This window comes from Phreatobacter sp. AB_2022a (assembly GCF_026847585.1).
GTDB lineage: Bacteria > Pseudomonadota > Alphaproteobacteria > Rhizobiales > Phreatobacteraceae > Phreatobacter.
Genome location: NZ_JAPSET010000001.1, coordinates 55745 through 282416, shown reverse-complemented (window position 1 = coordinate 282416; position 226672 = coordinate 55745). Strand labels below are relative to the sequence as shown.

General features: G+C 67.8%; 216 protein-coding genes, 2 pseudogenes and 1 riboswitch (2 of these 219 cut by a window edge). Of the genes and pseudogenes, 106 read left to right on the top strand and 112 right to left on the bottom strand.

Annotation, left to right across the window (positions count from 1 at the left end; translation table 11 throughout):
* On the top strand, nt 1-543 hold the final stretch of the coding sequence (locus tag OZ671_RS01355) for a SpoVR family protein (RefSeq protein WP_268859039.1). The gene continues 1002 nt to the left of window position 1, outside the view; the window shows 543 of its 1545 coding nt (coding positions 1003-1545); the start codon falls outside the window, past its left edge; it ends in the stop codon at nt 541-543.
* A gap of 22 nt (nt 544-565) precedes the next feature.
* On the opposite strand, the gene OZ671_RS01350 is transcribed toward OZ671_RS01355, so the two are convergent.
* Both OZ671_RS01350 and OZ671_RS01345 read right to left on the bottom strand, forming a co-directional pair.
* A complete protein-coding gene (locus OZ671_RS01350; RefSeq protein WP_268859038.1) occupies nt 566-1063 on the bottom strand; it encodes a c-type cytochrome in 498 nt (165 codons plus the stop codon).
* A 189-nt stretch (nt 1064-1252) separates the two neighbouring features.
* The gene (locus OZ671_RS01345) at nt 1253-1849 is read right to left on the bottom strand and encodes a TetR/AcrR family transcriptional regulator (protein ID WP_268859037.1); all 597 of its coding nucleotides are present in this window, start codon (nt 1847-1849) and stop codon (nt 1253-1255) included.
* A gap of 99 nt (nt 1850-1948) precedes the next feature.
* On the opposite strand from OZ671_RS01345, the gene OZ671_RS01340 reads away from it, so the two are divergent.
* From OZ671_RS01340 to OZ671_RS01325, 4 genes are all read left to right on the top strand, one after another.
* Entirely contained in the window at nt 1949-2785 is an 837-nt protein-coding gene (locus OZ671_RS01340) for a nuclear transport factor 2 family protein (RefSeq protein WP_268859036.1), read from the top strand.
* 65 nt (nt 2786-2850) lie between these two features.
* A complete protein-coding gene (locus OZ671_RS01335) occupies nt 2851-3747 on the top strand; it encodes an aldose 1-epimerase family protein (protein ID WP_268859035.1) in 897 nt (298 codons plus the stop codon).
* 206 nt (nt 3748-3953) lie between these two features.
* Nucleotides 3954-4748 carry a MetQ/NlpA family ABC transporter substrate-binding protein gene (locus OZ671_RS01330; protein WP_268859034.1) on the top strand — a complete coding sequence of 265 codons (795 nt, stop codon included), beginning with the start codon at nt 3954-3956 and terminating at the stop codon, nt 4746-4748.
* Between the two features lie 43 nt (nt 4749-4791).
* Complete coding sequence (locus OZ671_RS01325) at nt 4792-6174, top strand: LLM class flavin-dependent oxidoreductase (RefSeq protein WP_268859033.1); 1383 nt, start codon at nt 4792-4794, stop codon at nt 6172-6174.
* 16 nt (nt 6175-6190) lie between these two features.
* On the opposite strand, the gene OZ671_RS01320 is transcribed toward OZ671_RS01325, so the two are convergent.
* Nucleotides 6191-8593, bottom strand: coding sequence for a putative bifunctional diguanylate cyclase/phosphodiesterase (locus tag OZ671_RS01320; protein WP_268859032.1), 2403 nt, complete (start codon nt 8591-8593; stop codon nt 6191-6193).
* A gap of 58 nt (nt 8594-8651) precedes the next feature.
* The gene (locus OZ671_RS01315; protein WP_268859031.1) at nt 8652-9062 is read right to left on the bottom strand and encodes an oxidoreductase; all 411 of its coding nucleotides are present in this window, start codon (nt 9060-9062) and stop codon (nt 8652-8654) included.
* A 304-nt stretch (nt 9063-9366) separates the two neighbouring features.
* Between OZ671_RS01315 and folE the strand changes: the two genes are divergently transcribed.
* Nucleotides 9367-10032 carry a GTP cyclohydrolase I gene (gene folE, locus OZ671_RS01310; protein WP_268859030.1) on the top strand — a complete coding sequence of 222 codons (666 nt, stop codon included), beginning with the start codon at nt 9367-9369 and terminating at the stop codon, nt 10030-10032.
* Nucleotides 10033-10049: 17 nt separating this feature from the next.
* Nucleotides 10050-10565: a 6-pyruvoyl trahydropterin synthase family protein gene (locus OZ671_RS01305; RefSeq protein WP_268859029.1), complete on the top strand. Its 516-nt coding sequence runs from the start codon at nt 10050-10052 to the stop codon at nt 10563-10565.
* A gap of 20 nt (nt 10566-10585) precedes the next feature.
* On the opposite strand, the gene OZ671_RS01300 is transcribed toward OZ671_RS01305, so the two are convergent.
* Together OZ671_RS01300 and OZ671_RS01295 are read right to left on the bottom strand one after the other, a co-directional pair.
* Nucleotides 10586-11188: a GNAT family N-acetyltransferase gene (locus OZ671_RS01300; RefSeq protein WP_268859028.1), complete on the bottom strand. Its 603-nt coding sequence runs from the start codon at nt 11186-11188 to the stop codon at nt 10586-10588.
* A gap of 5 nt (nt 11189-11193) precedes the next feature.
* Entirely contained in the window at nt 11194-11484 is a 291-nt protein-coding gene (locus tag OZ671_RS01295; RefSeq protein WP_268859027.1) for a DUF2917 domain-containing protein, read from the bottom strand.
* A gap of 140 nt (nt 11485-11624) precedes the next feature.
* Here OZ671_RS01295 and gcvA point away from each other — a divergent pair, with 140 nt between their 5' ends.
* Complete coding sequence (gcvA, locus tag OZ671_RS01290; RefSeq protein WP_268859026.1) at nt 11625-12563, top strand: transcriptional regulator GcvA; 939 nt, start codon at nt 11625-11627, stop codon at nt 12561-12563.
* Nucleotides 12564-12583: 20 nt separating this feature from the next.
* Here the strand turns inward: gcvA and OZ671_RS01285 are convergent, their stop codons facing one another.
* Both OZ671_RS01285 and OZ671_RS01280 read right to left on the bottom strand, forming a co-directional pair.
* On the bottom strand, nt 12584-13198 hold the full coding sequence (locus OZ671_RS01285; protein WP_268859025.1) for an SCO family protein: 615 nt from the start codon (nt 13196-13198) through the stop codon (nt 12584-12586).
* Nucleotides 13199-13286: 88 nt separating this feature from the next.
* Nucleotides 13287-13628, bottom strand: coding sequence for a hypothetical protein (locus OZ671_RS01280; protein ID WP_268859024.1), 342 nt, complete (start codon nt 13626-13628; stop codon nt 13287-13289).
* Between the two features lie 226 nt (nt 13629-13854).
* On the opposite strand from OZ671_RS01280, the gene OZ671_RS01275 reads away from it, so the two are divergent.
* Together OZ671_RS01275 and OZ671_RS01270 are read left to right on the top strand one after the other, a co-directional pair.
* Nucleotides 13855-14535, top strand: a complete 681-nt coding sequence (locus tag OZ671_RS01275; RefSeq protein WP_268859023.1) for a dienelactone hydrolase family protein — start codon at nt 13855-13857, stop codon at nt 14533-14535.
* Nucleotides 14536-14620: 85 nt separating this feature from the next.
* Nucleotides 14621-15289 carry an RraA family protein gene (locus OZ671_RS01270; protein ID WP_268859022.1) on the top strand — a complete coding sequence of 223 codons (669 nt, stop codon included), beginning with the start codon at nt 14621-14623 and terminating at the stop codon, nt 15287-15289.
* Here the strand turns inward: OZ671_RS01270 and OZ671_RS01265 are convergent.
* Nucleotides 15283-16638, bottom strand: coding sequence for a carbohydrate porin (locus tag OZ671_RS01265; RefSeq protein WP_268859021.1), 1356 nt, complete (start codon nt 16636-16638; stop codon nt 15283-15285). The genes OZ671_RS01270 and OZ671_RS01265 overlap by 7 nt on opposite strands.
* Nucleotides 16639-17335: 697 nt before the next feature.
* Here OZ671_RS01265 and OZ671_RS01260 point away from each other — a divergent pair.
* Complete coding sequence (locus OZ671_RS01260; protein WP_268859020.1) at nt 17336-18100, top strand: SDR family oxidoreductase; 765 nt, start codon at nt 17336-17338, stop codon at nt 18098-18100.
* Nucleotides 18101-18189: 89 nt separating this feature from the next.
* Here OZ671_RS01260 and allE read toward each other — a convergent pair whose 3' ends face one another.
* From allE to OZ671_RS01225, 7 genes are all read right to left on the bottom strand, one after another.
* Nucleotides 18190-18987: a (S)-ureidoglycine aminohydrolase gene (allE, locus tag OZ671_RS01255; RefSeq protein WP_268859019.1), complete on the bottom strand. Its 798-nt coding sequence runs from the start codon at nt 18985-18987 to the stop codon at nt 18190-18192.
* A gap of 97 nt (nt 18988-19084) precedes the next feature.
* Nucleotides 19085-20236: an acyl-CoA dehydrogenase family protein gene (locus OZ671_RS01250; protein WP_268859018.1), complete on the bottom strand. Its 1152-nt coding sequence runs from the start codon at nt 20234-20236 to the stop codon at nt 19085-19087.
* On the bottom strand, nt 20233-21018 hold the full coding sequence (locus tag OZ671_RS01245) for an enoyl-CoA hydratase/isomerase family protein (protein WP_268859017.1): 786 nt from the start codon (nt 21016-21018) through the stop codon (nt 20233-20235). Before OZ671_RS01245 ends, OZ671_RS01250 begins: the two co-directional genes overlap by 4 nt.
* 11 nt (nt 21019-21029) lie before the next feature.
* The gene (locus OZ671_RS01240) at nt 21030-21857 is read right to left on the bottom strand and encodes an SDR family NAD(P)-dependent oxidoreductase (protein ID WP_268859016.1); all 828 of its coding nucleotides are present in this window, start codon (nt 21855-21857) and stop codon (nt 21030-21032) included.
* 39 nt (nt 21858-21896) lie between these two features.
* Entirely contained in the window at nt 21897-22319 is a 423-nt protein-coding gene (locus tag OZ671_RS01235; protein ID WP_268859015.1) for a MaoC family dehydratase, read from the bottom strand.
* Between the two features lie 11 nt (nt 22320-22330).
* Nucleotides 22331-22774: a MaoC family dehydratase N-terminal domain-containing protein gene (locus OZ671_RS01230; protein ID WP_268859014.1), complete on the bottom strand. Its 444-nt coding sequence runs from the start codon at nt 22772-22774 to the stop codon at nt 22331-22333.
* Nucleotides 22775-22782: 8 nt separating this feature from the next.
* Nucleotides 22783-23967: a lipid-transfer protein gene (locus OZ671_RS01225; RefSeq protein ID WP_268859013.1), complete on the bottom strand. Its 1185-nt coding sequence runs from the start codon at nt 23965-23967 to the stop codon at nt 22783-22785.
* 105 nt (nt 23968-24072) lie between these two features.
* On the opposite strand from OZ671_RS01225, the gene OZ671_RS01220 reads away from it, so the two are divergent.
* The 4 genes from OZ671_RS01220 (at nt 24073) to OZ671_RS01205 (ending at nt 28642) form a co-directional block, all read left to right on the top strand.
* Nucleotides 24073-24705 carry a TetR/AcrR family transcriptional regulator gene (locus OZ671_RS01220; protein ID WP_268859012.1) on the top strand — a complete coding sequence of 211 codons (633 nt, stop codon included), beginning with the start codon at nt 24073-24075 and terminating at the stop codon, nt 24703-24705.
* A 63-nt stretch (nt 24706-24768) separates the two neighbouring features.
* Nucleotides 24769-26325 (top strand): acyl-CoA synthetase, encoded by a 1557-nt coding sequence (locus OZ671_RS01215; protein ID WP_268859011.1) that lies wholly within the window; start codon nt 24769-24771, stop codon nt 26323-26325.
* 91 nt (nt 26326-26416) lie between these two features.
* The gene (locus tag OZ671_RS01210) at nt 26417-27952 is read left to right on the top strand and encodes a class I adenylate-forming enzyme family protein (protein ID WP_268859010.1); all 1536 of its coding nucleotides are present in this window, start codon (nt 26417-26419) and stop codon (nt 27950-27952) included.
* A gap of 84 nt (nt 27953-28036) precedes the next feature.
* The gene (locus OZ671_RS01205; RefSeq protein WP_268859009.1) at nt 28037-28642 is read left to right on the top strand and encodes a hypothetical protein; all 606 of its coding nucleotides are present in this window, start codon (nt 28037-28039) and stop codon (nt 28640-28642) included.
* On the opposite strand, the gene OZ671_RS01200 is transcribed toward OZ671_RS01205, so the two are convergent.
* From OZ671_RS01200 to OZ671_RS01155, 10 genes and pseudogenes are all read right to left on the bottom strand, one after another.
* Nucleotides 28614-30224 carry a hypothetical protein gene (locus tag OZ671_RS01200; RefSeq protein ID WP_268859008.1) on the bottom strand — a complete coding sequence of 537 codons (1611 nt, stop codon included), beginning with the start codon at nt 30222-30224 and terminating at the stop codon, nt 28614-28616. The genes OZ671_RS01205 and OZ671_RS01200 overlap by 29 nt on opposite strands.
* A 138-nt stretch (nt 30225-30362) precedes the next feature.
* Nucleotides 30363-32057, bottom strand: a complete 1695-nt coding sequence (locus OZ671_RS01195; RefSeq protein WP_268859007.1) for an FAD-dependent oxidoreductase — start codon at nt 32055-32057, stop codon at nt 30363-30365.
* Nucleotides 32054-32803, bottom strand: a pseudogene (locus OZ671_RS01190) (SDR family NAD(P)-dependent oxidoreductase); the annotation flags it as partial. The gene OZ671_RS01195 and the pseudogene OZ671_RS01190, both read right to left, overlap by 4 nt.
* 325 nt (nt 32804-33128) lie before the next feature.
* Nucleotides 33129-33857: an SDR family NAD(P)-dependent oxidoreductase gene (locus OZ671_RS01185; protein WP_268859005.1), complete on the bottom strand. Its 729-nt coding sequence runs from the start codon at nt 33855-33857 to the stop codon at nt 33129-33131.
* Nucleotides 33858-33871: 14 nt separating this feature from the next.
* The gene (locus OZ671_RS01180) at nt 33872-34588 is read right to left on the bottom strand and encodes an ABC transporter ATP-binding protein (protein WP_268859004.1); all 717 of its coding nucleotides are present in this window, start codon (nt 34586-34588) and stop codon (nt 33872-33874) included.
* Nucleotides 34581-35339, bottom strand: coding sequence for an ABC transporter ATP-binding protein (locus OZ671_RS01175; RefSeq protein ID WP_268859003.1), 759 nt, complete (start codon nt 35337-35339; stop codon nt 34581-34583). The genes OZ671_RS01180 and OZ671_RS01175 overlap by 8 nt, the downstream gene beginning before the upstream one ends.
* 5 nt (nt 35340-35344) lie before the next feature.
* Nucleotides 35345-36301, bottom strand: a complete 957-nt coding sequence (locus OZ671_RS01170; RefSeq protein WP_268859002.1) for a branched-chain amino acid ABC transporter permease — start codon at nt 36299-36301, stop codon at nt 35345-35347.
* Nucleotides 36301-37203, bottom strand: a complete 903-nt coding sequence (locus OZ671_RS01165; RefSeq protein WP_268859001.1) for a branched-chain amino acid ABC transporter permease — start codon at nt 37201-37203, stop codon at nt 36301-36303. Before OZ671_RS01165 ends, OZ671_RS01170 begins: the two co-directional genes overlap by 1 nt.
* 148 nt (nt 37204-37351) lie before the next feature.
* Nucleotides 37352-38578, bottom strand: coding sequence for an ABC transporter substrate-binding protein (locus OZ671_RS01160; RefSeq protein ID WP_268859000.1), 1227 nt, complete (start codon nt 38576-38578; stop codon nt 37352-37354).
* Nucleotides 38579-38606: 28 nt separating this feature from the next.
* Nucleotides 38607-39362 carry an SDR family NAD(P)-dependent oxidoreductase gene (locus OZ671_RS01155; RefSeq protein WP_268858999.1) on the bottom strand — a complete coding sequence of 252 codons (756 nt, stop codon included), beginning with the start codon at nt 39360-39362 and terminating at the stop codon, nt 38607-38609.
* A gap of 118 nt (nt 39363-39480) precedes the next feature.
* Here OZ671_RS01155 and OZ671_RS01150 point away from each other — a divergent pair, with 118 nt between their 5' ends.
* Nucleotides 39481-40158, top strand: a complete 678-nt coding sequence (locus OZ671_RS01150; protein ID WP_268858998.1) for a GntR family transcriptional regulator — start codon at nt 39481-39483, stop codon at nt 40156-40158.
* 23 nt (nt 40159-40181) lie between these two features.
* Nucleotides 40182-40787, top strand: coding sequence for a glutathione S-transferase (locus OZ671_RS01145; protein ID WP_268858997.1), 606 nt, complete (start codon nt 40182-40184; stop codon nt 40785-40787).
* 14 nt (nt 40788-40801) lie between these two features.
* Here OZ671_RS01145 and OZ671_RS01140 read toward each other — a convergent pair whose 3' ends face one another.
* On the bottom strand, nt 40802-41347 hold the full coding sequence (locus OZ671_RS01140; RefSeq protein ID WP_268858996.1) for a hypothetical protein: 546 nt from the start codon (nt 41345-41347) through the stop codon (nt 40802-40804).
* 69 nt (nt 41348-41416) lie between these two features.
* Nucleotides 41417-42637, bottom strand: a complete 1221-nt coding sequence (locus tag OZ671_RS01135; protein WP_268858995.1) for an MFS transporter — start codon at nt 42635-42637, stop codon at nt 41417-41419.
* A 290-nt stretch (nt 42638-42927) separates the two neighbouring features.
* On the opposite strand from OZ671_RS01135, the gene pdxR reads away from it, so the two are divergent.
* Together pdxR and OZ671_RS01125 are read left to right on the top strand one after the other, a co-directional pair.
* Nucleotides 42928-44436 (top strand): MocR-like pyridoxine biosynthesis transcription factor PdxR, encoded by a 1509-nt coding sequence (gene pdxR / locus OZ671_RS01130; protein ID WP_268858994.1) that lies wholly within the window; start codon nt 42928-42930, stop codon nt 44434-44436.
* A 153-nt stretch (nt 44437-44589) separates the two neighbouring features.
* Nucleotides 44590-46629: a molybdopterin-containing oxidoreductase family protein gene (locus OZ671_RS01125; protein WP_268858993.1), complete on the top strand. Its 2040-nt coding sequence runs from the start codon at nt 44590-44592 to the stop codon at nt 46627-46629.
* 31 nt (nt 46630-46660) lie between these two features.
* Here the strand turns inward: OZ671_RS01125 and ada are convergent, their stop codons facing one another.
* Nucleotides 46661-47767, bottom strand: a complete 1107-nt coding sequence (ada, locus tag OZ671_RS01120) for a bifunctional DNA-binding transcriptional regulator/O6-methylguanine-DNA methyltransferase Ada (protein ID WP_268858992.1) — start codon at nt 47765-47767, stop codon at nt 46661-46663.
* 157 nt (nt 47768-47924) lie between these two features.
* Nucleotides 47925-48263, bottom strand: a complete 339-nt coding sequence (locus OZ671_RS01115) for a winged helix-turn-helix transcriptional regulator (RefSeq protein ID WP_268858991.1) — start codon at nt 48261-48263, stop codon at nt 47925-47927.
* Between the two features lie 120 nt (nt 48264-48383).
* Between OZ671_RS01115 and OZ671_RS01110 the strand changes: the two genes are divergently transcribed.
* From OZ671_RS01110 to OZ671_RS01075, 8 genes are all read left to right on the top strand, one after another.
* On the top strand, nt 48384-49082 hold the full coding sequence (locus OZ671_RS01110; protein ID WP_268858990.1) for a glutathione S-transferase family protein: 699 nt from the start codon (nt 48384-48386) through the stop codon (nt 49080-49082).
* 56 nt (nt 49083-49138) lie between these two features.
* On the top strand, nt 49139-49660 hold the full coding sequence (locus OZ671_RS01105; protein WP_268858989.1) for a hypothetical protein: 522 nt from the start codon (nt 49139-49141) through the stop codon (nt 49658-49660).
* A 146-nt stretch (nt 49661-49806) separates the two neighbouring features.
* Nucleotides 49807-50604, top strand: a complete 798-nt coding sequence (locus OZ671_RS01100) for an IclR family transcriptional regulator (protein WP_268858988.1) — start codon at nt 49807-49809, stop codon at nt 50602-50604.
* Nucleotides 50594-51841, top strand: a complete 1248-nt coding sequence (locus tag OZ671_RS01095) for a M24 family metallopeptidase (RefSeq protein ID WP_268858987.1) — start codon at nt 50594-50596, stop codon at nt 51839-51841. The genes OZ671_RS01100 and OZ671_RS01095 overlap by 11 nt, the downstream gene beginning before the upstream one ends.
* A 100-nt stretch (nt 51842-51941) precedes the next feature.
* Nucleotides 51942-52913 (top strand): tripartite tricarboxylate transporter substrate binding protein, encoded by a 972-nt coding sequence (locus OZ671_RS01090; RefSeq protein WP_268858986.1) that lies wholly within the window; start codon nt 51942-51944, stop codon nt 52911-52913.
* Nucleotides 52914-52917: 4 nt separating this feature from the next.
* Nucleotides 52918-53346, top strand: a complete 429-nt coding sequence (locus tag OZ671_RS01085) for a tripartite tricarboxylate transporter TctB family protein (protein WP_268858985.1) — start codon at nt 52918-52920, stop codon at nt 53344-53346.
* The gene (locus tag OZ671_RS01080; RefSeq protein ID WP_268858984.1) at nt 53343-54878 is read left to right on the top strand and encodes a tripartite tricarboxylate transporter permease; all 1536 of its coding nucleotides are present in this window, start codon (nt 53343-53345) and stop codon (nt 54876-54878) included. Before OZ671_RS01085 ends, OZ671_RS01080 begins: the two co-directional genes overlap by 4 nt.
* Nucleotides 54879-54915: 37 nt before the next feature.
* Entirely contained in the window at nt 54916-56103 is a 1188-nt protein-coding gene (locus OZ671_RS01075; RefSeq protein ID WP_268858983.1) for a threonine synthase, read from the top strand.
* Here OZ671_RS01075 and OZ671_RS01070 read toward each other — a convergent pair.
* The 12 genes from OZ671_RS01070 to OZ671_RS01015 all read right to left on the bottom strand — a co-directional run bounded on the left by OZ671_RS01070 (nt 56046) and on the right by OZ671_RS01015 (nt 68485).
* The gene (locus OZ671_RS01070) at nt 56046-56558 is read right to left on the bottom strand and encodes a GNAT family N-acetyltransferase (RefSeq protein WP_268858982.1); all 513 of its coding nucleotides are present in this window, start codon (nt 56556-56558) and stop codon (nt 56046-56048) included. The two genes, OZ671_RS01075 and OZ671_RS01070, sit on opposite strands and share 58 nt — an antisense overlap.
* Before the next feature lie 119 nt (nt 56559-56677).
* Nucleotides 56678-58696 (bottom strand): primary-amine oxidase, encoded by a 2019-nt coding sequence (locus OZ671_RS01065; protein ID WP_268858981.1) that lies wholly within the window; start codon nt 58694-58696, stop codon nt 56678-56680.
* A gap of 105 nt (nt 58697-58801) precedes the next feature.
* A complete protein-coding gene (locus OZ671_RS01060) occupies nt 58802-59488 on the bottom strand; it encodes a helix-turn-helix transcriptional regulator (RefSeq protein ID WP_268858980.1) in 687 nt (228 codons plus the stop codon).
* A gap of 214 nt (nt 59489-59702) precedes the next feature.
* Nucleotides 59703-60164: an RES family NAD+ phosphorylase gene (locus OZ671_RS01055; RefSeq protein WP_268858979.1), complete on the bottom strand. Its 462-nt coding sequence runs from the start codon at nt 60162-60164 to the stop codon at nt 59703-59705.
* A complete protein-coding gene (gene parS, locus OZ671_RS01050) occupies nt 60164-60601 on the bottom strand; it encodes a type II RES/Xre toxin-antitoxin system antitoxin (RefSeq protein ID WP_268858978.1) in 438 nt (145 codons plus the stop codon). Before parS ends, OZ671_RS01055 begins: the two co-directional genes overlap by 1 nt.
* A 132-nt stretch (nt 60602-60733) precedes the next feature.
* Nucleotides 60734-62278 carry an AMP-binding protein gene (locus OZ671_RS01045; RefSeq protein WP_268858977.1) on the bottom strand — a complete coding sequence of 515 codons (1545 nt, stop codon included), beginning with the start codon at nt 62276-62278 and terminating at the stop codon, nt 60734-60736.
* Between the two features lie 37 nt (nt 62279-62315).
* Nucleotides 62316-63866: an AMP-binding protein gene (locus tag OZ671_RS01040; RefSeq protein WP_268858976.1), complete on the bottom strand. Its 1551-nt coding sequence runs from the start codon at nt 63864-63866 to the stop codon at nt 62316-62318.
* A 66-nt stretch (nt 63867-63932) separates the two neighbouring features.
* Nucleotides 63933-64634: an ABC transporter ATP-binding protein gene (locus OZ671_RS01035; RefSeq protein ID WP_268858975.1), complete on the bottom strand. Its 702-nt coding sequence runs from the start codon at nt 64632-64634 to the stop codon at nt 63933-63935.
* Complete coding sequence (locus tag OZ671_RS01030; RefSeq protein WP_268858974.1) at nt 64631-65380, bottom strand: ABC transporter ATP-binding protein; 750 nt, start codon at nt 65378-65380, stop codon at nt 64631-64633. Before OZ671_RS01030 ends, OZ671_RS01035 begins: the two co-directional genes overlap by 4 nt.
* Nucleotides 65377-66348, bottom strand: coding sequence for a branched-chain amino acid ABC transporter permease (locus tag OZ671_RS01025; protein ID WP_268858973.1), 972 nt, complete (start codon nt 66346-66348; stop codon nt 65377-65379). Before OZ671_RS01025 ends, OZ671_RS01030 begins: the two co-directional genes overlap by 4 nt.
* Nucleotides 66345-67202 (bottom strand): branched-chain amino acid ABC transporter permease, encoded by an 858-nt coding sequence (locus OZ671_RS01020; RefSeq protein WP_268858972.1) that lies wholly within the window; start codon nt 67200-67202, stop codon nt 66345-66347. Before OZ671_RS01020 ends, OZ671_RS01025 begins: the two co-directional genes overlap by 4 nt.
* A gap of 101 nt (nt 67203-67303) precedes the next feature.
* Complete coding sequence (locus OZ671_RS01015; protein WP_268858971.1) at nt 67304-68485, bottom strand: ABC transporter substrate-binding protein; 1182 nt, start codon at nt 68483-68485, stop codon at nt 67304-67306.
* Between the two features lie 199 nt (nt 68486-68684).
* On the opposite strand from OZ671_RS01015, the gene OZ671_RS01010 reads away from it, so the two are divergent.
* The gene (locus OZ671_RS01010; protein WP_268858970.1) at nt 68685-69371 is read left to right on the top strand and encodes a TetR/AcrR family transcriptional regulator; all 687 of its coding nucleotides are present in this window, start codon (nt 68685-68687) and stop codon (nt 69369-69371) included.
* 46 nt (nt 69372-69417) lie between these two features.
* On the opposite strand, the gene OZ671_RS01005 is transcribed toward OZ671_RS01010, so the two are convergent.
* On the bottom strand, nt 69418-70671 hold the full coding sequence (locus tag OZ671_RS01005; protein ID WP_268858969.1) for a flavin monoamine oxidase family protein: 1254 nt from the start codon (nt 70669-70671) through the stop codon (nt 69418-69420).
* Between the two features lie 298 nt (nt 70672-70969).
* On the opposite strand from OZ671_RS01005, the gene OZ671_RS01000 reads away from it, so the two are divergent.
* Nucleotides 70970-71227, top strand: a complete 258-nt coding sequence (locus OZ671_RS01000) for a hypothetical protein (protein WP_038310594.1) — start codon at nt 70970-70972, stop codon at nt 71225-71227.
* A gap of 93 nt (nt 71228-71320) precedes the next feature.
* Here OZ671_RS01000 and OZ671_RS00995 read toward each other — a convergent pair whose 3' ends face one another.
* Nucleotides 71321-72025: a Crp/Fnr family transcriptional regulator gene (locus tag OZ671_RS00995; protein WP_268858968.1), complete on the bottom strand. Its 705-nt coding sequence runs from the start codon at nt 72023-72025 to the stop codon at nt 71321-71323.
* 417 nt (nt 72026-72442) lie between these two features.
* The gene (locus OZ671_RS00990; protein WP_268858967.1) at nt 72443-73471 is read right to left on the bottom strand and encodes an ABC transporter substrate-binding protein; all 1029 of its coding nucleotides are present in this window, start codon (nt 73469-73471) and stop codon (nt 72443-72445) included.
* Nucleotides 73472-73625: 154 nt separating this feature from the next.
* Here OZ671_RS00990 and OZ671_RS00985 point away from each other — a divergent pair, with 154 nt between their 5' ends.
* The 7 genes and pseudogenes from OZ671_RS00985 (at nt 73626) to OZ671_RS00955 (ending at nt 79178) form a co-directional block, all read left to right on the top strand.
* Nucleotides 73626-74303: a TetR/AcrR family transcriptional regulator gene (locus tag OZ671_RS00985; RefSeq protein WP_268858966.1), complete on the top strand. Its 678-nt coding sequence runs from the start codon at nt 73626-73628 to the stop codon at nt 74301-74303.
* Between the two features lie 295 nt (nt 74304-74598).
* Nucleotides 74599-75369: an ABC transporter permease gene (locus OZ671_RS00980; RefSeq protein ID WP_268858965.1), complete on the top strand. Its 771-nt coding sequence runs from the start codon at nt 74599-74601 to the stop codon at nt 75367-75369.
* Between the two features lie 4 nt (nt 75370-75373).
* Nucleotides 75374-76432, top strand: coding sequence for an NAD-dependent epimerase/dehydratase family protein (locus OZ671_RS00975; RefSeq protein ID WP_268858964.1), 1059 nt, complete (start codon nt 75374-75376; stop codon nt 76430-76432).
* A pseudogene (locus tag OZ671_RS32015) lies at nt 76419-76712 on the top strand (GNAT family N-acetyltransferase); the annotation flags it as partial. The gene OZ671_RS00975 and the pseudogene OZ671_RS32015, both read left to right, overlap by 14 nt.
* A gap of 43 nt (nt 76713-76755) precedes the next feature.
* The gene (locus OZ671_RS00965) at nt 76756-77262 is read left to right on the top strand and encodes a hypothetical protein (RefSeq protein ID WP_268858962.1); all 507 of its coding nucleotides are present in this window, start codon (nt 76756-76758) and stop codon (nt 77260-77262) included.
* Nucleotides 77263-77337: 75 nt separating this feature from the next.
* Nucleotides 77338-78399 carry a dihydrodipicolinate synthase family protein gene (locus OZ671_RS00960; RefSeq protein ID WP_268858961.1) on the top strand — a complete coding sequence of 354 codons (1062 nt, stop codon included), beginning with the start codon at nt 77338-77340 and terminating at the stop codon, nt 78397-78399.
* Entirely contained in the window at nt 78396-79178 is a 783-nt protein-coding gene (locus OZ671_RS00955; protein ID WP_268858960.1) for an ABC transporter ATP-binding protein, read from the top strand. Before OZ671_RS00960 ends, OZ671_RS00955 begins: the two co-directional genes overlap by 4 nt.
* Nucleotides 79179-79239: 61 nt before the next feature.
* Here the strand turns inward: OZ671_RS00955 and OZ671_RS00950 are convergent, their stop codons facing one another.
* The 4 genes from OZ671_RS00950 to OZ671_RS00935 all read right to left on the bottom strand — a co-directional run bounded on the left by OZ671_RS00950 (nt 79240) and on the right by OZ671_RS00935 (nt 81825).
* Entirely contained in the window at nt 79240-80049 is an 810-nt protein-coding gene (locus OZ671_RS00950; RefSeq protein ID WP_268858959.1) for a DUF72 domain-containing protein, read from the bottom strand.
* A 100-nt stretch (nt 80050-80149) separates the two neighbouring features.
* The gene (locus OZ671_RS00945; RefSeq protein ID WP_268858958.1) at nt 80150-80503 is read right to left on the bottom strand and encodes a VOC family protein; all 354 of its coding nucleotides are present in this window, start codon (nt 80501-80503) and stop codon (nt 80150-80152) included.
* 24 nt (nt 80504-80527) lie between these two features.
* On the bottom strand, nt 80528-80974 hold the full coding sequence (locus tag OZ671_RS00940) for an SRPBCC family protein (RefSeq protein WP_268858957.1): 447 nt from the start codon (nt 80972-80974) through the stop codon (nt 80528-80530).
* An 83-nt stretch (nt 80975-81057) separates the two neighbouring features.
* The gene (locus tag OZ671_RS00935) at nt 81058-81825 is read right to left on the bottom strand and encodes a DUF6597 domain-containing transcriptional factor (protein WP_328286325.1); all 768 of its coding nucleotides are present in this window, start codon (nt 81823-81825) and stop codon (nt 81058-81060) included.
* A gap of 204 nt (nt 81826-82029) precedes the next feature.
* Between OZ671_RS00935 and OZ671_RS00930 the strand changes: the two genes are divergently transcribed.
* A complete protein-coding gene (locus tag OZ671_RS00930) occupies nt 82030-82299 on the top strand; it encodes an usg protein (protein WP_268858955.1) in 270 nt (89 codons plus the stop codon).
* A 139-nt stretch (nt 82300-82438) separates the two neighbouring features.
* Here the strand turns inward: OZ671_RS00930 and OZ671_RS00925 are convergent, their stop codons facing one another.
* The 10 genes from OZ671_RS00925 to OZ671_RS00880 all read right to left on the bottom strand — a co-directional run bounded on the left by OZ671_RS00925 (nt 82439) and on the right by OZ671_RS00880 (nt 96033).
* Entirely contained in the window at nt 82439-84166 is a 1728-nt protein-coding gene (locus OZ671_RS00925) for an AMP-binding protein (protein WP_268858954.1), read from the bottom strand.
* A gap of 58 nt (nt 84167-84224) precedes the next feature.
* Nucleotides 84225-87485, bottom strand: coding sequence for an acetyl-CoA carboxylase family protein (locus tag OZ671_RS00920; protein ID WP_268858953.1), 3261 nt, complete (start codon nt 87483-87485; stop codon nt 84225-84227).
* A gap of 47 nt (nt 87486-87532) precedes the next feature.
* Nucleotides 87533-88240, bottom strand: coding sequence for a TetR/AcrR family transcriptional regulator (locus OZ671_RS00915; protein WP_268858952.1), 708 nt, complete (start codon nt 88238-88240; stop codon nt 87533-87535).
* 2 nt (nt 88241-88242) lie between these two features.
* A complete protein-coding gene (locus tag OZ671_RS00910) occupies nt 88243-89115 on the bottom strand; it encodes an ABC transporter permease (protein ID WP_268858951.1) in 873 nt (290 codons plus the stop codon).
* Nucleotides 89115-90068: an ABC transporter permease gene (locus OZ671_RS00905; RefSeq protein ID WP_268858950.1), complete on the bottom strand. Its 954-nt coding sequence runs from the start codon at nt 90066-90068 to the stop codon at nt 89115-89117. The genes OZ671_RS00910 and OZ671_RS00905 overlap by 1 nt, the downstream gene beginning before the upstream one ends.
* Before the next feature lie 61 nt (nt 90069-90129).
* The gene (locus OZ671_RS00900) at nt 90130-91680 is read right to left on the bottom strand and encodes an ABC transporter substrate-binding protein (RefSeq protein ID WP_268858949.1); all 1551 of its coding nucleotides are present in this window, start codon (nt 91678-91680) and stop codon (nt 90130-90132) included.
* Nucleotides 91681-91711: 31 nt separating this feature from the next.
* On the bottom strand, nt 91712-92731 hold the full coding sequence (locus OZ671_RS00895) for an ABC transporter ATP-binding protein (RefSeq protein WP_268858948.1): 1020 nt from the start codon (nt 92729-92731) through the stop codon (nt 91712-91714).
* Nucleotides 92728-93762, bottom strand: a complete 1035-nt coding sequence (locus OZ671_RS00890) for an ABC transporter ATP-binding protein (RefSeq protein ID WP_442957042.1) — start codon at nt 93760-93762, stop codon at nt 92728-92730. Before OZ671_RS00890 ends, OZ671_RS00895 begins: the two co-directional genes overlap by 4 nt.
* Nucleotides 93763-94360: 598 nt before the next feature.
* The gene (locus OZ671_RS00885) at nt 94361-94972 is read right to left on the bottom strand and encodes an MSMEG_1061 family FMN-dependent PPOX-type flavoprotein (RefSeq protein WP_268858946.1); all 612 of its coding nucleotides are present in this window, start codon (nt 94970-94972) and stop codon (nt 94361-94363) included.
* 149 nt (nt 94973-95121) lie between these two features.
* Nucleotides 95122-96033 (bottom strand): NAD-dependent epimerase/dehydratase family protein, encoded by a 912-nt coding sequence (locus OZ671_RS00880; protein WP_268858945.1) that lies wholly within the window; start codon nt 96031-96033, stop codon nt 95122-95124.
* Between the two features lie 116 nt (nt 96034-96149).
* Between OZ671_RS00880 and OZ671_RS00875 the strand changes: the two genes are divergently transcribed.
* Nucleotides 96150-96725 (top strand): helix-turn-helix domain-containing protein, encoded by a 576-nt coding sequence (locus OZ671_RS00875; RefSeq protein ID WP_268858944.1) that lies wholly within the window; start codon nt 96150-96152, stop codon nt 96723-96725.
* A 30-nt stretch (nt 96726-96755) separates the two neighbouring features.
* Entirely contained in the window at nt 96756-97142 is a 387-nt protein-coding gene (locus OZ671_RS00870) for an OsmC family protein (protein WP_268858943.1), read from the top strand.
* A gap of 15 nt (nt 97143-97157) precedes the next feature.
* On the opposite strand, the gene OZ671_RS00865 is transcribed toward OZ671_RS00870, so the two are convergent.
* The 4 genes from OZ671_RS00865 to OZ671_RS00850 all read right to left on the bottom strand — a co-directional run bounded on the left by OZ671_RS00865 (nt 97158) and on the right by OZ671_RS00850 (nt 103989).
* A complete protein-coding gene (locus OZ671_RS00865; RefSeq protein ID WP_268858942.1) occupies nt 97158-98498 on the bottom strand; it encodes an acetyl-CoA hydrolase/transferase family protein in 1341 nt (446 codons plus the stop codon).
* 177 nt (nt 98499-98675) lie between these two features.
* A complete protein-coding gene (locus OZ671_RS00860) occupies nt 98676-101825 on the bottom strand; it encodes an efflux RND transporter permease subunit (protein ID WP_268858941.1) in 3150 nt (1049 codons plus the stop codon).
* 32 nt (nt 101826-101857) lie between these two features.
* Nucleotides 101858-103129, bottom strand: a complete 1272-nt coding sequence (locus OZ671_RS00855; RefSeq protein WP_268858940.1) for an efflux RND transporter periplasmic adaptor subunit — start codon at nt 103127-103129, stop codon at nt 101858-101860.
* 185 nt (nt 103130-103314) lie between these two features.
* The gene (locus OZ671_RS00850) at nt 103315-103989 is read right to left on the bottom strand and encodes a response regulator transcription factor (RefSeq protein WP_268859063.1); all 675 of its coding nucleotides are present in this window, start codon (nt 103987-103989) and stop codon (nt 103315-103317) included.
* Between the two features lie 250 nt (nt 103990-104239).
* Between OZ671_RS00850 and OZ671_RS00845 the strand changes: the two genes are divergently transcribed.
* Nucleotides 104240-104662, top strand: coding sequence for a PAS domain-containing protein (locus OZ671_RS00845; protein WP_442957041.1), 423 nt, complete (start codon nt 104240-104242; stop codon nt 104660-104662).
* Here OZ671_RS00845 and OZ671_RS00840 read toward each other — a convergent pair.
* Nucleotides 104659-105579 (bottom strand): LysR family transcriptional regulator, encoded by a 921-nt coding sequence (locus OZ671_RS00840; protein ID WP_268858939.1) that lies wholly within the window; start codon nt 105577-105579, stop codon nt 104659-104661. The two genes, OZ671_RS00845 and OZ671_RS00840, sit on opposite strands and share 4 nt — an antisense overlap.
* Nucleotides 105580-105781: 202 nt before the next feature.
* On the opposite strand from OZ671_RS00840, the gene OZ671_RS00835 reads away from it, so the two are divergent.
* The 6 genes from OZ671_RS00835 to OZ671_RS00810 all read left to right on the top strand — a co-directional run bounded on the left by OZ671_RS00835 (nt 105782) and on the right by OZ671_RS00810 (nt 111330).
* Nucleotides 105782-106477, top strand: a complete 696-nt coding sequence (locus OZ671_RS00835; protein WP_268858938.1) for a glutathione S-transferase family protein — start codon at nt 105782-105784, stop codon at nt 106475-106477.
* A gap of 208 nt (nt 106478-106685) precedes the next feature.
* A complete protein-coding gene (rfbC, locus tag OZ671_RS00830) occupies nt 106686-107261 on the top strand; it encodes a dTDP-4-dehydrorhamnose 3,5-epimerase (protein ID WP_268858937.1) in 576 nt (191 codons plus the stop codon).
* Nucleotides 107258-108313 (top strand): dTDP-glucose 4,6-dehydratase, encoded by a 1056-nt coding sequence (gene rfbB / locus OZ671_RS00825; protein ID WP_268858936.1) that lies wholly within the window; start codon nt 107258-107260, stop codon nt 108311-108313. The genes rfbC and rfbB overlap by 4 nt, the downstream gene beginning before the upstream one ends.
* 91 nt (nt 108314-108404) lie before the next feature.
* A complete protein-coding gene (gene rfbD / locus OZ671_RS00820; RefSeq protein WP_268858935.1) occupies nt 108405-109292 on the top strand; it encodes a dTDP-4-dehydrorhamnose reductase in 888 nt (295 codons plus the stop codon).
* Nucleotides 109289-110221 (top strand): rhamnan synthesis F family protein, encoded by a 933-nt coding sequence (locus tag OZ671_RS00815; RefSeq protein ID WP_268858934.1) that lies wholly within the window; start codon nt 109289-109291, stop codon nt 110219-110221. The genes rfbD and OZ671_RS00815 overlap by 4 nt, the downstream gene beginning before the upstream one ends.
* A 149-nt stretch (nt 110222-110370) precedes the next feature.
* Nucleotides 110371-111330, top strand: coding sequence for a class I SAM-dependent methyltransferase (locus OZ671_RS00810; protein ID WP_268858933.1), 960 nt, complete (start codon nt 110371-110373; stop codon nt 111328-111330).
* Nucleotides 111331-111334: 4 nt separating this feature from the next.
* On the opposite strand, the gene OZ671_RS00805 is transcribed toward OZ671_RS00810, so the two are convergent.
* Nucleotides 111335-112954: a class I SAM-dependent methyltransferase gene (locus OZ671_RS00805; protein ID WP_268858932.1), complete on the bottom strand. Its 1620-nt coding sequence runs from the start codon at nt 112952-112954 to the stop codon at nt 111335-111337.
* A 115-nt stretch (nt 112955-113069) separates the two neighbouring features.
* On the opposite strand from OZ671_RS00805, the gene OZ671_RS00800 reads away from it, so the two are divergent.
* The 9 genes from OZ671_RS00800 to OZ671_RS00760 all read left to right on the top strand — a co-directional run bounded on the left by OZ671_RS00800 (nt 113070) and on the right by OZ671_RS00760 (nt 123386).
* Complete coding sequence (locus OZ671_RS00800; protein ID WP_268858931.1) at nt 113070-114329, top strand: rhamnan synthesis F family protein; 1260 nt, start codon at nt 113070-113072, stop codon at nt 114327-114329.
* A gap of 147 nt (nt 114330-114476) precedes the next feature.
* A complete protein-coding gene (locus tag OZ671_RS00795; RefSeq protein ID WP_268858930.1) occupies nt 114477-114830 on the top strand; it encodes a DUF488 domain-containing protein in 354 nt (117 codons plus the stop codon).
* A complete protein-coding gene (locus OZ671_RS00790; RefSeq protein WP_268858929.1) occupies nt 114830-115294 on the top strand; it encodes an Rrf2 family transcriptional regulator in 465 nt (154 codons plus the stop codon). The genes OZ671_RS00795 and OZ671_RS00790 overlap by 1 nt, the downstream gene beginning before the upstream one ends.
* Nucleotides 115291-115752 carry a group III truncated hemoglobin gene (locus OZ671_RS00785; RefSeq protein ID WP_268858928.1) on the top strand — a complete coding sequence of 154 codons (462 nt, stop codon included), beginning with the start codon at nt 115291-115293 and terminating at the stop codon, nt 115750-115752. The genes OZ671_RS00790 and OZ671_RS00785 overlap by 4 nt, the downstream gene beginning before the upstream one ends.
* A gap of 232 nt (nt 115753-115984) precedes the next feature.
* Nucleotides 115985-117088 (top strand): efflux RND transporter periplasmic adaptor subunit, encoded by a 1104-nt coding sequence (locus tag OZ671_RS00780; protein WP_268858927.1) that lies wholly within the window; start codon nt 115985-115987, stop codon nt 117086-117088.
* Complete coding sequence (locus OZ671_RS00775; RefSeq protein WP_268858926.1) at nt 117085-118182, top strand: efflux RND transporter periplasmic adaptor subunit; 1098 nt, start codon at nt 117085-117087, stop codon at nt 118180-118182. The genes OZ671_RS00780 and OZ671_RS00775 overlap by 4 nt, the downstream gene beginning before the upstream one ends.
* Nucleotides 118179-121262 (top strand): efflux RND transporter permease subunit, encoded by a 3084-nt coding sequence (locus tag OZ671_RS00770; protein WP_268858925.1) that lies wholly within the window; start codon nt 118179-118181, stop codon nt 121260-121262. The genes OZ671_RS00775 and OZ671_RS00770 overlap by 4 nt, the downstream gene beginning before the upstream one ends.
* 119 nt (nt 121263-121381) lie before the next feature.
* Entirely contained in the window at nt 121382-122677 is a 1296-nt protein-coding gene (locus OZ671_RS00765; RefSeq protein ID WP_268858924.1) for a hemolysin family protein, read from the top strand.
* A 157-nt stretch (nt 122678-122834) separates the two neighbouring features.
* Nucleotides 122835-123386 (top strand): type VI secretion system-associated protein TagO, encoded by a 552-nt coding sequence (locus OZ671_RS00760; RefSeq protein WP_268858923.1) that lies wholly within the window; start codon nt 122835-122837, stop codon nt 123384-123386.
* A 21-nt stretch (nt 123387-123407) separates the two neighbouring features.
* Here the strand turns inward: OZ671_RS00760 and OZ671_RS00755 are convergent, their stop codons facing one another.
* The 3 genes from OZ671_RS00755 to OZ671_RS00745 all read right to left on the bottom strand — a co-directional run bounded on the left by OZ671_RS00755 (nt 123408) and on the right by OZ671_RS00745 (nt 127320).
* A complete protein-coding gene (locus OZ671_RS00755; protein ID WP_268858922.1) occupies nt 123408-126110 on the bottom strand; it encodes an autotransporter family protein in 2703 nt (900 codons plus the stop codon).
* A gap of 293 nt (nt 126111-126403) precedes the next feature.
* Entirely contained in the window at nt 126404-126754 is a 351-nt protein-coding gene (locus OZ671_RS00750) for a DMT family protein (protein WP_038310530.1), read from the bottom strand.
* Nucleotides 126755-126864: 110 nt separating this feature from the next.
* Nucleotides 126865-127320 (bottom strand): MaoC family dehydratase, encoded by a 456-nt coding sequence (locus tag OZ671_RS00745; RefSeq protein ID WP_268858921.1) that lies wholly within the window; start codon nt 127318-127320, stop codon nt 126865-126867.
* Between the two features lie 67 nt (nt 127321-127387).
* On the opposite strand from OZ671_RS00745, the gene OZ671_RS00740 reads away from it, so the two are divergent.
* Both OZ671_RS00740 and OZ671_RS00735 read left to right on the top strand, forming a co-directional pair.
* Nucleotides 127388-127918, top strand: coding sequence for a winged helix-turn-helix transcriptional regulator (locus tag OZ671_RS00740; protein ID WP_268858920.1), 531 nt, complete (start codon nt 127388-127390; stop codon nt 127916-127918).
* Nucleotides 127919-127990: 72 nt separating this feature from the next.
* The gene (locus OZ671_RS00735) at nt 127991-128278 is read left to right on the top strand and encodes a hypothetical protein (protein WP_268858919.1); all 288 of its coding nucleotides are present in this window, start codon (nt 127991-127993) and stop codon (nt 128276-128278) included.
* 73 nt (nt 128279-128351) lie between these two features.
* On the opposite strand, the gene dmeF is transcribed toward OZ671_RS00735, so the two are convergent.
* The 3 genes from dmeF to OZ671_RS00720 form a co-directional block, all read right to left on the bottom strand.
* Nucleotides 128352-129284, bottom strand: coding sequence for a CDF family Co(II)/Ni(II) efflux transporter DmeF (dmeF, locus tag OZ671_RS00730; RefSeq protein ID WP_268858918.1), 933 nt, complete (start codon nt 129282-129284; stop codon nt 128352-128354).
* A gap of 36 nt (nt 129285-129320) precedes the next feature.
* Nucleotides 129321-129599: a metal/formaldehyde-sensitive transcriptional repressor gene (locus OZ671_RS00725; RefSeq protein ID WP_268858917.1), complete on the bottom strand. Its 279-nt coding sequence runs from the start codon at nt 129597-129599 to the stop codon at nt 129321-129323.
* Between the two features lie 180 nt (nt 129600-129779).
* Nucleotides 129780-130001: a hypothetical protein gene (locus OZ671_RS00720; protein ID WP_268858916.1), complete on the bottom strand. Its 222-nt coding sequence runs from the start codon at nt 129999-130001 to the stop codon at nt 129780-129782.
* Nucleotides 130002-130443: 442 nt separating this feature from the next.
* Between OZ671_RS00720 and argE the strand changes: the two genes are divergently transcribed.
* The 3 genes from argE to OZ671_RS00705 all read left to right on the top strand — a co-directional run bounded on the left by argE (nt 130444) and on the right by OZ671_RS00705 (nt 134037).
* Entirely contained in the window at nt 130444-131613 is a 1170-nt protein-coding gene (gene argE, locus OZ671_RS00715) for an acetylornithine deacetylase (protein ID WP_268858915.1), read from the top strand.
* Nucleotides 131614-131677: 64 nt separating this feature from the next.
* On the top strand, nt 131678-133378 hold the full coding sequence (locus tag OZ671_RS00710) for a SulP family inorganic anion transporter (RefSeq protein ID WP_268858914.1): 1701 nt from the start codon (nt 131678-131680) through the stop codon (nt 133376-133378).
* Between the two features lie 5 nt (nt 133379-133383).
* A complete protein-coding gene (locus tag OZ671_RS00705; RefSeq protein WP_268858913.1) occupies nt 133384-134037 on the top strand; it encodes a glutathione S-transferase family protein in 654 nt (217 codons plus the stop codon).
* A gap of 57 nt (nt 134038-134094) precedes the next feature.
* On the opposite strand, the gene OZ671_RS00700 is transcribed toward OZ671_RS00705, so the two are convergent.
* Nucleotides 134095-134616 carry a methylated-DNA--[protein]-cysteine S-methyltransferase gene (locus OZ671_RS00700; RefSeq protein WP_268858912.1) on the bottom strand — a complete coding sequence of 174 codons (522 nt, stop codon included), beginning with the start codon at nt 134614-134616 and terminating at the stop codon, nt 134095-134097.
* 100 nt (nt 134617-134716) lie between these two features.
* Nucleotides 134717-135364, bottom strand: a complete 648-nt coding sequence (gene alkB / locus OZ671_RS00695) for a DNA oxidative demethylase AlkB (RefSeq protein ID WP_268859061.1) — start codon at nt 135362-135364, stop codon at nt 134717-134719.
* Nucleotides 135365-135550: 186 nt separating this feature from the next.
* Between alkB and OZ671_RS00690 the strand changes: the two genes are divergently transcribed.
* Nucleotides 135551-135913, top strand: coding sequence for a hypothetical protein (locus OZ671_RS00690; RefSeq protein WP_038310515.1), 363 nt, complete (start codon nt 135551-135553; stop codon nt 135911-135913).
* A gap of 31 nt (nt 135914-135944) precedes the next feature.
* On the opposite strand, the gene OZ671_RS00685 is transcribed toward OZ671_RS00690, so the two are convergent.
* The gene (locus tag OZ671_RS00685) at nt 135945-137081 is read right to left on the bottom strand and encodes an extracellular catalytic domain type 1 short-chain-length polyhydroxyalkanoate depolymerase (protein WP_268858911.1); all 1137 of its coding nucleotides are present in this window, start codon (nt 137079-137081) and stop codon (nt 135945-135947) included.
* Between the two features lie 491 nt (nt 137082-137572).
* Between OZ671_RS00685 and OZ671_RS00680 the strand changes: the two genes are divergently transcribed.
* The 5 genes from OZ671_RS00680 (at nt 137573) to OZ671_RS00660 (ending at nt 142102) form a co-directional block, all read left to right on the top strand.
* Nucleotides 137573-138112: a DUF805 domain-containing protein gene (locus OZ671_RS00680; RefSeq protein ID WP_268858910.1), complete on the top strand. Its 540-nt coding sequence runs from the start codon at nt 137573-137575 to the stop codon at nt 138110-138112.
* A 248-nt stretch (nt 138113-138360) separates the two neighbouring features.
* Nucleotides 138361-139665 (top strand): MFS transporter, encoded by a 1305-nt coding sequence (locus tag OZ671_RS00675; protein WP_268858909.1) that lies wholly within the window; start codon nt 138361-138363, stop codon nt 139663-139665.
* 71 nt (nt 139666-139736) lie between these two features.
* Complete coding sequence (locus tag OZ671_RS00670; RefSeq protein ID WP_268858908.1) at nt 139737-140468, top strand: maleate cis-trans isomerase family protein; 732 nt, start codon at nt 139737-139739, stop codon at nt 140466-140468.
* Between the two features lie 96 nt (nt 140469-140564).
* Entirely contained in the window at nt 140565-141344 is a 780-nt protein-coding gene (locus tag OZ671_RS00665; protein ID WP_268858907.1) for a GntR family transcriptional regulator, read from the top strand.
* Complete coding sequence (locus tag OZ671_RS00660) at nt 141341-142102, top strand: aspartate/glutamate racemase family protein (RefSeq protein WP_268858906.1); 762 nt, start codon at nt 141341-141343, stop codon at nt 142100-142102. The genes OZ671_RS00665 and OZ671_RS00660 overlap by 4 nt, the downstream gene beginning before the upstream one ends.
* A gap of 16 nt (nt 142103-142118) precedes the next feature.
* On the opposite strand, the gene OZ671_RS00655 is transcribed toward OZ671_RS00660, so the two are convergent.
* Complete coding sequence (locus tag OZ671_RS00655; RefSeq protein ID WP_268858905.1) at nt 142119-142589, bottom strand: VOC family protein; 471 nt, start codon at nt 142587-142589, stop codon at nt 142119-142121.
* A gap of 183 nt (nt 142590-142772) precedes the next feature.
* A complete protein-coding gene (locus OZ671_RS00650) occupies nt 142773-143438 on the bottom strand; it encodes an O-methyltransferase (RefSeq protein WP_268858904.1) in 666 nt (221 codons plus the stop codon).
* A gap of 93 nt (nt 143439-143531) precedes the next feature.
* Between OZ671_RS00650 and OZ671_RS00645 the strand changes: the two genes are divergently transcribed.
* Nucleotides 143532-144164: a TetR family transcriptional regulator gene (locus OZ671_RS00645; protein WP_268858903.1), complete on the top strand. Its 633-nt coding sequence runs from the start codon at nt 143532-143534 to the stop codon at nt 144162-144164.
* Between the two features lie 15 nt (nt 144165-144179).
* Here OZ671_RS00645 and OZ671_RS00640 read toward each other — a convergent pair whose 3' ends face one another.
* A complete protein-coding gene (locus tag OZ671_RS00640; RefSeq protein ID WP_268858902.1) occupies nt 144180-145376 on the bottom strand; it encodes an MFS transporter in 1197 nt (398 codons plus the stop codon).
* A gap of 371 nt (nt 145377-145747) precedes the next feature.
* Between OZ671_RS00640 and OZ671_RS00635 the strand changes: the two genes are divergently transcribed.
* Nucleotides 145748-147019 carry an MFS transporter gene (locus OZ671_RS00635; RefSeq protein WP_268858901.1) on the top strand — a complete coding sequence of 424 codons (1272 nt, stop codon included), beginning with the start codon at nt 145748-145750 and terminating at the stop codon, nt 147017-147019.
* A 6-nt stretch (nt 147020-147025) separates the two neighbouring features.
* On the opposite strand, the gene OZ671_RS00630 is transcribed toward OZ671_RS00635, so the two are convergent.
* On the bottom strand, nt 147026-148270 hold the full coding sequence (locus OZ671_RS00630) for a flavin-dependent oxidoreductase (RefSeq protein ID WP_268858900.1): 1245 nt from the start codon (nt 148268-148270) through the stop codon (nt 147026-147028).
* 115 nt (nt 148271-148385) lie between these two features.
* Complete coding sequence (locus OZ671_RS00625) at nt 148386-149843, bottom strand: MFS transporter (protein WP_268858899.1); 1458 nt, start codon at nt 149841-149843, stop codon at nt 148386-148388.
* A 143-nt stretch (nt 149844-149986) separates the two neighbouring features.
* Between OZ671_RS00625 and OZ671_RS00620 the strand changes: the two genes are divergently transcribed.
* Nucleotides 149987-150979, top strand: coding sequence for a glucokinase (locus OZ671_RS00620; protein WP_268858898.1), 993 nt, complete (start codon nt 149987-149989; stop codon nt 150977-150979).
* A 12-nt stretch (nt 150980-150991) separates the two neighbouring features.
* On the opposite strand, the gene OZ671_RS00615 is transcribed toward OZ671_RS00620, so the two are convergent.
* From OZ671_RS00615 to OZ671_RS00595, 5 genes are all read right to left on the bottom strand, one after another.
* A complete protein-coding gene (locus tag OZ671_RS00615) occupies nt 150992-152176 on the bottom strand; it encodes an MFS transporter (RefSeq protein ID WP_268858897.1) in 1185 nt (394 codons plus the stop codon).
* 139 nt (nt 152177-152315) lie between these two features.
* Entirely contained in the window at nt 152316-154559 is a 2244-nt protein-coding gene (locus OZ671_RS00610) for an alpha,alpha-trehalose-phosphate synthase (UDP-forming) (protein ID WP_268858896.1), read from the bottom strand.
* 156 nt (nt 154560-154715) lie between these two features.
* Entirely contained in the window at nt 154716-156575 is a 1860-nt protein-coding gene (locus tag OZ671_RS00605; protein ID WP_268858895.1) for a glycoside hydrolase family 15 protein, read from the bottom strand.
* Complete coding sequence (gene otsB, locus OZ671_RS00600; RefSeq protein WP_268858894.1) at nt 156575-157447, bottom strand: trehalose-phosphatase; 873 nt, start codon at nt 157445-157447, stop codon at nt 156575-156577. The genes OZ671_RS00605 and otsB overlap by 1 nt, the downstream gene beginning before the upstream one ends.
* Before the next feature lie 268 nt (nt 157448-157715).
* The gene (locus OZ671_RS00595; RefSeq protein WP_268858893.1) at nt 157716-158012 is read right to left on the bottom strand and encodes a hypothetical protein; all 297 of its coding nucleotides are present in this window, start codon (nt 158010-158012) and stop codon (nt 157716-157718) included.
* A 300-nt stretch (nt 158013-158312) separates the two neighbouring features.
* Here OZ671_RS00595 and OZ671_RS00590 point away from each other — a divergent pair, with 300 nt between their 5' ends.
* The 5 genes from OZ671_RS00590 (at nt 158313) to OZ671_RS00570 (ending at nt 162235) form a co-directional block, all read left to right on the top strand.
* A complete protein-coding gene (locus OZ671_RS00590; RefSeq protein WP_268858892.1) occupies nt 158313-158840 on the top strand; it encodes a methylated-DNA--[protein]-cysteine S-methyltransferase in 528 nt (175 codons plus the stop codon).
* A gap of 100 nt (nt 158841-158940) precedes the next feature.
* Nucleotides 158941-159720, top strand: a complete 780-nt coding sequence (locus OZ671_RS00585) for a DUF3658 domain-containing protein (protein ID WP_268858891.1) — start codon at nt 158941-158943, stop codon at nt 159718-159720.
* A gap of 307 nt (nt 159721-160027) precedes the next feature.
* On the top strand, nt 160028-160672 hold the full coding sequence (locus tag OZ671_RS00580; protein WP_268858890.1) for a DUF47 domain-containing protein: 645 nt from the start codon (nt 160028-160030) through the stop codon (nt 160670-160672).
* A gap of 18 nt (nt 160673-160690) precedes the next feature.
* Nucleotides 160691-161695 (top strand): inorganic phosphate transporter, encoded by a 1005-nt coding sequence (locus OZ671_RS00575; RefSeq protein ID WP_268858889.1) that lies wholly within the window; start codon nt 160691-160693, stop codon nt 161693-161695.
* A 30-nt stretch (nt 161696-161725) separates the two neighbouring features.
* Nucleotides 161726-162235, top strand: a complete 510-nt coding sequence (locus tag OZ671_RS00570) for an NUDIX hydrolase (protein ID WP_268858888.1) — start codon at nt 161726-161728, stop codon at nt 162233-162235.
* Here the strand turns inward: OZ671_RS00570 and OZ671_RS00565 are convergent.
* The gene (locus OZ671_RS00565) at nt 162232-163071 is read right to left on the bottom strand and encodes a dienelactone hydrolase family protein (protein ID WP_268858887.1); all 840 of its coding nucleotides are present in this window, start codon (nt 163069-163071) and stop codon (nt 162232-162234) included. The genes OZ671_RS00570 and OZ671_RS00565 overlap by 4 nt on opposite strands.
* 98 nt (nt 163072-163169) lie before the next feature.
* Between OZ671_RS00565 and OZ671_RS00560 the strand changes: the two genes are divergently transcribed.
* The 7 genes from OZ671_RS00560 to OZ671_RS00530 all read left to right on the top strand — a co-directional run bounded on the left by OZ671_RS00560 (nt 163170) and on the right by OZ671_RS00530 (nt 170818).
* Nucleotides 163170-164132, top strand: coding sequence for a GlxA family transcriptional regulator (locus OZ671_RS00560; protein WP_268858886.1), 963 nt, complete (start codon nt 163170-163172; stop codon nt 164130-164132).
* Nucleotides 164133-164222: 90 nt separating this feature from the next.
* A complete protein-coding gene (locus OZ671_RS00555; protein ID WP_268858885.1) occupies nt 164223-165035 on the top strand; it encodes an ABC transporter ATP-binding protein in 813 nt (270 codons plus the stop codon).
* Nucleotide 165036: 1 nt separating this feature from the next.
* Nucleotides 165037-165783, top strand: coding sequence for an ABC transporter ATP-binding protein (locus tag OZ671_RS00550; RefSeq protein ID WP_268858884.1), 747 nt, complete (start codon nt 165037-165039; stop codon nt 165781-165783).
* Between the two features lie 149 nt (nt 165784-165932).
* A complete protein-coding gene (locus OZ671_RS00545; RefSeq protein WP_268858883.1) occupies nt 165933-166838 on the top strand; it encodes a branched-chain amino acid ABC transporter permease in 906 nt (301 codons plus the stop codon).
* Nucleotides 166839-166842: 4 nt separating this feature from the next.
* Complete coding sequence (locus OZ671_RS00540; protein ID WP_268858882.1) at nt 166843-167883, top strand: branched-chain amino acid ABC transporter permease; 1041 nt, start codon at nt 166843-166845, stop codon at nt 167881-167883.
* 94 nt (nt 167884-167977) lie between these two features.
* On the top strand, nt 167978-169204 hold the full coding sequence (locus OZ671_RS00535) for an ABC transporter substrate-binding protein (protein WP_442957038.1): 1227 nt from the start codon (nt 167978-167980) through the stop codon (nt 169202-169204).
* Between the two features lie 66 nt (nt 169205-169270).
* Nucleotides 169271-170818, top strand: a complete 1548-nt coding sequence (locus tag OZ671_RS00530) for an AMP-binding protein (protein WP_268858881.1) — start codon at nt 169271-169273, stop codon at nt 170816-170818.
* Nucleotides 170819-170875: 57 nt separating this feature from the next.
* Here OZ671_RS00530 and OZ671_RS00525 read toward each other — a convergent pair whose 3' ends face one another.
* From OZ671_RS00525 to OZ671_RS00500, 6 genes are all read right to left on the bottom strand, one after another.
* Complete coding sequence (locus tag OZ671_RS00525) at nt 170876-171391, bottom strand: 6,7-dimethyl-8-ribityllumazine synthase (RefSeq protein ID WP_442957037.1); 516 nt, start codon at nt 171389-171391, stop codon at nt 170876-170878.
* An 87-nt stretch (nt 171392-171478) separates the two neighbouring features.
* A riboswitch (FMN riboswitch) is annotated at nt 171479-171631 on the bottom strand.
* A 74-nt stretch (nt 171632-171705) separates the two neighbouring features.
* The gene (locus OZ671_RS00520) at nt 171706-172485 is read right to left on the bottom strand and encodes an SDR family NAD(P)-dependent oxidoreductase (protein ID WP_038310390.1); all 780 of its coding nucleotides are present in this window, start codon (nt 172483-172485) and stop codon (nt 171706-171708) included.
* A gap of 46 nt (nt 172486-172531) precedes the next feature.
* On the bottom strand, nt 172532-173392 hold the full coding sequence (locus tag OZ671_RS00515) for a DNA-binding protein (protein ID WP_038310388.1): 861 nt from the start codon (nt 173390-173392) through the stop codon (nt 172532-172534).
* A gap of 4 nt (nt 173393-173396) precedes the next feature.
* Nucleotides 173397-175037 carry an acyl-CoA synthetase gene (locus tag OZ671_RS00510; RefSeq protein WP_268858880.1) on the bottom strand — a complete coding sequence of 547 codons (1641 nt, stop codon included), beginning with the start codon at nt 175035-175037 and terminating at the stop codon, nt 173397-173399.
* Nucleotides 175034-176203: an acetyl-CoA acetyltransferase gene (locus OZ671_RS00505; RefSeq protein ID WP_268858879.1), complete on the bottom strand. Its 1170-nt coding sequence runs from the start codon at nt 176201-176203 to the stop codon at nt 175034-175036. Before OZ671_RS00505 ends, OZ671_RS00510 begins: the two co-directional genes overlap by 4 nt.
* Before the next feature lie 5 nt (nt 176204-176208).
* Nucleotides 176209-177087 carry an IclR family transcriptional regulator gene (locus OZ671_RS00500; RefSeq protein WP_268858878.1) on the bottom strand — a complete coding sequence of 293 codons (879 nt, stop codon included), beginning with the start codon at nt 177085-177087 and terminating at the stop codon, nt 176209-176211.
* 247 nt (nt 177088-177334) lie between these two features.
* Between OZ671_RS00500 and OZ671_RS00495 the strand changes: the two genes are divergently transcribed.
* The 4 genes from OZ671_RS00495 to OZ671_RS00480 all read left to right on the top strand — a co-directional run bounded on the left by OZ671_RS00495 (nt 177335) and on the right by OZ671_RS00480 (nt 181751).
* Nucleotides 177335-178363, top strand: a complete 1029-nt coding sequence (locus tag OZ671_RS00495) for a TRAP transporter substrate-binding protein (RefSeq protein ID WP_268858877.1) — start codon at nt 177335-177337, stop codon at nt 178361-178363.
* Between the two features lie 4 nt (nt 178364-178367).
* The gene (locus OZ671_RS00490; protein ID WP_268858876.1) at nt 178368-180251 is read left to right on the top strand and encodes a TRAP transporter large permease; all 1884 of its coding nucleotides are present in this window, start codon (nt 178368-178370) and stop codon (nt 180249-180251) included.
* Nucleotides 180248-181051: an SDR family NAD(P)-dependent oxidoreductase gene (locus tag OZ671_RS00485; protein ID WP_268858875.1), complete on the top strand. Its 804-nt coding sequence runs from the start codon at nt 180248-180250 to the stop codon at nt 181049-181051. The genes OZ671_RS00490 and OZ671_RS00485 overlap by 4 nt, the downstream gene beginning before the upstream one ends.
* Nucleotides 181052-181280: 229 nt before the next feature.
* Complete coding sequence (locus OZ671_RS00480) at nt 181281-181751, top strand: hypothetical protein (protein WP_268858874.1); 471 nt, start codon at nt 181281-181283, stop codon at nt 181749-181751.
* 8 nt (nt 181752-181759) lie between these two features.
* On the opposite strand, the gene OZ671_RS00475 is transcribed toward OZ671_RS00480, so the two are convergent.
* From OZ671_RS00475 to OZ671_RS00455, 5 genes are all read right to left on the bottom strand, one after another.
* Entirely contained in the window at nt 181760-182176 is a 417-nt protein-coding gene (locus tag OZ671_RS00475; RefSeq protein WP_268858873.1) for a CrcB family protein, read from the bottom strand.
* Between the two features lie 3 nt (nt 182177-182179).
* Nucleotides 182180-182572: a fluoride efflux transporter CrcB gene (gene crcB / locus OZ671_RS00470; RefSeq protein ID WP_328286327.1), complete on the bottom strand. Its 393-nt coding sequence runs from the start codon at nt 182570-182572 to the stop codon at nt 182180-182182.
* A 92-nt stretch (nt 182573-182664) separates the two neighbouring features.
* Nucleotides 182665-183894 (bottom strand): ArgE/DapE family deacylase, encoded by a 1230-nt coding sequence (locus OZ671_RS00465; protein ID WP_268858871.1) that lies wholly within the window; start codon nt 183892-183894, stop codon nt 182665-182667.
* Nucleotides 183895-183905: 11 nt separating this feature from the next.
* Nucleotides 183906-185165, bottom strand: coding sequence for an allantoate amidohydrolase (locus OZ671_RS00460; protein ID WP_268858870.1), 1260 nt, complete (start codon nt 185163-185165; stop codon nt 183906-183908).
* A gap of 19 nt (nt 185166-185184) precedes the next feature.
* Nucleotides 185185-186405, bottom strand: a complete 1221-nt coding sequence (locus OZ671_RS00455) for a urate hydroxylase PuuD (protein ID WP_268858869.1) — start codon at nt 186403-186405, stop codon at nt 185185-185187.
* A gap of 125 nt (nt 186406-186530) precedes the next feature.
* Between OZ671_RS00455 and OZ671_RS00450 the strand changes: the two genes are divergently transcribed.
* On the top strand, nt 186531-187463 hold the full coding sequence (locus tag OZ671_RS00450) for a LysR family transcriptional regulator (protein ID WP_268858868.1): 933 nt from the start codon (nt 186531-186533) through the stop codon (nt 187461-187463).
* A gap of 87 nt (nt 187464-187550) precedes the next feature.
* On the opposite strand, the gene OZ671_RS00445 is transcribed toward OZ671_RS00450, so the two are convergent.
* Entirely contained in the window at nt 187551-188957 is a 1407-nt protein-coding gene (locus OZ671_RS00445; RefSeq protein WP_268858867.1) for a nucleobase:cation symporter-2 family protein, read from the bottom strand.
* 188 nt (nt 188958-189145) lie between these two features.
* Here OZ671_RS00445 and uraH point away from each other — a divergent pair, with 188 nt between their 5' ends.
* The 3 genes from uraH to OZ671_RS00430 all read left to right on the top strand — a co-directional run bounded on the left by uraH (nt 189146) and on the right by OZ671_RS00430 (nt 192483).
* Nucleotides 189146-189499, top strand: a complete 354-nt coding sequence (gene uraH / locus OZ671_RS00440; RefSeq protein WP_038310369.1) for a hydroxyisourate hydrolase — start codon at nt 189146-189148, stop codon at nt 189497-189499.
* 43 nt (nt 189500-189542) lie between these two features.
* A complete protein-coding gene (gene puuE / locus OZ671_RS00435) occupies nt 189543-190961 on the top strand; it encodes an allantoinase PuuE (RefSeq protein WP_268858866.1) in 1419 nt (472 codons plus the stop codon).
* Nucleotides 190962-191190: 229 nt separating this feature from the next.
* Nucleotides 191191-192483: an O-antigen ligase family protein gene (locus OZ671_RS00430; protein ID WP_268858865.1), complete on the top strand. Its 1293-nt coding sequence runs from the start codon at nt 191191-191193 to the stop codon at nt 192481-192483.
* Nucleotides 192484-192513: 30 nt separating this feature from the next.
* Here the strand turns inward: OZ671_RS00430 and OZ671_RS00425 are convergent, their stop codons facing one another.
* Nucleotides 192514-192894: a nuclear transport factor 2 family protein gene (locus tag OZ671_RS00425; protein WP_268858864.1), complete on the bottom strand. Its 381-nt coding sequence runs from the start codon at nt 192892-192894 to the stop codon at nt 192514-192516.
* A gap of 65 nt (nt 192895-192959) precedes the next feature.
* Nucleotides 192960-193850 carry an AraC family transcriptional regulator gene (locus OZ671_RS00420; protein ID WP_268858863.1) on the bottom strand — a complete coding sequence of 297 codons (891 nt, stop codon included), beginning with the start codon at nt 193848-193850 and terminating at the stop codon, nt 192960-192962.
* 458 nt (nt 193851-194308) lie between these two features.
* On the opposite strand from OZ671_RS00420, the gene OZ671_RS00415 reads away from it, so the two are divergent.
* Genes OZ671_RS00415 through OZ671_RS00400 form a run of 4 tightly spaced genes read left to right on the top strand, consistent with a single transcriptional unit; the run spans nt 194309 to nt 199428 of the window.
* The gene (locus OZ671_RS00415; protein ID WP_268858862.1) at nt 194309-195898 is read left to right on the top strand and encodes an ABC transporter substrate-binding protein; all 1590 of its coding nucleotides are present in this window, start codon (nt 194309-194311) and stop codon (nt 195896-195898) included.
* Nucleotides 195895-196917, top strand: a complete 1023-nt coding sequence (locus OZ671_RS00410) for an ABC transporter permease (RefSeq protein ID WP_268858861.1) — start codon at nt 195895-195897, stop codon at nt 196915-196917. The genes OZ671_RS00415 and OZ671_RS00410 overlap by 4 nt, the downstream gene beginning before the upstream one ends.
* Before the next feature lie 16 nt (nt 196918-196933).
* Nucleotides 196934-197770, top strand: a complete 837-nt coding sequence (locus tag OZ671_RS00405) for an ABC transporter permease (protein ID WP_268858860.1) — start codon at nt 196934-196936, stop codon at nt 197768-197770.
* Complete coding sequence (locus OZ671_RS00400; protein WP_268858859.1) at nt 197770-199428, top strand: ABC transporter ATP-binding protein; 1659 nt, start codon at nt 197770-197772, stop codon at nt 199426-199428. The genes OZ671_RS00405 and OZ671_RS00400 overlap by 1 nt, the downstream gene beginning before the upstream one ends.
* A gap of 241 nt (nt 199429-199669) precedes the next feature.
* Here the strand turns inward: OZ671_RS00400 and OZ671_RS00395 are convergent, their stop codons facing one another.
* The 3 genes from OZ671_RS00395 to OZ671_RS00385 all read right to left on the bottom strand — a co-directional run bounded on the left by OZ671_RS00395 (nt 199670) and on the right by OZ671_RS00385 (nt 200827).
* A complete protein-coding gene (locus tag OZ671_RS00395; RefSeq protein WP_268858858.1) occupies nt 199670-199933 on the bottom strand; it encodes a hypothetical protein in 264 nt (87 codons plus the stop codon).
* Nucleotides 199934-200038: 105 nt separating this feature from the next.
* Nucleotides 200039-200278, bottom strand: coding sequence for a hypothetical protein (locus OZ671_RS00390; protein WP_268858857.1), 240 nt, complete (start codon nt 200276-200278; stop codon nt 200039-200041).
* A 324-nt stretch (nt 200279-200602) separates the two neighbouring features.
* Nucleotides 200603-200827, bottom strand: a complete 225-nt coding sequence (locus tag OZ671_RS00385; protein ID WP_268858856.1) for a hypothetical protein — start codon at nt 200825-200827, stop codon at nt 200603-200605.
* A 268-nt stretch (nt 200828-201095) separates the two neighbouring features.
* Here OZ671_RS00385 and OZ671_RS00380 point away from each other — a divergent pair, with 268 nt between their 5' ends.
* Together OZ671_RS00380 and OZ671_RS00375 are read left to right on the top strand one after the other, a co-directional pair.
* A complete protein-coding gene (locus tag OZ671_RS00380; protein WP_268858855.1) occupies nt 201096-201572 on the top strand; it encodes an AAC(3)-I family aminoglycoside N-acetyltransferase in 477 nt (158 codons plus the stop codon).
* Between the two features lie 362 nt (nt 201573-201934).
* Entirely contained in the window at nt 201935-203506 is a 1572-nt protein-coding gene (locus tag OZ671_RS00375; RefSeq protein ID WP_268858854.1) for an ABC transporter substrate-binding protein, read from the top strand.
* A gap of 98 nt (nt 203507-203604) precedes the next feature.
* Here OZ671_RS00375 and OZ671_RS00370 read toward each other — a convergent pair whose 3' ends face one another.
* Genes OZ671_RS00370 through OZ671_RS00360 form a run of 3 tightly spaced genes read right to left on the bottom strand, consistent with a single transcriptional unit; the run spans nt 203605 to nt 207080 of the window.
* Nucleotides 203605-205260 (bottom strand): dipeptide ABC transporter ATP-binding protein, encoded by a 1656-nt coding sequence (locus OZ671_RS00370; RefSeq protein ID WP_268858853.1) that lies wholly within the window; start codon nt 205258-205260, stop codon nt 203605-203607.
* A gap of 48 nt (nt 205261-205308) precedes the next feature.
* Nucleotides 205309-206121, bottom strand: coding sequence for an ABC transporter permease (locus OZ671_RS00365; protein WP_442957040.1), 813 nt, complete (start codon nt 206119-206121; stop codon nt 205309-205311).
* A gap of 17 nt (nt 206122-206138) precedes the next feature.
* Nucleotides 206139-207080, bottom strand: coding sequence for an ABC transporter permease (locus tag OZ671_RS00360; RefSeq protein ID WP_268858851.1), 942 nt, complete (start codon nt 207078-207080; stop codon nt 206139-206141).
* Nucleotides 207081-207094: 14 nt separating this feature from the next.
* On the opposite strand from OZ671_RS00360, the gene OZ671_RS00355 reads away from it, so the two are divergent.
* The 3 genes from OZ671_RS00355 (at nt 207095) to OZ671_RS00345 (ending at nt 210084) form a co-directional block, all read left to right on the top strand.
* Nucleotides 207095-207523 (top strand): hypothetical protein, encoded by a 429-nt coding sequence (locus OZ671_RS00355; RefSeq protein WP_268858850.1) that lies wholly within the window; start codon nt 207095-207097, stop codon nt 207521-207523.
* 202 nt (nt 207524-207725) lie between these two features.
* Nucleotides 207726-208631, top strand: coding sequence for a siderophore-interacting protein (locus OZ671_RS00350; protein ID WP_038310347.1), 906 nt, complete (start codon nt 207726-207728; stop codon nt 208629-208631).
* Between the two features lie 70 nt (nt 208632-208701).
* Nucleotides 208702-210084 (top strand): aspartate aminotransferase family protein, encoded by a 1383-nt coding sequence (locus OZ671_RS00345; protein ID WP_268858849.1) that lies wholly within the window; start codon nt 208702-208704, stop codon nt 210082-210084.
* Nucleotides 210085-210181: 97 nt separating this feature from the next.
* Here OZ671_RS00345 and OZ671_RS00340 read toward each other — a convergent pair whose 3' ends face one another.
* The 3 genes from OZ671_RS00340 to OZ671_RS00330 form a co-directional block, all read right to left on the bottom strand.
* Nucleotides 210182-210904, bottom strand: coding sequence for a GntR family transcriptional regulator (locus OZ671_RS00340; protein ID WP_038310343.1), 723 nt, complete (start codon nt 210902-210904; stop codon nt 210182-210184).
* A gap of 125 nt (nt 210905-211029) precedes the next feature.
* The gene (locus OZ671_RS00335; protein WP_268858848.1) at nt 211030-212229 is read right to left on the bottom strand and encodes a serine hydrolase domain-containing protein; all 1200 of its coding nucleotides are present in this window, start codon (nt 212227-212229) and stop codon (nt 211030-211032) included.
* A 49-nt stretch (nt 212230-212278) separates the two neighbouring features.
* Complete coding sequence (locus OZ671_RS00330; protein WP_268858847.1) at nt 212279-214225, bottom strand: MOSC domain-containing protein; 1947 nt, start codon at nt 214223-214225, stop codon at nt 212279-212281.
* 633 nt (nt 214226-214858) lie between these two features.
* Between OZ671_RS00330 and OZ671_RS00325 the strand changes: the two genes are divergently transcribed.
* On the top strand, nt 214859-216439 hold the full coding sequence (locus OZ671_RS00325; protein WP_268858846.1) for an ABC transporter substrate-binding protein: 1581 nt from the start codon (nt 214859-214861) through the stop codon (nt 216437-216439).
* Between the two features lie 86 nt (nt 216440-216525).
* Nucleotides 216526-218124 carry an amidohydrolase gene (locus tag OZ671_RS00320; RefSeq protein ID WP_268858845.1) on the top strand — a complete coding sequence of 533 codons (1599 nt, stop codon included), beginning with the start codon at nt 216526-216528 and terminating at the stop codon, nt 218122-218124.
* A 9-nt stretch (nt 218125-218133) separates the two neighbouring features.
* Here OZ671_RS00320 and OZ671_RS00315 read toward each other — a convergent pair whose 3' ends face one another.
* Nucleotides 218134-218601 carry a MerR family transcriptional regulator gene (locus OZ671_RS00315; protein WP_268858844.1) on the bottom strand — a complete coding sequence of 156 codons (468 nt, stop codon included), beginning with the start codon at nt 218599-218601 and terminating at the stop codon, nt 218134-218136.
* A 131-nt stretch (nt 218602-218732) separates the two neighbouring features.
* Here OZ671_RS00315 and OZ671_RS00310 point away from each other — a divergent pair, with 131 nt between their 5' ends.
* The 5 genes from OZ671_RS00310 (at nt 218733) to OZ671_RS00290 (ending at nt 223234) form a co-directional block, all read left to right on the top strand.
* The gene (locus tag OZ671_RS00310) at nt 218733-218993 is read left to right on the top strand and encodes a zinc-ribbon domain-containing protein (protein ID WP_268858843.1); all 261 of its coding nucleotides are present in this window, start codon (nt 218733-218735) and stop codon (nt 218991-218993) included.
* Nucleotides 218994-219093: 100 nt separating this feature from the next.
* The gene (locus tag OZ671_RS00305) at nt 219094-219975 is read left to right on the top strand and encodes a cation diffusion facilitator family transporter (protein ID WP_038310330.1); all 882 of its coding nucleotides are present in this window, start codon (nt 219094-219096) and stop codon (nt 219973-219975) included.
* Nucleotides 219976-220062: 87 nt separating this feature from the next.
* Nucleotides 220063-220632 carry an invasion associated locus B family protein gene (locus tag OZ671_RS00300; RefSeq protein ID WP_103168111.1) on the top strand — a complete coding sequence of 190 codons (570 nt, stop codon included), beginning with the start codon at nt 220063-220065 and terminating at the stop codon, nt 220630-220632.
* 4 nt (nt 220633-220636) lie between these two features.
* Nucleotides 220637-222187, top strand: coding sequence for a VOC family protein (locus tag OZ671_RS00295; protein ID WP_442957039.1), 1551 nt, complete (start codon nt 220637-220639; stop codon nt 222185-222187).
* A 330-nt stretch (nt 222188-222517) separates the two neighbouring features.
* A complete protein-coding gene (locus tag OZ671_RS00290; RefSeq protein WP_268858841.1) occupies nt 222518-223234 on the top strand; it encodes a hypothetical protein in 717 nt (238 codons plus the stop codon).
* A 57-nt stretch (nt 223235-223291) separates the two neighbouring features.
* Here the strand turns inward: OZ671_RS00290 and OZ671_RS00285 are convergent, their stop codons facing one another.
* The gene (locus OZ671_RS00285) at nt 223292-224716 is read right to left on the bottom strand and encodes an FAD-binding oxidoreductase (RefSeq protein WP_268858840.1); all 1425 of its coding nucleotides are present in this window, start codon (nt 224714-224716) and stop codon (nt 223292-223294) included.
* A gap of 195 nt (nt 224717-224911) precedes the next feature.
* Here OZ671_RS00285 and OZ671_RS00280 point away from each other — a divergent pair, with 195 nt between their 5' ends.
* Nucleotides 224912-225274, top strand: coding sequence for a nuclear transport factor 2 family protein (locus OZ671_RS00280; RefSeq protein ID WP_268858839.1), 363 nt, complete (start codon nt 224912-224914; stop codon nt 225272-225274).
* 72 nt (nt 225275-225346) lie between these two features.
* Here the strand turns inward: OZ671_RS00280 and OZ671_RS00275 are convergent, their stop codons facing one another.
* Both OZ671_RS00275 and OZ671_RS00270 read right to left on the bottom strand, forming a co-directional pair.
* Entirely contained in the window at nt 225347-226126 is a 780-nt protein-coding gene (locus OZ671_RS00275; protein WP_268858838.1) for an SDR family NAD(P)-dependent oxidoreductase, read from the bottom strand.
* A 31-nt stretch (nt 226127-226157) separates the two neighbouring features.
* Nucleotides 226158-226672, bottom strand: the end of a protein-coding gene (locus OZ671_RS00270; RefSeq protein WP_268858837.1) for a serine hydrolase domain-containing protein. It continues 655 nt past the right edge of the window; the window shows 515 of its 1170 coding nt (coding positions 656-1170); its start codon lies beyond the right edge, outside the window; its stop codon occupies nt 226158-226160.

Below are 226672 nucleotides of genomic sequence, written 5' to 3'. Positions count from 1 at the left end.
TCGGGCCTCAACCCCTACGCGCTCGGTTTCGCGCTGATGCAGGACATCGAGCGGATCTGCATGGCCCCGACCGCCGAGGACCGCGACTGGTTTCCGGACATTGCCGGCAACGGCCAATGGCGCGAAACACTGATCGACGCCTGGGCCAATCACCGCGACGAATCCTTCCTGCGGCAATATCTGAGCCCGGCGCTGATCCGGAAGTTCCGCCTGTTCATGCTCGCCGACGATCCCGACGAAAGCACCTACCGGGTCGCCTCGATCCACGACGAGCGGGGCTACGAGAAGATCCGCTCGGCGCTCGCCAATTCCTACGACGTCGGCGCCAACCGGCCGGACATCCAGGTGGCCGATGTCGACCTGCTGGGCGACCGGCACCTGCGCCTGCAGCACATGGTGCATGACGGCGCGGTGCTCGCCGAACAGGGACGCGAGGCCACGCTGCGCCATGTGCGCCGGCTGTGGGGCTATGACGTCAGCCTCGCCGGCATCGATGCCGAGAGCGGCCGGCAGCTCTACGAGGTCACCGCGACCGAGCGCTGACCCCGACCGTCCGGGCGCGGCCTCACTGGCCGCGCTCATATTCGGCATATTGCTCCGGCGTCATGCCCGGCAGCCTCTGGATGAAGGCGACCACGGCCCGCAATTCATCCTCGCTGTGGGTGTCGGCAAAGGACGGCATGCCGGTCATCCGGATGCCGTTGCGCACGATCCAGTAGAGCTGGCCGGGGCTCCAGCCCGCGACGGTGTCGGCAAGATAGGGCGGCTCGGGCATCAGGCCCTTGCCGAAGTCGACGGGATCCTTGCCAGGGCCGCCGTGGCAATAGACGCAGGTCTCGTTGTAGAGGCGGAAACCGAGCTTGAGGTCGTTCGATGCCGGAGGCGTGGCCTCGGCTGCAGCCTGGCGCATGACCGACTGGCGCTTGGCGGTCGCGAGGAACCAGGCGACCGGCGCGCTGTCCGCGCCGCGCGCCGTGACGTTGACGATGCCGCTATAGGCGACGCCGAGCGCGACGATCGCGGCAACCACGATTGCGAAGACAAAGCCGGACAGGAACCTCATGGGCACGCCTCCTTGCATGATCAGGATGCGGCCCGCCCGCCTGTCAGGGCGAGCCGACAGTCAAACTCAGGGGAATGGGAACCGGCCTCATGCTAGCCGGGATGGCCCGGCTGCGACAGCAGGCCATGCGGCCGGCTGCCCCGCCGCAGTGGCATCGCTCCGACCGGCTTCGCCGAACCGGCGTCCGGCTCAGGCACCATCGAAGGCGCGCATTGCCGCGGCAATGATGCCGTCGAGCTCCTCGGCCGTCGCGCCGTCGCGCGCCTGCAGCGACAGGCCCTGCATGACCGTCGCGCAGAACGAGGCGAGCGCCGCCGTATCGGTGTCCGGCGCCAGGTCGCCCTCGCTCACGCCGCGCTCCAGGCGCGCGCGGACCCTTGCCAGCGTCATACGCCTGAGATCCTGCAGATAGGCGCGCGAGGGCTCGCTGTCCGGCTGGGCATTGATCAGGCCGACGATCAGCAGGCAGCCGCCGGATCCAGGCGCAGCCAGCGCCACGGCGGCGCTCGCCCGCAGCATGGCTTCGATCGCGGCGCGGCTGTCGGCAGTCTCCTCCAGCGCCTGCATCGACCTGGCGCCGGCCGTGCCGAGATAGAGCTCGACCGCCTCGTGGAAGATCGCCTGCTTGGAGCCGAAGGCGGCATAGAAGCTCGGCGGGTTGATCCCCATGGCGCGGGTCAGCTCGGCGAGCTGCGCGCCCTCGTACCCCTTCGCCCAGAACACCTGCATGGCGCGCTCCAGCGCCTGCTGCCTGTCGAACTTGCGCGGACGTCCGCGACCGGTCATCGCCATCCTATTCCGTAATTCTCACTACATAAAACGATTGACGCTGCATCACAAGGCCGTCAATTATTATGTAATTCGCCTTACAAAATTGGACAGACAATGACCGGGAATACCCTCGACGCGGCACGTATCGCCATCATCAAGGCCTATTTCGCCAAGATCGACCGAGGCGATGCGAGCTATCTCGATGACGTGACCGACGATGTCGAACTGTTCTTTCCCAAATTCGGAACCGGCCGCGGCAAGGCCGACCTCATTCTGTTCGGCAAACGGCTCGGCCGTGATCTGCAAAGCCTGGCCCATGATATCGACGGCTTCAGCTATATCGTGTCGGGCAACACGATCGTGGTCGAGGGCCGCGAAAGCGGCGTGACCGCCGCGGGCATCGCCTGGCCCGACGGCGAGATATCGCAGGGCCGTTTCTGCAACGTCTTCGACTTCCAGGGGCTGAAGATGCGGCGCATCGCCATCTATGTCGACCCGGACTTTGCCAGCACCCATGCCGACCGCATCCATCTGCTGCGCGGCAAGGTCGGCCCGGGCGATACGACGCGCGCGGTCGTCGAGCGCTATTTCGAGCTCTTGAGCACGGGTGCCGATGCGCGCGCGGTTGCCGCCCTGTTCAGCGAAGCCGTCGACTGGGTCATTGCCGGCGATACGGCGCGCGTGTCCTGGATCGGCCGCAAGGTGGGCCGGGCCGGCGTCGCGAGCTTCGTCACGCAACTGCGCGAGGCGATCGAATCCGTGCGTTTCGAGCGCAAGGCGCTGCTGGTCGACGGCCACCGCGCGGTCGCCATCGGCGAGCTCGTCTCACGGGTGAAGGCGACCGGCCGGCTGATCGAAACCGAATTCGCCTTCGATTTCACCGTCGAGGAGGGCCTCGTCACGCGCTTCCGCATGTTCGAGGATTCGGTTGCGGTGGCCGCCGCGGCCTGAACCGCGCCGATTTGCCCGCATCGCCGCGCGATGGCATTGAGGAGCCCCATTTGCAGGGGCACCTCATGCTGATCGATCTTGCCAACGGCCCGGCGCATGCGCGCATCGCAACCGAAGGGGCGGAGCTGCACTCCTGGCAGGTCGGCGGCCACGACCTGCTCTGGTCACGCGACCCGGCCTGGTGGGAGAAATCCTCGCCCCTCCTGTTCCCGATCGTCGGCTGGGCCAATCAGGGCCTCGTTCGCGCCGACGGCGTCGCCCGGCCAATGGGCGTGCACGGTTTTGCGGCGGCCAGCGCCTTCACGCTGGAAGCCAGGACGGCGGCAAGCGCGACCTTCATCCTGTGCGACAGCGCGGCAACCCGCGCCGTCTACCCTTACACCTTTCGCCTCGCCGTCACCTATCGGCTGGAACCCGACCGGATCGCCATCGGCCTCGTGGTCGGCAATCCGGGAACGCGGCCCCTGCCCTATGCGCTCGGCCTGCATCCGGCTTTCCGCTGGCCGCTCGCGGCGCGGCCGCGCGAGGACCATGCCATCGTCTTCGCCGAGGCCGAGACGGCCGAGGTGCCGGTCATCGCCCCCGGCGGCCTGTTCTCCGAGGCGCGGCGGCCAGTGCCGCTCGCGGGGCGGCGCCTTGATCTCGACGACGCGCTGTTTGCCTCAGACGCCTTGTGCTTCCTCCATGCCCGGAGCCGCTCCTTCCGGTTCGTCGCGGGTGAAAATGGCCCCAGCATCACGCTCGAAGCGCACGACTTTCCCCATCTGGCGCTGTGGTCGAAGCCCGGAGCGCCCTTCCTGTCGATGGAAGTGTGGACCGGCTACGGCGACCCTGTCGGCTATGAGGGCGAGCTTGCCGACAAGCCCGGCATGCGCCAGCTCGCGGCCGGCGCCGAGGCGACGCATGGGGTCGATTTCATCTATCGCAGCGGCGCTACCGGCGCCGCGGATGACGCAGCATGATCCTCTCTATCGGAGGCGGGCGCGACAGTCTCCTTCCAAAGGTGGAGCCGCGACAGGAACCGTCATCTCCACGACGCCGGCACATTTCCAAATTACATCGCTATTTCATAATCTTACCCGAACATTCCACGGTTCTGATTCAGGTTTGACAGTCCGCGCGGGAGCGCCAATAGGCTCGCGCCCCTGCTGCCTGAAGGACCGTCACCATGCCCATCGCCCGCCGCGCACTCCTCGTGGGTGCTGCCGCGCTCGCCGCCAGACCCGCCGCCGCGCGGAGCGAACAGCCCCTGCGTTTTGCCGTCAGCGCGGGACCGCTCGCTCAGCTGCTGACCTTCGTCGCCGAGATCGCCCGCCGGCAGGACGGGCTGGCGGTCAGGCTGGTCGAGACCAGCGACTGGGTGACGCCGAACGAGGCGGTCAATGCCGGCGATCTCGACGTCAACTTCTTCCAGCACTCCGCCAATCTGGCGGTGCAGGTGGCGCAGCGCGGCTACCGGCTGGTGGCGGCCGATCCGGCCGGCGTCATCATTCCCGTCGGCCTGTTCTCCAAACGGGTCAAATCGCTGGCCGAGGTGCCCGATGGGGCAACCGTCGCAGTGGCCAACGACCCCATCAACAATGCCCGCGGACTGCTGCTGCTGCAACGGGCCGGATTGATCCACCTGAAGCCGGTGAGCGATCTCAGGATCACGGTCCGCGACATCCTCGACAATCCGAAACGCCTGCGCATCGTCGAGCTCGACGCCGCCCAGCTCTACCGCTCGCTCGACGACGTGACGCTGGCCATGGTCAACCTGACCTATCTGATCCCTGCCGGCGGCGACCCGAAATCCGCCCTGCTGCTCGACACGACCGCCGACGAGCATTTCATCATCCGCTTCGTCACCCGTCCCGAGAACAGGGGTGACGCCCGCCTGCGGCGCTTCCTCACGGCCTTCAAGTCCGACGACACCCGCCGCTTCATCGCCGCGCGCCTGCCGGCCTTCATCCCCGCGTTCTGACCGGCCTCTCCCGGCCCGTCCACGGCGCCGACCTGGATCCAGCATGCCCGCCGAACTTCGCCTCAATGCCTTCACCATGAACACGGTCGGCCATCTCGCGCCCGGCCTCTGGACCCACCCGCGCGACCGGTCGCGCGACCATGGCCGGCTCGCCCATTGGGCCGCCCTGGCCCGCACGCTCGAGCGCGGCCTGTTCGACGCCATTTTCCTTGCCGACGTGATGGGGGTCTATGACGTTCTCGGCGGCGGCCCGGACGCGGCGCTGCGCAATGCGGTGCAACTGCCGATCCACGATCCGCTGCAACTGATCCCGGCCATGGCGCTGGTCACCCGGCATCTCGGCTTCGGCGTCACCGGATCGGTCAGCTACGAGCATCCCTATCCTTTCGCCCGGCGCATCTCGACCCTCGATCATCTGACCGAAGGACGCCTGGCGTGGAACGTCGTCACCTCCTACCTCGACAGCGGCGCGCGGGCCGTCGGCCTGCCGCGGCTCGCCGGCCACGACGACCGCTACGACTATGCCGAGGACTATCTCGACGTCTGCTACAAGCTCTGGGAGGGCAGCTGGGATGACGACGCGGTGGTCGCGGATCCCGCCGCGGCGATCTTCGCCGATCCCGGGCGCGTGCGGCCGGTCCGCCATCAGGGACCGCATTTCACCGTCGACGGTATTCATCTCAGCGAGCCGTCGCCGCAGCGCACGCCGGTGATCTTCCAGGCCGGCGCATCGAGCCGCGGACGGCGTTTCGCCGGCCGCCACGCCGAGGCCGTCTTCGTCAGCGCGCCGACTGCGGCGATCGTCAAGGGCTATGTCGACGCCATCCGCGCCGACGCCGTCGCGGCCGGGCGGCGGGCCGACGACGTGCAGATCTACAGTATGCACACGGTCATTCTCGGCGACAGCGATGCCGAGGCCGCGCGCAAGCATGCGGACTACCGGCGGCATGTGCGCAGCGAGGGGGCCCTCGCGCTTCTGTCCGGCTGGACCGGCCTCGATCTCGGACGCTACCGGCCGGACCAGCCGCTCCGCCATGTCAAGACCAATGCCGGCCAATCGGCGGTGGAGGCTTTCTCCTCGGCCGATCCGGCGCGCCAATGGACGATCGCCGAGCTCGCCGAATGGACCAGCATCGGCGCGCGCGGGCCGGTGACGGTCGGCTCGCCAGCCACGGTCGCCGACGCGCTGGAGGAATGGGCGCAAGCGACCGGCGTCGATGGCTTCAATCTCGGCGCGGTCGTGATCCCGGAAACCTTCGAGGACGCTGCGACCCTGCTGGTCCCCGAGCTGCAGCGGCGCGGCCGCTTCAAAACCGGCTATCGGCCGGGCACGCTGCGCGACAAGCTGTTCGGCGCCGGGCCGCGGCTGCCGGACCGCCATCCGGCCATCGGCGCGGGCGCCAGCGTCCGCGCAGCCGCCGGCTGAACCGGCCGAACGCTTCTCAGGCCGCCTCGCTCAGCAGGCGGCCGATGCGCGCCGAGGTATCGAGAACCTCCCCGACCGGCACCGGCTGGCCGAAGAAGAAGCCCTGCACCTCCGCGCAGCCGATCGTTGTGATGGCCTCGAACTGGGCGCGGGTCTCGACCCCCTCGGCCGTGGTCACCATGTTCAGGCTGCGGCCGAGATCGGTGATCGACGACACGATGGCGCGGCAATCCTCGCGATCGTTGACCTCGGCGACGAAGGTCCGGTCGATCTTGATCTTGTCGAACGGAAAGCTGCGCAAATAGCTCAGCGACGAATAGCCCGTGCCGAAATCGTCCATGCAGATGCGGATGCCGAAGGAGCGCAGCTGGTGCAGGATCGCGAGCGTGGCCTCGCTGTCCTGCAGCAGGACGCTTTCGGTGATTTCCAGTTCCAGCCTGTTCGGCGCCAGCGAGGAGGCGGCGAGCGCCGCGAAGACGCCGCGCGCAAAGTGGTTGCTGCGCAGCTGAACGGCGGAGAGATTGACCGCGACGCGCGTCGCGGTCGGCCAGGCGGCCGCATCGGCACAGGCCCGGGCGAGCACCCATTCGCCGATCGCGGTGACGAGGCCGGTCTCCTCCGCGACGGGCATGAACTCGGCCGGCATGATCTCGCCGCGGGTCGGATGATTCCAGCGCAGCAGCGCCTCGAAACTGACCACCGTCATGGTCTTCATGTCGATGATCGGCTGGTAGCGGATGTCGAACTCGCCGGCACCGAGCGCCGAGCGCAGATCCTCCTCCAGCGCCCGGCGGGCATTGAGCTCGGCCTTCATGGCGGCTTCGAAGAAACGGTAGCTGCCCCGCCCCTCGTTCTTGGCCCGGTAGAGCGCCATGTCGGCATTGCGCAGCAGCTCGTCGGAGTCGAGCCCGTCCTTGCCCGCGATCGCGATGCCGACGCAGGTGCCGATGGTGAGCTCGTTGCTCTCGATGGCGAAGGGCTCCGCCATCCGCTCCACCAGGCGCTCGGCCAGCGAGCGCATTTCGCCGAGGCCCGCACCGCCGCGCAGCATGATCGCGAACTCGTCGCCACCGAAACGCGAGACCACGTCGCCCTCGCGGACGCATTCCGTGAGCCGGCGGGAGACGGCGCGCAGCAGGAGGTCGCCAACCGCGTGGCCGAGCGTGTCGTTGACGATCTTGAAGTTGTCGAGGTCGAGATAGAAGATCGCAAAGGACGACCTGCCGCCGCGCTTGTCGGCGAGATCGTCGTCCATATGGGCCCGGAACAGCGTGCGGTTCGGCAGATCGGTGAGCGCGTCGTGATGGGCCATGTGAACGATGCGTTCCTCGGAGCGCCGCCGTTCGGTGATGTCTTCATAGGTCGAGACCCAGCCGCCATCGGGCATCGGCTGCTGGGACACGGCGATGGTGGAGCCATCATCCATCTCGAAGGCGAAGCTCGCCGAGGCCCGGTCGGCGGCAATGCCGTTCTGCCGGTCGATCAGCCCGGCGAAGCGGGGCGTGCCGAGCGCCCGCATGGTGGCGCCGGGCTGAACCCATTGCTCCGGCAGGTTGAAGATCTCGCGATAGCGCTGATTGCAAACGATCAGGCGATGCATGCCGTCGACGAGCAGCAATCCCTGCGACATGTTGTTGAGCGCGGCGTCGAAACGCTGGTTCTGCGTCCGCAGCTCGACGTCGCGGATCTGCAGCATTTCGTTGCGCTGCTTCAGGTCGGCATTGGTGTTGAGGATTTCGACATTGGCCTGCTCGAGATCGAGCTTGGCCTCCTCCAGCACGCCGGCCAAGGCATTGAGCGCCTTGTGCGCGCGGTCGAGCTGGACGTGCCGGCGGTAGAGCAGCAGCATCAGGATGAGACCGACCGCCACGAGCGCGACGATCAGCCCGGAAAAGATCCAGTGCAGGCGCAGGAGATTGTGCTGATCGGTATCGACGGTTTCCCCGGAAACGCGGTTGGCCGAGGCGGCAAGGCCGGCGAGCTTCTTGTCGAGCGGGCCGAGCAGCGCCCTGATGCGCGTGGCATTGTCGCCCTCACGGACCTTCTCGACCAGCGGCGCGATGTCGGCGAGGACCTGGCCGAGCTCGGCAACGACCTGGCGCCGCTCCGGATCCTGCGCGACGAACTCCTCGAACTCGCCGGAGGTCATCAGGCCGAGCCGGTTCAGAAGGATCTGGTAGCGCAGATCGACGTCATCGGGCGTGACGCCGGAACCGGGCAGAACGACGGCCGCGATGACCTCCTCGAAGCGGACGATCTCGAATGCCGCCTGGCTCGCCAGCCAGGTCACATTGTAGCGGGCCGTCTGCCGGATGATCTGCTGGCGCTCGACGATCAGCACCGAGACATAGACCGAGGCAGAAACCAGCGCGATCATGATCAGCGCGAACAGCAATCCGACCCGCCCGAGCCGGGGCATGAACAGCGTCCGAACCGGAGGCGCCGTGCTTTGAGTATCCACGACGCGACCGCCCCGTTCAGCGCACGATGATCTGCGACAATTGCCAGGCGGACCGGCTGTAATATTTCTGACTGCGCAGCTCAGGGTCCGAATCGTAGGGGTAGACGATGAACAGCGGGCCCTTGTCGCGCACCGGCATATATTCGTTGTTGCGTTTCAGCGCGATGATCACGTTGAACCGGTTGAAGTCCTCGGTCGGGATCTCGGTCGTGTAGTCGTTGAGCGCGATGGCCTGGATCCGGTCACCGGTCGCACCGATGCTGCGCAGGAGCTTGCCGATCTGCACGCCTTCGAATTTCTGCGGCCCGGAATGCCAGGGCGTCGAGGTCTCGAACGAGACCATGCCCATCGCCTCCAGCATGTCCCGGTCATATTGGGCGGTATTGCCGACATTGGTCACGGAGATCTTACCGGAAACAGTCAACATGACTCGTCCCGCCGGCGCCGCCAATGTCTGGCCGAATGCGCGCTCCGCGACCGCCAGGCCAGCCCCGGCAATGGCGGCCAAGCTCAATGCACGCCTGATCTTGTCGATGCCCATGTCACTCTCCAGCCGCCGGCGCAGACTGCCCCTGAGCGCCGCCCGATCCATTCGCCTGCCCACCGATTCGCCGACCCAGCCAGGCGAACTTGGAGCGGCCCATGATAAGCCCGCGCATGAGCAGCACACAATATTCCGGTAACCAATTGGTTATACTTTTCATCGTGCAAATTGGCCACCGAGAGAACGCATGACGAAAAGCAATGCTTTGGCGAATAGCGCCCGCTTCGGCAACGAGGCGGTGGAGGGCTTCCTGGACCGGGCCCAGCGCGCTGCGATGATGGCTTCGGCGGCTGAAAAGATCGGCGAGCTGTTCGATATCCTGAAGATCGACCACCGCAACGACCACAATACGCGCGACACCCCGGCGCGCGTCGCCAAGATGTTCGTCGAAGAGATCCTGCACGGACGATATGTTGCGCCGCCTAAGATTACCGACTTCGAGAACGCGGCGCGCTATGACCAGCTCATCGTCACCGGACCGATCGAGCTGCGCTCGACCTGCGCGCACCACATGATGCCGATCTACGGCAATGCCTATATCGGCGTTCTGCCTTCGGTCGACGGCAAGATCATCGGCCTCTCCAAATACGACCGGATCGTCAACTATTTCAGCACCCGGCTGCAGATCCAGGAAGAACTGGTCAAACAGATCGAACAATTCATCGTCGACACCACCAACCCGCGCGGCCTGGCCGTGCGGATCAGCGCCGTGCACATGTGCAAGACCCATCGCGGCGTGCGCGCGAGCCATGCGAGCCGGATGGTCAACTCGACCTTCTACGGGGAGATGGCGCGCTCGCCGACGCTGAAGGCGGAGTTCCTGCAGGAATGTGCGGCGCTCGAGCCGCGCTGACGCATCCGGAGCACGCCATGGCCGATCCGACCGTTTCGATCGTCCCCGAGGTCCAGGCCGGCGGGCCCGGGCCGCGGGCCGTCTACCGCTCGACCAAGAGCTACGATCACAACGAGGGCCTGTCGTGCTGTTTCCGCCAGTGGCGCGCCGGCCATTCGCACTGCCGGCTGATCCACGGCTACGCGCTGGCGGTCGCCTTCGTCTTTGCCTGCCACGAACTCGACGAGCGCAACTGGTGCTACGACTTCGGTGGCATGAAGCCGGTCAAGGCCTGGCTTCACGACATGTTCGACCACACGATGATCGTGGCGGCCGATGATCCGGAGCTTGGAACCTTTCAGGCCCTCGCCGACAAAGGGCTGGTCGACCTGAGAGTGATGCCGGCGGTCGGCTGCGAGGCCACCGCCAGGTTCATCTTCGACCACGTCGCGCCGCGCATCCACGCCGAGACGCAGGGACGCGTCTGGCTGGAATCGGTCGAGGTGCGGGAACATGCCGGCAATTCGGCGATCTACGAGCCGATACGCAGCTGAGGCACGGCGACGCCCGGCCCTCAGGCGGCAGCGCGGCCCCAATGCATCCCATTGAGACGGGCTGCGGGCGTCAGCCCCTGGAACGCGCCGATCACCTTTTCGAGCCGAACCAGACGCGCCTCCTCGGGATGGCGACGCACCACGAAGCCCGATTTGGCGGCCAGCGCCAGCATGGCTTCGTTGGTCCGGAGCGTCTCGCCGGTCAGCATCAGGCTGCCGGCACGCAACGCCCGGCATTCCAGGCTGGCGATCAGGGCCTGACCGACGCCGCGCCCCTGCCAGGCATCGGCCACCGACAGGGCGAACTCGGCGAGCCCCCGGTCGGCCTGGACGGCATAGACCGCCTCGCCGACCACTTGCGTCTCGCCGCGCACGACGGCCTCGGCGAAGAGCCCGAAAACATGGCCGTCGCCCCTGCCGGTCATGCGCTCGAGCTCGCTGGCCGGCAGCTCGTTGACGCCGCCGAGAAAACGGTTCTGGCGCGACGCGCGGCTGAGGCCGCGGACATGGTCCTGCAGCCGGTCGGCATCGGCCGGCCTCATGGCCCGGACCGTGATGCTGGGCGATGGCAGGCGCAACACATCGATCGCTCCCGCGGGAGCGTTGGGAAGAAGGATGGACATGGTGGTCAGGCCGCCTTGCGCCGGAGACTGTCGGACATGGTGGCGGGCGCCGCGACCGGGTTGCCGACCGTCAGGACCGCGGGACCGGCAATGGCACACACCACGGTCAGGCCCGGGCTCTCCACCGCATAGCTTTCGCCGGCCATGAGAACGATGTCGCGCCGGTCATTGTCGTGGGTGATCCAGAGCGCGCCGTCGAGGCAGCTGACGATCGTTCCGGCATCGCCGCGCTCGCCGAGGCGGACGAGACCGCCGCGCTGCAGATGGATCAGGGCATTGTTCGAAAGACAGACCATGTCCGCCTCCTCAAGGCATGAGCCGGATTCATCGTGTAACAGCACATCAACAAGCAGGCCGGCTCGACATGACGCCACGATGCGCGCATGATCGTTCAGCTTCAAACGATCAATTCTCACGCCCTGCATGAGCTGAGGGAATGTCAAACCGACGCTACGACCTGCCCCCGCTCGACTTCGTGCGCGGTTTCGAGGCCGCCGCCCGGCACCTCAGCTTCACCAAGGCGGCCACCGAGCTGTTCATCACGCAATCGGCGGTAAGCCGGCAGATCAAGGCGCTCGAGGACCATCTCGACACCGTGCTGTTCGAGCGCCGCCATCGTGCCCTCAGGCTCACCGAGGATGGCCAGACCTTCTACCGGATCGCGCTGGAGGCACTCGACCGGCTGCAGAGCGCGGTCGATCGCATGCGCAACAGCCGCGTGCCGGACCAGCTTTCGATCACGACCACGACCGGCCTTGCCTCGCTCTGGCTGATCCCGCGGCTCGGCCGTTTCACCAAGGCCAATCCGCAGATCGACGTCCGGATCGTCGCCAATGACCGCGCGCTCAATCTCGACCGCAGCCTGGTCGACATCGCGATCCGCTACTGCCAGCGGGGAATGGCACCGGCCGACGCCGTGCCGCTGTTCGGCGAGGACATCCTGCCGGTCTGCTCGCCGCAGGTGCTGAACGATCCGGCGACGCCACTGCGCCGGCCGGAGGATCTGAAGCACCACACGCTGCTGCACCTCGACTATCCCGGCATGAAGCGCACATGGTACGACTGGGGTACCTGGCTGACCAGTTTCGGCATGGAGGATCTGAAGCCGGCCGGGACGTTGCATTTCAGCCGGTACGAGCAGCTCATTCAGGCCGCCGTCAGCGGCCAGGGCGTGGCACTCGGCCTGTCGCCGCTGATCAACGAACCGATCCGCTCCGGCCTGCTGGCGGCCCCCTTCGATACGTCGGTGGTCGGCCCGCGCGGCTATTTCCTGATCCGATCGACCAGCGGCGCGTCGAAGCCGCAGGTCGATGACTTCTGCCGCTGGGTGATGGCGGAAGCGGGCCGTGATGCGGCCGGGCCCGACCGCTCCTGACGGACGGGCCCAACCACCGCTCAGCCGCCCGCCAGCAACCGTCTCACCTTGTCGAGCGCCGCATCCTGCGGTTCGCCATAGGCGATCGTGCCGGCAAGGCGTCCCTGTCCGTTCATGAGATAGACGATGGCGGTATGTTCCATCGTGTAGGCATCGCCTTCGGTCGGAACCTTCATATAGACGGCCCGGAACGCCTTGGCGGTCGCGGCGATCTCGGCATCCGTGCCGGTCAGGCCGATGATCCGGGGGTCGAAGGAATCGGTATAGACCTTGAGCAAATCCGGCGTATCGCGGCTCGGATCGACCGAGACGAAATAGACGCGGAAGTCGCGCGCCGCATCACCGAGTTCGCGCATTACATTGGCCATTTCCATCATCGTCGTCGGGCAGACGTCCGGACAATGGGTGAAACCGAAAAAGATGGCGTAGGGTTTGCCGGCAAGGCTCGACGAGGACAGCCTGCGGCCGTCCTCATCAGTCAGTTCGAACGGGCCGCCGATCGCATCGCGATCGAGCACGGTGGTGGCCGAACGCGGTCCGGGCAGCGGCCCTTGCCAATAGGCCCAGACGCCGACAGCCGCGATGATCGCAACCAGGGCCCAGAGGCCGTAACGGATCAGACGAAGGGAAGTCATCGAGAAAACTCATAGAAAGGAATGGGCGGGCCGCGCCAAGGCAGCGCAGGCATGCGATGAATCGGGCAGCGAGAGCTGCCTCCACGCCTCAGGCCGCAGGTGGCGCGCGCGACGGTGGCCTTGGCGGTCGCTGCTGCGCGTCGACGACAAGCCGCGCTGCGGGGGCCGGACCGGTTCCCTCGACGGCCGGAACGGCATGGTCAGCCACCGCGAGCGGTTCGGGCGCAACCGCCAGCACGCAAGCGTCGCATCGGCCGGCATGGGCCTCGATCGGAGGAGCCTCGCCAGGCAGGGCCGTGCAGAACGCGATTGCGGCATCATCGACAGCCGCCGCCAGCATGAGCGGCACCGCGGGGGTGCCGACGCCGATCTGCAGGGGCCGATGGCCGAGCCCGAGCCAGACCATCGCGATGGCGAACAGCGCCGCCACGACGGGTCGGAGATCAGGATGGCGCAGGCGAGCCAGCATGGCGCCCCGGACAGCATGAAACGTCTCGCGCCGTCCTTAGCCGCCGGACGGCCGGGCGCCAAGCGTTTGCGGGGTCGCAGGCCCTCCTTCCCCTTCACAAAGCCGTGGCGACGGCGGACCCGGCTTGATCCTCCCTGCCCGCCGGTGTCTGTTCGCGGCCAGAGCCACGACGGAGATGGAGACGGCCATGACGCATCGCGGAACCATCATCAGGCGGCCCATGGCCGACGGCGCGGAGATCGACATCTATCACATCGAACCCGCCGGCCGGCGGCGCGGCGGCCTCGTCCTGATCCAGGAAATCTTCGGCCTCACCGACCATATCCGCGACCAGTGCGATCGTTTCGCCGGGCATGGCTACGAGGTGCTGGCGCCGGCGCTCTTCGACCGCGAGGCGCCGGGCCTCGACGCCCCCTATACGGCCGAAGGGATCGCCCTCGGCATGAAGGTGGCCCGCGAGCAGCATCCTTTCGAACTCTCGGTCACCGACACCCAGAGCTGCATCGACATGCTGGAAGGCGCCGGACCGGTCTTCATCACCGGCTATTGCTACGGCGGCTCGGTGACCTATGCCGCTGCGGCGCGCTGCCGAGGCCTTGCGGCCGCCTCCGGCTATTACGGCGGCATGATCCCGCGCATGGCGGACGAACGGCCGCGCTGCCCGACGATCCTCCATTTCGGGCGCAAGGACGCCGGCATTCCGCTCGATGCGGTCGAAGCCTTCGCCAAGGCGCGGCCGGAGGTCGAGGTCCATCTCTACGATGCCGGCCACGGTTTCAATTCCGACCGGCGCACCGACTATGACGAACCGAGCGCGCGCCTTGCCCTGGAGCGCACGCTCGCGCTGTTCCAGGCGCATGGCGGCTGAGACGCAGGCCTGCATATTCCTCTGTTTTCCCGCGACGCCCGGCGGCTGATAGTCAGGCGGCCTCCCCCGCAGAAACAGGATGCCCATGGCGCTCATCGGCCACCGCCTCAATGCTTCCGCCGAACCGGTGCCGGCGGCCGTCCTCAATGCGTTCCGCCCGGTTCAGGTCGCGATCATCTCGGACAACATGAATCGCCTGCATGGGACGCGGTCGCTGAAACCCTATCACCGCAGCGGCAAGCTCATCGGAACGGCCGTCACCGTGAAGACGCGCCCCGGTGACAATCTCTTCCTGCACAAGGCCTATGAGCTCTTGCGGCCCGGCGATGTTCTCGTGGTCGACGGCGCGGGCGATCTCGGCCAGGCTCTGGTCGGCGAGATCATGATGAACCGGGCCCGGGCCATGGCCGTCGCTGGCTTCGTTGTCGATGGCGCGATCCGCGACGTGGCGGCCTTCGCGCAGGCCGATTTCCCGTGCTTTGCCCGCGGCGTGACGCATCGGGGACCGTACAAGACCGGCCCCGGCGAAATCAACGTGCCGGTCGCCATCGACGGCATGGTGGTGCTGCCCGGCGACGTGGTGATCGCGGACGAGGACGGCGTCATCTGCTTCGATCGCCGCGATGCCGATGCCCTGTTGGCCCTGGTTCGCGAACAGGAGGCCCGGGAAAGCGCCGCTCTCGCTGCGATCGCCGAAGGGCGTGCCGACATTGGCTATATCGGCGCGCCCCCGGCGGATGCGCGCGCTCAATAGCGTGCGTGGATCCTCAGGCCGAAGACATGCGCCGGACCGGCCCGGTCGCGGTTGTAGCCGGGATTGTGGACCAGCTGATAGTTCGCCGCGACGAAGACATTGTCGCGATAGACGGGCAGATCGTAATAGGCTTCCAGCATCCGTTCCGAACCGTAGCGCAGCTTGCCGTCGCCGATGATGAGGCCGGTGCCGCCGGCCGCGAGGAAATCGCGGTGGTAGCGCGAGAGGTCGTTCTGCGCGACGGCGATGCCGGCGGTGTGGCCGGGCCGGCCCCATCGTTCGCCCTTGAAACTGAGGCCGAAGGCGATCGACCGGTCGATCTGGGTGAAGGCGAAGGTTTCGGTCCTGCCGTCGTTCCAGCTCGCCCGGAAGAAAGTGCCGACATTGTCGGCGATCTCCTGATCGACCAAGATGCCGAAGCCCCATTTGCTGTTGCCGTAGCGATGGGTCGTGGCCATCGCCGCGTCGGGCGTCAGCCCGGTGAGCGCGGCAATGTCGAGCGCCTGCCGGTAATGGCCCATCCGGCCGGTGGAGTAGTAGGCGAACGGCTTGATCGCGCCCGGGCGGCCGAACCAGTTGTGCTGGTAGGCCAATTCCAGGACATGGCTGACATTGTTGGGACGGAACGGCAGCTCGCCGCCATTGGCCTCCGACGGCATCAGCAGCGCGCCGTAGCGAATGGCGAAGGCCGGATCCGGGATGATCTCGATCGCGACGCCCTGGGTATAGCCGCGGACGTCGGCGGCGAAATCCCAGGCCGATGATGCCCAGAGCGACCAGTTCCAGAACTGCCGGCGCGCATCGCCGGCATAGGTGCTCGTCTGGAAAATGTCGCCGGCCGCGAACTTGCCCACCGTGACGACCACGCGCCGGGTGGGCACGAAACCGGCGAGCTGGTTGAAGTCGCCCGGACGCCATTCCGCCTCGGCCCCCAGTGCGAAGGTCTGGCGCAGGAACATGCGCGCCAGCGACAGGACGCCCACCTTGTTGCCGCCCTTCTGCGCATCGCCGTTGGTGAAGCCGGCAATGCCCAGCGTGTCGCCGAGGCCGAAGCCCTGGAAATATTCGGGGTTGATGTAGAGCTCACCGCCCGGCCAGGGCATGCGCATGCCGAAATAGGCGGTGATGCTGGTCGACTGCCTGACCTGGCCGCCGGCCGGAAGGCTGTTGCGTCCGGAATAGGCCGCCCGGAAGCTGGGATAGCCCTGGATGAATTCGGTCATCTGGGCATTGAGCCTGACATTTTCGGGGATCCGCTCGCCTTCGGGCGTCGCCCAGCCCTGGGCCGTCGCCGGCACAGCCGTCAGCGCCAGCAACATGGCGGCGCCAAGGCCGGCGCGCCTGGCCATCCCGGCCGTCCCAACGGTCCTGATCATGCAAGTCATCGGTCACCTGTAGCGAAACGTTGCGCTTTGTTTCGGTCTATTGTGAAGGGCGTGTGTCAGATCGCTGCCATCCCCGTCCTGACGGAAGAGTGCCGAACATGCCCCGTGGACCGGACCGAGCCGGGCGCAGGGATCGATCCGGCATTCGAACGTGCCGTGACGGCAAATGGCCTTGGCCGTTCGCCGGATAGCTGCGCGGGACAGCTGCCGCCGCCTCGGTGGAGCCGATATTGCCGATGATCGCCCGTCCACGCCCGGGGTCGTGTCACGACGCGGGGCTGGCGGGCCGACAAGAACCATCGTTCATGACAGCCTCCGCTGCTTGCCGGCGCGGCCGGAGCCGCCGCCTGCGATCGCGGCCAGATCGCACAGGCTCGCGCCTGCGCGCGACCTGGTCGCGGCGCATCGCCTCAACTTGATTGTCGGGAAAAAGGCCCGAACTGCACGGGCGTGATCGAAGTAGTTCGACCGCCTGCGTCTGTCAACCTGCAATGTCGGCGCCTGCGGATACTTCGGCAACTCTGCCACCGCAATTCCCCATCGGCGCCCAACGCCCCCGATTGCGGCGCAAGAAGCGGAGTGAGCAGCAGCGGCCGCTGCGCTTGAAGGACGCCATCGCCAGCGCGGCCTCTCCAGCCCACCCCGATCAGGATCACGGTTCATGACCCAGCTTCTCGGCAAAAGCATCATCGTCACCGGCGCCAGCTCCGGCATCGGCCGGGCAGCCGCCCTCTTGTTCGCGCGCGAGGGTGGCCGCCTCGTCGCCGCCGCCCGGCGCCAGGCCGAGCTCGACGATCTCGTCGGCGAGATCGCCGAAGCCGGCGGCACGGCGGCGGCGCTCGCCGGCGATGTCGCCGACGAAGCCTATGCCAAGGCGCTGGTGGCGGAAGCCGTCGGCCGCTTCGGCGGCCTCGACGTCGCCTTCAACAATGCCGTCATCATCGGCGAGATGAGCCCGGCGCCCGACATGACGCTGGACAACTGGTCGAAGGTGATCGCCACCAACCTCACCGGCGCCTTTCTCGGCGCCAAGCATCAGATTCCCGCCATGGCGGCCCGCGGCGGCGGATCGGTGATCTTCACCTCGACCTTTGTCGGCCATACCGCGGGCATGCCGGGCATGGCCGCCTATGCCGCCAGCAAGGCCGGCCTGATCGGACTGATGCAGGTGCTCGCCGTGGAGAACGGAGCGCGCGGCATCCGCGTCAATGCGCTGCTGCCCGGCGGCACCGACACGGCGGCGGCGGCCGAATTCGCGTCCTCCGAGGATGCCCGCGCCTTCGTTCGCGGCCTGCATGCGCTGAAGCGCATATCGACCCCCGAGGAACAAGCGCGTTCGGCACTCTACCTTGCCTCGGACGCATCCTCGTTCACGACGGGCACGACGCTCATCGTCGACGGCGGCGTCTCGATCAACCGCACCTGACGCCATCGGGCGCCGCCGACGCCCCATCGTTCCGCCTCGCGGCGTGCGGCTCTCGACCGGCAAGCCGCGAGGCCTTCGATGACCCGACGCTACAGCGCAATGTCGCGGTTGACGTTCTTGTAGAGGAGATATTCGGCCTCCTCGAAGCCGGTCGGATAGAACTGCTGCGGACAGAAGCCGCCCATCCAGATGAAATCGTCGGCCCAGATCTCGTGCCAGTCCTCGCCGAGGAAATAGAGCCCTTGTCCGCGCAGCATGTAGAGCCCGTGCTCCATCACGTGCGTCTCGACGTCGGGAAAGCAGGCGCCTGTCTGGAACCACATGAGGTTCATCTCGAAATCGAAGCGCATGTCGCCGAAAGGCAGCAGGAACTGGAAGCCGCGGCCTTCGAGCCCGGTCGGGTTCTCCCGCGGCACCCGGTCGCGATGAGAGACGATCAGCTCCGGAGCGGGAAGGTCGATCGCCTCGTAGCGCTTGCGCAGGCCCAGCAGCCGCGCCTCACCCTCCCCTGCGTTCTTCACCGAGAAGCCCGTGCCGGGCGGCACGTAGAAGAAGCCACCCGCAGTCAGTTCCGACGGCCTGGCGTCGTCGACGCGAACGACCGCCGTGCCCGAGAGCACGTAGAAGAAATGCTGGACGCCGGCCTCGGCAATGGTGCGATTGCTGCCGCCGCCCGGAGCGATCTCGAGCACGAACTGGGCGAATTGCGCGCCGAGAACCGGCGCCGCGAGGAAGCGTGCGACGGTCGCGTCATAGGCCGGCAGCCGGCTCTTCAGCACTCCCTCCGGCGGCATGAAGGCATAGTTGCGCTTCACCACGCCGCGGTTGTGCCCGATGGCACCGGGCGGCAGACGACCAGGGGCGACGTTCAGCATGTGCGGACGCATGGCGGGGTTCCCAATGAGGTGACGCGGGGGACGAGCCTAGGACGCCGCCCTCCGCCGCGCCACGTCTCACGCGCGCCGCCGCCATGCCGAACCCGCCTCAGAGCGAACGCGCGATCAGGAGCTTCATGATTTCGTTGGTGCCGCCGTAGATCTTCTGGATGCGGGCATCGACGAACATGCGGCCGATCGGGAATTCCTGCATATAGCCATAGCCGCCATGCAGCTGGAGGCATTCGTCGATCGTCTCGTTCTGCTTCTGCGAGCACCACCACTTGGCCATGGAGGCGGTGACCGTGTCGAGCTCGCCGGCGATCAGCTGGGTGATGCACCAGTCGACGAAGATGCGTGCGATCATCGTCTCGGTCTTGCGCTCGGCAAGCTTGAAGGCCGAGTTCTGGAAGGCGATGATCGGTTGGCCGAAGGCCTTGCGCTCACGGGTATAGTCGACGGTGAGCCTGAGCGCCTTTTCCATGGCCGCGACCGCGCCGACGGCGAGCGACAGGCGCTCGCGCGGCAATTGCTGCATGAGCTGGACGAACCCCTGCCCCTCGGTCTCGCCGAGCAGGTTTTCCGGCGGCACGATGGCATCGTCGAAGAACAGTTCCGACGTGTCGGAGGCGTTCATGCCGATCTTGTCGAGGTTGCGTCCCCGGCGGAAACCGTCATTGCCCTCGGCCTCCAGCACCAGCAGCGAAATGCCCTTGGCGCCGGCCGCCTCCTCGCCCGTCCGCGCGACGACGACGATGATGTCGGCAAGCTGGCCATTGGTGATGAAGGTCTTGGAACCGTTCAGCACATAAGAATTGCCGCGCTTGCGCGCGGTGGTGCGCACCGCCTGCAGATCGGAGCCGGTGCCCGGCTCGGTCATGGCGACCGCGCCGATCAGCTCGCCCTTGGCCATTTTGGGCAGCCAGCGCTGCTTCTGCTCCTCCGTGCCATAGGCAAGGATGTAGTGCGCGACGATCGTGCTGTGCACGCCGACGGGGCCGGCAATTTCCGGCACGATGTCTTCGAGATCCTCGGTCACCGCGGCTTCGTAGGCGAAGGTCGCGCCAAGGCCGCCATAGGCCTCGGGAACGCCGGCGAGCAGCGCCCCCATGTCGCCGAGCGCCCGCCAGGCGGAACGGTCGGTGATCTTCTCGCGGCGCCAGCGCTCGGCATGCGGGGCGAGGTCCTTGGTGAGGAAGCGGCGGAACGGATCGCGGAAGGCGTCGAGTTCCTCGGTCATCCAGGGCGAGCGATACGTCATGCGCGGCCTCCCGTCTTGCCGGCTTTGGCGAGGAAACGGTGCACCGCCTCGCGGAAGGCCTCCGTCTCCATGCAGCCGATGAGTTCGTTGAGCTCGGCGTCGAGCTGCTCGGCCATGGAGCGGCCCGCCGTGCCGTGGATCAGGCGCTTGGTCGCGGCCACCGCGGCCGGGCTGAAGCCGGCAAGCCGCTTGGCCAGCGCCGCGGTCTCGGCGGCGAGCTCCGCCTCCGGCACCACCTTGTTGACCAGGCCCCAGCTTTCCGCCTGGGCCGCGCTGAAGCCATCCTCCATCAGGAAGATCTGCATGGCGCGGCGCGCGCCGACGATACGGGCGAGCCCGACCGTGCCGCCGGCATCAGGCGACACGCCGAGCCGGATATAGGCCGGGGTGAACCGGGCGGTGTCGGCGGCGACGCAGAGATCGCCCATGAAGGCGAGCGACAGGCCGCCGCCGGCCGCTGCGCCCTGCACGCTCGTCACCACCACGGCGGGATGGGTCCTGAGGGTCGTCAGGAACGCGTGGGTCGGCTCCAGGATGCCGGTCACCATCGGTCCCGTGGCGTCGATATGCGCCGCAAAGGTCTCGATGTCGCCACCGGCGCAGAACGACCGTCCAGCGCCGCGGATGACGATCACCCTGACGTCGCGGCGCTCCGCCAGTTCCTGCCCGATGGCGAACAGCGCAAGCGCCGCGTCGCGGTCCAGGGCGTTGAACCGTTCGGGACGATCCAGCGTGATCGTCGCGACCGGGCCGTCATAGTCGAGCCGTGCCGGCGCGCCCATGGATCACCTCCTCACATCAGGATGCCGCCACCGCAGACCAGAACCTGGCCGCTGACGTAGTTCGATTCCGGGCTGCAGAAGAGATAGACCGCATTCGCCGCCTCTTCCGGCGTGCCGGCCCGGCCGAGCGGAATCATCCGGTCCATGGTCTCGAGCAGCGCCGGCTGGACGCCGACCTTGATCTCGCGACCGGCAACGTCGATCGTCTTCTGCTGGGTCTCGATCGCCTGGGTCAGGCGCGTCTTGATCAGGCCGAAGGCGACGCAGTTCACATTGACCTTGTAGCGTCCCCACTCCTTGCAGAGCGTGCGGGTGAGCCCGATCAGCGAAGCCTTGGCGGAGGAATAGCTGGCCTGGCCGGCATTGCCGTAGAGACCGGCGATCGAGGAAATGTTGACCACCTTGCGGAAGACTTCGCGGCCCGCTTCGGCATCGCGCTTGGCGAGCACGCGGATCGGCTCGGAGGCGGCGCGCAGGATCCGGAACGGCGCGACCAGATGCACGTCGAGCATGGCCTGGAACTGCTCGTCGGTCATCTTCTGGATGGTCGAGTCCCAGGTATAGCCGGCATTGTTGACGATGATGTCGAGACCGCCGAAGGTCTCCATCGCGGCGCCGACAAAGCGGTCGGCGAAGCCCGTATCGGTCACGCTGCCATTGACGGCAATGGCCTCGCCGCCCGCAGCCTTGATCTCGGCGGCGACCGCATCGCCCGGCTCCGCGTCGAGATCGTTGACGACGACCTTGGCGCCTTCGGACGCGAGCTTGAGCGCGATGGCGCGGCCGATGCCGCGGCCCGAGCCGGAGACGAGCGCAACCTTTCCGGACAGTTTGGCCATGGGTGGTTTCCTTTGCATCTGAATGAGGGAGGCGCGCCTTCAGAGCGCGACGACGGCTTCGCCGGCGAGCTTCACCTCGCCGTCGGCATCCTTGGTGGTCAGGGCAAGCCGCGCGCGCTTCTCGCCGGCCGCCTCGAACAGCTCGGTCACCGTGCCTTCACAGGTCAGCCGGGCGCCAAGCTGGGTGATCGCGGCGAAGCGGGTCGAAAACGACCTGATCGCCTGCGGCGGCACCGCGTCGGTCAGGGCCTGGCCGAGATAGGCCATGACCAGCATGCCGTGGCTGAAGACGTCGGGAAAACCGGCTTGTCTGGCAAAGTCGATGTCGACATGGATCGGGTTGTGGTCACCGGAGGCACCGCAATAGAGCGCCAGGCGATGGCGGGTGATCGGCGGAAAGGTCTTGAATACCAGCCGGTCGCCGACCGCGGCGGAGGCGAGATCCTTGGGTCGTTCGGTCATGCCTGCCCCCTTCAGTTCCGGACAACGATGGTGCGCGTGGTATCCGCGACGTGGCGCCCGTCCTGGTTGGTCACCTTGGTCTTGACGCCGACGAAGGTGAGCGCTCCGCCTTTCTTCACTGCCACGTCCGTTACCTCGGAGACGAAGGTCAGCGTGTCGCCGACCAGGATCGGCGCGTGATAGGTGAAGCCCTGCTCGCCATGGAGCACCCTGGCGAGATCGATGTTCAGCGCTTCGAGGAATTCGAAGGGCCGGTCGTTGTCCATCATTTCCAGACAGAACAGGTAGGTCGGCGGCACCGGCACGCCGGCAAAGCCGGCGGCCTTGGCGGCGGCCTCGTCGCGGTAGACCGGGTTGGTCTCGCCCGTCGTGTTGAAGAAGTAGCGCAGGCGTCCCGGTTCGACCCGGGCCGTGACCGGCGAGAACCGGCGTCCAACGGCGGATTGATCGACCATGTCGCGCCTCACGCCTGCTCGTAGAGCGTGACGACGCAGGCGCCGCCGAGCCCGAGATTGTGCTGCAGGGCGTGCCGCGCCCCGTCCACCTGCGTCGCGCCGGCCGTGCCGCGCAGCTGGCGCGTCAGCTCGTAGCACTGGGCAAGCCCGGTGGCGCCGAGCGGGTGGCCTTTCGACAGAAGGCCGCCGGACGGATTGGTCACCACCTTGCCGCCATAGGTGTTGTCGCCTGCATCGATGAAGCGCTCGGCGCCGCCTTCGGGGCAGAGACCCAGCGCCTCGTAGGTGATCAGCTCGTTGTGCGCGAAGCAGTCGTGCAGCTCGACGACATCGAGGTCGTCGGGGCCGATGCCGGCCGCCTCATAGACCTTGGCGGCGGCCGCCTTGGACATGTCGTAGCCCACCACCCGCATCATGTCGGCGCTGTCGAAGGTCGAGGGTGTGTCGGTGGTCATGGCCTGGGCGGCAATGCGCACGTCGGCGCGGATGCCGTGTCGCTTGGCGAAGGCTTCCGACACGAGCACGGCCGCCGCGGCACCACAGGTCGGCGGGCAAGCCATCAGGCGGGTCATGACGCCGGGCCAGATCACCTGGTCGTTCATCACCTGCTCTGCGGTGACCTCGTTGCGAAAGATCGCCAGCGGGTTGTTGACAGCATGCCGGCTCGCCTTGGCGCGCACCTTGGCGAAGGCCTCCATCGTCGTGCCGTACTTCTTCATGTGGCTCATGCCGGCGCCGCCGAAATAGCGCAGCGCCAGCGGGATCTCCGGCGCGCCGACCAGTTCGTCGGTCACCTTGTCGAAGGTCTCGAACGGGCTCGGCCGATCGGTGAAGACCGCGCCGAGCGCGCCCGGCTTCATCTGCTCGAAGCCGAGCGCAAGCACGCAGTCGGCGGCTCCGGAGGCGATCGCCTGACGCGCGAGGAACAGCGCGGTCGAGCCCGTCGAGCAGTTGTTGTTGACGTTGATGACGGGGATGCCGGTCATGCCGATCGGATAGATCGCAAGCTGGCCGGCGGTGGAGTCGCCATAGACATAGCCGGCATAGGCCTGCTCGATCTGGTCGTAGCCGATGCCGGCATCGGCCAGCGCCAGGCGACCAGCCTCGGCGCCCATCTCATGGTAGGGCGCGCTGGCGCCAGGCTTCGCGAACGGGATCATGCCAACGCCTGCGACGACGACACCGGACGCCATGCTTTCCTCCATAAGTTACCGTCTGGACATTAAGTGACCCATGGGTAATATATGACACGCTGAAAGCGGTCAATCCAGGCCGAAAGGACGATGGGACAGGAGCACATGGCCGGGCGTACCAAGCTCAAGGAAACCCCGCCCTGGGTGCCCTTCGAGGACCGCCGCAGGGCCCGCGACGAGAAGCGCGAGGCGGTATTGCGCATGGCCGTGAAGATGTTCCTGACCGAAGGCTACCATCGCACCACGCTCAACGAGGTCGCGGCGCGGCTGAACATCACCAAGCCGGCGCTCTACAACTATTTCCGCAGCAAGGAAGAGATCCTCGTCGAATGCTATCGCATCGGCCAGGACACCTATGACGCGATGATCGAAGCGCTCGACAGCCTCGACGGCACTGGCCTGGACAAGGTGCGCGCGCTGATCCGCGCCTATGTGAAGGCGATCACCAGCGAGTTCGGCATGTGCGTCACCCGGCTCGACGAGCGCGAGCTGTCGCCGGAAGCGCGCGCCTCGGTGCGCCGCTCGAAACGCGGCTACGACACCGCGTTCCGGTCGCGCATCGAGGAGGGTATCGCCGACGGCTCGATCCTGCCGTGCGACCCGAAGCTCGCCGCCTTCGCCATTGCCGGATCGCTGAACTGGATCGGCCATTGGTACGACCCCGACGGCCCCCTGTCGGCCGAGGCGATCGCAAACGAATTCGCAGAACGGCTGACCGGAGGCATCGCCGCCCATTAGCCGCCCCGGCGCCAGGGCCCGTCAAGAGGCCGCCGCACCAAACCTCGAGGGAGAACGCCAGACATGAACATCACGCACGGCTTCAAGCGCGCGCTGCAGATCAATTCCGGCGGCCTTGCCGTCGTCTGCGGCGAGCGCCGCAAGACCTGGGCCGACATGGGCGAGCGCATTCCACGCCTGGCCGGCGGCCTGGCCCGGCTCGGCATCGCGCCCGGCGACCGGGTCGCCATCCTCAGCCTCAATTCCGACCGCTATCTGGAGACCTATCTCGCCGCCGCCTGGGCGGGCGCGGTGATCGTGCCGCTCAACATCCGCTGGTCGCCGCTCGAGAACGAGGATGCGCTGCGCGACTGCCGGGCCAAGCTCCTGATCGTCGACAAGGCCTTCGCCGCGGTGGGCAGCACGCTGGCGGGCGCGATCGAAGGCCTCGGCCTCGTCCATGCCGACGACGACGCGGCTCCTGCCGGCATGCGCGACTATGAAGGCCTGATCGCCGAAAGCGATCCGGTTCCCGATGCCATGCGCAAGAGCGAGGATCTCGCCGGCATCTTCTATACCGGCGGCACGACCGGACGATCCAAGGGCGTGATGTTGAGCCATGGCAACCTGATGGCCAATGCGCTCAATGCCCTCGGCGAAGGGATGTTCCCGCCGACCTGCACCTATCTGCATGCCGCCCCGATGTTCCACCTCGCCAACGGCGCGGCCATGTATTCGCTGCTGCTGAGCGGCGGCACCAACGTCATCATCAAGGCCTTCACCCCGGAAGGCGTGATGGAAATCATCGCGCGCGAAAAGGTGACCGAAGTCCTTCTGGTGCCCACCATGATCCAGATGCTGGTCGACCACCCGGCGCTCGCCGCGCACGACATGTCATCGCTCGAGTACATCATCTATGGCGCCTCCCCGATCAGCGAAGCGGTGCTGGACCGGGCGATCGCCGCCCTGCCCGGCACCAAGTTCCGCCAAGCCTACGGCATGACGGAGCTGTCGCCGATCGCGACGCTCCTGCACTGGCATGACCATATCGGCGAAGCCCGCGCCAAGGGCCGCCACCGGTCGGGCGGGCGGGCGACGCTCGGCTGCGAGGTGCGCATCGTCGACGCCGAGGACCGGCCCGTGCCGCTGGGCACGGTCGGCGAGATCGTCGCCCGCGGCGACAATGTGATGATGGGATACTGGGAGCGCCCGGAGGAGACCGAGCGGGCACTCGCCGGTGGCTGGATGCATACGGGCGACGGTGGCTACATGGACGCCGACGGCTTCGTCTATGTCGTCGACCGGGTGAAGGACATGATCATCTCGGGCGGCGAGAACGTCTATTCGACCGAGGTCGAGAACGTCGTCGCCCAGCACCCCGCGGTGGCGCAGTGCGCCGTGGTCGGCATTCCCAGCGAGGAATGGGGCGAGCAGGTCCATGCCGTGGTCATGCGCAAACCCGGCGCCAGCGTCACGGCGCAGGAGATCATCGCCTTCTGCAAGGAGCGGATCGCCGGCTACAAGTGCCCGCGCTCGGTCGACATCAGCGACAATCCCCTGCCCATGTCGGGCGCCGGCAAGATCCTCAAGCGCGAGCTGCGCCGGCCGTTCTGGGACAGCAAGGAGCGGCGGGTGAACTGAACCGGGGCCGGACGCCTTGGCCATTCGCTCCACAACAGCCGCCGCGCGCCCTCGCGCCGCGCGGCGCCTCACGGGATGGGACTGCCTCACGATGAATCGTTCCCTCGGCAAGATGCTGGTCGGCAATATCCTCCAGACAGCGGCCCTGCGCTTTCCCGACGACCCGGCGGTCGTCTGCGCCGGAACCGGCCGCCGATACACTTTTCGGGCGGTGAACGAGCGGGTCAACCGGCTCGCCCATGCGCTCGGCGATCTCGGCTTCGCCAAAGGCGACGTCGTCGCCTTTCTCTCCTCCAACCGCGCCGAGATGGTGGAGATCTATTTCGCCCTCGCCCGCACCGGCATTGTCGGCCTGCCGCTGAACTATCGCCTCGCCACCAGCGAAATGGTCGAGCTGATGCGCGCCATGGGGGCGAGTGGCCTCATTCACGAGGCGAAATTCGCCGCTGCCGCCACGGCCGCGCAGCCACTTCTGAAACATGTGATCGAAATCGGCGGCGACGGCACGGCCCCGGCCAGGGACTATGAAAGACTGCTGGCAGCCGCCTCGCCGGCCGCGGTCGAGATCGAACTCGACGAGGCCGATCCGTTCTATTTCAACCTGACCTCGGGCACGACCGGCCTGCCCAAATCCTACGTGCTCACCCAGTACAACAACAGCACGCTGCAGCCGATGTTCCAGGCCTTCGAGACCTCGCGCAAGGACGTGGCGCTGACCGTCTTCCCGGCGTTCGGCCGCGTCGGCTTCGCCTGGATCGCCGCGGCGGTGATGTATGGCATTCCCAATGTCATCGCCAATTTCGAACCCAACGACGTGCTGCGCCTGATCGCCGAGGAACGGGTGACCATGGTCAATCTGGTGCCGACCATGGCGGCCATGCTGATGCCAGCGATCGCCGCCGCGCCACGCGATCTCTCATCGCTGCGCGCCGTGGTCTTCGCCGGTTCGAGCCTGCCGGCCAGCATTCGCGAGCAGACGATCGAGAAGCTCTGCCCCCATGTCTACGAATATTACGGCATGCAGGAGACCGGCGCGCTGGTCGCCTCGACGCCCGCGGACCGCGCGAAGCGGCCCGACTCCGTCGGGCGCCCCATTCTGTTCGGCGAGGTCAGGATCGCCGACGACGAGGGCCGCACGCTGCCGCCGGACACGCTCGGCGAGATCCTCGGCCGCTCGCCCAATGCGGTGACGGCCTATTTCGAGAACCCGCAGAAATCGGCGGAGACGTTCCGCGACGGCTGGATCCATACCGGCGATCTCGGCAGCATCGACGCCGAGGGTTATCTGTTCATCCGCGGCCGGAAGAAGGACATGATCGTCACCGGCGGCCAGAACGTGCATGCCGCCGAGGTGGAGGAGATCATTCTGCGCTGTCCCGGCGTCGCCGACTGCGCGGTGTTCGCCCTGCCCGACGACATGTGGGGCGAGCGCGTGACCGGTCTCGTGGTCGTGGCGGAAGGCTCGGACCTGACCGCCACGACGCTGGAGGCGCATTGCCGCCAGCACCTCGCCGGATTCAAGACCCCGAAGCAGTTCATCCTGCAGACCGAGGCCCTGCCACGGACGCCGACCGGCAAGGTTCAGAAATTCCTGCTGGTCGAGCGGTTCGGCAAGGCCTCCGGCTGATGCCGTCATGTCTGGCTGCGGTTGGCGCGGCGCGCGACCAAATCGGTTAAGCTCCGCCGGCCGCAGTCAGGGCCGGAGCTCAGCGTGACCAGCATATTCGACGGCGAGGCCGTCCGTTTCGACATCCCCACGGGATTTCGCGTGGGCAACTACGAGATCCTGGACCGGCTCGGCAGCGGCTGGACCGCCGAGACCTATCTGTGCCGGGAACTGCCGACCGGCATACGACGCGCGTTCAAGATCTACGATCAGTTCGACGATCGGCAGGCCATCCTCAACCTGAAGCTCGTCGCCCACTATGCCGATCTCCTGGAGCGGCTCGGCGACATCGCCCTCCTGCCGCGCTACCACCATATGGGCCACCTGTTCCTGTGGAGCCATGACGGGCTCGGCCACCACTACATGATCCAGGAATGGATCGAGCATGGACCGACGCCGCTGTCCGCCTGCAGCCGCGAGCAGGTCTCGGCCTTCCTCGCCAAGGTGAAGCGCGTGCATGCGCGCGGCCTCGCGCTCGGCGATTTCGAGCCCGAGAACCTGGTCGTCACGCCCTCCGGCGCGATCCGCATGGTCGACTGCGACTACGGCCGGCCCGGCCGCGACAACACCAATATCGAAGGTGATGTCCGCGCCCTCGGCCGGCTGTTCAAGCCCTTCGGCTTCAAGGATTTGTGGCAGGCGCTCCGCTGACCGGGGGCGCTGCGGCAGGCCGGTCCTTGATGATCTTGTAGAGCTGGAAGCGCGGTCCGCTGAACACGAGCTCGAGCTGGTCGGGCACCGGATTCTCCCGGTCAGGGTCGGTGAACACGACATAGACGTAATCGTAGTGTTCCCACCAGGTGTCCCAGTAATGGCTGTCCTCGCTGTCGATCGGCTCCAGCGCGGCGCGCAGCTGATCGACCGTCGGCGGCGTTCCGTCCTCGGTGTCGACCCGGTCGCGATAGGCCGAGCGCACATGCATGATCTGCTTGCCGGCAACCGTGAAGGCGGTCGTCACCAGAGCCGAGCGCTCGATGATGGCAAGGCAGGCGGCATGGACGAGGCCGTAGTCGCGCACGCTGTCGCCGGCGTCGCGCTCGCCATAGGCGACCAGCACCTTGGCACCGCGGGTCAGCTGCTGCATCGACTGCTGGACCGCGAGGGGCCCGCGCGACAATTGGGCCCAGGCGAGCTGCACCTCGGCCGTGCGCACCGCGATCAGCGCCAGCAGCACCACGATGAAGCCGCGCCGCACGAAGATGTGGCGCAGATCGACATTGATGCAGGCGATCAGCATGTAGGCGACGGCGACCGGCAGGCGCTGGTCGGCGAGATAGGAGCCGAACATCACCCGCGGCATGGCCATGTAGACGATGGCGCTGACGACGAGCAGCGGCCAGGTAATGGCATGGAAGCGCAGCACCTTGTGGCGCAGCGCCCAGGCGGCGGCCACCACGACGATGCCGGTCAATGCGAAGGCGACCGCATCCGAATAGATCTCGATGACGTAGATCAGCCCGTCGATCTTGCCCTTCGGTTCCCAGGAATTGTCGGCCGCCAGTCCCCAGGTCGGGCTCGCCCTGAGCAGGGGCAGCACCGGCAGGAACGGGATGCCGGTAGCGCAGAAATCGGCCAGGCGCCGCATCAGCGGTATGTCGCGCCGGTGGTAGAGCCGCTCGATCTCGATCGCAAGGAGCCCGAGCCCGAACACGCCGACGACATAGAGGTGACAGAAGAACAGGGCGCAGACGAACAGCGCCGCGACGGCGAGGCGCAGGACGATATTGCGTTCACGCAGGTGGACCCAGGCGGCGAGTCCCCAGAGCGCCAGGCCGAAACCGAACACATAGTTCAGCACGCCGACCAGCAGCACGTAGTTGTAGAGCAGCGGAAAGCCGATCAGCGGCAGCGCCGACCAGTGGCCGAACAGCGCTCTGTTGAACGCCAGCGTGCCCGACATGATGAGCAGGAAGGTCAGGATCAGGAAGATCTCGCCGGCGAGATAGACGTCCATGAACCGGGTCAGGGCCGGCACCACCACGTCCATGACGAGGTTCGGCACGATCTGCCAGTTGATCTGGTAGAAGCGCGAGAGATCGGGATCGCGCGCGCCATCGGCAATCACATGCATGCGCGCCAGATGGTTCGCATAGTCTGACATCGGCGGCAGCGGATGCAGGAGGATCGGCGCCGAGACGATCGCCATCATGGCGACGAACAGGAGTGCGATCTGGCCGCGGCTCAGATCGACGAAAGGCCGGGGCGGCCGGATCGGCTGACGGGACTGGGGCATGGTCGCGAGCGCTTATTGCAGTCCGTGCCGGTATGCCAGCGTTTAATCCTGACAATTTGCTGACATCTGACCGATTTTTGGGCTGATGTGTCGGCTTTGACGCAATGACCTGGCAGGTCAACCGGACGCATCTGCGCATCACTTGCCGGCGGCAAGCGCCTTTCCGGCGAGATAACCGAAGGTCATGGCCGGACCGAGCGTGATGCCCGGCCCCGGATAGGTGCCTGCCATGACCGAATTCATGTCGTTGCCGCAGGCAAAAAGGCCCGGGATCGGGCGGCCGTCCCGATCGAGCGCCCTCGCCTCGCCGTCCGTGACGATGCCGCCGGCCGTTCCAATATCGCCGGGATAGACCTTGACCGCATAGAACGGCGGCGTGTCGAGCGGACCGAGGCACGGATTGCCGGCGGCTGCGGCGTCGCCGAGATAGCGGTTATAGGCAGTGCCGCCCTTGCCGAATTCGGGATCGACGCCCGCGGCGGCGTAGCGGTTGAAGCGCGCGGCGCTGTCGACGAGCGCCGCCGGCGGCAGGCCGAGCTTTGCGGCCAGCTCCTCCAGGCTTTGGGCTTCGTAGAGGTAGCCTGCTTCGACCAGATGGCGGAACGGCCGGCCGCCCGGCAGCGCCAGGCCGAGCCCCCAGCGCTTGAGAAAGGCCGCATCGCAGATCAGGAAGGCGGGAATGGTCGGCTCGGTCCGCTGCCCCTCGATCATGGCGAGGCCGAACTCGTGATAGGAGGTCGATTCGTTGACGAAGCGCCGGCCGGAGCCGTTGACGGCCATCAGGCCCGGTTTCGCCCGATCCCAGACGAGATGGGGATATTTGACCTCCGACCCGTCGGGCTTCTTCAGGATCGAGATGGGCGTCATGAAGATGTTGCTGGCATTGTCCCGGCGCAGGAGCGCGCCGGCGGCCTCACCCAGGCGCAGGCCGTCGCCGCTATTGCCTTCGGGCGCCATCGACCAGAGCCCGATGCCCTCGGGCAGGAAGGCGCGCCGCCGGTCCGGATCATTGGGAAAGCCGCCGGTCGCAAGCACCACGCCACGTCGGGCGCGGATGGCGAGCTCCCGGCCCCGGCGCTCCACCACCACGCCGGCGACGCGGCCGGCCTCGACGACGAGCCGGCGCGCCGGCGTGCCGGTCAGAACCTCGATGCCTCGGTCGAGCACGCTGCGGAACAGCCGCGCCGCGAGCGCATTGCCCAGCACCAGGCGCGTGCCGCGGCGGTATTTCAACCGATCACGGGCATAACGAAGCACGAGCGCCATGCCGTGGCGCCAGGAGACGAAGGATTTCGTCGCCTTCAGGAGATGGTTCACGTCGGTGACGGTCACCATCATGCCCCCCAGCACCACGAATTCCTTCAGGGGATGCCGCAATCGCGCGAAATCGGCGCCGAGCAGGCGCCCGTCGAAGGCGACCGGATCCATGGCGCGCCCGCCGAGCGAGGCACCGGGCATGTCGGGATAATAATCCGGCGAATAGGCGCGGGCGGCGAGCCGCACGTGGCTGTGCCGGTGAAAATAGGAGACCATGTCCGGGCCGGCCTTCAGGAAGGCGAGCTTCATGGCCTCGCTCGACCAGTTGCCGACGATCTGGTCGAGATAGAGCTTGGCGGCCTCGAACGGCTCGCCGTGGCCGACGGCCGCCGCCTGCTCGTTGCCGGGAACCCAGACCGCGCCGCCCGAGACCGCCGTCGACCCGCCGACAAAATCGGTCTTTTCGACGATCACCGCCTCAAGTCCCTCGATCGCGGCGGTCAGCGCCGCGCTCATGCCGCCGGCGCCGGAGCCGACCGCCACGACGTCGACCTCGCGATCCCAATTCTGGCTCACAATGCGGCTCCGCGGCGCGAATAACTGGTGACGCTCCAGCCGCCGTCGACCGCGAGGACGTGACCGGAAATGTAGGCGGCCTCCTCCGAAACCAGGAAGTGGATGGCATTGGCGACATCCTCGGGCCGGCCGAGGCGCGGGAACGGGATGGGGTCGATGTTGAGCGCCTGGAAACGCGCGTCGCCGTCGATCCGGCTGCGTGTCAGGGCGGTCTCGATGACGCCGGGGGCGACCGCATTGACCCGGATGCCCTGCGGGCCATAGTCGGCCGCCATCTGATGCGTCAGCCCGACAACCGCCGCCTTGGTGGCGGCATAGGGCGCCGTGCCGGGATGGCCGAACAGGCCGAAGACCGAGGCGACATTGACGATGGCGCCGCGGCCGGCAGCCAGATGCGGCAACGCCTCCCGCGAGAACCGGAAAAGCTGACGCAGGTTGACCTGGACATAGCGATCCCATTCGGCATCGCTGGTCAGATGCGCGGCCTTGGCCGCGCCGATGCCGGCATTGTTGACCAGCCAGTCGAGCCGGCCGAAGCGGGCGACCGCGCGACCAACCGCGATCGACGGTGCCTCGTCGGCGGTGACGTCCATGACGAGGGTCTCGATCACCGCCGGGTCACCCGACAGGGCCACCGTGTCGGCAAGCCCATCGGGATTGAGATCGACGGCAACCACGCGGGCGCCGGCGCGTACGAGGCGCAATGCGGTGGCACGACCGATGCCGGAACCGGCGCCGGTCACCAGGGCAACGAAGGGATCGGTCATGGATGACACCTCTGGCTGTGGATCGGATCCCGCAGGTCGGGGGCGTTTCGCCGCGTCTTGCCAGGGTGCCCTGCACCCCGGTTCGCCGTGGTTCGAGGCTCGCCTTCGGCTCGCACCCCACCATGAGGGATGTGGAGCACGGCACCCGCCCTGTTCATGAAACCGATGGGTTGATGGACACCAGCGCGCCAACCCTGCTGCAACACTCTCCGATCCTCATGGTGAGGTGCGAGCATAGCGAGCCTCGAACCACGGCTGCGCCCGATGCAGTGCTCGTCAAAAGCCACGGTCACCGCCTGCACCATCACACCGCCGAACCGCCGAGCGACTTGCCGCCGTCGACGAACAGGACCTGACCGGTGATGAAGCAGGTCGCGGGCGAGGCGAGGAAGGACACGGCATGGGCGATGTCCTCCGGCCGCCCCGCAGCCCCCGTCGGCTGCAACGCCAGCTGCGCCTTCAGCCGCTCCGGCGTCAGGGCCCGGAGGATCGGCGTGTCGATCAGACCCGGCGCCACCGCATTGACCGCGATACCGCGACCGATCACCTCCATGGCCAGTGCCCGGGTGAAGCTCACCACGGCGCCCTTCGAGGCCACGTAGTCGATCTGGTTCTTCGCGCCGAGATAGGCGCGCGAGGCGATATTGACGATCCGACCGCCCTCGCCCATGCGTGCCACGGCCGCCCGCGCCAGCAGGAACGGCGCGACGACGTTGACCTCGTAGGTGCGCCGGAAATCGGCGGCGCTCGCCGCGGCGAAAGGCTGGTCCTTGAAGATGCCGGCATTGTTGACGAGCGCGGCGAGCGGCGGCAAGGCGCCGATCAGCGCCTCGACGCCGGCTTCGTCGGTAATGTCGAGAATGCGGGACTCGGCCGAGCCCCCCGCGGCGGCGACCTCGGCCACCGCCTCGGCCGCGAGCGGCTCGTTGAGATCGACCACCACGACGTGGAAGCCGTCGGCGGCGAGCCGGCGCGTGATCGCACGGCCGATGCCGCTGGCTCCACCGGTGACGAGGGCATGGGGCTTGGTCATGGCGTCAGCTCCGGTCAGGCGCCGAGATAGGCGCGGCGGATGGCATCGTCCTTGGCAAGGGTGGCCGAGGCGCCTTCGGCGACGATCTCGCCGTTCTCGAGGATGTAGGCATATTGCGAGACGGCGAGCGCCACGGCCGCGTTCTGCTCGACGATCAGAAGGGTGAGATTCTGCTCGCGGTGCAGCGCCACCACGATGTCGAAGATCTGCTTGACCAGGAGCGGCGCGAGGCCGAGCGAGGGCTCGTCGAGCAGCAGGAGGCTCGGCCGCGCCATCAGCGCGCGGGCGATGAGCAGCATCTGCTGCTCGCCGCCCGACAGGGTGCCGGCCATCTGGCGGAAGCGCGTGGCGAGGATCGGGAAATAGCCGGTCATCACCGCGATGTCGCGGGCAATGCCGGCCCGGTCGCTGCGCAACTGCGCGCCGATGACGAGATTTTCCTCGACGCTCATGTCGCGGAACACCTCCCGCCCCTCGGGCACTTGGGAAATGCCGCGCGCCACCACCTGGTCGGAGCGCAGGCGGGTGATCGACTGGCCGCGGAAGCGCACCTCGCCGGCGCTCGCCGGAACGATGCCGGAGATGACGTTGAGCGTCGTGCTCTTGCCCGCGCCATTGGCGCCGAGCAGCGCAACGATGCCGCCTTCGGGCACGTTCAGGCTGATGCCCGACAGAGCCTCGATGCGGCCGTAGCCGGCCGAGACGCCGGCAAGTTCGAGAAGCTCAGCCATGGGCGGCCTCCGCGCCGAGATAGGCCTCGACGACACGCGGATGGGTCTTCACCTCGGCCGGCGTGCCTTCGGCGATCTTCTCGCCGAAATTGAGCACGGTGATGCGGTTGGAAATCGACATGACGAGTTGCATGACGTGTTCGACGAGCAGGATGGTAATGCCCTGGCGCCGGTTGAGATCGGTCAGGATCTGGTCGAGGCGGTCGATCTCGCGCGAGCGCAGGCCTGCGGCCGGCTCGTCGAGCAGGAGCAGCTTCGGCGTGCCGGCGAGAGCGCGGGCGAGTTCCAGGAGCTTCTGCCGGCCGAAGTCCAGACTGTTGGCCTTGACGTCGCGAAAGTCCTGCAGGCCGGTCTGTTCGAGGATCGCCTCGGCCCGGCCGCGCGTCTCGGGCGAGCGCGGCCTGAGGCGCTGCCAGAAGCCCGTCTCGGCGCGGGCATAGGCGCCGAGCATGACGTTCTCGATCACGCTCAGCTCGTTGAACAGTTCGAGGTTCTGGAAGGTGCGCGCAACGCCGAGACCGGCCATGGCATGGGGCGGCAGGCCGGTGACGTCGCGGCCGGCCACGACGATGCGGCCGGTGGCGGGCTGGTAGATGCGCGAGATGCAGTTGAACACGGTCGACTTGCCGGCACCGTTCGGGCCGATCAGCGCGTGGATCGTGCCCTCCTCCACCTCCATGGAGAAATTGTTGATCGCGACGATGCCGCCGAAGCGCATGAGCACATTGGTCAGTTGCAGCATTGCGGCCATGGTGCTCACCGCCTGCCGATGAAGGCGAACATGCCGCGCGGGGCATACATCATGAACAGGATGAGGATCGCGCCATAGATCATCTCCTGGTAGGACGGCACCTGCCGAAGGAGCTCCGACATCAGGCCGAAGACCACGGCGCCGCCGATGGCACCGACCAGCGAGCCCATGCCGCCGACCACCACGGTGGTCAGGATGATGATGGTGGTCTGGAAGCCGAGGCTGTCCGGATGGATGAAGGTGGAAAAGGTGGTGTAGAGACCGCCGGCGAGCCCCGCGATGAAGGCCGAGAGCGTGAACGCCGTGAGCTTCATCCTGACGACGTTGATGCCGACCGAGCCGGCCGCGATCTCGCTTTCGCGCACCGCACGCATACTGCGGCCGAGCGTGGAGACATGCAGGACGGTCACCAGCGCAACGATGATCAGCGTCACAGCCAGAACCAGCGGAAAGGCCGCGCGATCGGACAGGAGCTGGAAGCCGAGGACCGAGGCGGGTTTGATGTTGAGGCCGTTCGGACCACCGGTGACCGAAGTCCAGTTGAGGAACAGCCACTGCATCGCCTCGCCGAAGGCGAAAGTGGAAAGCGCCAGATAGATGTCGCGCATGCGCAGCGACAGGAAGCCGATGAAGAAGCCGATCAGCCCGGCCATGAGCCCGCCCGCCAGCAGCGACACCCAGAACGGCGTGCCGGCCAGATTGGTGACGAGGCCCGCGGTATAGATGCCGATGCCGTAGAAGGCCGCATGCGCCAGCGAGAACTGGCCGCATTCGCCGATGACGATATGCAGGCCGAGGGCGAGGACGATCGCAACCAGCACCAGGTTGACGATGTAGATGATGTAGCCCGTGGCAAGGCCGGTCAGCGCGATGCTGGCTGCGGCCAGGGCGAGGATGCCGAGGCCGACGAGCAGGGCGAGGCGCGGGCCGGTGAGGCGCGCGGGAGCGGCGGTCTCGCGCATCAGACTTTCCTCACCTTGACGGCGCCGCCGAACAGGCCCTGCGGCTTGAAGATCAGCACCAGCATGATGATGACGAAGGGCGCGACATTGATGGCACGCGAGGAAATGAACAGGCCGACCAGGTTCTCGGTGATGCCGATGATGAAGCCGCCGATGACCGCGCCGGGCAGGCTGGTGAAGCCGCCGACGATGGCGGCGGCAAAGGCCATGATGACGACCGAACCCATTTCGGCGGTCATCAGGAGCTTCGGCGCGATCAGGATGGCGGCAATGCCGGAAATGGCGCTGGCAAAGCACCAGACCGACATTTCGACCCGGCCGAGATTGATGCCGACGAGCTGGGCGCCGCGGCGGTTCATGCCGACCGCGCGCATGGCGCGGCCCATCCTGGTGAAGTTGAACATCCAGAAGAACAGCGCCATCACCACGATGGCGGCGCCGAGGATGACGACGTCGAGATAGCTCACCGAGGCCTGGCCGATGGTGATCGAACCATCGGGCACGATGGAGGGAAAGGTGCGCGGCGTATCGCCGAAGCCGGTCGAGCGGACGATGCCCTTGACGAGATAGGACAGGCCGAGGGTCGCGATCACCAGGTTGATCGAAACGCCGCGCGCTTGCGCGACCTGGGCCAGCACGACGCGCTGGAACAGGCCGGCACCGATGCACATCACGACGATCGTGGCGACGACCGCGGCCCAGAACGGCAGCGCCATCATGGCGATGAGGAAGAAGGCGAGATAGGCGGCCGCCATGTAGAATTCGCCACCGGCGAAATTCGCGACATCGGTGGTGCGGTAGATGATCACGATGGCGATGGCGAGCAGCGCGTAGACCGAACCGGTCACCAGCCCGGAGGCGACGCCTTGCTGGATGAACAGGAATGCGACGTCGAAGGACATTCAGCCTCGCTTGAAGGGCGGGTTCCGAGGTGCGGCGCAGCCGCGGCAGCCCGCGGCGACCGGCTGCCGGCAAACGCGGGGTGGATCATGCGCAGGCGGGCGGCCGGCGGCGGTGGAGGAAGGAGCCGCCGCCGGCCGCCCGTTCAAGTCACTGGCCGCGATAGGTCCAGCGACTGGCGAAGACGCCGGGAACCGGGGTCATGGTCTGTCCGTCGAAGCGGAAGTAGATGGAGGCCTTCTGCCCGGCCCTCTCGGTCGGCGAGAAGGCGATCGGCCCGGCCATGACGCCCGAGTCGAAGTTCAACTGCTCGATCGCGGCGATGACCTTGGCGCGTGTCGGCTCCGGGCCCGCCGCCTGCAGGGCGCGCACGATGACCATGGCCGGTGCGATGCCGTAGGGCATGTAGACCTGCGGATGGTCGGGCTTGCCGGCGAGATCGGGATAGGACTGGCGGTAGAGGTCGTAGACCCAGGCGAGCTTCTCCGAGCCGGGAGCGGCGGCCAGGAGCTCCTGGATGTAGACATTGCGGAAGGCCTCGCGGCTGCCGACATTCTCGACGAGCTGCTTGAGGCTGGCGATGGCATTCACCGCGATGACGATCGGCTTGTTGACGCCGAGCTCCTGCGCCTTCTTCAGGATGAGCTGGGCCGGCCGCGCATAGGTCGCGATCACGATGGCGTCGACGCCGGCGGCGCGCAGCTTGAGCACTGGCGCGGTGACGTCGGAAATGTTCGGATTGATCGACTCGACGACCAGCTCGGCGCCGTTCTGGGCGGCCTGGAAGCGGGCCGCCTCCAGGTTCCAGGCGCCATAGGCATCGTCATGGTTGATGTAGCCGATGCGCTTGGCCGAGAGCTGGCGCGTGGCGAACTCGACCGTCGAGCCGCCGACGGCGCGCTGGGAAATGGAGAGCGCACCGAAGATGTTCGGCTGCGGCGGATAGAGCGCGCCGTCGCCCGAGGCGTTGAGCATCACCCAGGGCACGCCCGACCGCACGACGTAGTCGCGCGCCGCCACGACCGGTGCCGAGCAAGACCCGCCGTTGAGCAGGAACACCTGGTCCTGCTCGACCAGCTTCTTCACCGCCGCGACCACATCGTTCGCCGTGCAGCGATCATCCTCGACGACCACCTCGATGCGGCGGCCGTGAATACCGCCTTCACGGTTGATCTTGTCGAAATACATGCGGGCCGCGTTCACCACGTCGAAGCCATAGGCCATGGACGGGCCGGACAGCGGCCCGAACATGCCGATCCTGATCGTGGTCGGAGTGATGCCCGGCTCCTGCGCCTGCGCCTGCACGGCAGGCGCTAGGGCGGCTGCGCCGAGCAGCGCCATGCAAGCTGTCTTCGACAGCGCCTTCAGCAGTCTCATGGTCGATTCCTCCCGATAAGGTTTCTTGTCATTGCATCCGGTAGCCACCATTCACGTCGATGGTGGTCCCCGTGATGTAGGCGGCCGCGGGCGAAGCCAGGAAGGCGACGGCCGCCGCGACATCGGCCGGCTGGCCGAGCCGGCCGAGCGGCACATTGGCGGTGGTCGCGGCCGTCGGACCGGCGCCGCCAGCCGCGAGCTTCATCATGTCGGTGTCGATCAGGCCGGGCGCGATCACATTGGCGGTGATGCCGAGCGGGGCCGCCTCGCGCGCCACCGCCTTGGTCAGGCCGATGACGGCGGCCTTGGCTGCGATATAGGCGGCGCTGGCATTGTAGCCGCCGAGCTGGGCGGCGACCGAGGCGAAGGTGATGATGCGGCCATGCTCCACCGGGCGCTCGCGCCGGTGCCGGAGATAGGCGCGCGCGCCGAGGAAGGGACCGACCGTATTGACCGCGAAAGTGTCCTGCCAGCTCTCCAGCGAGGTCTCGGCGACCAGCGGGCGCCGGCCCTCGTGGAGCAGCAGCTTGCCGGCATTGCAGACGAGGACCGCGACCGGGCCGAGCTTGCCTTCGACCGAGTCGAACAGCGCGTCGACCGAAGCCTCGCTGCCGACATCGCAATGGAGGCCGAGATGGCCCTCGCCGGGCAGCGACGACGCCGTGTCGCGCGCGGAGCCGGCATCGATGTCGGCGGCCGCCACGACCAGGCCGTCGCGGGCCAGAACCTGGCAGATCTCCCGCCCGATGCCACGGCCACCGCCGGTCACCACTGCGACCCTCATGATAGGCTTCCTCGATTGGTCTGCTTGTTGATTTCGCGGCACCATGTACACATGACGAGCCAGTGTCAACCAATCTGCGCGCTTTACATTGTGAAATTCGACCGTATGTATCCATGATATGAGAACGCGTTCGCAAGACGTCACCGAAATCCTGCGCGACTGGATCCTCACCGGTGCGGTCGCCGCGGGGGAGCGGCTGGAGGAGGTTCCGCTTGCCGAACGGCTCGGCGTGTCGCGCACGCCGGTCAGGGCCGCCCTCACCCTGCTCGCCAATGAAGGGCTTATCGACTACCTGCCGAAACGCGGCTATCTGGTGCGCAGCTTCAGCGCGGACGAAGTGTTCGCGGCCTATGAAGTCAGGGCGGCGCTGGAGGGCCTCGCCTGCCGGCTGGCGGCGACGTCAGGCATCCCGGACGAGGCGGCGGCGATTCTGCGCGCCTGCGTCGCCGAGGGCGACCGCTACCTCGACAAGGGCCATCTGGCGGAGGATGATTTTCGCCCCTATCAGGCGATGAACGTCACCTTCCACGACACCATCCTCCGACTCTCGGGCAATGTCTGGGCCGAGCGCTTCGTCAACCAGACCCACGGCATTCCCTTCGTGTCCGACCGCATCATCCTCTGGCACGACTACGGCGTCATCCTGCGCTCGCACAACGACCACCACCGGATCGCCGAAGCGCTGATCAACCGTCAGGCGGCGCGCGCCGAGGACCTGATGCGCGAACACGTCTATTTCGCGGGCCTGTTCCTGCGTGAGAACTTCCACCGGATCGGGCTCGGCCAGAACGCCTGACCGCCATCGAGGAGCAGCGCCCCATGAAGATCTATTTCTCCCCCGCCTCGCCTTTCGTCCGCAAGGTTATGGTGGTCGCCCACGAACTCGGCTGCGCCGACCGGATCGAGAAGCTCGACAGCGCCGCCGGTCCGGTGGTGCGCGATGCCCGGATCCGGCAGAGCAACCCGCTCGGCCAGGTGCCGACCTTCTTCACCGACGACGGCGAAGCGCTCTACGACAGCCGCGTGATCTGCGAATATCTCGATGCCCAGGCCGGCGGCCGGCTGTTCGGATCGGGCGCCGAGCGCTGGCGGCTGCTGACCGAACAGTCGCTCGGCGACGGTCTGCTCGATGCCGCTCTCCTCACCCGCTATGAGCGCGTGGCAAGGCCCAAGGAATTCTATTGGGCCGACTGGGAAAAGGGCCAGATGGGCAAGGTTGCCGACGCGCTCGACCGGCTCGAGGCGCTTGTCCCCGGCCTCGGCAGCCGTGTCGATATCGGGACCATCACCTTCGGCTGCGGGCTCGGCTATCTCGACTTCCGCTTCCCCGAACTCGACTGGCGCAAGGATCATCCCGGCGCCGCCGCCTGGTATCAGGCCTTCAGCCAGCGCCCATCGATGCAGGCGACAGTGCCGCACGCCTGACGCTGTGACCGAAGCTAGTTGCCTGGTGTCGCCGCGGCGATAGCGGCGCAGACCTGGCCGGGCGCGCGATCGAGCCGGAAGCGCCGGTCGTCGCGGCCGGCCGCCACGTCGCGCTCGCCCCCGTCGCAGCCGCTCATGCTGATGCGGCCGTGCGGACGATCCAGCGCGATCTGCAGCGCCTCGGTGGTGGAGGTCGCACCGATCGCGAAGCCGCCGCCGTCGCATTCGACGTCGCAGACGATGCCGCCGCGCCGCCGGCATTCACCGCTGGCGCTCCAGACCTCGCGTTCGCCGCGCACAGTGACGAAGATTCGGAAGGATGCCGGCTCGCTGCGGCTCGCGCCGCGGGTCAGGATCAGGCTCATCCGGGTGACGCGCTGGTCGGGATGGCGCGCCAGATGGTCGGTGGAATAGGTCCGGGAATAGCAGACTTCGCCGCCGCCGGCCGCCCGCAGGATATCGTCGAGGACGTCGGCCCGTGCGTTCCAGGCCGCGAGGCAGGCGCCCAGACCGAAAAGACCGGCACGCAGGGCGCGCCCCGTTTCGCCCATGCTCATCATGCGGCCCCCCGTTCGCCATCAGGCGCGAGTGTCGCCTTGCTCCTTCGTCGCGGCAAGAGGCCGAAAGGTTCAGACCCTCGCGACGATCCGCTGGCTGAAGGCGACGGCGAAGCCGAGAGTGAACAGCAGCACCGCCAGCGCGAAGGGCAGCATCGCGTCGAGCCGGTACAGCACGGTTCCGAGGACGGGACCAGCCATGGTGCCAGCCCCGAGCGCCGCGTTGAGCAGACCGGCAGCGCGCCCCTGCGAGTGCTCGCCGGTCGCCTGCATGACGGCGGCTGCATTGCTCGGCAGGATCAGGCCGACGCCGAGGCCGAGCAGGGCAAGGGCCGCGGCCTGCAGCGCCACCAGCCAGTTGATGGGCACGATGGCCTGGCCGGCAAGGGCGAAGGCGAGGCTGCCGGCGGCGGCAAGGGCCGCGCCGACCACCATGAGGGTGACGGGCGTCCAGCGGTCTCCGGCCCAGACCACGAGGCTCTGGGCGGCGAGCGTCGCCGCCGCAAGAGCGGTGAGCACCAGCCCAGCCTGGCGCGTCGCGCCGGCCGCGTCGAGACCGAGCTGGTCCTGCAGCCTGAAGGCGGTCAGCTGCTGGATCATGACCGTGGCCATGGCGCCGGCAAGACCGATGACCAGGAACGGCCAGAGCCGGGCCGCGGCGCCGATGAAATCATCGTCGCGGGCCGCCCCGGCCAAGGTCGCCGCTCCCGCCGGGTGCTGATCGGCGAGGCCGAGAAGAACCACGCCGAGAGTCGCAAGCGAGAGAAAGGCAATGCCGATGAACGGCGCCACGGAGCCGAGCGGCGTCAGGGCCCAGGCGATGGCCGGGCCGAGAATGGCGCCGGCGCCGAAAGCCGCGCCGATGAGGGCCGCGCCCGCGCTGCGCCGGCCGCCCGTCGTGGCATCGGCGACATAGGCGAAGGCGGCCGGAAACATTCCGCCCCAGCTGATATTGAGCACGATGCGGGAGCCGAGCAGCAGGGCGAAGACGGCGGCCGCGCCGAGCGCACCGGCAAGCCCTGCCAGAATGGCCGCGGCATAGACGAGATTGGTCATGACCGCCGCGCCAAGCCCGATGACGATGAAGGGCACACGGCCATGGCGCTCGCCGAGGCTGCCGAGAAACGGCGCCGAGACGACGAAACAGAGGGCGGCGATCGATGCGATCGCGCCGATCTGGATGTCCGACAGCCCGATGTCGCGGGCGAGCGGCGGCAGGACGGCAAAGATCGAGGATTGACTGGCGGCCGAGACGGCAATGGCTGCCAGCAGGACGAGATGCGACCTGATCATGCGGCTATTCCAAACGCGGCATCGTGACCGCGCGCGACCACTATTAGATGCGACAGCTCATGATACGCAATTATCTCGCGATGACTTTTTGTTGCAGTCTTTGTTGCAGTCGCTGAATGGGCACATACCGCGCGCGGGGGGCCTGGAAGGCCTCCGGCAAGCCGGCCCACCGAGCAACGGATCTCCGGCGGCCATGCCGTCACCCGGGACACGGACGGCTTGCGGCAGGCTGCGGACCTTGCCTAGATTGGTATGGTGACCATACCCCGATCTGCCAGACAGCCCGACCAATGGACGCCCCCCGCACCCGATCGAAATGGGCCGAATTTCTCGATCTCTCGGTCGAACCGACCAGCGAAAGGCCGCTGTTCCAGCAGATCTACCTGATGCTGCGCACGGCGATCGTGTCGGGAACGCTCGCGCCCGGCAGCCGCCTGCCCTCCACGCGCCAGCTCGCGGCACGGCTCGACGTTTCCCGCACGTCGGTGCTGACCGCCTATGAGCAGCTCATTGCCGAAGGCTATGTCGCGGGCCAGGCCGGCTCGGGCACCTATGTCTCGCAGGACGTGCCGCAGGCCATCGCCGCCGCGCCGCCGCCGGAGACGGCGCCGCCGCGGCACGCGCGACGCAAGCTGTCGGCAGCCGGCGAGCGCTATCTCAACCTCGCCTCCGACCTGTCCGTGGTCCAGCACTCCGCCTTCGGCACCGGCTGCTGCTCGATCGACGCTGTGACGGTGGAGGCCTGGCGCCGGATCAGCGCCCAGGAAATGCGCCGGTTCAATCCGGTCAATCTGGGCTATGCCCATCCCGCCGGCGAATATGACCTGCGCAACGAGGTGGCGCAGTATCTGCGTGCCGCCCGCGCCGTGCAGTGCAGCCCCGAGCAGGTGGTCATCCTGTCCGGCGCCCAGCAGGCGATCGACCTGTCGCTCCGGGTGCTGCTCGATCCTGGCGACCAGGTCTGGATCGAGGATCCCAGCTATTTCGCGACGCGCGCCGCGCTGGTCGCCGCCGGCGCCCGGCTGGTGCCGGTGCCAGTGGACGGCGAAGGGCTTGCGGTCCAGGCCGGCCTCGCCCGCGCTCCGAAGGCGCGGGCCGCCTATGTCACGCCCTCCCACCAGTTCCCGACCGGCTCGGTGATGGCCATGTCGCGCCGCCTCGAACTGATCGCCTGGGCTGCGCAGAGCGGCTCGTGGATCATCGAGGACGATTATGACAGCGAGTTCCGCTATGTCGGCCGGCCGCTCGCCTCGCTGCAGGGGCTCGATCGCGACGGCTGCGTGATTTATGTCGGCACGCTGTCGAAGATCCTCTTTCCCGGCATCCGCCTCGGCTTTGCGGTTCTGCCACACAGCCTGATCCCGGCCTTCACCGCCGCGCGCTTCCTTGCCGACCGCCAGCCACCGACGCCGCACCAGATGATCGTCGCCGAATTCATGCGCCAAGGCTTCCTGACAAGCCATATCCGACGCATGCGACAACGCTATCGCGACGCGCGCGACGTGGTCGTGGAATCGATCCGGCGCGAGCTCGGCGATCTCGTCGAGATCGAGGAGCCGGAATGCGGCATCCAGCTCGTCATGCATTTCCGCGACGCGATCTCGGATCTGGCCGTTGCCGCCGAAGCCCGGCGCGACGGCGTCGTCACCAAGCCGGTCAGCCCGCTCTACCTCGAAGCGCCGGCGCGCAGCGGCCTCGTGCTCGGCTATTCCGGCTTCGATCCGCACCAGCTGCGCTCCGCCGCGGTGCGCCTCGCCAGGGCGACGCTGAGAGTGGCGCGCGACCGGCATCGGGGCTGATGCGGACGGCGGCCGCCCTGCCCGCCCGCGCAGCCGCGAGCCGGTCAAGTGGTCGGTTCAAGCCGCCGGAAGTGGTCGTTGTCCCTCGTCCGGTCGCCTCCAAGACTTCGACCAATCCGCCCGGTGCGGCTGATCGACGTCAAGGAAGGCCCAATGGAAACGGTTCGAGTCGTCTGCGCCCATGATTGTCCTGACATGTGCTCGCTCGTGGCGCAGGTCGAAAATGGTCGCGTGATCCGCGTCCAGGGCGATCCGGACCAGCCCTACACGGCCGGATTCGCCTGCGCCAAGGTCAACCGCGACGCCGAGCTCGTCCATTCGCCCGATCGCCTGACGACGCCCCTCAAGCGGAGCGGACCGAAGGGATCGGGCCAGTTCACGCCGATCAGCTGGGACGCCGCGCTCGACGAGATCTCCAGCCGCTGGAAGACGATCATTGCCGAATCCGGCCCCGAGGCGCTGCTCGGCTATGCCTACAGCGCGCACCAGGGACAGATGAACCGCCATATCGTCAACGGCCTGTTCCACGCCCTCGGCACCAGCCGGCTGCAGGCCGGCACAGTGTGCGACACCTGCTGCGAAACCGCCTGGGACATGACCGCTGGCCCGGTCGGCAGCGCCGATCCGGAAACAGTGGTCGATTCCGACCTCGTCATCGCCTGGGGCTGTGATCTGATGGCGGTCAACGTCCATTTCTGGGCGAAGGTCGAGGCGATCCGCAGGAACGGCGTCAAGGTGGTGGTGATCGATCCCCGCCGCAGCCGCACCGCGGCAAGCGCCGACTGGCACCTGCCGATCCGCATCGGCACCGATGCCGCCCTCGCCATCGGCATCGTCCACATCCTGGTGCGCGACAAGCGCGTCGACCGCGCCTATCTCGAGGCCCATACGCTCGGCTTCGAGCGTTGGGAGCGCGAGGTGGTGCCGCGCTTCACGCCGGCCGTGACCGCCGGCATCACCGGCCTGCCGGAGGCCGACATCGAGAAGCTCGCGGCCATGTATGGCGCCGCCAAGCGCTCGTTCCTGCGCATCGGCGAAGGCATGACCCGCCTTGCCCGCGGCGGCCAGGCGCTGCGCGCCGTCGCCTGCCTGCCGGCGGTGACCGGCGCCTATGGCCGGCGCGGCGGCGGCGCCCTGCTGATGACCGCGGCCTCGATGGATTTCCAGTTCGGCTTCGTCAAGAAGCCCTCCGGCCCGAAGACCGCCCGCCAGGTCAATCATTCCAAGCTCGGCGAGGCGCTGCTGACCATGCAGGACCCGCCGCTGCGCTCCATCCTGATCGCCGCCAACAATCCCGCGGTCACCTGCCCCGAGGCCAACAAGGTGCGCGCCGGCCTTGCCCGCGAGGACCTGTTCGTCGTGGTGCACGACCCGTTCATGACCGACACGGCGCGTTATGCCGATATCGTGCTGCCGGCCACCACCTACCTGGAGACGCAGGACTTCTACCGCGGTTATGGCAGCTACTACATGCAGTTCGCCCCGGCCGCGGTCGCGCCGCAAGGCGAAGCCTGGTCGAATTTCCGTCTTGCCCAGGCCCTTGCGGCGCGCATGGGACTGACCGACCGCGTCTTCCGGATGACGGAACAGGAGATCGTCCCGGAGTTCTTCCGCGGCGCGTCCGGCGCGGTCGGCAAGGTCGATCCGGCCAAGGTGGTGGGCGCCGGGCCGATCAAGGTCGCCCCGCCCGAAGGGCAGGAGTTCCGCACGCCGTCGGGCAAGCTCGAGATCTATTCGGAAGCGCTCGCCGCCCAGGGCGTCTCGCCGCTGCCGGACTGGCAGCCCGACGCGGAGGAACTGCGCGATGCCGCGCGCTGGCCGCTGCGCCTGCTCACCGCACCGTCCTACTTCCAGCCGCACACGGCCTATTCCGGCGTCGCCTTCCTGCGCAAGCGCGAGGGCGAGCCGTTCTGCGTCCTCAACCCCGCGGATGCCGAACGGCGCGGCCTCGCGGACGGCCAGAAGGTGCGGCTCTACAACGAGCGCGCGGCTGTGGGGCTGAAACTCAAGGTCGGCGACGAGGTGGCCGAGGGCGTCATCCTGGTGCCGGGCCAGCGGCCCGGCACGGAAGCGATCGAAGGCACGGTCAACATGCTGTGCTCTGACCGTCTCACCGATATCGGCGAAGGCGCCTGCTATCAGAGCACCTTCCTCGACGTCGAGGCCTGGGAGCGGCCGGCCGCCAACGCCTGACGGCAGCCGCCGGCATCTGCGAAGACGTCGCTCAGGCGGCGTTCTCCTTGGCGATCAGGGCGCGCTTGCGCTCGACGCCCCAGCGATAGCCCGACAGCGCGCCGTCATTCCTGACGACGCGGTGGCAGGGTATCGCTACGGCAATGTGGTTGGCAGCGCAGGCCTGCGCCACCGCACGCACCGCCTTCGGCGCGCCGATGCGCCGGGCGAGCTCGGAATAGCTGACCGTCTGGCCGACCGGGATGTCACGCAGCGCCTGCCAGACCCGCTGCTGGAACGCGGTGCCGCGTACGTCGAGCGGCAGGTCGAGCCCGAGCCCGGGCGCTTCGACGAAGCCGACGACCTTGGCAACCAGATCCTCGAAATCGGGATCGCCGCCGATCAGCCGGGCCTGCGGGAACTGGTCCTGCAGGTCGCGCGCCAGCCCATCGGGATTGTCGCCCAGCAGGATCGCGCAGACACCCCGCTCGCTGCGCGCGACCAGGATCGAGCCGAGCGAACATTCGCCGACCGCAAAATGGATCGCGGCATTGGCACCGCCCGCCTTGTAGTCGGACGGCGTCATGCCCAGCACGTCGTTGGCCGTCGCGTAGAAACGGCCATTGGAATTGAAGCCCGCCCCGTAGATCGCCGACGTGACCGAGGTGCCCGGGCGGACCAGCTCGGCCCTCACGCGCTGCGAGCGATGGGCCGCCGCATAGGCCTTCGGCGTCAGCCCCGTCACCGCCTTGAACACCCTGTGAAAATGGAACGCGCTCATGCCTGCCCTGCGGGCAAGCTCGTCGAGCCGGGGCTCCTCCTCGGCCGCCTCGATGAAGCGGCAGAGCTCGGCCACCATGGCAGCCTGATCGCCGGCAAGCCCCCGCTCGTTGGGCTTGCAGCGCCGGCACGGCCTGAAACCGGCGCGGCCGGCCGCCTCGCAATCCGGATAGAAGCTGACATGCGTCGGCTTGGCGTGGCGCGAAGGGCAGGACGGACGGCAATAGATGCCGGTGGTCGAGACGGCATAGACGAAGCTGCCGTCGGCACCGGCGTCGCGCGCCAGCACCGCGCGCCAGCGCGGATCCTGCTCGACAGGCGCCGGCGCCGGGGGCTTCCCTCGCGCCCGCTTCGCCCCGGAAATCGTTTCAGTCGACATGGTCTTCCACCCTGGCTTGCGATGGTCCGTTCAAAAGCCTGCCCCTGGTCTACCCATCGGCCGCGGCGGCCGCACTCCGGCTCTTGCGGTCAAATTCGCGACGGCCGATCGAGCCGCAAGCCGCGGTCGGCTGCCACCCGTTTCCTGCGGGCTCCGCTCAGGCGGCCTCGCGGCCGGCGTTGCGCCGCGTGACCACGCCGGCCCACCAGTCGCCGAGGGCAAAGATGAACGGCATCAGCGCCTCGCCATCGGCGGTCAGCCGGTAATCGACCCGCGGCGGCACCTCGGGGTAGACCGTGCGGGTCACGACGCCGCTCGCCTCCAGTTCGCGCAGGTCCAGCGTCAGCATGCGCTGCGAGATCTTCGGCATGTCCCGACGCAGGTCGCTGAAACGCTTCGGCCCGTCCTTGAGATAATAGACCACCAGGCTGCGCCAGCGGCCACCGAGCACACGCATGGCGTCTTCGATCGGGCAGCTCGACAGGCTCTCCTTCATTCACTCTCTCCAGTATAAAATTTGTAACCGCACAACATTATTGTGCCTTCTTTACAGAAATAGCCGCCATCCGCATATCCGTCACGGCAATTCGAATAAAACGGATGGAAGGATATACAGATGGAACCCGTACTCTTCTATGGCATTCCCCACGGCTGCTCGTTCGGATCGATCGTCGCCCTGGAATGGTCGAACCTGCCCTATCGCCTCGCCCGGATCGACATGCTGGCAAAGCCCGCAGGCTACGACCGTCTCTATCCGACGGCGCAGACCCCCGCTCTGCTCACCGAGGACGGCGAGATGCTCGGCGAGAGCCTTGCCATCCTCAACCACATTGCCGCGCGCGCCCTCGGGAAAAAACTGGGCTTTGCCCAGGGCACGCGCAGCTTCGACCGCGTGAACGAAGCCCTCGCCTTCCTCCACACCGAAGTCCATGGCGCCTTCGGCCCGGTCTGGTCCACGTTCAAGCTTGCCGTCGACGCTCCGACGAAAGATATGTTGCGCGCCTATGGCCGTGACAATGTCGCCCATGTGCTCGGCAAGCTCGACGGCCGCCTTGCCGGCCGCGACTGGATGGCCGGCGAGCACAGGACGGTGGCGGATGCCTATCTCGTCGGCATCGTCCGCTGGGCCGAATATCTGGAGCTGTTCCGGCTCGAACACGACTATCCGAATCTCCACCGGCTGGTCGCGCGGCTCGAACGGGACCCCGCCGTCGTCTTCGCCCATGCGATCGAGGAGGGCGAGCCGGCGGTCACGTCCGGCAGCTTCCTCGGCCATGTGGCGATCGACGAGGCCGCCGCACGCATCGCCGCCTGAGCGGACCATCGGCGCGCCGGCTGGACCGCCGGCGCCGGCTCCCGCATCATGCAGGCATGCGGTTGATCTTCCTCTATGGGCCGCCGGCTTCGGGCAAGCTGACCGTCGCCCGCGCGCTTGCCGAACGGACCGGCTTCGCCGTTTTCCACAACCACCTGATCGTCGATGCGGTCGGAGCCGTGTTTCCGTTCGGCAGCGCGCCGTTCGTGCGGCTGCGCGAGAGCTTCTGGCAGGACACGCTGGCCGAGGCCGCCCGAGCAGGCCGTTCGACGATCTTCACTTTTGCCCCGGAGCCGACGGTATCGCCCGGTTTCGCCCGGCGAATCCAGGACGTGGTGAGTGCCGAAGGCGGCACCGTCATCTTCGTGCGCCTGACCATTGCCGACGCGATCCAGGACCAGCGGATCGCCGCGGCCGACCGCGCCGCATTCGGCAAGCTGCGTTCACTGCCCCTGCTGCATGAGTTGCGCGGCCAGTTCAAAGCGGCCGATGCGGCCATGCCGGCCGCCCGCCTGACCATCGACACCGGCATGGTCGCGCCGGCCGATGCGGCGCAGATGATCGCCGCCAGCCTCTAGCGGCCAGACCCGCCCCTTTTCCTTGCTCCCGATACCAGCGGCACGGCCGAACGGCCGATGAAGCAAGCCGTCCGCGCGCTTGACAGCGCACGGCTCTCTTCTGCATCATTCATTTATAGAAACACTGTTACTATAATAGCAACAATATGGCCACCAATCAATCCCTCGATCGCGGTCTCGCCATTCTCGATCTGCTCGATGGAGAAGCCCGACCGATGGGCATTCGCGACATAGCGCGCGCGCTGGACATCAGCCCGACGATCGTCCAGCGCCTGGCCAATACGCTGGCGGCGGCCGGCTACCTGGAACAGATGCCGGAGACGCGGCGCTACCGGCTCGGCTATCGCGCCGTGGTGCTCGGCGGCGCCCTGCGGCGCGACGATCACCTGCTCGCCAATGCCGCGCGGGAACTGCGGCGCATGGCCGACGAGCACCATCTCAACGGCTATCTGGGGGTGCTGAGGGATCATCGCGTCGTCTATATCGACAGCGTGCAGAGCAGCGGGCCGATCGCCGTCCGGTCGATGCCCGGCGAGCGCGCCCATGCACACAGCACTGCAATGGGCAAGATCCTGATCGCCGAGCTCGCCGCGGCGGAGCTCACCCGCGTCGTCGGCCCCGCGCCCTATCCCGCGCTGACCGCGCATACGCTGGTCACGGCCGAGGCACTCGACGCCGAGCTCGCCGAGGTCCGCCGGCGCGGCTACGCGCTGTCGCGCGAGGAGAACCTCGCGGGCGTCATCTCGGTGGCCGCCGCCATCCGCAACCAGTCCGGCCGCATCGCGGCGGCGCTCAGCGTCGCCTTTCTGGCCAGCGAGCACGACAGCACGGGCTGGCCGGCCATCACCCAGCTCGTGCTCGACGCCGCGCACCGCTGCTCCCGATCGCTCGGCCACGACGGGCCGCCCATCCAACTGACCGGAGACAATGCCCATGTTGCGTAACCCCGAAACACAGCCGGCGACGGCCGCGTCCCGCGCCGCCGCCGCCGCGCGGCTGCTCAACGCCGACCGCCTGAAAACCCTGATGGCGACGGCAGGTCTCGACGCGGTCGTGGCGACCGCGCCCGAGAACGTCACCTATGCCAGCGGCTACTGGGCCATGTCGCAATGGCTGCGGCGCGGACCTCAGACCTATGTCCTGCTCGCGGGCGAAGATCTCGCCGCCTCGACCATCATCGCCTCCACCACCCTGCTCGATCTCATTGCCGACCAGGACATCTGGATCGACCGCATCCGGCGGTTCGGCTACTTCCAGATCGATCGGATCGACGGCCCGCTCGACACCGTCGACCGGCATCAGGCCGAACTCTACGGGCTTGCGGACGACAAGGATCCGATCGATGCGCTCTGCGCGGCGGTCCGCGAAGCGGGGCTGGAGCGGGGCCGCATCGGCATCGACGAGCTCGGTCTGCTGCATGGCTATTGGGAGCGGCTGCAGGAGAAGCTGCCGCATGCGACCCTGGTGCCGGCCCTGCAGCTGTTCCGATCGGTTCGGGCGGTGAAGACGACCGAGGAAATCGAACGGCTCAGGCGGGCGGCACAGATGACCGAGCGTTCGATCGAAGCCGCCCTGGGCGTAGCCCGGGAAGGCGCCAGCGAGTGCGACCTGGCCGAGGCCTTTCACAACCGCACCATCGCCGAGGGCGGCTATCCCGTCCTCGGCTGCATCGGCTTCGGCACCCGCAGCGCCATGCCGAACGTCCAGCCTTCGGACGTCAGGCTGAAGCGCGGCGAAGTGATCCGCTTCGACGTCGGCGGCCGCTACCGGCACTACCGCGCCGACATTGCGCGCATCGCCGTGCTCGGCGAGCCCGACGCGAAAGTCGCCGCCTATTATCGCGCGCTGCACGTCGGCACGCGGAAGGCGATCGAGACGATCAGGCCGGGCGTGCGCACCGCCGACGTCTTCGACGTCGCCGTGGAAGCCGTCCGGCGCGAGGGCATTCCGCATTACAGCCGATCCCATGTCGGGCACGGCATCGGCATCGACGGCTATGATCCGCCGGATCTTGCAGCCTCGAGCACCGCCGTCATCGAGGAGGGCATGGTCCTCTGCGTCGAGACGCCCTACTACGAGCTCGGCTGGTGCGGCCTGCAGGTCGAGGACATGGTGGTGGTGCGCGCCGATGGCTGCGAGAGCCTGATGAGCACCGACGGCCGGCTGATGACGGCCGGCTAGCCGCGGAACGATCGAGCGCGCGGCCGGATGCGGCAAAGCTCCGGATCCGGCCGGTACCCAAGCGACAGCCCTGCAAAAACAAGATGCAAAGGGGAAGCCCATGGACAGGCGGCATTTTCTCGCCATGACCGGCCTCGTCGGCGCCGGCACTCTCATTCCGGCGGCCCGCCCGGCCCGCGCGCAGGCCTATCCGGCCCGGCCGGTGACCGTGCTCGTGCCGTTCGCGCCCGGCGGCACGGGCGATCTCTCCGCCCGGGTCGTCGCCGACCAGGCGCGCAACCGCCGCAACGCGCCGGTTGCCGTCGATTTCAAGCCGGGAGCCGGCGGTACGCTGGGCGTCACGCAGGTCGCCCGCGCGGCGCCGGACGGAGCGATGCTCGGCCTCTATTCGGTGAGCCCGTTCGGCACCCTGCCGCACGTGCAGCGCGTGCCCTATGATCCGGCCAAGGACTTCACCTATGTCGTGGCCCATTCCTATGTGCCGATCGCGCTCTACGTCCGCACCGACAGCCCGCTGAAGAGCTGGGACGATCTCGTCAAATTCGGCAAGGACAATCCGGGGCGCCTGCGCTGGGGCACGTCGGGTGTCCGGGGCGCGGCGCATATCGCGATCGAAGCCTCGTTCCGCAGGCTCGGCCTGCGCGCCACCTTCGTGCCGTTCACCGGCGGTGCCGAGGCGATGACCGCCCTGCTCGGTGGCCATATCGAGGCCTCCGTCTCCTCGGACTACGGCCCGCAGTTGCAGGCCGGCCAGGTGCGCCTGCTCGCCTCGACCGGCACCGAGCCGATCGCAGGCCAGCCGGACGTGCCGACCTTCAAGACCCTCGACCAGCCCCTCGCCGTCGAAGCCATCTACGGCCTGATCGGCCCAGCCGGACTGCCGGCCGATGTCGTCGCCTATTGGAACGACATTGCGCGCGACATGATGGAGACACCGGATTATCGCACCTATCTCGACGTGGTCCGCGGCGGCAAGCTTTTTTGGGATCATGCCGAATTCACCGCCAGGGCGGTCGAGACCTATCGCAGGCTGGGCGAGGCGATGGACAGCCTCGGCTTCCGGGCCCGGTGATCCGATGATCGCCCCGCTCCTCCTCAGCCTTGTGGCGGCGGCAGCGCTCGCCCTCGCGGCCGGCTACGAGAGCTGGTCCTTCGGCACGCCAGGTCCGGGACTCATGCCGGTCGTCGGCGCCGGCCTGATGCTCGCAGCGAGCCTTGCCTCGTTCGGCCGCGACAAGACGGACAGTGCGCCGGAGCAGGCCGGTCCCGGCCTTGCCGGCAGCCTGCCCTACATGGCCGGATTTGTCGCGCTGATCCCGCTGACGCTCCTCATCGGCCTCCTGCCGGCGCTGGCCCTCGTCGGCGCCGCCATCCTGCGCCTCGCCAACGGCTATTCGACCAGCCGCGCGGCGGCGATCGCCGGCGGCGTCGCCGCCGCGTCCTGGGTCATCTTCGCCTGGGCGCTCGCCGTGCCCCTGCCTCGCGGTCTCGTCTGGGGGGCATGATGGAGATCCTCAACAATCTCGTGATGGGTTTCGGCGTCGCGCTGACGCCGACCAACCTGCTCATCGCCCTCGTCGGCTGCCTCGTCGGCACCGCGGTCGGCGTGCTGCCGGGCCTCGGCCCGACGGCGACCATCAGCCTTCTCCTGCCGATCTCGGTCTATCTCGATCGGACGAGCGCTCTCATCCTGCTCTCCGGCATCTATTACGGCGCAATGTATGGCGGCTCGATCACCTCGATCCTGGTCAAGATCCCGGGCGAGGCGGCAAGCGTCATCACCTGCATCGACGGCTACCAGATGGCCCGCAGGGGGCGGGCCGGAGCCGCGCTTGGCATCAGCGCCCTTGCCAGCTTCGCCGCAGGCATCGTCGCCACCATCGGCATCGCCGCCCTCGGCCCCACTATTGCCGGTCTCGCGCTGATGTTCGGCCCGGTCGAGAAGAGCGCCCTGCTCATCCTCGGCTTCGCGCTGGTGCTCGGCATCGGCGACGGCCCCAAGATCCGGGCGCTCGCGATGATCGGCTTCGGCCTGCTTCTCGCGACTGTCGGCGTCGATCTCGTCTCCGGCGAGGAGCGTTTCGTCTTCGACGTTCCCGCCCTCAGGGACGGCTTCGGCATCGCCATCGTCGCCATGGGCCTCTTCGGCATCAGCGAGGTCCTGCTGATGGCGGAAGGCGGCGACGAGGCCGGACGGCCCATGGCTTATGGCCGCAGGCTAAGCGATCTCCTGCCCAATGGCGACGACATCAGGCAAGCCGCGGGGCCGGTCGCGCGCGGCAGCCTGCTCGGCTTCTTCCTTGGCCTGCTGCCCGGCGGCGGAGCGCTGATCTCCAGCTTTGCGAGCTACATGATGGAGCGCCGCCTGTCCAAGACGCCCGAGCGCTTCGGACAAGGCGCCATCGAAGGTGTCGCCGGCCCGGAGGCGGCCAACAATGCCGGCGCGCAGGCAAGCTTCATTCCCCTGCTCTGCCTCGGCATTCCCGCCAATGCCGTCATCGGCGTCATCATGGGCGCCCTGCTGATGGCCGGCGTGACGCCGGGGCCCCGCCTCATCGTCGAGCACCCGGACCTGTTCTGGGGCGTCATCGCCAGCATGTTCGTCGGCAATCTCATGCTGGTGGTGCTGAACGTGCCGCTGGTCGGCCTGTTCGTCGCGCTGCTGCGGGTGCCGGCGGCGGTCATGGCCGTGCTGATCGTCTTCTTCTGCGTCATCGGCGCCTACAGCCTCAACAACAGCCTGTTCGATGTCGGCGCCATGCTGTGCTTCGGCATTCTCGGCTACGGGCTGCGGCGCGGTGGCTTCGACGTCGCCCCGCTGCTGCTGGCCTTCGTGCTCGGCGGCATGCTGGAGCAGAACCTCCGGCAGGGCCTGATCATCGGCTATGGCGATGCGCGGGTGTTCCTGTCGAGCCCAATCAGCGCCGCCTTCCTCGCCCTTGCCGTGGTGGTGGCCCTCGGCCCGGTCCTCCTCGCCCTTGCGAAACGCGGCCGCCGGTCACCCGACACTGCGTCGAGCCCCGGCCGCAGCGACTGAGGCGTCGCTGCGGCTGCCCACAACCGATCGAGAGACCATGATGAGCATGATCAATCCGTGCCTGACCGGCTTCCAATGCATCCGCTGCGGCCATCGCCTGCCCGTCGCCGACCATCCGGAGGGCTGTCCCGTCTGCCTGGCGGCCGGCCGGCCGGCGAGCGTCGTCGCGACCTACCAGAATCTGCCGGATCTGCCTGCCGCCGGCGCCGGCCGGGGCATGAGCCGTTTTGCCGCCCGCCTCGCCTATCCCGAATTCGTCACGCTCGGCGAGGGCGATACACCGCTCGTCGCGCTGCCGCGGCTCGCCGCTGCGCTCGGCCTCGACACGCTCAGGATCAAGCTCGAAAGCGCCAATCCGACAGGATCCCACAAGGACCGGATGAGCGCCCAGTTCGTCACCCGCGCGCGGGCCCGCGGCGCGCCCGCCGTCATCGCCGCCTCCAGCGGCAACGGCGGCGCGTCGGTGGCGGCCTATGCCGCCGCTGCCGGCCTTGCCTGCACCATCGTGACGACGGTCGAGACCAGCCCGGTCTGGCGCCGCGCCATCATCATGACCGGTGCGCATCTGCACGTGGTGGAGACCAGCATGGAGCGCTGGGCCGTGGTGCGCGACAAGGTCCGCAACGAGGGCTATGCGACGGCGACCAACTATCTCGACCCGCCCGTCGGCAGCGATCCCTTCGCCGTCGATGCCTACAAGACGGTCGGCTACGAGCTGGCCGAGGCCGAGAATATCGCGGCGGTCGACGCGATCCTGGTGCCGACGGCACGTGGCGACCTCCTTTGGGGCCTGCACGCCGGCCTCGCCGAAGCCGCGGCGACGGGGCGGCTGGCGCGCGTCCCCCAGCTCGTTGCCGTCGAACCGTTTCCACGCCTCGCGGCGGTTCAGGCCGGAGCCGACGTCACCGGCCATTTTCCAGGAAAATCGGCGCTCGTCTCGATCAATGGCGCGACCGTGACCTACCAGTCGCTGGCGGCGCTCGAACGCGGCAGCGGCCTGGCCGTTGCCATCGATCCGGCCGAGGCGATCGCCGACCAGCGCCTGCTCGCCACCAACGGCCTCTATCTCGAACTGTCCTCGGTCGCATCGCTCACCGCCCTGCGCGAGCTCAAGCGGCGCGGCCGGGCCGACATCAGGAATGCAATCCTGATCGGGACCTCGCACGGCTACAAGGAATTTCCGTCGGACGCAGCCGAGCCGAGCCGTCCGAAGGCCGGGGCATAGTCGACCCGGCCGCTCGTCGCCGGCAGCGGGCCGCCGAGAGCCAGCACCATCAGATAGGGGCCGGCATAGGGCGAAGCGAAGCCTTCGGCGAGCCGCGGCTCGAAACCGAAGCGGCGGTAATAGGCGGGATCGCCGAGGACGAAGACCGCCTGCACGCCGGCCGCGCGCGCCTCGGCGAGCCCCTGGCGAATCAACCCGCCGCCAACGCCCGAACGCTGGTGCGCCGGCGCGACCGCGACCGGCGCGAGGCCCAGTGCCCGCAACGGACCCGTCATCGGCGAAAACATGACATGCCCGACGACGACGCCGCCCGTCTCGGCGACCAGGGCGATCGCCGCGTCGCCATCGGCACGCAGTTCCTCCACCAGCCGGGCCTCCTCGGGACCTGGAAAGGCGGCCTCGAGCACGGCGCGGATGGCGGCCACGTCGTCAGGCCGTTCACGGCGTATCAGCATGGCCTTCGCTCCACCGACGGCGCCAACCCTGTGCCGGCCGTCGGACATGGCCTCAAATGGCGGAACAGCGCAACCTTGGGCGCCGTCCGGCGGCCGCCGATTGCGGTTCGCCCAGGCCCTCAGCCCGGACCGGAGCAGCAGGCCGCACCTCCGGATCCCGCCTGGAGCCTGTTGTCGATGCTCTCGCCGTTGCGCCCGCCTGGGACATCCATGGCCGGATTGCCCGCGAAAAAGCCGTTCGGCTTGAGGGTGAAGCCGGCATATTCCACCGGCATGATCGGGAAGTCCTCGGGCTTGCAGACATGGGTGTGCCCGAAGGAATGCCAAACCACGATGTCCTCGTTGGCGATCGCGCGGTTCTGAGCGACATAGCGCGGCAGGCCGTCGCCTCCGGCATGGACGTTGGGATAGTCACCGCTGCCATATTTCTCGGCAGGGTCGTAGCGCGTCACCCACACGTGGCGCGTCGCAAAGCCGCCGCGGGCGCGCACGAAACTGCCCTCCTGCGCGAGCATCAGGGGGCTGGCCTGAACCGAGAGCTTGTAGCCCGGAGCGTTGCCGACGGCGTTGACCGCATTGGTGTTGCTGATCTTCCAGTAGCGTCCGGTGCGCCCGTCCGCCTCGCGCGCCGCGTCCCGCTCGCGGGCCAGCACGCGGCTCGTCACGTCGAAGACATTGCCGTGGGGATTGTCGGCGCCCCAGGGCCGCGGCACGAATTCGTGCTCGGTGACGGTGTTGCGCTCGCCGTCCACCATCATGTGCAGCCGCGCATTGAAGAAGTGCTGGTGGGTCGGACCGCCGAGCCCCTCGGCCACCATGCCGCCCCAGGGATAGCGCTCGCCCGGCGCGACCGCTGCCGTCTGGATGATGCCGGTGAGCTTGGCTTCGAGCTGGATCGTGCCGTCCTGGTAGAGATACCAGTAGAAGCCATAGTCGTAATTGCCGACGGTCGCGAAGAAGGAGATGACCAGGCGGCGCGAACGACGCACCTCGAACAGCTGGTTGCGGAACTCGTAGTGCTTCCAGAGGATGCCGTAGTCCTCCTCATGCATGCACACGGCATTCTTCATGACGAAGGGCTCGCCACGGTCGTCAGCCGCGGGAATGTCGAAATAGTGGATGTGGCCGAGGCAGTCGCAACCGAGCTCCAGCGCGTTGGCGAGCTTGCCGAGACCATATTCGCCGGCGTCGAAAGCGCTCTTCCAGTAGTGGTTGGCGGTGGGATCGGCGTAGGGCACCACCATCTCGGTGACGCTCGCCCGATAGATCACGGGGCGCTCGCGGCCGCCGTCGCGATAGGCGAGCTGGTGCAGGACGAGCCCCTCGCGCGGCGTGAAGCCGATGCGGAACGACCAGTTCTGCCAGTCGACCCGCCATCCTTCGACGGTGAAGCTCGGCCCGTCCGGCTGGACGACATGCAGTGCCTTGAGGTCCTGTCGCGTGTCCTTCCAGGTCTCGGGATCGTAATTGTGCTTGGTCTTCGGGATGGGCGGAGCATCCTGTTCGTCGACGAGGTCGACCACCTTGCGGGCAATGAGGTCGACCACCGCCACCAGCCCCTCGACCGGATGGGCGTAGCCATTGTCCTTCAGCTCGGAGCGATAATAGCTGACTGCCCGGACGATCCGCCGCCCCCGCTCGAAATCACGGTCGAAAAAGCCCGACGAGAACGGGTCGATCTGAGCGAGCGCCATGTCGGCATCGCTGAGGCCGCGCCGGCGCATGGCGGCACGCCAGCCGGCATCGGCCTTGACGATCTCGTCGCACAGGAAGAACTCCTCGACCATGACCGGCGGCTGGCCGTAGGGCGCTTGGCCCGTCGCGATCTCGTTCTCGGAGACGATCGCCTTCGCGCCGATATCGACAACGACCTCGCGGCTGCGGCCCGTCGCCGTGTTGAGCACGACCAGGAAGGCAAGGCGCGGCAGGGAGCCGCCGGGACGGAAGCCGAGGACGTCGGCCTTGGCAGGCTCTTCCAGCCGGACGATGGCGAAACGTTCGTGCCGGTCGAGCGTCAGGCGATCCCTGGCGATGGCGCAGGCGGCGGCGATTTCAGTCGTCGTCAGCGGGTCCAGGGGATGCGCCTTTGCCGCTGCGAGGTCCGCCGGCCTCATCGGCGCCGCCGCGGCTGTCGGCATCGCGACCATCTTCGTCTCTCCTGAAAAAGCCCTCGTCACGTCACGATGGCCTTGCACGGCCGCCGCGGCCATCAACCGTCCGGTGGATGCCGCAGGCGCAAAAGCTCAGCCGGCGGCGGTCAGACGCGCCGCGAGGCCGGCGCGCGTCTCCACGCCGGTCTTTTCGAAGATATGGATCAGGTGGGTCTTCACGGTGGCGAGCCCGATGCCGAGGCAGAGGGCGATGTCCTGGTTGGTCCGCCCGCAGCAGACGAGGCGCGCCACCTCCGCCTCGCGTGCGGTCAGGCGAAACGCCCCGCCCACCCGCTCGCCCGGAAGGCGCCTCACCGGCCGGAACCAGGACGGCAGGTTGAAGGCGATATAGCGCTGCAGGCCCGCCATGATGCGGCCATGAGCCGGTGTCGGGCGCATGTCGCGCGCCGTCCACATCAGGCTCATGCCGGCGGTGATCCGGCCACTCTGCCGGAACACCATCTCGGCGGTCTCGACCGTGCCGTAATGGCGAATGAAGTCGCAATAGGCGCCGAGATCGTCGGGCGCCACCGCCGTCGCGACCTCGTCGAGCCAGGCGACCGGCCGCGGCCACACCGACAGGCGTCGTACATGCAGCGGATCCTTCGCGTGCATTTCGACGAGGTAGCGCCGCTGCAGCTCGTCGGGGACGTCGCGACAGACGAACTCGCAGAGATTGTCGTCGTCGTCGACGGAATAGAAGGCGAGCCGGCTGGAGCCGACGGCCTGCTCGACAAGCCTCAGCGTCTCCTCGATGAACTGCTGCTGCCGGTCATGCATGACGGGAACGGCATCTCAAAAAGTGCAGCACGACTTGTCGAGCTTGACGGAGCCGGCAAAGCGCACCTTCCGTCAGCCTGCCGGATCGACCGGCCGAAGGCAACACTGCAATGGTCGAGCCGGCCGCCACTTCAGGCGGGATCGGCCACGAAGCGTGGCGTCACGTTGCGCAGCCTGTGACGAGACCCGACGAACGTCGCCCGGAAGGCTCGGCTCATATCAAGCGCGTATCGACCGCAAAGTTCTCCTGATTGACGATCCGGATGGCGGCGGCATCTGGATGACGGTGATTGACGACGACGTTCAGGTCGGGAGAGCCGGCTATCGAGACGATGGCCGAGGGCACACGCAGGATTGGTGTTGTCCGCCCAGCATGCCAGTCATCGCCTCTTTGCTGCGTCCAGGCCTCGTTGCGGCGCCATTCCACCGGCAGATCCTCCAGCGCCATATCGGCAATCGAGAGGCTATCGGGGATTGCGTAACTGACCATGACCAATGCAGGCAGGAGCGCAGGATCTTCGATATGAACAAGCTTTTCCACTACACACAGCGACGGCGATGTCGAGCGATAGGTAACGGCATGACCGACCGTGTTCCAGCGACCGTCGTAGTGGAGGCCATAACCGCCGTCGAATGTCGCGGCAAACCGTCTGTCGGACAGTCTCCACAGCAGCATCAGGCCGCAGCCCCCCAGGAAATCTTGGCAAGGATCGTTTCGACCAACCGAGCACCGGCCTCGGTTCTTGCGACATCCAGCGGCGTTTGGCCGTTGAGCTCGTGAAGGCCCCGGCGGAGCCAGCGGCCGGCCTTTTCATGGTCGTCGAACGTTTCCTCCGCCAGCGCCTGGATACGCACCAGCCGAACGACGCGATCCGATTCTTCCACGCTCAAAGGCTGCTTCTTCTTCGCGCGATGGTCGAAGGTCCGCTGGGGGATGACGTAGACTTGCAGTTCCTGCCTGCTAATGCCGGAGGAGGCAATCGCACGCAGCGTATCCAACGGCAGGCCGCCGGTGATCAGCCTTACGAGGTCGCCTTGAGAGCGCACCTGGGAGCCGAGCACCTTCGCGCCGCCAAGCTTGCGGGCGACCGCGCCAATAATCGTGGATGACATGTCCGGCCCCTCGCCGGGCCAGCACCATGCCGTAGATATCGTCGGCAGATTGCCAACATTCAAGCCGGAGCGGCCGGCACGGCGCACCCGCCGGAAAGCATCGGCAGGGCGTGCGAATAACCGATAGAGGCCTCAGGCGCTGTCGAGCAGCTTGCGCAGCTCGGTCTTGAGGATCTTGCCGTAATTGCTTTTCGGCAGTGCCGCCATGAAGCGATAGGCCTTGGGCCGCTTGAAGCGGGCAATGTTGTCGAGGCAGTGCGCATCGAGCTCGGCGGCGGAAACGGCGCCCTCGGCCGCCGGCACGACGAAGGCGAAAACCTCCTCGCCCCAGTCGGCGTGGGGCCGGCCGACCACGCTCACCTCGACCACGGCCGGGTGCTGCAGCAGCACCTCCTCGACCTCGCGCGGATAGATGTTCGAGCCGCCCGAGATGATCACGTCCTTGGAGCGGTCCTTGAGCGACAGGAAGCCATGTTCGTCGAACTGGCCGATATCCCCCGTATGGAGCCAACCGTCCCGCAGCGCCTGGGCGGTGGCGGCCGGATTGTTCCAATAGCCGGCCATCACGACGTCACCCGTCACGATCACCTCGCCGTTCTCGCCCACAGGCCGGTCGACGCCGTTCTCGTCCACCACGCGGACGCTGACGCCGGTGCGGGCGATGCCGACCGAGGCGAGCCTCTGCTCCAGCCGGCCGTCGCCGGTGTCGACATGCATGTGGGGCGGCAGATAGGTGATCGTGCAGGGCGCCTCGCCCTGGCCGTAGACCTGCCACAGGCGGGGGCCGAGCCGGTCGACCGCCGTCTTGAGGTCTTCGACATACATGGGCGCGCCGCCGTAGAAGATCTGGTCGAGATTTTCGCGCTTCAGGCGGGCGATCGCGGCCGAGCCGATCAGCCGGTTGACCATGGTCGGCGCCGCGAAAAACGAGCTGCCGGGATAATGATTGACGAGGTCGACGATCTCCTCCGGCTCGAAACCGCCGCTGGCCGGCACGACATTGGCCGCGCCGCGCACGAAATGGGCAAGCGAGAAGAGCCCGGCGGCATGCGACAGCGGCGCCGGATGCAGGGCGGCATCGCGGTCGTCCACCGGGCCGATATCGGCAAGGAAGCTCAGCGTCATGTTGTAGAGGTTGCGATGGGTGAGCATCGCGCCCTTCGGCCGGCCGGTCGTGCCGCTGGTATAGAAGAGCCAGGCGACGGCATCGGGGGAAACCACGGCGGGACGAACGGCCGCGCGGTCCATCGGCACGCCCTCGCCCGCCGCCGCCATCGCCCGGTGATCGGCGCCGCCAATCACCACCATGGCCGGAGCCGGGTCCGGCAGGGCGGTGGCGGCCTGTTCGGCGAGGTCCGCGGTGACGAACAGCGCCTCGGCGCCGCTGTCGGCGAGGATGTGGCCGAGCTCCTTCGGGTGGAGCTTGGCATTGATCGGCACGATGACGCAGCCGGCGAACCAGGCGCCGAACATGACCTCGAAATAGTCCGGGCCGTTCGACATGAAGAGACCGACGCGGGCGCCCTGCCGCAGACCGCGCTGACGGAGCGCGGCGGCGATCGCCGCCGCCCTGCAGGCGAGCGCGCCGTAGGACAGGACCGGCCTGGTGCCCAGGCAGACCGCCGGCCGGTCCCGGAACGCGGCGGCGGCATTGACCAGCAGTTCGGCGATGTTCACGTGTTATACTCCCAGCCGTCGACGTCACCGCGATCGGTCAGACCGCGCGCGTCTGGCCTTTCCAGAAGCTCTCACGAATATCCTTCTTGCGCACCTTGCCGACCGGGCTGCGCGGCAGGCTGTCCCAGAACTCCACGGTCTTCGGCGCCTTGACGCTGCCGACCTTGTCCTTGCAGAGCTGGATGATCTCGTCTTCGGTTGCCGTCGCGCCCGGCTTCAGCTCGATGACCGCCTTGACCGCCTCGCCCCACTTGTCGTCGGGCACGCCGATCACCGCGCAGTCCTGCACCGCCGGATGGCCCCAGATCACCTGCTCAACCTCGCTCGGATAGACGTTGAAGCCGCCCGAGATGATCATGTCCTTCTTGCGGTCGACGATATAGACGTAGCCGTCACGGTCCTTGAAACCGATGTCGCCGGTGTGGTGCCAGCCATGGCCCGACACTTCGCGGGTGGCATGGGGGTTCTTGTAGTAGCCGGGCATGACCAGGTTGCCGCGCACGACGATCTCGCCGCGCTCGTCGGGGCCGAGAAGCCGCCCGTCATCGTCCATGATCGCCACCGGCGTCAGCAAGGTCGGCCGGCCGCAGCTCGCAAGGCGCTGCTCGCGCGCGGGATCGCCGATCACCTGGTGATCCTCGGGCGAGAGGAAGGTGCACAGCATCGGCGCCTCGGCCTGGCCGAAGGTCTGGGTCATCACCGGTCCGAACACGTCGAGGCATTCCTTGAGCCGTTCCACCGACATCGGCGCCGCCGCGTAGATGAAGTGCTCAAGCGAGGAGAAATCGTGCTCGCGCAGGCCAGGATGGGCGAGCAGAACATAGATGGCCGTCGGCGGCAGGAAGAGATGCGTCACGCCCTCGGTCTCGATGGCCGAGACCACCTTGGCGGCGTCGAAGCCGGGCAGAATGACCTGCGTCGCGCCCGCCGCCATCAGCATGATGCCGACACCGCCGGCGGCATGGGTCATCGGCGCGATGACCAGATGGACCGGCGGCTTGCGCGTCGGCATGGCCGCATAGAAGTTGGCGATCATCGTCTCCCAGACGAGATTGGTCCAGAGCACGCCCTTCGGCCGGCCGGTGGTGCCTCCCGAGGAAAAGATCGAGATCGGCGCGTCGCGCCGCTCCGGAATGTCGGGATCGGTTTCCGGACTGTCGGCGATCGCATCCTCGAGGAACGGTGCACCAGCCCCGGCCTTGTCGATGCAGACATAGTGCTGGATCTTCGGGCATTCGCGCCGGAAGGCGGCGACGTTGTCCTCGAACTCGCTGTGGTAGAACAGGACCTCGACATCGCAATTGTCGAGGATATAGGCATTCTCGGCGACGACGTTGCGCGCGTTGATCGGCACCCAGACATTGGCGCCGCGCACGATGCCGAGCACGCATTCGAAGGCGACGGCCGAATTGGGGCTGTAGACCGCAGCCATGCGCTCCGGTCCGATGCCGAGGCCGTGGATGAAGTTGGCGATCCGGTAGCTGCGCTTCTGCACCTCGCCGAAGGTGCGGGCGACCGTCGCATCCTTCAGGCACAGCCGCTCGGGATCGAGGGCGACACCGCGGTCGAAGAAATCGATGAGACGCATGGCTCTCCCCTTCTGACTATGGCCGACGATGGGCACCGGGCCGGGACGGCCGCGGGCACGCCCCGTCTAGACGCTGATGAGACTTTCGATCTTCTGCCGGTTCGCCTGCAGCTCGGCGGTTGTGCCCGACCAGACCATGCGGCCATTGTCGATGACGAACTGGCGCTGGGCGAGCTTGAGCGGCACGCGCAGGTTCTGCTCGACCAGGAGGATGCCGACGCCCTCGGCATTGATGGTGCGGATCGCCTCGATCAGCGTCTCGACGATGAGCGGGGCAAGCCCCTCGGTCGGCTCGTCGAGCAGCAGCACCTTCGGATTGGTCAGAAGGCCGCGGCCGATCGCCAGCATCTGCTGCTCGCCACCCGACAGGGTATCGCCGCCGGAATTGCGCCGTTCCTCGAGCCGCGGGAACAGCTCGTGCACGCGCTTCAGCGTCCAGGGACCGGAACGGCCCATGACGGTCGCGATGGTGAGATTTTCCTCGACCGTCAGGTTCGGGAAGATCCGCCGGTTCTCCGGAACGAAGGCGATGCCGAGTCGGCCGAGCTCGTAGGGCCGCATGGCGGTGGCGTCGGCGCCGGCGACCAGCCGTCGGCCGCGCGCCAGCCGGTTCAGCCCGATCGCCGCCTTGAGCAGCGTGCTCTTGCCGGCGCCATTGCGTCCGATCAGCGACACGACCTCGCCATCGGCGACGTCGATGCCGACATGATGCAGGGCTTGGGCCTTGCCGTAGAAGACGTCGCAATCCTCGAGGGCCAGAGCGGTCATTCGTCTTCCCCGAGATAGGCGGCGCGCACGGCGGGATTGGCCTTGATCGCCTCCGGCGTTCCGGACGCCAGCAGCTGTCCCTGGACCATCACGACGATCTCGTCGGAGACCTGCATGACCACGTCCATATTGTGCTCGATGAGCAGCACGGTGCGGCCGGCCACGACGCGCCGGATCAGGTCAATCGCCTGTTCCAGCCGATCATGGCCGACGCCGGCGAGCGGCTCGTCGAGCAGCAGCACGCGCGGATCCGACAGGAGGGTCAGCCCGACCTCCAGCGCGCGCTGGTCGCCGTGGGACAGGTTCTCGGCGGGAACATGGGCAAGCGCGGTCAGGCCGACGAGCTCGAGCACCTTCTCGGCCTCCTCGCGCTCCCTAGCGAAACGGCTGGACGGCATCCAGAACGGCTGAAGCCGGTGGCGATGGGCGAAGGCGCCGAGCTTGAGATTGTCCAGCACGGTCATGCCGGCGAAAATCTTGGTGATCTGGAAGCTGCGGCCGAGCCCGGCGCGGGTTCGGGCGTGAACGGCAAGCGCGGTAATGTCGCGCCCGTCGAGAAACACCTTGCCGCCGCTGAGCGTTGCATGGCCGGAGAGCGCGTTCATCAGGGTGGTCTTGCCGGCGCCGTTCGGACCGATCAGGCCATAGAGCCGATTGGCCTCGAAGGCGTGGCTGACACCGGCGACCGCCTTCAGCCCGCCGAAGGCGACTTCGATATTTTCGCAGCGAAGCGCGGCACCGCTCATCGCACGCCTCCGTCGCTCCGGCCCCGGCCGGCGAACAGGCCGGCAAGGCCGTTCGGCAGGAAGATGGTGCAGAGGATGAAGATGAGGCCGAGAATGCCGTACCAGTGCTGCGTCACCTGGCTGAGCTCCTCCTTCAGGAGCTCGAACAGGCCGACGCCCAGAACCGGGCCGAGCAGCGTGCCCTTGCCGCCGAGCAGGGTCATGATCAGCACGTCGCCCGACGTCGTCCAGTGCAGCATCTGCGGGCTGATGTAGAACATCAGCGAGGCCAGCAGCGCGCCGCTGACGCCGGCATAGGCACCGGAGATCATGAAGGCGCACTGACGCAGGCGCTGCACGTTGTAGCCGATCTGCGCCGCGCGGACGTCGTTGGCCTGGACCGCGCGCAAGGCGTCGCCGAAGGGCGAGGCGCGCAGCAGCGCCATGACCGCCAGCCCGACGAGGAAGACCGCCACCAGGAAATAATAGAAGGTGCGGTTGTCGTAGAAATCGAGGCCGAAGAGATCGGGTCGCGGCACGCCGGGCAGGCCGTCGAGGCCGCCGGTCAGGTCACGCAGCTTCGTGCTGGCGAGGATGTAGACGAGCTGCGCGAGCGCCAGGGTCAGCAGCGAGAAGAACAGGCCGGACACCCGCAGGGCGAAGATGCTGAGCGCGAAGGCGAAGAGAGCGCCGACCACGGCCGCACAGCCCAGCGCGGGCATGAAGCCAAGCCCGGCCTTGGTCATCACCAGCGTCAGGGCGTAGCCGCCGGCGCCGAACAGCGCCGCATGGCCGAAGGACAGCATGCCTGCGAGGCCGAAGATGAGGTCGAAGCCGATGGCGAACAGGCTCCAGATCAGGATCAGGCTGACGAGGTTCAGGCTCTCCTCGCCGGTCACGAAGAAAGGCACGACGATCATCGCCGCGACGATCAGCGCCATCGCGGCCTGGCCGATGCGGGAGGGTTTTGCGGGACCGGAGAAGATCATGCGGCGCGTCCCTTGCGGCTGAACAGGCCTGCCGGACGCGTCAGGAGCGTGACGATCAGCAGCATGAAGGTGATGAGATCGACCCATTCCGGCGCGTAGGTGAAGCCGACCGCACGGGCCATGCCCAGGAGCAGAGCGGCGAAGACCGCGCCGCGGATGCTGCCGAGGCCACCGATGATGACCACGACGAAACAGTCGATGATGACGCTGAAGCCCATGCCGAGTTCGATCGGTACGAGGGGCGCCGCGATCACGCCGCCGAGCGCGGCGAGGCCCGCGCCGAGCGCGAAGACCGCGGTGCGGACGCGCGAGACGTTGATGCCGAGCGTCTCGGCCATGTCGGAATCCGAACTGGTCGCCCGGATCATCACGCCGTAGCGGCTCTTCTCGATGACGAAGAACAGCAGGGCCGAAACCGCCGCGCCGAACACGATGATGAACAGCCGGTAGGACGGAATCTGGCTGCCGAACATGGCGATCGGCTGGGAAAGCAGGTCGGGCGTCGGCACCTGCTTGTAGTCGAGGCTCCAGATCAGCTTCACGGCCTCTTCGATGACCAGGATGAAGCCGAAGGTCAGCAGGAGCTGGTAGATGTGATCGCGCTCATAGACCGGGCGGAGCGCCAGCCGCTCCATCACCGCGCCGAGAGCGGCGATGACGAGCGGCGCCAGGGCGAGGCCGATCCAGAACGATCCGGTCCACTGCACGATCTGATAGCAGACATAGGCGCCCAGCATGTAGAGCGCGCCATGGGCGAAATTGATCACTCCGAGCATGCCGAAAATGAGCGTCAGCCCGGCGGCCAGGAGGAACAGCAGGAAGCTGAGGCTGAGCCCGATGACGATGGTGGACAAGCGCGAGGGTCCTGAAGCGAGGGGGCCGGGCCGCGAAAAGCCCGGCAGTCCGATGATCATCCTGGAGCGGGACGGGCTGTCGCCCGCCCGGTCCATCGGCTTCAGCAGGCGTCGAACAGGCTCGCCGGCTCGAATACGTTGGTGATCTTCATGGTCAGCGGCGGCAGCGGCGCCTGGCCTTCGGTCACCACGCCCCAGAGCCCGACCTGCGCGGCCTGATGGTCGCAGGCCCGCATGGTCTTGCGGCCCTCGAGCGAGTTTTCACGCGTGCTGCTCGCGAAGGCATCGACCCAGCGCTCGCGATCCCACGACTTGGTCGCCTCGACGACATCGAGCCACCAGCTCATGCCGTCATAGGCCTCGCCGGCGAAGCTCGAGGGGAATTCGCCATATTTCGCCCGATAGGCGGCCACGAAGGTCTTGTTGGCCGGGGAATCGTAGCTGAAGTGGTAGCGCACGCCGGAATACACCCCGACCGCCGAAGGCCCGACGGCGGCCGCCAGCGTCTCGTCCTGCAGCACCGGGCCGAACTGCACCTTGGTGCGGCCCAGCCCGACCTGGCCGGACTGCTTGAGGAAGGTCACGGCGTCGTTGCCGGTGACGAAGACGGCGATGCCGTCGGCATCGGACTTTGCCATCTTGTCGACGATCACGGAGAAATCGCGATTGCCGAGCGGCGCATAGTCGATGCCGACAATGGCGATGCCCGCTTTCGCCGCCTCGGCCTGGAACATGGCCCAGCCGTCGCGCGTCGCCTGGTAGTCCGCGGCGACGCCGTAGAGCTTCTTCAGCCCCTTCGCCTTGGCGAATTCGAGCGCCATGCGGGTTTCCATGCCGAGCGTATTCGACGTGCGGAACGTATAACGCGAGCCGTTGACGCGGGTGATCTTGTCATCGGCCGAAATGGTGACGAGCAGCGGTACCTTGCGCTGGTCGGCAAGGCTCTGGAGCGCGAGGGTCGAAGCCGATCCGACCGCGCCGAAGATCATCTGAGCCCCGCCCGCCAGCAGGCGCGTCGCCTTCTGCACCGCCGGCTGAGGCTTCGTCTCATCGTCTTCCCAGGACACACGGATGGGCTTGCCCAGCACCTGGCCGCCGCGGTCGGCGATGGCGAGCTCGGCGCCCTGGCGCATGTCCTTGCCGATGATGCCGTAGGCGCCCGAGAACGCCAGGATGCCGGCAATATGGAACTCCGACGGCTCGGCGGCCCGCGCCGAGGCGACAGGCAGGTTGGTCGACAGCGCCGCGGCGGCGGCACTGCGCATGAAGAAACGACGGTCCATGAATGGCCTCCCGCACCGGTCCGGCCGCTTCGGGCGGGACACCTATTTTACTTGCGAGTAGGTCTATGATTACCCGAAAGTAGGAGTCAATCATCCGGACGGCAGATAGGGCCATTCGCCCCAGGTCGTGCTTTGTGGCGAATGGTCGCGCGGTAAGATCGTCCGGGACGATGGGAAGAATGGAGAGCCCATGGGAGGCATGAGACGAAAGGGCGCTGCCGCGGCAGGCGGACAGGCCGCGCTCTGGCGCAGCACCGATCTGCGCCAGGAACAGCACGACAAGAAGCGCCGGCTCATCTTGGTCACTGCCGCGAGAATCTTCGCCGAACGGGGCTTTCACAACACGACGATCGACCACATCGCCGCCGCGCTCGAGGTCACCAAGCCGACCATCTACTATTACATCGAAAGCAAGGAAGACATCCTGTTCCAGATCACCAGCGAAGCGCTGGCCGAGCTCGACCAGGAGCTGCAGGACGGCGGCGAGACCGGGCTGCCGGCGATCGAACGCCTGCAGCGCTTCTTCCGCGTCTATGGCCGGTTCATGCTGACCGACCTCGGCATCTGCATGGCGGTCGTCTCCGACCGGTCGCTCAATCCGGAATCGCGCCGGAAGCTGCGCCTGCTCAAGAAGGAATTCCAGACGCGCGTGCGCCGCATCGTCGAAGACGGCACCCGGGACGGCACCATCGTCACCGACGATCCCAGGATGTTCAGCTTCGCCCTGTTCGGCGCGATCAACTGGGCCCCGCAATGGTATGCCGCGAATGGCGCCCAGGAGCCCGACGCGATCGTCGCCGCGATCCTCGCCATCTTCGCCAAGGCGGCGACGAACCCGGGCGCCGTGGTGCCGCGGCCGCGCGCACGATCCGCCGCGCGCCGTTAGCGCCGCGGTCGCGAACGCACGCGTCGCCGGCCCAGTTCAGGGCAGATCAGGACAGGAGCGCCGCCAGCGCTTCCTCGGCGGCCCGCCGGCCCGACAGCCAGGCGCCATGGGCGGTCGAGAATGCGACCGGATGGGTCGCTTCGCCGGCCCAGAAAAGCCGGCCGTCGATCGGCTCCGCCAGCACGCCACGCGCGCCCGCATGCATCGGCAGGGCGTGCGAATAGCCGCCGAGGGCATGGGGATCGCGCGCCCAGCCCGTCTCCGCGAGCGGCCTGAAGTCCCTGACGACATCGGCGCCAAGCAGACTGCGCAGCTCGTCCAGCGCGAAGGCGATCAGCGCGCCCTCCCCCGCTGCCTCCAGCGCCCGGGCGTTGCGGCCGCCGACATAGGCCTCGATATAGGGACGGCCGAACGGCCTGACATGATAGCTCGCGGTTTCGGTGCGATGGATGTCGCCGAGGAAACGCGCGCCGACCGCGAACGCCTCCGGCGCGAGCAGGCCGATGAAGGCCTTGTTGGCAAGGCCGAGCGGCAGGTGGCCGGCCGCCTCGACCTTGGCCGGCAGCGCGGGCGTGATCCTGATCCGGGCCTCGGCGATATGCGGCGTCGGCACGGCGACGATCACCGCGCGGGCGCTCAGCCGGCCGCGCGCCGTCTCGATCACGACCGTCCGCCCGCCATGGTCGATGGCGGTCACCGGACAGTGCAGGATGACATTCGCCGATGCCGCCAATCGTGCGAGCGCCGCGCCATAGCCGTCACGCACCCGGTAGTTCACCTCGGTGTCCTGATAGGCCGCATAGTCGAGAAGGGAGACCCGCTCGAACTCCGCTCCATTGTGGTAGGAGCTGATCGCGTCCAGCAGCGGGTTCCAGCGGTTGCCCGGCTCGAGCAGTTCCGCGGCCGGCCGGTCGACGCCGGTTGCGGCGGCGGCATCGACACGCGCCTCGAAGGCATCGACGGCTTCCGCGAACCGGCGCTGCTCCGCGACGGGGAAATGGCGTTCCTCCGCGGGGCGCTGCCAGGCGGCCGGCGTGCGGTCCAGCACGAAGCCTGCGGCCTCGATCAACGGGACCAGCGGGTTGATGTCTGCCGAATGCAGCCAGCCGCAGCCGCGATCGACCGGAAAGGTCGCGGCCGGGTCGCCAGCCGATGCCAATTGGACGGTCTCGGCGCGCCCGCCGATGCGGCCGCGTGCCTCAACGACCACCGCTTCGAGGCCGCTGCCGGCCAGCCGGTCGGCCGCGGCAAGGCCGGCCGCCCCCGCCCCGACGATGACCACGTCGAAATCCGATCTCATGACGCTTGCCGGTCCTTCATGTCATCACCGCACGCCGATCGAGAGCATAGCCCGGAAATCCGGAATCGGCATGACGTATGCAGAACTCGATTTCATGCAAAGGCTTTCACGCGCGCATGCGAATTGTCAAAGCCTGTACAATCAGGCAAATTCGACTGTAAAAACTCATACAATTTCCTGAATAAAACTTATCACATTATCGTGATAACAAATCATTACAGAAAATATCGAAGCAACGACGATTGACGACGAACACGGGCCGGGCCTTCTTCAGCGCGTCTGAGAACAGGAGAGAGCAATGGCTCATCAGATCACCATGTCGCGCGTCAGCATTGCGGGCCTTGGCCTCGCCGGCCTCATCGCGCTTGCGGGCAGCGCGGCGGCCCAGTCGCACATGACGTCCCGCCGCGCCGATGTCAGCGTCCAGCGGCAGTGCACCGAGGCGGTGCAGCGCCGCCTGCCCGGCAGCGACACCAGCACCAATCTCGAATACAACAAGAATGCGCTCTACTTCGCCTGCATGCAGAACGGCGGCACCATCCCCGGCTCGAACTGACACGCGCCGGCGTCGCCGCGCCGACACGACCACGCCGAGAAACGAGGGCCGCCCACCGGCGGCCCTTCTGCCGTTGCAACGCCACGCGGCGCGCTAAGACCTGAGGCCAGCGATCTCGCCCAGCCTGACGGGGTCGAGCACGTCGATGCCGCCGTAGCGCCGGCGGATCACCTCCTGCTTCTCGAGCTTGCCGAGATGCAGGTTCACCGTCTGGCGCGACATGCCCAGCATCTGCGCCAACTGCTCCTGCGAGGCGGAGAGCTGCGTCCGCGGCGCGCCGGCGTGCAGGCTGTGGCTGTCGAAAATGGTCAGGATGCGCCGGGCGACGCGCGTCAGGCTCGAACCGGTCGCGGAATCGGCGAGGGCCTTGAAGGCAAGCCGCGTCTTGGAGGCGGCGAGCTGGCCGATCTCGCGCCAGTAGCGCGGCTCGCTGTCCAGCATGGCCTTCAGGACCTCCTGCGGAACATTGAGCACCCTGACCGGATCTTCCGCGCGGGCGTCCTGCCGGCGCGGCTGGTCGTCGAACAGCTCCAGCTCGCCGAACCAGTAGAGCGGCTCGATAATGGCGAGGATCGCCTCGCGGTCGTGATCTCCGGTACCGCCGCCGATGCGCAGCCGTCCCTCGATGAGACAGAACAATCCGGTCGCCGGGTCGCCGCGGCGCGACAGATAGTCGCCCTCCGCGACGGTGATCAGCTGGGCATGGTTGACCAGCCCGTCCTGAAGGCCGGGCGGACAGGCGCTGAACCAAGGGTCCTGATCGAGGATCTGCCTGATGGTGACGAAGTCGATGCGCATCGCACGGGTCCCTGCTGTCCTGCCGCAGGCATCCCGCCATGCGCCCGCCTTGCGCGATGCGCCATGCTGAAGACCACCCGCAGCCGCTTTCAGCCTCGCCGGACGAGCCGGCGCGCTGGTTGCGAGCGATGGGACCACGCCTATCCGGTCGCCCGTGGCGCTCACTTAGGCAGTCTTCGAGCGTTCCGCCAGCCCCCTCGGTGACGCCGTGATGACATGCCACGGCGCGCCGGCCGACGGACATCGTGCGGATGTGGCGCCGGTGCGATGTTTCGGGCCGCGCCGGTCGGGCGCGACAGTGTGGAAACATGGCCATGGCACCTCTGTGCGGCGCCATGCTCCCGTCAAGGCGGATATTGGCGGTGAGCGCGCGACGGCACCGTCCGCCCCTGCCAGGCGGACGGTGCCGAGCGCCGCTCAGGCGCCGGCGAATTTGATGCCGGTATCGAGGAACTCGTTGGTCGCGGCCTTGGCCGGGTCGAGCGGCCGGACATCCTCGAAATAGGTGCGCACCAGTTCGTAGTCCTCCTTCACCCGTTCCGGGTTGAAGGCGCCGAGCGCAACCTGGGTGGTCGTCGGATCGCGCATCAGCTCCAGGATGCGCTTCCACTGGTCGCGCTGGTTGGCCTCGTCGAGGCCGGACACCGAAGCCATGAGAGCCTTGAGACCCGGGCCGATATCGGCGACGCAGGCGGCGAAGGCACGCTGCGACACCTGCACGAACTTGCGCACGACGTCCTTCTTGGCGGCCAGGAAGTCGTCGTTCGCGATGACCGAGTTGCCATAGGGATTGAGCCCGATCTCGCGCCAGGGCAGGAAGCCGAGATCCGCGCCGAACTCGCGCAGCTTGAGGTCGTGCTCGTTGTAGAAATCGCTGGTGATGTCGATCGTCTTGCTGCGCAGCGCCTGGATCTTGGCCTGCGGGCTGACATTGACGAAGCGTACGGAGGCCGGATCGATGCCGACCTTCTTGGCGAAGGCGGGCCACATGAGGCGCGAGGCATCGCCCGGCGGATTGCCGATCGAGCGGCCGGGAAAGTCCTTAGGCCCGGCAATGCCGCTCGACTTCAGCCAGTAGAAGCCCTGCGGGGAATTGGCATAGACCACCATGACGGCGGTGAGGCGCGAGCCGCGGCTCTTGGCGAGCAGCGCGGTGGCCATGTCGGCAATGCCGAGCTCGGAGCCGCCGGCGGCGACCCGCTGGGCGGCCGCGCCGGAACCACGGCCGGTCTCGATGACGAGATCGATGCCGGCCTGCTCGTACCAACCCTGCGCCTTGGCGAAATAGTAGGGCGCGTGATCGGCCGTCGGCGTCCAGTTCAGCACGAGATTGACCTTCTCCGCGGCCCGCGCGCGAACCGGCAGCAGGAGGCCGGCGCCGGCCAGGCCGCCGAGAAAGCCGCGACGCGTCGCACCGAACCTTGCGCGAATTGTCGTTTTTGTCATTGCAATCCCCTCCATCATCGGATCTTCACCGGTCGGGCGGCCGTGCCGGCCGCAGATGCCACCGACCGGGCGCGGCCATCAGGGGCCGCATCGGGCGGCGACTGTACACAACCAGTTGGTTGATTGGTAGAGTGGAACGGAGGATCGATTCATCATGACCGTCAGCCGACCCGCCCCCATGCTGAAGTCCAACCCGCCGGTGCGGCTGAAGGGCCAGCGCGACCCGGAAGCGACCCAGCGCGCCCTGCTGGCGGCGGCGGTCGCGGAATTTGCCGAAAAGGGGCTCGCCGGCGCCCGCATCGACGAGATCGCCCGGCGCTCGGGCGTCAACAAGCAGCTCGTCTATCATCACTTCGGCAACAAGGACGACCTCTATCAGGCAGCCCTGGAACAGGTCTATGCCGAGATCCGGACGCATGAGCGCGAGCTGAAGCTCGGCGACCTGCCGCCGCTCGCCGCCATGGAAAAGCTCGTCGGCTTCTCGTTCGACTATCTCGTCGAGCATCCTGAATTCATCGCCCTGCTCAATGACGAGAACCGGCAGTCGGCGCCGCATGTCGGGCGCTCCAAACGCCTGCAGGACATGCATTCGCCGCTGATCCAGCTGCTGCAGGAGACACTCGACCGCGGCGCCCGCGAGGGCGTGTTCCGCACCGACCTCGACCCGCTCAACATCTATATCTCGCTGGCCGCGCTCTCCTATTTCTACTTCTCCAACGGCCGCACGCTGTCCGCCATCTTCGACAGCGATCTCGGCACGGCCAAGGCCGTCGCGGCCCGTCGCCGCCACGTCGTCGCCTTTGCCCTCGGGGCGCTGCGGCCGCTCGACTGAAATTATCCAACCAGTTGGTTGACATCTGCCGCAACCGTTTCTAGGCTGCCTGCAATCCGGACCGAGAACCGGACGCTGGCGCCGCGCGGTGGCCCGATGCCCGGTTCCGAAAGCCGGTCGCGGCCGGGTTCGAAACGCGGCGGCACCAGCGAGCAATGAGGTTGCCGGCGCCCGCCGCCCAGCCCGAGCCGCGCATCGCCGCGGCGCACGGTTCGGTCGCCAGTCGCCGTGACGAGGGGGATCCATGCTGGCAGGCCCGGATCAGACAGCTGCGAACGCGGCGGATGTCGCGGCGATGCAGCGCGCTGCGCGGACCGAGACGATCAAGCGCTGGGCCGCCATCGTCGCCGTCCATGTCGGGCTGGTGCTGGTCTGGCAGTTCGGCGTACGCGCCACGCAGTTGCCGGCCTTCGTGCTGCCGGCGCCGTCGGACATTCTCGCGACCCTTGCCAAGACCAACTATGCCTGGCTCGACAATACCGCGGTGACCGCCGCGGAGATCGTCGGCGGCTTCGCGCTGGCAACGATTGCCGGCGTCGGGCTGGCGCTGATGTTCTCCTGGTCGCGGGTGCTGACGCTGGCGGTGTTCCCGCTGCTGGTCACGCTCAACATGATCCCGAAAGTGGCGCTCGGCCCGCTGGTCATCGTCTGGTTCAGCTACGGCATCCGCACCAACATCCTGATCACCTTCAGCCTCTGCTTCTTCCCCATCCTGCTCACCACGCTGCGCGGCCTGCAGGAGGTCGAACCGGACCTTCTCGACCTCGTCCGGTCGCTCAAGGGGTCGCGCTGGAAGGTGTTCCGCTACATCCAGCTGCCGGGCTCCCTGCCCTACATCTTCTCCGGCATGAAGGTCGCCGCGATCCTGGCGGTCGCCGGCGCCGTCGTCGGCGAATTCATCGCCTCCGACCGCGGCCTCGCCTATCTCATGATCCAGGTCCAGGCCGCGCTGGACACGCCGGCCATGTTCATGGCCGTGCTGCTGCTCACCCTCATCGGCATCGTACTCTATCTCGTCGTGCTGGCGGCCGAGCGCGTCTTCGTTCCTCGCGATGCAAGGAAATAACCCCATGACCGAGATAGCTGCCGGCCCCTGGCTCGACGCCGCCGCCCTGCCCGCCCGTTTCGAGACCGCGGAGGAGCTCGAGGCCTTCATGGCCCGGCCGACGCGTGCGCTCGCCGACGACCTCGCTGCGCTTGACGGCGACATCATGGTGCTCGGCGTCGGCGGCAAGATGGGGCCGACGCTCGCCCGCCTCGCCCGCAACGCCGCGCCGGACAAGCGCGTGATCGGCGTGGCGCGGTTCAGCGAGAAGGGGCTCGCCGAAGACCTCAAGCGCCATGGCGTCGAGACCATCGCCTGCGATCTGCTCGACCGTGCGGCGGTCGACGCGCTGCCCAAGGCCAGGAACGTCGTGCTGATGGCCGGCCGCAAGTTCGGGGCGGAAGGCGACCAGCCGCTGACCTGGGCGATGAACGTCTTCGTGCCGACACTGGTGGCGGAGACGTTCCGCAGCTCGCGGATCGTCACCTTCTCCACCGGCTGCGTCTATCCCTTCGTCGCGACCGACAGCCAGGGCTCGACCGAAGACAGCCCGCTGACGCCCCCCGGCGAATATGCCAATTCCTGCATCGGCCGCGAGCGGCTGATCAGCTATTTCTCGGGCGTCCACAAGACGCCGGGCCGCCTGTTCCGCCTCAACTACGCGATCGACCTGCGCTACGGCGTGCTGTTCGACGTCGCGAGCGCCGTGCGCGACGGCCGCCCGGTCGATGTCACCATGGGCCATGTCAACGTCATCTGGCAGGGCGACGCCAATGCCCAGGCGCTGCGCTCGCTCGGGCAGGCGACGGTGCCCGCCTCGCCGCTCAACGTCACCGGGCCGGAGACCATCTCTGTGCGCTGGCTCGCCCGCGTGTTCGGCGAGCGGCTGGGCAAGACGCCCGTCATCGTCGGCACGGAGGCGCCGACGGCCTGGCTCAACAATGCGGCGGAGGCCGCGCGTCTGTTCGGCTATCCGCAGGTTCCGCTGGCACGGATGATCGACTGGGTCGCCGACTGGGTCGCCCGCGACAAGCCGAGCCTTGGCAAGCCGACCCATTTCGAGGTGCGGGATGGGACCTACTGAGCCAACCATCACCCGTCTCGACCGGGGGGCGCTCGACGGCTGCCGCCGCCTCTCGGAAGAAGCCGGCTGGAACCAGTCCGCCGAGGACTGGCGGATCTTCCTCGACCAGGGCAGCGTCTTCGGTCATGCCGCCCCGGAGGGACTGGTCGCGACCGGCGCGGTGCTGCCGTTCGACGGCTTCGCCTGGATCAGCATGGTGCTGGTCGCCAAGACCCAGCGCGGCAAGGGCCTCGGAACGGCCATTCTGAAGCACTGCATGGCGGCGCTCGAAAGCGTCGGCCGCCTGCCGGTACTGGACGCGACGCCGCAGGGCGAGCGCATCTATGCTCCGCTCGGCTTCCTGCCGCAGTTCAGGCTGTGGCGCTGGCGCAGCCAGGATCGGCCGGCCGTCGCGCCGTCCGGCCCCGCCGACGTGGTGTTCCGCCGGTCCAGAGAATCTCGACCGCATCGCGGCGATCGATGCCCTCGCCTTCGGTGCGCCGCGCGGCCGGCTCCTCGCCGGCCTCATGACACGGGCGCCCGGCCATGCCCTGATGCTGGCCGATGGCAGCGGCTTCGTGCTCGCCCGCCCGGGCCGCGCCGCTTTGCAGATCGGCCCGCTGGTCGCGGCCGACCAGGCCGGTGCGGCCGCGCTGCTGCGCACCGCGCTCGCCCGCGCGCCAGGACCGGTCATCGTCGACCTGCCTGAAAGCGCCGGCGATGCTGCCGCGATCGCCGCCGCGGCGGGGCTCGTCCAGGAGCGGCCCTATCTGCGCATGGCGCTCGGCCGGCGCGAGCCGTTCGGCGATCCCGGCCGGCTCTTTGCCATTGCCGGCCCGGAATTGGGTTGAAACCGGTCCGGGCTCCGTCCCGGGCCACGATGAAACCGCGGCATCCTGCGCCACGGCATTGAGACGAGGGGTTCCATGGGTCTTCACCATCAGGCCATTCCCGCAGCGGTCCGGGCCATCATTGCCCAGGGCACCGCGATTCCGGCCCACCCGCTGGCGCTCGATGCCGCGCGGCGTTTCGACCGGCGGCGCCAGCGCGCCCTGACCCGCTACTATCTCGATGCCGGGGCTGGCGGGCTCGCGGTCGGCGTTCACACCACCCAGTTCGAGATCCGCGACGTCGGACTCTACGAGCCGGTCCTCGCGGCGGCGATGGAGGATGCCCGCGCCTGGACCGACCGGCCGCTGGCCATGGTCGCCGGCGTCTGCGGCCGGACCGAGCAGGCAGTGAAGGAAGCGCGGCTCGCCGTCTCGCTCGGCTACTCCGCCGGCCTCATTAGCCTCGCCGCGCTGAAGGGCGTCGACCGCGCCGCGCTCATCACCCATTGCCGCGCGGTGGCCGAGGAAATCCCGCTGGTCGGCTTCTACCTCCAGCCGGCCGTCGGCGGCATGGAGCTCGATGCCGATTTCTGGCGCGACTTCTGTTCCATCGACAATGTCATCGCGATCAAGGCGGCGCCGTTCAACCGCTATCGGACCATGGATGTGGTGCGCGGCCTGGTGGCGGCGCGCGCCGAGGAGCGGATCACGCTCTATACCGGCAATGACGACCATATCGTCCTGGACCTCGTGACGCCCTTCGTCGCCATGCGCGACGGCTCAGCCGTCACGGTGCGTTTCCGCGGCGGCCTGCTCGGCCATTGGTCGGTCTGGACCAAGGGCGCGGTCGCGCTGCTCGACCGGCTGAAGGCGGCCGCGAGCGGTCCGGCGGTGAGCGCCGAACTGCTGGCGCTCGATGCCCGTGTGACCGATTGCAACGCGGCGTTCTTCGATGTCGCCAACAATTTCCACGGCTGCATTGCCGGCTGTCACGAGGTGCTGCGACGCCAGGGCCTGCTCGAAGGCATCTGGTGCCTGAACCCGTCGGAAGGGCTGAGCCCGGGCCAGGCCGCGCTGATCGACAGGGTCAGCCGCGACCATGCCGACCTGTCGGACGATGCCTTCGTCGCCGCCAATCTGGAGCGCTGGCTGTCATGACCCCTGCCACCGCGATGACGGAGCCGCTGATCCGGCTGCGCAACGTCAGCAAGTCCTATTCGACCGGTGGCCGCCGCTTCATCGCGGTCTCCAACGTGACGATGGACGTGCGCGAAGGCGACATGGTCGCGCTCGTCGGCCCGTCCGGCTGCGGCAAGACGACGGTGCTCAAGATCCTCGCCGGCCTGCATGATGCCGACGAGGGCGAGGTGAAGATCGGCAGCGGTCGCTCGGCGTTCACGCCCGGACGCGATGTCGGCATGGTGTTCCAGCAGGCGCTCCTGCTGAAATGGCGCACGATCCTGGAAAACGTCATGCTGCCCGTGGAGATCCTGGACCTGCCGCGCCAGGCGGCCGAGGCCCGCGCCCGCGAGTTGATCCGCATGGTCGGCCTCGCCGGCTTCGAGGACAAATATCCCTACGAGCTCTCCGGCGGCATGCAGCAGCGCGCGGCGATCGCACGGGCGCTGGTCCATGACCCGAAGCTGATCCTGATGGACGAGCCGTTCGGCGCGCTCGACGCGCTGACGCGCGAGCGCATGAACCTGGAAATGCTCAGGATCTGGCGCGAGAGCGGCAAGACCATCCTGTTCGTCACCCACTCGATCCAGGAGGCGGTGTTCCTTGGCGCGCGCTGCGCGGTGCTGACGGCCGGGCCGGCCCGCATGGCCGACTATTTCGACATCGACCTGCCGGCCGACCGCGGCCTCGACATCAAGACATCGGATGCCTTCGGCCACTATGTGAAGCGCATCTACGGCCTGCTCGGCTTCGACTAAGGAAAGAGCGCCGGGATGGAAGCAACCCGGCCGGCGCCGGCGCAGCGCTTCGCCGGTTCGGTTATTTCAGCCGTTCGATCAGCGCCATGGCCGCGGCCGGCGCCTTCGGCTTGAAGCCGTTGATCATATAGACAAAAACCTCGCGCGCGGCCGGCGACTTGGCCTCCAGCTTGGCGACAAGCGCAAGATCCTCCGGCGCACCGCCCGCCGCCCAGACGCCGGCCCGTTTCGCCCAGGCGTCGAGCGCGGTCTTGGAATAGCCGAGTTCCTCGGTCTCGGAGGCGCATTGCAGGCGGGCATAGACGAACGGCGCCGTCACATCGGCGATCGAGGTATAGTCGGGGCTGTCGGCATAGATGACGCAAACGCCGTAATCGCGGGCGAGCGCTATGAAATCCGGTGTCTTGAAGGAATCGTGCCGCACCTCGACCGCATGGCGGATGGTGTGGCCGTCGACCGTCTTCGGCAGCAGCTTCAGAAAGGCCTCGAAATCCGCCGGGTCGAACTTCTTGGTGGCCATGAACTGCCAGTTGATCGGGCCGAGCTTCTCCTTCAGCTCGGTGACGCCGCTCGTCAGGAACTTCTCGACTGACGGCCCTGCTTCCGCCAAGACCCGCCGGTTGGTGGTGAAGCGCGAGCCTTTCAGCGCGAAAATGAAACCGTCGGGTGTCTCCTCGCGCCAGCGCGCGAAGCTCTCCGGTTTCTGCGACCCGTAATAGGTGCCGTTGATCTCGATCGAAGTGACCTTGCTCGCGGCATATTCGAGCTCGCGCTTCTGCGCGAGGCCGGGCGGATAGAAGGTCTCGCGCCAAGGCTCGAAGGTCCAGCCGCCGATACCGACACGGACCTTTGATTTGGATTTCCCGGACATGCAGCCTCCCTCGTCGCAATGGCAATGGGCCCGCGGCGAGCAAACACCAAAGTGCGGAGGCTTGCATCCCGTTTTCTCGCGAGCTGGGATCTCCCCGGCGCTACTTGTCCGACCAGACCGCCAGCTCATGGCCGTCCGGATCGGTGAAATGAAACCGCCGGCCGCCGGGAAACGCGAAGATCGGCTTGACGATCGGCGCGCCGAGCGCCTCCAGACGGCGCTGCATGTCCGCGAGATCGTCGGCATAGAGGATCACCAGCGGCCCGCCGGTGCGCACCGGCGTCTGCGTCGTCAGGCCGCCGGTCAGCCGGCCGTCCGAGAATTCGCAATAGGTCGGCCCGTAATCGGTGAAGCTCCAGCCGAACGCCGCGCCGTAGAAGGCCCGCGAACGCGCGATGTCGGCGACGCCGAACTCGATATTGTCGATGCGCCGGTCCTGGCCACTCTGCGCCATGATGCTGTCTCCCTGTCCTGTCGTTCAAGCTTCGGTTTCGAGAAGCGCCTTGAGACGCCGGAGATCCGCCTCGACCGCCGCCGCGTCGCGGGCGAGTTCCGCGTCGCCGACGCCCGCCTGCCGGAACAGCACGAAGACAACCATGCAACCCGCGCCATTGGCGACGATGCGAAGCGGCACCGCGATCTCGACACCCGTCGCCGTCGTGACCCAATGGTCGAGCACGCCGAAGTCGTTGGGCGGCGTAAAGCGGACCGTGATCGGGCCGAGCAGGCTGTCCGCCGTCCAGGCCGCACCCTGCTGCCTGAAGTTGCTGCCGAGCCCCACGGCCCAGCGTGGCAGGTTCGTGGGTTCCGCGGCAAAATCATAGGCCGCCCGCCAGTCGCGCGCGATCGACAGGGTGATGATGCGCACGTCCTTGATGGCTGCGGGCGTGGCGGCTGTGGTCTCGGGCATGGCGAACTCCTTCATGCCACGGCTTGTGCCACGAGCCTTGTGCGGCGGTCTTGAACAAAACGGCCAGCGGAGCGACGCGGCCGGCCCGTGGCCCGGGCTCAACAGCCGAGCTGGCAGAGGACCGTCGCCGGGCTGAAGCCCGAGAGCCGCTTCACCTCTCGGCTGAGATGGGCTTGATCGGCATAGCCCGCGGCCTCCGCAAGCGCCGCGAGGCCGGCCGCCGGGCTACCACGGGCGAGATCGAGGAACCGTTGAAACGTCAGGATCCGCTCGAGCGTTTTCGCACCGTAGCCGAAGCTCTCGATGCTGCGTCGGCGCAGCGTCCGGGGCGAGATGTCGAGCCTTGCGCAAAGCATGTCGAGAGAGGCCCGGCCCCGGCCGAGCCGCTCGAACAGGAAAGCCATGTCGCGCGACGGCCCGGATCTGTCCGCGGAAAGCGCCGCGACGCCGTTCTCGAAGGCATGAAGGCGCGCGGTCGCCGTCCTGGCCTCCCCCATGCGGTCGGCCAACCGCGCCCCGGCCAGCCCCCACAGATCGGCCAGCGGCACCTGGCGGCCGACGAGTTCGGCGACCGGCACGCCGAGCCAATGCAGCGCAGCGCCCGGCTGGAAGCGCAGGCCCAGAATATCGGTCCCGGCCGAGGGCTCGGGCAGCGCCGCCTCGATATCGGGGCCGGCGACATGCAGCGCGCCGCCACGCCAGACGATGTCGATGCAGCCGTCCGGCACAACGGTGATCGGCCCTTCATGGTCCGACGGCACCCGGTGCGCCCAGATGCAGCGAAAATGATCCCGGAGCTCGGCCGACGGCCGCCATTCGCGGTATCGGGCCCCCTGACCAGCCGTTGCTGCGCTGTTTTCCGCCATTGCCTGAACTTTCCGCCCGCCACCCGGGTTGTCAGGGGCAGAGCTTAACACAGGCCGTGGGAGGTGGCCGGAACGATCTGGCAGCAGCGCCGCCAGATGAGTGCCAAAAGACTGAAATATCTGACCTTTTCACTCGAATTTCGCTTGCGTGAACAGCCGAGCTCCAGTGCGATGAACGGGTCTTCGGCTACAGGAGATTCCAGCATGGCATCGCATGAATTCGCCCGCCAGATCGATGGCTACGGATTGACCACGGCGGACATCCTCTACCGCATGCCCGACCATCCCTCTATCCTGCAGGAATATGTCTGGCAGGACTATGACCTGGCGCCGCGCTTTCCCGAGCTGAAGCGCTTTCTCGCCTTCTGGGAGGCGCGGCTCGAAGGGCGCCTCTACCGGGTGACGGTGGCGCACAAGTCGCTGATCGGCCCGGCCGAGTTGAGCAAGGTGGACGGCGAATTCCTCCTGCATTGAGACGGGACCGCCGCTGCGCCGGAGGCGGCCGGGTTCGAGGCGGGGCGCCAAGCCCCACCGCCAGGCGACACGCCTCGAACCGTCCGCCCTCCACCGCCGACCGGCCCCTCCAGGGAGCCGCCGTGCCACCGGCCGGCCGCTATGCCCGCGGGCTGGCGCCGAGCTCCAGCAGGATGCTGTTCCTGAGCTTGTATTTCTCCACCTTGTTCGTTGGCGTCCGCGGCAGGTCGTCGATGATGCGAACGTGCCGGGGGCGCATGTATTTCGGCATGGTCTCGGCTGCGAAAGCCTGGATCTGCTGCTCGCTCACGGCCCCGCCGGGCACCGGTACGACATAGGCGACGACCTGGTCCTCGTCGCCCTCCTCGCTCGGGATCGCGACCACCGCGCTCATCTGGACCGAAGGGTGCTGGTTGATCATGTCCTCGACCTGGAAGGAGGAGAGATTTTCGCCGCGCACGCGGATCCGGTCGCCCAGCCGGTCGACGTAATAATACATCCCATCCTTGCCGCGGACCGCGGCGTCGCCGGTGTGGAACCACAGATTGCGGAAGGCCTTCACGGTGGCATCCGGCTTGCCGAGATAGGCGTGGAAGAAGATGCCCGGCAGGCGCGGCCTGAGCGCCAGGTGACCGGCGACCTCGTCGTCGCATTCCTCGTCGAGATCATCGCGCACGGAGACGTCGACGAAAAAGGTCGGCAGTCCCATCAGGCCCTTGCGCGTCGCATCGCGGCCCTGCTGGAGCGGCATGCCGGAACGCGCGGCGATGTCGGCCACCTCCGCATGCGAATAGCCGCGATAGAGATCCGCCGGCGTGCCCTCGCCCTGCCGCGTCTCCTCGAGCACCACCGAAATGCCGGCGCCCGATTCCGTCTGGCCGAAGCCGGCGGTCACAAAGTCGATGCCGAACCTTTTGGCGAAGTCGTGGTGAAGCAGCGGCAGCGGCTGCATGTGGACCTTGTTCAGCGTGTTGCGCCGGTCGTTCTCCGAAGGCGGCGCCTTGTTCAGCCAGGGGATCATCACGTCCAGCAGGATCGCGGTCGTCACGCGCCGCGCCTTCACGCGCTCCCAGAAGCTGTCAGGGCTGAACCGGTTCCACACCGCGACCTCGCAGCCCACCCAGGCAGCCCGGCAGATATTCGCGATGGCTCCGCCCACATGATACATGGGCAGATCGTTGTAGATGACGTCGTCCTCGCCGATGAGCGCGCGCAGAAAATAGACGTATTGCGCCATCCAGCGGTACGGCTGGACCACGCCCTTGGAAGGGCCGGTCGTGCCGGAGGTGTAGATGAGGTTCGCCTCGTCGTCGAAGGTGACCTTCACATCGGGCGCCGCAGCGGGCCTGGTCAGTTCGGACCAGGCATATTCGACATGGCCCGGACGAACGGAGGGCGGCTCGGCAATGTAGTCGTGGGCGCCTGGCGCGGGGCTGTAGACGATGACCGCGGGCTTCACCTCAAGCGCATCGAGGACGTCGTTCAAGGCCGTCAGCAGCGCGCCGTCGGTGATCACCAGCTTCGGGACGGTATCATTGAGCTGGTAGGTCAGCAGCCGGCCGGCATAGCTGAAGTTGACCGGACAGTAGACGGCGCCCGCTTTCCAGATACCGAACATGAGCAGCGAGCTTGCAAGCGCGTTCTTGCAGAAGACGCTGACCCGGTCGCCCTTGACGATGCCGAGGCGCGCCAGGTTTCCGGCGATGGCGTTCGCGCGCTCGACGAAGGCGGCATAGCTCAGCGTCTCGTCGTCCTCGCCGTAATAGAAGAAGGTGCGGCCGCCGGCGACGTCAGCCCAATGGTCGAGACGCTCGGTAATGATCTCGCCATCGGCCTTCAGCAGATCCGTGAGCTCGCGTTCGTTCATGTCCGTTCCTCCCCGGGAAAGGCAGCGGTGCCGCAGCGCCGCCAGAGCTTGTCGTTGATCAGGGCCGCACGCCGAAGGACGGACGGCCGAGCAGTTCAGGCAGGACCCGATAGGCGTCCTTCACCCAGTCACAGAGCAGCGCCCGGCTTTCGCGCGGATCGATGATGTCCTGCACGCCGAAATGCTCGGCGGTGCGGAACGGCGAGCCGACCGCCTCGAGCCGGCGGGCGATGCGGGCTATCGCAGCGTCGCGATCGGCCACGGCGGCCAGTTCGGCGCGGAAGGCCGCCTCGATGCCGCCCTGCTGCGGCAGGGAGCCCCAGGTGCCCGACGGCCAGCACCAGCTCCGGTTGGCGCGATGGCGGTTGACCGCACCGGCGCCGCCCACGCCGAAGACGCGCCGCAGCACCAGCTCGGCCTGTGGCACCCTGGCCTGGTAGATCGCGGTGATGGCCCGTGCCCCGTAGCGGATCGTGCCACGCCGCTCGGCGATCGAGCCGATCGAGACGCCGGCCTGGTCGGTCAGGCTGACCAGCGGCAGGTGGAAGGTCTCGCAGAGATCGACGAGACGCGTCGCCGCCATCGCTCCTTCGGCCGTCATGGTCGCGCCCTTCATCGGATCGGTGGCGATGACGCCGACCGGATGGCCGTCGAGCCGGGCGAGCGCAGTGACGATGGACCCGCCGTAGTCGGCATAGGCCAGGACCGAACCGGCATCGAAGACCGCGTCCAGGATCGGAGCGATGGCATAGGGCTGGCGCTCGTGGCGCGGAATGGCCGAGAGAAGACCTTCCTCGCTGCGGTCGCATGGATCGGCGGACGTCGTGACGGGCGGCAGCTCGAAGACGCTCGAGGGCAGATAGGAGAGGAAGCGGCGGACGACATCCGCAGCTTCCGCCTCGCTGGCGACGAGGCGCTCGATCATGCCGTTGCTCCGGTGGACCTCGGCGCCGCCCAGTTCTTCCTTGTTCAGGGTCTCGCGCGTCGCCGAGAGCACGATCGGTGGCCCTGCGGTGAAGACCTGGCCGACGCCGGCCACCATGACGGCAAGATGCGACATGACCAGACGGGCGGCGCCGAGCCCGACCGTCGGTCCGAGGGCGGCCGCGACGACGGGGACGAGCGAGAGGTTGTCGACCACCGCGTCCCAGCCGGGATTGACCGGCAGGTAATGGAAGCCCTGTTCCAGCGCCATCTTGACGCTACCGCCACCACTTGCACCGTCGAGGAGGCGAACGATCGGCAGGCGCATCTGGCCGGCATAATGCTCTGAAAAGATCTGCTTCTCGTGGATCGCCGCATCGCCCGATCCCGCACGCAGCGTGAAGTCGTCGGCGCCGACGACGACCTTGCGCCCGTTCACCCGGCCGGTGCCGGCGACGAAATTGGCCGGGGCATAGGAGGTCATCGCGCCCGCCTCGTCATAGGCGACGAAGGCGGTCAGCGAACCGATCTCGCTGAAGCTGCCGGGATCGACGAGCGTGTCGATACGCTCGCGGACGTTCTGCTTGCCCTCCGCCTTTTGCCGCGCAAGCTTGGCCGGGCCGCCCATGCCGCGCGCAAGCTGTCGCCGGCGCGCGATCTCCTCGACCTCGCGCGCCCATACCGGTTCCTTGGGTTTCACCTCGGCCTCGGCGAGGTCGCTCGAGGCGTCCGCGTCGATCCGGATGCGGAAGACACCTGCTCCCTCCGCCACCACACCGCCGGCGGCCGCCGCGACGGCCAGCACCGTGCCGCCCGCGGGAGCACGCACGACATGCTCCATCTTCATCGCCTCGAGCACCATCAGGCTGGCGCCAGCGGACACGACATCGCCTGGCTCGACCGCCACCGACACGACCATGCCGTGCATCGGCGCCGTCACGAGCGCGACACCCTCTTCGGCCTCGCCAGGATCGATCGAGGCTTCGTCCGCCGGAGCTTCCGCACCCGGCACGATCGGCGGAACGATGGTCGTCTGCCGGTCCGAGGCAGCCAGCAGAGCGGGCAGGTTCCCGGCCACCAGCGACGTGTCGAAGCCGCCGACCTTGACGGCCGGAAGATCGAGAATGCTCAGGAGCAGCGGAATATTGGTCGGAACGCCGCCGATATGGAACTCGCGCAGCGCCTGCGCGACATTGCCCAGCGCGCGCTCGTAGGAGCGGCCGCGCGCGATCACCTTGGCGAGCAGGGAATCGTAACGAAGGCTGGTCGTGTAGGCGGCATAGCCATAGCCGTCGACCCGCACATGCGGTCCGGACGGCGGCGCATAGGCGGTCAGGCGCCCGGCCCGCGGCACCGGCGTGCCGTCGGGCAGCAATTGCTCGAGGTTCACCCGGGCCTGGACCGCGAAACCTTCCACCGGCGGTGGCACCGCGAGCCCGACATCGGCGAGGCGCGCGCCGAAGGCGATGCGGATCTGGGCCTGGACGAGATCGACGCCGGTCACCTCCTCGGTGACGGTATGCTCCACCTGCAGGCGAGGATTGGCTTCGATGAACCAGAACTCGTCGCCGCGCACCAGGAATTCGAATGTGCCGAGACCGGCATAGCGAACCTGGGCGGCCAGCTTCACGGCGACGGCGAGGATGCGCTCGCGCAGCGCCGGGGCGAGCGCCGGCGCGGGCGCGATCTCGATGAGTTTCTGGTGGCGGCGCTGCACCGTGCAGTCGCGCTCCCAGAGGTGGCAGATATCGCCGGTTCCATCGCCCACCACCTGCACCTCGATATGGCGGGCGGCAGGCAGCAGCTTCTCGACATAGAGGTCGCCATTGCCGAAAGCCTGGCGCGCCTCGGAACTGCAGCGGGCAAAGGCCTCGTCGACCTCTTCCAGGCCGAGGACGGCACGCATGCCGCGCCCGCCGCCGCCGGCAATCGCCTTGAGCATGACGGCGCCATGCGCGGCAGCGAAGTTTCGCGCCTCCTCGAGCGTCGTCGGCCGGCCAGTTCCCGGCACCACCGGCACGGCCGCGCTCTCGGCGAGCCGCCGGGCGCTGATCTTGTCGCCGAACAGCGCCAGCACATCGCTGGTCGGGCCGATGAAGATCAGGCCCTCCGCCGCGCAGCGCGCCGCGAAATCCGCGTTCTCGCTCAGGAAGCCGTAACCGGGATGGACCGCGGCAGCCCCCGCCTGGCGCGCGGCGGCCAGGATCGCTTCCTGGTCGAGATAGGCGGCCGCCCCCTCCCCCGGCAATGCGCACACCTGGTCGACATAGCGCGTGTGCAGCGACGCCGCGTCGTCGGCAGCGTGAACGCCGACCGTGGCAAGGCCAAGCTCGCGCGCAGCCCGGGCGATGCGGATGGCGATTTCGCCTCTGTTGGCGATCAGGATCGTCGTCACTCAAACCTCCATGGCTTCGCCCGAGGCGACCGCCGGCCTAAACCTCGTCATCGTTCTCGATCCGCCGGGAGCGGCTGCAGGCCGCGCAGCACCATGCCGGTGACCACGTCGGTCACCTCCTCCGCCGAACTGCCCTTGCCCGCGCGGAACCAGCGCGCCGGCGAGAGGCATGTCTGGATGACGGTGAAGGCCATCGCCTTGACGTCGCCGGATACGAAAAGGCCCGCTGCGATGCCTTCTTCGAGCAGGGCGATCAGGGCCTTCTCATAGCGCCGCTCGATGATCCGCACCTGGGCGATGTGGGCGGCGTCGAGGCCCTGGGTGATGGACGAGAGAATGACGTGGCGCGAGAAGTCGTCGAAATTCGTGACGATCAGGTCGCGGACCGCAAGCTCCATCCGCTCCAGTACCGGCAGCGGCTGCGCCGCGATCTCTTCGAGCCGGTCGGCAGCGCTCCCGGATGCCACCCGGCGGGTTTCGACGATCAGGTCCTGCTTGCTCTGGAACTGGTAGTAGAGGATCCCCTTGCTGCAGCCCATCTCGGCGGCGATGTCGTCCATCGTCGAACCTTCGTAGCCCTTGCGGGCGAAGACCTGGCCGGCGGCCGCCAGAATCTGCCGGCGCTGTTCCTCCCGCTGCGCCGGATTGCGCACGACGCTGCCGCGCAGACCGAGCTTCACGCCCTTGGCCCCCGCACCGGAACGGCGGCTGGCGCGCGCGCCGGTCCCCGGCGCCTGTTTCTTGTCTGACGGCATGCTCAGCTCCGCTTGAATGTCGGGTCGAGTGCCTCCCGCATCGACTCGCCCAGTATGTTGAAAGCGAGCGCGGTGACGAGGATGGCGATGCCGGGCGGATACATCAGGGCCGGTGCAATCTCCATGTTCTGATAGGCGCGGGCCAGCATCGCGCCCCAGCTCGCGTCCGGGGGCTGCGTGCCGAGCCCGAGAAAGCTGAGGCTTGCCTCCGCCAGCAGCGCCGCCGCCAGCAGCAGCGTCACCTGGACGATGACCGGCTGCACGGTGTTCGGCAGCACGTGCCGCCACAGAATGTAGCCGGTGGAGGCGCCGAAGCAGCGGGCACTGTCGACGTAGAGCTCGTTGCGGACCACGAGCGCGCGGGCGCGCGCGAGACGCGCCAGCTGCGGCGCGAACACGATGCCGACGGCGATCATGCCGTTGGTCAGGCCGATGCCGAGCGCTCCTGTGACGGCAATGGCCAGGATGATGGCCGGGAACGACAGGAAGCTGTCGATGACACGGCTGACGATCTCGTCGATCCAGCCGCCGAGATAGCCGGCCAGCAGGCCGGTCGGCACGCCGATGAGGATGGCGACGCCCACCGCCAGGAAGCTCGCATAGAGCGATGCCATGCCACCATGGAGCAGTCGGCTGAGCGTGTCGCGACCGAGATCGTCGGTGCCGAGCCAGTGCCGTCCCGACATCGGCGCGAACATCGCTTCGAAATTCTGTTCGACGGGCGAATAGGGCGCGAGCCAGGGCGACAGCGCCGACAGCAGGATCAGCAGGACCAGAAAGCCGAGGCTGAATGCGCCGCGAAGATCGCCGCGGAGCCAGCGCAGGAACCGGCCGAACCGGCTTGGTTCGTCGAGAGCAAGGGCGGCCTGAGTCATCAGGCCACCCTCGGATCGAAGATCTTGTAGAGGATGTCGGTCACCAGATTGATCGCGACGACGACCAGCACCATCGCGAAGACCACGCCTTGCACGACCGGAAAGTCGCGGTTCATCGCGGCATTGACCACCAGTCCGCCCATGCCCGGTATGGCGAAGACGGCCTCGACCACGACGGTCGCCGCCAGCAGCCGGTTGAACAGCAGGCTGATCACCGTGAGCAGATTGACGCTGACATTCTTGAGCCCGTGCACCCACAGGATCCGCGCGGGCGACAGCCCCTTGGCGTGCAGCGTACGGACATGCTGCGACGACAGGATCTCGACCAGCGAAGAGCGCAGCTGCCGCGTCACCTCGGCGACGCTGCCGGCGGCAAGCGCGACCGCCGGCAGGATGGCGTGGCCAAGCGCGCCACCAACGCTGTCGCCGAGCGAGACCGCGCCGGTCGCCGGCAGCCAGCCCTTTTCGAGCGCGAAATAGGAGACCAGAAGCATGCCGAGCCAGAAGTTCGGCACGGCGACGCCGACCGACGCGACGCCCATCACCAGCGTGTCGGCCGGTCCGCCACGCCGGCTCGCCGCGAAGACGCCGAGCGGAATGCCGATCAGAAGCGCGATCAGCATGGCCAGCACGACGATCAGCAGCGTGTGCGGGAAGCAGCGCAGAATGGAATCGACGACCGCCTCGCCGGACAGCAGCGAGCGCGACAGATCACCCTGGAACGCCTTGGCGATCCAGCCGGCATATTGGACGAAGAAGGGCCGGTCCAGGCCGTAGAGGGCACGGATTTCGGCGATGCGCTGCTCGGACGCATTGTCGCCGGCCAGCGTCACCGCGACGTCGCCGGGAACGAGCTTCAGCAGCGAGAAGACGATGAAGGTCGCCAGCACGACGACCGGCACGGCCTGCGCCAGTCGCCGGAGAACCATCGTCAGCTTGGGAAAATGAGTCATGGCCCGCTTCCGCCGAACGGCCGCCGGTATCCGCCGCCAGGGGCGGCACCGGCGCCGCCCCTCACGCGATATGCATGTGCTCGAACTTCGGCTTGCCCAGCAGGTTGGCCTTGTAGCCCTTCGCCCGCTGCGCGATCGCGTCGAGCTCATACTGGAAGGCGATCGGCACCAGCAGAGCGTTCTCCATCACGTGCCCCTGTATCCTGGCGAACACCGCCTTGCGCGCAGTCAGATCATCCGTCTCGCGGCTCTGCTGCAGGAGGGCGGTGAGCGCTGGATCGGCCGAGCGGCCGGCGTTGTAATAGGCGCCCTCGCCGAACACGAGCGCGTAGGTCATGCTGGGGTCGGGCCGGCCGGTCCAGGCCGACAAAAGCGCATCGAAGCGCTTCTCGCTGCCGAAGAACTGGGCGCTGATCTCGGCCACCGTGCCGCGGGTATAGCGGACGCGGATGCCGACCTCCTTGAGCTGAGACTGGATCACCTCGCTGCGCAGGACCGAGTCCTGGTCGGAATAGGCGCCGATATGCAGCTCGAGGTCCTTCGCGCCCGCTTCCGCGAGAAGCGCGCGCGCCTTGTCCGGATTGAACGGATAGAGCGCGGCGACCGTCTGGTCATAGGCCCAGTGCGCTTTCGGCAGGGCCATGGTCGCGGCCTCGCCGAGCCCGCCCATCGCGGCGCGGACGAAGGCCTCGCGGTTGATCGCGTGGTTCAGCGCCTGCCGCACCTTGACGTCGTTCAGCGGCGCGCGACCGTAATTGATGTAGATCTGGTTGAGATAGAGCGTCGGCGCCGCGACGATCTGGAGCGAGCGCGCGCGCTCGACGACCGGCTTCAGCCGCGCTGGCAGGAAATAGGCCATGTCCATCTGGCCGGCAGAGACCGCACGCAGGGCCGTCGCGGCCTCGGGAATGATCGCGATCTCGATTCCGTCGAGATGGGGCCGGCCGGCGCGCCAATAGGCGTCGTTCCGCGTGACCACGACCTTCTCGTTGTCCGTCCAGCTCACGAACTTCCAGGGACCGGTGCCAACCGGCTTGCGGTTGGTGTCCTGTCCCAAGGCCTTGATATTGGCCGGAGAGACCATCATGCCGGCGCGGTCGGAAAGGATCGCGGGCAGCGCCGCGTCGGCGCTCTTGAGGCTGATCGTGACCTGCAGGGGGCCGGTCACCGCGACGGCGGCGACGCTGGCGAGATCCGCCTTCACGTTCGAGCGCTCGTCGAGGCGATTGCGCTCGAGATTGAACCGCACGGCTTCGGCGTCGAGCGCAGTGCCGTCATGAAACTTCACGCCCGACTCGATATCGAGAACCATCCGCTTGGGATCCGGGAAGGACCAGCGCGCCAGGCCCGGTTTCGGCAGCAGCGTGTCGTAGTCCCACTCCGTCAGCGTATCGTAGAGCGTCCACAGGACCGTGTGATCGAACCCCGAGCCGCCGGTCGCCGGATCGAGCGAGGAGGGATTGGCTGGAGCCACGGCCTTCAGCACGCCGCCCTTCTTCGCAGCCTCCTGCGCGAAGGCGGACAGGCTTGCCGTCCCTGCCAGCGAGACTGCGCCTGCGAGCGCCAGGACGTCGCGCCGCGACAGCGTGGCGCCGCGCTTCCCGATCTTCATGATGTCATCCTCCCTTTTGTCGTTTTTTCCGTCAGGCATCGGCGAAGGCCGGAGGCCCCTCGGCCGTCGAGAAGTGGCAGGCGGCCCAGTGGCCGGCTTTGATTTCGCGCCAGGCCGGAGCCTCCGCGGCGCAGCGCTCGCCGGCCGCCGGGCAGCGCGTGCGGAAGCGGCAGCCGGACGGCGGGGACAACGGACTTGGAATCTCGCCCTTCAGGGCGATCCGCCGGTGAGTGCGCATGGCCGATGGCAGCGGCACCGGCTCCGCCGACAGGAGCGCGCGCGTATAGGGATGAAGTGGCCGCTCGATCAGGTCTTCGGCGGGCGCCAGTTCCATGAAGCGTCCGAGATAGGTCACCGCGATGCGGTCGGAAATGTGCGAAACGACCGAAATGTCATGAGTGATGAAGACGTAGGTCAGGTCGAAATCGCGCTGCAGCTCGGCGAACAGGTTCAGCACGTTGCCGCGCACCGAGACGTCGAGCGCCGCCACCACCTCGTCGCAGACGATGACCTTCGGTCGCAGCATCAGGGCCCGGGCGATGTTGATGCGCTGTTTCTGGCCGCCGGAAAACTGGTGCGGATAGCGGCGGGCAAGCTCCGGCGAAAGGCCGACGCGCTTCAGCATGTCCAGCGCGTCGCCGCGGCGCGAGCGGGCATCGCCGATGCCGGCGATCGCGGCGGGCTCGACGATGCTGTCCAGGACGGTCATGCGCGGGTTCAGCGCCGCGTTCGGGTCCTGGAAGATGATCTGGTAGTCGCGCCGCGCCGCGCGGAAGCGCGCGCCGCCGAGCCCGCTCATGTCGATCCCGTCATGCAGGATCCGCCCGTCGGTCGGACGGGCGAGGCCTACGAGCGCGCGGCCGAGCGTCGTCTTGCCTGAGCCGGACTCGCCGATAATGCCGAGCGTCTCACCCTTGAAGACCTCGAAATCGACGCCGTCCAGCGCCTTGACCGTCTGGCCGGTGTCGCCGGCGGGAAAGGTGACGCGCAATCCGCGCACGGACATGACAGGCGCAGCCGCCGCGGTCTCCACTTTCGCAGGCTCGGTCATGGCGCGACCACCCCCGCAAGCGCGAGTTCGCCCGACCGGCCGCAGCGCACGGCATGCCCATCGCCGACCATCGCCATCGGCTGCGCCGCGCGGCACGGCGGCATGGCGTAGGCGCAGCGCGGCTCGAAACGGCACCCCTCCGGCATGGCGCCGGGCGCCGGAATGCGCCCGGGGATCGAGGGCAGCGGGCTGCGGCGCGGACTGAGACCGGGAAGGGACCGCAGCAGGCCGGACGTGTAGGGATGGCGCGGGGCGAGCAGGATCTCGTCGACCGGCGCGTCCTCGACCACCTCGCCGGCATACATGGTCACGATCCGCGTGCAGGTCTCCGCCACCACGCCGAGATCGTGCGTGATGAACAACAGCGCGGTGCCCAGGCGCTCGCTCATGTCGAGCAGGAGATCGGTGATCTGCGCCTGCACCGTTACGTCGAGCGCCGTGGTCGGCTCGTCGGCGATCAGGAGCTTCGGGCCGCAGATGAGCGCCATGGCGATCATCACGCGCTGCCGCATGCCGCCCGAAAGCTGATGGGGGTAGTCGTCGCAGCGCCGCTCCGGCGCAGGGATTCCGACCTGCGCCAGGGCCTCGATCGCTCGTCCCCGCGCCTCCTTGCGGCCGGCGGCGGCATGGGTGCGATAGGCCTCCGCGATCTGGTCGCCGACGGTGAAGACCGGATCGAGAGCGCTCATCGGCTCCTGGAAGATCATGGCGATGTCGCGTCCCCTGATATCGCGCATCTCCGGCTCGGACAGGGAGAGAAGGTCGCGGCCCTGAAACCGGATCTCGCCGGATGCCCTGATCTGCGAGGACGGGTGCAGACGCAGGATCGACAGGCCCGTCATGGTCTTGCCGCAGCCGCTCTCACCGACGATCCCGACCCGCTCGCCGGGCCGCAAGGAGAAACTGACGTCGCGGATGAGCCGCGGTCCCGCGTCCGAGCCGACGGCGAGCGACAGGCCCTTCAGCTCGAGCAGCGGCGCGTCGGCGAGGCCCGCTCGCGAGATCGGGGCGGCCGGCTGCGTCACGGCCACAGCCGCAGCGGCGGCAGCGCCTGCGCGCCGTCGCGCGGGAAGCGGCATGGGCGCATCCGGCAGCACCCGCCGCCGCGCCATCTCCGGGAAAAATTCTCGATGATTCTCAAAGCGTTCCCCCTTAAATTTATTTTTGACTTATTAGTTTATACTACATCGTATAAATTAAGACCGTCGCGGTCAAGCACGTTCCCCGCGTTCGCGCCCCAAAGGACCATGACGGGGGATGGCACGGCGTGGCCGGCGACATTCACGGCGGTCCTGGCCGGGGCGGCTCATGCGCATGGGCGCCGCGGTGCATACGCCGCCCGAGGCGCGGGCCGCGCCGGCGCAGCGGCCGGGCAGGACGAGCAAGGACGATGGAAAGGGTGATTGTCTCGGGCGACGGCGCGTGCCGGCCGGCCGGACGGCGAGCGTGGCGACGGCCGCCGCCTTGCGGCGCTGTTCAGCCGGCAACGAGCCTGACCGCCGACCGCGCCCGCGGCTCGCGCGGCACGGTGCTCGCGGGCAGGACCGTCGCGCCCTGCTCCGCCTCAGAGAGTATCGACAACCGTCTTGTTGCCGCGGGCCTCGGCGTTCCGGCGCGCCGCTGCTTCCGTCAATAGAGGTTGGTCGTATAGGCGATTTCGAGGCTCTGGTTCGCCTTGTCGCCGTCGACGCCCTGGATCTGGTCGGCAATGATCGTGCCGAGCAGCGGGAAATCTTCGCGCTTGATCTGGTGCTCGGCATTCCACAGCCGGGCTCGGAGCAGCGACCGGCCGCAATGGAAGTAGACCTGCTCGATCGTGACCTCCATGGCCGAACTCGGCACGATCGTGCCGCGGATCGCCATGGACTGCAGCACGGCGGGGTCGGTGACGATACGCGCCCGGCCGTTCACCCGCAGCGTCTCGTTGAGCCCCGGCACGAAGAACAGAAGGCCGACCTCCGGCTTGGCGAGCACGTTCTGCAAGGTATCGAGCAGATTGTTGCCGCGCCGGTCCGGCACCAGCAAGGTCGTATCGTCGACGACGGTGACGAAACCCGGCGCGTCGCCGCGCGGCGAGCAGTCGGTGCCGCTGGCCGAGCTCGACGCGACGGTCAGGAACGGCGAGAGCGCGATGAAACGGCGCGCATGCGTGTCGAGACGCGGCATGATCTTCTTGCGCGCGAGATCGCCGGGGTCGGTATAGGCTTCGCGAAGCGTCGCGACGTCGGTGATTTCAGTCATGCTGGTCCGTCCGGCTGGATGTCTGGGCGTGCCGCGCCGCGCATGGGCGCAGGCCCTCTGATCGTCGCCGTTAGCACGACGGCAGGTCGCCGTCGCACGCCGGCGGGCCAAAAACTGTCGCGCGATGGCCATGCCCCGGCTCCGGCGGCTCAGGCCTCCGCAAGCCCGGCCAGCACATCGCGAAAGCCCGTGCGACAAACGAAACCGAGCCGTTGCGCGGCAAGCGATGAGTCATAGACGCGGTCGATCGAGTGGAACATGGTCCAGCCTCGGCGCGCGTAGAGCGCCGGATAATTCGGAAAATAGCGTGCCACCACGGCCGGCGCGTTGCCGATGAGCTCGTCGCAGTCGGCCGGCGTGAACGGGGTCGCGGCCGAGATGATGAACAGGCCATAGCCGAGTTCGGGCGCGCGCTGCAGCGCGCGGATATGCGCCTCGGCCGCGTCTGCGACCGTCAGGCGCCGGAACAGCAGCTCGTTCGCCTTGGTGTTCTCGTCCGACTGATCGATGGCATGGGCCATGTCGTCGGCCTCGGGGAAGAAGCGCGCGGTGCGCAGCACCACGACCTTCATGCCGAAGGCGTCGTGGTAGAACCGGCAGAGCTTCTCGGCGGCAAGCTTGGTGACGCCATAGATGTTGCGCGGCTCGGGCACCATGTCTTCGGTGAGCCAGGACGCCCGCGCGGCGCCGCCCGCGAGGCCGGCCCGAATCGCCGCGGAAATCATCAGCGACGTCGTGGAGGTGAAGACGAAGCGGTCGATGCCCTGCTCTACCGCAGCGTCGAGCAGATTGAAGGTGCCATGGATGTTGACCGCCATGAAGTCCGCGCGCGAAAAGCGGTCGATATCCGGCTTGTGCAGGCCTCCGGCATGCACGATCGCCTCGATGCGCGCCTCGCGCAGCACCGAACGGACGAGGTCCCGGTCCGTCACCGATCCGCGGACCGCGGTGCGCGGCGACGCCACCGGGTCGAGACCGATCACCTCGTGCCCGCCGGCTTCCAGCCTTGGCGCCAGCGTCTGGCCGAGCCAGCCGGCCGAACCGGTCAGAAGAATGCGCATGTCCGTTCCCCGCTTGGTCGAATCCGCGCGTTATCACCATGGCGGAGCAGCCTTGCCACGTATAAATGATGCGAGCGGGTGACCGGACGAACGGGATCTCGATGATGAGCGATCAAGTGACAGTTGAGGAGGCCCTGCCGGCGGCGCCGCTCGCGCCGCGGCTCGGTCCGGCGCTGAAGACGTGGCGGCTGCTCAGGCGCATGAAGCAGAGCCATGCCGCCGAGCTGCTCGATGTCTCGCAGGCGACGATTTCACGCTGGGAGAGCGGAAGCCAGGAGCCCGTCGGCCGGCAGGCCGAACGCCTGGCCGCGCTCATGGCCGCCCGCCTGGATGGCGCGGCGGACGCAGCGCTGGCCGAACTCGTACGGCACTCCCGCGACGCGGTGCATCTCGTCTGCGACGCGACCCACAGGCTGCTCGCGGCCTCCCCTGCCCGCGCGGCCGCCTGGTCGGTTGGCAGGGACGAGCTCACCGGCACATCGCTCTGGCGTTTTGCCAGTCCGGAGATCGTCGCGGCCGAGGCGCGGCTCGCCGAGGCCCGTTGGTTCGAGCCGCTCGCGCCCGCGGTCGAGATCGTCACCGGTGCCAACAATTCCGAGATCGTGCCGATCAGACCGAGCCGGATGCGCTGGACCCGCATGCGGCTGGCCGACGGCTCGTTCGCGCGGTTGGTGCAGACGCTCGCGGCCTGACTCGCTCGAAACCCAAGAGGAGAGCCCTTCATGGCCCATGTCCACGCCCATATCGGCAAGGAGCGCTATGCCGTCGCCATCGAGGCCCGCGGCCACAGGCTGACAGCCGACGAGCCGGAGGCGTTGTGCGGCGGCGATACGGGGCCGGCGCCGTTCGACCTCCTGCTCTCGTCGCTCGGCGCCTGCACGGCCATCACCCTGCAGATGTATGCCGAACGCAAGCAATGGCCGCTCGAGGCCGTCGACATCGACCTGCGCTATATCAAGACGGTCGACGAGGCCCATATCGAGCGCGCCATCACGGTCACTGGAGCGCTCGCCCCCGAGCAGAAGGCAAGGCTCGCCGAGATCGCCGAGAAGACGCCGGTCACGCTGGTGCTCAAGCCCGGCATCGACATCCGCACCGAGCTGCACTGAGCCGGGCGTTCCCCGTCAACGCAGGGTCAGCCCTTTCGGCATCAGGCCGTGTTCGCGCGCCTGGCGCTCCAATCCCTCGCGGAAATCCGGATGGGCGATGGAAATGAGCGCCTTGGCGCGCTCGGCGACCGATTTGCCCTTCAGATTGACCATGCCGAATTCGGTGACGACATACATCGTGTCGGTCCGCGGCGTGGTGACGACATTGCCGGGCGTCAGGTTGAGCACGATACGGCTGCGCCGGTCGCCGCGCTTGTCATAGGTCGACGACATGCACAGGAACGACTTGCCGCCCTCGGAGGCATAGGCGCCGCGGACGAACTGCAACTGGCCGCCCGTGCCGCTGAGGTGACGGTGGCCGTCCGACTCGGATGCCGCCTGCCCTTGCAGGTCGATCTGCGTCGTGTTGTTGATCGACACGACGCCGGCATTCTGCATGATGTTGTGCGGCAGGTTGGTGTAGTCGACCGGGTAGCAGAGCGCCTCGCTGTTGTGGTTGAGCACCTCGTACTGGCGCTGCGAACCGGCGGCGAAGGTATAGACCATCTTGCCGCGATCGATCGTCTTGCGCGCGCCGGTGACAAGGCCGGCCTCGTAGAGCGAGATGATGCCGTCGCTCATCATTTCCGTGTGGATGCCGAGGTCGCGCACGCCGCTGTCCTTCAGCGTTGCGCAGACGGCATTGGGCATGCCGCCGATGCCGATCTGCAGACAGGCGCCATGGGCGATCTCGCCGACGATCTGCTCGGCCACCTTGCGGTCGACATCGGTCGGCGCGGGATTGCCGATCACCGGGATCGGCTCGCCGTCGCCCTGGATGACGAAGTCGACCTCGCTGACGTGGACGCCATTGTCCGGCCCATGGCAATAGGGCATGGTCTCGCTGACCTCGACGATGACGCATCTGGCGCGTTCGACCGTGGCGCGCTGATAGGTAGCCGCGCCGCCGAAATTGAACACGCCGTCGGCATCCATCGGACAGGTCTTGAGCACGACAATGTCGACGGGCTCGATGAAGCGGCGATAATAGTCGGGTGCCTCGCCGAAATTCATCGGGATGTAGTTGCAGCGGCCCTCGTCGTGCCGCGCCCGGTCGTAGCCCGAGAAATGCCAGCTGAACCAGTGGAAATGGGCGCCCTGCGGATCGCTGTCCTGCGTCGGGCGCGCCTTCATGGTCAGGGCCGAGCGGATCTTGACATCGTTGAGCTCGTCGCGCCGGGCGGCGAGCGCCCGGTCGAACAGATCCGGCTGGCCCATGCCGAAGCCATAGTCGAGCCACATGCCCGACTTGACCAGCGCCGCGGCCTCGGCCGCCGTGATCGCGGTTGCGCGCTTCGCCGAAACAGCTGCCGTCATGCGTATCCTCTCCTGCCGATCGGACCCTCGCCTTCGCCCGCCAGCCTCCACCGTCCGTGACGGCCAAAGCGGACAGGCGGCGCCGACCGACAGGTCGAACCCGGCATCGATCCGTTTTCGCGGAGACTAACGCGAATTTGGCCGGCGAGCTATGCCGCCGTCCGGCCGAGCCCCTCGCTATTCGGCAGGGGCCATGGCGGCTGCCCCGGTCTGCGCGGCCTGCCGGCGCGAGAACGTGACGATCAGCACCGGCAGAACCAGAAGAATGAGCATCGGTGCGAGCACGATGCCTCCAACCACCACGAAGGCGAGCGGTCGCTGCACCTGGCTGCCGATGCCCGTGGACAGCGCTGCCGGCAGGAGGCCGACGCAGGCTGCGACGCAAGTCATCAGTACAGGTCGCATCCTGACCCTGCAGGCTTCGACGATCGCCTCCAGACGATGGCGGCCGCAGGCGATCAGCGTATTGTAGTAGACGATCACCAATATGCCCTCCATGACGGCGATGCCGAACAGGGCGATGAAGCCGATGGCCGCGGATACGCCAAATGGCGTGCCGGTCAGCGCCAGCGCCAGGATGCCGCCGACCAGCGCCATGGGAATGACGCTAAGCGCCAGGAGCGTGTCGGTCAGCGAGGCAAAATGCGCGTAGAGCAGGAGCCCGATGAGCAGCAGCGTGATCGGCACAATCACCTGCAGGCGGGCGACCGCGTCCTGCAGATTGCCGAATTCGCCGACCCATTCGAGACGCGAGCCGAACGGCAGGCTGACCCGTTCCGCCACCCGTGCCTGCGCTTCCAGCACGGTGCCGCCGAGATCGCGGCCGCGAACCGAAAACTTGATCGGCACATAGCGCTGCTGGCCTTCCCGATAGATGTAGGACGGACCTGCGACGAGGCGGACGGTCGCGACCTCCCGAAGCGGGATCTGCGCGACGCCGCCATTGCCGTCGGCGACCCCGATGCGCAACTCGCCGATCGCCTCGGGGCTCGCCCGGTATTTCTCGGCGAGGCGCACCATGATCGGGAAGTGCCGGTCGGAACCACGCTCGTAGAGATCGCCCGGCGTATCGCCGGCGATCGCCGTCTTGATCGCCGTGTTGATGTCGCCGGGCTGCAGGCCGAACCGGCCGGCCTTTTCCCGATCGACCTCGATCTCGACTGTCGGCTGGCCGAGCGTATTGAACACGGCAAGGTCGCGAATGCCCGGGACATCGCGAATGGCGTCACGGATCGCGTTGGCCGTTCGCGTCAGCGCCACCAGATCACTGCCGAAAACCTTGATGGAATTCTCGCCCTTCACGCCGGACGCAGCCTCGGCGACATTGTCCTCGAGATATTGCGAGAAGTTGAACGCAACTCCGGGCAGTTCCTCGATGAGCCGCGCATTCATCTCCTCGATCAGCCGTTCCTTGGTCAGCCCCGGACGCCATTCCTCGCGCGGCTTCAGCGGCACGAAAACCTCGGCATTGTTGAACCCGGCAACATCGGTGCCGTCGTCGGGCCGCCCCTGCTGCGAGATCGCCGTCTGAACTTCCGGGAACTCGGCGATGACGCGCCGCATCCGGTTGACGTAGGCATTGCCCTCCTGCAGCGAAATGGTCGGGTGCAGCGTCGCCCGCACCCACATATTGCCTTCCTCCAGTTTCGGCAGGAACTCGAGGCCGAGCGAGCGCAGCGTAAGGCCCGTGCCGGCAAGGACGAAGGCGGCCAGAGCCAGCACCACGACCCGGCGATGGATCGCCCAGTCCAGCAACGGCTCGTAGATGCGCCGGATGACGCGCACTGCCAGTGTCTCTGTTTCAGAGAGTCGACCTTTCAGGAGAATGGCGGAGAGCGCCGGCGTCACGGTGAAGGTCGCGAACAGACCGCCGGCCAGCGCATAGGCATAGGTCTTGGCCATGGGCGAGAAGATGTGGCCTTCGACGCCGCTCAGCATGAACAGCGGCAGAAAACCGGTGATGATGATCGCGGACGAGAAGAAGATCGGCCCGATGACCTCCCTGGCGGCGCCCAGGATCGTGGCGATGAAACCATCGCGGCCCGCCTCGTCCGCGTCGAAGCGGCCGTGGCCGGCGCTGCGTTCGGCGAGATGGCGGAAGACGTTTTCCACCATGATGACCGTCGCGTCGACGATGAGGCCGAAATCGAGCGCGCCGACGGAAAGGAGATTGGCCGACTCGCCCATCAGCACCATCACGATGACGGCCGTGAAGAGCGCGAAGGGAATGGTCGCCGCGACCACCACGGCGCTGCGGAAATTGCCGAGGAACACCCATTGGACCAGGAACACGAAGAGCACGCCGAAGACGAGGCTGTGCAGCACCGTGTGAGTGGTGATGTCGATCAGTTCCTTGCGGTCGTAGAGCCGCTCGATCTTGACCCCGGGCGGCAGCACGCCGCCGGCATTGATGCGTTGAACCTCGGCTTCCACGCGCTGCAGTGTCGGCATGCTCTTTTCGCCGCGGCGCATCAGCACGATGCCCTGCACCACGTCGTCGGTATCGTTCATGCCGGCAATGCCGAGCCGTGGCAGGTGGCCGACCGAGACGGTGGCGATGTCGCGTACACGAACCGGCGTACCGTTGGACTGGGTGATCAAGGTCCCGGCAATATCGTCGATCGAGCGGATCAGGCCGACGCCGCGCACGACGCCGGCCTGCGGACCGATCTCGATCGTGTTGCCGCCGACATTGATGTTGGCGTTCTGCAGCGCCTGCATCACCTGTGTCAGCGTCAGACCGGAGGCGATCAATTTCTGAAAGTCGACCGTCACCTCGTAGGTCTTGGTCGTTCCGCCCCATCCGGTGACGTCGATGACGCCCGATACCGCCTTGAAGCGCCGAGCCAGGATCCAGTCCTGGATGGTTCTGAGGTCGGTCAGCGCATAGCCGGGCGGCCCGACCACACGATAGCGGAAGATCTCCCCGATCGGACTCACCGGCGAGATCTGCGGCTGCGCGCCGGTCGGCAGCGCGGGAAGCTGGGCGAGCCGATTCAGGACCTGCTGAAGGGCCTGATCGTAGGTGAAATCGTAGGTGAACTGAAGCTTGACGTCGGACAGGCCGAAGACCGACGTGGTGCGCATCACTCTCAGGTTCGGCACGCCAGCCATCTGATTTTCGATGGGAATGGTGATGTAGCGCTCCATTTCCTCGGCGGAGAGGCCGGAGGACTGGGTGATGATATCCACCAGCGGCGGCACCGGATCCGGATAGGCCTCGATGTTCAGGCGGCTAAAGGCCACGCCGCCGCCGACCAGCACCAGCACGAAGACCAGGGCGACCAGGACACGGCGCTCCAGCGCGAAGGAAAGGAGGGCATTCACTGTGGTGTCTCCGCGGCTCGATCGGACCGCTGTCAGCGCGTGTCGGCGGCCATCTGGTCGAGGAACAGGCTGCCCTGCACGACGACCTGATCCCCGGCCGCGAGGCCTTCGGTGATCTGCACGAAGCCGTCCTGCACGAGCCCGGTGCGGACCTCGCGGAGCGCAGCCCGTCCGGCATCGTCGAGACGCCAGACATGGGCGCGCTCGCCCTGGCGGATCACCGCCCGGCGCGGCACGGCCGGCGATTCGGTCGGCCGCTCGGTGAAGATCACGACGGAGGCGAACATTTCGCGCTTGAGAAGCCCGCGCGGATTGGGCACGGAGGCCCGGACCACCATCCGGCGGGTGGCCGGATCGAGCAGCGGGCTGACATGGCTGATCGTCGCCCGAAAGGTCTGGTCCGGTCGAGCGAGAACGCGGAACTCCATTTCGTCGCCGACATCGACGGCGGGGCTGTCGCCCTCGCGCACGAAAGCCTGTAGCCAGACGGTCGTCGTATCGTCGACGAGAAACAAGGCGTCGCCGCCCGAACCCTGGACGAACTGGCCGGGCCCGACCTTGCGTTGGGCGATGAGGCCGCCGATGGGCGCCACGATCGGCGTCTCGGAATTGATCGTCCCGCGGTCGCGCAGCTGGGCAAGATCGGCCTCGCCCTTGCCGAGGATGCGCAGGCGGTTCTCGACCGCCCGCAGGGCCGCGACGGCGGCGCGCTCATCGGCCTGTGCCCCTTTCAGGTCGGCCTGAGCCTGCTCGAAATCGCGCAGCGTCGCTGCACGCCCGTTGTAGAGATCGCGCTGGCGCCGCTCGTTGATCTCCGCAAGGCGGACCGCGGTACGCGCCTTGTCGAGGCCCGAGACCGCCGCAACATAGTCGTTCTGCGCCGCGACCATGTCGGTTGCCTCGATCGTGCAGAGCACCTGCCCCGGCACGACGACGTCTCCGGGCTTGACCAGAATGCGCACGACCTTGCCGGCATAAGGGGAGAGGACGGGCGTTGCGCGGTCTTCGTCGGTGGCGATCTTGCCCTCGGTGACGAACTGCGGCCGGAACATGCGCATGCCGACCGGCTCGATCACAAGACTGCGCCGCTCGTTCGGCGACAGCACGATGGCACCGTCGGATCTCGGAGGCGGTGCAGTTGCCGCCCGGACCGGGCCGGCCGCGAGGCCCAGCCGCTCCAGCCACGATGCAGCCCCGGGCGCTCCACCGAGGACAAGGCCGGCGAGAACGGCCAGGGCCGCTGTGCCGGCCGCAACGACCAGCATGGCGCGCGCCGCGGAAGACGAGGGTGACCGGATGATCATGACGAAACCTGGAGCAGGCGGACCAGCGCGCGGATCGCACCGGTCTCCAGCCCGATGCCGCGCAGGCAACGAGTCGCAGACGGTCCGCACCGCGCTTCGCCCCGCGTTCTAGTCGACCTGCGGTTGCGTCGTGCTGACGCCCGCCGTCACGGTCTTGAAAGACTGGCGCCGTGAAGCGGCCGCGGTCACAATGCCGCGCGGGTGTCAGCTTCGACCATGTAGCCGTGCCCCCGCACGGTCCTGATCACCGGATGGTCGAACTTGCGGCGCAGCCGCGCTACCAGCACCTCGATGGCGTTCGATTCGTTGTCGTGGTCCTCGCGATAGATATGTTCGCGAATTTCCCCTTGCGGCACGACCCGGCCGGTCTGATGCAGCAGATAAGCGAGCAGCCGGTATTCGAGCGGCGTCAGCTGGACGTTTCGGCCGTTCAAGGTCACCGACCGGCTGCGTGTGTCGAGTTCCAGCCCGCCGGCGATCAATACGGCCGACGCATGGCCGTTGGCGCGGCGCGCGAGGGCACGCACCCGCGCCACCAACTCCTCCATGTGGAAGGGCTTGGACAGATGGTCGTCGGCGCCCGCATCGATGCCCTCGACCTTCTCGCGCCAGCCGTCCCGGGCAGTCAGCAACAGGACCGGCATGGTTCGCGCGCCGCGGCGCCAGCGACGCAGGACGGTCAGTCCGTCGAGCTTGGGCAAGCCGAGGTCAAGCACCACGACGTCGAAATTTTCATGGGCGCCGCGAAACCAGCCGTTCTCGCCATCGAGACAGCTTTCGACGATGAATCCCGCCTGCGACAGAGCCCGGCCGACATCGGCAACGATACGCCGCTCATCCTCGATCAGTAGAACACGCAAGCTCCGCCTCCCGTCTCCGATCACAGGCGCCATCGCTATGGACCTTCGTGCCTTGCGGTGGCCTGACGGCGCGCGCAGGCAAATCGACAGCAATGACGACATGGCGGATGACGTCGGCACGCCCCGTCGCCACTGCATGGCTTGGCAGGACAGGCCTTCCCGCAAGGCGGCATCGGCGGGACGGAGGTTGCTCGCCGCGATGGCCAATGAGACGATCGAGGCCGCCGCGATCCATGAACAGGAGGACGAGTTGGACGGCCTCGACCGCCTCGCCGAAGCGCTCTTCAACCAATCGACCGATGCCATTCTGGCCGCCGACCGGGACGGTGTCATCCGCTTCTGGAATCCGGGAGCAGAGCGCATTTTCGGCTTCGCTGCCGCCGAGGCCGTCGGCCAGCCGCTCGATCTGATCATCCCCGAGGCGCTGCGCGCCCGCCACGGCGCGGGCTATGCGCAGACCATGACGACCGGCACGACACGGTACGGTGCGGGAGATCTCCTCTCCGTGCCGGCCATGACGCGAGATGGACGGCGAATTTCTGTGGAATTCTCGATCGTCCTGCTGCGCGACCGTAACGGCAACCCGTCCGGGACGGCGGCCATCCTGAGGGACGCAACGGCCCGCTTCGCCGAACTCAAGGCGCTGCGGCAGGCCGCGGCGGCTCCACGCTAACCACGGCCGCGCCCCGCGCGGCCCTCGAACAGCTCGCGCTCGCGGGCCAGGCGCTCGCCAACCTCGTCGAAGAAGGCGCGCACACGCGCGGTCGCCTTCAGGTCGGCATGGGTGACGATCCAGAGCTCGCCGGCAAGATCGGCGATCGGCGCCGGCAGCGCCCGGACGAGATCCGGCGCGGCGTCGCCGAGGTAGCAGGGCAGCAGCGCGAGACCGATCCCGGCCCGGGCCGCGGTGAACTGATTGACGAGGCTGTTGGTGCGATAGACGAAGGCCTCCACCGGCACGGTCCGGCCGAGCCAGTCGGCCGCGCCGATGCCCGTGGCAGTCTCCTCCCAGCCGACCAGCTCATGCAGGGACAGATCGGCGGGAACGCCGAGCCGGCCCGCCGCGCGGTCGAGATAGGCCGGCGCCCCATAGACCGCCCAGGCGACGTCGGCGAGCTTGCGTCCCCAGAGGTCGCCCTCCTTCGGCCGGATCGGCCGCAGGGCGATGTCGGCCTCGCGGCGCGACAGGCTCAGCACGCGGTTGTCGATGACGAGCTCGACCACGATGCCAGGATGGACCGCGCGAAAGGCCGCGAGATGGCCGGTCAGACGGCTGTAGGCAAGCGTTTCCGAACAGGTGACGCGCAGGCGGCCGGCCAGCCGGTGATCGCGCCCGGACAGATCGCGATCGAGCGCCAGGACCTCGTCCTCCATCCGTTCGGCGCTCAGCGCCATGCGCTGTCCTGCTGCGGTCGGCGCGTAGACACCGCCCGGAAGACGCTCGAACAGGCGGACGCCAAGCCGGGTTTCGAGCGCCTTCAGGCGGCGGAAGGCCGTGGAATGGTCGATGCCGAGCGCCTGCGCGGCGGTCGTCAGGCTTCCAGCGCGCTGCACGGCGAGAACGAGGCGCAGTTCATTCCAGTCTTCCATGGCCTGTTCATATCATCCGACCGATTGCAACAGCGCAAGCGCTGCCGGCAATCACCCAACGAGCATTGCGGGCGCGCCGCACCTAGATTGGCCGCATCCAATGACACTACCAGGAGTGCCGCATGATCCCCCGCCAGCCGACCTGCTCCCCTTTACCGCCGCGCGGCAGAGCCGCGCAGGTCTCCGGATCGAGGAGGCCCGCATGACGGCGACCGCCGGTACGGCACGGCTCGTGCTCGTCAGCCATCATCTCTGCCCCTATGTCCAGCGGGCCGCGATCGCGCTCGCGGAAAAGGGGGTCGCCTTCGAGCGGCGCATGATCGATCTCGCCAACAAGCCGGGCTGGTTCAAGGCGATCTCGCCGCTCGGCAAGGTGCCGCTGCTGATCGTCCGCGACGACCATGGTGCCGAGACGGTGCTGTTCGAGAGCGCCGTCATCTGTGAATATCTGGAGGAAAGCCAGCCCGGTCCTCGCCTGCACCCGGCCGACGCCCTGGAGCGCGCGCGGCATCGGGGCTGGATGGAGTTCGGTTCGTCGATCCTTGCCGATCTCTGGGGTCTCGAGACTGCCAGGGATGCCGCAGCCTATCAGGTCAAGGCGGCCGCGCTGCGCGACAAGTTCGCACGCGTCGAAGAGCAGCTCGGCGCCGGGCCGTTCTTTTCAGGCCCCGCCTTCAGCCTCGTCGACGCCGTGTTCGCGCCGATCTTCCGCTATTTCGACCTGTTCGACACGATCACGGATACGGCCATCCTCACCGGCCAGCCAAAGCTTGCCGCCTGGCGCCGTGCGCTGGCCGCGCGCACCAGCGTCAAGGCAGCGGTCGGCGCCGACTATGGCGCGAGGCTGCGCGACTTCCTCGTCGTCCATGACGCGCATATCCTGAAGCTTGCGGCCTGATCGCAAGGTTCAAACGGACGGAAGCCGGAACGAGCCGGCTTCCGCAACCGATCCGCCTAGCGCTTCCTCACGTCATCGGCCTCGCATTCTGCGCAGGCCCTGTTCGATGCCAGCACAATTCTCGTCCGACGCAGCCAAGAGTTGCACGGATCGGAAAGTCGGATCAGAACGTTGATGGCCTCTGGGGGAGAATGGGATCGGCGCCGGCATGCTCGAGGTTCGCAATCTACCCATCACCGACGTGCTGGAGCTGAGGCCCCGGAGAATCGGCGACGGGCGCGGCTTCTTCTCGGAGACATTCAATCAGGCGCGCTTTGCCGCCGCCGGCATCGACAGCACCTGGGTACAGGACAACCAGTCCTTCTCGCAGGCGCCGCTGACCCTGCGTGGCCTGCACTACCAGGCTCCGCCCTTCGCCCAGGCCAAGCTCGTCCGCGTTCTGCGCGGCCGCGCCTTCGATGTCGCGGTCGACATCCGGGCGGGATCGCCGACATTCGGCCGATGGGTGAGCCTCGAACTCTCGGCCGAAACGTTCAACCAGATCCTCATTCCGATCGGCTTTGCCCACGGCATCCTGACGCTCGAGCCGGACACCGAGATCTTCTACAAGGTCTCCGCCCCCTATTCGGCGGCGCACGACCGGACGATCCGCTACGACGATCCGGCCTTCGGCATCGCCTGGCCGCTCGACGGGACGAAGCCGCAGCTGTCGGCCAAGGACGAGGCCGCTCCCGGCTTCGCCGCGACGGGCACGCCGTTCTCCTTTGCCGGGACGGCGCCATGAACATTCTCGTCACGGGAGGAGCGGGTTTCATCGGTTCCGCGCTCTGCCGCCATCTGATCGCGGAAACGGAGCACCGGGTGATCAATCTCGACAAGCTCACTTATGCCGCCGCCCCCGGCGCGCTCGCGGCCGTCGAGTCCGATCCGCGCTATCGTTTCGTGCGCGGCGACATCGCCGATCACGCCCTGGTGGCGGATCTCCTCGTCGCGGAACGGATCGACATCGTCATGAACCTTGCCGCGGAAAGCCATGTCGACCGCTCGATCGACCATGCCGGCGCGTTCATCGCGACCAATATCGTCGGCACCTACCAGCTTCTGGAAGCGGCGCGTGGCTATTGGAGCGCACTGCCGGCGGGCCGCAGGGAACGGTTCCGGTTCCACCATGTCTCGACCGACGAGGTCTATGGCGACCTGCCATTCGACGGATCGCCGTTTTCGGAGCGGAGCCCCTACGCGCCGTCCTCGCCCTATTCCGCCTCCAAGGCGGCGGCCGACCATCTCGCCATGGCCTGGCAGCGCACCTATGGCCTGCCGGTCATCGTCTCCAACGCCTCCAACACTTACGGGCCTTTCCAGTTTCCCGAAAAGCTGATCCCGCTGGTCATCCTCAATGGGCTTGCGGGGGCGCAACTGCCGGTCTACGGCCGCGGCGCCAATGTGCGCGACTGGCTGCACGTCGAGGATCACGTGCGCGCACTGATCCTGATCGCGACGCGGGGGGAACCGGGACGCAGCTACAATGTCGGCGGCCGCAGCGAGCGCTCCAACCTGAGCGTCGTCGAGACGATCTGCGACCATCTCGACCGCCTGATGCCTGATGGCGCTGGCAGCCGTCGCCGGCTGATCGGCTTCGTCGCCGATCGGCCGGGCCATGACTTGCGCTATGCGGTCGATACGACGCGGCTCGCGACCGAGCTCGGCTGGCGCGTGCGGGAAAGCTTCGAGAGCGGCCTCGAAAAGACCGTGCGCTGGTACATCGACAACGAGGCCTGGTGGCGGCCGATCCGCGACGGACACTATGCTGGCCAGCGGCTCGGCCTGGCCTCGTGACCGCCGCGCCGGGCGAGGCCCCGGGATCGGGCCGGCAGTGCATCGCGTGCAGGCCGGAATTCGGACCACCATGGAGCGGAGTGCTGCTGGGGTGAAGCTGCTGGTCACAGGCCGCCAGGGCCAGATTGCGCAGGCCCTCGCCGGCCTCATCCGACCGGACGTCACGATCGTGGCGCTCGGCCGGCCGGACGTCGACATCCGCGACAGGATCTCGCTCGACCGGGCGATCGCCCGCAACCGGCCCGATATCGTCGTGAACGCCGCCGCCTACACGGCCGTCGACAAAGCGGAAAGCGACAGCGTCCTCGCCTTTGCGATCAATGCCGAGGGCGCCGGCCATGTCGCGGCGGCGGCCGAGGCCGCCGGCCTGCCGGTCCTCCACCTGTCGACCGACTACGTCTTCGCGGGCGACAAGGACGACGCCTATCGCGAGACCGACCCGGTCGCGCCGCTCAACGTCTATGGCCGGTCGAAGCATGTCGGCGAACTTGCTGTTGCGGCGGCCAACCCCGCTCATGCCATTCTGCGGACCGCCTGGGTCTATGGCCCCCACGGGACGAATTTCCTGACGACCATGCTGCGTCTCGCCGGCGAGCGCGACAGCCTGCGGGTCGTCGCGGACCAGCGGGGAACGCCAACCCACGCCGGCGACCTTGCCGAAGCCATTCTCATTGCCGCCCGCGCGGTGACGGCCGCGCCGAAGGCCGAAAACTGGCGCGGCCTGTTCCATGTCGCCGGCACCGGCGAGACGAGCTGGGCCGGTTTCGCGACCGAAATCTTTCGCCAGTCGGCCGCACGCGGGGGCCCGTCGGCGCATGTCGAGCCGATCGCGACGGCCGATTATCCCACCCCGGCCCGCCGGCCAGCCAATTCCCGCCTCGATGCCGGTCGTTTCCACACGACGTTCGGTCATGTCCTGCCACACTGGACGAGTGGCGTCGCCCGCTGCCTCGACGTTCTGGACAAGGCCGCGCCGTGACCCTACCGCTTCCACCCGTCGTCTTCGTTCACGTCCACTATCCTGACATCTGGCGGGAGATGGCGGCAGACCTCGCCGTCGCCTTCGACCGGCCGTTCGGGCTGGTGCTCACGGCGTCCTGCGCGACGACGTCGCTCGTGCGGCCGCAGACGCCCCATCTCTGCTTCGTCCACGAGATCCAGGTCGAAAACCGCGGCCGCGATGTCCTGCCCTTTCTCATCGCCCTGAATCGGCTCGACCTGACCTTCGACATCGGCCTGAAGCTGCACACCAAACATTCGGAGCATCATGATTCAGGCGACGACTGGCGGCGCTTCCTGATCCGGTCGCTGCTTGCCGGCAGCGGCAGCCCGGATGCTCTCGCCCTGATGGAACGCCTGCCGGTGCTCGGGCTGATGGCGCCGGCCGCCCATCTCCTGCCGCTCGACCGGCGCATCGGCCTCAATGGCCCCGCTCTGGCGGCGCTCGCGCCGCGGATCGGCCTGAGCGGCGACCTTGCCGCGATCGAGAAGCTCTTCTTCGCCGCGGGCACGATGTTCTGGTTCCGCCGCGCGGCCCTCACGCGCTTTCGCGATCTCGACGACCTGTTCGAAGCGGAGCGCCGCCAGACCGACGGCACCGCCGCGCATGCCGCCGAACGCCTGTTTGCCGCCGCGGTCGAACATGCCGGCTTCGTCGCCGCGTCGATGGATGCCGTGCCGGTTCTGCGTGTGCTGGGCGAAGGCGCCGTGCCATTGCCTGACAGGGCCGATCTTGCCGCAATAGCACGGGCCGAGGCCATCAAGGACAATCCTTTCACCAGCCCGGTCTCAGCCCTGCTGCGCCGGCATCGCTGGCTGCTCGTTGCCGCGCATCACGCATCGGCACGCCTGCCCTATCCGCTCTGGCGGCTGGCGCGGCGGCTGTTCCGACTGGTCGCGACACGCTAGCGCCCATGACGGTGGGTTGCCGGGTAGCGGCCCCACATTGTTTCCCGCACTGGTATCGGTTAGGCATTCGATGCAGCGACAAGTCGTGACGGCTTGCCGCGCGGGCCCATCCACGGCCTGATCGAAACCCCTGCGGCCGAGGTATGACCGTGCTGCTCCTTTCGCCCCAGGCCGCCGGCACGGATCTGGTCGCGGCCATCGATCGCTATTCGTTCTTCCATGGCGTCCTGCATATGGCCGGCCATGCATTCAGCCGCGGCCAGCCGATCACGAGCCTCGTGCTCCGGCTCGCCGACGGCCGGGACCTGCCGGTCACGCAGTCCGGCCTGCCCAGCCCCGATCTCGCGCGCATCCATGGCCGCCATGCCGCGGCCTGCCGCTTCGACCAGGCCTACCACGTCGGACACGATCCCCAGCCGATTCTCGGCGCCCAGCTCGTCGCGAGCTTCGCCGATGGCGGAACCCAGGCGATTCAGCCGGCGGCCAAAGACCGGAGCGATCCGTCCTACGACATCCTGAATCGCTTCTTCGCGCAGCTTGCGCGGCGTCCTCCGGGCCACTTTCTGGAAGTCGGCTCCCGCGCCAGGACCGGCATGATCTACAAGTCGATGCTGCCGCCGGACTGGCGTTATACCGGCTTCGACATCATGGACGGCCCGAATGTCGACATCGTTGGCGACGCCCACCATGCGAGCCGCTTCCTGCCGTGGAACAGCTTCGACGCGGTGATGTCGATCGTGGTCTTCGAGCACCTGCTGATGCCCTGGAAAGCGGTGATCGAGATCAACCGGCTGCTCCGCGTCGGCGCTCTCGGTCTCATCATGGCGCCGCAGACCTGGCCGCTGCACGAGGAACCCTGCGACTACTTCCGCTTTTCGAAACACGCCTGGAAGGCGCTGTTCAACCGCGCAACCGGCTTTGAGATCGTCGAAGCCGATCATGGCGCCACCGCCTATGTCGTAGCCCGCAACCTGACCGGTGGCAGCGTCTTCGGCGAAATTCACACGACCGCCCTGATGTCGACGGTCATCTTTCGCAAGGTCGCCGATACCAAGCTGGACTGGCCCGTCGAGGCAGACGAGATCGCCGACGACGTCTATCCATTCTGATCGCTCAACGCCTGCGGCGCGCGAAGATGGTCAGGGCCGGCCCGGCCGGATGGTCGGGATCGACAGGGCCCATCGCGAGATCATCGAAGCCGAGCGTCGCGAGAGCCTGCAGCAGGTCGGCGCGCGCCATCCAGCGCGGCTCTGTGTCGGGTCCGCCGCAGAATTTCGGGTCGGCCGTGCCTGTGTAGGGCCTGACATGAAGGGGAACGCGACGGCCCCGCCACTCCCGTTCCTCCGTCCGTACGATCAGGGCGCGGCGCGGATCGCCTGCCGGCATCGCCGCATCGTCCACGACATGGGTCCAGAGGAACAGGGCGTCGGTGCGCGCCGCCAGCAGATCGAGCAGCCGCAGCGGGTCGAGAGCGTGATAGAGCACGCCGCTGGCAACGATCAGCGGCCAATGCCGGCCATCCTCCTCGAGGAAGCCGACAAAATCGCCCAGCAGGAACGACGCATCGCGCAGCCCGCGCAGTTCCTTGACGACGAGGCAGCGGAGGAAGGCATCGCGGTTCGCCTCCACCCCCAGCACGCCGTTTGCGCCGGCCTGCAGCAGCATCGCGGTGTGGCTTGCTTCGAGCGGCCCGAGCTCCAGGACGTCGAGGCCTTCCACGCCGCCCATTTCGGCAATCAGCCATTTGATCCGGTGATCGTCGTAAAGCTCCGTCGCGCCGGCGCTGACGCCGACCGACGGCGGCAGGGCGCCGACCCAGGATCCCGCAAAAAGGTCGACCATGGCCTGCGGCCGGGGCGCGCCGCGGACATATTTCGGCGCGCCGGCATCATGCGCCGCCGCCATCGGTTGCGGGCGCACATGCACGCCGCCCTCGGCAGCCTCCAGCAGGGCGCAGCGGGCGAGCTCGGAGCGCTCCGGCACCTCGCCCGACGCTGAGCGCTGCAGCACCACCATGAACTCGCAGCCGATCGTCGGATGAAAGAAGGCTTCGCCCATCGCGATGAGGCCAAGCGCACGGAGGTCGCTGAAGATCAGCCGGCAGCTCGACGGTGTGAACACCCAGGCATGGCAATCGACATAGTCGGCGGCATTTTGAACGGCGAAGGCGTAGCCTGCAGCCGGCGTGCCGGCAAAGGCGAAGTTGCCGGCGTCGGGACCGGCCCAGACCTGCACCCCATCGCGGGTGGCGTTCATCCCGTAGTGATCGTAGAGCGCGCCGGGATCGTGCCGCCGCTGCCCTGCAAGGAATGCGCGCAACATCTGCCCGGCGGTGCTGACCGGCCTCAGATAGTCGAAACAGAAACGGCGATCGGGAATGAGCAGAATGAGCCGGCCGGTGTCCTTCAGCGCCCTTTCGCAACGCTGCAGGAAATGGATGGGATCGGGCAGGTGTTCGAAGACATGGCTCGCGACGATGTAGTCGAAGCGTTGGCCGTCATCGAGCAGGTCGGTGAACTCACCGCCATCGTCGATGGCATCGACGGGCTCGATCCGGTCCACATCGACGCCATGCGGGCGATATTTCGTGCGCAGGGCCTCCTGGTCCGCGTGATCGACGACCAGGACACCGTAGCCCTGGGCCTTGGGCAGGATCGGCGCATAGGACGCACCGAGTTCGATGCCCCGATCCGACTTGCCGACCGTTTCGCGAATAAGTTGTCGAAAATCCATGGCCCGGCCCCGGAGCGGGTGCTAGAGAGAGCGGATCCGCCATCGGCGGACGCTACCGATTCCTCGCTCAAGGGCCGATCGCAGATCAAGCGCTGCGCTGGAGAAAAAACGAGATATGGGCAGTTTTCTTCGCCGCCTGAAGCCCATTGCCGATCGGATCGTTTATCATTCTTTCTGTTTTGCTTTAAAGGTGGTTCAAACGCCCAGCGTTTTACGTGATGCGACGCCAGTCTTCAGCGCGGATGAAATCATCCGGCCAGCCGACGGCGATGTCTACGCCATTGTCCTCAAATATGGCGGCTTCACTCTGGGCGACGATTTCCGCGACCTTTTAAGCACATTGCAGGCACACAAGGTCAATATCATCGCTGTCGTCAACGGGAACATCTCCGACGACCTCAGATCGACCCTCAAGCAATACGCCCATCGTCTTCTCGTTCGCGAAAACATCGGACGAGATTTCGGCGGATACAGGGCCGCAACCCTGCACCTGCATCGCGAGGGATTGAAGCCAGGTCGGATTCTATACTGCAACGACAGCGTGGCCTATATTAAGGGCAAGGCGCTCGAACATCTGGTCAGGTCCCTGTCCGACAGCCGCCATGATGTCGTCGGAAGCTTCGAGAATCACGAGTTCGAGCACCATGTCGGTTCTTACGTCTTTTCCATCTCTGGAAACGTCTTCTGCAATCATCAGTTTCAGAAGTTCTGGGAGCGTTACCGGCCCTACGACATCCGGCCCTACGCCATCAAGAACGGCGAAATCGCACTGTCGCGCGTCCTGAAACGCTGTGGCTACAGTCTCGATGTTGTCTATTCGGCCGAGCGCCTCGCCGAGGCCCTGTATGCGCTCGACCTGCCCCGCCTCACCGAGCTGATACGCTACACACGGCCGGCGTTCCGGCTGCAACCGCTCGACGCACTGATGACGCGCTCGGTCGCGGCCCAGTCACTTTCTGACATCCTTGGCCGGCGCGAAGAAAGCGAGATAGCGCCTTCGACAGGGACCCCGACGATTGCCGCCTATGCGGCGCGGAGGAAGGCGGCACGTGCGGCCAGGACGGAGAGCGTCACGGGCGACACGGTGGCGGAACGGCTGGCCTGCGATGCCCTGGTCGACCGCCTGATGATGGAAGTCACCCAGGGCAGCCAGATTCATCTGGGCTTCGGCCTGTTTCATCGGGTCCTCGATGCTCCCCTCATCAAGAAGGACCTTCTGGCGCGGGCCATCTATCTCGAACATGACTGCACGATGATCCTGGAACGGCTGCCGGCTGACGCACGCGCCGCGATCATGCGTGAACTGGTCAACAGGGGCCGCCCGCTCAATGTGCACGGTTTCAGGCGCTTCCTGCTGAAGCACGGCCTCATCTGACCTTTCCGACGGATCGCCGAACGCGGCGGGCCGGTGCCCTGCCAGCCGCCGCCCTGAACCGCCGCATCGGCGATGGTTGGCACGCTCGCAGAAAAGAGGTATATGAAATACCTCTTTTGCGGATCGTTTCTGCCAGCAGGCCCGATCATGGCAAAGCCGAGGATCAAGCGTGTCTATGTACCGCCCGCGCTCGAAGACGGCGCGCGCGTCCTTGTCGACCGCGTCTGGCCGCGTGGCGTCAGCCGCAAGGCGGCCGCGCTCGCCTCCTGGTCGAAGGATGTCGCGCCGAGCGCCGGGCTGCGCAAATGGTTCGGCCACGATCCGGCCCGCTGGCCCGAATTTCGCGCGCGCTACCGGCGCGAGCTGACGGCCAATCCCGAGCCGGTCGCGGTGCTCAGGGCGATGCTGCGGGAAGGTGTGGTCACGCTCGTCTACGGCGCCCATGACGAGGAGCACAACAACGCGGTCGTGCTGGCCGAACTGCTCGACGAGGACGGCTGATGCGCCTGACCCTGCACACGGACTATGCGCTGCGCCTGCTCATGCTGCTCGCCGCCGAACCGGACGGCCTGCACCGCATCGCCGACGTCGCGCGCCGCTACGCCATCTCGCAAAACCACCTGACGAAGGTCGTTCAGACCCTGGCCGAGGCCGGCTTCGTTCACAGCATCCGCGGCCGCCGCGGCGGGCTGCGACTCGGCCGACCGGCCGCGCGCATCAATCTCGGCGCCGTGGTCCGCGCGACCGAGGACAGTTTCGCGCTGGTCGAGTGTTTCGACGGCGAGCGCGGCGACTGTGTCGTCAGCCCGGCCTGTGGTCTGCGCGGCCCTCTGGAGGAGGCCTTGCGTGCCTTCTTCGCCGTGCTCGACCGCCATACCCTCGCCGATCTCATTGGCAATCCGGGGGCACTCCTGCGGATGCGCCACCTGCTCGGCGCGCGCGCCGCCGTCGAGGCCAGGGCATGACGACACCAGAACCTTCGGCCGCGGAGCGCCGCGCCGCCGCGACCGCCGCGATCCAGGCCGAAACCGGCATCGACGAAGCGATGATCGAGCGGCTGGTGCGCGGCTTCTACGACCGCGTGCGCGCCGATGACCTGCTCGGGCCGGTCTTTGCCGCGCGCATCACCGACTGGGAACCGCATCTTGCCCAGATGTTCGCCTTCTGGTCGTCGGTCGCGCTGATGACCGGGCGCTATCACGGCCAGCCGATGCGCAAGCACCTGCCGCTGCCGGTCGACGCGGCGCATTTCGACCGGTGGCTCGCCCTGTTCGCGGCGACCGCGCAGGAGCTCTGCCCGCCAAAGGCCGCCGCATATTTCGTCGAGCGCGCGCAGCGCATCGCCGAAAGCCTCGAGCTCGGCATAGCCGGTGCTCACGGCGTGATGCTGGCCCGCGGCGAGCGCTTCCGGCGCCGCGCCTGACGGCGGCCCGCCGATCACGCGGCGGCTGGCGCCATCGTGATCGGCATACGGATCTGCCCTCTTCCGACGATTGGCGCGGGGCTCTAGTGTCCTGGATCGGAAACGCGTTTCGGCCCGGCTGCGGGCCGGCAATGCGCTTCCGCATCACGACACGCGCGGGCATCATGGCCCGCGCTCGACACCGGAGGCGCCGGCCCTTGCCCTGGCGCAGGGGGGAGCCAGGAGGATGGCCATGCGGGCGCGCGCGTTCCCGGCAGGTTCGGCCCTGATATTGGCCGCCGCGACTCTCGTCGCGGGGTGCCAGGACCGCGCGGTTGAACCCGCGAGGCCGGCGGCCCAGGTCAAGATCCAGACGGTGGCGCTGATGGACTATGCGCCGACCGTCGCCCTGACCGGAGAGATCAAGGCGCGCTTCCAGGCGGAACTGTCGTTCCGCGTCTCCGGCCGGATCACCGAACGCCTGGTTGATATCGGCAGCCATGTCGTGGCCGGCCAGGTGCTGGCTCGCCTCGACCCGAGCGAGCAGCAGGCCGATCTCGCGGCCGCGCAGGCCAGCGTCAAGGCGGCGGAGGGCCAGGTGCGCCAGGCGAGCTCGGCCTTCGAGCGACAGAAGACGCTGCTCGGCCAGGGCTTCACCACGCGCCGTGAGCACGACCAGGCCGAGGCGGCGCTGCGCACCGCGCAAGGCTCGCTCGATGCGGCGCGCGCGCAGCTCGGCACGGCCGAGGAGGCCCTGTCCTATACGACGCTCAAGGCCGGCGCCGACGGCATCATCACGGCACGCATGGCCGAGATCGGCCAGATCGCGCAGGCGGCCCAGGCCATGTTCACGCTCGCCCAGGACGGCCCACGCGATGCGGTTTTCCAGGTCCAGCAGGCCGCCTTCTTCCGGCAGCCCGAAGCGGCCGACATCACCATCACGCTGGTCGGTGATCCCACCGTCCGGGCCTCCGGCACGGTGCGCGAGATCTCGCCGACGGTCGACCTGCGCACGGGCACGGTGCGGGTCATCCTGACGGTCGCCAACACGCCCGATGCGATGACGCTGGGCGCGCCGGTCGTCGGCTCGGCCCGCCTCAAGGGGCGCCGCGCGGCCATCCTGCCCTGGGGCGCACTGACCTCCGACGGCGGCAGGCCGGCGGTCTTCGTCGTCGACCCGGCGACGCGCATCGCATCGCTGCGGCCGGTCACGGTCCTCGCCTACGAGACCGGAACGGTGATCCTGTCCTCCGGCCTCAGCGCGGGCGACCTGGTCGTCACCGACGGGCTGAAGCTGCTGCGCCCGGACGAAGCAGTGGCGATAGCGGAAAACAGCCCGAGCGGAGCGGGACAATGAACCGAGCGCCAGACCGACATCGGAACACGGCACTTGCCGCCCTGATCGTGGCAGCAGCCGCCCTCGCCGGCTGCAACGACCGGCAGGCCACCCCGCCGCAACCGGTGCGGCCGGTGCTCTCCGTCATTGCCGAGCCGCGCCCCCAGCAGCGCCTCAGCGTTGCCGGCACGGTCCAGCCGCAGATCCGCACCGACATGAGCTTCCGGGTGCTCGGCCGGGTCATCGCGCGCGACGTGCGGGTCGGTGATCTCATCGCCAAGAACCAATTGCTGGCGGCGATCGATCCGACCCAGCTCGAACTGGCGGTCCGCGCCGCGCGCGCCGATCTCGTCAGCGCCCAGGCGCAGCTCGTCAACGCCCAGGCGACCGAGACACGCCAGCGCGCGCTTCTGGAATCACGCACCGCGACCGAAGCGACCTTCGAGACCGCCGAACAGGCGCGCGAGGCGGCACAGGCTTCCGCCGCCCGCGCCGCTGCGAGCCTCGCCAAGGCCCAGGAGCAGCTCGGCTATGCCCGTATCCTGGCCGAATTCGACGGGGTGGTCACGGCGGTCGGCGCGGAGGTCGGCCAGGTCGCCTCGCCGGGCATGACGGTGGTCAGCATTGCCCGGCCCGACCTGCGCGATGCCGTTGTCGACGTTCCCGACGGCATCGGCGGCCAGCTTGCCGTCGGCACGCGGTTCGACGTGGTCCTGCAGGTCAATCCGGCGCTGAAGGTGCGGGGCGAGGTCCGCGAGATTGCGCCCCAGGCCGACCCGGTGACCCGCTCGCTCAGGGTCAAGATCGCGCTGCGCGATGCGCCCGAGGCGTTCCGACTCGGTGCGACGATCACGGCAACGCTGAAGGCGCGCACACCGCCCCGCATCGAGCTGCCCCGGTCGACCCTCGTCGAACGCGACGGCAAGACCCTGCTCTGGGTCGTCGATCCGGCCACCAGCACGGTGGTGCTCAGAGAGGTCTGGCTCGGCGAGCGGACCGACCAGACGATCGTCGTCGCCGGCGGGCTGGAGGCCGGCGCACGTGTGGTGACGGCCGGCGTCAACAGCCTCTCCGCCGGCCAGAAGGTGCGTGTCGAGGAAGGGCCCCGCTCGTGAAGCCGTTCAATCTCTCCGACTGGGCCCTGAACCACGCCTCGCTCGTCTGGTACTTCATGGCGGTGTTCATGGCCGCCGGCCTCTACTCCTATGTCCATCTCGGCCGCGAGGAGGATCCCTCCTTCGTCATCAAGACCATGACCATTTCGGCCCAGTGGCCGGGCGCCTCGGCCGAGGAAACGACGCGGCAGGTGACCGAGCGGATCGAGAAGAAGCTCGAGGAGCTGGAATTCCTCGACTATACGCGCTCCATGACCACGCCAGGCCAGACGCTGGTCTTCGTGCAGCTGAAGCCGACGACGAAGGGCCGCGACGTGCCCGCGATCTGGCTGCGCGTGCGCAACATGATCGGCGACATCAGGGGCGAATTGCCGCAAGGCGTGATCGGTCCGGCCTTCAATGACCGCTTCGGCGACGTCTACGGCAATATCTACGCCTTCACCGCCGACGGCCTGACCCAACGCCAGCTGCGCGACTATGTCGAAAGCGCGCGCACCGCCGTGCTGACCGTGCCCAATGTCGGCCGCGTCGACATTGTCGGCGCGCAGAACGAGGTCATCTATCTGGAATTCTCCACGCGCCAGGTCGCGGCGCTGGGGCTGGATCAGCAGGCGATCATTGCGACCCTGCAGGCCCAGAACGCCATCACGCCGTCCGGCGTCGTCCAGGCCGGCCCGGAGCGCGTCAGCGTCCGCGTCAGCGGGCAGTTCGCGTCGGAGGACAGCCTGCGCGCCATCAACCTGCAGGTGAACGGCCGCTTCTTCCGGCTCAGCGATGTCGCAACCATCAGCCGCGGCTACCAGGATCCGCCCAGCGCCCTGTTCCGCTATGACGGCAAGCCCGCGATCGCGCTCGCCATCGGCATGAAACCCGGCTCCAATCTCCTCGAATTCGGCAAGGCGCTGGAGGCGGAAATGCAACGCGTCCAGGCCGAGCTGCCGATCGGCGTTGGCGTGCACCTCGTCTCCGACCAGCCGAAAGTGGTGGACGAAGCGGTTTCGGGGTTCACCCGCGCCCTGTTCGAGGCAGTCGCCATCGTGCTGGCGGTGAGCTTCGTCAGCCTCGGCCTGCGCGCCGGCCTGGTGGTGGCACTGTCGATCCCGCTCGTCCTCGCCATCACCTTCGTGGTCATGGCCTATCTCGGCATTTCGCTGCAGCGGATCTCGCTCGGCGCGCTGATCATCGCCCTCGGCCTGCTGGTCGACGACGCCATGATCGCGGTCGAAATGATGGTGGCGAGGCTGGAGCTGGGCGACAGCCTGCGCAAGGCGGCCACCTACGTCTACACGTCCACCGCCTTTCCCATGCTCACCGGCACGCTGGTGACGGTCGCAGGCTTCATTCCGATCGGGCTCAACAATTCCAATGCCGGCGAATTCACCTTCACACTGTTCGTGGTGATCGCGGTTTCGCTCGTCGTGTCCTGGATCGTCGCCGTCCTGTTCGCGCCGCTGCTCGGCGTCACGATCCTGCCGGCGAGCATGAAGAAGCATCACGACAGCAAGAGCTGGCTCGCCGCCGGCTTCGCCCGCATGCTCGCCGTCTGCATGCGCTTCCACTGGATGACCATCGTCGTGACGGTGCTCGCCTTCGCGCTGTCGGTGTTCGGCATGCGCTTCGTGCAGCAGCAGTTCTTCCCAGCCTCAGACCGGCTCGAACTGATCGTCGACTGGAACCTGCCGCAAAACGCCTCGATCGCCGATACCGAGGCCCAGGTCGCCAAGTTCGAGCAGGAGATGCTGGCCGGCAATCCCGACATCGACCATTGGTCGAGCTATATCGGCCAGGGCGCGCTGCGCTTCGTGCTCTCCTTCGACGTCCAGCCGCCCGACCCGTCATTCGGCCAGACGATCATCGTCACCAAGAGCCTTGCCGCGCGCGACCGGCTGCGCGCCAAGCTGCAGGACTACCTGAAGAAGACCTTCGTCGGCACCGATGCCTTCGTGAAGCTGCTCGATATCGGTCCGCCCGTCGGCCGGCCGGTCCAGTACCGGGTGAGCGGCCCGGACGTGCAGACGGTGCGCACGCTGTCGCTGCGGCTCGCCGGACTGATCGGCGCCAACCGCCATCTGGGCGACATCGCCTATGACTGGAACGAGCCCGCGCGGGTCGTGAAAGTCGAAGTGATGCAGGATCTCGCCCGCCAGCTCGGCGTGACCTCGCAGGACATTTCGGCGGCGCTCTCGGGGGTCGTGCGCGGCACCTCCATCACCCAGGTGCGCGACGACGTCTATCTGATCGACGTCGTGTCCCGCGCCAAGGCCGACGAGCGCGGCTCGATCGATACGCTGCAGAACCTGCAACTGCCCGGCGCGAACGGCCAGTCGGTGCCGCTCGCCGCGGTCGCGACCTTCCGCTACGAGCTGGAACAGCCGGTCATCTGGCGGCGGGCGCGCCAGCCGACGATCACGGTGAAAGCCGGCATCATCGGCGACGCGCAGCCCGACACGGTGGTGAAGGAGCTCGAACGCACGGTCGAGGCCTTTCGCGCCCGGCTGCCGGCCGGCTACCGGGTGGTGGTCGGCGGATCCGTCGAGGCGAGCGCCGAAAGCCAGGAGCCGATCGCCGCCGTCGTGCCGCTGATGATCTTTATCATGCTGACCATTCTGATGATCCAGTTGCAGAGCTTCAGCCGGCTGTTCCTGGTGATCGCCGTCGCGCCGCTCGCGCTGATCGGGGTCGTCGCAGCGCTGCTGCCGAGCGGTGCGCCGCTCGGTTTCGTCGCGATCCTCGGCGTCCTGGCGCTGATCGGCATCCTGATCCGCAACTCGGTGATCCTGATCGTCCAGATCGAGGAATTGCGGGCCGAAGGCCGCCCGGCCTGGGAAGCGGTGGTGGAAGCCACCGAACACCGCATGCGGCCGATCATGCTGACCGCCGCGGCGGCGAGCCTCGCCCTGATCCCGATCGCGCGCGAGGTGTTCTGGGGACCCATGGCCTATGCCATGATGGGCGGCATCATCGTCGGCACGGTCCTGACGCTGCTGTTCCTCCCGGCCCTCTATGTCGCCTGGTTCCGCATCAAGGAGCCGGATGCGCCGGCTCATGCCGCAGAGACCGGCGGCCCGGAACCGGCCTGAGCGCAGCGGGCTTGACAGCCCTGCCGTTGACGGACGCCCTGCGGGGTGCGATTTTCGCGCCCGTCATCAACAACCAAGGATAGGTCCGGTCGCCGTTCGCGAACGGGTCCTCTGGATCAGTGATCGAACTTCTCGTTGCGATTGGCCTTATCGCACTCAACGGCGTGTTCTCCCTTTCGGAGCTCGCCATCGTCTCGGCGCGCAAGGCCCGGCTGAAGACCATGGCCGATGCCGGCCGGCGCGGCGCCGCCGCGGCGCTGGCCCTGGCGGAGGACCCAGGGCGGTTCCTCTCCACCGTCCAGATCGGCATCACCCTGATCGGCATTCTGGCCGGCGCCTTCTCGGGCGCCGCGCTCGGCGAACGGATGGCGACCAGCCTTGCCGGCTCGGGCATCCCGCAGCGGATCGCCGAGCCGCTCGGCTATGGCCTGGTCATCGCCGTCATTACCTACCTTTCGGTTGTCATCGGCGAGCTCGTTCCAAAAAATCTCGCGCTGCGCCATGCCGAATCGCTCGCCTGCACCGTCGCGCCGCTGATGGTGTGGGTCTCGCGGATCGGCGGACCGGTGGTGTGGCTGCTCGATGCCTCGACCAAGTTCATCTTCCGCGTCTTCGGCGGCTCCGCCGAAGCCACGCAGGCGGTGACCCAGGAGGAGATCCGCACCATCGTCGCCGAAGCGGAAACGGCCGGCGTGATCGAAACCGACGAGCGCGCGATGATCTCCGGCGTGCTCCGGCTCGGCGACCGGGCCGTGCGGGCCGTCATGACCCCACGCACCGATGTCGAGCGGATCAATCTCGCCGATCCGGAGGAAGTGGTGCGCAAGGCGCTGATCGAGACCCGGCGCGCGCGCCTGCCGGTCGCCGACGGCGATCCGGACAACATGATCGGCGTCATCCAGACCCGCGACCTGCTGCGTTCCGCCATGGCCGGCCAGCCGCTCGACCTGCGGGCCCATATCCAGCCCGCGCCGGTCATTCCCGACACGATCGACGCGCTGGACGTGCTGGCGGTCCTGCGCAATTCGCCCGTGCCGATGGCCCTCGTGCATGACGAATACGGCCATTTCGAAGGCGTCGTGGCGCCGGCCGACATTCTCGATGCCATTGCCGGCGCCTTCCAGTCCGACCCGCACGCCCAGGAGCCGGAAGCGGTCGAGCGCGCCGACGGCTCCTGGCTCATTGCCGGCTCCATGCCGGCCGACGAAATGGCCGACTGCCTCGGTATCGTCCTGCCGCGCAAGCGCAGCTACGAAACCGCGGCTGGCCTCGTCATCGCCGAAATGCATCATCTGCCCGAGACCGGCGAGGTGGTGGAGACGCTCGGCTTCCGTTTCGAGGTGATCGATCTTGACGGACGGCGCATCGACAAGATCCTGGCGACCAGGCTGCCGAACGAAGGCTTTTCGTCCTAGCCGGAGGTCGGCGGATGCCGCGGCACCGCATGCCGGACATGCGGGTCCATGGCGCGGGGCTTGCCGGTCGGCCGGCGAGAGCCTAACGTTTCCGGCGATGGCACAGTGGCGGATCATCGCGGCAGCCGGAGTTCTCGTCTGGTCCATGGGGCCGGGCATGGCGCAGGACGATCTGCGCGCCGGACTCGGGCGGTGCGCGGCGATCACCGCGGATGCCGACCGGCTCAAATGTTTCGATCAGATCGCCCGCCCGGCCGGTCCGGCGACTGCCGCCGTCCCCGTCTGGGAGGTCCAGACCGAGATCTCGCCGGTGGACGACAGCCGCGTCGTGCGTGTCGTGCAGAAGCCTCTCGGCCCCTGGACCGATCTCAGCATCGCGCTGCATCTGCGCTGCGTCGAGGGCCGCACCATCGTGCAGGTCGCCCGCGATTCACTGCTCGCCGTCGGCCGGACCGTGAAGGTGATCACACGCATCGGCACCCAGCCGGCAACCGAAAGCCAATGGACGGTGGGCAATACGTCGCAGGAAGCCGTCCTGACCGACAATCCGATCGGTTTCCTCAGGTCCCTGCCGACCAGCGGGCGCCTGTTCATCCGCGTCGAAGGCGTGCGCGACCAGCGCTTCGACGGCCTGTTCCGCCTTGACGGCTTCGCCGAGATCCGGCGCAATCTCGGCGAGGCCTGTCACTGGCCGGCCCCGCCGCGCTGACCGCCCGGCCTTCGCCGGGCGCTACCAGTTGAACCTCAGGCCGAGCCGGCCGCGCACCGCATGGCGTCCCGCGCCGAGGCCGGTCGTGTAGTCGGCCGCGGCGTAGAGGCTGGCCGCGGCAGTGATCCGGGCGACGACGCCGCCGCCCACTTCGAGCGCCGCGCCGCCGAAGGTGGTGGCGATCGGATCGCCGTCGAAGCGAACGGTCTCCGTCCGGTTGAAATCGTGCCAGACATTGATCTTCAGATAGGGCTGCCAGCGGATGCCGCCGGCGTCCAGCTGGCCGGCGAGCCTTGCGCCGATGCGGCCGGTGAACGACGAGCCCGTGGCGAAACTGATCGTCGAGAAGGCATCGTGGGTGCGATCGAGCGCCAGGTGTTGCCAGATGATTTGCGCCTGGGGCTCCAGCGTCAGGCCGGCGCCGAGTGCGATCGGATAGCCGGCTTCGAGCGAGGCGGTGAACAGGCGCCCGGAAATGTCGGCGCCGATGCCCCGGTCCGATACCGGCCTGCCGTCGAGCCAGGTCATCATCACCACGCTGTCGACATACCAGTTGGTCGGCCCGAGATGGGTCCAGTAGGCGCCGAGGCTGTAGCCATCCAGGCCGAGCCTGCCGGTCGTGGCATTCTGAAAGCCGAGCGCATAGCCGCGCACCCGGCCGTCGGACCGGGTATAGCCGGCGAACAGGCCGAACCGGTCGCGATGGCCGTTGTCGTGCTCGATGCCGTAGAGGTCGAAACCCGTCTGCAAGCCGGCGATGGTGCCAGTGAAGGACGGCGAGACCGCCCCCTGCCAGGTCTGGCCCAGTTGCTGGCCATAGACGCGGCCCCACATGCCTGGTGTCAGGCCGCGGCCGGTCAGGATCGCCTGATCGCCCTGGCGCTCATGGAAAGTGCCGAGCGCGGCGAGGCCCATCTGCAGGGCGAGGGGCGGTACGGCTGACTGCAGCGGAACTTCGGGCCGGTAGAGCAGGATCGGCTCGCTCCCGGGCGGCGGAGGCGGCGGCAATGGCGGCGTGCCGGGTGCAGGTTCCGGCGCCGGCGGCTCTGGCTCGCCGGGCGGGACCATCGGCCGCGGCGCGATGGATGAGCGAAGATACCAGTTCTGCGTGGTGCCGGCCCCGACGCCGCCGTGGAACAGGAAATATTCATAGGCACCCGCCGCGACCGGTCCGGACAGGGTGAACGCCCCGGAAGCGGTGCTGGCGCCGTTGACGGCCTGAACGACCATGATGCCATCGGCGGTGGTCAGCGCGCCGGCGCCGCCCAGATTGGTGATGCCGATGGTCGTATGACCGCTCGCCATGCCACCCGAAATCACCAGCTTGTCGGATGCCGAGCCATCGCCGCCGAGCACGGTGCGCAGATTGAGCCGCCCGTCATTGCCGGCATAGTTGCCGACGATGGTCAGGCTGTTGGCGGCCCCTGCCCCGCCATTGGTCAGGTCGATCGTGCCGGCATTGGTCACCGTCACGGCCGGGCCGCCGGCATAGGGGGTGATCGACGGATTGGCGCCGTTCCCCGCCATCAAGGTGGTGCCGGCGGCGATCGAGACATTGCCGGTCAGGTCGCGCTTCAGGCGCAGCGTGCCGCTGGTGATGAACGTGTCGGCGAAATCGCCGGTGCCGGCCCAGGTCCAGTCGGTGCCTGCCATGGTCAGCGTCTGGAAGCGGGTGAAGGCGTTGTCGACGAGGCCCGAACCTTCGAGCCGCACCTGGTTGCGCCCGAAGCCGCCATTCATCGCGCCGATGACCTGGGAGCCGGTCTGCAGGATGACGTTGATCGTGCTCGTCGCGCTGGTGCCGCCATTCAGGGCGACGCCGGCATCGCTGCGGATCAGCCCGGCATTGACGATGGTCGTGATGCCGTTGAGCGTGCGCAGCGCGTCGCTCTGCAGGCTGACGATCCGGCCGCCGGCGAGGTTTTCGATCCGCGCCGTGAAGCTCGGGCTCAGCGTGTTGGAGAAGACCGCCTCGGTGTTGAGGCCATTGGCCTGGATCAGGCCGCTATTGGTCAGCTGGGCATTGTTGCCCTGCATGTAGACGACGGAGCCGCTCGTGCCGGTGCCCGTCAGCGAGCCGGTATTGATGACTGTCCCGTTCGAACCGAGGATGGAGATCGCCCGGGCATTGCTGCCGTTGACGGTGACCGCGCCGTTGTTGATCAGGGTATTGCCGGTCTGGCCGACATTGGTCTGGCCCCAGGCCGCGCTCATGCCATAGGCGTTGGGGCTGTTCGTCGTGATCGTGCCGTCATTGATCAGCGTGTTGTTGCTGCCATTGGCGGCCATGCCGTCGTTGTAGGCGCCCGTCGTCGTGATGGTGCCGACATTGGTCAGCGTATTGCCGTTGCCAAGGCCGAGCAGGCCGGCGCCGCGATTGCCGCCGGAGCCGCCGCCGCCTGTGAGCGAAACGGCTCCCTGGTTGACGATGCGGCTGTCGTCGCCGACGCCGAGCGCGATCGGCGAGGTCGCACGCGTCACCGTTACCTCGCCGCCGGGGCCGACATTGATGCTGACCGCCGAACTGCCGGCCGCCGCGCGCACGCCGGTCGTATCCGCCCCAGGTGCCGTGCAGTTGACGACCGTGCCGCTTGCCGGCGCGGCGTCCGTGCAGGCCGCATGCGCGGTGCCGACGAAGGATGGCAAGCGAAGATCCGGCGGGAACAGGGCCGCTCCCGACAGGAGCGAGACGGCCAGCGATGCTTTTGCCTGCAACCGGATCATGCACTTGCCCCTCATGTATCATTCGCTTTCGCGGTCGAGACACGGACATCGATTACGTTACGTAATCAAAAATGACCAACCACAACCTTTTCCGATCAGAGAGATCATAAGAATTGCTACACAATTTGTGTACGTCAACTCTCTCAGAGATTGAAAATTCGGAAGGACATTCAGGACTATGCATGACTTCAGTACGGTACTATTGAACCGCGCCCGCTCGTGCGCATCACTGTATTGACGACGGGCGGCAAAACTGCCCCAACCCGAGCGCGGATCGCCTGCCGGACTGGCGCTCAGCCGATCGGCCCCTTGAAAATGAAGAAGGCCCCGGCGCAGATCAGCGCAAAACCGACCAGATGGTTCAGGGTGATGCTTTCACCGAGATAGAAGACCGAAAAGACCGAGAAGACCAGGAGCGTGATCACCTCCTGCATGGTCTTCAGCTCTGCCGCGCTGTAGACGCTGTGACCGAAACGATTGGCCGGCACCGCGAAGCAATATTCGACGAAGGCGATCGCCCAGCTCGCCACGATGACCACAAAGAGCGGCTGGTTCTGGAACTTCAGATGACCGTACCAGGCGAAGGTCATGAACACGTTGGAAATGACCAGGAGGCCGATGGGCATGAGCTCGCGGACGGACATGGGGTTCTCGCAGTATCTGGTGGCCGCGACCGATAGCGATCGCACCGCCTCGACAATGTGACGCTCGTCCGATTCGATGCGAGCCTTTCCGTGCTGCCGCCGGCCGGCCGTCAGGCGGGCGTTTCCACCGGCCTGCGGGGCACGACCAGTTTCATCGTGATGACCTGGACCGCCTCTCCGCGCTGGTTGAGGGTGCGGCTGCGCAGGACGACCATGCCGCGGTCAGGGCGCGACTTCGACGGCGTCACCTCCAGCACCTCGCTGACGACGGTCAGGACATCGCCCGGACGGGTCGGCTGCGGCCAGGCGATCTCGCCGCCGCCGCCGATAATGCCGCCGGCGATCGGAGCGCTCGGCACCAGCAGGCTCATGGTCATGGCGGCGGTGTGCCAGCCGCTGGCGGCGAGCCCGCCGAACAGCGTGCCGCGGGCCGCTGCGTCGTCGAGGTGGAACGGCTGCGGATCGTACTGGCCGGCGAAGGCCTTGATCGCCGCCTCGTCGACCGTCAGCGAGGTGCTGGTGAAGGTCTGGCCGATGGCGAGATCGTCGAGATAGAGGGCGCCCATGGAAAGCCTCGGTTCGGATGTGCTTCAGTAACTTGCATGATGATAGTTACCTGACTACGATCGGCCCATGCAACGCAAGTCCTACGAAGGGTCGATGTGCCCCATCGCGCGCAGCCTGGAGCGGGTGGGCGAATGGTGGAGCATGATGATCCTGCGCGACGCCTTTCACGGGCTGACGCGCTTCGACCAGTTCCAGCGAAGCCTTGGCATCGCGCCCAACATGCTGACCCGGCGCCTGAATGCGCTGGTCGAGGCCGGGCTTCTCGCGCGTCGGCGCTACAGCACGCGGCCGCCGCGCGACGACTATGTGCTGACCGACCGGGGCCGCGACTTCCGCCCCGTCCTGATCGCCCTCACCGCCTGGGGCAACCGGCATTTCGCCGAGGAAGGCATTGCCAGCCAGGTCGTGGACGCGGCGACCGGTCTGCCCGCCGATCCGGTGATGGTCGATGCCCGCACCGGCCGCCGGCTCGACGAACCCGACTTCATCTTCGACGAAGGCCCGGCCGCCGATGCGCTCGTGCGCCGGCGCTATGCCTTCGCCCGTCGACGCCGCGCCGACGAAAGGGATCCCGGCGGCAGCGGGCGGGACCTGTAACGAAGGACGCGGTCGCGACGAATACCTCCCAGCATGGCCTGCAGAGGGCCTGCGATTTCAAGGAGGACGTCCATGCTTCATCGCCGAACCTTCCTGACCACCATCCTGTTCGGTTCCGCCGCGAGCCTTGCGGCCACCGCCGATGCCGTGCAGGCGCTGCCTCGCGAAATGCAGGCCGGCTCCATGGGCTCAGGATCCGGCTCCATGGGTTCGGGCTCCGGTTCCATGGGTTCGGGCTCCGGTTCCATGGGAGCCGGGTCGGGATCGATGGGCTCCGGGGCAGGCGCCATGAACCAGCCGGGCACGCCGAGCCGAGCGCATCGCCGGCGCCGCCGCCGTCGTCAACGCCGCGCCATGTGAGCGCGGCATCGGCCAAACGGACTCGCGCCGTTCGCTCGGCGCGGGCGGGGCGACGGCGCGCGCTGGCCGCGGATCAGGCCGGCTCGACCTCGATCGTGACATGCGAAAGCGCGGCGAGATGGGCAAGCCGCGCCCGGTACGCCGAGGGCGGCTGAGGCGCTTGTGCGACCAGCGCGATGGTCGCGGCGTGATGGCCCGGCCCGACCTGCCAGACATGCAGATCACTGATCTGTTCGCCGTCACGCACGATCGCCCTGCGAATCTCGCCGGGCAGGTCGTCATGATCGGGAACCGCGTCGACCAGCACGCCCCCTGCCGCGCGCATCAGCCCATATGACCAGTGGGCGATGACGAGGGCGCCGACAAGCCCGCTCAGCGGGTCGAGCCAAAGCCAGCCGTACAATGCGCCGGCGAGCAGCGCCGCGATCGCCAGAACCGAGGTCAGCGCGTCCGCAAGGACGTGCAGATAGGCTGCACGGAGATTGTTGTCCGCATGACCATGGCCGTGATCGTCGTGATCATGGCCATGGTCATGATCGTGGTGATGCCTGTGGCCGCCGAGCAGCCAGGCGCTGGCCAGATCGACGGCGAGGCCGATGACCGCAACGGCGAGCGCCTGGACGAAGCCGATCGGCACCGGATTGGCGAGCCGCACGAGGCTTTCCCAGGCAATCAGCAGGGCGACCAGCGCGAGCACGATGGCGCTGGCGAAGGCGCCGAGATCGCCCAGCTTGCCGGTGCCGAACGTGAAGCGCGGATCGTGGGCATGACGGCGCGCATAGGCGTAGGCCGCGGCGCTGATCAGCAGGGCGGCGGCATGGGTCGACATGTGCCATCCATCCGCAACGAGCGCCATGGAGCCATAGATCGTGCCGGCGACGATCTCCACCATCATCGTCGTCGCCGTCAGCACGATGACCGCCCAGGTGCGCCGCTCGTTGAGCGCGTGGTCTCGCCCCAGGAAAACGTGGTGATGGGCCGCCGGCGGAACAGGCTCGTCGCTCATGACGCAGGACTCCGGCACAAGAAAGCGGCGCGCATGTCAGCGCAGATAGGTTCTCACCACGTCGATCAGCTCGTCGGCGGCGCGAGCCTTGGCGGCATCCGGCTCGCGCGCGGGATCGACGACGTGGAAGCGGATGTGATCCTCGATGAGTTCGGCTGTGAGGCCGCTCACGGCGCCTCTGATGGAGGCGACGAGCTGGAGGATGTCGGCGCAATCGGCTTCCGCCTCGAGCGCCCGCTCGACAGCTTCGACCTGACCACGAATGCGCCTGACGCGACCGAGCAGCCGGGCCTTGTCCTTGCTGGTATGGCTCACCGGATCTCTCATATAATATAGGGGGGTATCCTATATCTCACGGAGACCGTCCAGTCCACCGGTCAGTACTGGGCTCATTGCCCAACAGGTCGAACGCCGCAACCACCATGAACGGCGTGCCCTGCCCGGCCGCCGGATGCGGCCCAACGCAGGTGCGGCCTCCGGTGCCGCACGAACAGCTTACTGCAGATGCCGCCGGCGGTGGCGCCACTGGTCTGTACCGGGGAGACTGCCCGACGGCTGCCGACGGCCGCCTTGCCGCCGCAGGATCGCCAGCTCCTCGATCAGGGCTCGCAGGGCCGCCTTCGCATCGCCTCCGAAAGCGTCGATGATGGCGGTGACCTCAGCGTCAGCTGCCGCCTCGCCATCAGCCGAAGCGCCTTGCCCAAACAGTTTCGCCATGGCCTTCTCGCGCGCCGGCCTCGATGTTCTCTTTATGTTCGATCGCGCAATGCTCCGCAAGCGCCGGCTATCGAGCGATCCGCGACGGAGTGGCGCCATCCGCCGGGCCGTCTGCGTGCCGAGCGGGGCAGGCATTCGCCCGGGCGGCTGGCTCAAGCTTCGATTCAGATTCCTCCGACTGCGTGAAGCAGCGCTGTTTCAATCGGTTATGCCGATCTATTCAGGCCGAGCCCGGAACATGGCAAGCTCGCATCCCGGCCCATCGCGGCGGTTTCGGCCCGCCGATGCCTGCCGAACGGGCTCGCCTTGGCTGGCCAAAAGCGGCAAGGTTCGGCGGCCGACCGGCGCCGTGCCGGCCGGCGCGCAATCGCTCCCGAACATGGGCTTTGCCCGGCGGTGGCGGCGGCGCCCCGCCCCGATCCCGCCCAGCCCGGATACCCTGATGTCCAACGCTCCGACCGCCCTCTCCGCCCGTGCCATGCTCGATCGGCTGGTCGGCTTTCCCACAGTGTCGAGCGTTTCCAATCTCGACTGCATCGCCTTCATCAAGGACTATCTGGCGAGCCATGGCGTCGAGAGCCGGCTGGTGCCGAATGCCGACGGAACCAAGGCCAATCTCTACGCGACGATCGGACCGAACGTTCCCGGCGGCGTCGTCCTGTCCGGCCATACCGACGTCGTCCCGGTGGAAAGCCAGGCCTGGACCAGCGACCCATGGACGGTGGCCGAGCGCGGCGGCCGGCTCTACGGACGCGGCACCTGCGACATGAAGGGCTTCGATGCCCTGGTGCTGGCCGCGGTGCCCGCCATGACGCGCGCCAGGCTGGCAAGGCCGATCCACATCGCCATGTCCTATGACGAGGAGGTCGGCTGCCTCGGCGCGCCCGACATGGTCGAGGCGATGATCGCGACCGTGCCGACCCCATCGGCCGTCATCGTCGGCGAGCCGACACGCATGCAGGTGGTGACCGGCCACAAGGGCTCGCTGTCGTTCCACACGGAAGTGACCGGCCACACGGTCCATTCGAGCCGCATCGACCAGGGCGTCAGCGCCGTCATGGTCGCCGCCCGGCTGGTCACCTGGCTCGCCGACGCCATGGCCGAGAACGCCCGCCGCGCCGATCCCGCCAACCCCTTCGCCCCGCCCTATACGACGCTCCATTGCGGCGTGATCCACGGCGGCACGGCCGCCAATGTGGTGGCCGCGAACTGTTCGTTCGTCACCGATATCCGCGCCATTCCGACCGAGGATCCCGCCGCCTATCGCGACCGCTATCTGCGCTACATCCGCGAGGAGATCGAACCCGGCATGAAACGCATCGCTCCGGATTCCGGCGTGAAGGTGCTGCCGCGCTCGATCGTGCTGGGGCTGAAGCCGGAAACCGACGGTGCCGCCGAACGGCTGGTCCGCCGGCTGACCGGCGACAATGGCAGCCACGTCGTGTCCTACGGGACGGAAGCGGGACTGTTCCAGCGGCCGGGCTGGTCGACGGTGGTCTGCGGCCCGGGCGATATCGCTCAGGCGCATCAGGCCGACGAATATATCGAGGTGTCGGAATTCGAGGCCGGCGAGCGCTTCCTCGGCCGACTGATCGCCGATTGCTGCGCCTGACGGGCTTGACGCCGTCCGCGTCACGGCTGTCGATAGGACATCGCCGGTCGCAGGGGACAGCGTGATGAACGATGCGGCTTCCGAACCTTCGCCCGCCGCGCGGCCGGCGCGCGCGCGCGCCGATCGCTTCGGCCGGTTCCGCCGCGACGTCCTGGCCGGCCTGACGCTCGCGGCCATCACCATCCCCGAACAGATGGCGACGGCGAGACTGGGCGGCTTCGAGCCACAGGTCGGCTTCTACGCCTTCATCGCCGCCACCATCGGCTTCGCGCTTTTCGGCGCCAGCCGGATCATGACGGTCGGGGTCGATTCAACGATCACCCCGATCTTCGCCGGCGCTCTCGCCGCCATCGCCGTTTCGGGCTCCGCCAGCCTCGCATCGGCGGCTGTCACCCTGGCGCTCGCGGTCGGCGTGCTGCTCGCCATCGGCGGCACGCTGCGGCTCGGCTGGATCGCGGATCTTCTGTCCGAGCCCGTGTTGACCGGCTTTCTCGCGGGCATCGCGATCCACATTGTCGCCTCCCAGTTGCCGGCGCTGCTCGGCGTGCCGAGCGCACCGGGCAACATGTTCGACAAACTCGCCGCCGTCTGGGCGGCGCGCCACGCGATCAACCCGATGACGCTCGCCATCGGCGGCAGCGTGCTCGCACTGATGGTCGCCAGCGAGCGGATCAGCAGCCAGATCCCCGGCGCGCTCATTGCGGTGGCGCTCGCGACCTTGTGCGTCGTGGCCTTCGGGCTGGAGCGGCGGGGCGTCGCGGTGCTCGGCGCCCTGCCCGGCGGCCTGCCGGTTCCGGTCATGCCATCGGCTGGCTTCGAGGAACTGCGCGAGGTCCTGCCGCTGGCACTCACCGTCGCGCTGGTGGTCATGATGCAGACGGCGACAGTAAGCCATTCGTTCCCCGACCCGGACGGACGGGCCGGCAATGTCGACCGCGACTTCATCGGGCTGGGGGCGGCGAACCTTGCCGCCGGCGCGCTCGGCACCATGCCGGTCAATGCCAGCCCGCCGCGCACCGCCATCGTCGCCGAAACCGGTGGCGCCACACAGGCCGCTCCGCTGGTCGCCGCGGCCATCGTGCTGGCCCTCGCCCTGTTCGGCGGCAGCCTGCTCGCCAGCGTGCCGGAGGCCGCGCTCGCCGGCGTGCTGCTGTTCGTCGCCCAGCGGATCTTCCGTGCCGGCACCATGGTGACGGTCGCCCGCGAGGCTCCGGCCGAGTTCGCGCTGATCGCCCTCACCGCCGCCGCCATCGTCATGCTGCCGATCCAGACCGGCGTCGCCATCGGCATCGGACTGTCGCTGCTGCACGGCGTCTGGATGACCACCGAGACGCGGCCGGTCGAATTCCATCGCATCGGCGGCACCACGGTCTGGTGGCCGCCGGATCGCCAGCAGACGGGTGAGCGGCAGCCCGGCGTGCTGGTCGCAGGCTTCTCGGCACCGCTCCTGTTCGCCAACGCGCGCACCTTTTCGCAGGGCGTCGAGCGCCTGATCGCGGGAGCCGGGCGGCCGGTGGCGCTGGTGGTGCTCGAGGCCGGCGGCATCGCCAATATCGACTTCACCGCCGCCAACGCGCTGAAGGCGACCATTGCCGCCTGCCGCGCCGCCGGCATGGACTTTGCCGTGGCCCGGCTGCAGTCGGTGCGCGCCGAGCGGGCGCTGGAACGGTTCGGGGTTCTCGCCGCGCTCGGGCCGGGCCGGCTGTTCCACAGCGTCGAGGAAGCGGTGATCGCGCTCGGCCACGGCGCAACGCAGCCCGGGTGACGGGGATGACGGCGATCACGATCTGGGGGCGGCGCAGCTCGTTCAATGTGCAGAAGGTGATGTGGCTCGTCGGGGAGCTCGCCCTCGCGCATCGCCATGTCGATGCCGGCGGCCGTTTCGGCGGCCTTGACGATGCGGCCTTCCTCGCCATGAACCCGCACTGCCGCGTGCCGGTGCTGCGCGACGGCACAACGGTCGTCTGGGAATCCCACGCGATCCTGCGCTATCTCGCCGCGCAACACGGCGGCGAGCGGCTCTGGCCGGACGATGCCGCGCAGCGCGCTCGCGCCGACCAATGGATGGACTGGTCGCAGACCGCGCTCCAGCCGGCCTTCCTCGGCGGTGTCTTCTGGGGCTACTACCGAACGCCCGCCGCGGAGCGGAACTGGGGCGCGATCCATGCCAGCCTCGAACGCTGCTCCGGCTATTTCCGCCTGCTCGATCGCATGCTCGCGGAGCGCGCCTTTCTGGCGGGCGACGATTTCGGCCTGGCGGACATTCCCGCGGGCACGACGCTCTACCGCTATTTCGAACTCGACATCGAGCGGCCGTCCGTGCCGCACGTGGAAGCCTGGTACGAGCGGCTCAAGGCGCGTCCCGCCTACCGCCGGCACGTCATGATCCCCTTCGGCGACCTCCATGGACGCCTCGACGACTGAAGCCGGCAAGGGCGGCGGACCGGCCGTCGCGCGCCGTCGCCCTTCCGGCGCCCAGACTCAGGCGAGCTGGAAGGCGGCCGCGGCCTGTTCGCGGGCGATCAGCTGACGCTTGCGGCGAAAGCCCCAGCGATAGCCCGAGAGGGAACCGTCCTTCTTCACCACCCGATGGCAGGGAATGAGGATGGCGATCGTGTTGGCCGCGCAGGCTTCGCCCACCTCACGGGCCTCGCGCGGCGTGCCGAGCCGCGCGGCAATCTCGCCATAGCTCGTCGTCCGCCCGGCCGGTACCGACCGCAGCGCCTCCCAGACCCGGATCTGATAGTCGGTGCCGCGCGGATCGAGCGGCAGGCCAGGATCGGTGGCCGGGTTGTCGATCACCGCTGCGAGCGCGTCCAGCACGGGCCGGAGCCCGGCCGCGTCCTCGACCAGCGCGGCCCCGGCAAACCGGGCCCCGAGCGCGAGCGCCGCCGCCGGCCCCGTATCGACGAATTCGAAGGCGACGAGGCCGCGCGCGGAGGTCGCGGCGACGAAGGTGCCGAGCGAGCTCTCGCCCAGCGCGTAACGGATGATCTCGGTCATGGTCCTGTCCTTTCGGCCATCGCATCGTGATGGTGCGAAAGGATAGGTTCGGCCGGCTCCGGAGGCGCTCCCATCCTTGCGGTCAAATTCACTTTTCCGGTCAGAGCGCCTTGCGGAAGGTGAGGTTGAACCTGACGCGACCGACAGCCGGATGCTCGCCGTCCTTGAGCACGGGAATGCCGTGATAGAAGAGGCGTGACGGTCCGCCCCAGACCACCACGTCGCCGTGGCGGAGCGGCACCTTGCGGACGGGATCGCTGCGCTCGAGGCCACCGAACTGGAACATGGCGGGCAGGCCGAGCGAGACCGAGACGATCGGCTGATCGTAGTCGCGCTCGTTGCGGTCCTGGTGGAGCGACAGCCGCGCACCGGGCTGATAGCGGTTGATCAGGCAGGCATCCGGCACGAAGTCCGGATAGCCGGCCTCGGCCGCGGCGGCACAGGCAAGTTCCAGGAAGGGCTTGGGCATATCGGGCCAGGGCCGGCCGCTTTCCGGATCGACGGCATCGTAGCGGTAGCCGCGCCGGTCGGTGACCCAGCCAGCGGCGCCGCAATTGGTCATGGCGACCGACATGGTGAAGCCGCCCGGCGTCACCATGTTGCGGAACGGCGCGGCAGCGACGACGGCGTCGAGCGCCGACAGGAGCGCATCGGCCGGCAGCGCCCGCCCGCGCAGGACGACTGCGCCAGCCGCCAGTTCCTCGCGCCGCCCGGTGTCACCAGGCTGATCCCCGAACAGATCGTCCATCATGGTCCTGCCTCGCATGTCCAGCGTCGCGCTTAAGCGATCGGCTCCGGGCCGCACTCCGTCTCTTGCCGCCAAATTCGCGGCAGCCCTGCCCTGCATCACGATTGGCCCAAGGAGATTCCACGAATCCGTCCGAATCCGGGGCTAGCCCGCCCAGCATAATGGATCGACAGGGCAGCAGGGGCCATGCGCGAAGGCATGTACGGCATCGATTTCACGACCGGCGGCGATGCCGGCATGGGCATGTTCGTGTTCGAGGGCGGCCGTGTCTACGGCGCCGATCGCGGCACGGCCCGCTATGACGGCAGCTATGAGATCGATGCGGTGACCAAGCAGGTGCGCCTGCGCCTGAAGGTGACGTTCCCGCCGCATGTGATGACGGTCTTTGGCCTCGAATATCCGTTCGAATGGTCGGTCGACTGCGAGGCGGCGCTCGATCCACTCAAGGACGAGGGCCAGGTCCTCGTCGACAATTCCATCGGCCAGCGCCTGATCGCGCATTACCTGTTCCTGCGCCCGCTGCCCGGCGCGCCGGCGCTGATGCAGTAGCGGCAGCGCGCCGGGGCCGGCTGGCGAGCATTCAGCGCATCAGCCCGGCAGCCCTGAGCGCACGGACAATCGTCGTTCCGATCTCTTCGGCCGGTGCCGCGGCGGGCTCGCCGCGCGCGGGCCTCGACTGCCGCGGCATGGTGCGCCAGTCCTTGCGCAGCGCGCGCTTCGGCCGCGCCGCCGCTTTCGGGGAAATGAGCCCCCAGAAGGCGGCGATGCGGCGCGTCGAGGCCAGGCCGGTTTCGAGGAAATAAGGGCCGGCCGCGCCGCCGCCTTCTTCCGCGCCGGCGATGGGAACGCCGTGCCCCATGCCGGCAATGGTGACGAGCTCGACCGCCGGTCCGCGCCGGTCGGACCAGGTCAGCCGCTCATGGGCCTCGCCCAGCTCGCGTACCGGCTCCGCCGCGCCGAGGCCGTGCACATCGGTCCACTGCTTCACCAGCTCATGGGCGTTGGCGAGGCGGACCGTCGCGTCCTCGGTGCCGTGCCAGATCGACACCCGCGGCCAGCGCCCCTTGTGCGGGGAGGCCGAGCGCACGAGATCGCCCCATGCGGCCGCCTCGTGGCTGACGCCGCCGGCCATGCTGGTGAAGGCTTCCTGGACGTTGCGGGCCGCGCCGTGCGGCAGGCCGCCAATGATGGCGCCCCCGGCAAACAGGTCGGGATAGGTGGCGAGCATGACGGCCGTCATCGCGCCGCCGGCCGACAGGCCGGTGACGAACACCCGGTCCGCATCCAGCTTGTGGTTGCGCAGCATGCAGCGGACCATCTGGCGGATCGACAGCGGCTCGCCCCGGCCGCGCTCAGTGTCGCCGCGCCGGAACCAGTTGAAGCAGAGATTGGGATTGTTGACGCGCTGCTGCTCGGCATAGAGCACGGCAAATCCATGCCGCTCGGCGAGTTCCGACCAGCCCGAACCGCGGTCGTAACCGGCCGCATCCTGGGTGCAACCGTGCAGCACCACGACGAGTGGCGCGCCCGCGTGCAGCGCCGGCGGGACATAAGCGAACATGCGCAGGCGGCCCGGATTGGTGCCGAATCCAGCCACCTCGGTCAGCCGCCCCGTGACGGCGTCGGGCGTCACGTGCGCATCGCCCGCGGGCAGCGAGGCGTACCAGTCGCGGCGCTGGCGCATGAGCTTGGCAAGGGAGGCGGAAAGTCCGGTCATGTCGGCACCCTGTGGTCCAGTGCGCCCAAGGACGCTGCAAGTTTTACGCTGCGTCGCAGCAAAATTCGCAGCTATTGCTGCATCGCACAATATTGGGCCGGCGAGCCGCATTGGCAAGCCGAGATGGTGCCGTCACGGCCTTGTGACACCGCGTGATCGACCAAAGGAGAACGCCATCCCTTTGATCCTCAACGATTTTTCCTCTTGTCCTGTTCCTGGGACACTTCACCCCGCATGGCCCCGTCGGCCGGTAGGACCAGAACCACGCTGCTCGGCCGCTCCAGCAACACGATCGGGTCGCCGCGCGGCCCCTCGTGGCGGACGTTGGCCTCCGGCGCGGTCCCGGCGTTGCGAAACCCGCCGCTGCTCTGCTCGCGCGCTGCGGTCCATAGAGTTGTATTATCGCTTTCTTCACCGCCTGGTTGCTTAACTGTCATGCGTGACCGCCGTCCGTGCTGACGGGCCACGGTCGCGGTCGGCCGGGGGCAGGCATGGCAGGCTTCTTTCAATTCGGCGGCCGTATCGGGCGCCTCGCCTATTTCGGGCGGATCATGGCGCTGACATTGGTCGTCGTGCTGGCCATCGGTGTCGCGTTCTATGTCGCGCTCGCCACCGGACGCGGCACGACCTTCGATGTGCGCGGCCTGCCGCCGGTCGTCCCGGTTCTCGTCACCGCGATCATGATCCCCGCCGCCTGGGCCAGTCTTGCCCTGATGGTCAGGCGGCTGCGCGATATCGGCCTGCCGCCTCTGCCGGTCATCGGCCTCTTCGCCGCCTTCGTCTTTTTCGACCACGTCGCCCTGGCCAATCTGTTCCGCACCATGGGCTGGCCGACGGTCGGCGGCGGCTCGCTGCTCGGCCTCGCGATCCAGACCGCCGCCGGCCTGGCGCTGCTGCTCGTTCCAGGCGACGCGTTGAGCGATCCCCAGGACGCCGGCACGACAGGTTTCGACGGGCCTGCGGCCCCGGCGCCGGGGCCGCGTCTCGACCGCCGGCATCCCCGCCGCGAGTTCGGCCTGCGCGGCCGTTGACCATCAGCGCCCGGCAAAACCACCGGGCCGGCCGCCATCGAATGTCGATCGCGATTTTGAAATTCATATTGTAATTCAAATACATATCTAAAAATTGCATGCAACATGCAAAAATTCGTTGCCAAAAGCCTGGGCCGGCTCGCATAAATTGTCCGGAGCATGCGCGGCGTGGACCCGGCACAAAGTCGGGCCGCTCGATCGAACCGCCAGGGCTCACGGGGAATGGAACCAGCCCAGAGGAGGCACATGTGAGCGTTCAAGGCGCCGCCGCAGCCACATCAGCATCGCTGAAACGAACGAGTGTCCGCTGGAAGATCTTCCTGCTGATGCTGTTCCTGATCACCATCAACTATATCGACCGGGCTTCGCTCTCGGTCGCCATGCCGCTGATCGCCAGGGAGTTCAATCTCGACCCGGCGACACAGGGCCTGATCCTGTCGTCGTTCTTCTGGACCTATGCGCTGATGCAGGTGCCGGGCGGCCTGCTCGCCGACCGCTACAAGCCGCGCATCGTCATTGCCGCGGCGACGATCGGCTGGGGCTTCTTCCAGGCGATCGCGGCGGTCGCGTCCAGCTGGGTCATGCTGCTGCTGACCCGCCTCGGCCTCGGTGCCACGGAGGCGCCGATCTATCCGGCCGGCGGCAAGCTCAACGCCATGTGGATGACGCAGAACGAGCGCGGCCGCGGCGCCACCCTGCTCGACGGCGGCGCACCGCTCGGCGCGGCCTTCGGCGCCATCGTGATCGCCGGGCTGATCGCCATGTTCGATTCCTGGCGCCTCGCCTTCATCGTCGCCGGCGTCGGCACCATGGCCTGCGGCCTGCTGGCCTGGTGGTACATCCGCAACGCGCCGGAGGAGCATCCCGCCGTCAACGAGGCCGAGGCGCGCTACATCGCCGAGGCGCATGCCCGCGAGGACGCCGAGGCGCCGAAGAGCCAGGGCGGCAGCGCCGCGGCCTATTTCCGCTACCGCTCGACCTGGCTGATGTGTGCCGGCTGGATGTTCTTCAACACGGTGTTCTACGGGCTGCTGACCTGGCTGCCGAACTATCTGTTCAAGGTCCACGGCTTCGACATCAAGACGCTGGGCGGCGCCTCCTTCGTGATCTTCTTCGCCGGCTTCGTCGGCGAGCTGATCGGCGGCTGGATCGCCGACGCCTGGCGCGAGCGCGGCGGCCAGCCCAATGTGGTGTTCCGCACGCTGTTCGGCATTGCCGCAGTGTTCGCGACCGTGTCGATCTTCTCGGTCGCCTATGTCAGCGATCCCGTCGTGGTGGTGGCGCTGCTCTCCACCACCCTGTTCTTCCTGCGCTGGTGCGGCATGTACTGGGCGATCCCCTCGATCCTCGCCACCCGCGACCGCGCCGGCCTGCTCGGCGGCTGCATGAATCTCGGCGGCAACATTGCCGGCATCTGCGTGCCGATCGTGGTTGGCCTCATCGTGCAGTTCACCGGCTCCTACTTCCTGGCGCTGATGTTCTTCGCCGGCGCGGGCGTCGCCCTGTTCGTCTGCTCGACCCTGATCGACTACAGCCGGAAACTGCCGGTCTGACAGGACGGGCCGCCCCGGCACCGGGGCGGCCCCTCACCCTTCGCTCCAACGCATCGATATCGGAGATTTCCATGAGCGCCCCCGTCCGGCTCGGCATGCTGACGCCGTCGTCCAATACGGTGCTCGAGCCGATGACCACGGCCATGCTTGCGGGCCTGCCGGAGGTGACCGCCCATTTCTCGCGCTTCAAGGTGACCGAGATCGCGCTGACCGACGCGGCGCTCGGCCAGTTCGACGACAGCGAGATCCTGCGCGCCGCCGAACTGCTGGCCCATGCCAAGGTCGACGTCATCGCCTGGAACGGCACCTCGGCGAGTTGGCTCGGCTTCGACCGCGACGAGCGGCTGTGCGAACGCATCCGGGCGGCGACCGGCATCGCCGCCTGTACCTCGGTGCTGGCCTTCCGCGACATTTTCGAGCTGACCGGCCGGCCGCGCATCGGCCTCGTGACACCCTACATCGACGACGTGCAGAACCGGATCCGTGCCAACTGGGCCGCCTCCGGTTATGCCTGCCCGGCCGAGCGACATATCGGGCTTCAGGACAATTTCTCCTTCGCGACCGTCGGCGAGGACGAGATCGCCGCGCTGGTGCGCGCCGTCGCCCGGGACGGGGTCGAGGCGGCCGCCATCGTCTGCACCAATATGCGCGGCGCGCCGCGTGTTGCCGCGCTGGAGCGGGAAACCGGTATTCCCGTCTACGATTCGATCGCCACCACCTTGTGGAAATGCCTTGCCCTGACCGGGGTCGACACCGCGCGGCTGAAGGACTGGGGCAGCCTCTTCGCCCTCAAGGCGGGCTGAGCCATGCGGCCGGCGCAGTGCAATGCTTGCGCTCCGGCGCGCGCCGTGAAAACCGTGATGACGGGCGCAGATGGCGCCCGCATGGGGAGATCGACGATGGATGCCGCCCGCAAGGGACCGAGCAAGATCCGCAGGACCAGCAAGGCGCTCGGCGACGGCCGCATCCGCCTGAGCCGGGCCGGCCTGCACGAGCAGGCGGCGAGCCGGCTGAGGACGCTGATCATCCGCGGCAGCCTCGGGCCCGGCGAACCGCTGAACGAGGCCGATCTGTCCGATGCGCTCGGCGTGTCGCGCACGCCGCTGCGCGAGGCGCTGAAGCTGCTCGCCGCCGAGGGCCTGGTCGAGCTGAGGCTCAACCGCAGCGCGGTGGTCGCCGCGCTGCGCCCGGACGAGATCGCCGACCTGTTCGAGGCGGTCAGCGGCATCGAGCGCGCGGCGGCGGAGCTTGCCGCCGTCAGGATGACACCGCGCGACCACCAGAAGCTGCGCGGCCTGCAGGAGCGCATGGAGCGCCACCACGAGGCCGGCGAGCTGCGCGACTATTTCGAGATCAACCAGCAGATCCACGGCTTCATCGTCGCCTGCGCCCGCAACGCCACGCTGAAGGCCACCCATGACTGGCTGCTGGCACGCGTCGAGCGCGCCCGCCTCCTCGCCCTCTCGGCCCAGGGGCGCTGGCAGGAATCGGTGGCGGAGCACCGGCTGATCCTCGAGGCGCTCGAAGCGCGCGATGCCGAGGCGGCCGGCAAGCTGCTCTCCCACCACGTCCGGCGCACCGGCACGGTCGCCAGCGACCTCGCCGCCGGGCCGGCCCCGGCCGGGGCGCCCGCCGCCCTTGAGACCAACGCACCCGACCGCGCGAGGAGCGACCCGTGAAGATCCTGCTGCTCAATCCCAACACCTCGACCGCGGTGACCGACCTGTTGTTCGCCGCCGGCGCCGCCGCGGCGGCGGCCGGCACCACGCTGATCCCGGTGACCGCCACCACGGGCGTGCCCTATATTGCAAGCCGCGCCGAGGCGCAGATCGGCGGCGCCATCGCGCTCGACATGATCGCCGCCCGCCACCATGAGGTCGACGCGGTGATCATCGCAGCCTTCGGCGACCCCGGCCTGCTCGGTGCCCGCGAGCTGTTCGACATTCCGATCGTCGGCATGGCGGAAGCGGCCATGCTGACCGCCTGCATGCTCGGCCGCAGCTTCTCGATCGTCACCTTCGCCAACGCCCTCGTGCCCTGGTATCGCGAATGCGTCGACATGCACGGCCTTGCCGGCCGCTGCGCCAGCATCCGCATGCTCGACGGCGGCTTCCGTTCGATCTCGGACGTGCAGGAGGAAAAGGAGGAGCTCTTGGTCGCGCTCGCCAACCGGGCGGTCAGCGAGGACGATGCCGACGTGGTGATCCTCGCCGGCGCGCCACTGGCCGGCCTGGCCGCCAAGGTGAAGGACCGCATTCCGGTGCCGGTGGTCGACCAGATTGCCGCCGCGGTGAAACAGGCCGAGGCGCTGGCCACCCTCGCCCCGCGCAAGGCCGAGGCAGGCACCTTCCGCCGGCCTCCGGCCAAACCGACGCTCGGCCTGCCCGAGGCCCTCGCCCGCCGCATCGAGCACGCCGACGCAGCCGGGGCTCGCTAGGCGGGCGCCGCCTCGGTCAGCCCCGGGCGGCCGCCTCCAGCGCGGCGATGTCCACCTTGACCATCTTCAGGGCCGCCTCGCAGACGCGTTTTGCCTTGGCCCGGTCGGGATCGGCCATGAGCGCGCTGAGGCCCTTCGCCGAGATCTGCCAGCTGAGGCCCCAGCGGTCCCTGAGCCAGCCGCAGGCTTCCGTCGTGCCACCGTCGCCGAGGGCCGCCCAGAGCCGATCGATCTCGGCCTGCGTCTCGCATTGGACGATGATCGAAAAACTGTGGTTGAAGCGGTCGAGCGGGCCGGCCTCGATCGCCACATAGTCCTGGTCGCCGAGCGAAAAGGAGGCGAGCCTGACGCTTCCCGCCGGGCCGCTCGGCGTATCCGCCGGCAGGGCCGAGACCCAATGGATGGCGGAACCGGGAATGAGCGAGGTGTAGAGGCCGATTGCCGCCTCCATGTCCTTCTCGAACCAGAGATGCTGGGTCACTTTCATCGTCGCACCTTGCCTTTCGATGGACTCTCGGGACGAGAAGCGGCTCACCCGCAGCGCATGCAGATGCCCGCCCTCGATCCAAGGACGAATGCGGCGACGCGTTCCAGACACGGCATGCTCTTTTTTTGGCCGTGCCGCCCAGAACCGGGACAGGCCGGCTCCGCCGGACGGAGCGGCTCCGCCTCAGCCGACCCGCATGGAGAGCTCGACATCGCCGCCGAACGGCGTCGACAGGTAGCCGCCGGCCGGATCGCGCACCCGGGCGAGATAGTCCGGGCTGAAATCGGCATTGTCGGCGATGACGAAGGTGCCCGGCCTGAGCCGGCTTTCCACGAGATCGAGGATGTCGCCGTAGAGCGCCTTGTGGCCGTCGAGCAGGACGAGGTCGATCGCCTCGGGCAGGTCCGCGCTCAGCGTCTTCAACGCGTCGCCCTGCCTGAACTCGACGAGATCGATCAGGCCGCCGGCGGTGAGGTTGGCGCGCGCCCGCGCCACCTTCGACGGCTCGAATTCGGTGGTGATCAGCCGGCCGCCGCCATTGTCCCTGAGGGCCGCGGCCAGATGCAGGGTCGAAATGCCGAAGGACGTGCCGAACTCGACGATCGTCCGTGCCCGCGCGCCGCGGGCCAGCATGTAGAGAAGCCGCCCCGTCTCGCGCGAGACCGGCAGCGGCTGGTCCTTCAGATAGCCGTAGAAATCGAGATAGCCGGCCTTGCTGCGCATCAGCTCCGAGCGCTCCTCGGCGGAGAGACGGGCGAGGGCCGGATGGGTGGCGGGCGCCGCCGCGTCCGCTTCGTCGAACAGCCGGTCGAGCAGCGGACGCAGCGGCGGGGTGTTGAGCGTGGTCATCGACGTCTCCGGTCGTGAAATGGCATGGCTTGCGCCCACCGGAAAAATACGACTCATTCGTCGCATTCCCTATTCGCATTGCCGGAGGGCGCCGTGACCGATCGGCCAAGCGTTTCGATTTCCTCACGAAAACAGCCGAAACAGGCGCGTTCGAACGAGCTCGTCGCAGCCATCCTCGATGCCGCCGTTCAGGTTCTCGCCAGGGAGGGCGCCCAGCGTTTCACCACGGCGCGGGTTGCCGAGCGGGCCGGGGTCAGCGTCGGCTCGCTCTACCAGTATTTCCCGAACAAGGCGGCGATCCTGTTCCGGCTGCAGAGCGAGGAATGGCGACGCACCACGGCGCTGCTGCGCGCCATCCTCGCGGAGGATGCGCGATCGCCGCCCGAGCGGCTGCGCCGCCTCGTCCATGCCTTTATCCGCTCGGAATGTGACGAGGCCGCGATGCGGATCGCGCTCGCCGATGCCGCCCCGCTCTATCGCGACGCTCCGGAAGCGCGCGAGGCGCGCGCGGCCGGCGACCTGATCGTCGAGGCCTTCATGCGCGAGGCCCTGCCCCATGCGCCGGCGGCCGTGCGCGACCGCGCCGGCGATCTCATCGTCACGACGCTGAGCGAGGTCGGCAAGAGCTTCTCCGAGACGCCGCGCAGCGCCGCGGAGATCGGGATCTATGCCGACGCCATGGCCGACATGTTCTGCGCCTATCTCGACAGCCTCGCGCAGGCCTGAGACCCGGCCGCCCGTTCAGGTCTTGCGGCGCTGCAGCGCCTTGACGATGACGGCGCTCAGCACCGTGATCATCAGGGCGGCGGCAATGAAGACGAAGGCGCACTGCGCGGCGCCATGATCGATGAAGGCGCCGATGGCGATCGGCGCGACGATCGCGCCGAGGTCGAGCCCGGAATAGACGAAGCCGAAAACCGTGCCGATGGCGCCGGCGGGCGCCGCGCCACGCACCAGCATGTCGCGCGAGGGCACGGTGGCGCCGGTGAAGAAGCCGGCAAGGCCGGCCGCCGCCAGCAGCGCCGCCCAGGGCAGATCGACGAGGCCGAGCGCAAGGCTCGCCACCGCCGCGCCGCCGAGGCCGAACCCGACCACCCGCTCGTGGTTGGGCGTGAAATCAGCGAGGAAGCCGCCGGAGAACGACCCGATCGCGCTGCCGATCAGATAGACAGTCGTTGCGGTCACCGCGGCCGCCGCCGAAATGGTCTGGGTCAGCGGCAGGAGGCTCGGCAGGAAGCTCTGCGTGCCGGCCTGGGCAATGGCGAGCAGGGTGAAATAGACGAGGCAGGCGATGATCGGGCCGGTCAGCAGCATCTGCCAGCCGGGCTTCGGCTGATCGCCCGAATGATCGACCGGCGCGACGCGCAGCCGGCTGTGGCCGAGGGCGACGATCACCGCGAGGACCAGGCCGGCAAGGCCGAGATGGATCAGCGCGCCGCGCCAGCCGAAGACTTGGGCGAGCGCCAGCGTGGTGACCGGCGCGGCCGCCCAGCCGAGCGTGCCCATCACGGTATGGGCGCTGTAGGCCCGGCCGATCCGGCGCGGCGAGACGCGGTGGGTGATGACGGCATAGTCGGCGGGATGGAAGACGCTGTTGCCGAGCCCCGACAGCGCCGCGCCGACGAACAGGACCGGATAGGCCGGGACAAGACCGACCAGCAGCCAGCCGCCGGCCAGGCAGGCGATGCCGGCGGGCAGAATCACCTGCGGGCCGAACCGGTCGACCAGGAAACCCGCCGCCACCTGGGCAAGGCCGGAGGCGGCGTAGAACACCGCCATGACGAGGCCGAGCTCGGTATAGCTGACGCCGAAGGCGCCGGTGAGCACGGGAAACAGCGGCGGCAGCACGAGCTGGAAGAAATGGCTGGAAAAATGCGCCGCGCTGATGAGGCTCATCACCTCGGCATCCTGGCGCAGGGAGAGGGTCTCGTCGGTCATCGTGTCAGCCGCGCGCGGCGCCGTTGCCGCCAGTCCTGTTTAAGCGATCGGCGCCGGCTTGCGGAACGGTTTGGCGCAGGGCTGCCGCGCGGTGGGAGCGGCCGGCACCGATCCGCCTGTCCCAGAGCGGCAAGATCGGCAACGCATATGGGCAAAGGCCATCTCGATGTCCGTGTCATTCATTGCATTCATGTCGTTATTTCCAGAGCGACAACCGGCAAGATCCGGTACCTTGGCGCCGCAGCCAACCGCCTCCCCTCGTCCCGTTGCCGTAGCCATCCGGACTTGGGGCCTGCCCGCTTCTCCGCTAGGAAGCGGTCGGGCGCACCCTTCCCTCCCCGCCGGGCGCGCCGAGACGCCCGAAGGCCGCCATGACCGCGCAGCCGAGCCCTGCCGAGGCCGATCCCGCCGCATCCGGCGCGCCCGCCGCCGCGCCGCCGGCGGGCGGCCTGACGCGCCATGCCGGCTTCGTCCGATACTGGCTGTCGCGGGTGCTTTCCGCGCTCGGCTATCAGATCGCGGCGGTGGCGATCGGCTGGCATGTCTATGCCAAGACGGAGAGCGCCTATCATCTGGGGCTGATCGGCCTCGTGCAGTTCGTGCCCATGGTGCTGCTCACCTTCGTCGTCGGCCAGGTCGCCGACCGGTTCGACCGGCGCCGCATCGTCGTCATCTGCCAGGCAATCCAGGCCGTGACGCTCGCCGCGGTCACCATCGGCGTCATCGCGGACTGGCTGAGCATTCCGATGATCTTCGCAGCGGTCGCCCTGCTCAGCGCGGCGCGCTCGTTCGAGCACCCGACCTTCTCGGCGCTGCTGCCGGCCCTGCTGCCGGCCGAGCTTCTCGCCCGCGCGCTTGCCATCTCCTCCTCGGCCATGCAGACCGCCACCATCATCGGCCCGTCGGCCGGCGGCCTTCTCTATGTGTTCGGCGCCGGCCTGCCGCTGGCGCTCGGCGCGCTGTTCTTCGCGGCCGCGGCGGCGATGACCGGCCTCATCCGCGTCGAGCGCCTGCCGCCGAGCCGGGAGCCGGTCACCGTCCATTCGGTGTTTTCCGGCGTCCTGTTCATCCGCAGCCGGCCGCTCATCCTCGGCACCCTGTCGCTCGACCTGTTCGCCGTGCTGCTCGGCGGCATCACCGCGCTCCTGCCGATCTTCGCGCGCGACATCCTGGCGACCGGCCCCTGGGGCCTCGGGCTCCTGCGCTCGGCCCCGGCGGTCGGCGCCATCGCCATGTCGATCGTGCTGATGCACATGCCGATGCAGCGGCATGTCGGCCTGAAAATGTTCGCCGCGGTCATCGTCTTCGGGCTCGGCACCATCGTCTTCGCGATGTCGACCCATCTCGTCCTGTCGCTTGCCGCGCTCGCGGTGATGGGCGCAGCCGACAATGTCAGCGTGGTGATCCGCAATGCGCTGGTGCTGCTGTCGACGCCGGACGAGATGCGCGGCCGGGTCAATGCGGTCAATTCGCTGTTCATCGGCACGTCGAACCAACTCGGCGACTTCGAATCCGGCATGGTCGCCGGCCTCGTCGGCGCCGTTCCCGCCGGCATCATCGGCGGCGTCGGCACGGTGCTGGTGGCGCTCCTCTGGATGCGCCTGTTCCCGGCGGTGCGGCGCGCGCAGACGCTCTCCGGCTGAGCGGCTTCAGGCGGAGCGCCGATTGACGGTATCGCGCGAGAAGCCGGCGACCTGCTTGTAGCGCGCGGCAATGCCCTCCAGTTCCTCGCGGCTGATCACGTCGTGGACGTCGGCAAAGCCCCCGGGCGCCCGCTGCTCGGCGAGCTGCATCACCTGTTCCGGGCCGTTGCCGCGGTTCGCCAGCACGATCGCCGAGGTCGGCGGCCGGCGCACTGCCTCATAGGCCGCAAGGGCCGCAGGCGTCGCGCCGTCGCGCGCCACGGCCTCCGCCAGCGCCTCGGCATCGAGGATCGCCTGCGAAGCCCCGTTCGAGCCGATCGGATACATGGGATGGGCGGCATCGCCGAGCAGCGTGATGCGGCCGAAGGTCCAGCGCTCCAGCGGGTCGCGGTCGACGAGAGGATATTCGTAGATGGTCTCGGCGCCGGCCATCAGAGCGGGAATGTCGAGCCAGTCGAAGCGCCAGTCGGCAAAGCGCGGCGCGATGTCCTCGATGCGGGCGGTGCGGTTCCAGTCCTCGCGCCGCCAGCCCTTGGAGCGGTCGAGCGACAGTTCGGCGATCCAGTTGATCCGCGCCGGCTGGCCCGCCTCGGCGGTCAAGGGATAGCAGACGAATTTCTGGTCCTGGTGGCCGGCCATGATCATGGTGCGGCCGGTGAGGAAGGGCGGGAAGCTTTCGGTGATCGCCCGCCACAGCACGCGGCCGTTCCAGATCGGCGCGCCCTCGTCGGGATAGAATGTCGCGCGCACCGCCGAATGGATGCCGTCGGCGCCGATCAGGAGGTCGCCCTGCGCGGCCGTGGCCGGCGCGCCGTCACGACCGGCGAACCGTGCCTCGACCTTGCCGTCGCCGGTCTCGCGCGCATCGACGAACCGTTCGCCGAGCCTCACCCGTTCCGGCCCGAGCCGGCGCTGCGCCTCCTCAAGGAGCAGGGTCTGCAGGATGCCGCGATGGATCGAGAGCTGCGGATAGTCGTAGCCCGCGTCGAGACCCCGCGGCTCGCGCCAGATGAGCTGGCCGAGCTTGTTGAAATAGATCAGTTCCTGGGTCCGCACCGCGCTCGCCGCCAGCCGGTCGGCGAGGCCAAGGGAGGCAAGCACGCGCACCGCGTGCGGCAGGAGGTTGATGCCGACGCCGAGCGGCTTCACCGCCCCGACCTGCTCGTGCACGGTCACGGCGATGCCCCGGTCGTGGAGCGCGAGCGCGGCGATCAGGCCGCCGATGCCGCCGCCGGCAATGATGATGGACATGCGTGTTCCTCCCCGGCGGGCCCCGGCGGTCAGCCGGCAGCCTCGGCCTTCTTTCCCGCCGTTATGCTATCGGATCGCGGGGACGGCAACCGCCGCCCGGCGGCCTCCCGTCCGGTCAGTCGCGGAACGACAACGGGCGGCTGACCTCCTCCAGCGGCCGGCGCTCGGCGGCGATGCCGTAGAGCGCCATCACCACGGCCGCGGCCAGCATCAGGCCGGCACCGAGGAGATAGCCCGACAGGAGCGACAGCCGCGAGCCGGTATCGATGAGCGCGCCGAACAGCCAGGGACCGGCAACGCCGCCGATGCCGGTGCCGATGGCATAGAAGATGGCGATTGCCAGCGCCCGGATCTCCAGGGGGAAGTTTTCGCTGACGGTGAGATAGGCCGAGCTCGCCGCGGCGGAGGCGAAAAAGAAAATGACCATCCAGGCGAGCGTCTGGGTGGTCGCGGTCAGCACGCCCGCTGCGAACAGGGCGCCGGTCGCCGCCAGCAGGACGCCCGACATCGCATAGGTGAAGACGATCATCGGCCGCCGCCCGAGCGTGTCGAACAGCCGGCCGAGCAGGAGCGGCCCGAGCACGTTGCCGGCGGCGAAGGGCAGGATGTACCAGCCGACATGGCTCGACGGGATGCCGTAGAAATCGGTCAGCACCAGCGCGTAGGTGAAGAAGATCGCATTGTAGAAGAAGGCCTGGGCGGCCATCAGGGTGAGGCCGACCGCCGTGCGCTGGCGGTAGCGCGTCAGCAGCGTCTCGGCGACCTCGGCCAGCCTGGTGCCGCGCCGGGCCGCGAGCCTCACCTTCGGAAACGGCCCGTCATCGAGGACATGGCCCTCGGCGCGCAGCCGCGCCTCGATGCCGGCGACGACCGCCTCGGCCTCCGGCGCGCGGCCGTGGGTCATCAGCCAGCGCGGGCTTTCGGGCAGCCACATGCGCATGAACAGGATGATCAGCGCGAGAAGCGCGCCGGACAGGAAGGCGGCGCGCCAGCCCCATTCCGGATCGATCACCGCCGGGTCGAGCAGGACGATGGCGCCGAAGGCACCGAGCGCGGCGCCGACCCAGAAGCTGCCGTTGATGACGAGATCGGTCCAGCCGCGCACGCGGGCCGGAATGAGCTCCTGGATGGTGGAGTTGATCGCGGCATATTCGCCGCCGATGCCGGCGCCGGTGAGGAAGCGGCACAGCATGAAGGTCCAGAGGTTCCAGGAAAAGGCGGTCGCGGCGGTCGCCACCAGATAGACGCCGAGGGTGATGAAGAACAGCTTCTTGCGGCCGAGCCGGTCGGTCAGCCAGCCGAAGAACAGGGCTCCCAGCACCGCGCCGGCGAGATAGGCGCTGCCGGCAAGCCCGACGTCGCTGTTGCTGAACTGGAGAACCGGACTGGCCTTCAGCGCGCCCGAGAGCGTGCCGGCAAGCGTCACCTCCAGGCCGTCAAGAATCCAGGTGATGCCGAGCGCGGCCACCACCAACCAGTGGAAGCGTCCCCACGGCAGGCGGTCGAGCCGCGCGGGAATGTCGGTTTCGACGATGGTCTCGGCACCGTCGGGCGATCCGTTCAGTCGATCCACGCCTGTCCTCCCGGGTCGGCAACGCCCGATACGGCATACCGGTTCCCGCGGAACCAACCCGCGTGGCCGCGGTTTCCTTAGCCGGCCCGGCCTCGCCACAGTTGCCTGACACAATGGCCGCGTCAGGAGGATCGCGACGCATCATGCAATTCCCGCTTCCAGCTCTGCTCTGCGATGTCGGCGGCACCAATATCCGGGTGGCGCGCCTGGAGCAGCCCGGCGCCGCGCCGGTCATGGTCGGCCATGCCGCAACCCAATCGGTCACCAGCCTTGCCGAGGCGATCGCCGGCATGGACGGCGCCCGCGGAGCGCGGGCCATGATCGTCTGCGCCGCCGGCCCGATCATCGGGCGGGCGGTGAAGCTCACCAACGCGTCCTGGACTCTGGACGGACCGGAGCTCGCCGACGCCCTTCGCCTCGAACAGGGCCTGCTGCTGCACGATTTCGAGGCCCTCGCCCTGTCGCTGCCGGCGCTGCCGCCCGCACGGCTCAAGTCCATCGGTCCGGATCTCGGCCAGCCGATCGGCGCGCGCCTGGTGCTCGGCCCCGGAACCGGGCTCGGCGCGGCCGCGCTGACCACGGTCGAGGGGCGCTACCTCGCGCTGACGGGAGAGGCCGGCCATGTCGAATTCGGCCCGGCCGCACCGGACGAGGAGGCGCTCTGGCCGCATCTTGCGCGCGTGCATGGCCGCATCACCAGCGAGGCGGTTTTGTCCGGCGACGGCCTGGCGCGGCTGCATCAGGCAAGGCTCGCAAGCCTCGGCACCGAGGCCGCCGCGATCGATCCGGCCGCCGTCGTCGCCCGGGCGACCGCCCATGCCGAGGGGCCGGAAGCCGACACGGCGCGCCTGTTCTGGCGGCTCGTCGCGCGGTTTGCCGGCGACCTCGCCCTGATCTATGCGGCGCGCGGCGGCGTGACGCTGGCCGGCGGCGTGCTGCCGCGGCTGGTCGACCTGCTGGACGAGGCGGCCTTCCGGACCGCGTTCGAGGCCAAGGCGCCGATGACCGGCCTGATGCAGGCCATGCCGACACGGCTGCTGACCCGGCCGGAGACGGTGCTGTCAGGCCTCGCCGCGATCGCCACAGACCCCGATCATTTCGTCATCGACTATCCCGGACGCTGCTGGCGGCCCTGAAGGCGCCGGCGGTCATGGGCGATGGTCCCGAGGCTCCGGCCGGCCGGCCGCGATCGCCACCAGCGAGAGCGCGACGAAAGCCGCCGCCACATAGCCCATGGCCACCAGCCGGCCCTGCTCGAACAGCAGGCCGCCGATCGCCGAGCCGAGAGTCTGGCCGACATAGATCGAGGAGGTGTTGAGCGCGATGGTGGCGGCGGCAAGATCCGGAGCAGTCGCGGCAAGGCGTCCCTGCTGCATCGAATTGCCGGAGGCGAAGCCAAGCCCCCAGATGGCGACGCCGAGCGCCATGACCGGCAGCGATCCGGCACCGAGCGACCAGAGGCAAATGCCGAGAAACATGGCGAGGAAGCAGAGCGCGCCGTTCCTGTAGACGCCGAGCCGCCGCACCGTGCGCGTCGCCGCGATGTTGCCGGCGAGCCCCATCAGGCCGAAGCCGGCGAAGAAGGCGGCGATCGTGCGCGGCCCGGCGCCGGCAAGCCCGGAGAGCAAGGGGCCGAGATAGGTCAGCAGCAGGAACTGGCCGACCGCCGAGAGGATCGTGGCGAGAAAGATCAGGAGCAGCAGGCGCGAGCGCAGGACCAGGCCCCAGCTCCTGAACAGGACCGGCGGGCCGAACAGGCCGCGCGGCAGGCTGGCGGCAAGGCCGAACGCACAGATGATGGCGAGCGCGGCCAGCGCGACATGGGCGAAGCGCCAGCCGAAGGCGGCCGAGAGCTGCGTCACCAGCGGCAGGCCGAAGGCGATCGACAGCGACCAGCCGACGAAGACGAGCGCGATCGCCCCTGCCCGCTCCCGCTCGGGAACGATCAGGGCGATCGTGCTCGCCGCCTGCGGCGTGAAGATGGAGGCGACCGAGAGCATCAGGATCCGGATCGCGAGCAGCGGGCCGTAGCTCGGCGCCAGTGCCGACAGGATGTGCCCGACGGCGAGCACCGCAATGGTCGCGACCAGCAGCTTGCGCCGCTCGATGCGGCTCGTCGCCCAGGCGACCAGCGGCGAGCCGAAACACATGACGATGGCGCCGAAGGTGACGAGGAGGCCGGCCTCGCCGACCTTGACGCCCAGCCCGTCGGCGAGGTCCTTCAGCATGCCCGCCGGCGCGAGGACGCTGACGGCGGTGACGAAATTGCCGAGCAGCAGGGCATAGGCCGCCGCTCCGGCGCCACGGGTTTGCGAAACGGAACCGTCGGACATGGAGACCCCGGGCGCGGCATCGGACGATGCATGAGCCGTCGCGGCGCGACGCATCGCGACACTATAGGTGCCGGCGCATCCGCGCAGCACCCCCCTTCATGCATCGGAGGCGAGCGATCGCCGCCGCTGCAGCCAGCCGTCAGGCGCGGCTGTCGGCCTCGAAATCGGCAACCTTCTGGCGTTTGCGCAGGCGCGAGGCGTCGAGCAGGATCTGGCCGGCCCAGCGATAGACGTTGCGCTCGCGGACATGGCTGCGCATCAGGTGCATGCGCTCGTGCTGCTCGTCCTCCGGCATGGACAGGCCGCGATGCAGGGCTTCCGACATGCCGTGCACATCATAGGGATTGATGATCAGCGCCTCGCCGAGCTCGCTGGAGGCGCCGGCGAAACGCGAGAGCACCAGCACGCCCTTCTCGTCGTCACGCGAGGCGACGAATTCCTTGGCCACCAGGTTCATGCCGTCGTGCAGGCTGGAGACAACGCAGATGTCGGCGGCGCGGAACAGCTCGTAGACCTCGTCGGGCTCGTGGTGACGGATCACCAGCAGGACGGGCTTGTAGCCCTCGTTGCCGTGCCGTGCGTTGATCTCCTCGGTGAGGCGGATGGCATCGGCCTGGAGCGTAGCATAGCTCGCAAGCTTGGTCCGGGTCGGCGCCACCACCTGGATGAAGACGAGCTTGCCGAGCCATTCGGGATGGCGCGTCAGCAGGTCGTCGACGGCATGCAGGCGGTCGAGAATGCCCTTGGTATAGTCGAAGCGCTCGATGCCGATGCCGATCTTGATGTCGTCGGGCAGGTGGTAGCGGGCGATGACCGCCGCCCGGCACTCGGGGACCGGCTGCTGGCCCTCCATGGCGGCCGGCGGCCATTCGATCGAGATCGGATAGGGCCGGACCAGGGTTTCGAGGCCGCCGAAGGTGACGGAAGCCTGCTCGCGGTCGATGCGGCTCTCCATGTAGCGGTCGACCGTGTCGAAGAAATTGTTGCAGTGGGAGCGGGTGTGGAAGCCGAGCACCGTGCTGCCGAGCAGCCCCGCAATGATCTCCTCCTTCCACGGGCAGATGCCGAAGGCCTCGGCGTTCGGCCAGGGAATGTGCCAGAAGGTCAGGATCGTCGCCTTGGGCAGCTGCTCGCGGATCATCCGCGGCAGCAGCGCGAAATGATAGTCCTGCACCATGATCACCGGATCCGGCCGGGTCGCCTCCCTGACCACGGCATCGGCGAAGCGCTGGTTGATCGTCACATATTGCTGCCAGTCGCTCTCGCGGAAGATCGGCCGGACATAGGCGATGTGGCAGAGCGGCCAGAGCCCCTCATTGGCCAGGCCGTAATAATAGCCCTCCTGCTCCTCGTCGGTCATCCAGACGCGCTTCAGCCGGTAGGCGGGGCTGCCGGGCGGCACCTGGACGTGGTCGGTCGCATCCACCGTCTCGCGGTCGGCCGTGCCGCTGCCATGGGCGACCCAGGTGCCGCCGCAGGCGCGCATGACCGGCTCGAGCGCCGAGACGAGGCCGCTCGCCGGCCGCTGCACGACGATGCCGCCATTGCTGTGATTGTGGATATAGGGCTCGCGGTTCGACACCACGAAGACCTCGGTGTCCGGCAGCTCGTTGTCGAGCAGGTCGTGCAGCGTCTTGGGCGACCACTCGATCGGGCTGCCGTCCTCGACCCGGATCTTCTCGCGGAAATCGCGCAGCAGGCTGCGGATCTCGGTGGTCACCGGCGGCGGCGGCAGGATCGGCTTGTCGAGCGGGCGCGGCTGGCCCTGGCGCAGGTCCTGGATGGTGGCGAGCACCGAGGTCATGAGCCGGCGCTGCAGCAGAATGACGGTCAGCGCAGCGAGCGCTCCGGCGAGCAGGATCAGTGCCAGCGCGCCCGAAAGCAGGTACCAGCGCGCCTCGATCACCCGGTCGGCGACGAAACGCAGCTCGTGCACGATCAGGAGCCGGCCCTGGTCGCGGCCGTTGCCGAGCGGATAGCCGCCGACGATGACCCGGTTGCCGCTGTTGTTGAACACGGCGAAGCGCGCGGCCTTGCCGGCGTCGGTGCCATCATCGCCGACCGAGGCGCAGGAAATGACCTGCGGCATGCGGCTGCTGGCCACCACCATGCGGCCGCGTGCGTCGCACAGGCCGAGCGCCATGATCCGTTCGTCGCTGGTGAAACGCTCGAACAGGGTGGCGAGCTCGCCCGGCCGCCCGTTCATCTCCTGTTCGACCCGGTCCTTGATCGAACGGAACACCAGGCCCGAGCGCAGTTCCAGGTCGCGCCGCGACCAGCGCTCGATCATGCCTTGCGAGAGTGGCACGAACGCCACGACAAGGCCGGCCAACACGATTGTGGCGATGGTGATGATCACGACAATACGCGGCAGTCGGTTCATTAAATTCCACACTTTCCAGTCTCGGCCCGCCCCAGTCCCGGCTCTTCCACCGCGTGGCTCGCGGGGGCCTTCCGCGAAGCCGATCGGTCAACACTCCTCGTCCCATGCGCCCGCGCCGCCGAACGGCGCGGGCCTGCCAACAACGCCCGATAGTAGCTAGTGGATCCACTCGCGCGATAGCCGCATGGCTGTCACGATGATGCCGACCATCGAATAGGTCTGGGGGAAATTGCCCCAGAGCTCGCCCGTCACGGGGTCGATATCCTCCGACAGCAGACCGACGTGGTTGCGCCGCGCGAGCAGCGCCTCGAACAGCTCGCGCGCCTCCTCGCGCCGGCCGATGGCGGCGAGCGCATCGGCGAGCCAGAAGCTGCAGATGTTGAAGGACGTCTCGGGAGCACCGAAATCGTCGGCCTCGTCGTAACGCATGAGGAAGCCGGCGCGCGTCAGCCGGCGCTGCAGCGTTTCGACCGTCCGCACGAAGCGCGGATCGGTCGGCTCGACGACGCCGAGCTCGACCAGCAGCAGGGTGCTCGCATCCGCGCCGCCACCATCGAAACGCGCGGCGAACATCCCTTCCTTCTCGTTCCAGGCGCGTTCGACGATGGCCTGCCGGATATGCTCGGCATGATCGCGCCAATAGGTCTCCCGCTCGGTGAGGCCGAGCGTATGGGCGATCTTCGCGAGGCGGTCGCAGGCGGCAAAACACATGGCGGCCGAATGGGTATGGATCGCCTTGCGGCCACGATATTCCCAGATGCCGGCATCCGGTTCGAACGCCTTGGCGGCGGCCAGCTCGCCCAGCGCCTCCAGCTCGTGGAACAGCGTCGCGTCGCCCATTTTCGGCAGTCGGGAATCGTAGAACATATGCGAGGCGGCCAGCACCAGGCTGCCGGCCACGTCATGCTGGGACTGTTCGGCCGCCGCATTGCCGATGCGCACCGGGCCGTCGCCGTTGAAACCCGGCAGTGCGTCAGCGATCCACTCGTCGAGCGACTGGCTGGGCACGACGCCGTAGACCGGCTTCAGCGAGCCGGTCTCGGTTGCCGCCACGGTGCGCATATAGTCGAGGAAGCGCTCCATGGTCAGCGTCGCGCCGAGCTTGTTCAGCGCATGCACGGTGAAATAGGCGTCGCGCAGCCAGCAGAAGCGATAGTCCCAGTTCCGTCCGGACCAGGGCGCCTCCGGCAGGGATGTGGTGAGCGCCGCGACCACCGCGCCGGTCTCCTCGCACGAGCAGAGCTTGAGCGTGATCGCGGCGCGGATGACCGCCTCCTGCCACTCGAAGGGCACCGAGAGATAGCGCACCCAGTCGAGCCAATACTGCCGCGTCTGGCGCAGGAACGACCACCAGACCTCCTCGAGCGAATTGGGAAAGGTCTCATCGGCGTGGATGACCACCGTCACCGGGCGGGTCGGCGCGAATTTCGCTCCGGAGGAGAGATAGGCCACGGGAATATCCGAGGTCAGCCGCACGGACCCGGCCTCGGACACGTAGCGCACATGGTTGCTGCCCGGCACGACCGTGCCGTCGAAGCGGCCGTAACCGAAGGTCGGCCGCATCAGCACGCGGATGCGCGGGTGACCGGCGACCGGTTCGATCCTGCGCATGAGCATGGGCGGCCGGAACACCCGGTCATATTGCTTGAACCGCGGCGTGAAGTCGGTGATGCGCACCGCCGAACCGTCGGCGGCGGTGAGCAGCGTGACCAGCACCGCCGTATTGCGCTCGTAGGACTGCTGGCTCGCCACCATGCCTTCGAGCTCGATGGCCATCAGGCCGCGCTCGGCATCGGGACCGCCGAGCAGCGCGCTGAACAGCGGATCGCCGTCGATCCGCGGCCAGCAGGCCCACAGGATGCGCGCCTTGTCGTCGATCAGGGCGGCGACGGCGCTGTTGCCGACCACCGCGAGCTGCGGCGGGGCGATCGTCCGGCGCTTGGATGCCGGCCTGGCCTCGGCGTCCGCCTGCGGCGACTGCGCCGCGCGGGCCTTCGAACCGATGGCGTCGCTCATCAGGCAAGCCTCCCGTTGAGCATGGCGATCCAGGCGCGGACATGGGCCGCGCCGCGGAACGGTTCGTCGCCCCGGTTGAAATGTTCGCCGGCGACGCGCAGGCCGAAGCCGCCTGCGGCGCGCGCGACGACAAAGGCGTCCTCGTCCGCGCGGTCGTCGCCGAGCATGATCGGCCGGCGACCGGCAAAGGGCGGCATTGCCAGGAGCCGCGCCATGGCGGTGCCCTTGGAGGTGCCGTTCGGAATGAGCTCGACGACGGCCCGGCCGGGCTTGAGATGATAGCCTTCGCCGTGATCGGCGAGCAGCACCGCAAGGGCCGCCGCGATCCGGTTGCCCGCAGTCGGTACCTGGCGATAGTGAATGGTCAGGATCGGCCCCTTCTGCTCCAGTCTCAGCCCGGGAATGCTGGCGGCCAGGCGCGCCACGCCGTCGACCAGCGTCGTCGGCAGCCGCCTGTCCGGCTCGACATGCCTGCTGGCGCCGAGCGAGGCGCCCTCCCTGTCGTCGAAATCGGCCTGCTGCACGGCGGGGAACTGGAATTCGAGGCCGTGCATGCCGGATCCGGCGAGGCGTGCGGGAGCGAGCAGCATCTCCACGTCGGCAAGGCGCCGGCCGGTGACGACGGCGACCGCACCGCCGAGGCGCTGCTGCAGCATGACGAGATCACCGGCCAGCTCGGCTGGTGCCGCGGCCTGCTCAGGCGTTTCGGCAATGTCGACAAGCGTGCCGTCCACGTCGAAATAGAGCGCGAAATCGGTCGGCGCCGCCGCGATCATCCGGGCAAGGTCGTCAGGGGATGGTCCGGCAAGGTCCCCGGTCACGGTCGCGACCGGGGCATTCTCGAAGGTCCTGGCTTCGGGGCTATCGAACATTATTCAAACCTGGTTCGGCACGGGCGGATCGATCCCCGGCTCGGCCGCCCGCACGGGGCGGGATGCGGGCACGGCGAACGCCGGCGCAATACAAAAGGCGCCGGACCGGGGGATGGCTCGGCGCTCTCTAGAACAGACAGGGATGGCGATTTTCAGACAAACGAAGATGAGGTCGGCATGGGAGTGAATGGCCTCGAACCAACGCGCAAACCGCGACGAGGTTCCCGCGCCAACAGTAAAAAGCGCGCGCAGGCGTCCTCGCCCGCGCCTATGGCTGATAGGCCAGGACAAGCTCGGGCGGGCCGCCGCTGACGGTACAGGGAACGCCGTCAAGCAGAGTGGAGATATGGCCGGCCTCCTCCGGCAGCAGAAACTGCTGCACCGCCCGGTCGCCCATGCTGAGCGACAGCGAGCCGCCGACTTCGTCGACCTCCTGCCGACAGAGATTCACCAGCGTCAGAAGGTCAAGCCGGGCCCAGCCGGTCAAATCAACAACAACAGTACTCTTCTTCAAATGTTTTGCCGCCTCATGGAAAGCGCCATAGGCCTCTTCTACATCAACCATTACCGGTCTCCGTATCGCGACATTAAAACAGTTCTACAAATGAATGGAATTGTCGGCGGGATCACCAGTCAATTCGGCGCCGGATGTACAGGCAGGGCGAGACGAAAATGTGACCGCTCCGGCTGCTCGCGGGAACGTGAATCATGGCGGCGCCGGCGCCATGCGGACCGGCGTTTTCGGGCGGCGCGGCGGCAGGCGACCGGGCTACGGCTCGGCGCCGACGCCATCGTCGTGGCGGAAACCGCCGGACAAGCGCCGACGGCCATGCCAGAGTGCGGAAAACATCCCCCGGACCAGACCATGCAGACATTTCATGTCGAAGAGCTCGAGACGCCCACCGGCCGGATGCTCATCGTCGCCGATTCGGCTGGCCGGCTCGCCGCCGCAGACTGGCAGGATCACGAGCACCGCCTGATCGAGCTCGTCCATCGCTATTACGGCGCCCGTCGGGTGGAACTCGTTCCAAGACCCGGCCGGACCGCGCCGGCACGTGCCCTCGCTGCCTATTTCGAAGGCGACCTCATGGCCATCGACGGCATCGAGATCACGGTGAAGACGACGCCCTTCCAGGCCGAAGTCTGGGCGGCGCTGAGGCGGATCCCGGCGGGCACCACCATGAGCTACGGGGCCCTGGCCGCAGCCCTCGGCCGTCCCGGCGCCCCGCGTGCCGTCGGTCATGCCAACGGCTCCAATCCGATTTCGGTCGTCGTGCCGTGCCATCGGCTGGTCGGCGCGGATGGATCGCTGACCGGATATGGCGGCGGCATCGAACGCAAGCGCTGGCTGCTCGCCCACGAAGGCGCGCTCGGAATGGTCGATCGATCCTGATTGGCGATGGTGCGCATTCTTCAGGGATTGCGCGCAGATCTCCTTCCCAGCGGATGTCCGCGTCAGGAATTCGCCGGATTGATCAAGCTGAAATTGGACCATGAAAACGCTTCATATAGCGCCGAACTGCTCTGCCGCCGGCACGTTGCGCAGGGTCCTTCGCGTTGCACGGCGCGATGACGACGTGCTGGCCTATCGAGACGACCTGAGCTGTGGTCCGATCGCGGCAGGAAGCCCTGACGTGCGGGCCGCCTGGTGGCGGCAATTTACCGATTGGCCCGAGGCTGAAAGCCAATTCCGTTCGTTCTGGGACGACGCGACCGCAAGCGCCGATAGGTTGATCGTTTGGTTCAGCCGGTGGTCGGCACAGGAGCTTGCATTTCGGCTCGCCTGGTCCAGCCAGATGCGTGATCGCCCCTATCACGTCATCGATGTAGCGGGACACAGGGTTCCGTTGCGCAGACCGGACGGGTCTGTGGTGCAATCCCGGCCGCTGATTGCCACATCCATTGCACCGGATGATGGCTGGGCGACGTTGCTTGACAGCGAGCAACCGGTCTCGATGCAAGAAGATGTCCTGCACCGAGAAGTGTGGGCGCGACTTGAGGCGGAAAATGCTCCCTTCCGAGTCGTGACGCCAACAGGTCTGGCCTCCGCCCCGCTCGATCATTTCGACCGAATCCTGCTGGAATTGGCACGACCGGACTGGAAGAGCATGTCTTCCATCGTTGGACACGGGCTCGCCGCGAGCCTGGAGCCATACTTGCAGGTTGGAGAATTAATGCTGCGCGCCCGGCTCGTCGCGCTCGTGACGAATGGAGCACTTGTCGCGGATGGTGATCCTCGAGACATGAGGACATGTCGAATTAGGTTGCGCTAGAGCCAGATCACGCGGGCGCAGGCGAAAGCAGCGGCATCGCCGGGCTCCTGCGGCATTTGGCTTGCCGCCCTCCCCATGAAATCGAGCATCTAGCAGCGCGATAGTACGCCCGTTTCGGGTGCTTCTGCCGCCAGCACGACCCTCGCGCCCCGTCGGTCCGCGTGGTTGAATATGAGGAACCGACGTCGCGCAGACCGAGCCCCTCGCCAATGACAGGGCCGTCACATCGACTGAGCCTCTTTACAGAGTGATTTCATGAGCCTATCGCCAATTGTGACAGTGCGTCACAGGGAAGGCGAGGCGTTCCATGCTCGGCTGGTTTCAGGCCTTGCTGCCCAAGGAAGAGAAGTTCTACGACCTGTTCGAGGACCATGCGGAGACGCTGGTGGCCGGAGCCGAGGCGCTGGAACGCCTGCTCGGCGGCCAGGGCGACGCCAAGGCCGAGATCGCCCGGATCATGGCCGAGGAGCAGCGCGCCGACGACATTGCCCGCGACGTCATGCAGGCCGTCCGGCGCACCTTCATCACCCCCTTCGACCGCGGCGACATCAAATCGCTGATCTCGTCGATGGACGACGCCATCGACCAGATGCGCAAGACGGTGAAGGCCATCACCCTGTTCGAGGTGGCCGGCTTCGAGCCGCAGATGCACGCGCTCGGCATGACCGCCGTCGAAGCCGCCCGCAAGGTCAGGGAGCTTGTACCGCTGCTGCGGGCGATGAACCAGAACTCCGCGGCGACCTCGGCCCTGGTCGAGGCGATCTGCGCGATCGAGGAGCGGTCCGACGAGATCCACGACCAGGGGCTGAAGGCGCTGTTCGCCAAGCACCGGGTGAGCGACCCCATGGGCTATATCGCCGGAGCCGAGATCTACGAGCATCTGGAAAAGGTGGTCGACCGCTTCGAAGACGTCGCCAAGACGATCTCCGGCATCGTCCTCGAACATCTCTGAGCCAGACGAGGCCCGCCCGTGGACCTTTCAGCCGTCGCGCCGGTGCTCATCGTCCTGATCGCGGTCGCCCTGCTCTTCGATTTCCTCAACGGCCTGCACGATGCGGCCAACTCGATCGCCACCATCGTCTCGACCCGTGTCCTGGCGCCGCGCTACGCCGTCGCCTGGGCGGCGTTCTTCAATTTCATCGCCTTCCTGTTCTTCGGCCTGCATGTCGCGCAGACGGTCGGGGCCGGCATCGTCTCGACCGCGATCGTCGACGATCGCGTCATCTTCGGCGCGCTGATGGGCGCGATCAGCTGGAACGTGATCACCTGGATCGCCGGTATTCCGTCCTCGTCCTCCCATGCCCTGATCGGCGGCCTGGTCGGTGCCGGCGTCGCGAAGGCCGGCTTCGGCGCGGTGGTCTGGTCCGGCCTGATCAAGACCGGAGCCGCCATCTTCATGTCGCCGGCGATCGGCTTCCTGCTCGCCCTCCTGCTGGTGCTGATCGTCTCCTGGGCCTTCGTGCGGGTGACGCCGCAGCGGGTCGACGGCACGTTCCGCAACCTGCAATTCGTCTCCGCCTCGCTCTATTCGCTCGGCCATGGCGGCAACGATGCGCAGAAGACCATGGGGATCATCGCCGTGCTGCTGTTCTCGCATGGCCTGATGGGGGACAGGTTCGAAGTGCCGTTCTGGGTGGTCATCAGCTGCCAGGCGGCGATGGGCCTCGGCACGCTGTTCGGCGGCTGGCGCATCGTGCATACGATGGGCTCGAAGATCACCCGCCTGACGCCGCAGCAGGGCTTCTGCGCCGAAACCGGCGGCGCCATCACGCTGTTCTTGGCGACCTATCTCGGCATCCCGGTTTCGACGACGCATACGATCACCGGCGCGATCGTCGGCGTCGGTGCCGCCCGGCGGGTCTCGGCGGTCCGATGGGGTGTCGCGCGCCAGATCGTGGTAGCCTGGATCGTGACCATGCCGATGTCGGCGCTGATCGCCGCCGGGGTCTATTGGCTGACCGGACTTGGCTCGTGATGAGATGGGGAACGTGACGGGATCGGGATCATGACCGAGGCAGCACCGCCTCGGCCGGACGATGAACAGAACAAGGCGCGGGTCCGGCGGCAGTACGGCGCCCTGCCCTTCCGCATGGATCCGCAGCTCGAGATCCTGCTCCTGACGTCGCGCGAGACGCGGCGCTGGGTGATTCCCAAGGGCTGGCCGATGAAGGGCCTGAAACCCCGCCAGAGCGCCGCGCGCGAAGCGCTGGAAGAGGCCGGCGTCACCGGCAAGACCGGCAACAAGGCGCTCGGCAGCTATTCCTACATGAAGCTGCTGAAAAGCGGGCGGACCGTCCCCTGCATGGTCAAGGTCTTCGCGCTGCAGGTGCGCGATCAGCTGGAGACATGGCGCGAGCAGGATCAGCGCGAGCTCCAGTGGTTCACACCGGAAGCGGCCGCGGAGGCCGTTCAGGAGCCGGAGCTCGCCGCGATCATCCGCAGCTTCGCGGCCGCCCGCGCGGAAAAGGCGCGCAAGGCTGCCGCCAAGGCGGCGGCCGTCGCGATCAACAGCTAGCTTGCCGCCCGGGCGAGACCGAGGCGCGCCGAAAAGAAGGCGATGATCTCGTCGCGGGCGGCCAGCGTCGGCTGGCCCTGCTCGTCGATCAGATGCGCGGTGACCACGCTGTGCGGACAGACCACATGCTGGGCGAAGAAGGGCGCGACATCGGTATTGGCCGCACTGTCGGGCAGGACCCTGCCCTCGAAGCGGGGACCGAGCGCCTCGGCGTAGGCGCGGAACCGCTCGGCGCGGCAGAACTTGTCCCCGGCGAAACGATAGGCGAGAACGGTGAGGTCCTCCCGCTCCAGCCGCTCGCGGACGGCGGCGATCTCGTCCGGTGCGATTTCGAGGCCCGCCGGCTCGTTGAGCGGCAATGAGGGCTGAGCCAGGACCGGCGCGAGCATGGCCGGCTCCAGCATCATGGTCAGCGCGAAATTGCCGGTGAAGCACATGCCGATGGCCCCGACGCCCGGCCCGCCGCACTCACCATGCGCATGGCGGGCGAGCGCCCTGAGCCAGACCGTGACGGGGCTCGACTGGCCACCGGCGAAGGCGCGGAACTCCGCGCTGACGCAGGCCCGCTGGAACACCCGGCCGCCCTCCTCGGCACCCGGCACCGCCCCGTCGCGGCCGAACAGCGAAGGCATGTAGACGGTGAAGCCGGCATCGCGGAGCCAGCGGCTGAAGCGCGCGACTTCCGGGCTGATGCCGGGCATCTCGGTCATGACGATCACCGCGGGCCCCCGGCCCGCCACATGGACACGCTTGGTCACGTCGAGAAGCGTGATCTCGCGCGCGATGAAGTCGTCGAGCGGATCGTCGGTCCTGAGGTCGCGCGCCGTCATAGCCATCTGTCCTTCCCCTGACGAGGTCACATTCGCCCCCAGCATTGCCGCGCCGGCGGTCGCCCGCTAGTGTCGAAATCGACATTGTTGGGGGATATTTCGCCATGGCCCGAGTGATCGTGCTCGACCTGCCCGGTCGGATGGATTCGAGCTTTGCCATCACGCTCGACGCACTACGCACCGCCAATATCCTCAGCCGCGGCGGCGGGCGGCCCGAACCCTTCGCGATCACCGTCGCGAAAACCGGCCGGCCGGTACGCGAGAGCTTCGACACGGACGACATCGTGATCGTCCCGGGCCTCGGCGCGACCACCGAAGACGCGCTCGAGACACGCCTCGCGAGCGTCCCGGTGCGGCGCGCGATGGACCTGCTCAAGGCCGCCCGGCAAGCCGGCGCGACACTCGCGGCGTCCTGCGCCAGCACCTTCGTTCTCGCCGAGGCCGGCCTGCTGGCCGGCCGGCGCGCCACGACGACCTGGTGGCTCGCGCCCATCTTCCGCCGGCGCTATCCCGACGTCACGCTGCTGACCGAACAGATCGTCGTCGCGGACTGGCCGGTGGCGACCGCCGGCGCCGCGATGGCGCAGATGGACCTGATGCTGGCGGTCATCGCCAAGGTCGGCGGCGCGCGCCTCGCCGGCACGGCGGCGCGCTATCTGCTGCTCGACGCCCGCCGGTCGCAGGCCCCCTACATGGCGATCACCTTTCTCGCCGGACAGGACGACCGCATCGCCCGCGCCGAGAGCTGGCTGCGCGAAAATCTCGACCGGGACGTTGCGATGGACGACCTTGCAGCGGCGGCCGGCCTGACACCGCGCACCTTCGCGCGCCGGCTCGCGGCGGTGTGCGGCCTGTCGCCGGTGCGCTTCGCCCAGCGCGTCCGCACCGAAGTCGCCGTCACGCTGCTGCAGACCACGACCCTCGGCTTCGACGAGATCGCCCGGCGCGTCGGCTATGCCGAGCCGTCGACCTTGCGGCGCCTCATCAAGCGCGATGCGATGCGGCCGCCGTCCGGCCTGAGGGCACCACCGCAAACGGCGGCCCGCGATCATCGACCGTCAGGGTGATTGCGAAGCCGGCCGTTATCTGCACACACTGCGCACAACAAAAATGGGCCGCGTGACAGCGACAGGCCTTCCAGGGGAGGATTGCCGCCAATGCAAACCATTGGTTCTGCGGCCGCGTCCGATATCGCCTCCGCGCCTGCATTGCTCGCGGTGCGCGACATTTCCGTGCGTTTCGGCGGCATCGTCGCGCTCAACGGCATTTCGTTCGACGTCAAGGCCGGCGACGTCGTCGGCCTGATCGGGCCGAACGGTGCCGGCAAGACGACATTGTTCAACTGTCTCAGCCGCCTCTACATCCCGAACAGCGGCGACATCCTGTTCGAGGGCCGCTCGATCATGAGCGCGCCGCGCCACGCCATCGCGGCGATCGGCATGGGACGCACCTTCCAGAATGTCGCGCTGTTCGACCGCATGTCGGTGCTCGACAATGTCAAGGTCGGCTGCCACAGCCAGACGCAGCAGGGCTTCATGACGAGCGTGCTGCGGATCGGCGCGGTGCAGGCCGAAGAGCGGCGCATCGAGGAGCGCGCCCATGAACTGATCGCCTTCATGGGCCTGGAGGCCTTCGCCCATCTGCCGGCCGGCCCGCTGCCGTTCCCGATCCGCAAGCGGGTGGAGCTTGCCCGCGCGCTCGCGGCCAAACCCAAGCTGCTGCTGCTCGACGAGCCGGCCGCCGGCCTCAACCACGACGAGGTCGACGTGCTCAAGGACCAGATCCGCCGGGTGCGCGACCATCAGAAGGTCACGACGCTGCTGGTCGAGCATCACATGAGCCTGGTCATGTCGGTATCCGACAAGGTCGTCGCCATCGATTTCGGTCGCAAGATCGCCGACGGAACGCCGGCGGAGGTGCAACGCAACCCGGAAGTGATCCGGGCCTATCTCGGGACGGAGGCCGCCTGACATGCAGGTCGAGCTGCAGGAAAGGCCGGCGACGGCGCGGCCGCTGCTCGCGATCGACGGCCTGAAGGCCTTCTATGGCGGCACCGAGGCGCTGCACGGCATCAGCTTCAGCCTGCCGACGGGTGGCATCACCACCCTCCTCGGCGCCAATGGCGCGGGCAAGACGACGACGCTGCGCGCCATTTGCGGCATGGTCCGGCGCGAGGGCGAGGTGAGCTTCGACGGCCAGGCGATCGGCCGGCTCGCGACCGAGGACATCGTGCGGCTCGGCGTCGCCCACGTGCCCGAGGGCCGTGGCACCTTCACCGGCCTGTCGGTGGAGGAGAATCTCAAGATCGCGACCTATGGCCGGCGCGACAGAGCCCATGTGAAACGCGATCTCGATCTCGTCTTCACCTATTTTCCGCGCCTGAAGGAGCGCATCGCCCAGCAGGCCGGCACGCTTTCCGGCGGCGAGCAGCAGATGCTGGCGATCAGCCGCGCGCTGATGCTCGGGCCGCGCCTGATGCTGCTGGACGAACCCTCTTTCGGACTGGCGCCGCTGATCGTCCGGGAGATCTTCCACATCATGCGGCGGATCAACGAGGAGGCCGGCGTCGCCATGCTGCTGGTCGAGCAGAACGCGACGCTGGCGCTCGAGCTCGCCGACACCGTCTACGTGCTTGAGACCGGCAGCATCGTCATGTCCGGGACCGCCGACGAGATGAAGAACAACGAGGGCATCCGCCGCTCCTATCTCGGTTACTAGGCCGCAGCCGCACCGCTCAAGGCCGGGGAGCGGCCGACGCCCCGGGCCAAGGTCCTCACGCCAGGACCGCAAGACCCGCATGACGAGGATTTACAGACCCGACCGCAATCCGTTCCGACATATCCGAGCCACCAGATCAGAGGCAGTTCATGGAGCAGCTCATCCAGCAGATCGCATCGGGCCTTGCCAGCGGCGCCATCTACGCCCTGGTCGCCCTGGCCCTGGTGATGATCTTCACGGCGACCGACCATCTGAACTTCTCGCAGGGAGAACTCGCCATGTTCTCCACCTATCTGTGCTGGCAGCTCATCCAGTGGGGCATCGGCTTCTGGCCCGCCCTCGGCATCACCGTGGTGCTCTCCTTCCTGATCGGCGTGGCCATCGAGCGGATCATCCTGCGCCCCCTGCACAATGCCTCGGTGCTGTCGGTCGTCGTGGTGTTCATCGGCCTGCTCGCCATCTTCCATTCGCTCGCCGGGGCGATCTGGAGCCACACGATCAAGAACTTCCCCTCGCCCTTCCCGGATGTCGCCTTCTCGGGATCGGGCTATATCTCGTCGCACCAGATCGGCATGATCCTCGTCTCGCTGCTGATGCTGTTCGCGCTCTTCGCCTTCTTCCGCTTCACGCCGCTCGGCCTCGCCATGCGGGCGGCGGCGCAGAATCCGGTCTCGGCGCGGCTCGTCGGCATCAAGGTCGACTGGATGCTGGCGCTGGGCTGGGGCCTTGCGGCATCGATCGGCGCGGTGGCTGGCGCGCTGGTGGCGCCGGTCGTCTATCTCGAGCCGAACATGATGGCCTCGATCCTGCTCTACGGCTTTGCCGGGGCGCTGGTCGGCGGCATTTCCAGCCCCGGCGGTGCGGTGTTCGGCGGCTTCTTCGTCGGCGTCCTGGAAAATCTCGTCGCCTATTTCGGCAACCTCACCGAGAAGGCCTTCGGCATCTATATCGTCGGCAACGGCGAAAAGCTCACCGTCGCGCTGATCATCGTCATCACCATCCTCACCCTGAAGCCAGCCGGCCTGTTCGGCCGCACCACCGTGAAGAGGGTGTAGCGCCGTGACCTCGATCACCACCTCCAGCCATGTCTCGCCGGACGCCCAGAGCCCGATCGGTCGCTATGCCCTCATCGGGCTGCTGCTCGCCGCCGCGGCGCTGCCCTTCGTCGGCGGCAAGACCGGCCTGATCAGCAACTTCACCTTCCTGCAGCTCAGCCTGATGATCGTCTACGCGATCGCCGTGCTCGGGCTCAATCTCCTGACCGGCTTCAACGGCCAGATCTCGCTCGGCCATGGTGCGTTCTTTGCCGCCGGCGCCTATGTCGCGGCCATCCTGATGGACCGCTACGAGCTCAACTACCTCCTGACCCTGCCGATCGCGGCACTCTTCTGCTTCGCCGTGGGCTATCTGTTCGGCCTGCCGGCGCTCCGGCTCGAAGGCCACTACCTGGCGCTCGCCACGTTCGGCCTCGCGATCGCGGTGCCGCAAATGCTCAAATACCGGCATCTCGAGCCATTCACCCATGGCGTCATGGGCATCAACCTGATGAAGCCGGACGCGCCCTTCGGCCTGCCGCTCTCCTCCGACCAGTGGATGTATCTTGTCGTGCTGGCGGTCGCCGCGCTGATGTTCTGGTTCGCACGCAACCTGATCGACAGCCGGCCGGGGCGGGCCATGCGGGCAATCCGCGATCACTCCATGGCCGCGAGCACCATGGGTATCGACACGTCGCGCTACAAGGCGACCGTCTTCGGCATATCCGCGCTCTATACCGGCGTCGCCGGCGCGCTGCACGCGATCATCTTCGAGTTCGTCGCGCCCGACAGCTTCCGCTTCGAACTGTCGATCGCCTTCCTGGTCGGCGCGGTGGTCGGCGGCGTCGCCTCCCTGCCCGGCGCGGTGATCGGCGGCGTCTTCGTCCAGGTCATCGAGAAATATGCCGACGCCGCGACCAAGAAGCTGACCGCGGCCTTCCACCTGCCGATCGAGCTCGAACCCTGGACCCTCTACGGCATCACCCTGATCGTGCTGATCTATGTCATGCCGACCGGCATTGCCGGGGGCCTCGGCCAATTGTTCGCCTGGCTCAGACGCCGTTGAGCCCGTCGAACCATGCGGCGGCCTTGCCGCCGGCTTCCTTGACCACACGAAGAACTGCGAACGGCAGCAAGAACCGCAACCGGAGGAAATGCTCATGACGATCATCAAGCGCCGCACTGTCATATCCGGCCTCGGGGCGATGGCGCTCGCCCCGGTCTTCTCGCCAGCCATCGCCCAGAAGCGCTACGACGACGGCGCCTCCGACAGCGAGATCAAGATCGGCAACATCATGCCCTATTCGGGCAATGCCTCGGCCTATGGCGCGATCGGCCGGACCTCCGAAGCGCTGATGAAGAAGATCAACGACGATGGCGGCATCAACGGCCGCAAGGTCAACTTCATCACCTATGACGACGGCTACTCGCCGCCGAAGGCGGTGGAAATGGTGCGCAAGCTGGTCGAAGAAGACAAGGTGCTCCTTGTCTTCAACTCGCTCGGCACTCCCTCCAACACCGCAATCCAGCGCTACATGAACCAGCGCAAGGTGCCGCAGCTGTTCGTCGCCACCGGTGCGTCGAAATGGGGCAATCCGACCCAGTTTCCCTGGACCATGGGCTGGCAGCCCGACTATGCGACCGAAGCGGCGATCTACGCCAAGCACATCATCGCCAACGACCCCAATGCCAAGATCGGCGTGCTCATGCAGAACGACGACTACGGCAAGGACTATTTCAACGGCTTCAAGACCGGCCTCGGCCGGGCCAACGAGAAGGCGATCGTCCAGCTCTCGACCTACGAGGTGACCGACCCGACCGTCGACAGCCAGATGATCCAGCTGAAGAATTCCGGCGCCGGCGTGTTCTTCAACATCACCACGCCGAAATTCGCCGCCCAGGCCATCCGCAAGGCGGCCGAGATCAACTGGAAGCCGATCCACTATCTCAACAACGTCTCCTCCTCGTTCGGCTCGGTTCTGAAGCCGGCAGGCCTGGAGGCGAGCCAGGGCATCATCATCGCGCTCTACCGCAAGGACGCCAACGACCCGCAATGGACCAACGCAGCCGATGTCACCGGCTGGCGCGCATTCATGGCGAAATACATGCCCAATGCCGACCTGCGCGACGATGGCCACAATTACGGCTACTCGGTCGCCAGCACGCTCGTTCACGTCCTGAAAGCCTGCGGCGACAACCTGACGCGCGAGAACGTGATGAAGCAGGCCGCCAGCATTCGCGGCTACGAGGCTCCGCTGCTGCTGCCCGGCATCAAGATCAATACCAGCGCCACCGACTACTACCCGATCCAGTCGGTTCAGCTCGCCCGCGTCAAGGGCGAGACGTTCGAGCTGTTCGGCGACGTGCTGTCGAACGAGGGCGCCTGATCCGTCCGCAGCTTCGAGGCCGGGCGCCGCGCGCGTCCGGCCGCCGTCCTTCCGGAGGAAATCTCGATGTATGCAGGCAAGCATGCCCGCGAGCGCGCCGATCAGCCGGCCTATATCATGGCCGGCAGCCGCGAGGCGGTGACCTATGCCGAATACGAGGCCCGCACCAACCGGCTGGCCCATCTCCTGCGCGCCAACGGCCTCCAGCGGCTCGACCATTTCGCCGTGTTCATGGAGAACAATGTCCGCTTTCTCGAATGCTGCGGCGCCGGCGAACGCTCGGGCCTCTACTGCACCAGCATCAACTCCTACCTGACCGCGGGCGAGCTCGCCTACATCGTCAACAACTGCGAAGCCAAGGTGCTGATCACCTCCAGGGCGAAGCTCGCGGTGGCGACCGAAGCGCTGGCCGAGTGTCCGGCGATCCGGCTCTGCCTGATCGCCGATGGCCCGAGCCAGGGACGCTTCGTCAATCTGGACGAGGCGACGGCGGACCTGCCGGCGACGCCGATCGCCGACGAATGGCTCGGCACCGCCATGCTCTATTCGTCGGGCACCACCGGCAGGCCGAAAGGCATTCTCCGGCCGCTGCCGGAGAACCCGCCGGCACAGCCATTGCCGCTCTACGACTTCCTCAACACGCTCTGGCAGTGCCGCGAAGGCATGATCTACCTGTCGCCCGCGCCGCTCTACCATTCGGCCCCGCAGGGCAATGCCGCGCTCGCCATCCGCAACGGCGCGACCATCATCGTCATGGAGCAGTTCGACCCCGAGCACTATCTGGCGCTGGTCGAGGAATTCAAGGTCACGCACAGCCAGCTCGTACCGACCATGTTCAGCCGCATGCTGAAACTGCCCGAGGCGGTGAGACGGCGCTACGATCTCTCCTCGCTCGAATATGTCGTGCATGCGGCCGCGCCCTGCCCGGCCCAGGTCAAGGAGGAGATGATCGCCTGGTGGGGACCGATCATCCATGAATATTACGCCGCGACCGAAGCGATGGGGCTGACCGCCTGCGACAGCCACGAATGGCTCGCCCATCGCGGCACGGTCGGACGGGTGCTGCTCGGCGACCTGCATGTGCTCGACGAGAACATGCAGCCCTGCCCGAAAGGCGAAGCGGGCGAGCTCTGGTTCAAGACCGCCAATCCCTTCGTCTATTTCAACGATCCCGACCGCACGGCCCAGTCGCGTTCGGAGGACGGCACCATGACGACGGTCGGCGATGTCGGCTATGTCGACGACGACGGTTTCGTCTACCTGACCGACCGCTCCACCTTCATGATCATTTCCGGCGGGGTGAACATCTATCCGCAGGAATGCGAGAACCTGCTCGTCACCCACCCGAAGGTCGCCGACGCCGCCGTGTTCGGCGTGCCCAACGAGGAGTTCGGCGAGGAGGTCAAGGCGGTGATCCAGCCCATGCCCGGCGTTGCCGCAGGGCCCGCCTTCGCCGAGGAGCTGATCGCCTTCTGCCGCCGGCATCTTTCGCCGCAGAAATGCCCGCGCTCGATCGACTTCGACCCGGCGCTGCCGCGCCTGCCGACCGGCAAGCTCTACAAGAAGGGCCTGCGGGACCGCTACTGGGGCGATCGGCGCAGCCGCATCGTCTGAAGACGCGAGCCCCCGCCGCCGGCTGCCAAGGCATCCGGCGGCGGGGGCACCGCAGCGTCAGGCAACCAGCGTCTTCAACGCTCCGACGGCTTCGATCGTGCGGGCGCACGCGGCCGCGGCCTCGGTGCCCTTGACCAGGAAATGAGCACGGAAAAAGGCCTGGTGCTCGGCATGTTCGTGGAACTGCTGCGGCGTCAGCACGGCCGAGATCACCGGCACCTCGGTATCGAGCTGCACGCGCATCAGGCCGCTGATGACCGCATCGGCGACGAATTCATGCCGGTAGATGCCGCCGTCGACGACAAAACCCGCCGCGACGATCGCCCGGTAGCGCCCGCTGCGGGCGAGCAGCTTCGCCTGCAGCGGGATCTCGAAGGCGCCGGGCACCTCGAAGAGGTCGACGAGGGTTTCGGCAATGCCCCGCCGTTCGAGCTCGGCCAGGAAGGCCAGGCGGCACTGGTCGACAATGTCCCTGTGCCACGTCGCCTGGACGAAGGCGATGCGGCTGCCTGCGCCGACGACGGGATCGGCGGCGGCGATCATGCTTTCGGAGTTCACGAAGGTCTGATTCATGGTTGTCCTCAATCGGTGAGACCAGAATCAGGACGTACGGGCTCGACGTCGCGGCGTGCCGCCAAGCGGCTCGTCCCGACGTGGATATCCCGTTCTCTTTCATCCGGACTATGACCGTCGGCCTCGGAATCGCACCGAAGTCTGCTGACCCCGCCGGCAGGCCGGCAGGCGCTCGCGGGCTCCGCGCGGCGAACCGCGCTTACCGCCGGTGGGGACTTCCACCCCGCCCTGAGAACGTTGCGCCGCCCTCGCCGGGCGGCGCGACCGCATAGTTCCAGGGCGGGCGGCATGGCGTCAAGCGCACGCCACGTGCTTCAGACGCGCGAGCGGTCGTTGAGGCCACAGGCGACGAAACCGCCATCGACCGCCAGGATCTGGCCGGTAATGTAGCTGGACCGCTCGCCGTCGACGAGGAAAGCCACGGCCTCGGCGATCTCGGCGGGCGTGCCGTAACGCTCCAGCAGCACCTTGTCGTTCCACTGCTCGCGAATCGCAGCGGTGTGGATGGCGGCCACCATCGGCGTCTCGATCGGCCCCGGCGCGACGCTGTTGACGCGGATGCCGTAGCGGGCGAGCTCCACCGCCATGATGCGGGTGAGATTGACCACCGCCCCTTTCGAAGCGCCATAGGCGGAGCGGCCGATATTGCCGGTGAGACCCGACACCGAGGCGATCGTGCAGATGGCCCCGCCGCCCGAGGCGCGCATGGCCGCGGCCGCCGCCTTGGCGATGATGAAGGTGCCGATCACGTTGATCTCATGGATCTGGCGGAACATCTCCGCCGTCGTTTCCAGGAGCGGCACGTCGCGGCCGATGCCGGCCGAGGTGACGAGCCCTTTCAGCGGACCGAAATCGCGCTCGGTCTCGGCCACGAGACGGGTCATCGCGGCCTCGTCGGTCACGTCGCCCTGCACCAGCCGAAAACGGCCGGCATGGCCGGCGAGCTGCGCCTCGGCAGCCGCGATCGCCTTGGCGTCGCGATCAGTGCCAACCACCGTCCAGCCCCGCGCGAGCAGAAGCTCGACGCTCGCAAGCCCGATTCCCGAAGCCCCGCCCGTGACGATCGCCACGCGTTGTCCGGCCGCTGCCGCCATGATCCTGTCCTTCCTTGTCCCAGCACGATGTCGTGTCTGGCGCTCGTCAGCCGAGCGCCTCGAGCACCAGTTCCACGGTCATCAGGACCGGGTTGTCGCCCCGCTGCAGCCGCCCTTCGGCAAGGCCGCCGGTATAGTCGACCAGCGCCACGTCGAGGGTGGCTTCCAGCCCGCCGCCGGGGCCAGGTTCGACGCGACCCGCGCGCACCGCCATTTCGGTGGCGAAGGGCTCGACCGTCCGGCCGTCGTCGAAGCGGGCGCCGATAATGCTGCCGACACCGCCGTGCAGTCGCGCCCGGCCGATGCCGCGATCACGGCAGAACTGTTCGAGGAGCCCGGCCATGTCGCGGTTCGGCCGCAGCCTCAGCGCGAAGACGCGGGCCCCGGCGGCGCTGCCCCGGGCAGTTTCCGGCACCGGGCCGAACAGCTTGAAGCCGGTCTCCGCGTCCGGTTCGGCGGCGAAGCCGGCGCCATCGAGGCCAAGGGCCTCGACCTCGAAGCTCTCGGCAACGATCGTCCCCTCGGGCAGGATGTGGCCGCCATTGCGCCGACCGTCCGCCTCCTGCCACAGCGCATGGCAGTGGAAGAAGGGCTCGCCGTCGCGACGGCCGAAAGTCATGGCCGCCGTCGACAGCCGGGAGATGCCGTCCGGTCGGAACACGGCGCTGTAGAAGGCCGCATGGTCGGGCGTCTCGGACAGTGCCGGCATGACATAGGCAAACGGCGACAGCGCGCCGCCCGCGGCGTTGAGGACCCCGCTCTCGTAGCCGCGCGCGGCAAAGCCCCGGCGCACCGCCTCGAGCAGCGGCTCGCCGGCCTCCACCATGAAGCTGAAGCTCTCGCCCCGCGCCTCGACCCACTGGATCGGGTCGGCATGGGCCGGTCCCGGCTGCTTGATCTGGCGCATGGCGTCAGGCCCTCGCCGCGATCTGGTCGAGAAGGCCCCGCGCCTCCAGCTCGTCCCGAACGAGACGCTTCGGCACCTTGCCGTAGCCCGATTTCGGCAGCTCGTCCCAGAAGAAGAAGCGCTTCGGCATCTTGTAGCGCGGGATCTTGTCGGCGAGGAAGGCCGCCATCTCGGCCTCGGTGACCGGTTCGCGCGCAACGCAGACGGCGACGCCCACTTCGCCCCAGACCGGATCGGGCACGCCCAGAACCGCTACCTCGCCGATGGCCGGATGGGTCAGGATCTTCTCTTCGACCTCGCGCGGATAGATGTTCGAGCCGCCCGATATGTACATGTCGGAGGCCCGTCCGGTGATGTAGACGAAGCCCTCATTGTCCATGTGGCCGAGATCGCCGGTGCGGAACCAGCCGTCGCGGAAGGACTTCGCATTGGCGTCCGGATTGTCGTAATAGCCGGCGAAGACGGCCGGACCGATGACGCAGATCTCGCCGGTCTCGAAGGGGCTGAGCTCCCTGCCCTCATCGTCCTGGATCTGCACCTCCATGCCGGTGCGCTCGAAACCGCAGGTGCCGATGCGGGCGCCCGGGCTGTCGTCCGGATCGTGCAACGCCGGCGGCAGCACCGTGATGTTGCCGGTCACCTCACCGAGCCCGAAATATTGCACCAGCACCTTGCCGAGCTTGCCAAGGGCAGCCTTCTGGTCCTCCCGGTACATCGGCGCGCCGGCATAGATGACATAGCGCAGCGAGGAATGGTCGTGGGTATCGACCGCGGGATGCTCGACCAGCATCTTGAGAATGGTCGGCACGGTGAAGATGTTGCTGACCTTGTGCGCGGCGATGAGGCGGAAGGCCTCGTCGACATCGAAGCGCTCGGTCGGCAGGAGGATGGTCGGCACGCCGCGGGCGGCCTGCACGAGCTGGTGCACGCCCGCGCCATGCGACAGCGGCGCGACCACCAGCGAGGCGTCGGCTTCCGTCGTGCCCGGCATCAGGTCGCACAGGTGGTTGGTGATCACGAAGGCCATCTGGCCATGCGTCAGCACCGCCGCCTTGGAGCGGCCGGTCGTGCCGGAGGTGAAGAAGAACCAGCAGGGGTCGTTGGCCTCGACCGCCTGATTGGCGACCGCCGTGCCGCGATGGCTGGCGATCACAGCGCCGAGGCTGGTCTCGGCGAAAGCCGCCTCGCCGATCGACCAGGTGAAGGCGAGCGTCGGGCTGCCAGCCGCCACCGCCGCCGCGTGGTCGGGGAAGTCGGCATGGCAGAGGAAGGCCTTGGCGCCCGAGGCGCCGGCGAGATAGGCGACCTCGTCCGGCATCAGCCGGAAATTGGTCGGCACCCAGACGGCGCCGATGCGGAAGGCCGCGAACATCGACCAGAACATCTCGGCGCAGTTCTTCGAATGCACCAGGATGCGGTCGCCCTTGCCGATGCCGCGCGCGCGCAGGCCGGCGGCGAGGGCCGACACCTCGCCGTCGATCTCCTTCCAGCTCCATTGCCGGCCAGCCCAGATGAAACCGGGCCGCTCGCCGTGGCGGCGGGCGTTCTGGGTCAGGACGTGGGCAAGGTTCATCACCCGGTTGCTGCAGCGGGCAACGCCGCCGGTCGGTGCGATCGTCGCCATGCTGGCTCCGGTGCCGGTCATTTCGAGCGCTCCAGGATCGAGACGTAGTTGGCCACCGCCGCGCCGCCCATGTTGAAGACGCCGCCGAGAGCGGCACCGGGCAGCTGCATCTCGCCCGCTTCACCCATCAGCTGCATGGCGACCATCACGTGCTGCGAGACGCCGGTGGCGCCGAGCGGATGGCCGCGCGACTTCAGGCCGCCGGAAAGATTGACCGGCAGCCGGCCGCCACGCGAGCTCTGGCCCTCGCGCGCCACGCGCCAGCCCTGGCCGGGCTCGGCGAGGCCCATGGCTTCGTATTCGATCATTTCGGCGACGGTGAAGCAGTCGTGGGTCTCGACCAGGTCGAGGTCGTCGATGGAGATGCCGGCATCCTCGCGCGCCTTCGTCCAGGCACGGCGGGCGCCTTCGAAGGCGATCGGGTCGCGGCGCGACAGGGGCAGCATGTCGTTGGCATGGCGCCGGGCGCGGAACGAAATCGCCCGCTCGAGGCTCTGGGCGGTCTCGGCATCAGCGACGACCAGCGCCGCAGCCCCGTCGGAGACGAGCGAGCAGTCCGTGCGGCGCAGGGGGCCGGCGACCAGCGGGTTCTTCTCGGACACCGTGTTGCAGAAGTCGAAGCCGAAATCCTTGCGCATGTGGGCAAGCGGATTGGACAGGCCGTGGACGTGGTTCTTGGCGGCGATCATCGCGAGCTCCTCGCTGCGATCGCCGTAGCGCTGGAAATAGGTCTGTGCGATGCGACCGAAAATGCCGGCAAAGCCGGCATCGCCCGCCTCCTCCTTGCGATAGCAGGCGGTGAGCAGGATATCGCCGAGCTCGGCCGAGGCCGTGGCGGTCATCTTCTCCGCGCCGATCACCAGCGCGATCCGGCCGCGGCCGCTTTCGATGAAGTCGAGCGCGGCGTAGAGCGCGGCCGAACCGGTCGCGCAGGCGTTTTCAAGATGGGTCGAGGGCACATAGGCAAGCTCGGGTACGTTCAGCGCGACCAGCGAGCCCTCGAAAGCCTGGCGCGAGAAGCCGTTGTTGTAGACGCCGACGGTGATGGCATCGACGTCCGATGGCGCGACCCCGGCATGTTCGAGCGCATCGGCTGCGACCCGTCCGATCAGGCTCTCGACATCAGGCTCCTCGAGCCGGCCGAAGGGAGTGTGCGCCCAGCCGACGATTGCTGCGCCTTTGCCCATGATGGTCATCTCCTCTCACTGGACCGGCGCAGCGCGGCCTGCGCTGTCGGGCCGGTCGTCATCTTCACCTCGCCACGGCCGGCGAAATCCTTCAGGCGCGCCTCGAGGCGCCGCACTTCGGCCTGGAGCAGTTGCACCAGATAGGCCTCGCGGTCGGGCTGCATGCGGCTCTCGATGGCGGCGAGCGACAGGCAGCCGTCCGGCCGGCCCTGCGCATCGCGCACCACCATGCCGATGCCCCAGGAGCCGGGAAACAGCAGGCCACGATTGAAGCCGTAGCCCTTCTCGCGCGCCTCGGCGACGAGATCATCGATCACCGGGCGCGTCAGCATCGGGTAGCGCTCGGCCAGCCAGCCGGCATTGGCGGCCAGCGATTCCTCGACCTCCTCGTCGGAGAGCGCGGCAAGCAGCGTGATGCCGCCGGCACCGGCGCCGAGCGGATGGCGATCGCCGGCCGCCAGGACATGCGAGCGGATCGGATAGGGCCCGTCCTCGCGATGCAGGCAGATCACCGTCCAGTCGCGGCGGATCTGGATGAAGGCGGCATCGCCGGTCTCCTGGGCGAGGCGCGTCGCGCCTTCAAGGCCAAGGCGATGCAGGCCGAAACGCTCGGCGGCGAGCGTTCCCAGCACATAGGTCTCGGGCCCGAGGAAGTAGCGGCGGGTCAGCGGATCCTGTTCGGCGAGGCCCGCTTCGATGAGGCCGACGAGGATGCGCCGGCAGGTCGGCTTGGTCAGTCCGGAGGCTTCGACGAGAGCGGCGAGACCGGCGCCGGCGGCGCCATGACCGGCGACCAGACGCAGCAGAGCGACGGCACGGCCGATGCTCTGCGTCCCGGTCGGCTCCAGTTCACCCTCGGCGCGGGCATTTTCCGCACGATCCATATTGTGGACCCGTTTCCTCGCTATTTGCCGTTGACAAGTCCGCGATTGCGCGGCAACCGTCAACTAGAAAAATGACGGAAGCAAATTGGTCCAATATATGGACCAATGATCCGGCAGAAATCGCTGCCTGACAGGCGCATGAACGGGGTTGACGGCGGCAATGCCTCGGCCCTTCGTCATCAGGCTGGTTTCAACGATGCGGCGTCTCGGTCAAAGGCGCCGCCGACATCCTGGGAGGATGAAGACGATGACCAAGGCTTCTTGGAGCAAGATCTCGCGGCGCAGCTTCGCGGCGGGCACAGGTGCCCTCGCCGTCTCGACCTTTGCCATCGGCAAGGCGCGGGCGGCCGAGTTCACCTACAAGTTCGCCAACAACATGCCGATCAACCACCCGACCAATACGCGGGCGCAGGAAGCTGCGGCGAAGATCAAGGAAGAGACCGGCGGCCGCTTCGAGCTGCAGATCTATCCCTCCAGCCAGCTCGGCTCCGACACCGATACGCTCGGCCAGATCCGTTCGGGCGCGGTCGACTTCTTCACCCTGTCCGGCCTGATCCTGTCGACCTTCGTGCCGGCAGCCTCGATCAACGGCGTCGGCTTCGCCTTCAAGGACTACGACACCGTCTGGAAGACCATGGACGGCAAGCTCGGCGAGTATGTCCGCGCCGAGATCGCCAAATCGCGCTCGATCATTGCCTTCGACAGGCCCTGGGACAATGGTTTCCGCCAGACCACCACGTCGAACAAGCCGATCGTCACGCCGGCCGACCTCGCCAATCTGAAGATCCGCGTCCCGCCCTCGCCGCTCTGGACCTCGATGTACAAGGCCTTCGGCTCGGCGCCGACCTCGATCAACTTCAACGAGGTCTACAGCGCCCTCCAGTCCAAGGTGGTCGACGGCCAGGAGAACCCGCTCGCCATCGTCTCGACTGCCAAGCTCTATGAAGTCCAGAGCTTCTGCTCGCTCACCAACCACATGTGGGACGGCTTCTGGTTCCTGGCCAACCGGCGCAACTGGGAAGCGCTGCCGGAGAACATCCGGGGCATCGTCGCCAAGCACATCAATGCCGCCGCGCTCCTGCAGCGCGCCGACATCGCCAAGCTCAACGACACCGTGCAGACCGAACTGACCGGCAAGGGCATGAAGTTCAACACGGTCGATCCGGCGCCGTTCCGCGAGAAGCTGAAGGCTGCCGGCTTCTATACCGAATGGAAGGGCAAGTTCGGCGACGCCGCCTGGGCAATGCTCGAAGGCTCGGTCGGCTCGCTCGGCTGACGCCATGCACACGGCTTCCGAATTTGCGGTGCCCGCCGATCCGGCGGCACCGGCCGCCCGGTCCTGGTTGGCGACGGCCGACCGGGTGCTGGGTCTCATCGTCGAGATCCCTGCTGCCATCCTGGTGCTGGCGGAAGTCGTCGTGCTGTTTTCCGGCATCGTCGCCCGCTACGTCTTCCACGCACCGCTGATCTGGTCAGACGAACTCGCCTCGACCTTGTTCCTCTGGCTCGCCATGCTCGGCGCGGTGATCGCGCTGAGGCGCGGCGAACATATGCGCATGACCGCGCTCGTCGCGCGGCTCGGGCCCAAGAGCCGCGGCTTCTTCGACGCGCTCGGCGTCGTCGCCGGCCTCGGCTTCCTCCTGCTGATTGCGGAGCCCGCCTTCGAATGGGCCCTGGAGGAAAGCTTCATCGTCACCCCCGCCATGGAGATTTCCGCGGCTTGGCGCGCCAGCGCCTTTCCGATCGGCATCGGCCTCATGGTCATCTTCTCGCTGATCCGCCTGGCCACCCGCACAAGCCTTGCCCATGCCGCCATGGCGCTGGTGCTGGTCGGCGCAGTCATTGCCGGCTTCTGGATGATCGGCCCGACGCTGAAGACGCTCGGCAACTACAACCTGATCATCTTCTTCGTCGGTGTCGTCGGCACCTCCGTCTTTGCGGGCGTGCCGATCGTCTTCTCCTTCGCGCTCGCCACCTTCGGCTATCTCGCGCTGACGACGCGGGTGCCGACCATGGTCATGGTCGGCCGCATGGACGAGGGCATGAGCCATCTCATCCTGCTCGCCGTGCCGCTTTTCGTCTTTCTCGGCCTGCTGATCGAAATGGCCGGCATGGCCAAGGCGATGGTGCGCTTCCTGGCGAGCCTCCTCGGCCACGTCCGCGGCGGCCTCTCCTATGTGCTGATCGGCGCCATGTATCTGGTGTCGGGCATCTCCGGCTCGAAGGCGGCCGACATGGCCGCCGTCGCGCCGGCGCTGTTCCCGGAAATGAAGGCGCGCGGCGCCAAGCCCGGCGACCTCGTCGCCCTGCTCTCGGCGACCGGTGCCCAGACCGAGACCATTCCGCCGAGCATCGTGCTGATCACCATCGGCTCGGTTACCGGCGTCTCGATCGCGGCCCTGTTCACCGGCGGCCTGGTGCCTGGCCTGGTGCTTGCCATCGGCCTCTGCTTCGTCGTGGCGCGCCGCTACCGCAACGACGACCTCAGCCAGGTCAAGCGCGCGCCGGCGGCCGAGATCATGAAGAGCTTCGTCATCGCCCTGCCGGCGCTGGCCCTTCCCTTCCTGATCCGCGCGGCGGTGGTCGAAGGCGTTTCGACGGCGACGGAAGTCTCGACCATCGGCATCGTCTATTCCCTGATCGTCGGCCTGCTCGTCTATCGCCAGTTCGACTGGTCGCGGCTCGGCACCATCCTCGTCGACACCGCCGCGCTGTCGGGCGCGATCCTGATCATCATCGGCGCCGCTTCGGCCATGGCCTGGGGCCTCACCCAGTCCGGCTTCTCGCGCACGCTGGTCGAGATCATGACGCATCTGCCGGGCGGCGCCATCGGCTTCATGGCCGTGTCGATCGTGGCCTTCATCGTGCTCGGCAGCGTGCTCGAAGGCATTCCTGCCATCGTGCTGTTCGGGCCGCTGCTGTTCCCGATCGCCAAGCTCGTCGGCATCCACGAGGTGCACTATGCCATGGTCGTGGTGCTCGCCATGGGCCTCGGGCTGTTCGCCCCGCCCTTCGGCGTCGGCTATTACACCGCCTGCGCTATCGGCAAGGTCAATCCGGACGAGGGCATGCGGCCGATCTGGGCCTACATGCTCGCGCTCCTCATCGGCCTCATCGTCGTGGCGGCCGTGCCGTGGTTCTCCATCGGCTTCCTGAAAGCATGACCATGCGCCTGAAAGATCGTGTCGCCATCGTCTTCGGGGCCGGCTCGTCCGGCCCCGGCTGGGGCAACGGCAAGGCCGCCGCCGTCACCTATGCGCGCGCCGGCGCGAGGCTCGTCTGCGTCGACATGATCGAGGCGGCCGCCGAGGAGACGGCCACGCTCATCTGCGGCGAAGGCGGCGAAGCCATCGCCGCGGTCGCCGACACGACCGACCTTGCCGCAGTCGAGGCGGCGGTCGCCACCGCGATCGGCCGCTTCGGCCGGATCGACATCCTGCACAACAATGTCGGCGTCGTGCTGCATGGCGGCCCGGTCGAGCTCGACGAAGAGGCCTTCCAGCGCAATCTCGATATCAATATCGGCTCGGTCTACCGCACCGCCAAGGCGGTGCTGCCGCATTTCATCGCGCAGAAGAGCGGCGTCATCATCAACATCTCCTCGCTCGCCGCGCTGCGCTGGACCGGCTATCCCTATTTTGCCTACTACACCGCCAAGGCGGCGGTGAACCAGGCGACCGTCGCGCTCGCCCTGCAATATGCCCCGCACGGCATCCGCGCCAATTGCGTGGTGCCCGGGCTCATCGACACGCCACTCATCTACAAGCAGATCTCCAGCCAGTATGCGAGCGCCGAGGAGATGGTGGCCGCCCGTGGCCGAGCTGTGCCGCTCGGCCATATGGGCACCGCTTTCGACGTCGCCAATGCCGCCCTGTTCCTCGCTTCGGACGAGGCGAGTTTCATCACCGGCGTGAACCTGCCCGTCGATGGTGGCCAGAGCTGCGCGGTGCCCTCGCCGATGTGACCGGCACGGCTGCGAGACCGATTCAGGACTTTGCAGAAAGCCAAAATCTCTCAGCATCTTGCCGTTCACTTCACAGGTCCTGTCGAGCCGCGCGGAACGCGCGGCTCATGTCCCGATTCCGCATGAAGAACAAGCGCGTCCTGCGCCGGGGCCGCGGGCTTGGATCAATCGGCGCGCGCGGAACCGCAGCGGCTCGCCGGCCACAGGCGGTTGTGCTATCGTACCGTCCATGGCTCGCTCCGGCAGGTTCCTTCTTGCGCTCCTGGCCCTGCTGCCGCTCATGTCCGGCGGCGCCATGGCGCGCGGCCTCGGCCGGGAGAACCCCTGGGCCAGCGATCACATCACGGACCTGCCGCGCGACATCAGGGCCAGCGTCGCACGCCAATATCCGGGCTGCGAGCCGGCCCGCGCACAGCATGGCTTCGCCCGCTACCTGACAACGCCCGGCGCCCATCCCGATTTCGTCGCCCTGCATTTCGATCTGTTCGGCTGCAGCGACCGCAGCGCAATCTGCACCAGTTCGGGCTGCCTGCACCAGGTCTATGCCGCGACGCGGGCGGGCTATCGCCTCGTCTATAGCGGCCATATCGACGATATCGAGCTCAGGCTCGTCGGCGGCCGCCCGGCCGTCGCCCTGTCCTGTACAGGCGCGATCGGCGCCTGCCGCATCCTGATCTGGAACGGGCGCCGCTTCCGGTAGCGGCGCATTCAGCCGGGCTGGCGGTTGATCATTTCGGCGCAGGCATAGCCGAGCCAGGCCGCCCCCAGCGACCCCGCGATCACACCGGCCAGATAGGCGAAGGCCGAAACGGAACCGGTCTCCAGGAACAGCAGGAAGGTTTCGAGGCTGAGCGAGGAGAAGGTGGTCAGCCCCCCGCAAAAGCCGGCCATCACGAACTGGCGGCCGACCAAGCCCACGGGCAGGCGCCCTCCTGGACCGGTGAGGCCGGCAAAGGCGGCGATGACGAAGCAGCCGAGCAGGTTGACGACGGCCGTGCCGGCGAGCGGTCCGAGATGCGGGGTCGCCACCGCCACGGTTCCCGCCAGGAAACGCAGCAGCGAGCCGAGCGCGGCACCGCAGCCGACCGCCGCACAGACCTTCAGGCCCGGCCCGCCGCCCGCCATGAATCAACCGAGCCCGCTGGCGGCGAGACCGTAGCCGCCCGCAACCGCCGCCAGCGACAGGCCGGCCGACAGGATGACGTTGAACAGCGCGCGCGACCGCTCGCCCGCCAGTCCGAGATCAAGCGTCTGCAGGGCGAAGGAGGAAACGGTGGTATAGCCGCCAAGCAGGCCGGTGAAGACGAACGCCCGGAACGCGTCGCTGTCGAAGATGCCGCCCTTGGACCGCGCGAGACCGGCCAGCACGCCAATGGCGAAGGCGCCGCTGACATTGACCGCCAGCGTGCCCCACGGAAAGGCCAGGCCCCAGCGCTGGCCGACCGCCGTCGCGAGGGCGATGCGGGCCAGACCGCCGGCGCAGCCGCCGGCGAGTACCAGAAGTGAAGCCTGAAGGGTCAGAGCCATCGCGCATCCCGCTCGCCGGCTCAGATGCGCCGAGTCCCGAGGCCGGCGCAAGGCCGGCAGGCGAGGCCCTGCCGGCCCGCCGGCGCTCAGGCCAGGAGGTCGGCGAGCGTCAGCGCGATGACCGTCGTCGCCTTTTCAAGATCGCTCAGGCGCAGCCGCTCGTCGGCACGATGCGCATTCGCTTCCTCGATCGATTTCGGGCCCGCGCCGTAAAGCACGACCGGAACACCGCGCGCCGCATAGAGCCGCGCATCGGTATAGAGCGGCACCCCGGTCGTCCCGACGGCTTCGCCGAAGACCTCGCTCGCATGGCCGGCAATGAGCGCGGCCATGCGCTTGGCCTCCGGCGTCGGCCGCAACGGCTCGGCGAGCAGGATGCGCCGCACGAAGACGCGGGCCTTGGAGTGGCTGCCGGCCGCCCGGGCGATGAGCGCGCGCAGGTCCGCCTCGACGGTGGCGGGATTTTCCTCCGGGATCATGCGCCGGTCGAGCCGGAAGGAGATCCGGTCCGGCACGACATTGGTGTTGATGCCGCCCTGGATCAGCCCGACCGTGATCTGCGGGCTGCCGGTGCCGGGCATGGCGGAGGCGCTGCGCTGCAAGGCGGCCCGTTCGCCATAGAGCGCGGCGAGGATCGGCGTCGCTGCTTCCAGCGCGTCGATGCCGGTCGCGGGGATCGCCGCATGCGCCGACTTGCCCTCGACCACCACCTCGAGATGGAGGCAGCCATTATGCGCCTCCACGACCGCGTAGCTGAAGCCGGCCGAGAGCGCCATGTCCGGTCTGGAAATGCCCTCGGAGAGAAGCCAGCCGGGGCCGACCTCGCCTCCGGCCTCCTCGTCATAGGTCAGGTGCAGCTCGACCGTGCCCTTGAGCGGCAGGCCAGACCGCTTCAAGGCATCGAGCGCGAAGGCATAGGTCGCGAAGTCGGACTTCGACACCGCGACGCCGCGACCATACATCCAGCCGTCGACGATCGCCGCGCCGTAGGGATCCTGGGTCCAACCCTCGCCCGGGGGCACGACATCGCCATGGGCGTTGAGCGCAATGACCGGGCCGTCACCGAAACGGTGGCGGACGATGAGATTGGTGACCGAGATCATGCCGTGCTGCTTGACCAGCGTGTCCGGCACGGCGTGGCGTTCGACCGTGAAACCCAGCCGTTCGAGCTCTCTGGCTGCTACCGCCGCATGCGGCGCGCAGTCGCCGGCGGGATTGTCCGAGGGCTGCCTGACGAGCGCGGCAAGGAAGGCGACCTCGTCGGCGAAACGCTCCGTCACGAGCGCGCCCAGCCGGGATGACCTTGGTGACGTCATGGGAAGGTCCTTCAGGTGTCGAGATGATCGAGGAAGTCGGCGAGCACCCGCGCGGCGGCGTCGATGTCGCCGGGCGCGGCATATTCGTCCGGATGGTGGCTGAGGCCGCCGCGGCAGCGCACGAACAGCATGGCGAAAGGCAGGATGCCCCGGAACGCCATGGCGTCGTGGCCGGCACCGCTGGCCAGCGCGATGGTGGCGCAGCCCTGGCGCTCGGCGGCCGCCGCAAGCCCCGCGGACAGTCGGGCGTCGCAAGGCGCGGCCAGGGCCTCGTAAGTCATGGCGATGGCGCAGCCGATACCGCGCGCCGCCGCGGCGGCCTCGGCCTCGTCCGCAATGGCCGACAGCGCGGCCCGCCGGTCAGCGTCGGACGAACTCCTGAGGTCGAGCGTCAGCCGCACCCTGCCGGGAACCGTGTTGACGGCGCCGCCAGGCGTCTCGATCTGGCCGACGGTCGCGACGAGGCCGGGGGTCGACCGGGCCCGACGCTCGATCAGCAGGATGATCTCGGCGGCGGCGGCGAGCGCATCGGCGCGCAGGTCCATCGGCGTCGTGCCGGCATGGCCAGCCCTGCCGGTCAGCGTGATCGTGCCGCGCGAGGCGCCGCTGATGGCGGTGACGACGCCGACCGCAAGGTCCCGTGCCTCCAGCACCGGCCCCTGCTCGATATGCACCTCGACATAACCGAGGGTCCTGGCCGGATCGCGGGCGATCGCAGCGATCGCGGCGGCATCGCAGCCGAAGGCGGCGAGCGCCTCGCGGCGGCTGACGCCGTCGCCGTCGCACTCGTCGAGCACGGCGGGTTCGAAGCGGCCGGCCATGGCCCGCGAGCCGCCGAGCGTGCTGGTGAACCGCACGCCCTCCTCGTCGCCGAAAGCGGCAAGCTCGATGGCGAAGGGGTAGCGCCGGCCACGCCGGTGCAAGGCGCGGATCACCTCGAGGCCGGTGACGACACCGAGATTGCCGTCGAACCGGCCGGCATTGCGCACCGTGTCGATATGCGAGCCGATGATCAGGACCGGCGCATCCGGCACATCGGCCTCGTAGCGGCCGATCAGGCTGCCGATCCCGTCGAGCGCGACCTGCATGCCGGCCTCGGTCATCCAGCCGGCGACGAGTTCGACGGCGTGGCGATGGGCCGGACTGAGATAGAGCCGGGTGAGCACGCCCGGCTCATCGGTCACGGCGGCGAGCGCGTCGAGCCGCGCCATGATCGCCGCACCGAATATGCCGCGCGGCGCCGCGCCGTGCCCGAGATCGTGAGCCGTCATCGCCATGGCCTCCCTGGTGTCACGGCCGCGGACCGGACCACTCGGCCACGACGCGCCGCTCGTCGGCGGTCATGCCGGTGACGTTCTGGGGCGGCATGGCATGGCTCAGCACGGCATAGAGCCGGATCGCTTCGCGCTGGCGCTCGATGGCCTCGGGGCTGTCGAGTACGACGCCTTTCGGCGCGACGCCGATGCCGTCCCAGACCGGCTGGTTTGCGTGGCACATGCTGCAGCGGCCGATGACGATGTCGGCGACCGCCGCCGGCGCGCGCGGCGTGCCGGACGCGTGCCGGACCTCGCCGAGCGGCGCGAGCCCGAGCCGCTCGCGGCCGGCGGGCGAAGCGGCCATGCTGATCCAGGCTGCCCAGAGGATGCAGATCGCCGCCACCGCCCAGCACCACCAGGGCTGGCCCTTGCCGGCATGGCTGACATTGTAGAAGTGCCTGATGACCGCGCCCGCCACCAGGATCAGCGCCACGATGACGAAGGCGAACGGCGAGGAATAGGTCAGCGGATAGTGGTTCGACAGCATCAGGAACACGACCGGCAGGGTCAGGTAGTTGTTGTGCGTCGAACGGGCCTTGGCCTGCTTGCCGTAGTCGGGATTGGCCTCGCCGCCGGCGAGCAGCGCGGCGATGGTCTTGCGCTGGTTCGGGATGATGTTGAGGAAGACGTTGCCCGACATCATCGTGGCCATCATCGCGCCGGTATGCAGCAGCGCGCCGCGGCCGGAAAAGACCTGCTGGAACAGGTAGGCCATCAGCACGATGAAGGCGAAAACGACCACCGCCAGCCAGACTTCATGCTTGACCAGCGGCGAGCGGCAGAGCCCGTCATAGACGAGCCAGCCCAGGGCAAGGCCGCCGAGGCCGATCGCGGCCGCCGCCGGACGCGACAGGTCCATCACCTGCGGATCGACGAGATGGGTCGAGGCCCCGGCATAGTAGATCCAGACGAGCAGGAAGAAGCCGGAGATCCAGGTCGAATAGGATTGCCACTTGTGCCAGATCATCTCGGACGGCAGATGCGCCGGCGCCTCCAGATATTTGCGCACTTCGTAGAAGCCGCCGCCATGCACCTCCCAACAGGCGCCGCCCTTGCCCGGCCGGATCTCCGGAATGGCTTTCAGCGAGGCGTCGAGGTGCATGAAATAGAACGACGAGCCGATCCAGGCGATGGCCGTGACCACATGCACCCAGCGCAGCAGCAGGCTGCCCCATTCGGCGATGATCGGATCCACGATGGCTGTCCTCCCCGATATTCCGGGCAGCCTAGTCCAGGCAAGCATTACCCTTGAACACGGAAAAAGCAGTGATATTTTCGTGGCAATTTTGAAAATCGAACACCGCCAGCCGGACTGACGCCATGGGCTTCATCGAGGATGCCAGGATCTTCGCCCGCGCTGTCGAAAAGGGCAGTTTTTCGGCTGCAGGCCGCGACTTGCGCATGTCGGCCGCGGTCGTCTCGAGCCGCATCCTGGCTCTCGAGCAGCGCCTCGGCTGCCGGCTGTTCAACCGCACGACCCGCAAGATCCAGCTCACCTCGGTGGGTCGGTCGTTCTTCGACCGTGTCGTCGACGTGCTCGATGCGGTCGAGCGCGCCGAGGCGAGCGTCGCGCTGGAAGGCGGCGCGCCGCGCGGCTCGCTGAAGATCACCGCCCCGCTCGGCCTCGGCCGCAGGCTGGTGGCGCCGGTCGTCACCAGCTTCCGGGCGGCTCAGCCCAATATCGACATTCGCCTGAGGCTCGCCGAGCACCTGCTCGACCTGATCGGCGAAGGCATCGACATTGCGCTGCGCATGGCCGACCTCTCCGATTCCAGCTTCATCGTGCGCAAGGTCGCGACCATCGAGCGCATCCTCTGCGCTTCGCCCGCCTATCTCGCGGCACATGGTGCTCCGAAGACGTCGGAGGACCTGTTCGACCACCAGTGCCTGCTGCTGCGCTTTCCCGGCTCGCAGCAGTTCCGCCTGACCCTGCGCCAGGGCGGCGAGACGCGCACCCTCGCCGTCAGCGGCGCGATTGACTGCGACGACGGCGACGTGCTGACCCAATGGGCGCTCGCGGGCGCCGGCATCGTGATGAAGCCGGTCTTCGAGGTGGCCGAGCAGCTTTCGGCCGGCACCCTCGTGCACGTGCTGCCCGACGTCGTGCCGCAGCCGACGACGCTCGCCATCATCTACCCCTCACGCCAGCTGCCGCCACCGGGGCACAAGGCCTTTTCCGACCTGCTCCTGGAGGCCGGCCGCACCCATGTCGCGGCCGCGCTGGCCAAGCTCGGCAAGCGGCTGGAGCACTAGCCGCGGCAGCCGGGCTTTCCAGATTCACGTCGCCCGGGCAGTCCCGTTGAAGGACCACCCGGGCGGACGCCCCCCGATAAGGGTCCGTCAGTGCGCGGCGTCGGCCAGCGCCGCGCCGCTGCGCACTTCGGCCTCGGCCTCGGCCGCCGACTTGAAGCCGTTGAAATACATGTTGAGGACAACCGCCGAGATGGCCGCGAGCAGAATGCCCGACTCGAGCAGCGGATGCAGGCTGTGCGGCATGTTGCGGAAGAAGTTCGGCGCGACCAGCGGGATCATGCCGAGGCCGACAGAGACCGCGACGATGTAGAGATTGTTGCGGTTGGTACGGAAGTCGACCGCGGTCAGGATGCGCACGCCGGTGGCGGCGACCATGCCGAACATGACGATGCCGGCGCCGCCGAGCACGGCGGAGGGGATCGCCTCGGCAAGGGCGCCGAATTTCGGCACCAGCCCCATGGCGAGCAGGATGAGACCGCCTGCCGCCGTGACGAACCGCGAGCGCACGCCGGTGACGCCGACCAGCCCGACATTCTGCGAGAAGGACGTATAGGGGAAGGTGTTGAACAGGCCGCCGATCATGGTGCCGAGACCGTCGGCGCGCAGGCCCTTGGTCAGATCATCCTGCGAGATCTTGCGACCGGTCATGTCGCCGATCGCCAGGAACATGCCCGTCGACTCGATCATGACGACGATCATGACCAGGCACATGGTGATGATCGATATGGGCTCGAATTTCGGCAGACCGAACTGGAAGGGATAGATGAAACCGAACCAGTGGGCGCGCCCGACCACGTCGAAATTCATCTTGCCGATGGCATAGGCCGCGGCGCAGCCGACGATGATGCCGAGCAGCACGGCGATGTTCTGGACGAAGCCCTTGCCGTATTTGGTCAGCGCCAGCACCACGCAGAGCACGAACAGGGCGAGGCCGAGACTGTCGAGGGCGCCGTAGCCGGGATTCGGATTGTCGATGATGCGCAACTTGCCGTCGATCATCTGGTTGATGAAGGACGGACCGCCGGCCGCCCAGCCGATGCCGACACGCATCAGCGAGACGCCGATCACCAGGATGATGGTGCCGGTGACCACCGGCGGGAAGAAGCGCAGCATGCGGCTGATGAAGGGGGCGACCAGCAATGCGAACAGGCCGGAGGCGATGATCGCGCCGAAAATGCCGGTTATGCCGAGGCTGGGGTCGCGGCCGATGGCGAGCATCGGGGCGACGGACGCAAAGGTGACGCCCATCATGACCGGCAGGCGGATGCCGACGCCGGGCATGCCGAAGGACTGGATCAGCGTGACCACGCCGCAAGCAAACAGGTCGGCGCTGATCAGGAGCGCGACCTGCTCGGGCGACATGCCGAGCGCACGGCCGATGATCAGCGGCACGGCAATCGCGCCGGCATACATCACGAGAACATGTTGAAGGCCGAGCGCAAACAGTTTGGGCGTCGGCAGCACCTCGTCGACAGGATGAACCCGATCGGTCATCGTCCGTTTCCTCCCCTGATCGTGCCAGCCGATTTTCCGGTCTTGAGACGGCACGCGTCAGGCTATTCAAGGTCTCCATCCAACCTTCGGCAATGATCTCAAAATTGGTAAGATTTTCAAAATCTGCATGAAAATACCGAGACCCAGGTCAGGCTAACTCAAGGCCTGGGAACGAAGCGGAGGAAATGATGGGACGGCTCTCCACCCATGTGCTCGACACCGTCGCCGGGCGGCCCGCCGCCGGCATGGAGATCACCCTCGAGCGCCTCGGCGCCGGCGGGCGCACCCTGGTCAAGCGTGTCGTCACCAATGCCGACGGGCGGACCGACGAACCGCTGCTTACCGGCGAGGCCCTTATCGCCGGCACCTACGAGCTGACCTTCCAGGTCGAGGCCTATTTCCGGACAACGGGCGCGGCGCGCGGCGAGCCGGCCTTCCTGACCGAGGTGCCGATCCGCTTCACGGTCGGCGACAGCGCGGCGCATTACCATGTGCCGCTTCTCGTGACACCCTGGAGCTACCAGACCTATCGCGGCAGCTGACCCGGCGCCGCGATCGACCGACCGACGACACCCGAGGCCCCCCATGCAGACACCAGGCTATCCGCGCGACATGATCGGCTACGGCCGCACCCCGCCCGACGCCGCCTGGCCCGGCGGCGCGCGGATCGCCGTCCAGTTCGTCATCAATTACGAGGAAGGCGGCGAGAACAACATCCTGCACGGCGACCCGGCGTCGGAAGCATTTCTCTCGGAAATGATCGGTGCCCCGCCCTGGCCCGGCCAGCGCCATCCGAGCATGGAGTCGATCTACGAATACGGCTCGCGCGCCGGCTTCTGGCGGCTCTGGCGCCTGTTCACCGGACGGCGTCTGCCGGTGACGGTCTATGGCGTCGCCACCGCCATGCAGCGCAATCCGGAGGCCGTCGCCGCCATGCTGGAGGCGGATTGGGAGATCGCGAGCCACGGACTGAAATGGATCGACCATCGCGCCATGCCAATCGAGGAGGAGCGGGCGCAGATCGCCGAGGCGCTGCGCATCCACGCCGAGCTCTGCGGCACACGGCCGCTCGGCTGGTATACCGGCCGCACGTCGGAGAACACGCTCGACCTGGTCATGGCCGAGGGCGGCTTCCTCTATTCGGCCGATTCCTATGCCGACGACCTGCCCTACTGGGTCGAGGGACCGCACGGCCCGCATCTGATCGTGCCCTACACCCTCGATTCGAACGACATGCGCTTCGCCGCCGCGCAGGGCTTCAATGCCGGCGACCAGTTCTTCAACTACCTGAAGGACGCCTTCGACGTGCTTTATGCCGAGGGCAAGGCAGGCTCTCCCAAAATGCTCTCCGTCGGCCTGCATTGCCGGATCGTCGGGCGCCCGGGGCGGCTTGCCGCGCTCGCCCGGTTCCTCGACTACGTCCAGGACCAGGACAAGGTCTGGGTCGCCCGGCGCATCGACATTGCCCGCCACTGGGTGCAGCGCCACTATCCCGCCGGCGGCAAGCCGAGCACCATGACCCGGCCGATCTTTGTCGAGCGCTACGGCGATGTCTTCGAGCATACGCCGGCGATCGCCGAGCGCGCCCACCGGGCCGGGCTGACCGCGGCCCACGACACGGCGGCGGGCCTGCACGGCGCCTTGGTGCCGGTGCTCGACGCCATGAGCCGGGACGAGAAGCTCGCGCTCATCCGCGCCCATCCCGATCTCGCCGGTCGGCTCGCCATGGCCAGGCAATTGACCACCGATTCGACCAGCGAGCAGGCCGGCGCCGGTCTCGACCGGCTGAGCCCGGACGAATTCGCCCGGTTCACCGCGCTGAACGATGCCTACAAGGCCCGGTTCGGCTTCCCCTTCATCATGGCCGTGAAAGGCGCGACCAAGGACGCGATCCTCAGCGCCTTCGAGCGGCGGATCGGCAATCAGCCGGACCAGGAATTCGAAACCGCGCTCGCCGAGATCAAGAAGATCGCGCTGCTGCGGCTCACCGACCGGCTCGGCTGAGCCGGCCGGGCCGACGCGGATCGCGGCGGGCACCGGGTGCCCGCGCCCATCGAATGCGGCGCCTGCGGACTGCCTGATATCGAATTGCAGCAAACTTCTCCGACACTGGCACCCATCCCCGTCATGCACCTGTGGTGGGGCCGGCATGGGGCCTGTCAGCGGGCTTCGCGCTTTACGTGCCGCATCGGTGGCACTAGAGATGGCCATTCCTTTGATGGTATTGCGCTCGATGAGCTCCGTTGCGATCGAGGAAGACAGGAAGACGGCCAACGATCGTCTGATCGCGGCGGTCCTGTTCCTGGCCACCTTCCTCTATTTCTGGGTGTCGCTGACCCCGTTTCCGGATCTGAGCGCCGGGAACGAGAATTCGGCTGCCTCGGCGGGCTCCAACCTGCTCAACCAGGTCGCCGCGATCGCCCTGATCGTTTCGCTCGTCGCCTTCGCCTATCGCCAGCCCAATACGGCCATGGTGCTGCAGCCGCGGCTGGTCCTGGCGGGCCTGCTCGGCTGGTACGTCCTGGTTTCGCTGCCGACCCCGGATCCGCTTTTTGCGCTGCGGCGGCTCGCCATGGCCACCATCGTGGTCGTCGCGGCCAGCATCTTCCTCACCCTGCCGCGCTCGGAACGTCACTTCGGCAAGCTGCTCGGCATCGGCCTCTTCATCGTGCTGGGCCTTTGCTATTTCGGCGCGATCTTCATGCCGCGCCTGGCCATCCACCAGGCGACCGATGCCGTCGAGCCGATGCTGGACGGCGACTGGCGCGGGCTGTTCAACCACAAGAACGCCGCCGGCTCGGCCATGGTCATCTCCATGTTCTGCGGCTTCTTCGTCTACCGCACATGGTCGGCCGTCGCCGGCATCCTCATTCTCGTCCTGTCGCTGATCTTCCTCGTCAATACCGGCAGCAAGACCTCGGTCGGCATGGTGCCTGCGGTGATGCTGGTCGCCTTTCTGCTGCAGAAGGTCGCGTTCCTGCGCCCGGCCCTGGTGATCGGCGGCATCGCCACCATCAACACTTTCACCATCGGCTCGGCGCTTTCGGAGCAGATCAGCGGCATCGTCAAATCGCTCGGCATCGACCCGACCTTCACCGCCCGCACCGACCTCTGGCAGCTCGCGGTCGAATCGATCATGGCACGGCCCGTCACCGGCTATGGCTATCAGTCGTTCTGGCGCAGCGAGGCGCTGCTGCACGGGTTCCGCGAGGAAGACACCTGGGCAACCATGGCCAATGACGCCCACAACGGCTATCTCGACCTGCTGCTGACGGTCGGAATTCCCGGCTTCGTGCTGGCAATGCTGTTCCTCGTGCTCCTGCCGCTGCGCTATATCGACAAGGCCGAGCAGCGCGGCAACCGCCCGGCGCTGACCGTGCTGTTCACGCGCATCTGGCTGTTCGTGCTGTTCACCGCCTGCCTCGAAAGCATCTTCTTCGCCACCGGCGACGCCGTCTGGTTCATGCTGCTGGTGTCGATCTTCGGGCTGCGCCTGCAGGCCTTCGCCCGGCTGCGCGAGGACTGAAGGCCGGGCCGCGCGCGGCTCCAAGCCTGCTCAGCCGCGCGTCACATGCGCCGACACCGCAAGCCATTCGCCCTGCCGACGCGCCCAGACATCGGTATAGCGGCCCCTCGCCGCCCGGCCGTCCGGTGCCGCATAACGGGTTTCGGCGTGGATGATCGCCGTGTCGCCCATGAGGCGGATCTTCACGTCGTGGGCGGCAAGCCCGCTGATCGTCACCGGCCGCGCCGTCTGTTCGAGAAACGCCGCCCGATCGACCAGCGTCCCGTCGGGATTGCTGCAGAAGAAGTCGGGCGCCAGGATCTGGTCGAACCTGGCGACGTCGCCGTTCTGCACCGAATTGATGTAGTCCAGGTTGAGCTGGGTCAGGACATCGAGATCCGAGACCGCCCCGCTATTGACCGCCGCTGCCATCGCCGCCTCCCTGCTGCCACGTGCCGGCCACGCTAGCCTGGATCCCGGGCCGGTTCCATCGTGGCTCAGGCTTCGCTGCTCGCCGCCTTGCGGAAATCCGGCTCGCTCGGCTCGGTCCAGCGCAGGTATTCGCGCGGCGAAATACCCATGGTGCGCCGGAACATGGCGCTGAAGGCGCTCGGGCTGTCATAGCCGAGATCGAGCGCCACGGTGGTCACCGGCTCGCCCGCGGCCAGCCGCGTCAACGCCTCCATCAACCGCACCTGCTGGCGCCATTCGGCAAAACTCAGGTCGGTTTCCTGGCGGAACAGGCGCGTCAAAGTACGGCGACCGAGCCCGCCGACCCGCGCCCAGTGCTCCAGGTCCTGATCGTTGCCGGGATCACGCAGAATCGCCTCGCAGATGCGCGCCAAGCGCCGGTCGCGCGGCATCGGCGCACTCAGCGGCAGGGCCGGCATGCGACCGATCTCGGCGAGCGCAAGGGCCATGACCTGGCCATCCCGCCCGGCCACGTCATACTCGACCGGCAGCGTCACCGCCTCGTTGATCAGCGCCTGCAGCAGCGGCGAGACCTCCAGGAGCCGGCAGGTGTCCGGCAGCCCGGCCGCGGCGTCCGGCTCGACGTAGAGCGTGCGCAGCGCGACATCGCCCCAGCAGCGGCTCTGGTGCACGACGCCGGGCGGCACCCATAGGGCGTGCTGCGGCGCCACGACCCAGCTGCCCTCGGCGGTGATCACCGTCATGACACCGCTCAGCCCGTGCAGCAGTTGCGCCCGCCGATGGCTGTGCCGGGTGCCGACGCTGCCGGAGGCATAGGTCGCGGCCATGGCGGCGACCGGACGGCTGGCGTCCTGCAGTGCATCGGCCCTGCGGCCGCTGGCCTCGAAACCGGCAAAGGAGGCGATCGCCGCCGGGCCCGCCATGCGGCGGGGCTGGCCCGGCAGCGGGAGATGCATATGGCCCATCTGCGACAAATCCTGACCCTCAACAGACGGCGTTGGATCGCCGAGCTTCTACCCTCATTGCCGAGGGCCCTCGCCCCATCATCGTCCATTCGCCGGCGAATTTCAAAGCACGCGCCGTGCCAGAACCAGGATCCGGGCCTTCGAACCGCAGATGACCAGCATTGCCCTGATGAGCGAAGGCCGCGTTCCGACGACGCGGCCGATGGCCGGCCGCTGCAGGCCCCGGACGATGAGCCAACAGATGGCCGGAAGCATCCGCCGCCGTGGGGCGAGTGAGCCGTTGCCCGGCCGCACGGATCAGGCGCCGGGCTCCTGAGCGACGCGCGGCCGGCGGCCCGATCGCGACAATACTCGGCCCGTTGGCGGCGGCACGGCCGCCCGGCCGACGGGATCATCTCAACTGGACAAGGCCCGGCCGTCGCCGGCCGGAAGAAACGGGGGAACCCAGCATGAACAGACGCGACTTCGCCAAGCTGATGGCGGCCGCCGGCGTGGCCGGGGCCGGGGACATCGCCTGGGGCGTCAGCCGGGCCGTGGGGCAGACCCGCGGCGGCACGCTGAACACCATCATCCAGCCGGAACCGCCGATTCTCGTCACCGCCCTGAATCAGCAGCAGCCCACCCTCACCCTCGGCGGCAAGATCTATGAGAGCCTGCTGCGCTACAGCTTCGACCTGAAGCCGATGCCGGGCCTTGCCCAGTCCTGGACAGTGTCGCCGGACGGGCTGACCTATACGTTCAAGCTGTTTCCCAACATCACCTTCCACGACGGCAAGCCGATGACCTCGGCCGACGTCGTGTTCTCGGTCATGACCGTGCTGACCGAGACCCATCCGCGCGCCCGCGGCACGTTCCAGCGCATCGAAAAGGCCGAGACGCCCGATCCGCTGACCGTCGTCTTCACGCTGAAGCAGCCGTTCGCTCCGTTCCTGTCGTCGTTCGACTGCACCACCGCGCCGATCCTGCCGAAGCACATTTACGAAGGCACCGATTTCCGCAAGAACCCGGCCAATGCCCAGGCCATCGGCACGGGCCCGTTCAAGCTGAAGGAATGGGTGCGCGGCTCGCACATCCATCTCGTCCGGCACGACGGCTACTACCGGCCCGGCGAGCCGCATCTCGACGAGATCTTCTACCGCGTCATCCCTGACGCCGCATCCCGTTCGGTGGCGCTGGAAAAGGGCGTCGTCCAGCTCACCCAGTGGACCGACGTCGAGTTCTTCGACGTGCAGCGCCTGCAGAAGCTGCCGAATGTCGAGATGACCACCAAGGGCTACGAGTTCTTCGCTCCTCATCTGTGGCTCGACCTGAACAACCGGGTCGCGCCGATGAACGACAAGCGCTTCCGCCAGGCCTGCGCCCACGCCATCGACCGCACGGCGATGAAGCAGCGGGTGTTCTTCGGCCTTGCCAAGGAGGCGACCGGCCCGGTCTCGTCGAAGACGCCGTTCCATGAGCCCAATGTCCGCGCCTACGACTATTCGCTCGACAAGGCGAAAGCGCTGCTCGATGCCATGGGGCTTAAGCCGGGTGCCGGCGGCAAGCGCGCCACGATCAACTTCCTCGTGCCGCCCTATGGCGAGATCTGGCAGCGCATGGCCGAGTTCATCCGCCAGTCGCTCGGCCGGGTCGGGATCGAGGTGGTGCTGCACGGGCTCGACCTTGCCGGCTGGGCCGAGCGCGTGTCCAACTGGGAATACGAGGCGACGCTCAACCTGCTCTACCAGTTCGGTGATCCGGCTCTCGGTGTCTCGCGCAGCTACGTCTCCTCGAACATTCGCAAGGGCGTACTGTTCTCCAACATGGCCGGCTATTCCAATCCGGAGGTCGACCGGCTGTTCGAGGAGGCGGCCGTCGCGCTCGACGAAGGCAAGCGCCGCGAGCTCTATTCGCAGGTGCAGAAGATCGTCGTCGAGGACTGCCCGCTCGTCTGGCTGATCGAACAGGACTTCCCGAACTTCATCGACAAGAAGCTGAAGAATGTCATCACGACCGGCATCGGCGTTCACGACACGTTCGGCCAGGTGACGCTCGGATGAGTCACGTCGAACGCAAGGCAGAGGGCGGCCGCATCGTTGCGGCCGCCTTCGCCGTCCTCGCCTGGCTCGTCAAGTTCATCGGCGTGGTGCTGGTGATCGCAACGGTCAGCTTCGTCATCGTGCGCGCCGCGCCGGGCGATCCCGCCCAGGTCATGGCCGGACAGACCGGCGCGGCGGACGAGCAGATGCTGGCCCAGCTCCGCCAGGAATACGGCCTGGACAAACCCTATCTCATCCAGCTTGCCGGACACCTGAAGCGCGTCCTGACGGTCGATCTCGGCTATTCCTACCGCCAGCAGCGGCCGGTGCTGAGCCTGCTCGCCGAACGCATGCCGGCAACCCTGCTGCTCACCGGCACGGCGTTCCTGCTCGCGCTCATCGCCGGCATCGTGCTCGGCACCCTCGCCGGCGTCCGGGCCGGTCGCTGGTCGGACACCCTGCTCAGCGTCGTCGCGCTGCTGCTCTACGCCATGCCGGTCTTCTGGCTCGGTCTCATGCTGGTGCTGCTCTTCTCGGTCCAGCTCGACTGGCTGCCGGCCTTCGGCTACGCCACCATCGGCGTCGACATGCCGCCCCTGCGGCGCGCCCTCGACATTCTCAGCCATCTCGCCCTGCCGGCGCTGTCGCTCTCGGCGGTCTATCTGGCCATCTACACGCGCCTGATGCGTTCCTCGGTCATCGAGGTCATGCACCAGGACTTCATCAAGACGGCACGCGCCAAGGGCCTGACGCGCGGACGCATCATCGCCAAGCACATCCTGCGCAACGCGATCCTGCCGGTCGTGACCGTCGCCGGCATGCAGGCCGGCGCGCTGGTCGGCGGCGCGGTCGTTGTCGAGACGGTGTTCGCCTGGCCGGGCCTCGGCCGGCTCACCTACGATGCCGTCCTGCAGCGCGACTATCCGGTGCTCCTCGGCATCTTCCTCGTCATGTCGGTGCTGGTGATCATCATCAACCTCCTGACCGATGCGATCTATCGCGCCATCGATCCGCGCGTCACCACGCGCGCCCGGTCCTGAACGGAGCTCTCCCGCCATGGACACGCTCAAAGCCTTCCTGCGCCACCCCAGCGGCATGATCGGCCTCGCCATCCTCGTGGTCATCGTTGCGCTCGCGCTCGCCGCCCCCCTGCTCTATCCGGACGATCCCTGGGACATGGTCGGCCGCCCCTTTGCGCCGCCGTTCAGCGACGGCTTCCTGCTCGGCTCCGACACGCTCGGCCGCGACATCGCCGCCGGCATCGTGCACGGCACCCGGGTCTCGCTGACCATCGGCATCGCCTCGACGCTCGCCGCCGTCCTGATCGGCGTGCTGGTCGGCGCGGTGGCCGGCTATTGGGGCGGCGCGGTCGACGACGCCCTGATGCGGCTCACCGAACTGTTCCAGACCATACCGGGCTTCATCCTCGCCATTCTCCTGGTGGCGACACTCGGCCCTTCGCTCGTCAATGTGGTCTTCGCGATCGGCGCCGTCAGTTGGCCGCCGCTCGCGCGGCTGACCCGTGCCGAGTTCCTGCGCCTGCGCGGCCGCGAATTCGTCCAGGCCGCCGCCTGCCAGGGACAGACAGCGCTCGCTGTCGTGCTGCGCCATATCCTGCCGAACGCGGTGTCGCCGATCATCGTCACGGGCTCGCTGACGATCGCCTCGGCCATTCTCATCGAAAGCGCGCTCAGCTTCATGGGGCTCGGCGATCCCAATCTGATGTCCTGGGGCTTCATGGTCGGCGCCTCGCGCACCGTGATCCGCCAGGCCTGGTGGATGAGCGTCTTTCCGGGCGTTGCGATCCTCCTCACCGTGCTCGCCATCAACCTGCTGGGCGAAGGCTTGAACGATACCCTCAACCCGCGCATCGCCCGTGGAGGACGGCACTGATGGCCGCCACCCCTCTCGTCTCCGTCGAGAACCTCTCGATCGCCCTGCCGAAGGGCGCCGACCGCCCCTTCGCGATCGAGGACGTGTCGCTGACGGTCGCCGCCAACGAGATCGTCTGTCTCGTCGGCGAATCCGGTTCGGGCAAGTCGATGACCGCCCATGCCCTGCTGCGCCTCCTGCCGCAGCAGGTCTCGATCGCCGCCGGCTCGGTCCGCTTCAAGGGCACCGACATCGCGCGGGCGGACGAAGCCGCCATGCGCCGTCTGCGCGGCGGCGAGATCGCGATGATCTTCCAAGAGCCCCTGAGCGCGCTGAACCCGCTCACCCGCGTCGGCGAGCAGATCGCAGAAGCCATCATCACCCACCAGCGGCCGGTTCCGGCGCGCCCGGCGCTCGATGCGCGCGTCCGCGACCTGATCGCAGCCGTCGGCCTGCCAGAGCCGGAGACACTGGCGCTGAGCTTCCCGTTCCAGCTTTCGGGCGGCCAGCGCCAGCGCGTGATGATCGCCATGGCCATGGCCAACAATCCAGCCCTGCTGGTGGCCGACGAGCCGACGACGGCACTCGACGTCACGACCCAGCGGCAGATCCTGGCGCTGATCAAGGAGCTGCAGGCCTCACGCGGCATGGGCGTCCTGTTGATCACCCACGATTTCGGCGTCGTCGCCGACATCGCCGACCGCGTGGTCGTGATGCGCGACGGCAAGGTGGTCGAACAGGGCAGCGTCGACGAGGTGCTGAGCCGGCCGCGCCACGCCTACACCAAGGCCCTGATCGCCGCCGTGCCCGGCGGGCGGCCGCAGACCCGGCCTCAGCGGCAGCTCGCCGGCGAAGCGCTGCTGACCGCCGAACATCTCAACAAGACCTTCGTGACCCGCCAGGGCCTGCTGCGGCCACCGCGCCGGGTTGTGGCCGTGCGCGACGTTTCGCTGGCGCTGCGGCCCGGCGAGACCGTCGCCGTGGTCGGCGAATCCGGCTCCGGCAAGTCGACGCTCGGCCGCATGATCATGCGCCTCATCGAACCGGACGATGGCGCGGTCAGGTATGCCGGCAACGACCTCCTGGCCTTGCGCGGCAAAGCGATGCGGGCCATGCGCCGCAACATCCAGATCGTCTTCCAGGATCCCTTTGCGGCCCTCGATCCGCGCCAGAAGGTGGGCGATGCCATCGCCCGCGGCCCGATGGCCTATGGCACGCCGGCCCGGGAGGCGCTTGCCGACGCCCGCCGGCTGCTCGCCCGCGTCGGGCTCAACGAAAGTGCCGCCGACCGCTATCCGCACGAATTTTCGGGCGGCCAGCGCCAGCGCATCTGCATCGCCAGGGCGCTGGCGCTGAAGCCGCGCGTGCTGATCGCCGACGAGGCGGTCTCGGCTCTCGATGTCTCCGTGCAGGCCCATATCCTCGCCCTGCTCGGCGAGCTCCGGGAGGAAATGGACCTTGCCATGGTCTTCATCACCCATGACCTGCGCGTCGCAGCCGAAATCGCCGACCGCATCGTGGTGATGCGCCGGGGCGAGATCGTCGAACAGGGCGAAACCCGGAAGGTCTTTGCCGCGCCGGCTCACGCCTATACGCGCGAGCTGCTGGCGGCGATCCCGGGGCGCCGGCTGTTCGCGGGGCCCGGCGGCACGCCCACTGCACCGGCCCTCATCGCCTGAGAGGGTCGTTTCGTTCTGGGGCGCTGAAACGCGCCATCCAGACGCTGCCCGCGCCGACATCGGCGAGCCGCCGCGTTTCGGCGACAGCACGGACAGCACCACCACGCCACTGCGCCATGGCTGGCGCGATGACGCGGTGCGCGGGACATGTCCGACGGCAGAACCCGAACGGCTTGGCGCGCATAAAAAAAACGCCGGGGCGAACCCCGGCGTTGATGGCGATGCGACAGCTATCGGCGGATCAATAGGCCGGCAGGCGGCTCGGATCCGGAACCTGCATGCGATCGATCAGGCTCTGCTCGAGCTCGCTCGTGCCGGCCCGGCCGCGATGCTGGCGCTGGTCGCTGAACTCGCGCGCGTGGCTCGGCACATAGGTGGTGTAGCCCGAGGCGCTGAAGGTGCTGCCGGCATTGCCGGTGCCGGCATCGCCCACGCCCTGAGCGAGGGCGGGAGCAGCCAAGCCGAGCGGAGCAATAAGGGCGGCGGCAAGAATGAACTTTTTCATGATGGTCTCCATATCCAGCCCCTCGCAGCACTGGGCGGCTCGACGAGGGGCGCTCAAATCAGTTGGACGAAAAGGCTAGACGGTCCGCGGACGAGGCCGTGTACCTCAGTTGCTCGTCGAGAAGGCCGAGGACGGCACCTGGCCGCGGTCGACCTGCACCTGGCCGATGGCCGGGACATAGCCAGCCGGGTGACGGGCGGTGAACTCACGCGCCTCCACCGGAGCGGCGGTCGTGATGGCGGGGGCGCCGAAATAGCCGGAAGCGTCACCCACGCCCTGGGCAAGGGCCGGCACGGCGGCGGTGAGGGGAGCGACGAGCGCGGCAGCGATAACGAACTTCTTCATGACAGTCTCCATTGAAAATCCGGGGGTGGGAGGGACACGCCAGATCCGGATTTGATGTTTCGGTGTCGGCGGGAGGTGTCCGCCGTCGACACTGGTGAGATAGGCGGTGTCAGGCTGATCCGCCAGTGGGTAAATTGAAAAAATGCATTCCAATATCGATCACAATCCGATGATGAATGCATTGTCGCAAATTTGACAATTCGGCGAAAGCACCAGGATCATCGACCGCGCAGCGCCCGTTGGCTCTCGAAAACAAGACGCCGGGGCGTTCGGCCCTGGCGCCCCGGCGGATTTCGCGTCCGCCCCGCAGGGACGGATGGCCCGTCAGTTCGAAGAGGAAAAAGCCGAGGACGACACGGCGCCGCGGTCGAGCTGCGCTCCTGCCACGGGAATGTGGCGGGCCGAGAATTCCCGGGCCTGAGCTGACGCGGAACTGGCGGCAATCGACGCACCGACATAGCCGGAAGCATCACCGGCGCCTTGAGCCAGAGCCGGAACCGCGAAGGCGAAAGGGGCAACGAGAGCCGCGGCGAGGACAAGGTTCTTCATGACAGTCTCCATGTGAGAACCCGGTGGTGGGAGGGATACGCCAGATCCGGGATGCTTTTTGCTTGCTGCGTCGTGGGATGTGTCCGCCGCCGACGCGGTGGAGATAGGTTCGGCCCCGCAGGCGCACCAGGCGCTTTCCAGAAAAATTGCATTCGCAAAACGGGAATAATCGAATCGAAAACAATGAATTGCAGCGATGCAATTCCGATTAATGCCATGCCCTGCCCTGCGACGCTCGGTGGCCGGCCGCGATGGACGCCGCCGTGCTATGGTCCGGGTCAGGACCAGCCCATGCGCCGTCATTCGCCGTCTCGGCTCCGCCGACCTCGACCTTGCGCGCGAGCTAAACCACCTTTTCGGTGTCGCCTTCGAGGATGCCGAGACCTACGGCGGCGCGCCCCCGACCGACGGCTATCTCGCCGGCCTTCTCGCGAAGGATCACGTGATCGTATTGGTCGCCTGTCTTGGCGGGCAGGTCATCGGCGGTCTCGTCGCCTATGAACTCGGCAAGCTCGAACGGGCCAGGAGCGAAATCTATATCTACGATCTCGCTGTCAGCGAGGTTCATCGCCGCCGCGGCATGGCGACGGCGCTGATCGATGCCTTGCGCCAGATGGCCGGGCTCCGCGGCGCACACGTCATCTTCATTCAGGCCGATCGCGGCGACGTGGCCGCCGTGGCCCTCTACGACAAGCTGGGCGCGCGCGAGGACGTCCTGCACTTCGATATCGCCGTCGACGATTGACCTGCCCCACGCCGCCTGCCTGGCTGCAGCCGTCCGGACCATGGCGCAGGGCCAGGTAGTTTTCGAGACGGGCGCCGGCTCGATCGCGGACTGGCGGCATGGATAGATGCCATGTCGATTTGTTATTTTTTACTGCATTATCAATATTTTATATCTCCAACGCCGCATCGGCGCCGTCGTTCCGCTTTTTCGCCCGGCCCATCTTTTTTGCGATCGTCGATCGCACTATAGTGGCCATCCTGGCGGGGCTGACGCAGCCTTTCCGGCATCGTAACCGGCCCGGCAACAGCACGACTGAGGTCCGCGAGCGGACAGGCCGACCGGCCTCCATCAGCGCATGCGGCGGGCATCTGGAGGTAGGAATGAAACTGAGACATGTCATTGCGGCTTGCGGCGCACTGGCGCTTCTCGCCGGCGCCGCCCGGGCCGAAACGCCGCAGCGCGGCGGGACCTTGCGCATCACCCTGACCGGCGACATCCGCAGCCTCGATGCGAGCCGCAGCGAGAACAATACCGACACCGTGCTGCACCACATCTACGAGGCCCTGGTAGCCCCCAAGGGCGACCTGACGGTCGGGCCGGCGCTGGCGGAAGGCTGGCAGGTATCGCCCGACGGCAAGACCTACAGTTTCAAGCTGCGCGAGGGCGCCATCTACCACAATGGCGACCGGGTGGTCGCCGGCGACATCAAGTGGTTGTTCGAGCGGCGCATGAATGCCGGGCGGAACGGCGCTCCCTGGCTGTGCGCGGCCAATTTCGACGGGTCACGCGGCCTCAAGGTGGAAGCCGTCGAGGCGCCCGACGAGCGCACCGTCACCTTCCGCCTGGACGCGGCGAACCCGCTGTTCCTGACCCGGCTCTCCGACGTCATCTGCAACATCTGGGCGGCGAGCCCGAAAAATGTCGGGCCCGACGGCAACTGGATCGCCGGCTCGGCCATCGGCAGCGGCCCGTTCAAGCTGAAGGAATGGCGCAAGGAGCAGTTCATCGCCCTGGAGCGCTTCGCCGACTATGTGCCCGCGGGCGGGCCGCGCGACGGCATGAGCGGCAATCGCACGGCCTATGTCGACGAGGTGCGCTTCGTCATCATTCCCGACAAGACGGCGGCGGAAACCGCGCTGTTTGCCGGGCAGATCGACGTCGTCTCGACTCTGCAGGCCTCGCGCATGGACGATATCCGCAAGCGCGGCGCGGTCGTCCAGTCGGCGCCGGGCCTGTCGCTGTCGGCCATCCTGATCCAGACCAACGACCCGCTCCTGTCCAACGTCAAGCTGCGCCGGGCCATCGCGCACGCGCTCGACCTCTCCGAAATCACCTCGGCCAAGACCGGCGGCCTGATCAGCTTCAACCCCTCCGGCGTGCCGCAGTCGAGCGCCTATTTCGACCCGTCCTTCCTGAACTGGCCGCGCTATGATCCGCAGGCGGCCCAGCGCCTGCTGGCCGAGGCCGGCTATCGTGGCCAGGTCATCAAGCTGCAGACCAACAAGCGCTATATCGGCATGTACGAAAACGCCGTTCTGGTGCAGGCCATGCTGACGGCGATCGGGCTCAAGGTGGAGCTGGAAGTGATCGACTGGGCGGCCCAGCTCGACAACTTCTTCGCCGGTCGCTTCCAGCTGCAGTCCTGGGGCTATGCTTCGCGGACCGACCCGCTGGTGATCTACGGCATGATCATCGGCAACAAGGCCGAGGTCGCCTCCGCCCAATGGGACAATGCCGAAGCGACCGCACTCTATCTCCGCGCCGTGGCGGCCACCGACTTCGAGGAGCGGCGCGGGCTGCTGCGGCAGCTGCAGGCCATGATGGCCGAGCAGGTGCCGATCCTCGGCCTCTATTATTATCCGGCGATCGAGGCGATCTCGCCGCGGCTCGTCAACTACGAGACCTGGACATTAGACAAGCCACGCGCCTGGGGCGTCTGGCTGCGCTCCTGAGCTCCAGGGCGGCCGCCACACGAAACAGGCGGGGCTCATGCGAGCCCCGCCCGTCCTGTTCCCCGAGGACTGGCCCGCAGGCGATGGGCCGCGATGGATCAGGCCGCCGTCTGCGGCCCGGCGGCGGCCGCGCTGAAACTGCGCTCGAGCAGCATCGCCGCGTCCAGGAGCCGCCGCGTATAGGCATGCCGGGGACGGTCGAAGATGTCGTCCCGGTCGCCGATCTCGACGATGCGCCCGTCCTGCATCACCGCCACGCGATCGGCGACCTGCTCGACCGCGCCGAGGTCGTGGGACACGAACAGGCAGGCAAAGCCGTAGCGCTCCTGCAATTGCCGAACGAGCCCGAGGATCTGCTTCTGGATCGTCATGTCGAGCGCCGAGACGGGCTCGTCAGCGACCACAAAGCTGGGTCGGCGCACGATGGCGCGCGCAATGGCGACGCGCTGGCGCTGGCCGCCGGACAGCTGGTGCGGCAGCCGCGCCAGGAATTCGGGGCCGAGCCCGACCTCGGCGCAGACCTCGCGCACCCGCTCCCGGCGCCGGCGCGCATCCAGCGACCGGTCGAGCTTCAGCGGCTCGCCGACGATGTCGCCGACCCGCTGGCGCGGGTCGAGCGAGGAATAGGGATCCTGGAAGACGATCTGCATGTCCTGCCGGCCGGCGCGCCCCGCAGCCGCGCCGCCCGTGGCAATGGTTTCGCCGTCGAAGGTGATGGTGCCACCGGTAATCCCGGTCAGCCCGACGATCGCCCGGCCGAGCGTGGTCTTGCCGGATCCCGAGCCGCCGACCAGCGCCAGGGTTTCGCCGCGCCGGATCGTGAGGTCGACGCCGTCGACCGCCCGCTTGCCCTCGGCCCGGCCGAACAGGCGGGCGCGGCCGGGATAGTCGATGACGATGTCGCGAAGCTCGACCAGGGGACGGCCCGGGCCCTGGCCGCGAGGCCCGCCGGCCGAGCGGCGGGGCAAGGCGTCGATGAGGCGGCGCGTATAGTCGTGTTTCGGCGCCTTCAGCACCGTGCTGCTCGGGCCCTGTTCGACCACCTTGCCGCGGTGCATCACCACGACGTCGCGGACATAGTGGGAGACCATGCCGAGGTCGTGGCTGATGAGCAGCACGGCGGTGCCGTTCTCCTGCGTCAACTCGACCATCAGGTCGAGCACGTCGCGCTGCACCAGCGTGTCGAGCGCCGTGGTCGGCTCGTCGGCGATCAGCAGATCCGGCTTCAAGAGCATGACCGAGGCCAGCATGATGCGCTGACGCATGCCGCCCGAAAATTCGTGCGGATAGGCGCCGAGACAGCGAACGGGATCCTTGATGCTCACGCGCTCCAGCATCGCCAGGCAGCGCTCGCGGACCTCGGCACCCGCCAGCCGCCGGTGCAGGACGAGTCCCTCGGCCATCTGCTCGCCGATCGTCATGGCCGGATTGAGCGAGACCATCGGCTCCTGGAACACCATGCCGATCCGCGCACCACGGATCGACCGCATGGCGCGCGCCGGCAGGCCGACGAGCTCGGTGCCCTGGAACATGATGCTGCTGCCGGCGGCCGGCATCAGTGGCGAGGGCAGAAGGCCGAGAATGGCGCGCGCCGCCATGGTCTTGCCCGAGCCGGACTCGCCGACGAGCGCCAGCATGCCGCCCGGCGCGATGCTGAAGCTCGCATTGTCGACCAGCTTCGCGCCATGCGGACCGATCGTCACGGAGAGATTTCCGGCCGAGACGACCGGCAACGAAGAGGACGTGTCTGTCATCGGGAACCCGTCACGACGAGAATGGGGTGGCAGCGTGCAGTGCCCGCGTCACGACTGCATCTTGGGATCGAGCCAGTCGCGCAGGGCATCGCCGAGCATGTTGATGCCGAGCAGCGTGACCGAAATGCACAGGCCCGGCAGGACGATCAGCGAAGGCGCCTGCGTGATGTAGGGCCGGGCCGTCGACAGCATGTTGCCCCAGCTCGGCGCCGGCGGTGGCACGCCGAGGCCGAGAAAGCTCAGGGCGCTCTCCGCCAGGATCGCCCAGCCGAACATGGTGGTCGCGAGCACCGTGATCGGCGCGACGCAATTGGGCAGGACGTGCCGCAGCATGGTGACGAGCTCGCCATTGCCCATCACCCGGGAGGCCTCGATATATTCGCGCTCGCGGATGGAGAGCACGCTGGAACGCGACACGCGGACGACCGCCGGCACATAGGCGATGCCGAGCGCGACGATGATCGCGTCGCGGCTCGCCCCGCTCACCGCCATGATGCCGAGCGCCAGCAGCAGCCCCGGGAAGGCCAGGAGCGAGTCGTTGAGGATCATGATCACCCGGTCGCACCAGCCGCGCATGTAGCCGGCGAGCACGCCGAACAGCAGGCCGAAGAAGACGGCGAACCCGACGCTGGCGAAGGCGATCCAGGTCGTGTTGCGCGCGCCGTAGATCAGCCGCGAGAGGACGTCGCGGCCGAACTCGTCGGCGCCCAGCAGGAAGGTGTCGGACGGCCCCTTCAGCGCCGAGCGCAGGTTGAGCTTCAGAGGATCGAACGGCGCGACCATCGGGCCGACGAGCGCGACAAGCACGAGGAGGACGACGAGCCCGCCGCCGATGATGGCGTTGGCGCGACCGCGGGACAGTCTGGGGAACATGCGGATCATCGTGACAGCCGCGGATCGAAATAGGGATAGAAGAGATCGACGACGAGGTTCACCAGCACGTAGTTGAAGCTGATGAAGAGGATGCAGCCCTGCACCACGGGGTAGTCGCGCGCATAGATCGCCTCGACCAGCAGCCGGCCGAGCCCGGGAATGGTGAACACCGTCTCGGTGACCGCGATGCCGCCGAGCAGGCTGCCGAGCATCAGGCCGAGCAGCGTCCAGGTTGGTGCGAAGGCGTTCTTGAAGGCGTGGCGCCAGACGACCGCCGGCTCCGACAAACCCTTGGCGCGGGCATGGCTGATATATTCCAGCCGGGCCACCTCGATCGTGCTGGCACGCGCCATCCTGACGATCGGCCCGATCTCCACCAGCACCAGCGTCAGGATCGGCATGACGACGAAGAGCACCGCCTGGCGCGGGTCCTCGCTGAACGGCACGTAGCCGACGATCGGGAACCATTTGAGCCAGAGGCCGAAGACCAGGAGGATCATCAGGCCCAGCCAGAAGCTCGGCAGGGACAAAAGCAGGGTCGATCCGGCGACCAGGCCGAGATCGGCGAGGCTGCCCTGCCGCCATGCGGCGAGCATGCCGAGCGGCACCGCGATCAGGGCGGCCAGCGTGATCGCCGCGACGACGATGGCGGCCGAAACGGCAAAGCGGCCGAGCATCAGCGGCAGCACCGGATCGCCCGTGGTGATGGACCTGCCGAAATCACCCGACAGGATGGCGCCGATCCAGACCCAGTATTGCTGCGCGAGCGGCCCTGAAAGTCCCATGCTCCGGCGCGTGGCCTCGACCTGATCTGGGGTCGCGAGGTCGCCGAGCATGACGGCGGCAGGGTCGCCCGGAATGAGCCGCATAAGGAAGAACACGGCAAGCGACACGATGATCAGCGTCGGAACGGCCTGGGCGATGCGCCCCGCCAGGAATCGGCCCATGACTTTGCCCCTCCTTGTCACTGCCGCCGGTCGGCGCTGCCTGGATCGAAGGGGCGGACGCCGGCGCGGCGTGCCCGCCGGGCCGGATATCGGCAGCCGCCAAGGCGCACTGCTCAACGGTTCCCCTCTTCTTGCCGCCATGGCGGCAGCCACGTCGCATCGGCGGCCTTGCGATCCTTATAATGCGATCGACGATCGTTTCCAAGGATTTTCAATGCAACTCCACTCTATTTCATAACTGCTTGAAATTAATGATTTTTATTGAAAATAAGAATAGCAGATCGCCAGACAGATTGGGCAAAAAACTGAAAAAAACAAACGAGATTTCCGGCCCACATCTCCTCGCCGTCGCGCACCATCGCCTCGCGGGAAAACCGGACGCGATCAACGCCGCATTTCACCATGTCGCGGCCACAGTTTTCAGATCGCCTTCCTCTATCTGATCCGCGATATCAAAAGCACAAAAATATGAAAAAAATAGCCAATATTTCAATTGATTACCTGTCGTCGCGGCAGAGCATATCTGCCAAGAAAACTCCTATCTCGACCAAAAAAATTGCGATTGTCGATCGCAAATTTCTATGCCAGGAATAGGCGTGCCGGAGAGGGCCGCAGGTCCGCCGCGCCAATGCAGAGGCAGGACCAATGTCGGGCAACGCTCCCTACGGGATCTTTGATGTCGCGGTGGCGGCAAAGCGGCTGCTGTCGCCCCACATGGTCCGGCTGACTTTCGCCGGCGCCGGTGTCGCGAACATGGAGACCTATGCGCCCGACCAGCGCATCAAGCTGTTCTTCCCGGCCGACGACGGCCGCGCCCCGGCAATCCCCGACCGGCCGGACTGGTATGCCGTCTATCGGGCGGCCGCGCCCAAGGACAGGGTGCCGATGCGTACCTATACCATTCGCGACCTGCGCGCCGGCCAGGGTGAGGTCGACGTCGATTTCGTGCTGCATGGCGATGCCGGACCGGCCTCGCGCTGGGCGCTGCGCGCCACCGTCGGCGACGCCATCCAGATCGCGGCGCCGCGCCGGGACCATGCGGGCGAACGCGGCGGCTTCGAATGGAAGCCGCCGCGCGAAGCCGGCGACATCCTGGTGATCGCCGACGAGACGGCCCTCCCCGCCGTGGCGGGCATCATCGAGAGCCTGGCGGCCCGACAGCGGCCGCCTGCCGTGCAGGCCTTCATCGAGGTGCCGACCGCGGCCGACCGCCTGGACCTGCCCGCTTTCGACGGCCTGTCGGTGGAATGGCTTGCCCGCGAGACGGCGACAGGCGCCGCCGGCTACGGCGACCTGATGGTGGCGGCCGCAGGCAAGGCCCGGCTCCCGCCTCCCGCCGCCGCGCGTGGCGACACGCTTCAGGATTTCGACCATGACGGCGAGATCCTGTGGGATCGCGCGGAAGCCACCAGCGCGCCGTTCTATGCCTGGGTCGCGGGCGAAACCGGCGCCGTCAGCCGCATCAGGCACTATCTCGTGAAAGAACGGGCGATCGACCGCCGGCTCGTCAACCTGATGGGCTACTGGCGTCTCGGCAAAGTTCTGGATTGAGCCGGCGGCTCCGCGCTGCCGATCCGCCGCGTCCCACCTGCCATCCGACAATTACAGAAAGGGGTCTTCCGTGACCTACCAGAACTATTCGCGCGAGCAGTTGCAGAAGATCGATTCCGCGCACTATCTGCATCCGTTCAGCAACCACAAGGAGCTGCGGGCCGCGGGCGCGCGCATGATCGTGCGCGGCGACGGGCCCTTCGTCTACGACACGGAAGGCGCCGAGATCCTCGACGGCATGGCCGGCCTCTGGTGCGTCAATATCGGCTACGGCCGCCATGAGCTGGCGGAAGCCGCGGCGGCCCAGTTGAAGGAGCTGCCCTTCTACAACTCCTTCTTCGCCTGCGCCACGCCGACGCCGGTGCTGCTGTCCGGCAAGCTCGCCGAACTGGCTCCGGCCCATGTCAACCAGGTCTTCTATGGCTCGTCCGGGTCCGAGGCGAACGACACGGCGCTGCGCATCGTCCGCCACTACTGGGCGCTGGAAGGCAAGCCCGAGAAGAACATCGTCATCTCGCGCACGACCGCCTATCACGGCTCGTCGATCGCGGCGACCTCGCTCGGCGGCATGGCCAAAATGCACAAGCAGCTCGGCGGCGCCGTGCCCAACATCGTCCATGTCATGCCGCCCTATGCATTCGAGCTGGCCGAGCCCGGCGAGAGCGATCATGACTTCGGCCTGCGGGCGGCGCGCGCCGTGGAAGCCGCCATCTTGGAGGCCGGCCCGGACAAGGTCGCCGCCTTCATCGGCGAGCCGGTCATGGGCGCCGGCGGCGTGCGCATCCCGCCGGCCAGCTATTGGCCGGAAGTCCAGGCGATCTGCCGGAAATACGATGTCCTGCTGATGCTGGACGAGGTGATCACCGGCTACGGCCGCACCGGCGAGTGGTTCGCCGCCAAGACCTTCGGCATCGAGCCCGACACGATCACCACGGCGAAGGCGCTGACCTCAGGCTATCAGCCGCTGTCGGCCCTGCTGGTGGGCGATCGGATCGCCGCCACGCTGGTCGAGAAAGGCGGCGAGTTCACGCATGGCTATACCTATTCCGGCCATCCGGTCGCCTGCGCGGTGGCGCTGAAGAACCTCGAGATCATGGAGCGCGAAGGGCTCGTCGACAGGGTTCGGACCGATACCGGCCCCTATTTCAGCAAGGCCCTGAAGGAACGCCTCGGCGATCATGCGCTGGTCGGCGAGACGCGGTCCATCGGCCTGATGGCGGCGATCGAAATCGTCAGGGACAAGGGCGCGCGCAGCCGCTACGAGCCGGCCGGTTCGGCCGGGCTGATCGTGCGCGATCATGCCATTGCCGGCGGCCTGATGGTGCGGGCGATCGGCGATACCCTGGTCATGTCGCCGCCGCTGATCTGGACGCGCGAGACGATCGACCTTGCCTGCGAGCGGCTGCGCCGGGCGCTCGACCAGGCTGCGGACGAGCTGGCACGCCGGCCCTGAGCGGCGCCGGCCGGTCCGGCTTCGACATTTGCGCGCCGACACGGCCGCGCGGCCAATGTCGCAGCCCCGGCCGGCGGCCAGGAACGGCTTCGGACGGTCAGGACGCCCGGCGCGCGGTCGGCTCGGCGGGGCTGTCGTGGAAACGGGCGCTCTTCAGCAGATACATCTCGCCTTCGCGGATATCCTTCTCGATCGCTTCGCGCGCCCGCGGCCCGTCCTTGGCCTCGAGCGCGGCCAGGGCCTCGGCGTGATGATCGACGGCCATCAGCTCGGAGAGATCGCCCTTGAACCAGTCGGCCATGTTGCGCAGGAACGGGCCGACCTGCATCCACAGCGTCTCGATCAGGAAGATCATCTCCTCATTGCCGCAATGACGGTAGATCGCGAACTTGAAGTCGTAATTGGCCCTCAGATAGGCGCCGATGTCGCCCACCTCGATCGCGTTCATCCGCTCGGCGCAATTGCGCCGGATCGTGCGCAGGTTGTTGCCGTTGATCGTGCCCGCCGCCCGCTCCGCCGCGGCCCCTTCCAGCACGGTGCGGGCATCCATCAGATTGACGAAGGCCGCCGAGGTCATCAGCGGCACTTCCATGCTGCCGTTCGGCAAGGGCCGCAGCGCCCGCAGCGCCTGCAGCCGCAGCAGCGCGCTGCGCACCGGCATGTCGCTGGTGCCGAGCTCCTGGGCGAGCTTGCGCGAGGTCAGCTTCTGCCCGGGCTCGAACTCGCCGGACATCAGCGCCCGGACGATCTCGCGATAGACCTTTTCGTGCAGCGGCGCCGCGTCCAGCTGCGAAAGGCCGAATTGGGTTCTTGTCGCCATCGTTGTCCTGACCGGAAAATCGCGGGTCTGTCGTCTGATTGCACTTTTTGGGCTGATTCTAACATTGACGCGTCTGCGATGCAGGGCGCGCCAACAAGCGCCGGAGCCGACCCGCCCGGCCGGCGTCATGCGGCTTCGAGGTGGTCGCGGATCGCCCTGAAGGCGGCAAGCGTGTCCAGCGCCCGCTCGGGACTGGTGAAATCGGGCCAGGTGGAGAGTTTGACCGCGGCGAAATCGGCCTGCGGATCGATAAAAATGAACTGCCCGAAAATGCCGCGTGCGACATAGGAGCGGCGGCGCACGTCCTCGATCCAGAACTGGTTGTGATAGGCGCCATGCGGCAGCACCGTCCGGTAGAGCTCGCCGAAAAGCTCGCCGGTGCCCGCGCGCGTCGCCTCGATCCAGGCAGCGGGGATGATCTGCCGCCCATCCCGCCGGCCGTTGCCGAGCAGCAGCAGCGCCAGGCGGCCATAGTCGCGCAGGCTCGCGCAGAAGCCGCCATCGGCGAGCGCCGTGCCGCCGCGGTCGACGGTGATGTAGGCATCCTCCGCCGCCCCCATGGGCGCCCAGATCTCGCGGCTCATGAGTTCGGCGAGCGGCGTTCCGGTCGCCCGCTCCACGATGAAGCCGAGCACGTCGGTCTCGATCGAGCGATAGCTGAACCGCGTCCCGTGCTCGCAGTCCTGGTCGGTCAGCGTCAGGACGAGCTCCCACATGGTCTTCGGCCATTCGGGGCGGGTCAGATCCTTCCAGCCGCAGGCGTGGTCGAGCCGCATCATGTGCGACCCCTCGGTGGTGTAGGATTCGTCGAACGTCACGCCGCTCGTCATGTCGAGCACATGCCGCACGCGCGCGCCGCGATAGGCGGTCGCCGCGAGCTCGGGCAGATAGTCGGTCACGGGCGCTTCGACATCGATGATGCCGCGATGGACGAGAATGCCGACCAGGAGACCGACGATCGACTTGGTGACCGACATGGCCAGATGCGTGCCGTGCGGAACCAGACCGTTGAAATAGTGCTCGGCAACGATCGCGCCGCGATGCAGCACCAGGAAACCGTCGGTAAAGCTCTCCTGCAGGAACGCCTCGATCGTGCGCTGGCGGCCGCCCAGCCTGTAGGCGAGGCCGCCAACGTCCTTGAGGGCCTCCGGCATGGCCATGACCGGCCCCGCGCCGCGCCAGACCTGCGCGGTCGGCGTCATCTCCCGGATATGCTGGAAGGTCCAGCGGTGATAGGGGGCGATGTCCCAGCCGCGGCGCGGAATGATCGGCGCGCCGGGATTGAGCGGATCACGGAACGGATAGCGCGCGGTCTCGATGGTCATGACAGGGTCCTTCCGCATGGCGGCACGGCTCGATCGGGATCATGGGATGTCAGAGGTCGACCTCGACGGTGCCGACCGGCTCGGTCGAGCAGGCGAGCACGAAGCCCCCGGCCTTCTCGACGGCCGACAACACGGTGCGTCCGGGATCGGCGCAGTTGGCCGCGAGCCGCCACGCGCCGGCCGTCACGCGCACCCGGCAGGTGCCGCAGATCCCCGCCTCACAATCGGCTTCCGGCGCAATGCCTTTGGCGCGCGCGAGCGCCAGCAATGTGGTGCGGCCCTCGCCCTCGGCGATCACACCGCTCGCGCGGAACGTCACGCGATAAGACGCCGCCTCGCCCGGCTCGACCGGCGCGTCCGTCCCGAAGCTCTCTTCAAGGAATGCCGCGGGCCGATCCGGCACCATGGCGGTGTGGATCGCGCGGGCGGTGCGGCGGAAACCTTCCGGGCCGCAGCACATGACGGTGCGCGCGGCAAGATCGGGGCACACAGCCCGCATCATCGCCGCATCGAAGCGGCCATGGAACAGGCGTCCGCCATCGATATCATGGGCCCCGGCAGCCTGCGTCAGGTTCCAGGATAGGCGCAGCCGCGGCCCCAGCCGGGCGCGCAGCGCTCGGAGCTCGGCGAGAAACGGCAGGTCCGCGGCGGTGCGCGCGCCGTGATGGAAGACGATATCGAGAGGCAGATCGCGATCGGCGGCAAAGCGCAGCATCGCGATCATCGGGGTGATGCCGCTGCCGGCCGACAGCAGGAGCAGGCGATCGTCCGCCCGCGCCGCCAGATGGAACCGGCCGTTCGGACCGAGCGCCCGCAGGCTCGCGCCGGCGTGGAAATTGTCGTGCAGCCAGTTCGACCGCACCCCGCCGGCGACACGCTTGACGGTGACGGCGAGTTCGCCGGGCCGCGACGGTGAGGACGACAGCGTATAGTTCCGCCGTTCGGTTTCGCCCGCGCCGTCGAAAAGCAGAGTGATGAACTGCCCGGGCTCATAGGCGACCGCCTCGCCCGCCTCGACGCGGAAGCGGAAGGTGCGCATGTCCCGCGCCTCGTCCTCGGTGCCGACGCAATGCAGCAGCCTGCCCCGGCGGCCGTCCGGCTGGGGGGCACGGCGCGGCGGCGGGCTGCCCGGCTTCAGCACGACCGGCGCCTTGCGCGCCAGGACGGTGAGCGGATCGCCGGCGAACAGCCGGCCAGGTCCGCGGGGGACCAGGAACTGGCCGAAATAGACCTTGCCATCCTCGCCCCGCCGCTCGCGCCCGAGCGTCGCAAGCGGCTCCTGATCGGTCCGCCTTTGGCCGGTGCGTGGATCCAGGGTGACCATGACGCAGCGGTCGCAGGGGCCGACGACGTCGAATTCGACCGCTCCGATCCGGATGCGCGCCCAACCGTCCTCGGCATAGGCGGCTGCGCCGGCAATGACCAGATTGGGCCGGAACCGGTCCATGCCGACCGGCTCGTCCAGATAGAGATTGAGATGGGCGAGCGAGGCCGCATTGGCCAGGAGGATCGGAGCGGTGTCGGCGAAAGACACCTCGCAGCCGGGATCGATCACCATGGCGCGCCGGGTATCGGGCCCCTTGACGACCAGGCGGCACGGCTGGCCGGCTAGCTCCGAAAGCCAGGCCGCGGCCGCCTCGCCCGCATCGAGCGGCAGCACCTTCGAGCGCCAGAGGGTCACCGCGCGGGCGAGCGGCCGCAGGTCGCGCTTGGCGATGACGAGCGGCGTCCGGCCCGGCGCCATGAGCACGATGTCGTCACCGTCGATCTCGCACTGAACCGTCAGGAGCGCAGGCGCGGCACGTGCGGTGAGCACCTTGTCGTCGGCGCCGACCGCCATCAGCCGCCGGTCGTCCAGCAATCCCTCCGGCTCGACGGTGACGGTGCGACGCACCAGGCCCGCCGCCGACTTCAACGGGAAGACACGGATCGCCGCGAGTCGGCAATCGTTTGCCGGAACGTCGTCCCACTTCTCCGACGGCGATGTCCGAAACACGGTTGCCAGCTCCCTTCGATTGCGCTTGGCCCCGCTCGGCCGGACGTGCGCCGAGCAGTTGACGGCTTCCATATACTGCGATCGCCGATCGCGCAATGTGGAACAAACTCGACCTGCGTAAAATCAACCCAAAAGTCTGAACTCATACAATCTTTTTGTATCGAGAACCCGCCGAAAGCGCTCTCATGAACTGCCGGAAGTGAAAAAGATTCGCGCAGACGAAACCGACACAGCACAACACTCCGTCCGGGGCTTTCCGACACCCGGCGCGAATGAATTTCTACCACGCGATGTCGGCAATGGTGCTTCGCCGCCGATCGGCCAATGCTGGCGGACGTGGCGGGCCTGACGGTCTGTGCGCGGGCGCTGCCGCAGCGCCTTCGACCGGCCATCTGCCGCAAGTGCCAGGGACAAGGGCACGAGGAACAAGATCACCAGAACAGCTTTGCCCGTCTCCCGCGTCTTGCCGGCGCCAGGGACGGCATTCGAGGGACGGACGGAAATGCGGGCACGCCTGCCCAACGGCTCATGCCGCAAGGCCGACGCGCTGTGCTCAAGCGACGCCGTGCCTTCGTCGCGCTCGAATGCGGCGCCGGGCCGCGCTCGCCCATTCCATGCTGACGGAGGAACCCCATGAAACGGCGTGAATTTCTGCAGGCGGCCGGCCTCGGCACGGCTTCGCTCGCCCTGCCCGCCCGCCTGCGCGCGGCGGGCGAGACGACATTGCGCTTCACGCCGCAGCAGGACCTCGTGACCCTCGATCCGATCCTGACCACCGGCTACATCACGCGCAACTACGCCTACATGGTCTACGACACGCTCTACGGCATGAACGCGCGCTATCAGGCGACGCCGCAGATGGTCGACGGCCATCGCGTCGAGGATGACGGCAAGCGCTGGGACCTCACGCTGCGCGACAATCTTTTCTGGCACGACGGCGAACGCGTGCTCGCGCGCGACTGCGTCGCCAGCATCAAGCGCTGGGGCCAGCGCGACACGTTCGGCGTCGCGCTGATGGCGGCCACCGACGAACTCTCCGCTCCCGACGACCGCACCATCCGTTTCAGACTGAAGCGCCCCTTCCCGCTGCTGCCGATCGCGCTCGGCAAGGCGTCCGTGCCGGTGTGCGCCATGATGCCCGAGCGGCTCGCCACCACCGATCCCTTCAAGCCCGTCGCCGAGATCATCGGCAGCGGCCCGTTCCGCTTCAAGATGGACGAGCGGGCGCCTGGATCGATCAACGTCTTCACCCGCTTCGAGCGCTACGTGCCGCGCAAGGACGGCGAACTGACCTGGACCTCCGGCCCGAAGGTCGTGCATTTCGATCGGGTCGAATGGAATTCGATCCCCGACCCCTCGACCGCCACCGCCGCGCTCATGTCGGGCGCCCAGCACTGGCAGGAATATGCCTATCACGATCATCTGCCGATGCTGAAAGGCGCCCGGCAGGTGACGACACGGGTGCTCGACCCGACCGGATTCGTCTGCATGATGCGGCTCAACTTCCTGCATCCGCCCTTCGACAATCCGGCCATCCGCCGCGCGCTCTGGGGCGCGCTCGCCCAGCGCGACTACATGGAGGCGGTGGTCGGAACCGACGATGCCACGCTCTTCAACATTCCGCTCGGCTACTTCTGCCCGGGCACGCCGATGGCGACGACCGCCGGCCTCGACATGCTCTCCGGCCCGCGCCAGGTCGAGAAGGTCAAGGATGAGCTGCGCACCGCCGGCTACAAGGGCGAGAAGGTCGTGATCATGGCCTCCAATGCCGGCGCGCTCGCCGCCATCGGCGCGGTCGCGGCCGACATGCTCAAGCGCGTCGGCATGGATGTCGAGGTCTATGTCGTCGAGTTCAACGCCATGCTGCAGCGCCGCAACCGGCAGGGCCCTGTCTCCGAAGGCGGCTGGAGCGCCTTCGTCACCAACTGGGCAGGCATGGACTGGCTGAACCCCGCCGTTCACATGGCCCTGCGCGCCGACGGCAGCTATCCGGGCTGGTCGCGCAACCAGCGCATCGACAGCCTGCGCTCGGCCTGGCTCGAAACCGGCGACGAGGCCGCCCAGGCCGCCATCTGCCGCGACATCCAGATCGAGGCGGTGAACGACGTGCCGTTCTATCCGCTCGGCCAATATCTGCAGCCGACGGCCTATCGCAACTCGCTGACCGGCGTGCTCGACGGCTTCGCCACCTTCTGGAACGTCAGGCGCGCCTGACGTGCCGCCGCGCTTCGCTTCACGCCATCCGAACCGGCCGGGCTCCTCCCGGCCGGCACCCGACTTCGCGACAATGGAGACTACCGATGACCGAGCCCCAAGCCGTCCGTCAGAGCGCGCTCGACTGGATCGCGCGCAATGAAAAGCGCCTGTCCGCCTTCAACGAGCGGATCTGGGCCTTTGCCGAACCGGCCTGGCGCGAATACCGCTCGCTCGACGCCTATGTCGACATCCTCAAGGAGGAAGGCTTCGAGGTGGAGGCCGGCTCCGGCGAAATGCCGACCGCCTTCGCTGCGCGCTGGGGCTCCGGCGGGCCCGTGCTCGCCGGCTTTTCCGAATATGACGCGGTGCCCGGCAATTCGCAGCAGGTTGTGCCGCGCGAGGCCCCGCGCGAGGGCCTGCATCCCTACGCGGCTGGCCATACCGACCCGCATTCCGTGTTGGGCACGGCGTCGCTCACCGCCATGCTCGCCACCAAGGCGGCGTTCCAGCAGCACGGGGTCGCGGCAACCCTGAAGCTGTTCGGCGAGCCTGCCGAGAAGGTCTGCGGCTCCAAGCCGATCCATGCCGCCAAGGGCTACTACGACGGGCTCGATGCGGCCGTCGTCTGGCACCCCTGGCCGAGCAATACGGTCACCGGGGACATCCATTTCGGCGCCTATTGGAGCGCGATCATCACCTTCGAGGCGGACGATCCGGAAAATTGGGTCGATCCCTCGCTGATGCCAACCCAGGCCACTCACGCGGTCGCCCGCGCCCCCGGCGCGCTCGACGCGCTCTGCCTGATGTATACGACGACCAAATACACCAAGGAGGCTATGTTTCCGCACAGCGGCTCGTGGACACTCAACGAATTCGTCTTGGGCGATGCCGGCGCCACCTCCGACAACCTGCCGCCCCGTTTCAGCCAGATCCAGTATTCCTGGCGCTCCTCGTCACTCGCCATCCAGGAGCAGATCTGGCGCGTGCTCGCCCGCAACGCCCGCTCGGCGGCGCTCGCCACGGGCTGCAAGGCCTTCGTGCGCTGGGTCACGAAAACCCGCGTCGGCCTGCCGAACACGGCGCTGACCAACCTGACCTGGGACAATCTTCGGGCGGTCGGGGCGCCTACCTACGCGGAGGAAGCGCTCGCCTTCGGCCGGGAGATCCAGAAAAATCTCGGCCTCGAGCCGATGGCCAACCCGTTCATCGAAAGCGTGACGACGCTGACGACGCCGGAAGAGAACGACAAGGGCCTGAAGCGCACCCTCGCCGGCTGGCAGAGCCATCTCAGCGCCGACGACTACGTCGAATATTCCTGGCATTGTCCGACCGTCAGGCTGCTGGCGGCGCGGCCGCGGCTGAGGCCGCCCTCGCCCGGCTATGCCTATCCCAACTGGGCGTACAACGCGATCGGCGGCCTGCCCGCGGCGGTCGATCCCGGCCTGTTCGTCGCCGCCAAGACCATGGCCTTGACCATGGTCGATCTGGCGACCAAGCCCGGCGCCCTCGAGGCGTGCCAGACCGAATTCCGCGAACGCACAGGCGGTGGCGTCGGCGGCAAGGACTGGGTCGGGCCGCTGCTGCCGGCCGATTTCGATCCGCCGGTCGACCTGCGCTGGCCGGAATATGTCTCGACCCGCCGCGGCGAGGAATGGACCTTCCCGACCCCGCGCCGCGGCACCGGGGCCGGCGAACCGATCTGATCGATCGCCCTACGCGCCGGCCATCCCCTCCTCGGCGAGAGGATGGTCGGCCGCGCACAGCGCGTGATTGCCGAGGATCTCGATCACCCGGCAATCGGTGGCCCGGCCACCTCGGCAGCTCTCCGTCATCCGCTCGAGTTCGGCTTCCAGCGCCCTCAGCCGGGCGATGCGGCTGCGGACCTGAACGAGCTGGGCAGTGGCGAGGCGGTCCGCCTCGTCGCATGACCGTTCGGGGCCATCCGTCAATGCCAGCAAAGTGCGGATCGCCTCGATCGGAAAGCCGAGCTCCCGGGCGTGGCGGATGAACAGAAGCCGGCTCACCTGGCGTGCGTCGTAGAGCCGCTGGTTGCCCTGCGAACGAAACGGCGGAGGCATCAGGCCGATCGTCTCATAGTAGCGGATGGTCGGCACTTTGGTGGCGGCGCGCCGGGCCAGCGCGCCGATGCTGAGACCGCCTGCCCGTATTTTTCCGGTCATCGCAAAAAACCGCTTGAACCTCTAGTCGCTGGAGGTTGCATAGACCAAGTCGGCCCGGTTTTCCAAGGGGGGCGACGCCGACCGGCTTCACTCCGCCACCCTGGCCGCAGGCCCCGGAGCGGAGACGAACCATGAGCTTTTTCAAGCACCTTCTCGGTGGCGGCCGCCACGGCCGGCAGAGCCGCCATCACGGCGGCTACGGCTATGGCCCGACCACGACGGGATCGCCGGCGGCGGCGATCCTCTGCCCGGCCTGCGCAGCGCAAAACACGACCGGCAGCCGGTTCTGCGGCCAGTGCGGCACCGCGCTCGGCACGCGGCCCTGCCCGTCCTGCTCGACCGAACGACCGGCTTCTGCAAAGTTCTGTCCGCAGTGCGGCGCGGCGGGCTGATCGCTGAGCCGATCGTCCCGCTCCGGTTCGCCGGCAATGTCATCACCGCATTGCCGGCCATGACTATTCCCCGCCCCCCGACACACGAAGGAGTGACCCCATGGGAGCCGGCCACGATCATGGCGCCCGCACGCAGAACCAGACGCGGCTGACCATCGCGCTCGCCCTCACCACGACCTTCCTGGTCGCCGAGGTGGTGGGCGGCATCCTCACCAATTCGCTGGCGCTCCTCTCGGACGCCGCGCACATGTTCACCGATGCGGTCGGCCTCGCCATCGCGCTGGCCGCGGTGCGCATCGCGCGCCGCCCGCCGGACATGCGGCGCACCTATGGCTTCTACCGCTTCGAGATCCTGGCTGCCGCCTTCAATGCGGTGCTGCTGTTCGGCGTCGCCATCTACATCCTCTACGAAGCCTGGCAGCGCTTCGCGGCACCGCCCGAGGTCCAGTCCGTGCCGATGCTGGTGATCGCCGTGCTCGGCCTGATCGTCAACATCATCGCCATGCGCCTCCTGTCGGCCGGCAAGGATGCGAGCCTCAACGTCAAGGGCGCCTATCTGGAGGTCTGGAGCGACTTTCTGGGCTCCGTCGGCGTCATCCTCGGCGGCCTCGTCATCTGGCTGACCAACTGGACCTGGGTCGACACGGTGATCGCGGTCGCGATCGGCCTCTGGGTCCTGCCGCGCACCTGGATCCTGCTGCGCGAGAGCATCGACGTCCTGCTGCAGGCCGCGCCCGCCGGCATCGACGTGGCCGCCGTCGAGCGCGACCTGAAGGCGATCGACGGCGTGGCCGACGTCCACGACCTGCATGTCTGGTCGCTGACCAGCGACCGCAATGTGGTCACCGCCCATATCGTGACCCGCGCAGGCCCGGACGGCATGATCGCGCTGCGCAAGCAGGTCGAGACGCTGCTCGAACAGCGCTACGACCTGCACCTGTCGACGATCCAGATCGAGGACGAAACCGGGCACGGCGCGTGAGCGCCGGCCCCACCTTGCGCGCAGTGGAACTTGTCGGCGACGCCTCTTTGCGTCACAACGCTGATCCTGCAACGCACGGATCGCTCGATGACCAAGACCTTCGCCGCCTTCGCCCTGCTGGCCGCCACCGCCTTCGGCGCTGCTGAATTCGTCGTGCCGGCGGTGCGCGCCCAGGCTGCCGCTCCGCAGGCGGCCGCGCCGGCCGCCTCGCCCCTGCCGGGCGGTGCCTCGTCGCTGCAGGAGACCTATCAGGACTGGCAGGTCGCCTGCGTCCAGCAGGGCACCGGCAAGCGCTGCGCGCTGTCGCAGCAGCAGTCGGACCCGCAGAGCCGGCAGCGGGTGCTGGCGGTCGAGCTGACGACCGTCGGCGACAAGGCCGAAGGCCTGCTCGTCCTGCCCTTTGGCCTGGCGCTCGACAAGGGCGTGAGCCTGCAGATCGACGACGGCCCGGTCGGCCAGCCCTTGCGGTTCCGCACCTGCCTGCCCGCCGGCTGCCTGGTGCCGCTGTCGTTCGACGCGCGGACGCTGGCGAGCCTGCGCCGCGGCACGGTCATCAAGGCGAAGGTCGCGACCGATGACGGCCGCGAGACCACCTTCTCGATCTCGCTCAAGGGGCTCGCTCCGGCGCTGGACCGCACGGCGGCTCTGCTGCGCTGACATGATGGCCGCGGGGCTGCATCACGTCACCCTGGTCACCGGCCAGGCACAGGCCAATGTCGACTTCTATGCCGGCTTCCTCGGCTTGCGCCTGGTCAAGCGCACCGGCGGGTTCGAGGACGCGACCCAGCTCCATCTCTTTTACGGGGATGCTGCGGGCTCTCCGGGCTCGCTGGTGACCTTTCTCGTCTGGGAGGACGGCGCGCCGGGGCGCGTCGGGCTCGGCCAGTTCACCGAGCTCGCGCTGGCCATCCCCTCCGCCAGCATCGGCTTCTGGCTGACCCGCGCGATGAGCCACGGCGTGAAGGTCGCCGGTCCCTCCCGGCTTTTCGGCCAGCCCGTGCTGCGGCTCACCGATCCCGACGGCGCCACGGTGCGGCTCGCCGGCACCGACGATCTCGCGGCTGCCGCGCCGCTCGGGGACGGCCCGGTGCCGGCCGAGCACGCCATTCGCCGCCTTGCGGGAGCGACCCTGCTCACCGACCAGCTGCGGATGAGCGAGGCCTTCTTCGCGGATCATCTCTCCTATCGCGAAACCGCCCGCGAGGACGGGCTGGTGCGCCTCACCTCGCCCGCCGGCGACAGCCTGGATCTGCGCGACGCCAGCGGCTTCTGGCCCGGTGCCAGCGGCCCGGGCACGATCGATCACCTCGCCTTCCGGACCGCCGACGCGGCAGGCCTTCAGGCGGCGCTCCGCCGGCTGGAGGATGAAGGCCGCGAAGTCAGCCCGATCAAGGACCGACGCTATTTCACCTCGCTCTATTGGCGCGAGCCGGGCGGCGCGCTGTGCGAACGGGCGACCGACGGCCCCGGCATGACCGTGGACGAGACCCCGGCCGGGCTCGGTGAGGGCCTGTTCGTCCCGCCCGGCACGGGTGAGGCGGTCAAGCTGCAATTGCCTGATATCGCCCTTCCCGGCGAACCGCGCGAGCGGCGGGCCGATCTGGCCTTCGTGCACCGCCTGAAACGGATGGACGGCGGCGACGGCAGCACCATCGTCCTGCTGCACGGCACCGGCGGCAACGAAACCGACCTCATGCCGCTCGCCCATGTGGCGGCGCCGAACGCCAACCTGCTCGGCTTTCGCGGCAGGAGCACGGAAGCCGGGTCGCTGCGCTGGTTCCGGCGGTTCGACACCGGCGCATTCGACACCGCCGACATTGCGCGCGAGGCGGAAGCCTTCGCCGCGACGCTTCAGGAGGCCCTCGCCTTCTATGGGCTCGACGCCGAGCGGACGATGCTGCTCGGCTATTCCAACGGTGCCAACTTTGCTGCGGCGACGATGATGCTGCAACCGGGCCTGGTTCGCAACGCGGTGCTCATGCGCCCGGTGCAGGTGCTGGACAGTCCGCCCGCCGCAGACCTCGCCGGCGCGCAGGTGCTGGCGCTGACCGGCTCCACCGATCCCTATCTTGCGGAGGCCGCGGGACTGATCCGCCAATTGCGCGAAAGAGGCGCCGTGGTCGACCTGCGCGAACTGACCGCAGGCCATGCATCCGGCGATGCCGACATAGCGGCGATCCGAGCCTGGCACGCCGCCTGGTACGGCGCTTGAGCCTCCAGTGGCCGGCCGCCCACGGGCACAGTCGCCCGCCGCCGGATCGTTTCCGCGCTCCCACCTCGTAACACTTTTTGACAATTGACAAGCTGCAGCGGACGTAACGTCATTTGGGCTCGCTATGCGGGCCAGACAACCTGTATAAAGAATCAGTAATTCCCCCGTTTGGGGGGAGCAGACAAATTGGCAATGTGGAAATCTGGGAGGAGCGATTCTCGCACTGGGGTCAGGGATCTGCGGCACTGCGCGCCCGGCGCGCTGCCGCCGAAGACGACCCGGGAGCGGAACGCGCCTTCGAACGGCGGACTTCATCCAACGAGGTGCGGCATGACCACGACGCTCGCCACGCCACCGAAGCGGCATTCGCCTGCGGCGCTTGCTGTTTTCGATGAGCTCGACAGCCGCGTCGTCGACGTCTTTGCCGATATCCACGCCTGGCGCGGCTGGAAGTTCATCAACAATCCCAAGGCGCCGCGGCCCCAGAGCGAGGCGGTCCTGCACGAAATCCGCGCGACGACGCGCTGGTACCAGTCGCACCGCGCCGAGGCGGCGCTCGCGCTCGCCAACCACCTGCCGGCCGAGGAGGCCGACATCGTCAAGGCCCTGTCGGACGAGCTCGCGGACGACCCCGACGCCGAACGCCATGACTATGCCGCGCTGCTCGGGCGGCCGCTGGCGCCGGCCTGCTTCGCCGCCGCCGCCATCCGCGCCCGCATTGCCGGCACGGAGCACGGCCTCGGCCTGATCGGCGCCGACTATCTGTTCGAGCAGATGGGCGCCCTGATCGTCCAGGCGACCGAGCCGGCGGCGCCACAGGCCCAGGCGACGGGTGAGACGCCGCTGGTGATCGAGCCGACGCCCAATCTGGAGCAGCGGGCGCAGATGATGAAGCAGCTCATTCTCGACGTGGTCACCCGCCTGCCCGACAGCGCGGCGGCCATGCTGCGCGGCTTCGACTGCTTTCGTGTCGTCTATCCCTTGCGCGTCTGGGACGAAGCCTATGAGCGGGCGCTGAAGGGCGGCGACCGGTTCTGGCCGCGCTGAGCCGGCTATCCGTCTCGCGCGGCATCCGGGCCGCGCTTCCGGCGCCGCGCGATCCAGTCAGGCTTCGAACACCTTGCCGGGATTCATCAGGCCCAGCGGATCGACCGCCGCCTTGATCCGCCGCATCAGGTCGAATTCGGCGCCCGCCCGCCAGTCGGCCAGCATGCTGGGCTTCAGCCGGCCAATGCCATGCTCGGCGGAGAAGCTGCCGTCGAGCGCGCGCACCACCGTATTGACCCGGTCCATCAGGTCATGGCTGCGGGCCAGGAAATCGGCGTCGGCCATGCCGTCCGGACGGACGAAGTTCATGTGGATGTTGCCGTCGCCCATATGGCCGAACGGAACCGGGCGGACGCCCGGGATCAGCTCCGTCACGGCGGCGCTCGCGCCGCGGATCAGATCCGGCACCCGGGAGACCGGCACGGACACATCGTTCTTCACGCTGGCCCCGGCCCGCTTCTGCGCCTCCGGATGTTCCTCGCGCAGCCGCCAGATCGCCTGGACCTGGGCCTCGCTTTCCGCAATCGCCGCATCCGCCACTTCTCCGGCTTCGAAGGCTTCGCCAAGAACGGCCTCCAGCAGTTCGCGCAGGGCGGCGTCCGGGCGGGGCGAGGCAAGATCGACCAGCACATAGTGCCCGGCGCGGCTCGCGACCGGCAGCGTCGCGCCGGGAATATGGGCGAGCACCAGGTCGATGCCCGCGCCCGACATGTATTCGAACGCCTGCAGGCTTGCTTCGTCCCGGTCGCGGAAGCGGCGGAACAGCGCCAGCGCGGCGTCGAGATCCGGCAGCGCGCAGAAGGCGACCTCGCGTGCCCGCGGCCGCGGGAACAGCCGCAGCACCGCCCCCGTGATGATGCCGAGCGTGCCCTCGGCGCCAACGAAGAGCTGGCGCAGCGCATAGCCGGTATTGTCCTTGCGCAGCCGCCGGAGGCCGTTCCAGACGGTGCCGTCGGGCAGCACCACCTCGAGGCCAAGCATCAGCTCGCGGGCATTGCCGTAACGCACCGTAGTGTTGCCGCCGGCATTGGTCGCGAGCACGCCGCCGATGGTTGCCGATCCCTCGGCACCGAGCGACAGCGGGAACAGGCAGCCGGCCTCGGCGGCGGCCTCCTGCGCGGCCTTCAGCACCACACCGGCCTCCGCCACCATGGTCATGTCGACCGCGTCGATATCCCTGATCCGGTTCATCCGGGCGAGCGACAGCACGACCTGTCGGCCGCTCTCGTCGGGCATCGCGCCACCGACCATCGAGGTATTGCCGCCCTGCGGCACCACCGGCACCTGGCGACGCGCCAGGATCCTCATGGCACCGGCGAGCTCGGCCGTATCGGCTGGCCGCAACACGCAGGGGGAACGGCCCTGATAGAGGCCGCGCCAGTCGGAGAGATAGGGCGCGACGTCATCCGGCGCGGTGATCAGCCCGCGCGCGCCGACCAGCGCGTGAAGCTCCGCGATCAGGCCCTCGTCATCCGAAGCCATGGCTCTCCTCCATGCCGTCCGCCGGATCTTCCCCGGGGCGCCTTATTGGCACGGCCGCCCGCCACAAGAAAGACAGGCCCCGCGCGATTGGCGGAAAGCCCCGGGAGCCGGCCCGGCGATGACCTGAGAGGGAATTGGTTCGCGCCCGCCGATCGCGATGATCGCGCCCCGTTGCACCTCTCCAAGGAGACCACCATGACCCATCCGGGCGAACTTGCCGACCGCTATATCGCCATGTGGAACGAGACCGACGCCGGCGCACGCCGCCAGAAGGTCGCGGCGCTCTGGGCCGCCGACGGCCATTTCGTCGACCCGGTCGCCGAGGGCAGCGGGCACGACCAGATCGACGCCGTGCTCGGCGGCGTCCAGCAGCAATTCGCCGGACTGCGCTTCGGCCTCATCGGCAAGCCCGACGGCTTCGGCAGCCATGTCCGGCTGAGCTGGCAGCTCTCCGCCGGCGACGGACCCGCCGTCGTCAAGGGCACCGACATCCTGCGCATCGCAGCCGACGGCAAGCTCGCCGCGGTGGTCGGCTTCTTCGACCTCGTGCCGGGCTGACGTGCAGGACGCCGGACCGCCGGATCTCCAGGCTGGTTCGGCGCGCATGCTCCGCGTCACGCACCGCGCCGATCAGTGGTCGGCAATTCCGCCATAGAGGTTCCACAGCCGAGCCGTCAGCACGCCGGCATCGACAGGCAGGGTCACCCCGGTAATGGCGGCTGCCTGATCCGAAACCAGGAAGGCGATCGCGTTGGCAACGTCCTCCGGCCTGACCAGCCGGCCGAGCGCGGTCTGCCGACGCATGGTTTCCGGATCGCGCTCACCACGCGCATAGCTCTGTTCCACGGCCGGCGTGCGGGTCGGGCCGGGGCAGACGCAATTGACCCGCACGCCCTGCCGGCCCCAGGCGCCGGCAAGGTTCTCGGTCAGATTGATGACCGCCGCCTTGCTGGAGCCATAGGCAACCAGCGGCGTGGATCCGAAGGCGGTCACGGAAGCAGTCGTGACGATCGCGCCGCGGCGGCGCTCCAGCATCTTCCGCCCGAACGCGGTGCAGGTCGCGAGCGTGCCTCGGACATTGGCGGCATAGATGTGGTCCCAGGCCACCGGGTCCTGGTCCTCGGGACGATGCGGATTTTCGAGCGCCGCCGCGAGGGCAACGACGCTGCCGCACGGGCCGATCTCCGCCTCGACATAGTCGGCCGCCCTGGCCACCGCCGCTGTGTCGGCAACGTCCAGCGCGATGCCGACTGCACCAAGCGGCTCGGCGACCGCGCTCGCCCGCCCCGCATCCAGATCGGCGACGACGACCCGCCACCCGTCCTCGCACAGCCGGCGAACGGTCGCTTCGCCGATGCCACCGGCACCACCCGTCACCACCGCCACATCCGCCTTCCGATCGACCATCATCGCTCTCCTCCCTGCCAATCGCCTGCTGTCGTCAAAGGCATCGATAGAGCGCCGCAATGAGCCCGCCGGCGCGCGGACCGTTGTCCAGGCGCGCATGCATCTGGTTCATGGCGTAGCTGAACCCGATGCCGGCCTCCGGATCGGCAAAGCCGATCGCGCCACCGACGCCATGGTGGCCGAACGCTCCGGCGTTCGGCCCCATCCAGACGATGGGCGGCGAGTTGCGCAGCACGCCGAGACCCTGGTGGTAGGTCCGGTTCATGATGATTTCGGTCAGATTGTGCTGCTCGGCGCTCATGAGCGAAATGGTCGCCGGCCGCAGGACCCGGACGCCCTCCAGCGCACCGCCTTGGGCGAGGCAGGCATAGAGCCGCGCGACCGCCCGCGCATTGCCGTGGCCGTTGGCGCCCGGAATTTCCGAGGTGCGCCACGCGGCCGAATTGAAATCCTCGTCCGTCGGGATTTCTTTCCAGGCCTTGGCCAGCAGGCTGCCTGGCGCTGTCCGCTCGACGTCGAAAATCGTGCCCTCGGTCGCCTGTATGAAGG

Coding starts and splice junctions, on each gene's coding strand:
- OZ671_RS01350 (WP_268859038.1), bottom strand. CDS start 1,063: ATGAGGTTCCTGTCCGGCTTTGTCTTCGCAATCGTGGTTGCCGCGATC.
- OZ671_RS01345 (WP_268859037.1), bottom strand. CDS start 1,849: ATGACCGGTCGCGGACGTCCGCGCAAGTTCGACAGGCAGCAGGCGCTG.
- OZ671_RS01340 (WP_268859036.1), top strand. CDS start 1,949: ATGACCGGGAATACCCTCGACGCGGCACGTATCGCCATCATCAAGGCC.
- OZ671_RS01335 (WP_268859035.1), top strand. CDS start 2,851: ATGCTGATCGATCTTGCCAACGGCCCGGCGCATGCGCGCATCGCAACC.
- OZ671_RS01330 (WP_268859034.1), top strand. CDS start 3,954: ATGCCCATCGCCCGCCGCGCACTCCTCGTGGGTGCTGCCGCGCTCGCC.
- OZ671_RS01325 (WP_268859033.1), top strand. CDS start 4,792: ATGCCCGCCGAACTTCGCCTCAATGCCTTCACCATGAACACGGTCGGC.
- OZ671_RS01320 (WP_268859032.1), bottom strand. CDS start 8,593: ATGCCCCGGCTCGGGCGGGTCGGATTGCTGTTCGCGCTGATCATGATC.
- OZ671_RS01315 (WP_268859031.1), bottom strand. CDS start 9,062: ATGTTGACTGTTTCCGGTAAGATCTCCGTGACCAATGTCGGCAATACC.
- folE (WP_268859030.1), top strand. CDS start 9,367: ATGACGAAAAGCAATGCTTTGGCGAATAGCGCCCGCTTCGGCAACGAG.
- OZ671_RS01305 (WP_268859029.1), top strand. CDS start 10,050: ATGGCCGATCCGACCGTTTCGATCGTCCCCGAGGTCCAGGCCGGCGGG.
- OZ671_RS01300 (WP_268859028.1), bottom strand. CDS start 11,188: ATGTCCATCCTTCTTCCCAACGCTCCCGCGGGAGCGATCGATGTGTTG.
- OZ671_RS01295 (WP_268859027.1), bottom strand. CDS start 11,484: ATGGTCTGTCTTTCGAACAATGCCCTGATCCATCTGCAGCGCGGCGGT.
- gcvA (WP_268859026.1), top strand. CDS start 11,625: ATGTCAAACCGACGCTACGACCTGCCCCCGCTCGACTTCGTGCGCGGT.
- OZ671_RS01285 (WP_268859025.1), bottom strand. CDS start 13,198: ATGACTTCCCTTCGTCTGATCCGTTACGGCCTCTGGGCCCTGGTTGCG.
- OZ671_RS01275 (WP_268859023.1), top strand. CDS start 13,855: ATGACGCATCGCGGAACCATCATCAGGCGGCCCATGGCCGACGGCGCG.
- OZ671_RS01270 (WP_268859022.1), top strand. CDS start 14,621: ATGGCGCTCATCGGCCACCGCCTCAATGCTTCCGCCGAACCGGTGCCG.
- OZ671_RS01265 (WP_268859021.1), bottom strand. CDS start 16,638: ATGGCCAGGCGCGCCGGCCTTGGCGCCGCCATGTTGCTGGCGCTGACG.
- OZ671_RS01260 (WP_268859020.1), top strand. CDS start 17,336: ATGACCCAGCTTCTCGGCAAAAGCATCATCGTCACCGGCGCCAGCTCC.
- allE (WP_268859019.1), bottom strand. CDS start 18,987: ATGCGTCCGCACATGCTGAACGTCGCCCCTGGTCGTCTGCCGCCCGGT.
- OZ671_RS01250 (WP_268859018.1), bottom strand. CDS start 20,236: ATGACGTATCGCTCGCCCTGGATGACCGAGGAACTCGACGCCTTCCGC.
- OZ671_RS01245 (WP_268859017.1), bottom strand. CDS start 21,018: ATGGGCGCGCCGGCACGGCTCGACTATGACGGCCCGGTCGCGACGATC.
- OZ671_RS01240 (WP_268859016.1), bottom strand. CDS start 21,857: ATGGCCAAACTGTCCGGAAAGGTTGCGCTCGTCTCCGGCTCGGGCCGC.
- OZ671_RS01235 (WP_268859015.1), bottom strand. CDS start 22,319: ATGACCGAACGACCCAAGGATCTCGCCTCCGCCGCGGTCGGCGACCGG.
- OZ671_RS01230 (WP_268859014.1), bottom strand. CDS start 22,774: ATGGTCGATCAATCCGCCGTTGGACGCCGGTTCTCGCCGGTCACGGCC.
- OZ671_RS01225 (WP_268859013.1), bottom strand. CDS start 23,967: ATGGCGTCCGGTGTCGTCGTCGCAGGCGTTGGCATGATCCCGTTCGCG.
- OZ671_RS01220 (WP_268859012.1), top strand. CDS start 24,073: ATGGCCGGGCGTACCAAGCTCAAGGAAACCCCGCCCTGGGTGCCCTTC.
- OZ671_RS01215 (WP_268859011.1), top strand. CDS start 24,769: ATGAACATCACGCACGGCTTCAAGCGCGCGCTGCAGATCAATTCCGGC.
- OZ671_RS01210 (WP_268859010.1), top strand. CDS start 26,417: ATGAATCGTTCCCTCGGCAAGATGCTGGTCGGCAATATCCTCCAGACA.
- OZ671_RS01200 (WP_268859008.1), bottom strand. CDS start 30,224: ATGCCCCAGTCCCGTCAGCCGATCCGGCCGCCCCGGCCTTTCGTCGAT.
- OZ671_RS01185 (WP_268859005.1), bottom strand. CDS start 33,857: ATGACCAAGCCCCATGCCCTCGTCACCGGTGGAGCCAGCGGCATCGGC.
- OZ671_RS01180 (WP_268859004.1), bottom strand. CDS start 34,588: ATGGCTGAGCTTCTCGAACTTGCCGGCGTCTCGGCCGGCTACGGCCGC.
- OZ671_RS01175 (WP_268859003.1), bottom strand. CDS start 35,339: ATGGCCGCAATGCTGCAACTGACCAATGTGCTCATGCGCTTCGGCGGC.
- OZ671_RS01170 (WP_268859002.1), bottom strand. CDS start 36,301: ATGCGCGAGACCGCCGCTCCCGCGCGCCTCACCGGCCCGCGCCTCGCC.
- OZ671_RS01165 (WP_268859001.1), bottom strand. CDS start 37,203: ATGTCCTTCGACGTCGCATTCCTGTTCATCCAGCAAGGCGTCGCCTCC.
- OZ671_RS01160 (WP_268859000.1), bottom strand. CDS start 38,578: ATGAGACTGCTGAAGGCGCTGTCGAAGACAGCTTGCATGGCGCTGCTC.
- OZ671_RS01155 (WP_268858999.1), bottom strand. CDS start 39,362: ATGAGGGTCGCAGTGGTGACCGGCGGTGGCCGTGGCATCGGGCGGGAG.
- OZ671_RS01150 (WP_268858998.1), top strand. CDS start 39,481: ATGAGAACGCGTTCGCAAGACGTCACCGAAATCCTGCGCGACTGGATC.
- OZ671_RS01145 (WP_268858997.1), top strand. CDS start 40,182: ATGAAGATCTATTTCTCCCCCGCCTCGCCTTTCGTCCGCAAGGTTATG.
- OZ671_RS01140 (WP_268858996.1), bottom strand. CDS start 41,347: ATGATGAGCATGGGCGAAACGGGGCGCGCCCTGCGTGCCGGTCTTTTC.
- OZ671_RS01135 (WP_268858995.1), bottom strand. CDS start 42,637: ATGATCAGGTCGCATCTCGTCCTGCTGGCAGCCATTGCCGTCTCGGCC.
- pdxR (WP_268858994.1), top strand. CDS start 42,928: ATGGACGCCCCCCGCACCCGATCGAAATGGGCCGAATTTCTCGATCTC.
- OZ671_RS01125 (WP_268858993.1), top strand. CDS start 44,590: ATGGAAACGGTTCGAGTCGTCTGCGCCCATGATTGTCCTGACATGTGC.
- ada (WP_268858992.1), bottom strand. CDS start 47,767: ATGTCGACTGAAACGATTTCCGGGGCGAAGCGGGCGCGAGGGAAGCCC.
- OZ671_RS01115 (WP_268858991.1), bottom strand. CDS start 48,263: ATGAAGGAGAGCCTGTCGAGCTGCCCGATCGAAGACGCCATGCGTGTG.
- OZ671_RS01110 (WP_268858990.1), top strand. CDS start 48,384: ATGGAACCCGTACTCTTCTATGGCATTCCCCACGGCTGCTCGTTCGGA.
- OZ671_RS01105 (WP_268858989.1), top strand. CDS start 49,139: ATGCGGTTGATCTTCCTCTATGGGCCGCCGGCTTCGGGCAAGCTGACC.
- OZ671_RS01100 (WP_268858988.1), top strand. CDS start 49,807: ATGGCCACCAATCAATCCCTCGATCGCGGTCTCGCCATTCTCGATCTG.
- OZ671_RS01095 (WP_268858987.1), top strand. CDS start 50,594: ATGTTGCGTAACCCCGAAACACAGCCGGCGACGGCCGCGTCCCGCGCC.
- OZ671_RS01090 (WP_268858986.1), top strand. CDS start 51,942: ATGGACAGGCGGCATTTTCTCGCCATGACCGGCCTCGTCGGCGCCGGC.
- OZ671_RS01085 (WP_268858985.1), top strand. CDS start 52,918: ATGATCGCCCCGCTCCTCCTCAGCCTTGTGGCGGCGGCAGCGCTCGCC.
- OZ671_RS01080 (WP_268858984.1), top strand. CDS start 53,343: ATGATGGAGATCCTCAACAATCTCGTGATGGGTTTCGGCGTCGCGCTG.
- OZ671_RS01075 (WP_268858983.1), top strand. CDS start 54,916: ATGATGAGCATGATCAATCCGTGCCTGACCGGCTTCCAATGCATCCGC.
- OZ671_RS01070 (WP_268858982.1), bottom strand. CDS start 56,558: ATGCTGATACGCCGTGAACGGCCTGACGACGTGGCCGCCATCCGCGCC.
- OZ671_RS01065 (WP_268858981.1), bottom strand. CDS start 58,696: ATGCCGACAGCCGCGGCGGCGCCGATGAGGCCGGCGGACCTCGCAGCG.
- OZ671_RS01060 (WP_268858980.1), bottom strand. CDS start 59,488: ATGCATGACCGGCAGCAGCAGTTCATCGAGGAGACGCTGAGGCTTGTC.
- OZ671_RS01055 (WP_268858979.1), bottom strand. CDS start 60,164: ATGCTGCTGTGGAGACTGTCCGACAGACGGTTTGCCGCGACATTCGAC.
- parS (WP_268858978.1), bottom strand. CDS start 60,601: ATGTCATCCACGATTATTGGCGCGGTCGCCCGCAAGCTTGGCGGCGCG.
- OZ671_RS01040 (WP_268858976.1), bottom strand. CDS start 63,866: ATGCGTCTCATCGATTTCTTCGACCGCGGTGTCGCCCTCGATCCCGAG.
- OZ671_RS01035 (WP_268858975.1), bottom strand. CDS start 64,634: ATGACCGCTCTGGCCCTCGAGGATTGCGACGTCTTCTACGGCAAGGCC.
- OZ671_RS01030 (WP_268858974.1), bottom strand. CDS start 65,380: ATGAGCGGTGCCGCGCTTCGCTGCGAAAATATCGAAGTCGCCTTCGGC.
- OZ671_RS01025 (WP_268858973.1), bottom strand. CDS start 66,348: ATGATCTTCTCCGGTCCCGCAAAACCCTCCCGCATCGGCCAGGCCGCG.
- OZ671_RS01015 (WP_268858971.1), bottom strand. CDS start 68,485: ATGGACCGTCGTTTCTTCATGCGCAGTGCCGCCGCCGCGGCGCTGTCG.
- OZ671_RS01010 (WP_268858970.1), top strand. CDS start 68,685: ATGAGACGAAAGGGCGCTGCCGCGGCAGGCGGACAGGCCGCGCTCTGG.
- OZ671_RS01005 (WP_268858969.1), bottom strand. CDS start 70,671: ATGAGATCGGATTTCGACGTGGTCATCGTCGGGGCGGGGGCGGCCGGC.
- OZ671_RS01000 (WP_038310594.1), top strand. CDS start 70,970: ATGGCTCATCAGATCACCATGTCGCGCGTCAGCATTGCGGGCCTTGGC.
- OZ671_RS00995 (WP_268858968.1), bottom strand. CDS start 72,025: ATGCGCATCGACTTCGTCACCATCAGGCAGATCCTCGATCAGGACCCT.
- OZ671_RS00990 (WP_268858967.1), bottom strand. CDS start 73,471: ATGACAAAAACGACAATTCGCGCAAGGTTCGGTGCGACGCGTCGCGGC.
- OZ671_RS00985 (WP_268858966.1), top strand. CDS start 73,626: ATGACCGTCAGCCGACCCGCCCCCATGCTGAAGTCCAACCCGCCGGTG.
- OZ671_RS00980 (WP_268858965.1), top strand. CDS start 74,599: ATGCAGCGCGCTGCGCGGACCGAGACGATCAAGCGCTGGGCCGCCATC.
- OZ671_RS00975 (WP_268858964.1), top strand. CDS start 75,374: ATGACCGAGATAGCTGCCGGCCCCTGGCTCGACGCCGCCGCCCTGCCC.
- OZ671_RS00965 (WP_268858962.1), top strand. CDS start 76,756: ATGCTCCGCTCGGCTTCCTGCCGCAGTTCAGGCTGTGGCGCTGGCGCA.
- OZ671_RS00960 (WP_268858961.1), top strand. CDS start 77,338: ATGGGTCTTCACCATCAGGCCATTCCCGCAGCGGTCCGGGCCATCATT.
- OZ671_RS00955 (WP_268858960.1), top strand. CDS start 78,396: ATGACCCCTGCCACCGCGATGACGGAGCCGCTGATCCGGCTGCGCAAC.
- OZ671_RS00950 (WP_268858959.1), bottom strand. CDS start 80,049: ATGTCCGGGAAATCCAAATCAAAGGTCCGTGTCGGTATCGGCGGCTGG.
- OZ671_RS00945 (WP_268858958.1), bottom strand. CDS start 80,503: ATGGCGCAGAGTGGCCAGGACCGGCGCATCGACAATATCGAGTTCGGC.
- OZ671_RS00940 (WP_268858957.1), bottom strand. CDS start 80,974: ATGAAGGAGTTCGCCATGCCCGAGACCACAGCCGCCACGCCCGCAGCC.
- OZ671_RS00935 (WP_328286325.1), bottom strand. CDS start 81,825: ATGGCGGAAAACAGCGCAGCAACGGCTGGTCAGGGGGCCCGATACCGC.
- OZ671_RS00930 (WP_268858955.1), top strand. CDS start 82,030: ATGGCATCGCATGAATTCGCCCGCCAGATCGATGGCTACGGATTGACC.
- OZ671_RS00925 (WP_268858954.1), bottom strand. CDS start 84,166: ATGAACGAACGCGAGCTCACGGATCTGCTGAAGGCCGATGGCGAGATC.
- OZ671_RS00915 (WP_268858952.1), bottom strand. CDS start 88,240: ATGCCGTCAGACAAGAAACAGGCGCCGGGGACCGGCGCGCGCGCCAGC.
- OZ671_RS00910 (WP_268858951.1), bottom strand. CDS start 89,115: ATGACTCAGGCCGCCCTTGCTCTCGACGAACCAAGCCGGTTCGGCCGG.
- OZ671_RS00905 (WP_268858950.1), bottom strand. CDS start 90,068: ATGACTCATTTTCCCAAGCTGACGATGGTTCTCCGGCGACTGGCGCAG.
- OZ671_RS00900 (WP_268858949.1), bottom strand. CDS start 91,680: ATGAAGATCGGGAAGCGCGGCGCCACGCTGTCGCGGCGCGACGTCCTG.
- OZ671_RS00895 (WP_268858948.1), bottom strand. CDS start 92,731: ATGACCGAGCCTGCGAAAGTGGAGACCGCGGCGGCTGCGCCTGTCATG.
- OZ671_RS00885 (WP_268858946.1), bottom strand. CDS start 94,972: ATGACTGAAATCACCGACGTCGCGACGCTTCGCGAAGCCTATACCGAC.
- OZ671_RS00880 (WP_268858945.1), bottom strand. CDS start 96,033: ATGCGCATTCTTCTGACCGGTTCGGCCGGCTGGCTCGGCCAGACGCTG.
- OZ671_RS00870 (WP_268858943.1), top strand. CDS start 96,756: ATGGCCCATGTCCACGCCCATATCGGCAAGGAGCGCTATGCCGTCGCC.
- OZ671_RS00865 (WP_268858942.1), bottom strand. CDS start 98,498: ATGACGGCAGCTGTTTCGGCGAAGCGCGCAACCGCGATCACGGCGGCC.
- OZ671_RS00855 (WP_268858940.1), bottom strand. CDS start 103,129: ATGATCATCCGGTCACCCTCGTCTTCCGCGGCGCGCGCCATGCTGGTC.
- OZ671_RS00840 (WP_268858939.1), bottom strand. CDS start 105,579: ATGGAAGACTGGAATGAACTGCGCCTCGTTCTCGCCGTGCAGCGCGCT.
- OZ671_RS00835 (WP_268858938.1), top strand. CDS start 105,782: ATGACGGCGACCGCCGGTACGGCACGGCTCGTGCTCGTCAGCCATCAT.
- rfbC (WP_268858937.1), top strand. CDS start 106,686: ATGCTCGAGGTTCGCAATCTACCCATCACCGACGTGCTGGAGCTGAGG.
- rfbB (WP_268858936.1), top strand. CDS start 107,258: ATGAACATTCTCGTCACGGGAGGAGCGGGTTTCATCGGTTCCGCGCTC.
- OZ671_RS00805 (WP_268858932.1), bottom strand. CDS start 112,954: ATGGATTTTCGACAACTTATTCGCGAAACGGTCGGCAAGTCGGATCGG.
- OZ671_RS00800 (WP_268858931.1), top strand. CDS start 113,070: ATGGGCAGTTTTCTTCGCCGCCTGAAGCCCATTGCCGATCGGATCGTT.
- OZ671_RS00795 (WP_268858930.1), top strand. CDS start 114,477: ATGGCAAAGCCGAGGATCAAGCGTGTCTATGTACCGCCCGCGCTCGAA.
- OZ671_RS00790 (WP_268858929.1), top strand. CDS start 114,830: ATGCGCCTGACCCTGCACACGGACTATGCGCTGCGCCTGCTCATGCTG.
- OZ671_RS00785 (WP_268858928.1), top strand. CDS start 115,291: ATGACGACACCAGAACCTTCGGCCGCGGAGCGCCGCGCCGCCGCGACC.
- OZ671_RS00780 (WP_268858927.1), top strand. CDS start 115,985: ATGCGGGCGCGCGCGTTCCCGGCAGGTTCGGCCCTGATATTGGCCGCC.
- OZ671_RS00775 (WP_268858926.1), top strand. CDS start 117,085: ATGAACCGAGCGCCAGACCGACATCGGAACACGGCACTTGCCGCCCTG.
- OZ671_RS00760 (WP_268858923.1), top strand. CDS start 122,835: ATGGCGCAGGACGATCTGCGCGCCGGACTCGGGCGGTGCGCGGCGATC.
- OZ671_RS00755 (WP_268858922.1), bottom strand. CDS start 126,110: ATGATCCGGTTGCAGGCAAAAGCATCGCTGGCCGTCTCGCTCCTGTCG.
- OZ671_RS00750 (WP_038310530.1), bottom strand. CDS start 126,754: ATGTCCGTCCGCGAGCTCATGCCCATCGGCCTCCTGGTCATTTCCAAC.
- OZ671_RS00745 (WP_268858921.1), bottom strand. CDS start 127,320: ATGGGCGCCCTCTATCTCGACGATCTCGCCATCGGCCAGACCTTCACC.
- OZ671_RS00740 (WP_268858920.1), top strand. CDS start 127,388: ATGCAACGCAAGTCCTACGAAGGGTCGATGTGCCCCATCGCGCGCAGC.
- OZ671_RS00735 (WP_268858919.1), top strand. CDS start 127,991: ATGCTTCATCGCCGAACCTTCCTGACCACCATCCTGTTCGGTTCCGCC.
- dmeF (WP_268858918.1), bottom strand. CDS start 129,284: ATGAGCGACGAGCCTGTTCCGCCGGCGGCCCATCACCACGTTTTCCTG.
- OZ671_RS00720 (WP_268858916.1), bottom strand. CDS start 130,001: ATGGCGAAACTGTTTGGGCAAGGCGCTTCGGCTGATGGCGAGGCGGCA.
- argE (WP_268858915.1), top strand. CDS start 130,444: ATGTCCAACGCTCCGACCGCCCTCTCCGCCCGTGCCATGCTCGATCGG.
- OZ671_RS00710 (WP_268858914.1), top strand. CDS start 131,678: ATGAACGATGCGGCTTCCGAACCTTCGCCCGCCGCGCGGCCGGCGCGC.
- OZ671_RS00705 (WP_268858913.1), top strand. CDS start 133,384: ATGACGGCGATCACGATCTGGGGGCGGCGCAGCTCGTTCAATGTGCAG.
- OZ671_RS00700 (WP_268858912.1), bottom strand. CDS start 134,616: ATGACCGAGATCATCCGTTACGCGCTGGGCGAGAGCTCGCTCGGCACC.
- alkB (WP_268859061.1), bottom strand. CDS start 135,364: ATGGACGATCTGTTCGGGGATCAGCCTGGTGACACCGGGCGGCGCGAG.
- OZ671_RS00690 (WP_038310515.1), top strand. CDS start 135,551: ATGCGCGAAGGCATGTACGGCATCGATTTCACGACCGGCGGCGATGCC.
- OZ671_RS00685 (WP_268858911.1), bottom strand. CDS start 137,081: ATGACCGGACTTTCCGCCTCCCTTGCCAAGCTCATGCGCCAGCGCCGC.
- OZ671_RS00680 (WP_268858910.1), top strand. CDS start 137,573: ATGGCAGGCTTCTTTCAATTCGGCGGCCGTATCGGGCGCCTCGCCTAT.
- OZ671_RS00670 (WP_268858908.1), top strand. CDS start 139,737: ATGAGCGCCCCCGTCCGGCTCGGCATGCTGACGCCGTCGTCCAATACG.
- OZ671_RS00665 (WP_268858907.1), top strand. CDS start 140,565: ATGGATGCCGCCCGCAAGGGACCGAGCAAGATCCGCAGGACCAGCAAG.
- OZ671_RS00655 (WP_268858905.1), bottom strand. CDS start 142,589: ATGAAAGTGACCCAGCATCTCTGGTTCGAGAAGGACATGGAGGCGGCA.
- OZ671_RS00650 (WP_268858904.1), bottom strand. CDS start 143,438: ATGACCACGCTCAACACCCCGCCGCTGCGTCCGCTGCTCGACCGGCTG.
- OZ671_RS00640 (WP_268858902.1), bottom strand. CDS start 145,376: ATGACCGACGAGACCCTCTCCCTGCGCCAGGATGCCGAGGTGATGAGC.
- OZ671_RS00635 (WP_268858901.1), top strand. CDS start 145,748: ATGACCGCGCAGCCGAGCCCTGCCGAGGCCGATCCCGCCGCATCCGGC.
- OZ671_RS00630 (WP_268858900.1), bottom strand. CDS start 148,270: ATGTCCATCATCATTGCCGGCGGCGGCATCGGCGGCCTGATCGCCGCG.
- OZ671_RS00620 (WP_268858898.1), top strand. CDS start 149,987: ATGCAATTCCCGCTTCCAGCTCTGCTCTGCGATGTCGGCGGCACCAAT.
- OZ671_RS00615 (WP_268858897.1), bottom strand. CDS start 152,176: ATGTCCGACGGTTCCGTTTCGCAAACCCGTGGCGCCGGAGCGGCGGCC.
- OZ671_RS00610 (WP_268858896.1), bottom strand. CDS start 154,559: ATGAACCGACTGCCGCGTATTGTCGTGATCATCACCATCGCCACAATC.
- OZ671_RS00605 (WP_268858895.1), bottom strand. CDS start 156,575: ATGAGCGACGCCATCGGTTCGAAGGCCCGCGCGGCGCAGTCGCCGCAG.
- otsB (WP_268858894.1), bottom strand. CDS start 157,447: ATGTTCGATAGCCCCGAAGCCAGGACCTTCGAGAATGCCCCGGTCGCG.
- OZ671_RS00595 (WP_268858893.1), bottom strand. CDS start 158,012: ATGGTTGATGTAGAAGAGGCCTATGGCGCTTTCCATGAGGCGGCAAAA.
- OZ671_RS00590 (WP_268858892.1), top strand. CDS start 158,313: ATGCAGACATTTCATGTCGAAGAGCTCGAGACGCCCACCGGCCGGATG.
- OZ671_RS00585 (WP_268858891.1), top strand. CDS start 158,941: ATGAAAACGCTTCATATAGCGCCGAACTGCTCTGCCGCCGGCACGTTG.
- OZ671_RS00580 (WP_268858890.1), top strand. CDS start 160,028: ATGCTCGGCTGGTTTCAGGCCTTGCTGCCCAAGGAAGAGAAGTTCTAC.
- OZ671_RS00570 (WP_268858888.1), top strand. CDS start 161,726: ATGACCGAGGCAGCACCGCCTCGGCCGGACGATGAACAGAACAAGGCG.
- OZ671_RS00565 (WP_268858887.1), bottom strand. CDS start 163,071: ATGGCTATGACGGCGCGCGACCTCAGGACCGACGATCCGCTCGACGAC.
- OZ671_RS00560 (WP_268858886.1), top strand. CDS start 163,170: ATGGCCCGAGTGATCGTGCTCGACCTGCCCGGTCGGATGGATTCGAGC.
- OZ671_RS00555 (WP_268858885.1), top strand. CDS start 164,223: ATGCAAACCATTGGTTCTGCGGCCGCGTCCGATATCGCCTCCGCGCCT.
- OZ671_RS00550 (WP_268858884.1), top strand. CDS start 165,037: ATGCAGGTCGAGCTGCAGGAAAGGCCGGCGACGGCGCGGCCGCTGCTC.
- OZ671_RS00545 (WP_268858883.1), top strand. CDS start 165,933: ATGGAGCAGCTCATCCAGCAGATCGCATCGGGCCTTGCCAGCGGCGCC.
- OZ671_RS00535 (WP_442957038.1), top strand. CDS start 167,978: ATGACGATCATCAAGCGCCGCACTGTCATATCCGGCCTCGGGGCGATG.
- OZ671_RS00530 (WP_268858881.1), top strand. CDS start 169,271: ATGTATGCAGGCAAGCATGCCCGCGAGCGCGCCGATCAGCCGGCCTAT.
- OZ671_RS00525 (WP_442957037.1), bottom strand. CDS start 171,391: ATGAATCAGACCTTCGTGAACTCCGAAAGCATGATCGCCGCCGCCGAT.
- OZ671_RS00520 (WP_038310390.1), bottom strand. CDS start 172,485: ATGGCGGCAGCGGCCGGACAACGCGTGGCGATCGTCACGGGCGGGGCT.
- OZ671_RS00515 (WP_038310388.1), bottom strand. CDS start 173,392: ATGCGCCAGATCAAGCAGCCGGGACCGGCCCATGCCGACCCGATCCAG.
- OZ671_RS00510 (WP_268858880.1), bottom strand. CDS start 175,037: ATGACCGGCACCGGAGCCAGCATGGCGACGATCGCACCGACCGGCGGC.
- OZ671_RS00505 (WP_268858879.1), bottom strand. CDS start 176,203: ATGGGCAAAGGCGCAGCAATCGTCGGCTGGGCGCACACTCCCTTCGGC.
- OZ671_RS00500 (WP_268858878.1), bottom strand. CDS start 177,087: ATGGATCGTGCGGAAAATGCCCGCGCCGAGGGTGAACTGGAGCCGACC.
- OZ671_RS00495 (WP_268858877.1), top strand. CDS start 177,335: ATGACCAAGGCTTCTTGGAGCAAGATCTCGCGGCGCAGCTTCGCGGCG.
- OZ671_RS00490 (WP_268858876.1), top strand. CDS start 178,368: ATGCACACGGCTTCCGAATTTGCGGTGCCCGCCGATCCGGCGGCACCG.
- OZ671_RS00485 (WP_268858875.1), top strand. CDS start 180,248: ATGACCATGCGCCTGAAAGATCGTGTCGCCATCGTCTTCGGGGCCGGC.
- OZ671_RS00480 (WP_268858874.1), top strand. CDS start 181,281: ATGGCTCGCTCCGGCAGGTTCCTTCTTGCGCTCCTGGCCCTGCTGCCG.
- OZ671_RS00475 (WP_268858873.1), bottom strand. CDS start 182,176: ATGGCGGGCGGCGGGCCGGGCCTGAAGGTCTGTGCGGCGGTCGGCTGC.
- OZ671_RS00465 (WP_268858871.1), bottom strand. CDS start 183,894: ATGACGTCACCAAGGTCATCCCGGCTGGGCGCGCTCGTGACGGAGCGT.
- OZ671_RS00460 (WP_268858870.1), bottom strand. CDS start 185,165: ATGACGGCTCACGATCTCGGGCACGGCGCGGCGCCGCGCGGCATATTC.
- OZ671_RS00450 (WP_268858868.1), top strand. CDS start 186,531: ATGGGCTTCATCGAGGATGCCAGGATCTTCGCCCGCGCTGTCGAAAAG.
- OZ671_RS00445 (WP_268858867.1), bottom strand. CDS start 188,957: ATGACCGATCGGGTTCATCCTGTCGACGAGGTGCTGCCGACGCCCAAA.
- uraH (WP_038310369.1), top strand. CDS start 189,146: ATGGGACGGCTCTCCACCCATGTGCTCGACACCGTCGCCGGGCGGCCC.
- puuE (WP_268858866.1), top strand. CDS start 189,543: ATGCAGACACCAGGCTATCCGCGCGACATGATCGGCTACGGCCGCACC.
- OZ671_RS00430 (WP_268858865.1), top strand. CDS start 191,191: ATGAGCTCCGTTGCGATCGAGGAAGACAGGAAGACGGCCAACGATCGT.
- OZ671_RS00425 (WP_268858864.1), bottom strand. CDS start 192,894: ATGGCAGCGGCGGTCAATAGCGGGGCGGTCTCGGATCTCGATGTCCTG.
- OZ671_RS00420 (WP_268858863.1), bottom strand. CDS start 193,850: ATGCATCTCCCGCTGCCGGGCCAGCCCCGCCGCATGGCGGGCCCGGCG.
- OZ671_RS00415 (WP_268858862.1), top strand. CDS start 194,309: ATGAACAGACGCGACTTCGCCAAGCTGATGGCGGCCGCCGGCGTGGCC.
- OZ671_RS00410 (WP_268858861.1), top strand. CDS start 195,895: ATGAGTCACGTCGAACGCAAGGCAGAGGGCGGCCGCATCGTTGCGGCC.
- OZ671_RS00405 (WP_268858860.1), top strand. CDS start 196,934: ATGGACACGCTCAAAGCCTTCCTGCGCCACCCCAGCGGCATGATCGGC.
- OZ671_RS00400 (WP_268858859.1), top strand. CDS start 197,770: ATGGCCGCCACCCCTCTCGTCTCCGTCGAGAACCTCTCGATCGCCCTG.
- OZ671_RS00395 (WP_268858858.1), bottom strand. CDS start 199,933: ATGAAAAAGTTCATTCTTGCCGCCGCCCTTATTGCTCCGCTCGGCTTG.
- OZ671_RS00390 (WP_268858857.1), bottom strand. CDS start 200,278: ATGAAGAAGTTCGTTATCGCTGCCGCGCTCGTCGCTCCCCTCACCGCC.
- OZ671_RS00385 (WP_268858856.1), bottom strand. CDS start 200,827: ATGAAGAACCTTGTCCTCGCCGCGGCTCTCGTTGCCCCTTTCGCCTTC.
- OZ671_RS00380 (WP_268858855.1), top strand. CDS start 201,096: ATGGTCCGGGTCAGGACCAGCCCATGCGCCGTCATTCGCCGTCTCGGC.
- OZ671_RS00375 (WP_268858854.1), top strand. CDS start 201,935: ATGAAACTGAGACATGTCATTGCGGCTTGCGGCGCACTGGCGCTTCTC.
- OZ671_RS00370 (WP_268858853.1), bottom strand. CDS start 205,260: ATGACAGACACGTCCTCTTCGTTGCCGGTCGTCTCGGCCGGAAATCTC.
- OZ671_RS00360 (WP_268858851.1), bottom strand. CDS start 207,080: ATGGGCCGATTCCTGGCGGGGCGCATCGCCCAGGCCGTTCCGACGCTG.
- OZ671_RS00350 (WP_038310347.1), top strand. CDS start 207,726: ATGTCGGGCAACGCTCCCTACGGGATCTTTGATGTCGCGGTGGCGGCA.
- OZ671_RS00340 (WP_038310343.1), bottom strand. CDS start 210,904: ATGGCGACAAGAACCCAATTCGGCCTTTCGCAGCTGGACGCGGCGCCG.
- OZ671_RS00335 (WP_268858848.1), bottom strand. CDS start 212,229: ATGACCATCGAGACCGCGCGCTATCCGTTCCGTGATCCGCTCAATCCC.
- OZ671_RS00325 (WP_268858846.1), top strand. CDS start 214,859: ATGAAACGGCGTGAATTTCTGCAGGCGGCCGGCCTCGGCACGGCTTCG.
- OZ671_RS00320 (WP_268858845.1), top strand. CDS start 216,526: ATGACCGAGCCCCAAGCCGTCCGTCAGAGCGCGCTCGACTGGATCGCG.
- OZ671_RS00315 (WP_268858844.1), bottom strand. CDS start 218,601: ATGACCGGAAAAATACGGGCAGGCGGTCTCAGCATCGGCGCGCTGGCC.
- OZ671_RS00310 (WP_268858843.1), top strand. CDS start 218,733: ATGAGCTTTTTCAAGCACCTTCTCGGTGGCGGCCGCCACGGCCGGCAG.
- OZ671_RS00305 (WP_038310330.1), top strand. CDS start 219,094: ATGGGAGCCGGCCACGATCATGGCGCCCGCACGCAGAACCAGACGCGG.
- OZ671_RS00300 (WP_103168111.1), top strand. CDS start 220,063: ATGACCAAGACCTTCGCCGCCTTCGCCCTGCTGGCCGCCACCGCCTTC.
- OZ671_RS00295 (WP_442957039.1), top strand. CDS start 220,637: ATGGCCGCGGGGCTGCATCACGTCACCCTGGTCACCGGCCAGGCACAG.
- OZ671_RS00290 (WP_268858841.1), top strand. CDS start 222,518: ATGACCACGACGCTCGCCACGCCACCGAAGCGGCATTCGCCTGCGGCG.
- OZ671_RS00285 (WP_268858840.1), bottom strand. CDS start 224,716: ATGGCTTCGGATGACGAGGGCCTGATCGCGGAGCTTCACGCGCTGGTC.
- OZ671_RS00280 (WP_268858839.1), top strand. CDS start 224,912: ATGACCCATCCGGGCGAACTTGCCGACCGCTATATCGCCATGTGGAAC.
- OZ671_RS00275 (WP_268858838.1), bottom strand. CDS start 226,126: ATGATGGTCGATCGGAAGGCGGATGTGGCGGTGGTGACGGGTGGTGCC.